This window comes from Halomonas garicola (assembly GCF_055382465.1).
This window is the reverse complement of the sequence record NZ_AP043931.1, coordinates 730,694-957,857: the sequence shown is the minus strand read 5'-3', so window position 1 is coordinate 957,857 and position 227,164 is coordinate 730,694. Positions and strand designations below refer to the sequence as shown.

The window sequence follows — 227,164 nt, the reverse complement described above, 5'->3', positions numbered from 1 at the left end:
CTGCTCCACCAGCTCCAGGACGACATTCGCGAGCTGCGCCCGCTGGCCGAAACCCGCCAGGACTGGCCGGCGGTGGACGTCGCCCAGGACGACTCGCTGGTGTTTCATATTGCCCACGGCACCCAGCGCGAGGTGGAAATCCTCCACGACCAGCTGCTCGCCGCCTTCAGCGCCGACCCCACCCTGCGCCCGCGGGACATTATCGTCATGGTGCCGGATATCGACCAGTACGCACCGCACGTTCAGGCGGTGTTCGGCCAGTACCCCCAAAGCGACGCCCGGCATATCCCCTACACCCTGTCGGACCAGGCCAGCCGCCAGCGCCAGCCGCTGATGATCGCGCTGGAAACCCTGCTGCGCCTGCCGGAGCTGCGGCTGTCGGTCAGCGACGTGCTGGAGCTTCTGGAAGTACCGGCCTTACGCCAGCGCTTCGGGATTGACGAGCGCGACCTTGCGGTTATCGGCCGCTGGATCGAAGGCGCGGGTATTCGCTGGGGGCTTAACGCCCGTCAGCGCGAGCGCCTGGAGCTGCCTGACGGGCTTGAGCACAACACCTGGGCCTTCGGCCTGCGCCGGCTGCTGCTGGGCTACGCCGTGGGCGGCGGCGAGCGCTGGCAGGGCATCGAGCCCTACGACGACATCGGCGGGCTCGATGCCGCCGTGGCCGGCCCGCTCGCCCACCTGCTGGAAAAGCTCGAAGACGCCTGGCACACGCTCTGCCAGCCGGCCAGCGCCGAACAATGGGTGGCTCGGCTGCGCGGGCTGCTGGAGACGTTCTTCACCACCGAAGACGCCGGCGAAACCGCCCTGCTCGCGCGTCTGGAAGCGGGGCTGGAACAGCTGTATGAAAGCACTCGGGAAGCCCGGCTCGACGCCGAGCTGCCGCTGCCCATGGTGCGCGAGCACTGGCTCTCCCAGGTCGACGAGCACAGCCTGTCCCAGCGCTTTCTTGCCGGCGCGGTGAACTTCGCCACGCTGATGCCCATGCGCGCGATTCCGTTTCGCCGCGTCTGCCTGTTGGGCATGAACGACGGCGACTACCCGCGCACCCAGCCGCCGCTGGACTTTGACCTGATGGGTCAGGACTACCGCCCCGGCGACCGCTCCCGGCGGGAAGACGACCGCTACCTGTTTCTGGAAGCGCTGCTCTCGGCCCGGGACCAGCTCTACATCAGCTGGATGGGCCGCAGCCAGACCGACAACGCCGAGCTGCCCCCGTCAGTGCTGGTTGGCCAGCTGCGCGACCACCTGGCCGACGGCTGGCAGACCCAGGACGGCACGCCGCTGCTTGAAGCGCTCACCACCGAGCACCCGCTGCAGCCGTTCAGCCGTGCGTATTTTCACAGCCCGGCGAATAGCAAGCTGTTTACCTACGCCGCCGAGTGGCGCGAAGCCCACGACCCGAGCGACGCCGAAGCCGATGGCCATGACGAACTCGCGCCGCTCAGCCAGAAAGCGGACGACAACGCCGTTGAGGTTACGCTTGCCCAGCTCGGGCGCTTTTTGCGCGAGCCGGCCAAGGCGTTTTTCAACGAGCGGCTGGGGGTGTACTTCGAGCAGGAGGACGCCGCCGACCTCGACGTCGAGCCGTTTACCCTTAACGGGCTGGAAAACTGGCAGCTTCAGGACCGGCTGATCGCCGCCCAGCGCCGCGCGGTGGATAGCGGCGAATCGCGTATCGAAGCCCTCGACGCCACCCTTGAACGCTTTGCAGGCCAGGGAGTACTGGCCTACGGCGCCATGGGCGAGCGCATGCGCGAGGCGCTGGCCGAGCCCATGGAGGCGCTGTTTCACAAGTACGCCGAAGCGCTGGAAGAATGGCCGCTGGCGCTTGACGGCGGCGAGGCCGTGCAGCACACCCTGGCCGGTGACGACGCCACGCCAACCATCACCCTCAACGGCCGACTGGACGAGCTGCGCCAGTCCACAAACGGGCAGCGCTGCCGGCTGGTGCTGGCAAGCTCAAGCCTGGTCAAGGACGGCAAGTACCGCTGGGAGCCGCTGCTGCGCCACTGGGTGGCGCATCTGGCCGGCAACCTGTCTGCGCCCATGGCAAGCCTGCTGATATCCAAGGCCGGCGACGTACGCCTGGAGCCGCTGAACGCCGACGACGCCCAGCGGCTGCTGGAGACTTTGATCACCCTGCATCAGGACGCCCTGACCGCCCCGCTGCCGCTGGCGGCACAAAGTGCCTTTGCCTGGCTGGACGCTCGGCAAAAAAAGGGCAAGAAAGACCCTCAGGAAGCCGCCCGCAGCGCCTACGAAGGCGGCTTCCAGCACGCCGGTGAGGTAGCGCAAAGCGCATACCTGGCTCATCAGTGGCCGGACTTTGCGCGGCTGGACGCAGCGACCACCGCTCAGGGGCATACCTTCGCCAATTTGGCCGGTGCCCTTTACGCCCCGCTCTATCAACTCGTTAAGCACAAAACGCTCGTCACGCACACAGCGCCCGGCGCCGATCAGGGAGATACGCCATGAACCCCGCTATTCTTGACCCGCTAACGCTACCCCTGCGCGGCAGCCGCCTGATCGAAGCCAGCGCCGGTACCGGCAAGACGTTTACCATCGCCCTGCTCTACGTGCGCCTGGTGCTCGGCGGCCGCGATCCGGACGATGCTAGCGCCTTTGCCCGCCCGCTGACGCCGCCGGAAATACTGGTGATGACGTTTACCAACGCCGCCACCCAGGAGCTGCGCGAGCGCATCCGCCGCCGGCTGGTGGAAGCCTCCGAGGCGTTTGCGGGCGAAGCTGACGCGGGCACTCACGACGCGCTGCTGCTGGCGCTGCGCGCCCAGTACCCCCAGAGCCACTGGCCCGCCTGCGCGCGGCGGCTAGCGCTGGCCGCCGAGTGGATGGACGAGGCCGCGGTATCCACCATTCACAGCTGGTGCTACCGCATGCTGCGCGAGCACGCCTTCGACAGCGGCAGCCTGTTTTCTCTGGATCTGGAGCACGACCAGCGCGAGCTGGAGCTGGAGGTGGTGCGCGACTACTGGCGCTGCTTTTACTATTCGCTTGACGCCGACAGCATGGGCCAGATCAGCGGCTACTGGGGCTCGCCGGAAACCCTCTACGCCGCCGTTCGCCCGCTGCTTAACGAAAGCCAGGCGCTGCCCGACGCCCCGCCGCCGCCGGATACGCTCAAGCAGGCGCAAGAGGAGCGCACTCGGCTGCTCGGCGAGCTCAAGGCCCCCTGGCCCGCCATGCTCGATGAGATCGAACCGGTGCTGGCAGAGGCCGCCCAACAAAAGGCCTTCGACGGGCGCAAGCTGCGCAGCGACAGCCGGCAAAAATGGCTGGGGGCGCTGCGCGAATGGGCCGAAAACCCAGCCGTTGACCGGCCTTCGCTCACCGACGCCGCCTGGAAGCGCTTGACCCCGAGCGGCATGCGAGACATCTGGAAAGACGGCGAGCCGCCCTTTATCGAGGCCTGGGCCGCCGTAGAGGCGCTGCCCGCCGCGCTTGCCAAGCTGCCCGAGCCCCGCGCCAACCTGCTGGCCCACGCCGTACACTGGTGCCGCGCACGCCTTGAGCGCGAGCAGGAGCGCCGCGCCGAAATGGGCCCCAACGATCTACTCACGCACCTGGACCGCGCCCTTGCCGGCCCCAACCGCGAGGCGCTGGCCGAGCAGATTCGCCGCCAGTTCCCCGTGGCGCTGGTCGACGAGTTTCAGGACACCGACCCGGTGCAGTACCGAATTTTCAACGCCGTTTACGACATTGCCACTGATGCCGACGACCGCGCGATTATGCTCATCGGCGACCCCAAGCAGGCGATCTACGCCTTCCGCGGGGCAGATATCTTCACCTACCTGCAGGCCCGGGAAGACACCGCCGGCCGTCACGTCACCCTGGGCACCAACTTCCGCTCAAGCGAGGCCATGGTTGCAGCGGTCAACCACTGCTTTGCTTACGCTGACAAACCCGCCGACGCCAACCCCAGCGGCGCCTTTATGTTTCGCGACGGCGACCACAACCCGCTGCCGTTTGTGCCCGTCAGCGCCCGGGGCCGCGACGATACGCTGACCCTCGACGGCGACGCCGTGGACGCCATGACGCTCTGGCGCCTGGATAGCGACGACGGCAAACCGCTGGGCAAAGGCGCCTACCAAAACGCCGTGGCCCAAAGCTGCGCCAGCCACATGGTCAGGCTGCTTAACGCCGGCCAGCGCGGGCAGGCGGGCTTTGCAAAGGGTGATGCGAATGAGTCTGATGCGCTGACCCCGCTCAGGCCCTCGGACATGGCGGTGCTGGTCAATAACGGCACCGAGGCCGGGCTGATTCGTAACGAGCTTTCTCGCCGCGGGGTCAAAAGCGTTTATCTCTCGGAGCAGGACAAGGTATTCAGCTCGCCCGTGGCCGCCCAGGTAGCCTTGTGGCTTGCCGCCTGCAGCGAACCGCTGGCCAGCTCCCGCCAGGCGCAGTCCCGGGTGCGCGCCGCCCTGGCCACCCGAGCGCTGGGGCTAAGCTTTGCCCGGCTGGACCATCTACAGCACAACGAGCTTGCCTGGGAAGCGGAGATCAAGCGCTTTAGCGACTACCACCGCCTCTGGCAGCGCCAGGGCGTGCTGCCGCTGTTGCGCCGGATCATGGTGGATTTTGCCGTGCCCGCGCGGCTATTGGGGCAAAGCGGCGCGGAAAGCCGCGGCGAGCGCGAGCTGACCGACCTTCTCCATCTGGGCGAGCTATTGCAGGCGGCAAGCCAGGAGCTCGACGGCGAGCACGCCCTGCTGCGCTTTCTCGATGAGGCCATCGCCGACCCCGACGGCTACGGCGACAGCCACCGGCTGCGGCTGGAAAGCGACGCCGATCTGGTCAAGGTGGTAACCATTCACAAGTCCAAGGGGCTTGAGTACCCGCTGGTGTTTCTGCCGTTTATCGCCAACCACCGGCCCACCAAGGACAGCGACTCGCCGCTGCGCTGGCACGATAACAACGGCACGCTGCGCATTAGCCTTGTTGCCGACGACGCCGTGGTTGACGCCGTGGACCGCGAGCGCCTGGGCGAAGACATGCGCAAGCTCTACGTCGCACTCACCCGGGCCAGCCACGCCGTGTGGCTGGGGCTTGCTCCGCTGAAAGACATGGACAAGTCCGCCGTGGGCCATCTGCTGGGCGGCCAGTCCATCGACAACGGCGCGCTGGAAGCGCTGGTAGAAGGCAGCGAAATAGCCCTTGAGCCCGCCCCCGAGGCCAGCGACGAGCGCTTTACCCCGCCGCTTGAGGCCGCCGAGCTGGCACCGGCACGCACCCCCAAACGCCGCGCCAAGGAGCACTGGTGGATCGCCAGCTACTCGGCGCTTACGCTTTCCGGCGCGCTGACCCGGCCGGCGGACCTATCCCCCGCCGCCGCGGAGCCGGCCACCGCCCAGGACGCCACCGCCCTTGAGGTAATCGACGAGCCAAGAGACGTTGACACCACAAGCGACTCGGCCGCCCACCTGCACCGCTTCCCCCGCGGCCCGGGGCCGGGCACCTTTTTGCACGGCCTGCTGGAATGGGCCGGCCGCGAAGGCTTTGCCAAAGCGCTCAATGACGCCGAAGCGCTTGACGACACCCTGCGCCGCCGCCTGCAGCTGCGCGGCTGGCAGTCCTGGCACGAGGTGCTGGGCAGCTGGCTGGGCGAGCTTGCCGCCGCTCCTCTGCCGCTGCCCGCCGTGCCGGAGACGCCGCCCGATTGGGTCACGCTTACCGAGCTTGGCGACTATCAGGTGGAGCTGGAGTTCTGGTTCAGCGCCGGCCGTGTAGACACCCGCGAGCTTGACCGCATCGTCTGCGCCCACCTGATGCCCGGCATTGCCCGCCCGGCGCTTGAGCGCGACACCCTCAACGGCATGCTCAAGGGCTTTATCGACCTGGCCTTTGCCCATCGGGGGCGGTTTTACGTGCTCGACTGGAAGTCCAACTATCTGGGCCGCGATGACGACGCCTACAGCGCCGAGGCCATGCGCCGCGCGGTGCTCGACAAGCGCTACGACGTGCAGTCGGCGCTGTACCTGTTGGCCATGCACCGCCTGCTCAAGGCGCGCCTGACGGACTACAACCCCGAGCACCATCTGGGCGGGGCGATGACGGTATTTTTGCGCGGCAGCCGCACTCAAGCCCGGGGCGTTCACGCCGAGCCTGCTACGGCCGCGCTGGTCAATGACCTGGACGCGCTATTTTCCCCCGACGCTACCCGCCAGGAGGCCAGCTAATGAGCCCACAGCACGCAGCTTCTCAACCCGCCGCTCATCCGGCTCTGAGCGATACCCAAGCCTTATTGTCACTGCTGGAACGCTGGGTAGCACGCGGCTGGCTGCGCGACCTCGACCGCGCGCTGGTGCGGTTTTTCCACGCCGAGGTAGACGACGCCCCACCGCTACTGCTGCTGGGTGCGGCCCTTGCCAGCCACCAGCTGGGCCACGGCCACGTCTGCCTGGATGTGGCGGCCACGCTTGAAGAGCCCAACCTGGCGCTGTCGCTGCCGCCGGAAGGCGACGCCATGAGCGACCCGCCGCCGCTGCCCGGCGAGCTGCTGGCCGGCCTGACCCTGGAGCAGTGGCGGGAGGCGCTTACCCACCCCGAGCTTGTCGGCCAGGGCCCCGGCAGCTCGCCGCTGGTGCGCGTGGATAACGGCGCCAACACGCGGCTTTACCTGCGCCGCTACTGGCAGTACGAACAGACCCTGCAAACGCACATCCACCGGCGGCTGGCGCTGGCCGAGGCCGACGAGCCCGGCCCCAAGGCGACGCTTGCCCGAGCCACCCTGGATACGCTGTTTGGCGAGCCCCAGGGCGAATCCAGGTCACACACCTTCAACTGGCAGAAAGCCGCCTGCGCGCTGGCCGCCCAAAGCCCCTTTGCGATTATCACCGGCGGCCCCGGCACCGGCAAAACCACCACCGTGGTGCGCCTGCTGGCGCTGTTGCAAACCCTCGAGCAGGCCGAAAGCGATGCCGAACCGCTGGGCATCCGCCTGGCCGCGCCCACCGGCAAGGCCGCCGCACGGCTTGGCGAGTCCATCGCCCAGCAGGTCAACGGCCTGCCGCTGGATAAAACTCTTCGCGAGACAATTCCGACCGAGGTGACCACGCTGCACCGGCTGCTCGGCGCGCGGCCGGATACCCGCCACTTCCGCCACCACGCCGATAACCCCTTGAACCTTGACGTGCTGGTGATCGACGAAGCCTCCATGGTGGATATCGAAATGCTCACCGCCGTGCTCGGCGCGCTGCCGGCCCACGCCCGGCTGATACTGCTGGGCGATAAAGACCAGCTGGCCTCGGTGGAAGCCGGCTCGATTCTGGGCGATCTGTGCCGCCGCGCCGACGCCGGCCACTACACGCCGCGCACCGCCGAGTGGCTGGAACAGACCACCGGTGAGGCGCTGCCGGACGCCTACCTGGACGCTAACGGCACGCCCCAGGATCAGGCCATCGCCATGCTGCGAGAAAGCTACCGCTTTGGCGCCGCAAGCGGCATCGGCCGGCTGGCAAGTGCGGTCAACGGCGCGGATAAAAACGCGGTACGCAAGGTGCTAAGCGACGGCTACGCCGACCTGCACCACCAGGTGCTGGAAAGCGAAAGCGACGCCGCCCTCAAGCACACGGTGCTCAACGGCGGCCCGGGGCACGCCTGGGCGGATACCGAGCGGCCGGCGGGCTACCGCCACTATTTAAGCGTGATGCACGACCAGCGCCCCGAGCCAAGCGTCGACTTTGCGCAAAACCCCGACGCCTATGCCACCTGGGCCGAAGCGGTGCTTAACGCCTACGGCGAATTCCAGCTGCTGTGCGCGCTGCGCAAGGGCGTGTGGGGCATCGAAGGGCTGAACCTGCGGGTGGGCAAAGCGCTGCGCCAGGCCGGGCTGATCAAAGCGAGCGACGCCGCGCTGGAACACGGCTGGTTTGCCGGCCGGCCGGTGCTGGTCACCCAAAACGATTACGGGCTTGCGCTGATGAACGGCGATATCGGCGTAGCACTTGAGGTGATCGAAGCCGGCGAAGCGCGGCTGCGGGTGGCGTTTCCCACCGGCGACCCGAACCGCCCCGTGCGCTGGGTGCTGCCGTCACGGCTGGACGCCATCGAGACCGTGTTTGCCATGACGGTGCACAAGTCCCAGGGCTCGGAGTTTCGCCACGCCGCCCTGCTGCTGCCCAGCCGCATGAGCCCGGTGCTCACCCGGGAGCTGGTCTATACCGGCCTGACCCGCGCCCGAAGCTGGCTCACCCTGATCGAAGCCCGCGAAGGCATTCTCGATGAGGCGGTAGGCCGGCAGGTGCTCCGCGCCAGCGGCATTGGCGAAGCGGGCTAAACGACTCGGGCCCGCAGAGTAGCGGAGCCGTCGACAAGATTCTGAGGGGGCGCTGTAAATCCCTCCCTGGACGCTACCTACGCCATCTGACCGCCAAGGATGGCGGAAATGCCGGAACTGCATGGAGCTTTGCTCCGGCCCTGGCGTAGAACCCCCTCAGAATCTTATCCCCGCTCCGCCGTATCTGACACTCAACGCGAGCTATGCCTATTCGCTTGGCTTTGTCGGCCAAAAATCATAGGATGACCAATCATCCCATGAATAAGGTGTTCGCTATGGCCCATTCTCGCCGCCATCGGCCTTCGCTGGTAGATGAAGTGATTGCCAACCTCAAAACGGCGCTTGAGCAGGGCCGCTGGGCGGTGGGCGAACGCCTGCCGGTGGAGGCCAGCCTGGCTGAGGATTTTGCCGTCAGCCGCAACACCGTGCGCGAAGCGGTGCGAGTGCTGTGCCACACCGGCGTGCTGGAAACCCGCCAGGGCGCCGGCACCTTTGTGCGCGCGCTGCGCGGCGCCGGCGATACCCTGCGCGAGGTCGAGCGCGCCCGCCTGCGCGACCAGCTTGAAGTCCGCCAGACGCTGGAAAGCGACGCCGCCCGCCTGGCCGCCCTGCGCCGAAGCGACGCCGACGTGGCCGCTATGCGCGAGGCGCTTAACGCCCGGGAAGCCGCCGGCGAGGATATCGACGCGCGCATTGAGCACGACCAGCGCTTTCACCTGGCCGTGGTCCAGGCCGCGCACAACGAAGCCCTCGCCACGCTGTACGAATACTTTGCCTGCTCCGTTGCGCACACCATCGAGCAGACCGAGCGCAACCGCCATCTACCCGAGCCCGGCCACGCCGAGCACGTTGCCCTGCTCAAGGCCATCGAGGCCGGCCATACCGACGACGCCGAACATATTGCCCGGGCCATGCTCGCCCCCAGCCTCGGCGCCCTGACCGAAGCCTCCTAAGCCATCCAGCCAATGCGACACTGCCCGACACTAGGAGCCCTCATGCGCGCCCGTCTTGATCCCTTTACGCTCGTATTGCTTGCCACCATCGCCGTCGCCTCATTTTTCCCCGCCCGGCCGCCGCTTGACGGCTGGCTGGACCACGCCGGCGTGTTTGCCGTGGCCATGCTGTTCTTTCTCCACGGCGCGGCGCTCTCGCGCGATGAAGTGCTCAACGGCGCCATGCACTGGCGGCTGCACCTGGTCATCGCTTCGCTTACGTTTATCGTCTTCCCGCTGCTGGTGGTGCCGACGACCCTGCTGGCACCTGCCCTGATCCCCAACGACCTGGCGGTAGGCTTTCTGTACCTGGGCGTGCTGCCCTCGGCGGTATCGTCGTCCATTGCCTTTACCGCCATGGCCCGGGGCAACGTGCCCGCCGCCATCTGCAGCGCGGCGGCGTCCAACGTGTTCGGCATGATGCTCACGCCGTTTTTGCTGATTCTGTTGGTGAGCTCTTCCGGCGGGAGCTTTGCCGTGGGCGAGGCGCTACGCGATATCTTTTTGCAGCTTTTGCTCCCCTTCGCCGCCGGCCAGGCCGTGCGCCCGCTGATCGGCAGGTTTCTCAACCGCCACAAGTCACTGACCGGCCGCTATGACCAAGGCGTGATCCTGCTCATCGTCTACACCGCGTTTTCCCAGTCCGTGGCCGACGGGCTGTGGCAGAAGCTGCCGCTGCTGGCGATCTTTGCCGCCATCGCGCTGTGCGGGCTGCTGCTGACGGTGGTGATTCTCATCGCCCAGGTGGCCTCCCGGCGCTTTGGCTTCACCCTGGCCGACGAGGCCGCAGTGGTGTTCTGCGGCTCGAAGAAAAGTCTCGCTTCGGGGTTGCCCATGGCCAAGGTTCTGTTCGCCGGCAATCCGGGGTTTGGCATGATCGTGCTGCCGATCATGTGCTACAACCAGATCCAGATTCTGGTCGGCGCCTTTCTCGCCCGCCGCTACGAGGGCCGCATTCAGGCGGCGGGTGCCCACGAATAGGTGTGTCAGACCAACAACATAGCCCGTTCACACGTGCAATTCCGGCAGCCAGATGCCAAGCTATACACAGCTGCAAACGGCACTATACAAACGTTCACCTGATGACCGGGAGTCACTATGGCCCACCAACCGATTATCAACCGCCCTGCCAAAAGCCGCTGGCCGCGCCGGCTGGCCTGGGCAAGCGTTATTCTGCTGCTGATTGCCGCGGTGTTCATCGCCGCGGCGGGCCCGGCCTACCGCATGGAGCTCCTGGCGCTGGGTGGGGCGTTCAGCCTGCTGCGCTACGCCACCTACGCAGCCATTGCCGCCGCGGCGCTGGGGCTTATCACGTTGTTTGCCGCCGCGCTCAAGCGCCGCTTCGGTTCGGGCTTTACCGCGGTGCTGGTCATGGTCGCCGCTGTGGCACTGCTGTACGTGCCCTGGCAGCACTGGCAGCGCGCCCAGGCGGTACCGGCAATTCACGACATTACCACCGACATGGATAACCCGCCGGCGTTCGAGGCGGTCGCCAACGCCCGGGAAGAGGCACCCAACGAGGTAGACTATCCCGGCGAGAGCACCGCCGAGCAGCAGCGCGCCGCCTACCCCGAGGTCGAGCCGCTGATGCTCGACGCGCCGCTCAAGACGGTGCTGGCCGCCACCCAGGCAGAAATGCAGGACGCCGGCTGGCAGATAGCCGACGTCGGCGCTCAGCGCATCGAGGCCACGGCCACCACGCGCTGGTTCGGCTTCAAGGATGACGTAGTAGTACGTCTGAGCGAAGAGGACGATATGACCCGGGTCGACATGCGCTCGGCCTCGCGGCTGGGCAAAAGCGACGTGGGCACCAACGCCGCGCGCGTACACGCCTTTCTCGAATCGCTCGAGGCCCGGGTGGCCGGCGAGTAATCAGGCCATGACGTCGGCCAGGTCGCGCTCACCGTCCAGCAGAGTAAACTCGGCGTTGGCAAGCCCCGTCTGCTGGACGGCATAAAGCAGCGAAAGCGCGACGTTGTCCCGGGAAATCCGGTTGTCGCCGGCTTCGTCGACGTCGGCGGCAAATCGCTCGCTTGCCGGCTCATCGGTCAGCCGGCCGGGCTTGAGAATCACGTAGGGCAGCGCGCTTTGGCGCAGGTGGGCGTCGGCGGCAAACTTGGCCGCCATGTACGGACGGAGCTTTTCCGGCGCGCTCATAGGGTCTTCGGCGCGCATGGCGCTGACCATGACAAAGCGTTCAAGGCCCTTTTCCACGGCGATGTCCACCGCGCGAATGGCCCCGTACAGGTCAATCAGCAGCGTCTTTTCCGGTCCGGTATGCGGGCCCGAGCCGGCGGTGAATATCGCCTGGTCGCAGCCGTCAAAGGCGTGGACAAAGTCGTCTTCCAGGTCGGCCACCACCGTTTCGATGCCGCGCCTGGCGAACCAGTCGGCCTGGTCTTCATGACGAATCATCGCCCGGACCGGCTCGCCGGCCTCACGGGCGCGTTCACAAAACTGCTTGCCGATCTGGCCGTTGGCCCCGATTACCAGTGTTGTCATATTGCCTCCTGTGGCATGGTCCGGCGTGCGGCCTCCAACAGCCGCTGCCACTGACCCAAGGTGCGGCTGACCGGCGCGAGTTTCAACCGGACGGACTCGCGGCAACCTGCTACCGTATAGCCCAGCATCCTATCGGGAGGTGCCATGCTGCGAATATCCAACAACGTTTCCATTGCTGACTGGGAAATTCAGATTGAGCAGGTCCGCGCCCAGGGGCCCGGCGGGCAGAACGTCAACAAGGTGGCGTCCGCCGTGCACCTGCGCTTTGATATCCAACGCTCGACGCTGCCGCCCTTTTACAAGGAGCGGCTGCTGGCGCTTTCCGACCAGCGTATCACCCGGGACGGCGTGATCGTGATCAAGGCACAAAAGCACCGCACCCTGGAGCTGAACAAGGAAGACGCCCTGGCGCGGCTGAAAGCGCTGATCAAAAGCGCCACGGCCCAGCAAAAAGTCCGCCGCCCGACGCGTCCCAGCCGCCGCGCCAAGCGCAAGCGGCTGGACAACAAAACCCGCCGGGGCCAGACCAAGGCGCTTCGCGGCAGGGTCAAGCCGTAATCACCGACTGCTTAGGCTTGTTAGGGCTTACCCGGCAGAGAGGCCTGGCGATCGCTGAGGATATGGTGCAGCCCGGCGCACTCTACCAGCGGGTCGTCGCAGTTAATCACCACATCCGAGTGCGCCAGCACGTAGCTACGCCCGGTCACGGTGTTATCCACCACGTCGAGCTGCCCTTCCCGGCGGATGCCGGTAACGGTGCCGATAAAGCCGGTTTCGCGCAGGGAAATGGTTTCCAGCCGGTCGCCGGCCCGGAGCCTGCCTTCGTAGTGCATCAGCGCCAGCCGAGCGGAAGTACCGGTGCCGGTGGTGCTGCGGCAGATCACTCCGGGATGTACGTAGGTCGCCGAGCGGGAACGATAATACCCCTCGGCTACGTGCTCTTCCGGGCCCATGAAATGCAGAAACGGCAGCGGCCCCACGTCGCCCAGAGTGTAGTGGGAAAAGCCCCGCTCGGCCTGGATGGCCTCAACGATTTTGGCGGCGCAGTCGGCAAGCTCGCGCTCTTCGTCGCGCACCAGGCTGAAGCCCAGGGACGCCGCGTCGACCAGGGCGTAAAAGCCGCCGCTGTAGGCCACCGTATAGGTGACCTCCCGCAGTCCGGGCACGTTGACGCTCGCCCGGTAGGTGTCGATGTAGCTGGGCAGGCCTTCGCAGGTCACCGATTCGACGACGCCGTTGTGCACTCGGGCCTCGATCTGCACCAGCCCCGCCGGGGATTCCAGCTTGAACCGGGAAAGCCCCTCCTTTTTGGGCACGATGCCGGCTTCCATCACCGCCGTGGCGGTGCACAGGGTGTTGGAGCCGGAGTAGATCGGGTAGCCCATGACCTCCATGATGATGTAGCCGGCGGCCGCTGCCGGATCCGTGGCCGGCACTAGCAGGTCCACCGACATTTCGGGAATGCCGTAGGGCTCGGCCAGCAAAAGCTCGCGCAGGCCGTCGGCGCTGTCGCGCAGATATTCCATCTGCTCGCGCACGCTGGCGCCGGGCAGAAGGTCGATACCGCCGGTGACGATACGGCTGACGTCGCCCCCGGCGTGGGTATCCATCAGCTGCAGCTGGTGGGGCGCATTCATGAATCACTCTCCTCCTGACCCAGGGCAAACGGCGCGCCGTGGGCCTCCCACTGGCTGTCGGGCACGATGACGATTTTGCCCAGATAGCCGCTGCCGCGATTGACGAAATAGCGCTCGGCCTCGTGCAGCGCAGAAAGCCGAAAGGCACCGTGGAGCACGGGCTTGAGCTGCCCATCGCGAATCCATTCGATAAGCTGCTCGGCCTCGGCCCGGGTGCCGTGCGACACCCCGGCAATGCGTACCTGATAGAGGTAGATCCGCGTCCACAGGATTTCGCTGACGTTACCCCCGCTGGCCCCGGCAATGGACAGCCGCGGATAGGTCTCCCGGCACGTCATATCCTGAATCATTGTGTCGATGAAGCGCGTGGTCATCTCGCCGCCCACCAGGTCCATCACCGCGTCAACGGGCGCGCCGCCGGTAGCCTTGAGCACCCGCTCGACAAAAGTGGGCAGGTCGCGACGGTCGATAACCGCCTCGGCGCCGAGCGCCTCGAGCGCCTCCGCCTTGGCCGGCGTGCTCACCGCGTAGGGCACGGCACCCAGGATACGGCACAGCTGAATCAGCGCGGTGCCCACCCCACCGCTGGCGCCGGTGACCAGCACCCGCTCGCCGGCCTTGACGTCGGCCGAGGTCAGCATGTGGTAGGCGGTCTGGTAGGAGCACATGCCCAGCGCGGCAAGCTCCGCGTCGGCAAGCTCGGGGTTGTCCACGACGTGAAACTGGTCGGCGGGCACGGCCACGTATTCGGCAAAGCCGCCGTCGGCGCCGTGGCCGTAGTAGTCCGGGGTCAGGTTGATGTGACGGCGCGCATCCGGATACAGGTTGAAGTCCAGCAGGCCGCGCTCGCCGATGCGCGACGCGTCCACGCCCTCGCCCACGGCGGCGATACGCCCGGCCACGTCGGCCCCCTGAATCCGCGGGAAAGTGAACGTGGCCTCGCCGCCCATGGCAAAGGAGGTCACGTCGGCCTTGTCCTCGGTAGGATATAGCCCTTCCCGAGCCTTGCGGTCGGTGTTGTTCTTGGCCGTCGCCGTCACCTGAACCAGCACTTCGCCCGGCCCGGGAGACGGCACCGGCACGTCGTGACGGTACTCCAGCTTGTCCACGCCGCCGTGTCCGCGCAGGGACATCGCGGACATGGCCTCGGGCAGAGGGTTAGGCATGGCGGAACGATGCATGGCAAACTCCTTTGGCAGGACGTGGATAGCAGCCGCTATACTGACGGCCATCCGCGACGGATGACCGTTACCAAGGCAGCGCGACTATCATGATAACAACGTTATTTTTTGGCTAAAGCCGGGAGAGCCGGGGCATGTATCTGGACTATTTCGAACCGCCGGCGGATTCGCCGCTAGGAAGGCTGACCCTGACCGCAAGCGACGACGGGCTTACCGCGGTGGATTTTTCTCGAGGGCTTCTGGGCACCAGGCGTGAACACCCGGTGCTCGAGCGCTGCAAGGCGCAGCTGGCGGAATACTTTGCCGGCACGCGCACGGCGTTTGATCTGCCGCTGGCCGCGGAAGGCACGGCGTTTCAACAGGCGGTGTGGCAGGCGCTGAGGGAGATTCCCTACGGCGAAACGCGGAATTACGGCGAGCTTGCCGCAGCGCTTGGCAAGCCCACCGCATCCCGGGCGGTGGGCACGGCCAACGGCAAGAATCCGCTGGCCATTGTGGTGCCCTGCCATCGGGTGGTGGGCGCCGACGGCCGGCTGACCGGCTATTCGGGCGGACTTGCGCGCAAGGAGTGGCTGCTTGCCCACGAGGCCCGCCACGCCCCGAACTAACAGCTGGGGTTAGCGCGGCATGACCATGTTTTCCGGGCGCAGGGCCTCGGCCAGAGTCTCATGGTCCAGCAGGTTTTCTTCCTGCACCAGCTCAAGCACGCCGCGGCCGGTTGCCAGCGCCTTTTGCGCAATGCGGGTCGCGTCATCGTAGCCGATGTACGGATTGAGCGCTGTCACCAGGCCAATGGAGCGCTCAACCAGCTGGCGGCAGTGGGCCTCGTTGGCCGTGATGTCGTCGACACACAGCTCGCGCAGCATGTCCATGGCCCGGGTCAGCAGACGAATCGAGTCGAAGATCTTGTAGACGATCAACGGCTCCATGACGTTGAGCTGGAGCTGGCCGCCCTCCGCCGCCAGGCTCAGCGACAGATCGTTGCCGATGACCTCGAACGCCACCTGGTTAACGGCTTCGGGGATCACCGGGTTTACCTTGCCGGGCATGATCGAGCTGCCCGGCTGGCGTGCCGGCAGGTTGATCTCGTTAAACCCGGTGCGCGGCCCGCTGGAGAGCAGGCGCAGGTCGTTACAGATCTTTGAGAGCTTGACCGCCAGGCGCTTGAGCATGCCCGAGAACATGACGAAGTCGCCCATGTCCGAGGTCGCTTCAATGAGGTCGTGGGCCGGGGACAGCTCGTGTTCGCTGATGGCCGCTAGGCGCTCCACCGCAAGTTTCTGGTAGCGGGCGTCGGTATTGATACCGGTACCGATAGCCGTGCCGCCGAGGTTGACTTCGCGCAGCAGCTCCGGCACGCGCCTTGCCAAAAGCCCGTGATCTTCGCCCAGGGTCGTGGCGAAGGCCTGAAACTCCTGGCCCAGGGTCATGGGCACCGCGTCCTGAAGCTGGGTGCGCCCCATCTTGAGGATATCGGCAAACTCGTCGCCCTTGCGCGAGAACGACTCGCACAGGCGCAACAGGCTTTCCAGCAGGTCGTCATGGCCCAGCAGCAGCCCCAGGCGAATCGCCGTGGGGTAAGCGTCGTTGGTCGACTGCGCCATGTTGATATCGTTGTTGGGATGCAAATGCTGGTAGTCGCCCTTGGCGTGCCCCAGATACTCCAGCCCCAGGTTGGCAATGACTTCGTTGGCGTTCATGTTGGTCGAGGTGCCGGCGCCGCCCTGGATCATGTCCACCACGAACTGGTCGTGGCGCTCGCCGTCGATGAGACGCTGGCAGGCGTGCTCAATGGCCTCGAAGCGCTTGGTTTCCAGCTGGCCCAGATGGTGGTTGGCGTCCGCGGCCGCCTGCTTGACCATGGCCAGCGACACAATCAGCTGGGGATGGTGCGACAGCGGCACGCCGCTCAGGTGGAAGTTATTCACCGCGCGCAGGGTCTGAATACCGTAATAGGCATCGGCGGGCACGTTCAGGCGGCCCAGCAGATCCTTCTCTTCTCGAGTGGCGCCATTTGTTACAGGAAAGCTATCAGATGTCGTCATAATCAAGGGCTATTGTTGTTTACCGTTACGTTCACAGGTGGAAAAGCAAGGCAGAAACCCTAGCACATCGTTAGCTTAGATAGCCATTTAACTTATAGGGTATTCACATAGCGCATAATGGCTGGAAGACGCTATGCCGTCTCCCACGCTGCCTTGAGCCGATAGAACTCGTTCACAATGGCGTCCATCTCGCCGGCGTCGTACTCGCACAGGCCGCTTACCACCAGCTTTTTTGACCCCACGCCAACCGACTTACCGGCGGACTCGATGGTGAAATCGAGCAGCGCATCGGCGCGTTTGCCCTGCACCTCAAGCGAGGAGCGAGAAAGCGCCAGGTCCGGCGCGAAGCCGTCAAGCCGCTCGAGGGTAAAGCTCATGCTGTGGTAAATCACCAGCGGGCGCTTGGGGTTGAACATCACGCCATGGGCTTCCATCAGCGGCTTTAAATAATGCGGGAAGTTTTTCCCCGAAAACGCCACGTAGCAGCGGGTAAAGGCATCCACGGCGGTACCGTCGAACGTCGTCTCACCGCTGCGGACCACTTCCAGATAGCACTTGCCGGCTTCGTCGGTCACGTGGATGTCGCCGCTGGCCGCCTGGCGGAACGTGAGCGGCGTATCCGCGCCAACCATGCTCAGAAAATAAAACTCCATGTGCTGGGACAGCCCGAAGCGCTCGAGCACCAGAGCAAACAGCAGGTCACCGGGCACGCAGAAACGCCGCGCATCGGGGTTATGAATCGGGTTGTAGTCACCGGCCACGCCCTTGGCGAAGCGGCTGGCCTGCTCGGCGGAGATGATCACGGCATCGCCGCGCTGCGAGTAAAAATCCTTGAACATGGCGTTAACTGCCTGCCTAGCGATGTTGTTGAAAGCCCGTCTTGAACGTCGCGCATCATGCCATAAAATGGCCGACTGGCGCATAAAATTTGGCTTTCAGGTTAGGTGGGGTCTGACTTTCGGGCGCTCAGCAAGCGTATTAAAGTAGCCATACAAGCCAGAAAGCACCCGCGGAGCCTGTCAGCATGGTTGGCGTAGTCACGCCGCCAGACGCGCTCCATTTTCAGGTTCAGGAAGAAGCGCTCCATGACCGCATTGTCCCAGCAGTTCCCTTTTCGGCTCATGCTGGGCCGCAAGTGATACTGGGCCAGCAAGGCGCGATGGGCATCGCTAGGGGGCGTTAACAATTAGGCCAGCCATATGGCGGCTGACACGAGGCAGAGGAGTGACTGGTAGTTTCTTGCCAGTCGCTCATAGCGTGTAGATAACCGCCGGAACTTCTTGATTTTCTGAAAGAACCTCTCCACCAGATTGCGATCTTGGTAACAGTGCCAGTCTACTTCAATGCGCGCCAAACGATTCTTTTTCGGAGGAATCACCGGCTCGGCACCTGCGGCCTGAATCATGTCCCGCAGAGCAGTGGAGTCATACCCCTTGTCGCCCAGCACCGCTTGCGGGGAAAAACCTTCCAGTAGAGCGGGAGCAGCACCATACTCCGACGCCTGGCCCGGTGTGAGAACCAATCGTACTGGGTTACCTAACGCATCGACTGCGGCATGAATTTTGGTGCTCAATCCGCCTCGAGATTTGCCCATGGCTTCGACGTCTTGCGTGTTTTTTTGACGCTCCATGCTGGTGCACCCTGACGATGCTACCGTCGATCATCAGCTGCTCTAGATCGGGATCGTCGGCTACTGTGTCAAAAATACGTTGCCAAACGCCCTTTCGTGACCAACGGTTATACCGCATGTAGACGGTGTGCCAGCGCCCAAAAGATTCGGGAAGATCACGCCACGGGGCGCCGGTCCGAGCGATCCAGAGCACGGCTTCCACGAACAGGCGATTGTCCTTGGCAGTTACCCCACAGTCTGAGGCTTTGCCGGGGAGCAGGTGCTCGATTCGCTCCCACTGATCATCGCGTAACTTCAACCGACTCATGGCCCACCAAAATCTATGAATACTAAATCAGTTTAAACGAAACTAATGATTGTTAACACACCCTAGCCGCTGTGATGGACCTCTTCTCGCGTAAAATGGTGGGCTGGGCGATGGCGCCCAGCATGCCAGCCGAATTGGTGTGCTCCGCCTTGCAGATGGCCCTGGCCCAACGGCAGCCTCCGCCAGGCCTGATCGTTCATTCGGACAGGGGTAGCCAGTATGCTAGCGATGCCCATCGCGCCTTGCTGGCCCAGTATCACTTGCGGCCCAGCATGAGCCGAAAAGGGAACTGCTGGGACAATGCGGTCATGGAGCGCTTCTTCCTGAACCTGAAAATGGAGCGCGTCTGGCGGCGTGACTACGCCAACCATGCTGAAGCCGTACGGGATATCACCGACTACATCGTTGGGTTTTACAATAATGTGCGTCTGCACTCGACGTTGGCTTATCTGTCGCCCACCGCTTACGAACGCCACATGTCATCAAAATACCCTATGGAAGTGTCCGAAATAAGTTGACCACCACAGGTTGTCGCGGTGATGCCTTCCTGTTGGCCAGTCCCGGGATGGTCATGCTCATGAGCGGTGCCATCTTCCGGAGGATGGCTTCCTTACGCTCTGCGGGGTAACGCATGTTGATCACCTCTCAATCCGTTTGGGTGACAACTACGTTGACGCATAGGGCCCGACAACCTCCACCACACAGGCTAAAGTTAACACCTATCTAAATGAGCAGGGTTCATGACTGGGCTTCAGCAGGCACTACGGTACGGCGAGTCACCAAGCTAACCCCGACATAGATGATTGCTGAAGCCACACAGCCGTAAAGCGGTCCTTGCACCCATCCCAAATCGGTTCCTAAAAGTAAGTAAGCGCTGGTGCAAAAGCCGATAGCAATCGATGCGAGGGCTCCCGTACTGCTACCCTGCCAGAAAGTGGAGCAGAAAGTAACGCCAAAAAGCGCTGCCATCAAAGTGCCGTTGCCGAGAATCCCCAGCCATAAAATCATGACAGGTGGCAAATAAGCCATGCCAACAAATCCACAAATACCGACGATTAATACCATTAGGCGGTTAAAGGTCATTGAAGTTATAAATCCCTTTTCTCTCCCCAATGCTGAACGCAGATCATACGATAGCGCTGTTGATACGGTATGCATCAGGGAATTAGCCGTCGACTTCATGGCGAAAAGTATAAACAGGGTAATAAAGCTGGAAATTAACGGGTTGACCCCGTGCTCAAGAAAAGTCGGCATTGCCAGATCAGGGGAAGCCAGATCGGGGAAATAAGCCTTGGCGTAGAGTCCCGCCAGCGGCGTAAAATTTAGCAGCGCGCCCAAGATGGCAACCCAGATACCTACATGAGCCATATTGACGCCCTGTTTGATAGCCAGAAAGCGTACCGACATGAAAGGCAAGGCAACTGCCCACAAAAACGCATAAGGTAGAAGCAGAAGCGCAGCTGACGGACTGTCACCATAAGGCGCACCCGTCGTCGGATTAGCAATAGTGGGATCTATAGCATCAAGGCGCCCGATCAGCTCACCAAGCCCCACCTGAACAAAAACCACATAGGCAATGACGCAGGAGCCTATTGACATACCCACAATCATGGCGGCATCAGTCCAGGCAACTGCACGCAGACCACCAAACATAGTATAGCCAATAACCAGAAGCGTGATAAGCAGGGAGCCCGTAGTTGGCGACACGTCCAGCCATCCGGATACCAGCAAACCGATCGCTTTGATCTGCGATACTAGAAATACGCCTAACAGAAGTACCATAATCAGTGCGACAATGCCCTGCAGCCAGCGGCCTGCGGTACCGCCTGAGTGGATCTGGGCGATATATTCAGGAATCGTCCGGCTACCCAGTGTCGAGGCTTTACGCCGCAGAATATTGGCAAAAAATAGCGTTGCTATTAAAAATGCCGTGGAGTAGAAGGTATTTGAAAAGAGTTCAAGCGAGCCGTATTCATAGGCAACGCCCGGTGAACCAATAAAGACGAAACCGCTGTAGCCGGTGGCAACCAGCGTTGCCGCAGCGACAAAAGGGCCTAGAGAATTATTGGCGACGAGAAAGCCCGACTCATCTTTATCACCTGCCGCACGCATGGAGTACAGCGACAAGCCAATAAGAACCGTGGCAGAAAATATCAATAAAAACCAGTTAAACATCAGGGGATCTCTTTAGTTTGTTAATTTTATGATCAAGAAAACAGCTTTAGCGTTCTTCAGAAAAAGCCAAAGCCGCTACGGCCAGAGTCAAAGTTAGAAAAGAGCTGATACCAAAAGCAACAAAAGTCCAGGATTCCATTTTATTATCCCTCAACCTCAATCAATAAAGAAAACAATATCCGCCCTATACGCAACTAGTGGCGGCCCCCAGCTATAGCGATACGAAAGATGATCGCTCGCTACAGTAGTCTGGCTGAGAGATATCTAGAGGTTCCTGGCTATAGCGCACTGCCCCAACGGGCAGGTCAATGGCGTTGAGAAGGCCACGTGTCATGATGGAAAACTCCGTTGATCAGGGTTTTGTTATTGTAAAGCCGTGCTGATATGCACCACGGCAAAGAAGCTACCATAGCCCTGGAAGAATAATTAGGTAAAATATTATTATTCGACCCTATGAATCAAGATACCCTATCCACTCACTCTTCCAGCATCGCGGGTAATCCCCCCTGTGCTGCTATCCAGCAGTCCAAAGGCAGGCTCTTCTCATCGAAACCTGCCTTCGGCACTTTCAGAATAGAGAATGAACAGCAGGCGACATGTGGACAAGATCATGCGCTAAGCCCAGCGGCGATCAAGACCTCACCGTCACATATTAGGATAGTTCGGCCCACCCCCGCCTTCCGGGGCCACCCAGGTAATGTTCTGCGCCGGGTCCTTGATGTCGCAGGTCTTGCAGTGCACGCAGTTCTGGAAATTGATCCGAAACTGCGGCTGGCCGTCATCGTCTTCGACCACTTCGTAGACCCCGGCGGGACAGTAGCGGACTGCCGGCTCGGCGTATTTGGGCAGGTTGTCGCGGATGGGTATTGCCGGGTCCTCGAGCTTGAGGTGACAGGGCTGGTTCTCTTCGTGGTTGGTATTGGACAGGTAGACCGAGGAGAGCTTGTCAAAGGAGAGTTTGCCGTCGGGCCTGGGATACTCGATTTTTTCGCACTCGGCCGCCGGCTTGAGTGCGGCATGGTCCGGCGTCGTATCGTGGAGGTTGGGCAGCTTGCCGCCGCCGAGCAGCTGGTCGACAAAGTTGTAGGCGCCGCCGACCAGGGTGCCGTACCTGTGGAGGGCGGGGCCGAAGCTTGCGCTTTCCTTGAGCTCGGCGTAGGCCCAGCTCTGCTCCCACTTCTCCGTGAAAGCGGATAGTTCTTCCCCGCCTTCGCTTTCGTTGGCAACGGCGTCGAATACGGTTTCAGCGGCGACCATGCCGGACTTCATCGCCGTGTGCAGGCCCTTGATCTTGGCAAAGTTCAGCGTGCCGGCATCGCAGCCGATCAGCAGACCGCCGGGGAAGGTCATTTTGGGCAGGCAGTTGAAGCCGCCCTTGGTGATGGAGCGTGCGCCGTAGGCGACGCGCTTGCCGCCTTCCAGATGCTTGGCCAGCACCGGGTGGTGCTTCATGCGCTGGAACTCGTCAAACGGCGACAGCCAAGGGTTTTGATAGGACAGGTCCATGATCAGCCCTACCATGACCTGATTATCCTCGCCGTGGTAAAGGAACCAGCCGCCGTGGGCGTGCTTGTCCAGCGGCCAGCCCGAGCCGTGCAGTATCAGGCCGGGCTCGTGCTTGTCTGCCGGAATGTCCCACAGCTCCTTGAGGCCAAGGCCGTAGTGCTGCGGGTCTCGCCCTTCGTCCAGGGCAAAGCGCTGGATCAGGCGCTTGCCCAGGTGACCGTGCGAGCCTTCGGCAAACAGCGTGTACCGGGCGCGCAGCTCCATCCCCGGCATGTAGCCATCCTTGGGCTCGCCGTCGGCGTCGACGCCCATATCGCCGGTGATAATGCCGCGTACGGCACCTTGCTCATCCTCAATGATGTCCTGGGCGGCAAAGCCGGGGAAGATATCAACGCCCAGCGCTTCGGCCTGCTCGCCGAGCCAGCGGCACAGATTGCCGGCGCTGGTGACGTAGCGGGTCTGGTCGCCGCCGGTGTTGTGCATGGCCCTGGGCACCAGGGCATTGGGCAGCTTCTGGGCCTTGTCGGCGTCTTTCAGCAGGTATAGCTCATCGCGCGTAGCGGGCGTCGTCAGCGGCGCGCCGCGCGCTTTCCAGTCGGGAAACAGCTCGTCCAGCGCGCGCGTTTCGAACACCGCGCCGGAGAGAATATGCGCCCCTACCTCAGAGCCTTTTTCCACCACGCACACGCTGAGTTCGCGCTCCGCGCTGTTGGCCTGCTGCATTAATCGGCAGGCCGCCGCCAGCCCCGAGGCGCCGGCGCCAACGATGACCACATCAAAATCCATGGAGTCGCGTTCGGTTTCCGCTGTCATAGAGCACCCACAAGGAAAATGGCCGACAGTGAGGATATACGCCACTCACTGCCGGCACTCTGAAAAGTTAAAAGGCGAAGGGCGAAGGGCGATTAAAGCTTTTGCTCAAGCTCCGGCACGGCCTCAAACAGATCTGCCACCAGGCCGTAATCCGCTACCTGAAAAATCGGCGCGTCCTCATCCTTGTTGATCGCCACGATTACCTTGGCGTCTTTCATCCCCGCCAAGTGCTGAATGGCGCCGGAAATCCCTACCGCGACGTACAGATCGGGCGCAACGATCTTGCCGGTTTGCCCCACCTGCATGTCGTTGGGCACAAAGCCGGAATCTACCGCGGCCCGGGAAGCACCGATCGCCGCGCCGAGCTTGTCGGCGATGCCGTCAAGCAGCTTGAAGTTATCAGCACTGCCCATGCCGCGCCCGCCGGAAACGACCGCTCGTGCAGCACCCAGTTCGGGACGATCGCTTTCCGCCAGCGACTCTTTGACGAAGGCCGATATACTGTTGTCGATACTCTGTTCGACTACCTCAATGCTGGCGCTGCCGCCTTCGGCCACCGGCTCAAAGCCGGTAGCACGCACCGTGATAATCTTCAGGGCATCGCTGCTCTGCACGGTCGCGATGGCGTTACCCGCATAGATCGGACGCTTGAAGGTGTCGGCGGATTCCACGGCAATGATATCAGATATCTGTGCCACGTCTTTCAAGGCGGCAACCCGCGGCAGCGCGTTTTTGCCGTTCGTCGAAGCCGCCGCCAATACGTGGCTATAGTCATCGGCCAGCATGGCCAGCAGTTCGCTCAGCGGCTCAGCCAGCTGGTGGGCAAACACACGGCTATCGGCCACGCGCACCTTGCTCACACCGTCGAGTTTGGCGGCCGCCTCTGCCACGGCGTCGACGCTATCGCCGGCCACCAGTAAATCAATATCGCCGCCGATCGCCTGGGCGGCAGCGACGACGTGGGCGGTCACACCGTCCAGCTCACCGTCCTGATGGTCGGCCAAAACCAGAATATTCATGAAATCACCTTGGCTTCGTTCTGGAGTTTGTCCACAAGCTCATCAACTGAGCTCACCCTGATGCCACCTTTACGTTCGGCCGGTGGTTCAACCTTGATCAGTGCCAGCTTGCTGGCCACGTCGATGCCCAGCTCCTCCGGGGTTTTGACGTCGAGCGGTTTCTTCTTGGCTTTCATCACATCCGGCAGCTTGGCGTAGCGCGGCTCGTTCAACCGCAGGTCGGCGGTCACCACCGCGGGCAGCGTCAGCTCAAGCGTCTGCAGGCCGCCGTCAATTTCGCGGGTCACCTGCAGCTTGCCGTCTTCCACGGTAATCTCGGACGCAAAGGTGCCCTGAGGGCGTCCGGTCAGCGCCGCCAGCATTTGTCCCGTCTGGTTGTTGTCGGTATCGATGGCCTGCTTCCCAAGAAGTATCAGCTCCGGCTGCTCTTCTTCGACGACCTTGGCCAATGCCTTGGCAGCTCCCAGTGATTCCACGCGCTCATCGGTTTGGACGTGGATGCCCCGATCGGCACCCAGCGCCAATGAGGTCCGCAGCTGTTCCTGAGCCGCTTTAGGCCCCACGGTCACCGCCACCACCTCACTGGCAATGCCTTTTTCCTTGAGACGCACGGCCTCTTCCACGGCAATCTCGCAGAAAGGATTCATGGCCATCTTGACGTTAGTAAGGTCAACGTCTGACTGATCCGGCTTAACGCGAATCTTGACGTTATAGTCAATGACGCGCTTGATCGCGACGAGTACTTTCATAGAAGCATCCCTAATCAGGGTTATTGATAATAATAAGTAAAAGTAGAGGTAGCTAAATAAAAGCAAATATCGAGCTTTCTCCCATCGTGCTATTACGCTGCTAGTACACTTTCCAGTTCAGGGGATGCCCGTCACAATTTGACGAGCATCGAAAAAAAAGCGTTAGCTTATAATTTAGCGCCTTAGTCCACAGCAACTGCAGTGATTTCACGACGGAAGGGCAGATCGTCACCGATATCCTCGCTGTCCAGCTCGCGAGCGTAGCGGTGCCCAGCATAGGTTGCCCAGGCAATCGGGCCCGGTGCATTGGCATCACCGATGAGCTTCACTGACTTGATGCCGGCGTCTTCCCACTCGCCTTCACGCTCCATCAATGCTTCGTACAGCTCATTGTTTTCCTCGAGACCGGCAACTATCACGACGGCATCAGCGTCAAATTTCTGGGTATACTGGGTGTAAACGCAGTTGCTGACAACGTGATCGGCGGCAACTTTAGTAATGCCCCGGTTCAGCACGATATCCACGCCGGCCTCTACCAGGCGGGGGTGGATGGCGACCTGTTCCAGCGTGTTACGTGTCCAGTCTGACACATAGGCCGCTGGCGTAATCAACGTGACATCGGCACCGTTTTTCGCCAGCAGCTCAGCCATCACGCCGCCCATGTAATAGTGGTCATCGTCAAAGACAATCACCTTGCCTTCAGGAATATCCCCGTCCATCAAGTCATCCGGCGTATATACCTTGGCATCTGAGGACATCGGCATCGGCACCACATGCTGACGGGCCACGCCGTCGCGGCGCCAAGTGGCACCGGTAGCGATCGCCACATTCTCGAAGCCGAACTCCATGATGTCGTCTGCGCTCAGCTTGCTATCCAGGAAGATATCAACATCGGAGCGCTGGGAGAGTTGATACTGGCGATAGTCAACCACCCGCCCCCATTCACTAAGTCCGGGAAGCTTGCATTCCCGAGTCACACGACCGCCGATTTCCGTGCGGGACTCGGCTACGGCCACCTGGTAGCCACGGCGACACAGTGCCCAGGCTGCCTCCAGGCCGGCTGGGCCTGAACCCACCACCAACACGTTGTCACTATCGCCTTTGGGGTTCATCTTTTCGGGGTGCCACCCTTTACGCCACTCCTCCATGAAGGTGGGGTTCTGGGTGCAACGGCTGATCGACATAGTCATATCGCCGGTAATGCAGATATTGCAGCCGATGCATTCGCGAATATCTTCAATCCGCCCTTCTTCGATTTTCTTAGGCATGAAGGGATCGGCAATTGAAGGGCGCGCGCAGCCGATGAAGTCGAGCACGCCAGAACGCACCTGCTTGGCCATGACATCGGGGCTGGTAAAACGGCCCACGCCAACAATAGGCTTATCGGTGAGCTCATGGATACCACGCACCAGCTCCTGCTGGGCCCCTTCTGCCTTGAAGCGCGACGGCCCTGAACAGTCTTCCCAAGTACCCTGTGCTAGATCCCAAAGATCCGGCAGGTCCTTGTTCATTTCAACATAGTCCCGCAGCTCGGCGTTGGAAAAGCCCAGCTCACCGATCGTTTCGTCAAGACTCACGCGCAGGGCAATCGCCATGGTATCACCCACCGCGTCACGAATATCGGCAATGACTTCCTGGGAAAACCGCGCCCGGTTTTCCAGGCTACCGCCATATTCGTCCGTACGCTGGTTGGTAGCACGGCTCAGAAAATGCTGGAAAATACCGAAGCCATGGGCTCCGTAAAGGTTAATGAGGTCGAACCCTGCCTCTTTTGAACGCTTGGCGGCGTTGACAAACCAGCGGCGCAGATCACGAATATCGCGCTTGGTTAGCGCCCGCGCCTGAACCGGATCGTTGGTAAAGGTACGAATGGGCAGAGCCGACGGCGCCATGGGTACTTCTTTCGAGTAGAGGTTTGGCCCGTTGATGCCAGAATAGGCAAGCTGAATGCCCGCCAGTGCCCCATGTTCCTTCATTCTTTCAGACATCTTCCTCAGCTGCGGAATGTCATTGTCATCCCATAGCCTGAGCTCGATAAACGGCGTGATTTCTGAAGTATGGTGCATCTCGCACTGCTCGGTGAAAATAACGCCCCAGCCACCTTCGGACTTGATTTTGCGCATTTCAGCCGCCGCCGACGGGTCACGATAGCCGCCGCCGTTACAGTGCGGAACCTGATAGAACCGATTTTTGGCAGTCAACGGTCCAATCTTGGTCGGCTCAAAGAGTATGTCATAGCGTGAGTCGCGCATTGCTTAGTCCTCTCATTTTACAATCTTTCAACAACCCTGATAAATGTATCAGGGCTCTTCGACGTCGGGTGTGGAATTCACCCCCTGAGCTAGGCCAGGATATGACCTCCACGATGACAGGAGGTAGGACATGGACGATACCTGTATTCACGGAGCACTCCTCGCTTCGCTTTCTTGTAAAGATTGTTGTTAGCGCTTGGCGATTTTATCCAGGGGTTCAGGTTTAAACAGCGGCTTTTTCATTACCAGCTTGATCCAGACCACGGCTATTAGGCTGACGATGCCCAGCACCACACCGGCGTTGGTGAAAATCTTGACCGTCAACTCCGGAGTCGGCGAGGCATAGACGATGGCGTAAGCCATGCCGACGATGCCCAGCAGCTGCGGCAGCGGATAGAAAGGCGCGCGGTACGGACGCTTGACATTCGGATAGCGAATGCGCAGCGCAATCACGTTCATATGAGCGATAATGTAGGCCAAAAGCCAGGAAATAGCGGCTGATGTCAGCAGCAGGCCCACGGTGCTTGCGTCGTTACCCCACACCAGCAGCGGCAACCCGGTAACACCGGCAATAAACAATACGGCTACCCACGGCACCCGACTGGTACGAGTCAACCAACCTAGCATGGGGAAGGCCTGGCCCTGGTCCGCCATCCCCTGCAGCATGCGCGGCACCGCTGCCAGAGAAGTGTTGACGGTGCTGCAAGTCGCGGTTACTGCCGCTACCGCGAGCAAAAAGGTGCCCGACCCGCCAAAGGTCGCACTGGCATATTCCAGGTGCGGCAGCTCGGCAGAAGTAAGAATGTCACGTGGCACATAGAAGAGCGCACCCAGGCAATAGATGGCAAAGACCACAAAAATGGTAGTCAGGCCAATGTACATGGAGCGCGGGATATTGCGCGCGGGATTACGCGCATCACCAACCAGCGGGCAGACGAACTCGGCACCCACATAGCCCCAGACCGCCAGCGCGATCAACGTGAGAGCGCCATCGCCCAGATTGAAGCCATCCGCCAGCTTGGAGACGCTATAGGTATGGGGAGCAAAGCCACCGCTCAGCGCGCTTACGCCAAGCAGCAGCAGCGCCACCACCATGGCAAACGCCAGGACATACTGCAGCTTGGCAAACACATCAATGCCCATCAGGTTGAGCAGGGTGAATACGCCGAGAATACCGAAGGCAACGTAGTTGGTACTTTCCACAGCCGGATAAAGCACGCCAAGGAAGTAATTGACCAGCAATAGTTCGGCGGAAAGCGCAAACATCGCCACTACCACATAGCCGGAAAAAACCGAAAGAATGGCCGGAAAATGCCCCAGCGCTACTTCGGTATAGGCACTCAGACTCCCGGCTCGAGGTACCAGTAGTGCCAGCTCGGAGAAAGAGGCGGCGTAGCAGAGCGCCAGCACCCAGGCGATGGCCAGCGGTACAATGAAGGCGGCGCCGACAATGCCCACGCCCTGAAGCATGATCACCATTGCGCCCTGGGAAACAACCAGGCCAACGGCAACGGCGATCAGGGATTTGATGCCCAATGCGCCGCAATCTTGCGTAGCGGCACCACCGGACGCTGCCGCAGTCGTTTTGACTGCAGCTGTCTGTTGTTGACTCATACTAACCCTCATTATTGTTGTCGGGGTTTTAACCACTCGCCTGCAGGGGAGTCAGGCGAGCGTGTCAGCCAGGGGACCAAGCCTGCGTCATAGACGAATCCAGGTAGTCTTGATCTGAGTGAACTTGTCCAGGGCGTGAAGCGAGAGGTCACGACCAAAGCCGGACTGCTTGTAGCCGCCAAACGGCGTGATGAAATCGATAGCGTCTACGGTGTTGACCGACACAGTACCGGCCTGCAGGCGACGAGAAATCCGATGAGCCCGAGACAGGTTCTCGGTCCACACCGAGGCAGCTAGACCGTAGATGGAGTCGTTGGCAATCGCGACTGCTTCATCCTCGTCAGCAAACTCGATCAGCGCCGCCACCGGGCCAAAGATCTCTTCCCGGGCGATAGTCATCTCTGCGGTCACACCCTCAAATAGAGTTGGCGACACGAATGCGCCCTTTTCTTCTTCACCCGGCACCTCGCCCAAGGCTAGCCGCGCACCTTCCTCAAGCCCCAGCGAGATATAGCCGCGTACTTTACCCGCGTGATCATCATCAATCAGCGAGCCTATATCGGTAGATGGATCCAGCGGATCGCCAACCTTCAGCTGGGAGGCAGCGGCGACAAAGCGCTCGACAAAAGCCTCCTTGATGTCTCGCTGGACGAGGATCCGCGAGTTAGCCGAGCACACTTCGCCCTGGTTGAAATAAATGCCCTGCACCGCAACTTTCGCGGCTTCATCCAGGTCACTGTCGGCAAAGATCAGGTTGGGGCTCTTACCACCGCACTCCAGCCACACCTGCTTCATGTTTGACTGGGCAGAGTATTCCAAAAAGCGCTTGCCGGTAGCGGTGGAGCCGGTGAAGGCCAGGCAATCGACGCCGCTGTGCAGACCAAGCGCTTGACCGGTAATGTGGCCGTGACCGGGCAAAACGTTGAATACGCCGTCAGGGATGCCGGCCTCCTTGGCCAGCTGAGCCAGGCGCAGCGCTGTTAGCGGCGACTGCTCAGCGGGTTTCAGGATAACGCTGTTGCCTGCGGCTAGTGCCGGCGCCATTTTCCAAGCGGTGATATCCAGGGGAAAATTCCAGGGGATGACAGCTGCCACGACGCCTACCGGCTCCCGGGTGATCGTGGCCAGGTTATTGCCATCGGTAGGCGCTACTTCGCCGTATAGCTTGTCAATGGCCTCGGCATACCAGCCAAAACAACCTGACGCACCGGGAATATCAAGCTCGAACGCATCGCGGATCGGCTTGCCTGTATCCAGCGTCTCGAGTAGCGCCAGCTCTTCCTGGTGCTCCATCATCAGGGCAGCCAGACGCTGTAGTACTGCCTTGCGCTCTGCCGGTGCAGCCAGGGACCATTCGCCGGCATCGAAACTCTTGCGGGCAGCGGCCACGGCACGATCCACGTCTTCGCTACTGCAGGCCGCAACGTCTGCCAGAACGTCACCGGTAGCCGGATTGCGGTTCGTCAGCGTTTGGCCATCGCTGGCTGGGGTGTTTTGGCCCGCGATAAAAGCCTCGCTGGGAATCACCAAGTGGGAGCGAAAATCGTGCCAGTAATGAAGATCAGGTACCGCCATTGAGTGCTACTCCATGGGCCAGGGTGTTGTTATAAAAAGGTCGTGTCGGCAAAGAGAACGACCGTGAAAATCACCATAGCCCTACGGCAGTAGTTAACTAAAATATTATTATACTAACCTTTAGAACATTTTATCCTATCCAAAAGCCATGACGGTTGCGCAAACGCACCTCAGCGTTACACCCTTCTAATGCGCAGCGTTTCAAAACGCTCGAATACCGCCGACTGGGCTTCAGCGTCTTCGACCAGGCGAAGCATAGCCTCCGCGTTAGGCGGCAAGCGCAGCTCGCTCAGGCAAGCAATACCCAGGGTCAACGGGAGTGCCTCGTCTTCCAGAGCAAGCGCCTTCAAGTGATCGCCGCCGAAGTGCTCAAGGGCATCAAGCGGTGTATTGAACAACGAAAATCCGAAACCGTTAGCCACAAGCCCGCGCAGCATGTCCATCGATTTGGCACGGTGTGCCACGCTGGGCGTTAATCCGTAATGAGTAAAAATCGATAGAAAGTACTCACGGCTCAACGGCCAGTCCAGCAGCACCATGGAGTACGTCACCAGCTCTTTTAAGGTAATGCTGTCGCGATTGCCGAGCGGATGATCGACGGAGACAACGGCATAAGGGGGAAGGCGATACAGAGGGGTAAAATCAATCGTTTTGGGAATATCCAGGTCATAGGTGAAGGCCAGCTCATAGTCCCCTTGATTCAGGCCACGAACGATATCCTTTTGATTCATCTCGTCACAATAAAGGCTCACTGTCGGGTGACGATCGGCGTAAAAACGCAGGAGCCGGGGCAGGAAAACGGGTGCAAAGGTAGGGAAAGTGACCAGCCGAAGCTCACCACCTACATTTTCGCCCATGGAGATGGCGAATTTTTCCAGCCCTTCGGCATCACGCAGAAACTGGCGGGCCCTATCCAGCAGCAGCCTTCCGGTAGGGGTCAAGGAGAGACCCTGGGCGTGATGACGGACAAATAACTGTAGACCCGTGACTTCTTCTACGTGCTGAATAGCTGCCGAAATAGACGGCTGGGAAACGTGTAACTTTTTAGCCGCCTGAGTCACACTGGACAGCTCTCCGGCTACTGTAAAATAGCGCAGCTGCTTAAGGGTAAGTTGACGCATCGGTTCGTTATCACCGTCACAGGACGAATAGTGGCACCCCGCGTCAGACCGCAGGGCGAGCAATATGAGCTTATCATGCGCCCCTGTTTTCGTCTCGTGCGATACTATTTTACCCAGCCCACCTCAACGGACAGGCCACCTTATCCGCCATTCGGCTATGCCCGAGCAGCCGTCGAAAAGTTATTCTCGACCAGCTGCCGCGCATCGGGATCTTCTAGCGCTACTATTAATTTGGCCAAAAAAGCCTCACAGCGAGCCAGCTGTTCGCGCGTTACAAACTCATCGGGCTGATGCCCCTGAGCCATGCTTCCCGGTCCGCAAACCAGCGTCGGCAAGCCCAGCTCTCGCTGAAAGAGCCCGCCCTCTGTACCAAAACCAATACGCTCCCGAGCACGCTCGTCCAGTAGGGCAAGAATGAAACCCACCATCCCATGGTCATCATTCATCGATAGCCCCGGGTACTCTGTCAAACGCTCCAGGCAAATGCCGGCCTCGGGGTGCGACGTGCGCATTTGCTTCTCCAGCGACGAGGCAAGCTCCATCAGCTCAGTGAGCAAAGCTTCGGCATCATCCTCGGGGACGTTACGTATTTCGAGATCAAAGGAGCAGTCTTGAGGCACGATGTTAAGCGCTGCACCGCCTTGAACGGTGCCCACCTGCAAAGTGGTATGTGCAATGGCAAAGCGCTCGTCGAACGGCCCTTCCGCCGCTTTTTCCCGAGCCTTGTTTTCTACCCAGCCAATCAGGTGCGAAGCGGCATGAATGGCGTTAACGCCTTCGGGTGCCATACCGGAGTGACATGCCTTGCCTCGCAGATGGAGGCGCACGGCAAGCTTGCCTTTGTGGCTGGTTGCCAGTCGCATTGAGGTTGGCTCACCCACCAGGCAGGCCGCAGGTCGAACCGGTTGATGAGCCAGATCGTCGAGTAGGCTCCGCACACCCAGGCAGCCGACCTCTTCGTCGTGGGAAAAGGCCAGGTGGACCGGCACTGCCAGCTTGGCCTCGACCAAGGCGGGCACGGCGGCTAGCACAGCGGCGAGAAACCCTTTCATATCGGCGGTGCCGCGGCCGTAAAGGCGCTCACCCTCAGCGGTTAGCTGAAAGGGGTCAACGCTCCACTTCTGTCCACTCACCGGCACAACATCGGTGTGGCCGGAAAGCATGACGCCCGCTCGTTCCGCAGGGCCAATCGTTGCGTAAAGATTCGCCTTTTCGCCGGTTTCATCCACAATACGCCGCGATGCCACACCGTGACTTGCCAAATAGTCTTCAATAAAACCGATGAGCGGTAAATTGGTAAGGTGGCTGGTGGTATCAAAGGCCACCAGCTCGGCAAGCAAATCGACGACCGAAGTTTGGGACATGGAAGCACCGAATCATCAGAAATAAAAAACGGGCGGCCCGATGGCCGCCCTGCTCTTAACTAAGAGCCGAACTCCAGGAGCCGGGCTTGCTTAACGCTCATCGCCCGGCACGCCGTAGGAAGGGGACTGGTCGGGCCGCGACGCTCTGAGTACATAGGCATCGCGCTGGGGCAGGTAGTTTTCCCAGACCATACGCAGCTCGCTCAGCGGAGAAATGTGCCAGTCTACCCGTAGGTCAACCACCGGCCAGCTCGCCTGATCTGTTACCTTCAACCCTGCCGAATAAATAGGTCCCATCTCCCCTCCGGCGGCCAGGGCGGCATCCATCGCGGCCAGTAGCCGCTCGGCAAGCTCGCCCTCATGCGCCTCAAACGCTTCCACCATAGCCCGGATAACCGCCTTGTCGGCAAGCATATTGCCACCGGCAACGCAGTCTTTTCCCTGGTGCGTCGCGTAGATACCCAGCGTTTCCTCGCCGCTGTGCACAGCGCTCTCGCCCTTGCTATCCAGCACCTGCAGCTGTCGCCACTCAGGGAATTCTTCATGTTCACACAGCTGCGTGAGCACGTCGTCCGCTCCCTGGCCTTTCTCCAGCAGTTGAACACCGAGCTGACCCAGCGCCGGGTTAGTAACGTTTTGCGTCAGCACAACGCCTTTCCCGGGAGCAACAAAAGAACAGCGGCTGGCAACGCAAATGCTGGAAGAGCTGATTGCGGTACCAAACTGGCCTGTCTCACGGCAAAAGCCAGCAACAGAAAAAGTCATTACGTTTCCTCCTTGTCCGGTATGACGGCAACAACATCAATCTCCATGAGCCACTCAGGCTGAGCAAGCCCCGACACAATCAGGCCGGTAGAGATCGGAAAGACACCTCTGAGCCAGTCTCCGACCTCACGATAAACCGGCTCGCGAAAACGCGGGTCGGTGATATAGGTCGTCGTCTTGACGATGTGGCTGAGGTCAGAACCGGCCTCTTCAAGCAGCTGCTTAACGTTGCTCATCGCCTGCTTGGCCTGAGCGCCCGGGTCACCCAAACCTACCAAGTTACCGTCAAAGTCAGTACCTACCTGACCGCGTACGTAGACCGTATTACCGGCACGTACCGCCTGGCACAAATCATTATCTAGTGCCTGGTTAGGGTAGGTTTCTTTCGTATTGAACATACGAATTCGAGTATGTGTAGGCATCAGCTAACCTCCATGAGTTACGCCTGGCTGTGAAGATAAACCATTATTAACGTGCTCATATATTACTCGGACTCAGTCTCGAACTTGGCCACGCTCTGAACGGCGTTGTGATATTCCAGATACTTGCGCTGTTTGGCAATCTGGTCAGCGAGATATTTGGCATCATGCCAAACGCCCCAGATAAAGCTGGAACCACGGTGTGACAGCCACGGCAGGCCCAAAAAGTAGATGCCCGGCTCACTTGACACACCTCGATGATGTTTCGGCTTGCCGTTTTCATCGCAGGCCTCCACGTTTTTAAGCCAGCTGTAATCGACAGCAAAACCGGTTGCCCAGACAATCGTCTTGACGCCGGCTTCCGCCAGGTCAAGCTTCAGGATGGGGTCTTTCACACAGCCTGGGTCCGGAAGAATCTTGCGAGCTTCCGGCTCTTCCGGCAGATCAAGCCCGTTGCGCGCGATATATTCATCGGCGGCATCCAGCTGTGACAGGTAGTTCTCATCGCCACGCCGGATATTATCCGCAAGGTCGGGCTTGAAGCGCACCACACCGTTGTCGAAGGAGTCTGTCAGCCCCACCAGCGTTACACCCTCATGGGCAAGCGCACGAAAATCGACTGTCTTGCCACCGTGCGCACCGCTAACGGCGATAGTGACATGCTCCATTCCCGGCTTGATGGTTTCCGCATCCCACTCGCCGAGAACACCCAGCCACCAGCAGAAATCGCGGTTGCGGTAGGAACGCGGCGGACGGTCATGCGCCCCAACGGACAGGTAGACCTGTTTGCCGGCGCGCTGCAGCTCTTCGGCAATTTGCACGCCTGAAGAGCCGGCACCTACTACCAGGACTCCCCCTTCGGGAAGCTGCTCGGGATTGCGGTAATCCGACGTATGCATCTGGTAGAGAGCATCATCCTTGGGAGCAATCGGCGGAATAGCAGGCCGTTGGAAAGGGCCGGTCGCGGCAACGATGCGATTGGCCTCAAAGACACCTTCAGAGGTGTCAATGGTATACCCCAAACGGCCGACGTTACGCTCCACGTTCTTGACCTCAACGCCGGTGCGAATCGGTGCCTCTATCTTTTGGGCATACTTCTCAAAATACGACGCAACGTTTTCTTTTGAAGCAAAGCCTTCGGGATCCGTTTGGTCCTTATCGAACTCCATTCCGGGAAAGCGGTCATGCCAGGCGGGCCCGTTAGCCACCAGCGAATCCCACCGCTCCGAACGCCAGCGCTCGGCAATGCGGCTCCGCTCCAGAATCAGGTGAGGGACGCCCAGCTTGCCAAGATGCTCGCTCATGGCAATACCAGCTTGCCCGCCACCCACGATCAGGGTATCTGTAACTGTCTTTCCGGAAGAATCAGGGGTCGTCATGGGAGAACTCCTTGTTGTTCTATGTGCTACCTAATTGGCGTCTTTTACTGACTGCCCCAGAGACTAGAGATCCGGCTTGGTTAAATAAAATATTAATATCATTTTTTTAGGATAAAAAAAAACTATACAGACGTCAGCTTTACAGCTTTGTCTTTTACCCGAAGCCATCCACTGCCTAGCGAGGCAGCAGCGCTTCGAGTCCGTCTACCTGGCCACAGCGATCGGGAAAATAGCCCGGCAACGCCGTCACCGCCGCCTGAAACGCCTGGCTAGCCAAGATGGCACGAAGCTGCTCAACCCTGGGTTCCGCGAGACTTCGACGGTGGCAAATCAGCAGATAGTCCTCCAGCGCCAGAGGCACAAACGCCAGGCCAAAGCGTCGCGCGGCAGCCTCCACGCCGAAACCGGCATCCGCCATCCCCGCCGCCACATAGGCCGCGACGGCCGAATGGGTATATTCTTCCAGCTCATAGCCTGAAATCTTTCCCGCCGGCAAATCGGCTGACGCCAGCAAACCGTCCAGTAGCGCTCGCGTACCGGAGGCCCCCTGGCGGTTGATAAAGCGAACCTCCCTGCGGGCCAGGTCATCCAGCCCCCGGATGGCAAGCGGATTGTCCGAGGCCACCATCAACCCCTGACGACGCGTGATAAAGCGCACCACCCGGTGGCTGCGCGGTTTGAGTAAACCCCGGTAGTTACGGCTGACTGCCGCGCCCACTGCACCTCTGGGCAAGTGAAAGCCGGCCAGATCGCAGGCGCCGCGGTTGAGCGCCGCCAGCGCTTCCCGGGGGGGGCAATACTGCAGGTCAAGCCGCAGCTCCTCAAGGTAGGACGGCAGCAGCTCAACGGCATAGCCGTGGCTAGCGTGCAGTCGCAGCACCGGCTTGATGCCTTCGAGCGACTGCTGAATGGCCAGGTTGAGCTCTGAGGCCAGGCTTTCCAGCTGCGGACCCAGTCGGGCGCTCATACGCTGCTCGGCCCACAAGAGCTTTTCGCCTAGCGGCAGCAGCCGGGCTCCCCGCCCTCGCTGGAGCTCAACCAGCGGCGTGCCAAAGAACTCGTGCCATCTTTTGAGCATGTTCCAGGCATGGCGATAGGAAATGCCCACGTCGCGAGCCGCCAAAGTGAGCTTGCCGTGCCGGTGCACCGCCTTGAGCAGCTCAAACAGCTTGGGGTCGAGCTGGTTACCGGCTTCGTCGCTGAAGCGCCAGGCCGGCGCAATTTGGATCTTCTTCATATGAATAAACTTTCATATTTTGCCTTTTTCAAGTCGATGCTAGCTTTAATAGAGCCGTGATGCACGCATAACCCATAATATGTAGCTGAATACTTATTTAAAGAACAACGATCCAGGTGATACCCATGAGCGCTTATCCTGAATGGACGTCGTCGCTGATTCAGGCTGAAACCAACGCCCTGAAACACAAGCCCGGCGCCCTGCTGCCGATTCTTCACGCCATTCAGGATCGCTTCGGCTTTATTCCCCGAGAAGCGGTGCCGATTATCGCCGACACCCTGGGCCAAACGCGCGCCGAGGTGCACGGCGTGATCAGCTTTTACCACCATTTTCGAGCCACCCCTCCAGGCAACCACGTGCTGCAGGTTTGCCGTGCCGAAGCCTGCCAGGCGGTGGGAAGCCGCACCCTTGAGGCCCACGCCAAAGCGCGCCTGGGAGTGGACTACCATCAGACCACGGCCGACCGGGAAATTACCCTGGAGGCGGTCTACTGTTTAGGCAACTGCGCTTGCGGCCCCTCGCTACGCCTCGATGACAGCGTGTACGGCCGAGTCACGCCCGAGTCCTTTGATGCCCTGGTCGATGAGCTGCGTACCCAGCCGCTGGAGGTAATGTAATGAGCGCGCGCATTTTTATTCCCCGCGACACCACGGCGCTATCGCTGGGCGCCGATAGCGTGGCGCAACGGCTCGAGCACGAAGCGGCCAAGCGCGGACTGGAGATCACGCTGACACGCAACGGCTCCCGCGGCATGGCCTGGCTGGAGCCGCTGGTGGAAATAGAAACGTCCCGGGGCCGCATGGCCTACGGCCCGGTTATTCCGGCGGACATCCCATCGCTTCTCGACGCCGGCCTGCTGGAAGGCCGAACAGAACACCCTCTGTCTCAGGGGCTCACCGAGGCCATTCCCTGGCTTGCCCGCCAGCAGCGGCTGACGTTCGCCCGTATCGGCGTGACCGACCCGCTCTCCCTTGATGACTACCGGGCCCACGACGGCTTCCGGGGCCTGGAAAAAGCTCTGGCAGAGACACCGCAGCGCCTGGTCGACGAGGTCAAGGATTCCGGCCTGCGCGGCCGCGGCGGCGCCGCCTTTCCCACCGGCATCAAGTGGCAAACGGTGCTCGACGCGCCGGCCGAGCAGAAGTATATCGTCTGCAACGCCGACGAAGGCGACTCGGGCACCTTTGCCGATCGCCTGGTGATGGAATGCGACCCCTACCTGCTGCTTGAAGGCATGGCTATCGCCGGCCTCGCCGTTGGCGCTACCCAGGGCTATATCTACCTGCGCTCCGAGTACCCCCTCGCCCACCGGATCCTCGAGGCGGCCATCGCCCGCGCCGAGGCAGCCGGCTATCTGGGCGACAATATCGCTGACAGCGGGCACGCCTTTCATCTTGAAGTACGACTCGGCGCCGGCGCCTATATCTGCGGCGAAGAAACCTCACTGCTGGAAAGCCTCGAGGGCAAGCGCGGGCAGGTGCGCTTCAAGCCGCCCCTGCCCGCCATCGAAGGCTTTTTCGGCCAGCCCACCGTGGTCAACAACGTGCTGTCGCTGGCCGCTGTGCCTTACATACTCGCGGCGGGGGCCGAGGCTTACGCCCACTACGGCATGGGCCGCTCTCGGGGCACCCTGGCGCTGCAGCTGGCGGGCAACGTCAAATACGGCGGCCTGGTAGAGCTGGCGTTTGGCACCACCCTGCGCGAGCTGATGGAGAGCTATGGCGGCGGTACCCTAAGCGGCCGGCCGCTACGCGCCGTCCAGGTAGGCGGCCCCCTCGGCGCCTACCTGCCCGAAAGCCAGTGGGATCTGCCGCTGGACTACGAAACCTTTGCCGCTGACGACGCCGTGGTTGGCCACGGGGGCGTGGTGATGTTCGATGACAGCGTCGACATGGCCGAGCAGGCACGCTTCTCGATGGAGTTCTGCCGGGTAGAATCCTGCGGCAAGTGTACGCCCTGCCGTATCGGCTCGGCCCGCGGCGTCGAAGTCATTGACCGCATCCGCCGCAATGACAACCGCGACGGCAATCTGGTGCTGCTTGGCGAGCTCTGCGAAACCATGGAAGACGGCTCGCTGTGTGCCATGGGCGGCATGACGCCCTATCCGGTACAAAGTGCGCTCGCCCACTTCCCCGATGACTTCCTGCGCCAGGCGGAAGGAGAACAGACATGATTCAGCAGTTTGATCCTCAGCAGACTAAGGACTTGGGCACGCCGGCTCAATACGGCCCGCCCGTGGATCTCGAGATCGATGGCGTCGCGATTACGGTACCCGAGGGGACATCGGTGCTGCGCGCCGCAGCGCTGGCCGACATCAACATTCCCAAGCTTTGCGCCAGCGATAGCCTGGAACCTTTCGGCTCTTGCCGGCTGTGCGCCGTTCAGGTCGAGGGCAAGCGCGGCACGCCGGCGGCGTGTACGACCACAGTAGCGGCCGGAATGCGGATTACCACCCAGAACGAGCGGCTCGCCCGGCTGCGCCGCAACGTCATGGAACTCTACATCTCTGATCACCCGCTGGACTGCCTGACCTGCCCGGCCAACGGCGACTGCGAGCTCCAGGACATGGCCGGCGCGGTGGGCCTGCGCGAAGTGCGTTACGGCTTCAACGGCGAAAACCACATCTCCGCCGAGCAGGACCACTCCAATCCCTATTTCAGCTTTGATCCCAGCCGCTGCATTCTCTGCTCGCGCTGCGTGCGCGCCTGCGACGAGGTTCAAGGCACGTTCGCGCTGACCATTGACGGCAGGGGCTTTGATTCGCGCATCACGGCCGGCCAGGACGATGCCTTCATGGACTCCGACTGCGTCTCCTGCGGCGCTTGCGTTCAGGCCTGCCCCACCTCGACGCTGATGGAAAAAAGTGTGATCGAGCAGGGCCAACCCGAACACAGCGTTATCACCACCTGCGCCTACTGCGGCGTGGGCTGCTCCTTCGAAGCGCAGATGAAAGGCGACAAAGTAGTGCGGATGGTGCCCTACAAGGGGGGCGACGCCAACCATGGCCATTCCTGCGTCAAGGGGCGCTTTGCGTTTGGCTACGCGACCCACCCGGACCGCATCACCACGCCGATGATCCGCGATGCTATTGACCAACCCTGGCGCGAAGTCAGCTGGGAGGAAGCCATCGGCTTTGCCGCCGAGCGGCTCAAGGCCACCCAGGCCCAATATGGTCGCGAGAGCATCGGCGGTATTACCTCTTCGCGCTGTACCAACGAGGAAACCTACCTAGTACAGAAGCTGGTGCGCGCTACCTTCGGCAACAATAACACTGACACCTGTGCCCGGGTCTGCCACTCCCCCACCGGTTACGGTCTCAAGACCACCCTGGGCGAATCCGCCGGCACTCAGACCTTTGACTCCGTGATGAAAGCCGACGCCATCATCGTCATCGGCGCCAACCCTACCGATGCGCACCCGGTCTTCGGCTCGCTGATGCGCCGCCGGCTGCGTCAGGGGGCCAGGCTGATCGTCGCCGATCCCCGGCGCATCGATCTGCTCAATACCCCGCATTTGAAAGACGGCCAGCACCTGCCGCTGCGCCCCGGCACCAACGTGGCACTGGTTAACGCCCTGGGTCACGTGGTGGTCGATGAAGGCCTGGAGGATCACGACTTCATCGCCGCACGCTGCGATACCCAGGCCTACCAAGCCTGGCGTCAGTTTATCGCCGACGTCCGCCACTCGCCGGAGCAGACAGAAGCCGTTACCGGCGTGCCGGCCGCCGACGTACGCCATGCCGCGCGCACCTACGCCAACGCTGGCAACGGCGCGATCTACTACGGCCTGGGCGTCACCGAGCACAGCCAGGGATCGACCATGGTGATGGGCATCGCCAACCTAGCCATGGCCACCGGCAACCTCGGTCGTGAAGGCGTGGGCGTCAACCCGCTGCGCGGACAAAACAACGTCCAAGGCTCCTGCGACATGGGCTCTTTCCCCCACGAACTGCCCGGCTACCAGCACGTGGCCGACAAGACAGCGCGCGAACGCTTTGAAGCCGAGTGGGGCACGCCGATCGATGACGAGCCCGGGCTGCGTATTCCCAACATGTTCGATGCCGCCATCGACGGCAGTTTCAAGGCACTCTACGTCCAGGGCGAGGACATTGCCCAATCGGACCCCAACACCCAGCACGTAGAGGCGGCGCTTTCCTCGCTGGACTGCCTGATCGTTCAGGATATTTTCCTCAACGAAACCGCCAAATACGCCCACGTCCTACTGCCCGGCTCCAGCTTTTTGGAAAAGGATGGCACCTTCACCAACGCGGAGCGGCGCATCAACCGGGTGCGCAAAGTCATGGAACCGCTTGGTGGCAAGGCCGACTGGGAGGTCACCCTTGAGCTGTCCCGAGCCATGGGCTATCCCATGGACTACGCCCATCCCTCCGAGATCATGGATGAAGTTGCCCGCCTCACTCCGAGCTTCGCCGGCGTCAGCTACGCCAAGCTGGATGAGCAAGGCAGCCTGCAGTGGCCCTGTAACGCCGAGTACCCGCTGGGCATGCCGACCATGCACGAGATCGATTTTCCCATCGGCCGGGGCCGCTTCGCCATCACCGAGTATATGGCAACCGAAGAGCGCGCCAGCCGTCGCTTCCCTCTGCTGCTGACCACCGGCCGCATTCTTAGTCAATACAACGTCGGCGCCCAGACACGGAGGACGAGCAACCAGATATGGCACGATGAGGACATCCTAGACCTGCACCCTTCCGACGCCGAAGTGCGCGGCGTCAAGGACGGCGACTGGCTGGGCATCACCAGCCGCGCCGGCCATACGGTACTGCGCGCCAGGCTCAGCGAGCGCATGCAGCCAGGCGTGGTCTACACCACCTTCCACCACCCGGACAGCGGGGCTAACGTGATCACCACCGACAGCTCTGACTGGGCAACCAACTGCCCCGAATACAAGGTCACCGCGGTGCAGGTGGAAAAGGTCAGCCGCCCCTCGGCCTGGCAGGAGCGCTTCAAAGACTTCGATCACCAACAGCAAAAGCACCTGGCCACGGCCAAGACGGACCGACCGGCGGCTGGGACGGCCGCACCTTGAAACGCAGGGAGACCGGTTCACCGACCCGGCATCACGGCGTCGATGTCCGCCTCGGCGCATCGGGCTGGAGCGGCACTCGGGTCGCGGATACGCTGGCAACGGAGGTCCCGGTAGCGCTGATCTATAACGGCATCTCCCACGCGGTAATGATGGCAAGCCCGGCTGACCTGGCAGACTTTGCGCTGGGATTCAGTCTTTCGGAAGGGATCCTGGCGCACCCCCACGAATGTTATGACCTGACGGTTCACGAGGAGTCGCTGGGACTTGCCGTGCATCTGGAGATTGCCACCCAGCGGCTGGTTGAACTCAAGCAGCGCCGCCGAAGCCTCGCCGGCCGCACGGGCTGCGGCCTATGCGGCACCGAGTCGCTGGAGCAGGCCATTCAGCCCATTGCCCGGGTGCAGGCGCCGCCGCTAAGCGATAGCGCTATCCAGCGTGCACTGACGAGCCTTGCCGACCACCAGCCCTTGCAGGCGGCCACCGGTGCCAGCCACGGCGCCGCCTGGTGTGATACCAGCGGCCATATCCACCTAGTGCGCGAAGACGTCGGACGCCACAACGCCCTGGACAAACTGATTGGCGCCCTATCCTCGGATAGCCGTAGCGAAGGCGGCTTCGTACTGGTATCAAGCCGGGCCAGCTATGAAATGGTTCACAAAAGTGCCAGCGCCGGCATCGGCGCTCTGGTCGCCGTCTCGGCGGCTACCACGCTGGCCGTCGAGCTTGCTCAAGAGGCTGGCCTAATGCTGGTGGGGTTTGCCCGCCCGGGACGACACGTCATTTATCACCACCCCACCCCCGACGACGAGGGGGCAACGGCCATTGTCACCGGCTAAGGAGTTTCTGGATGGCAAACGAACAGCGTAGCAGCCTGACTTACATGGCGAATCAAATCGCCGATAATCTGCGCCACGGCGCCACCAGCGAAGAGGCCGCCGTCGAGCAGATTCACAACCATATGGAAAAATTCTGGGCACGTCCCATGAAGCGCCGTATCGTCGCCGATCTCGATACGACTGCCGCCGAACTTGACCCTCTTGCCCGGCGCGCCGTGGAGCGTCTGGCAACCAAGCACGCCTGAGCCATCGCCCCGGCGCCCGTTCAACGACGCTTGCGCTGGCGGCGGATCATCCGTACCCGTTTCCGGGCCTTTTGCACCGCGGCTTCGCCGTCCTCCACCGGTTTGGGCGGTATGCTGACCCAGGCAAATACCGGCAGCGCCAGCCCCCAGTGAATCGCCGGCAGCCGCAGGCCGAGCGTGGCCGCCACCGAAGCGCCGATGGTCAGCGCCGTTGGCGCACCCAGGCTATAAAGCGCGACGTACGCCACGCCGCCGGCAAAGGCCGCGGTGGCGTAGATTTCCTCGCGCAGCACCATAGGCATGCGCTGGGCGAGCACGTCGCGGATCATGCCGCCGGCCACCCCGGTCATCATGCCCATCAGCGTGGCGACTTCGCCGGCGTAGCCCAGCTCCAACGCCTTGTGGCTGCCAAGCGCGGTAAAAATCGCCAGGCCGAAGGCGTCGGCCACCGGCATAAACCCGCGCGACAGGCGATGGATATAGTGAAATCCCAGCAGCGCCAGGCCCACCGTTATCACAATCACCCACAGGTAGGTCGGGTCGCTCACCCAGAACACCGGGCGCACGCCCATCACCAGGTCGCGCAGGGTGCCGCCGCCGATGCCGGTCACCGCCGCCAGCACCAGCATGCCCACCGGGTCCATGCGCTTGCGACACGCCAGCACCACGCCGGACAGCGCAAAGACAATCACCCCGGCCATATCCAGCCAGTACACCAGTTGGCTCACGCGTTGGTTTCTCCTTGAGCTTTACGCTGAAACGGGTAAATCGCCCCCAGCTGCAGTATCCCGGTCAGCTCGTCAAGCGCGGCAAGCGACTCCTCCATCAGCTGCGGGTCGGCCAAATCCGCCGGGGCCAGGCGATCGCGGTAGTGGCGCCTGACCCAGTCGGCAAGCGCCGTATGGAGGGCGTCATCCATCAGCACCCGGCCGGAAAGCGCCGCGCGCTGGGCGTCATCCAGCACCACTCGCAGGCGCAGGCAGGCCGGGCCGCCGCCGTTCTGCATGCTCTGCTTGACGTCCTTGACCCGCATCTCGCCGATCGGATTGTGGCCGGCGAGCACCAGGTCCTGCAGCGTGCGCCATACGGCTTCGTGGTGCTCGCATTCGCCGGGCACCACCAGGGTCATGCTGCCGTCGGCGTTGGACAGCAGCTGGGAGTTGAACAGGTAGGTCGCCACGGCGTCGTCGAGGCTCACCGCCTCAGTCGGCACCCGCACGGGAATCAACGGCTCGGACATTTTCTCGCGAAGCGCCTCGAGCGTGCCCGCCTCGTCGGCAAAGGCTCTCTCGTGGTACAGCAGCACCGGGCCGTTGCCCACCGCGATCACGTCGTTGTGAAACACCCCGGCGTCGACGGCGTCCGGATGCTGACGGGCGAATACCGTCTGCGCCGCACTCAGGCCGTGCTGGCGGGCCACCGCTTCGCTCGCCTCTCGGGTTTGTCGCGCAGTAAAGCGCGCGGGCGCGGGCTCAAAACCGAAGGCATCGCGTCCGTAAACGAACAGATGCACGCCGGGCTCGCCGTAGGCAGCGCCGAGGCGGGTATGGTTGGCCGCGCCCTCGTCGGCAAACGCCGGCGTGGCCGGCAGCGGCGGATGATGGGCGAAATGCGCCGGATCGGCAAATATCGCCTGCAGAATGCGCCCGGTGGTCGCCGGCTCCAGGCAGCGATGCAGGCCGGACTGCAGGTTGGCCGGGGTAAACTGCACCCGGCCGTCCGGGGCGTCGGCGCCCGGGGTGACCGTGGCGGCGTTGGCCGTCCACATGCTGGAGGCCGAGCACGCCGCCCGCAGCATGGCCGGCGCCTGCTTTTCCGCCGCGGCCAGCACCTCGGCGTCGCTGCCGGCAAAGCCCAGCCGGCGTAGAAAGTCGAGGTCCGGGCGCTGCTGGGGCGGCAGTACGCCCTGAGGGTAGCCGGCGCGGCTCAGCGCGTGCATCTTCTCCAGTCCCTGAAGCGCCGCCTCCCGGGGATTGGATACCAGCCCGGCGTGGCGCCTGGAGGCGACGTTGCCCGCCGCCAGCCCGGCATAGTTGTGGGTCGGGCCCACCAGGCCGTCGAAGTTGACCTCCACCGCGCTGGTCATAGCGCCACCCCGGGCGGCAGCTGCTCGGGCAGCGCCAGGGTGTCGGTTTCCATGGAGGCCACGGGGTAGGCGCAGTAGTCCGCGGCGTAGTAGGCGCTGGGGCGATGGTTGCCGCTGTCGCCCACGCCGCCGAAGGGCGCATCGCCCGAGGCGCCGGTGGTCTGACGGTTCCAGTTGACGATGCCCGCGCGGATGCGCAGCAGGAAGTCTTCCCAGTCGGCCTGCTCGCCGCCGATGAGCCCGGCGGAAAGCCCGTAGCGGGTATCGTTGGCCAGGCGAATGGCCTCGTCCCAGTCGGCGTAGCGGTGCACGGTCAGCAGCGGGCCAAAGTGCTCTTCGTCGGGCACGTCCAGCCCGGTGACGTCGAGAAGGCCGGGGCTTACCAGGCTGGTGCCGTCGGCCAGGCTATGCATACGCTTGAGCACCGTGGCGCCCTGGGCTTCCAGCGCCTGCTGGGCCTCGAGCAGGCCGTCGGCGGCGGCAGCGCTGACCAGTCCCGCGTAAAACGGCGGATGCTGCTCGTTGAACGGCTCGGCTACCCGCAGCTTGCCGGCGGCGTCCACCAGCGCCTCGATCAGCCGGTCGCCCACCTCGCCCTCGGGCACCAGCAGGCGCCGGGCGCAGGTGCAGCGCTGGCCGCCGGAAGCGAACGCCGACTGCAGAATCGTCAGCACCGCGGCGCGCTGGTCGGGGACGTTTTTCACCACCAGCGGATTGTTGCCGCCAAGCTCCAGCGCCAGAATTTTGCCCGGCTGGCCGGCAAACTGGCGGTGCAGCATGCCGCCTACCCGGGCGCTGCCGGTAAACAGCAGGCCGTCGATGGACGAATCGCTCGCCAGCGCCTGGCCCACCGGCACGCCGCCCTGGACGAGGTTGATCACCCCGGCGGGCAGGCCGGCCTTTTCCCAGCACTGCAGGGTCAGATCGGCGGTGAGCGGCGTCTGTTCGCTGGGCTTGAACACCACGGCGTTGCCCGCCAGCAGCGCCGGCACGATGTGGCCGTTGGGCAGGTGGCCGGGAAAGTTGTAGGGGCCGAAGACGGCCATGACGCCGTGGGGTCGATGGCGCAGCACCGCCCGGGCCTCGCCCACGGATTTTTCGCGCTCGCCGGTGCGCTCGGCGTAGGCCTGTAGCGAAAGCCCGACCTTGCCGATCATCGCGCCGACTTCGGTGCGCGCCTCCCACAGCGGCTTGCCGGTTTCCCCGGCGATAGCCACGGCCAGCGGCTCCCGGCGCTCTTTGAGCACCTCGGCAAAGCGCTCCACCAGCGCCCGGCGCTCGGCAAAGGGCGTTTTCGCCCAGCCGATAAAAGCGTCCCGGGCGGCGCTTACCGCCGCCGCCACCTGGGCCTCGTCGGCGGCGGCGCCCTGCCACAGCAGCGCGCCGGACACGCCGTCGTGCTTGACAATCGCCGGCGCGCGGCCGCCTACCCATTCCCCGTTGATCAGCTGCTGCTGCGTGGCGTGCATATCCGTCTCCCTTGACCGTGGTTGGCCTATACAGGCATCCGAGGTGTAAGCGTCAGGTTTCCAGCAGGCGCAGGGTGCCCCCTGCGCTGACGTTCAGCCGCCGGGCTTCGGCGGGGGTCAGAACGATGCGATCGTCCTTCGGCGCGCGGCCGACCCAGGCGGCGGTAAAGTCCTGCATGGAGGTGGTGCCGGCCAGCCAGCGGCTGACGCTTTCCTCAGCGGCGTTGGCATCCACCTCGACCCGGCAGCGCCGCGACTGCTGCACCGCGCGCACGTCGTCGATGTAGGCTTCCACCGTGGGGCCGCCGTCGAAGATATCGATGTAGCCTTCCCAGCGCAGCCCTTCCTTCTTGAGCATGGCGAGCGCCGGGCGGGTATCCCGGTGGACCTGGCCGATGCAGGCGCGCGCCGCTTCGGGCATGAAGGTGGTATAAATGGGAAAGCGCGGCATCAGCTCGCCGATGAAGCTTTTCTGGCCAAGGCCGGTGAGGCGGTCGGCCTCGTCAAAGTCCATGGGAAAGAAGTGCCGGCCCAGGCTTTCCCAGAACGGGCTTTTATTGTCATCGTCGAAGAGCCCGCGCATCTCCGCCAGCACCTTGTCGGGGAAGCGGTCGCGAAACTCGGCGATGAACAGCCAGCGCGCTTTCGACAGCAGCGCGCCGTTGCGCAGATGGCGGTTGGCCTCGCCGCGGTATTCCGGGCGCACGAACAGCGAGCAGACCTCGGCGTTGCCGGTGTGGTCCGAGCTTAAAAACAGCGTGTCCAGGGTGCGGTGCAGATCCAGCTGCACCGACGAATGCGCCAGCGTGCCCAGCCGGTAGTGGTAAAACGGCACTTCGTGGCCGACCTGGCCGACGACGGCGCAGCAGCCGGCCAGCTCGCCGTTGGTTTCGTCTTCGAGAACGAAAAAGTAAAGCCGGCTGTCCCGGGCCGTGCGCTCTTCAAAGGCGCTCACCGCCGACTCGATCTTGCCGGCGAGAAACTCGCGGTTGTCCGGCAGCGAGGTAAAGCCGACGCCGGCCTGCTGCGCAAGCGCCTGCAGCCCGTCCAGATCGTTGCGGGCAATGGGTCGAATGCGCATCACATTTCTCCTTCATCGAGCCGGTCTTCGGCGGCGGGCAGAGCCAGCGGCGCGGCGAGCACCGCACGGCCCTTTTCCACGCCCAGCTGCTCGGCCTGGCCGGCGGTGAGCATTAGCTGGCCGGTGGGCGAGAGCGCGTAGCGCGCCACCACGCAGCGAAAGCCGGTTCGCCGCTGGTTGGCGACCAGCGCCGGCTCGGCGTCGGGCAGCGCGTGCTCGGGGCGAATGCGCACCGGGTGCCAGGCCGCCCGGCGCACGGTGGCAAGCCCGCTGCGGTCGGCCTTGACCACCGGGCCGGCGTCGAAAATATCCACGTGGCGCGAGCGCGCAAAGCCCTCGGCGAGCATTTCCCCAAGCGCGGGCTCGTGGGCCGGGTGCTCGCGGCCGATGGCCGCCCGGGCCGCCGGCGTCAAAAGCGGCAGATACAGCGGAAACTGCGGCATGACCTCGGCGATAAAGCTTTTCGAGCGCACTCCGGCAATATGGTTGATTTCCTGATAGCTGCGGTCAAAGAAATGCCGCCCGACGCTTTCCCAGAACGGCGACGCCTCATCGGCGTCCAGATGCCCGGGAAAAGCCACCGCCAGCACGTCGGCAAAGCGCTCGGGATACTGGGCAATGAACATCAGCCGTGCCCGGCGCAGCAGGCTTTCCGCGCTGGTGCCCTTATACTGCGGGAGGATCGACATGGCGCACAGCAAGGTGGCGTCAGACACCTCGTGAGAGAGCGCCAGCGTCTGCACTTCCCGGCGCACGTTAAGCTGCTGGGAGGCGTGAATCAGGGTTTCCTGGCGGTAGGTATAGTAGGCCTCCCGGGCGCCGGCCCGGGCCCGTACGGTGGCGGTACCCAGCACTTCCCGCGCCTTCTCATCCTCGGGCGCGGTATTCACCAGCACGAAGGTGTAGTGCTCGTCGCCGGGGTGGTCCACCTCCTCGCCGAACGCGGCCAGCGAACGGGCAATGCGCTGCTCCAGGCGCTCGCGGTTCGCCGGCAGGTTGGTCAACGGCGGCACGGCCTTTTGCGCCAGCGCTTCCAGCGCGGGCAGATCCGCTGGCTCTACGGGTCGAATCATCAGCATCGCCGACTCCTTTTGCGGTATCGCGGGGGGTCGCCTTCAGCCCTGGGCTACCAGACGCTCGACGGCGCGCTCGAGCCGTGCCATGCCTTCGTCGATGTCGGCCTCGGGTATCACCAGCGACGGCGCCAGGCGCAGCACGTTGGGCCCGGCGATCAGCGCCATGGCGCCCTCTTCAATGGCCAGCGGCAGGATTTCCTTGGCCCGCCCGGCCCAGGCGTCGGACATCTGCGCGCCCATCAGCAGGCCCAGTCCGCGAATGTCGCCGAACACGCCGTGTTTTTGGTTGATCCGCTCCAGGTGCTCGCGCAAGAGCGCGTGGCGCTTCTGCACGCCCTCGAGCACCTCGGGGGTGTCGATAAACTCAAGTGCTGCCAGCGCTACCGCCGAGGCCAAGGGGTTGCCGCCGTAGGTCGAGCCGTGGGTGCCCAGCACCAGCGACTTTGCGACCTCGTCGGTAGCGAGCATGGCGCCCACGGGAAAGCCGCCGCCCAGCGCCTTGGCGCTGGTGAGGATGTCCGGCGTCACGCCGTAGTGCTGGTAGGCGTATAGCTTGCCGGTACGGCCCACTCCGGTCTGCACTTCGTCAAACACCAACAGCGCGCCGTGCTCGTCGCAGAGGTCACGCAGCCCCTGGAGGAAGTCGGGATCGGCCGGGATCAGCCCGCCTTCGCCCTGCATGGGCTCGACCACGATGGCGCAGGTGTCGTCGCCCATCAGCCGGCGCACGCTGTCCAGGTCGTTGTAGTCGGCGTGAAGAATCCCCCCCGGCACCGGGCCGAAACCCTGGGAGTACTTGGGCTGGCCGCCGACGCTGACGGTAAAGAAGGTGCGGCCGTGAAACGACTGGTAAAACGAGATGATCTTGTCCTTGTGCTCGCCGTGGTGGTCCACCGCGTAGCGGCGCGCGAGCTTGAGCGCGGCCTCGTTGGCCTCGCCGCCCGAGGAGCACAGAAACACCTTGTCGGCGAAGGTACGCTCGACCAGGCTTTTAGCCAGCTTGAGTGCCGGCTCGTTGGTAAAGACGTTGGACAGATGCCAGAGCGTTTCCCCCTGGGACTCGAGCGCATTCACCAGCGCCGGGTGGCAGTGGCCCAGCGCGTTGACCGCGATGCCCCCGGCAAAGTCAATGTACTCGCGGCCCTCCTGGTCCCACAGGCGGCTGCCTTCACCGCGCACGGGAATCACCGGCTGGGGCGCGTAGTTGGGCACCATGTACTGGTCGAAGTCCTGCCGGGTCGGGGTAGTGCTCATGGATCTCTCCGTTTTTTGTCCGGGTTGAATAAAGTCAGTATACGGGGCGAGGCTGGCGCCATGCTTTCACGAATGTGACGCCAAGTTGTGAAAAGCGCCCTGACGTCCGTACACGTTAGAGCAGCCGCTCCTCCCGCGGAGCCAGGCCAAAACGCTGGCGGTAGGCGGTAGAGAAGTGCGCCCCGGACGAAAACCCCGTGACCAGGGCAATATCGCCCACCGGGCGCTCGCTTTGGCGCAGCAGCCGGCGCGCCTGCTGCAGACGCAGATCCAGGTAGTAGCGGCTGGGCACCGTCTGCAGGTGCTTTTTGAACAGTCGCTCCAGCTGGCGGCGGGAAATCCCCAGGTGCTCGGAAAGCTCCAGGGCGGTAAGCGGCTCCTCGACGTTGGCTTCCATTAGCGCCACGGCGTCGCGCAGGCTCTCCGGCGCGTGGCTGAAGCCGTTTTGCAGCGGTACGTGCTGGTGCTCGCCGGCCGGGCGGATGCGCTCGCAGGCCAGATGTTCGGCGACCTCGCCGGCAAGGCCAGCGCCGTGCGTCAGGGCGATCAGCATCAGCATCATGTCAAGCGCGGCGGTGCCCGCGCCGCAGGTCAGCCGGCGGCGGTCAAGCTCGTACAGCTGGCGCGACAGCGCCACCTCGGGGTACGCCTGGGCAAAGGCGTCAAAGCGCGGCCAGGGGAGCGTGGCGCGATAGCCTTCCAGCAGCCCGCAGCGCGCCAGCACTTCGGTGCCACCGGCAATGCCGCCCAGCAGCACCCGGCGGCCGTCCAGGCGCCGCAGCCAGTCGTTCAGCCGCGCCGGCAGCGGGTAGGAAAGCGGCGTCGGCGCGCACACCAGCAGCAGGTCGATAGCGTCCGGCGGCGCCTCCAGCCCTTCGGGGATGGTGAGCTCCAGCTGGCCCGCGCTGCGTACCGCAGCTGCCTCAAGCCCTACCGTACGCGTCAGATACAGCATGCGCCCGCTGAGCTGGTTGGCCATGTGCAGCGGCTCAAGCGCGCAGGCGTGGGCCAGCAGCGAAAATCCGGGCAGCAGCAAAAACGCAACCCGGCAGCGGGCATTGGCCGGCAGGGCAACGGCGTGACGGTCAGGCATGGCGCATCATTTAAGCTCGGCAAAGCTTCATCTTACGCCATTCGGCGACTGATCGCAGGCGCACGAAGCGGCCGGAAGGAACGCCCCGGGCCGGGCCCGGGGCAAGAGGAAGGTGAACGGCGGGCTAGCGAGTGCCGCCAAACAGCCAGAACGCGAGGATCAACACCACGGCCACCGCGACCGCTATGGGTATCAGCCGGTGCATGCCGCGAGACGAGCGCTTGGCTTCCGGCTGCTCTTCGGGATGCGAATCGACGCCGTGCTCGGGTTCGCGCTGCCCTTTGACCAGCTCTTCCTGCTCTTCGCGGGTCTTGCTTTCTCGAGTATCCATGACGCCTCCTTCAGAGGGCCGGCGCGGAGCCGGCCGCACAGGAATCACGCCGTACCGGGAAAAGTCCGAGGCGCTACTTCTACTATAGACTCACCACGTCGAACTCCGCCACCGGACTGACGTCGGCGTCGTAGTCGACGTCGTCGCGCTCGAAGCCGAACAGCTTGAGGAACTCGTGCTTGTAGCCGGCGTAGTCGGTGATCTCGAACAGGTTGTCGGTATTAACCTCCGGCCACAGCGCCTTGCACGACTGCTGAATATCGTCGCGCAGCTCCCGGTCGTCCATGCGCAGGCGGCCCTGGTCGTCGGTCTCCACGGGGCCCTCGGCGTAAAGGCGCTCGGCGAACAGGCGGTTGAGCTGGTCGATGGTGCCTTCGTGGAGCTCTTCTTCCTTCATGATGCGATAAACCATGGCGATATAGAGCGGCATCACCGGAATCGCCGCGCTTGCCTGGGTAACCACCGACTTCAGCACCGCGACGTTGGCACCGCCGCCGCTTTGCCTCAGGCGCTTGTCGATCTCGCCGGCGGCGCGATCCAGGTCTTCCTTCGCGCGGCCCAGCGCCCCGTGCCAGTAGATCGGCCAGGTGATCTCGGTGCCGATGTAGCTGAAGGCCACGCTTTTGGCGCCCTTGGCCAGCACCCCGGCCTCGTCCAGCGCCTGGATCCACAGCTCCCAGTCTTCGCCGCCCATGACTTCGATGGTGTCGTCGATTTCCTGCTGGGTAGCGGGCTCGACTTCGGTTTCGATGATCGCATCCTTGTTGGTGTCGATCGCCGTGGCGCGGTAGACGTCGCCGATGGGCTTGAGCGCCGAGCGCTTGACCTCGCCGCTGTCGGGCAGCTTGCGCACCGGTGACGCCAGCGAGTAGACCACCAGATCCACCTCGCCCAGATCCTGCTTGATCAGCTCGATGGCCTTTTCCCGGGCCTCGTGGGAGAAAGCGTCGCCGTTGATCGCCTTGCTGTAGAGCCCTTCTTCCTTGGCGAACTTGTCAAACGCCGCCGAGTTGTACCAGCCGGCGGTGCCGGGGCGCTTCTCGGTACCGGGCTTTTCAAAGAATACGCCCAGGGTATCGGCGCCGTAGCCAAAGGCCGCGGTCACCCGCGCCGCCAGGCCGTAGCCGCTGGATGCGCCGACCACCAGCACCTTTTTCGGCCCCTGGCTTTTATCCAGACCGCGCGCCCGGGTCGCTTCGATTTGCTCGCGCACGTTCTGCTCGCAGCCTTTGGGATGCGTCGTGGTGCAGATGAAGCCGCGTACCTTGGGTGTGATAATCACGTAAAACCTCGCTGTTAAGCCCTGGTGAAAAAACCATGATGAGGGATATCCCGCTAGCGGGTATCATGACAATAGGCACGATTGAAGCATGCCATGCGGCGCCGGCGCTACTCCGGCGGCCCTTGCGACTGCCCCGGGGCCGGCACGACAATACGCTGCATCCTGCAACAGGCTGCCTTGAGCGAACGCCTTGGGGCCTTTCACTTTGCCACGCCTTGGCGACAAGGCACTGAAGAGGTGCGCATGAACGCACAGCAACTGGTCGACGAACGCGGCGATCTATGGCTTGCCCTGGCGCCGCTGTGGCTGGACCGCGAGCCCGGCGAGCGCGACTACGCAATCATGGTCAACACCATCGAGCATCACGGGCTCAGCCTGCACGAGCTTGAGTGGATTTTCCGCCTGGAGCTGGCCCCGGTGATGTCGCGCCATCAGCTGTCGATTACCAGCGAGTGGCGCCAGTTCGACGACTACCGACTGATGAAGCAGCTGGTGGGGCACAACCTGCGGCTGAAAGGCTGGCGGCGCAAGGGCTGGGCTCTGTTCTCGGGGCTTACCACCATGATGGTGCGCCACCGCTGGCACGAGCTGATGACCCGGCTCATGGTCGCCCGGGGCGAAGCGGCCTGACGCCGCGCTCAGGCCCAAAGCCCCCAGACCACGCGCAGCGCAAGCCCGATCAGTATCACGCCGGTGGCGCGGTTGATCCAGTGCGAGCGCAGCCGCAGCCACTCGAGCACCCGAGACTGCGACAGCGCCACCGCCACCAGTACGTACCAGGCCCCGTCGATGATCATGGCCGTGGCGACGATAATCGCCCGGGCGGCGGCGCTCATTTCCGGATGCACGAACTGGCTCAGCAGCGCGATAAAAAACAGGATCAGCTTGGGATTGGCCAGGGCCACCAGCACGCCTTCCCGGGCCGCCTGGCGCCGGGTGGTGGCCGCCGTTTGCGGATCAAACGCCGCTGCCCTGCCCGCGCGCAGCGCCTTGACCCCAAGCCAGGCAAGATACCCGGCACCCGCCACGGTAACGCCCTCGAACAGCAGCGGAAAGCGCGCCATCAGCGCCCCCAGCCCCAGCACCGTGAGCAGCGCATAAAATCCCACGCCCAGGGCGTGAAACAGACCTGCCACGACTCCCGGCGCTCGGCCACCGCCCAGGGTATGGCGCAGCACCAGCGCCAGGCTCGGCCCCGGCGACATCGCCCCGGCAGCGCAGATCGCGGCCAGCGACAGCCACAGTGAAATCGGCATCCTGTCTCCTTGAAAAACTTTCGGTTATGGCTGCCCAACCGGTAGCAGCGTGCGCGTCAGCCGCCGACACAGGCCGAAAAACGTCACCGCCCAGGCGGTGAGCGCCACGTATAAAAACACGGTCGCCAGCGTATCCAGAAACGGCATGGCAAGGGCACGCTGCATGTTGTGGGTGCTCGCGGCGTACATGCCCAGCGGAAACACCGCGCCCCAGTAAAGCGGGTTGTAACGCAGCGGAAAACGCTTGTACACATAGCGCCACACCGCAAGGATCAGCAGCATGGGGATCCACCAGGTACCGGTGGCCCAGTAAAACACGGTAAAGCCCTTGAGAAACGGGCGCAGCGAGAGCAGAAACGGCGCGTCCGGGGCGTTGAGGATCAGCTGGGAACCGGCCAGGGTGGAAATCGCCATGGCGCCCATGTTGATCCAGTACGGGGGCGCTAGATCCCCCGGCGAGAAATGGAAGAAGCTGTAGCGGTAAAAGATCAGCGACATCATCCAGATATAGAGCATCCCGCCCCACAGCCACATGGACAGCGCGAGGAAATTGACCTCTAGCCGATACGGCGAAGGCATGTTGGCAGCCAGCAAAGCCCCCAGCAGAGCAATCGACTGGGTGGCCACCACGGCCAACAGCCAGCCGCCGCTGATGCTTTCCTCAAACGCCGGCTTGTGCTCCTTGATAGTAAAGGCGGTGAAGATGGTATAAGTCAGCGCCAGCCACAGCACCAGCGCCACTCCCCAAAGCGCAAGCGCCAGCGCGTACCAGCCGGTCAGCAGCAGGCACTGGCTGCCCAGCACGCAGGACGCCGCCACCAGGGTGAAAAAGCCCGAGGCGCTCTGGTGACTGGTCAGGTCGCTGACCACCCGGCAGGGAAAGCGCCACAGGCGCAAGGCATAAAGCCCCCACAGCAGCGGGTAGGCCGCCAGGTTAAGGACAAAGAGCGCGCCGGCGATCACCGGCCGTCCCATGAAGTGGGCCGCCAGCGATACAATCCCCGTTGCCATGATCAGGCCAAAATACGCCGGCGACAGCGCTTCCAGTGCCTGAAGCCAGTGCCGGCTTCCGGCTTGATAATGTCCCACGCTGCTCTCCCTGAATGATGATTCGGCGCCTGTCGCCATTATTATGCGCCGCTACCCGGCGCTGACCAAACCCCGTCCGCAATTGCCGCGCCAGCCACAAAAAAACCCGCCGGCAGTCGCCGGCGGGCCGCTCAGTATGCGTTAGCGCTTGTGTAGCGCTCGGAGGCTTACCCCTGCTTCTCGCGCACGTTCCGGGCGATGCGCTCGCCGATGTCGGCGTCGACGTTGCGCCAGTAGTCGAAGGCGCGCTCGAGCACCGGCTCGGTGACGCCGTCCAGCAAATGCCCCGTGACGTTGTTCACCAAGCGTTCCCGAGCGGCCTCGTCCATCACCTGGTTGACCAGGGCATTGGCCTGGCCAAAGTCGTCATCGTCCCGGCGCAGCGTGTAGGCCGTGCGCACCATGTCGCCGTCGGTCTCCCAGGTGGTGTCGTCGGGGTAGCGCTCGCCGTCGGCCTGGGGGCCGCCCTTGGAGTTGGGCGCGTACACCGGATCGGACACCGTGCGCATCTGCATGGCGCCGTCCTTAGTGTAGCTATTTACCGGCACCTTGGGCGCGTTGACCGGAATCTGCTTATAGTTGGTGCCGAGCCGGGCACGGTGCGCGTCGGCGTAGGAAAAGCCCCGGGCCAGCAGCATTCTGTCCGGAGATAGCCCGATGCCCGGCACCAGGTTATTGGGCTCGAACGCCGCCTGCTCGATCTGGGCGTGGTTATCCACGGGATTGGTATCCAGCTTAAGCTTGCCCACCTTGATCAGCGGGTAGTCCTCATGGGGCCAGATCTTGGTCAGATCGAACGGGTTGAAGCGGTAGGTCTCGGCGTCCTTGAACGGCATGACCTGCATGTACAGCGTCCAGCTGGGATAATCGCCCCGGTCAATCGCGGTATAGAGATCGCGCATGTGATAGTCGCTGTCTTCCCCGGCCAGGCGATCGGCCTCTTCCTGGGTCAGGCACTCGATGCCCTGATCGGTCTTGAAGTGGTACTTGACCCAAAACTTCTCACCCTCGGCGTTTACCCACATATAGGTGTGGCTTGAGTAGCCGTTCATGTGGCGCCAGGTTTTGGGAATGCCGCGGTCGCCCATCAGCCAGGTCACCTGATGGGCCGACTCCGGCGACAGCGACCAGAAATCCCACTGCATGTCGTGGTCGCGCAGGTTGTTGTCTGCCCGGCGCTTCTGCGAACGGATGAAGTGCTGAAACTTCATCGGGTCGCGCATGAAAAATACCGGGGTGTTGTTCCCCACCATGTCGTAGTTGCCTTCACTGGTGTAGAACTTGATGGAAAAACCCCGGGGATCGCGCCAGGTATCCGGGCTGCCGCGCTCGCCGGCCACGGTGGAAAAGCGCATCAGCACCTCGGTTTGGGTGCCCGGCTGAAACACTGCCGCCCGGGTGTAACGGCTGACGTCTTCCGTCACCTCAAAGCGGCCGAAGGCACCGCTGCCCTTGGCGTGGGGCTGGCGCTCGGGAATGCGCTCGCGGTTGAACTGGGCCATCTGCTCGATCAGGTAGTGATCGTGAAGCACGATGGGACCGTTCGGCCCCACGGTCAGCGAATGTTCGTCGCTGGCCACGGGAATGCCGGCATCGGTAGTGGTCGGCTTGCGATTGTCGTCGGACACGTTAGCGCCTCCTTGTGGGTCATTGTCGCCAGGCAGCCGGTTGCCGCTGCCATACCCACAGACTACCCTTTTTCCGCCAAAAAGTGCGCTATCCTTTCGATAGCCGATAGCTAAAAACTTGCAGCCACCTTCTGCTGATAGCCCAAAAGGCAGTTTGACAACGTCGCCGCGCCTGCCTAGGCTCTAGCTTCTCCTGGGGGAGCCCTAACGGGCTGAGAATCCGCCGCTTTCCGCGCCGGTAACCCTTCGAACCTGATCCGGGTCATACCGGCGAAGGGAAGGAAAGCACACGCCACCTCGCCTCTTCCCTGTCGTCTGCCAGACGCCCGCCCAAGACCCGGCCGCCACAAGGATAGAGGACGTTTCACCATGCTGCTTGATCCCGTCTGGACGGCCCTTTGGCTTTCGTTCTGCGCCGCTGCCTTTGCCGTTCCCGGCCTGCTTTATGCCCGACGCCAGCGCGACGACCTGGATACCTACATCGCCGCGCGCAATACCCAAAGCACCCGCGCCACGGTGAGCACCCTGCTGGCCACCACGCTTGGCACCTGGGTACTTTTCGGCCCCGCCCAGGCCGCCACCTGGGGCGGCATCAGCGCGCTGCTGGGCTATGCCCTGGGCTCCTGCGTGCCCCGGCTGATCATGATTCCGCTCGGCCGGCGCATGCGCGAGCTGATCCCCGAAGGCCACGGCCTGACCGAATTTGTGATCCACCGCTACGGTCGCGTCATGTACGCCTTTACGCTCTCGATCATGCTGTTTTATCTGTTCATTTCCCTGGCCGCGAGCCTCACCGCCGTGGCCCGGATGGTCACACTGCTGGCCCCCATCCCGCTGTGGCTCACCGCCGGCGTGGTGATGCTGGCCACGGTGCTCTACACCTTTTACGGCGGCCTGCGCGCATCGATCTTCACCGACAAGGTGCAGATGGTGGTGATTCTACCGCTGCTCGCCTGCCTGCTGTTCTTCGGCTGGCAGGCCGCCGGCGGCGCAGCTCCGACCCTTGACGGGCTTACCCAACACGCGCCACAGCTGCTAGACATGACCGACGCCGGCGGCGTTCGCGCGGGGCTGACGTTCTTTATCGCCGTGGTACTTACCGGGCTTTTCTATCAGGGCACCTGGCAGCGCATCTACGCGGCGAAAAACGTCCGGGTGCTGCGCAGAAGCTTCTGGATCAGCGGGCTTTTGAATCTGCCAATCATCGTCATGATGGGGCTTTTCGGGCTGGCCTTTGTGGGGCTGGGTCTGGAAGGCGACGGTTCGGTGGCGCTGTTCAGCGTGCTGCTGGACAGCGTGCCGCTGTGGTTTGCGCTGGCGCTGATTCCGCTGGGGCTGGCGCTGGTGATGAGCAGCGCCGACTCCACCATCAACGCCACCTCAAGCATTATCGCCGTGGACATGCACCGGCTTTTGCCGAAGGCAAGCGAAGTCACGCTGATGCGTCTGGCCCGCTGGCTGATCGTCGCCGCCGCGGTGCCGATCACCTGGGTCGCCGCCCAGGGTTTCAGCGTGCTCTACCTGTTTCTGCTCGCCGACCTTTTGTGTTCGGCGGCGGCGTTTCCGGTATTTTTCGGCCTGTTCAGCCGCCGCTACAGCGGCCTTCAGGCCGTGATCAGCACCGCCTGCGGGCTGGTCGCGGGGCTTGCCGTCTTCCCTTCCCCGGGCACCGGCACCGAGACGCTTCTGGAAAGCTTTCTGCTCGCCGCGCTCGTCCCGGTGGCCGTCTCTCTCGTGCTGATGCGCGCGATGCCCGCCCGCGAGCACTACAACTTCGCCCGCCTGGCGACGCTGGTGCGCCGCTTTGGGCGGCAGTCGTAGCCATGATTCATGCCGCGCTTTCGCTACGTGTCACCGCGAGCGACAGCGCGGCGGTCTCCTTACGGTGCCGCTGGCAAGAACCCCGAGATTGCTTCGCTACGCTCGCAATGACACAGATGCAAACAGCGTTCGCGACGGCACAGACACAAGAATGCAACGCCTCACGCCCCCGGGCGTTCAAGCCCCAAATGCCCGCGCAGGGTTGTCTCCGTATATTCCCGGCGGAAGAGCCCGCGCTTTTGCAGCACCGGCACCACCTGGTCGACGAAGTCGTCGATGCTCGAGGGTAGCGACGGCGGCATCAGATTGAAGCCGTCGGCGCCGCCGTTTTCCACCCAGCGCTGCATTTCGTCGGCGATGCTCTCCGGCGTGCCGATCATGGTGCAGTGCCCGCCACCGGCGGCAAGGCGGCCAAGCAGCTGGCGAAGCGTGGGCTGTTCGCACTCGATAATGCGCAGAATCGTCGCGTATCGCCCCTTGGGCCCGGTGAAGTCTTCAAGCAGCGGAAGCTCGGGCATCGGCGCGTCCAGCTCCCAGTCGCTGCAGTCCTGGCCGATGAAGGTGCCCAGCTGATGGAGCGAATCCGCGGTGGGCAGCAGCTTATCGAGCTCGCGCTGGCGGGCCCGGGCCTCGTCCATGGTGGAACCCACGTAGGTGACAAGCCCCGGCATGATCGGCACCGGCGGCCGCCCGGCGGCGGCTACCCGCGCCTGAATATCGCGGTAGTAATCCTGCGCCGATGCCAGGTCGTAGGCCACGGCGTAGATCGCCTCGGCGTAGCGCGCGGCCAGGTCGCGGCCCTGATCGGAGGCGCCGGCCTGAAACAGCACCGGTCGGCCCTGGGGCGAGCGCGGCACGGTGAGCGGGCCGTCCACCAAAAAATGCTCGCCGCGGTGGTTGATCGGGCACACCCTGTTCGGGTCGGCGAAGTTGCCGGCGCGGTCAAGCGTCAGGGCGTCGTCGCCCCAGCTGTCCCACAGCGCCAGCATCGTATCGGCAAACTCCTCGGCCCGGGCGTAGCGCTCCGCATGGGGCGGCATGGCCTTGTAGCTATGGTTGCGCGCCTCGGTGTCGAACATCGAGGTGACCAGGTTCCAGCCCATGCGCCCGTCGGAAATATGATCCAGCGACGCGAGCAGCCTGGCGGCGTGAAAAGGCGTATAGAAGGTGCTCGACACGGTGGAGATCAGGCCGATGTGCTCGGTGGCCCGGGCCATGGCGGAAAGCGCGGTCAAAGGCTCCAGAAACCACAGCGGCCCGCCGGCGACGTTGCCCGCGGCATGGCCATCGGCGAAGAAGACGGCGTCGAACTTGCCCCGCTCGGCGGTGCGCGCCAGCGCCTCGAAGTGGCGAATATCACCCATTTTCTCGGCGGCGGAATCCGCGTGGCGCCAGGCGGCCCGGTGGTGGCCGCAGCCCATGATGAAAAGATTCAGGTGCATGGACATCAGTTTTTCACCAGTCCGCCGTCGACCACCAGATTCTGCCCGGTGACCGCCCGGCTCCAGGGCGAGGCAAACAGCAGCGCGGCGTCGGCGAACTCATCCGGGGTGACCACCCGGCGCAGCGGCGTGTTGGCGGCAATCAGGTCAAAGACTTCGTCCGGCGTCGCGGCCGAAGCATCCGTGGTGCGCAGAAGCCCGCCGGAAATCATGTTGACGGTGATGTTGTCCGGCCCCAGATCGTGGGCGAAGGTGCGCGTCAGCGACAGCAGCGCGGCCTTGCCCGCGGTGTAGTCGTGATACGGCACAATGGGGTTCTGGAAGAGGTTGGTGCCGACGTTGACCACGCGGCCAAAGCCCTGCTCGCGCATGCCGGCAAGGGCCGCCTGAATGACGTTGAGCGCGCCCTGGTTTACCCCTCTGAACTGCTGCTCCAGATGCTCCCAGGTGAGCGAATCGGCGTCCGGGCGGTCGTCGCCGTTGAACGAAAAGTCCGGCAGCGCGTTGTTGATCACCGTGGTCACCGACGCGCCGAAATGCCTGGCGGCGGCGTCAAACATGGCGTTAACGGCCGCGGCGTCGCAGACGTCGGCCTGGACCGCCAGCGCCCGATCGGGCGCGCCAGCAGCCACGGCTTCGGCGCCGGCGGCGCTGTGGCGATAGTTGATCACCACCCGGGCGCCGGCGCTCAGAAACGCCCGCGCCAGGCTTGCGCCCAGGCCGCGGCCGGCACCAGTGACCAGCACGACCTGCTGGTCGAGCGGCAGCGCAGTAGAGGAAGAAACAGCGTGGGAAGCGGTAGCAGCACTCATGATGTGGCCCTTAGCGTAACGGTAGCAACGAAGGGCGCACGCCGGGTGCTCGGCTGAGCACTGCGCTGACATCCCTTCGCCGGTATGAACTGGATCAGGTTCGGCGGGTGTTCTCTCAGCCCCGCCGTTGGCGGGGCACCCCGTGTCATGCTGGGCTGACCATAGCGCATTGGCCGACGGCCAACAAGGCACCGGCGGGGCCCGGCATGGCCTCGCCGACGGTTGTGGCGTAAAATCAAGGGTTCTCCATGCCGTGCCGATCCCGGCCGCCGCGTTGAACCAACCAAGGACTGCAACATGGGTAGGGCTTTTCAGAACCGCAAGGAATCCATGGCCAAAACGGCCGATGCCAAGACCAAGGTCTACAGCAAGTACGGGCGCGAGATTTACGTCTGCGCCAAGTCCGGCGGCCCCGACCCTCACAGCAACCTGGCGCTGCGCGGCCTGCTCGACCGCGCCAAGAAGGATCAGGTGCCCGCCCACGTCATCGACAAGGCGCTGGACAAGGCCGCCGGCGCCGGCGGCGAGGATTTCTCCCCGGCGCGCTACGAAGGCTTCGGCCCGGGCAACGTGATGCTCATCATCGAGTGCCTGACCGACAACGCCAACCGCACCATCGGCGACGTTCGCGGCTGCTTTACCAAGGCCAAGAGCAAGATCGGCACCCCGGGCAGCGTCAGCCACCTGTTCGACCACTGCGCGATTTTCGCCTTCGCCGGCGAGGACGAAGAAGCCGTGCTGGAAGCGCTGATGGCAGCCGACGTCGACGTTACCGACATCGAGTGCGAAGACGGGCAGATTACCGTTTTCGCCCCGCACACCGAATACGCCAAGGCGCGCACCGCACTGGTTGACGCCTTCGGCGAGCTGGACTTCGAGGCCGACGATATCCAATTCCTCCCCCAGACCACCACGCCGGTGGAGGGCGACGACGTGGCGGCGCTGGAAAAGCTGCTGGCGATGCTCCACGACCTCGACGACGTGCAGAACATCTACCACAGCGCCGAGCTGCCCGAAGACAACGCCTAGGCGTCGTCTTCCTCGTTCTCATCAAGGCCGATGAATCCGCCCGACTGGTGCTTCCACAGGCGGGCGTAGATACCGCCTCTGGCCAGCAGCTCACTGTGAGAGCCGGCCTCGACAATGCGCCCCTCATCCACCACCAGCAGCCGGTCGAGCATGGCGATGGTAGAAAGCCGATGGGCGATGGCGATCACCGTCTTGCCCTGCATCAGGTGCTCGAGCTGCTCCTGGATCGCCGCCTCGACCTCGGAGTCCAGCGCCGAGGTGGCTTCGTCCAGCACCAGCAGGGGGGCGTTTTTGAGCAGCACCCGAGCAATGGCGATGCGCTGACGCTGGCCGCCGGAAAGCTTTACCCCGCGCTCGCCCACGTGGGCATCCAGCCCGCGCCGCCCCTGGGGGTCTACCAGATCATCAATGAACTCGTCAGCGTGTGCCTGGCGCACCGCGGCCCAGATGGCCTCGTCGCTGGCCTCGGGGCTGCCGTAGCGGATGTTGTCGCGCAGCGAACGGTGCAGAAGCGACGTATCCTGGGTAACCATGCCGATCTGGTGGCGCAGCGAGGACTGGGTAACCTCGGCGATGTTCTGCCCGTCGATGCGAATCGCCCCGCCCTGAAGATCAAAAAAGCGCAGCAATAGGTTGGCAAGGGTCGACTTGCCCGCGCCGGAGCGGCCAATAAGTCCGACCTTCTCTCCCGAGGCGATGGTCAGATCCAGCCCGTCGAACACCGCCTTGTAGTCGCCGTCCGCCTCGACGTAGCCAAAGTGCAGGTCCTCAAAGCGGATTTCACCCCGGGGTACGGCAAGCTCGCCGGCATCGGGCGCATCCTGCACCTTGGGCGTGTTGGCAATGGTGTTCATGCCGTCCTGGACGGTGCCGATGTTTTCAAACAGCCGGGCGACTTCGTCCAGAATCCAGTCGGACATGAAGCGCACGCGCATCACCAGAGCAATGGCAATGGCCAGCACCCCAAGCGAGATGACCTGGGTATACCAGGCCACCAGTACCGTCGCCGCCATGCCCACCAGCAACAGCGTGTTGAGCAGCGTCAAACACACGCTCAACAGCGTCACCAGGCGCATCTGGCCGTGCACCGTGGACATGAAGCCGCGCATGGCTTCCCGGGCGTAGTTCTGCTCGTGGCGGGTGTCGGCAAAGAGCTTGATGGTCTGGATGTTGCTGTAGCTGTCGACCACCCGGCCGGTCATCTGTGCCCGGGCGTTGGCCTGGGCCATGGACACCCGGCGCAGGCGAGGGACGAAAAAGCGCATGATGGCCAAATAGCCGACCAGCCACACAAGCAGCGGCACCGCCAGCCAGATATCCGCCTGCATCAGCAAAAACGCCGCGCCGGTAAAGTAGACGATGGCGTAGACCAGCAGATCCATCACCTTGGTGACGGTCTCGCGCATGGCAAGCGCGGTCTGCATCACCTTCTGGGAGACGCGGCCGGCAAACTCGTCCTGATAAAACGCGAGGCTCTGGCTGAGCATGTGGCGGTGGGAAATCCAGCGGCCGATCATCGGATAGTTGCCGAAAATGCTCTGGTTGGTCACCAGCGACTGCAAAAGTACCAGCAGCGGCAGCCCGATCAGCACCAAAAGCCCCAGCCCGATAAGCTTCAGGCCGTGGGCCTGCCAGAAGCCGTCGCGCTCGACGCTTGAAAGCCAGTCCACCAGCTCGCCCATGTAGTGGAAAAACACCACCTCGGAAGCCGACACCAAAGCGGTTGCCAGCGACATCCACAACAGCATGGGTAACAGAGGCCGCGAAAAGTGCCAGAGGAAAGGCAAAAGCCCTCGGGGCGGTGTGCTCACGCTGCCTTCGGGATACGGATAGATGCGCGTTTCAAAATAATCAAACAGCGGCTTCAGCACACGCCTGAACATGGACTCTCCTGTGGAAAACAAACCAATCCGCCTCAGCGGCTAATCGATCACGCCCGGGTAGCGCCGCCTGACCCGATAAAGGCGATACACGGTAACGGCGTTGGTCACAATGATCATCATTTCAGCCAGCGCGCCGCCAACCGACCCCACGATGAGGTGACTAAGGGTCCAGGCCACCGCCCCTAGCCCCAAAAAAACGCGCATGGGGATACCGCGAAGCAGAAACATACTCACCGTCCCCAGCACCATGGCCGCGACGGCGGGCAGGTCGGCAAGGCTTTGCCAGGTAAGCACGGCGGCCACGATGCTTGCCGTCAACACAGCGGCCATGGCCGCCTTGCTGCGCGGGTAGCGGCGGGCAAGCTCAATGCGCGCAAGCACCAGCAGCGACAGCGCCGCGGCCGTCCAGCTCTGAAACATGGCGAACTGTAAAGCGAAGGCCACGTTGGCCGAGAGCATCAGTACCATCAGCCGATCGTCCTGCCGGCTGGAAAAAGCCAGAACGCTGAGTATCAGCGCTACCAGGCCAAAAAACTGACCGGCGACCGTGCTCAGGGTGTCGTACATGGGACCGCGTGCTCCTTATAACAGCTACCAGGATCTGTCGTCTTCGGCGTCGCGCAGGCGCTCCAGGCGCTCGGCCTCTTCCTCTTTGGCGTCGTCGATCACGTCCAGCACTTCCTCGACGTCGGCCAGGTGGGTGGCAAAGGTAAACTCGCCGGTGAGCGGTGAATCCGGATGCAGCTCGCCGGCTTCATAAAGTGCCCAAATTTCCTCGGCGTAGTAGGTCTCGCCAAGCTCCGGGGCAAAGCGGGCAAAGTAGCCGCGCATGTTGTTGACGTCGCGCTTGAACATCGCCTCGGCGCTGTTGTTGCCAGCGGCGTCTACGGCCTGGGGCAGATCGATGATCACCGGGCCCTGGGCGTCTTCGAGCACGTTGAACTCGGACAGGTCGCCGTGGATCAGCCCGGCGCAGAGCATCTTCACCACGTCGCCCAAAAGGCTCTGGTAGTAGTCCCGGGCGGTGTCGGCGTCAAGCGCCACGTCGTCAAGCCTGGGGGCCACGTCGCCGTCGGCGTCAACGATCATGTCCATCAGCAGCACGCCGTCGACAAAGCCGTGGGGACGCGGCACGCGCACGTCGGCAGCGGCCAGCCGGTAGAGGGCATCGACCTCGGCGGTGAGCCAGGCCTGCTCCTGCTGCTGCTGGCCGTAGCGGGTCTTTTTCGCCATGGCCCGGGCCCGGCGACTGTTGCGCTCCCGGCGGCCTTCCTGATACTGCACCGCCTGCTTGAAGCTGCGCTTTTTGGCTTCTTTAAACACCTTGGCGCAGCGGCGCTCATCACCGCAGCGCACCACGTACACCTGGGCTTCCTTGCCGCTCATCAGCTGCTGCTCGACCGCGTTGATCAGGCCGTCGTCGATCAGCGGCTGTAGTCGTTTGGGGATTTTCATAAATGCTTGCGTTGGCTCCTTCAGCCTAGCCGTTAACGCGGCGTGCGCGCACGTTACGGCCTTTCAGTTTATCGCGCTCAAGCTTGGCCAGCGCCTGTCTGGCCACGCTGCGCTCGACCGCCACGTAGGCGCTGCGGGCGAGCACCTTGATCTTGCCTACCTGACTGCCGGCGATGCCGCCTTCGCCTGTCAGCGCGCCGAGAATATCGCCCGGGCGCAGCTTGTCCTTTTTGCCCGCGCCCAGCTGCAGCGTGGCCATGGGCGCGGCAAGCGGCCGGGGGTCGGCCACCTCGGGCAGCGGCTCGGGCTCGTATTCCGCGCCCTGCTGTTCGCTCAGCTGCAGCAGGCGATAGCGCTCTTGATCGCTTACCAGCGTACAGGCCACGCCGCGCTCGCCGGCCCGGCCGGTGCGCCCGATGCGGTGGGTGTGGACGTCAAGTTCGTGGGCAATGCCGACGTTGAACACGGCGTCCACGCCGTCGATGTCCAGCCCCCGGGCAGCGACGTCGGTGGCCACCAGCAGCGTCACGCTCTGGTTGGCAAACATCACCAGAATACGTTCGCGGTCCTTCTGCTCCAGGTCGCCGTTGAGCGCCAGCGCGCTCATTCCCGCGGCGTTCAGGTCGTCCGCCACCTGCCGCGTCTCGCGTTTGGTGTTGCAAAACACCACGCCGCTTTCCGGCCGGTAGTGCAGCAGCAGCTGGCGCAGCGCGGCCAGACGTGCGGCCTCGTCATCCATTGTTCGCCCTTTATCCACGCGATAAAAGTGCTGCTCGATGGTGGCGTCGTCGTGGGTGTCTTCCACCCGGACGATATGCGGCTCGCGCAGAAGCCCCCGGGTAAAGCCTGAGAGCCCGCCCTCGGTCGTGTCGGCCGGATAGGTCGCGCTGAATAAAAGCGTCTGCCGGCGGGCGGGCGTTTGCGCCACGATATCGTCAATGGCGGCCTGAAAGCCCATGTCCAGCATGCGGTCGGCTTCGTCGAGCACCAGCGTCGTCAGGCCATTCAGCCTGAGCGTGCCCTTGCGCAGGTGGTCCTCCACCCGCCCCGGCGTGCCCACGACGATATGCGCACCGTGCTCCAGGGAGGCCAGCTGGGGGCCAAAGGGCGCCCCGCCGCAAAGGGTGAGCACCTTGACATTGGGTAGCTTGCGGGCAAGCGTGCGCAGCGCCCCGGCTACCTGATCGGCGAGCTCCCGGGTGGGGCACAGCACCAGCGATTGGACGCGGGATGCGGCTAAATCCAAACGAGCCAGCAGCGAAAGGCCAAAGGCGGCGGTTTTGCCCGAGCCGGTTTGCGCCTGGGCCAGCACGTCCCGCCCCTCAAGGGCGGCGGGCAGCGCTTGCGCCTGCACCGGCGTCATGGCGCGGTAGCCAAGCGAATCGAGATTCGTCAGCAGAGCGCCTGGCAGAGCCAGACGCGAAAAGGAAGTGATCGACACGAAAAATACCTGAAGATAGGAAGCAAGCCCGGAGTTGCCGGGGCAGTGCCGGGGCAGGATGCCCCGCAGCTTACCAGAAAAGCCGCCGGCTAAACGGCAAGCGGGACAAATTCCGCCTGGGTCAGCGCGGCGAGATCGGCCGGCGCCAGGGCGATTTCCAGCCCGCGCCGGCCGGCGCTGACGTGGAGGTGCGAAAACGCCTCGGCGGAGGTATCGATGAACGTGGGCAGGCGCTTTTTCTGCCCCAGCGGGCTGACCCCGCCCAGCACGTAGCCGGTAGCGCGCTCAACCTCCTCGGGCGACGCCATGGTGGCTTTTTTGGCCCCCGCCGCCCGGGCAATCAGCTTGAAACCGAGCTTGCCGGTCACCGGTACAAGCCCCACCGCCAGACGCTTGCCGTCGAGCTTGACCACCAGCGTCTTGAAAATGCTTTCTGGCGCTACGCCAAGCTTTTCGGCCGCCTCGACCCCGTAGGACGCCGCACTTTCGTCGTGGGCGTAGGCGTGGGTGGTAAAGCGGATCTGCGCCTTTTTGGCGGCGTCGACAGCCGGTGTCATATTCCTGTCCTCCGTGGTGGTGCATCCTGCCGGGTCGGGGCTTTGCCAACGGTGCATAGCACCGTCGCCCCACCCCGGGTATGGAAAAAAATCGCGTATTATCTGACACTAAGGGCCCACTCACCCCGCTACCCGGTAAAGCGTACCGCCGTATATCGCCAGGAAATGACACCGCCGTTTATCGGCCGTTACTCACCGTGCAGGAGTGCTTCCATCCATGGATCAACCCGACAAGAAAGCCAGCCGGCTTTACGTGCTCGACACCAACGTACTGATCCACGACCCCACGGCGCTTTACCACTTCGACGAACACGACGTGGTGATTCCCATGACGGTGCTTGAAGAGCTGGACAAGCACAAGAACGGAAACCGCGATATTGCCCGCAGCGCACGCCAGGTCAGCCGCACGCTGTCGGACCTGACCCAGGACACCCGCTTTATCGACATCGACCGCGGCATTCCGCTGCCCCGCGCCGCGGGCGAGTCCGGCCGGCTGCGCTTTTTATACTACGACAATCTGGCAGTGCAGGATCCGCTATACGCCAGCGCCGACAATCGCCTGCTGGCCGAAATCTCCCGTCTGCGCGACGAGCGCCCCGACGCCTCGGTGATCCTGGTCACAAAAGATATCAACCTGCGCGTCAAGGCCGCCGCTCGGAACATCCCCGTGGAGGACTACCTGGGCGACCGCGCCTTCGACGACAGCGATGCCATGAGCGAGGGCGCCGCCGTTTATCCCTGCGACTATCCCCGCAACGGACACGCCGCCCCGCTGTGGGATCACCTTAACGTTGAGGTCAGCGTCGAGCGCGCTGACGGGCGCACCTTCTACCGGTTGAAGGGGGATATTCCCGAGACCTGGCATACGGGGATGCTGGTGGCCGACGACGAAAACAGCGCCGGCTTCGAGGCCGTGGTGCGTAAGCTCAGCCCGGGCTCGGCCACCCTCGAGCCGCTGGACGACTACCGCCGGCGCAGCGATATCTGGGGCATTCACGCCCACGACAGCCGGCAGAATTTCACCCTCAACCTGCTCATGGACCCGGACATTGACCTGGTCACCATCGCCGGCAATGCGGGCACCGGCAAAACCTTCATGACCCTGGCGGCGGCGTTTCAGCAGACGCTGGACCAGCGCCGTTTCGAGCGCATCATGTTTACCCGCGCGCCCGTCGCCATGGGCGAAGACATCGGCTACCTGCCCGGCACCGAAGAAGAGAAGATGGCTCCCTGGATGGGCGCCTTTCACGACAACATGGACAACCTGCTGCGCGATGAAAGCGGCGACTCCAGCTGGGAAGACGCGGCCACCCGCGAGCTGATCGGCGCCCGGGTGCAGATTCTCGCGCCGAGCTTCATGCGCGGACGCACCCTGAACGACACCCTGCTGATCATCGACGAGGCGCAGAACTTCACGCCCAAGCAGCTCAAGGCGCTGATCAGCCGGGCCGGGCATAACACCAAGATCGTCTGCCTGGGCAACGTCGGCCAGATCGACACGCCCTATCTTACCGCCAGCACCTGCGGCCTGGCCGCCGTGGTCGAGCGCTTTCGCGACTGGCCCCACGCCGGCCACATCACGCTGAAAAGCGTGGAGCGTTCGCGCCTGGCGCTGGCCGCCGAAGCGCTGCTGTAAGCGTCTTCCCCGCTTTCGCCATACTCACTTTCACCACACTCAGCTCGCCTCGCGGCGCGGTCAGGGACCGTGCCAGGGATGCTTGGAGCCCAGCGTATCCGCCGCGTAGGCATGCCGGCTGCCCATGGGCCGCTCGCGGCCCACGGTAGTATCCCGGCGGGTTTGACGCTCCAGCTGAGCGTTGACCTCGGCGCCCAGCAGCACCACGAACGACGACAGCCAGAACCACAGCATCAGCACCACCACCGCCCCGAGCGAGCCGTAGAGCTCGCTGAAGCGGGAAAAATACCGCGCGTAAAGCGAAAGCCCGCCCGAGCCCAGCAGCCACAGCAGCGTCGCCAGCAGCGTGCCCACGCTCAGCCATTGCCAGCGCGGCGCCCGCCGGTACGGCGCAAAGCGGTAGAGCAGCGCAATGCCCAGGCTCATCACCACCAGCAAAACCGGCCAGCGCAGCCAGTAAAGCAGCCGCTCCATGAGCGACGAGAGCGGCATGTATGCCATGCCAAACGGCACCAGCGCGATAAACCCAAGGGTCAAAAGCGTCATCACGATCATCCCCAGGGTTATCGCCATCACCATCGCGCTGCGCTTGATGCGGCTGCGCTTGTCGCCTTCGCCGTATACCACGTTAAGCCCCGCGATCAGCCCGCGTACGCCTTTCGACGCCACAAACAGGGCCACCACCCCGCTGATCAGCGCCGCCACGCCGCTGCGTTCCTCCGCGCTCTGGGCCACTTTTTGCGCCTGGCGGGCAATCAGCCCGGCGGCGTCCGGCGGCATGAAGCGAGTGAGATCGCGCAGCTGCTGCCCCGCCTCATAGGGGTCGAACAACAGCCCGCCGACGGAGACCACCACGGCAATGGCGGGAAACAGCGCCAGCAGCGCGTAGAACGCCACGCCCGCCGCCAGCAGGGTAATGCGGTCCTGCCCGGCCTCGTGGTAGACGCGCCAGGCGACGTCGCGCCAGCCGCGGCGCGGGATCTGCTCGGGGTGACGGGCATTGCGCCCTCGCGATGCATCGCTCATCGCCTACGCGAGCCGCGCGCCCAAAAAGCGGTTGATATCGCCGATCTGCTCGGGGCACAGCGCATGGGCCATGTCATAGGTGCGATACTCCACCGCGTAGCCCAGCGCGCGCAGCATCTCAACGCTCTGGCGGCCGAGGCTTTCGGGCACCACCGGGTCGGCGGTGCCGTGGTGCGCCTCAATAGGCAGCGCCGCGCCGTCGCCCGGGCCCGGCACGTCGGGGTCGGCCAGATAGGTGGACATCGCCAGCAGCCCGGCAAGCGGCTGATCAAAGGTCAGCGCCGCCTGATAGGCCACCGCCCCGCCCTGGGAAAATCCGGCGACGACGATGCGCCGGCTATCAATGCCCGCTTCGATCTGATCCCGCATCAGCCGCTGGATGCGCTCGGCCGAGCTTGCCAGCTGGCCGGTATCCAGCTCGCGACCCAGATCCACGGACAGAATGTCGTACCAGGCCGGCATGGTCATGCCGTTATTGACGCTCACGGCCAGCCGCGGCGCATGGGGCATGATGAAGCGCACCTCGGCGCCGGCGGGCAGGTCAAGCTGGGGCACCAGCGGTTCAAAGTCGTAGCCGTCGGCGCCCAGCCCGTGCAGGATAAACACGCAGGCGTTGGCCGGCCGCCCCGACAACGGCTCAATAATCAGCTCACTTTGTTGCGTCATGGCTCTGTTTCTCTCCCCTCTTGACTCGCATTATCCAGGCTACCCTAGCGCAATGCCGCACCGGCCAAAAGCCGGACAGCAAAAAACCCCGCCGTAGCGGGGTTTTCTCATCTTGCCGGCCTGAGGCCGGCCGTCAGCGGCGTAGCGCTTAGTCGTCGGCTACGACGTTGGACGCCTGAAGGCCTTTCTTGCCCTGGGTGACGTCGAAGGAAACCTTCTGGCCGTCCTGCAGGGATTTGAAGCCTTCAGCCTGAATTTCGGAGAAGTGTACGAACAGATCGTCGCCGTTGTCGTCCGGAGAGATGAAGCCGAAGCCTTTAGTGTCGTTGAACCACTTAACGGTACCAGTTGCCATGATCGAAATCCTCGATGTAGCGAAATATAGAGCCGGGAAATACCCGAATTGCAGTGGGTAGAACAAGAAACTTTCACCAGACTCAACGCTTGAGGCGCTTCGATGCTGCTGACAACGTTCCACTTGCTAACCAACTGAGCGCATCATGGCCTTTCCCCGGACGCGCGTCAACATCAACCATAAAATATTATTGTCAGGCCCATTCATATACAAATATGATACAGGAAAAGAACCCCGTACACTTGCAGAGTGTCAAACACCCCACGCCGGCGCCCCGCGCCACAGGAGCCCCCATGCCGTTATTTCTTCGTTCCCTGCCGCTTGCCGGCCTGCTTGCCGCCGGCCTGGCGGCCCCCATGGCCTACGCCGCCAATGACTCAGGCACCGCGGCCGACGGCCTCAGCACGGCGATTTTTGCCGGCGGCTGCTTCTGGTGCATGGAGCCGCCCTACGATCGCCAGCCCGGCGTTACCTCAACAACCTCGGGCTACATCGGCGGCGAGCTGGAAAACCCCGGCTATGACGACGTCTCGCGCGGCGGCACCGGCCACGCCGAGGCGGTTAAAATCACCTACGACCCCGACGCGATCGACTACGCCGAGCTGCTGGACATTTTCTGGCGCAACGTCGACCCCTTCGCCGAAGACCGTCAGTTCTGCGACAGCGGCCCCCAGTACCGTTCGGCTATTTTCTATCAGGACGAGCGCCAGCGGGAGCTCGCCGAAGCGTCGCTAGCCGAGATGCAGGAACGCTTCGACCAGCCGATTGCCACGGAGCTCTCGTCCGCCGGCGCCTTCTGGGACGCCGAGGACTACCACCAGAACTATTACGAGAAAAACCCGCTGCGCTACAAGTTCTACCGCTTCCGCTGCGGCCGCGATGACCGCCTGGAAGAGGTCTGGGGCGACGAGGCCGGCGGCCCCACCTTTGACTAGCCTGCCCTGTCAGGCGCGGCGATAGCGCCGCCAGGCGCGTATCAGCAGCGCCATGCACAGCCAGGCAAGCCCGGCGGCGACAAGGTCATCGGCGACGATACCGACCCCGCCGGGAAGCACCTCCGCCCAGCTGACCGGCGGCGGTTTGAGCGCATCAAAGACGCGAAACAGCCCGAAGGCCAGCGCCAGCCAGGGCAGCTGCCGCGCGGCGGGCCTCCCCGAAAGCGTAAGCCCCAAAAGCGCCAGCGGAAACGCCACGATCTCGTCGAGCACGATGCTTCCGGCATCGCCGCCGGCAAAGTACTGCGCCGAGGCCCAGTGGCATACCGGCACCGCCAGCAGCGCCATGATCGCGATAAGGGTCGCCTGGCGCCCGGGCGCTTTCGCGCCCAGCCACCACGCCAGCGGCAGCCCCCACAGCGAGCCGAACGTTCCCGGGGCGACCGGCATGAAGCCGACGCCAAGCCCCGTTGCCAGCCATAGCGTCAAGGTGTCCAATCAGTTGGCCTGCTGCGCCTGGCGCTCGAGTTCGGCGGTGACGTCATCGCCAAGCCCGAGGGCGCTGCCGAGCTGGTCGAGCCAGGCGCGCTCCATGGGGTTCTGCTCGTCCACCACGGCTACGCTGACCAGATACATTTCCCGGGCGGCCTGGGGCGAATCGGCTTCGCTGGCCAGGGCCTCGGCGTCCAGCGGCGCCTCGAGGGTTTGCTCGACCCAGCGGTTGAGCTCCTCGTCGGCGCCCATGTCTTCGATCTGCCCGGAAATCAGCGCCTGCTCCTGCTCGTCGATGTGGCCGTCGGCCCGGGCGGCCATGATCATGGCCTTGAGCAGCTCCAGACTGCGGCGCTCCTGAACGTCGCCGTCGAGCACCTCGACACGGTCATTGCCGTCTTCCTGGCCACCCTCGTCGCCCGAAGAAGACTGCTGCGAGCTTTTCCAGGCCTTCCAGGCAAGCGCCCCGACCCCGGCAATGGCGCCGTACTTGAGCGCCTTGCCACCCATCCTGCGCCCGCCTTTGGAGCCTACCAGCGCGCCCAGGGCGCCGCCGCCCAGCAGGCTTTTCATGTCGACCCCGCTGCCGGAACCGCCGCCGCCCAGCTGCCGGGAGAGGCCGTCCACCACGTCCTTGACGCCCGAGCCGCTGCTGCTCTGGCTATCACCCTGGCTATCCCCCTGGCTACCGCTCTGGCCGCCGGCCTGCTTCATGATCTGCTGAAAAATTCTGCTTGCGTTCATAGACGTCTCCTCAAGGATCAACCTGGCCAAAAGCCCGTTACCGTGAAGGGTCAGCCCCGCGAAAGCCAGCCGTTTTACCAGCGCTGATTAAACGCAAGCGCCCGTCGGGTCAGCTGCCGTGCACGGCCACCGTGCTGCCCCGGCGGCCGGCGCTGACCTCAATACGCAGCGGCATCTGCTCTTTCAGCTCGCTGATGTGGGAAATGATGCCGATCATGCGCCCGCCCCGCTGCAGCTCCACCAGGGTGGCGATGGCCTGATCCAGCGCGTCCTGATCCAGGCTGCCGAAGCCCTCGTCGATGAACAGGGTCTCCAGCTGAATGCCACCGGCCCAGGCCTGAACTACGTCGGAAAGCCCCAGCGCCAGCGCCAGCGCCGCCATGAACGACTCGCCGCCGGAAAGCGTGGCCGCCGGGCGGTTCTTGCCGGTATAGGTGTCGGTGACGTCAAGCTCCAGCCCCGAAGCGCGGTTGCCTTTACTCGGCTCCTCCCGACGCACCAGCTGATAGCGCCCGCGGCTCATGCGCACCAGCCGCGCCGAGGCCTGCCGCAGCACGTCGTCGAGCAGCACCCCAAGCACAAACCGCTGCAGGCTCACGCGCTGGCCGGTGCGCCCGTTGGCCACTTCGCTCAGCGTGCCCCACACGCGGTACTCGTCTTCCAGCACCCGCTGCTGCTCCCGGGCCTGGTCCAGCTGCTGCCGAGCCTTTTGGAACTGATCAAGCCGCGCGTTCAGCCGGCGCCATTCGGCATCGAGCCGGGCTTCGTCGGCGCAGGCTCCTTCAGCCCTCTTCTTCAGCGCGTCAAGATCCGGCTGCACTACCCCCTCAAGGCGCGCGCGGCCCGCCTCCAGCAGGCTTTCCAGCCGGGTCAGCCGGTCGCGGTAGTGCTCGACCTCGGCGGCCAGCCGCTCGCCGGTGGCGTCGTCCAGCCGCGCCTGCAAAAAGGCGTCCTCATCGTCAAAGACACTCCGGGCAAGAGCCTGCTGCCAGTCCGCCTCTGCCTGCCGCCGCGCCTCGGCGGCGGTATTCATCCGCTTCTGCGCGGCGTCCCGGGCGGCCTCCCCCCGGGCCAGGGCAGTAGCCGCCCGCTGCGCGCTTTCCCCTGCCTGCTGCCAGGCGTTTTCTCGCCGAGTTATCTCGTCGCGAACGTCGTCGCGCTGCTTCGCCAGCGCCTCGGGCGCGGTCTCGCCGTCAGCCAGCGCCTGGCGCAGCTGTTCGCACTTCCCTTCCCACTGCTGATAGTCGCTCTTGGCCGCCTCCAGCGCCGGGGCGAGCTTTTTAAGCGCCTCGTCCTGGTCGCGCCAGTCCCGGCGCAGCCCGGCCAGCGCCTGCTGCTGTTGCGCCACGTACGCGGCAAGCTCGGTATAGCGCGCGCTTTCCCGGCGCTTGTCCTCGCACTCGCGGCCCAGCGCCTCGAGCGTTATCTCTGCGCGGCCGCCAAGCTCGGCGGCGCATTCGTGGCGCCGGGTATCGTGGTGCTCAAGGCGCTGCTGGAGCATCTTCGCCCGGTGGGCGGCCTGATGCTCGGCATCGAGCGCCGCTTCGTAATCCCGGCGCGCCTCCTTGACGGCGTCTTCGGCCACCGTCTCGCCGTCCTGCTTGGCCGGCGCGGGGTGTTCCAGGCTGCCGCACACCGGGCACGGCGACGCCGGCACCAGCCTGGCGGCGAGCAAGGCCGCCTGACTCTGATGCCAGCGCAGCGCCTGGCGGTCAGCGTTCGCGCTGAGGCGGGCCGTCTCTGCGGCGTGCTTTTCCCCTTCGGCCGTGGCCTCTTTCAGCGTGGCGGCCAGCGCCGGGCGCCGGCCGTCGTGCTCGTCCAGCTGCTGGCGCTTTCGATACTGCGCCTGGAGGTGGTTCAGCGCTTCCCCGCTGCCGGCAAGCGTCTGCTGCTCGTCTCCCGCCTGGCGGATCGCCTCCCCCTGCGTTTCGCCCTGCTGCCTGGTGGCCTCGCGCTGCGTTTCGAGCGCCTCGTACCGCTGAGCCTGCCGGCGCCATTCGCTTTGGGCGGCGTCGCGCTGCTTTTCGTTCTCCGCCAGGTCCCGGCGCTGCTCGAGCGCCCGGATCAGCATCTGCTCTTGCTTTCGCAGCTCGGCGAGGCCGTCGTACTTCTTTTGCGCGCTGGCAAGCGCCTCCTGCGCGGCGGCGGCGTCCTTTTCCTGGGCGGATACGGCCGCGATTTCCTGCTCGAGCGTGCGCTCGGCGTCGGCGGCTTCCTCCTGCGCCCTATGGCGAGCGCTGAACGGCGCGGCAAGGGTCCGGGTCTGCTCGTGGGCCTTGAGCCGCTCCCGCGCATCTTCCACCCGCGCCTCATTCTTCAGGTGATCGGCACGGGCGGCTTCGTGCTCCCGCTGCTGGTCGAACAGCGCCTGGTACTCCTGACCGGTCTGCTCATCGCGCTCGGCGCGCTGGCGCGCCGTCCTTGCCTGGGTCAGCGCCTCCCCGGCGGCCTTTTCCTCGGGGGCGAGCGCCGCCAGGGCGTCGTCAAGCGCGGCTTCGCTTTCCACTTCGCGGGCGTCGAGGATACCCTGCATGCGCTGGCGGTGGTCGTTCACCTCTCGGGTAATGCCCCGGGCCCGCTCGCCGAGCTGATCCTCAATGCGGGAAAACAGGTGGGTCTGAAACAGCCGGGCAAAAATCTGCTCGCGGTCGGCGGAGCTTGCCAGCAGCAGCTCGCGAAACTGGCCCTGGGGCAGCACCATGACCTGGCGGAACTGCTTGGCATCCAGCCCCAACAGCGCCTGCACTTCGGCGGTGGCGTCGTTCACCTTGCGCGCGACCAGGCACTCGTCCACCTCGCCGTCGGCATCGAGCCGCCACAGCTGGGCTTCGGGCTGATGCGTGGTAGTGCCTTCGCCCCGCGCCTTGGGGCGCTCCTGCTGGGGCACCCGGCGGATCCGGTAGTTCGTCCCGCGCAGGCGAAAGTCGAGGGTGACCTCGGTCAGCAGGCCGTCGGCGGCCTGGTCGCAGCGCATCTGGGCGGGCTCGCGCTCGTTGCCCGTGGTCTGGCCGTACAGGGCAAAGCACAGGGCGTCGAGAATCGAGCTCTTGCCCGCACCGGTGGGGCCGTTGATCAAAAACAGCGGGCTTTGCCCCAGCGCGGCAAAGTCCAGCGTCTGGGTGGCGGCAAAAGGGCCGAAAGCCTGAAGGGTAAGCGCCAGGGGCGTCATGTCACGCCCTCCTCGTCGCGCTCTTCGCGCTCCAGGCGCCCGATCAGGCCCTCGACGGCGGCTTTCTGATCGTCATCCAGCGCCTCGCCGCTGACCTGCTGGAAAAAATCGCCGAACAGCGCCAGGGCGTCCAGCCCGCCGTGCCGCCGCGCCCTGGGCGCTTCGCCGGCTGGGGCCAGCATGCCGGGCTTTTCCAGATGCAGCACGTTGGGGTAGACCGCGCGCAGCTTGCCCATGGGGTCGAGGATGGCGTAGCGGTCGGTGAGGCGTACCAGCAGGTAGTCGTCCGGAGCGGGGTCAAGGGCTGCGCCGGCGATGACGTCGTCCAGCTCGCCTTCCAGCACGCGCACGTCGCGAACCGGCGCCAGCGCCACGGGCTTGATGTCCACCGCGCCGGTGGCGTCCACATCCACCAGGGTAACGCCCTTGGTATGGGGGGCTTCGGAGAAGCTGTACTTCAGCAGCGAGCCGCTGTAGCGGATGTGCGCCTCGCCGCGATACTGGGGGCCGTGCAGGTGGCCAAGAGCAACGTAGTCGAACCCGCGCATGGGCTCCCAGGCGACGCTTTCCGCGCCGCCCAGGCTCAAGGGCCGTTCGGAATCCGAGGCGCTGCCGCCGGCGACGAAACAGTGGCTCATGAGCACCGCCCGGCGGTCGGGGTCGCGCTGCGCGTCGATGCGCTCCAGCAGGTAGCGGTGGGCGGCGTCGAAGTCGCGCACGTCAACGCCGAAATGGCTGCGCACCTGCTCGGGGTCGGCGTAGGGGATGCCGTAGATATCAACCTCAACGCCGCCGGCCGCAAGCGTCACCGGGTCAGCGATAGCGTCCAGCGTAGAGAGAATATGCAGCCCGGACTGGCGCAGCTGGCGCGAGCCAAAGCCCAGCCGGCGGGCGCCGTCGTGGTTGCCGGAAATCATCACCACCGCTACGCCGCGCGTTTCGCACAGCGCGTGCAGCACCGCGTCCAGCAGCGCCACCGCCGCGGCCGGCGGCACCGAGCGGTCATAGACGTCGCCGGCGATGAGCACGGCGTCGATCCGTTCGCGGTCGACCACCTCCAGCAGCTGATCAAGAACGGCGCGCTGGTCTTCCAGCAGCGAAAGATTATGCAGCAACCGGCCCAGATGCCAGTCGGCAGTGTGCAATAGGCGCATCCCGGCCCCCGTGAGTGGTGTATCGTGTGGCGCCAGTCTAGCGCCCTTCAAGCCCGCAGAATACAAGGAACGCCGCCATGCTCGACCGCTTCATCATGCCGCTGACCCACCGCCCGCTTGAGCGGATCGCCCGCCGGTTCTACGGCCGGGTGACGCCGGACCAGGTAACGCTCGGTGCCTTTGTCATCGGCATGCTCGCCCTGCCGCTGCTGGCGCTTGAATACTACGGCTGGGCGCTTGTGGCAATTGCGCTCAACCGCCTGGGCGACGGCCTGGACGGGGCGCTTGCCCGGCTTGCCGGCGAAACCAGCGATGCCGGCGGTTTTCTCGACATCGGGCTGGATTTCGTCTTCTACGCCGCGGTGGTGTTCGGCTTTGCCCTGGCCGACCCGGCGGCCAATGCGCTCGCCGCGGCGTTTTTGCTGCTGGCCTTTATCGGCACCGGGACGTCGTTTCTGGCCTTTGCCATTGCTGCCAATCGGCGCGGCATAAAGCGCCCGCGCTTTCCGCAAAAGGCCTTCTATTACATGGAAGGACTCACCGAAGGCACCGAAACCGTGGTCGCGCTTACGCTGTTCTGCCTGTTTCCCGAGCACTTTGCCTGGCTGGCCACGCTGTTTGCCCTGGCCTGCCTGGTCACCACCGCCACCCGGCTGTGGGGCGGCTACCGCGCCCTACGCCGCTAGCGCCGTGTCGCGCTGCTCGACCAGATACACCTTGAACGCCTGCCACAGCGGGCTTCTGTAGCGCTCCGGGTGCCACACCAGCGAAAACGTCCGCGATAGCGCAAGCTCGCTTTCAAGCGCCACCAGCTCGCCCCGGGCCAGCTCGCCGGCGACGCTCAGCCGGGACAGGCAGCCAAGCCCAAACCCGGCCTTGACCGCCTGCTTGATGGCCTCGTGCTGGCTCAGCTCCATGCGCACGTTGAGCTGCTTGACGTGGCCAAGCGCGGCCGCTTCAAAGATCTCCCGGGTGCCCGAGCCGTTCTCGCGAAGGATCCACTGGGCCCTGGCAAGCTCGGCATCGCTGACCCCGGGCGCCGGCTTTTGCGCCAGCGGATGGTCGGGCGCGACAATAATCACCAGGCGGTCTTCGCACCAGGCCTCGCTTTGCAGCCGGGGCTCGTGGCAGAGCCCTTCGATCAGCCCCAGGTCGGCGTCGAAGCGCAGCAGGTCGTTGACGACCTCGCCGGTGTTGCGCAGTTTAAGGCGCAAATCGGCCCCCGGATGGGTATCGCTGAAGCGCCCGGCCAGGGGCGGCAGCAGATAGGTGCCCACGGTGGCGCTTGCCGAGACGTTGAGCGTGCCCTGCAGGGTGCCGTCGGGCTCTTCGGCGGCGGCGACGAAGTCCGCCATGCCGTCGAGCAGGCGCTCGGCCCGGGGGAGCAGCGCCCGGCCCATGTCGTTCAGGCGCAGCCGGCGCCCCAGCCGCTCGAAAAGCGCCACGCCCAGGTGGCGCTCCAGGTCGCCCAGCGCCTGGCTGGTGGCCGACTGGGACAGGCGCAGCGCCCGGGCGGCGGCCACCACCGTGCCTTCCCGGGTGACGGCAACAAAGACTTCCAGCTGGCGAAAAGTAACGGCGTGGCGCATGGCGGCGCGCTCTCCGGTGCGGTGAATGACGTAGCTAATCGGAAAAAAGCAACGATGGGCTGTCGATCTTATCGGTTTTACCGAACAGTCATATAGTTATTTTACGATAATCATATAACCGTTCAGCGCATAGACTGAGCCACAGATTTCATTTTTCAGGAGTAACGTCATGTGGCAAGGCCTGTTTCTGTGCGCCGCCCTAACCCTTGCGGGCTTTGGTATCTCGCTGCTGCCCGGCATTGCCGAGAGCGGCGTCAGCCCGCTGGTATTTTCCCTGCTGCTGGGGCTGGTGCTGGGTAACCTGCCCATCGCCCGCGGACTTGCCTCCTCCGCCCAGCCGGGGCTCAAATTTGCCACCCGCTGGCTTTTACGCGGCGGTATCGTGCTATTCGGCTTTTCGCTCACCGTGCAGCAGGTTTTCCACCTGGGGCCGAAAATCATCCTGCTGGATATCATCGTCATCAGCTGCGTGGTGACCGCGGGCTATTTCATCGGCACGCGCCTTCTGGGCATGGACCGTGAAACCACCCTGCTGACCAGCGCCGGCAGCGCGATCTGCGGCGCAGCGGCGGTGCTGGCAACGGAAACCACCATCCGCTCGCGGCCGGCGGCGGCGTCCATGGCGGTCGCCACGGTGGTCCTGTTCGGCACCCTGGCGATGCTCGTTCACCCGCTGCTCTACTCGGTCCTGCACATGACCGAAGGCCTCTACGGCGTGTACATCGGCGCCACCGTCCACGAAGTGGCACAGGTGGTCGCCGCCGGCGACGCGGTTGGCCCCGAAGCGTTGACCAACGCCATTGTGGTCAAGCTGGTCCGGGTGATGCTGCTGATCCCCTTCCTGCTCATCGTCGGCCAGTGGTGGCTGCGCAAGAATGCCGCCCAGGCCACAGAGGGCGGCGAGGCGGCCAAGCTGCCGATTCCCTGGTTTGCCTTCGGCTTCATGGCCATGGTCGGCGTCAACAGCGTGCTGCCCCTGCCCGCCGTACTGCACGACACTCTGGTGCTGGGCGGCCAGCTCGGCCTGGCCATGGCCATGGCCGCACTGGGCTTTGAAACCCGCATCGAAAAGCTCCGTGCGCTGGGTATCCGCCCGTTCATTCTCGGCCTTATTCTGTTCGCCCTGCTGATCGGCGGCGGCGGCGCGGCAAGCCTTTTGCTGATGGGCTAACGCCGGCCCCAGTCGGACACCCCTACCTGAAGCGGCCCCAGCGGCCGCTTTTTTTATCGCCATCGGCCAATGAATTGAAGGTTCCAGCGCAGACGCGCACTATACGCAGGTACTTTGAGTAGCACGTTAAACACCGGTGTTTGAGGGGTCTCATGTTTGGCAAGCCAAAAGTAATTTACTACGCGTTCCTGATTCTTTCGGCCCTTCTGGGTGTTCTTCTTGCCTTCCAGGCGCCCCAGTGGCTGTGGCTGTGGTGCGTACTGCCGGCGCTTGGGGCGCTGGGGGCGTGGGATCTCAACTCGCACAGCAACGTGCTGCGCAACTACCCCATCGTCGGCCATTTGCGCTATCTGTTCGAGTTCATCCGCCCGGAAATGCGCCAGTATTTCTTCGAATCCGACCTCAGCGGCCGGCCGTTCAACCGCTCCCAGCGAGAGATCGTCAACTCCCGGGCCAAAGGTCAGGGAGCCACCTCGCCGTTCGGCACCCGGCGTGACATGGAGGACACCGGCTTTCACTTCGTCCAGCATTCCATGGCGCCCAAAACCGTGCATATTCGCCATGCCCGGCTGACCATCGGCAACGCCCAGTGCACTCGGCCGTATGACTCCTCGCGGCTGAACATTTCCGCCATGAGCTTCGGCTCGCTTTCCGCCAACGCCGTGGCAGCGATGAACAAAGGCGCCAAGCTCGGCGACTTTGCCCAGGACACCGGCGAAGGCGCCATCAGCCCCTACCACGAGGCCCACGGCGGCGACCTGATCTGGGAAATCGCCAGCGCCTACTTTGGCTGTCGCAACGACGACGGCTCGTTCAACGCCGAAAGCTTTGCGCAAAAGGCCACCCTTGATCAGGTCAAGATGATCGAACTCAAGCTCTCCCAGGGGGCCAAGCCCGGCCACGGCGGGCTCTTGCCCGGCACCAAGGTCAACCGCGAAATTGCCAGCACCCGGCATATACCCGTGGGCAAGGACTGCGCCTCACCGGCGAGCCATCCGGAGTTCGACTCCCCGGCGGGCATGCTCCAGTTTCTCCAGCGCCTGCGCGAGCTGAGCGGCGGCAAGCCGGTGGGCTTCAAGCTGTGCCTGGGCCGCCACCACGAGTTCATGGCGGTGTGCAAGGCCATGCTGGAAACCGGCATCGTCCCCGACTTCATCACCGTGGACGGCGCCGAGGGCGGCACCGGCGCCGCCCCCACGGAGTTTTCTGACTTCATCGGCACCTACATCAACGAGGCGCTGCCCTTTGTGCATAACTGCCTTCGGGGCATCGGCAAGCGCGAAGAGATTACCGTGATCGCCAGCGGCAAGGTGGCCATGGGCTTTGACATGGTGGAAAAGCTCGCTCTGGGCGCCGACATGTGCAACGCCGCCCGGGCGTTCATGTTTTCGGTGGGCTGCATTCAGGCGCTGCGCTGCCACGCCAACACCTGCCCCACCGGCGTTGCCACCCAGGATCCGGCGCGCACCCGCTCGCTGGACGTGGAAGCCAAGTCAAAACAGGTGCACAACTACCACAAGGCCACCGTGGCCTCGTTCATGGACATCGTCGGCACTCTGGGGCTCGACAGTCCCGACGAGCTGGGGCCCCAGCACGTGTATCGCCGTTCGCAAAAAGGCCCGTCGCGCTCCTGCGTTTACCTCCACCCCCGGGTGGAGTCCGGCGCCTTCCTCAGAGGCGACGTGCCGGTCGAATACGCCGAGGCCTGGGAGATGGCCCGGGCCGAGCATTTCTAAGCTCGATCCGACCACTCGTCTCAAACCCTCAACTCACACCCCGGCGCTCAAGCGCTTAAAACCCGGCGGCTTCCAGGTGGCCGGCCAGCTCCTCGAGCGCCTCAAGCCCCTGGATATCGGTTGCCAGCAGGGGCAGCTGGGGGCACGGGTAGCCGGCAAGTTCGCGGTCAATGCGCTCAAGGTACTGCGCCTCCTGCTCCCGGCGGCGGCGTAAAAACTCGCCGTCGGCGCTTGCCGGAAGCACCCGGTTAACCAGGGTGGCGGCCACCGGAATCCCCGCCTCCTTCAGCGCCTCAACCGAGCGCACGGTTTCCAGAATCGGCAGCCGCTCGGGCGTCAGCACGAACACAAAATTGCTCACGCTTTTGTCCTCCACCGCCCGGCGCGCCTGCATAAACAGCCGCCGGCGGCGCTTGAGCGTCTCGGCGATGGAGCGGGCGCGGTCGTCGAGATCGCTTTCGTTTTCGTTGGCCGGGTCGGCAAAGGGCGAGGCCACGTCCTGTCCGCCCTTGGGCGTTAAGTGCTTGAGCACTTTGCCCAGCTCCTCGGACTTGCGACTGTGGGATAAAAGCCCGTCGGTCCAGGCCGCCATGGCCTCGGGCAGGCTCAACAGGCGCAGGGTGTGGCCGGTAGGCGCGGTGTCAAACACGATCAGATCGTAATCTTCGCCTTCGTCCACCACCAGCCGGGCGATGCGCTCCAGCAGCGCCGCCTCCTGGGTACCCGGCGACTGTCGCGACAGGCGCATCTGGCGCTCCATCTCGTCCATCATCCGCGGCACGGTAAAGCGGCGCATCTGACCGGTGACGCGCTTCAGATGCGCTTCAACCTCGGCGCCGGGGTCGATCTCCATGGCATCAAGCCCCGGCGCCAGCCGGCGCGGCGCATCGCCCAGGTCGTGGTCAAACACGTCGCCCAGGCTGTGCGCCGGGTCGGTGGATACCACCAGCACGTTGCGCCCGCGGCCGGCCGCCAGCAGCGCAAGCGACGCCGCGACGCTGGTTTTCCCCACGCCGCCCTTGCCGCCTACCCAAAGCAGGCGGCGGTCGAGAAGTTCTTTCATGATTGGCCTTCTGCGTTATCAGGCGTTTCAGCAGCAGCGCATCTCATCCAGGGGCGAATGCTCCATGCCCATGCGCAAATGCCAGTCGTGGAAGCGCTCGAGCATCAGCGGCTGCAGCTCCAGGGTGTAATACCCCACGGGGTTGGGCACGCCCATCAGCTCGGAAAACACCATCAGCATGAACAGGTCGTCTTCGTCGCGCTTGGCGCGTGCGATAGCGCCCCGGTAGGGGGCGCTGTAGTATTCTTCGGCCAGGTAGCGGGCCCGGCCCAGCCAGGCCCTGAGCTTTTCCCGCCGGGTCAGGTCGGCGTCGTCAGGCATGCGTCCTCCCGCATAAAAGCGTTTTACCCCTTGCATGGTAACGCAAAAAAGGCGGCCCGCAGGCCGCCTTGCATAACATACCGCAGCCGATGCTGCGCTATTCGGCAGCCTGTTCGGCTTTTTCCTGACGCAGGCGCTTGAGCGTGGCGGCACACTCCAGGGCGACCAGAATCGAGGCGATCAGCACCACGATATCCAGCCCCAGCAGGAAGTAGTTGTCCGCCTCATAGAAGCTTTTCAGCTGGATGAACAGCGCCAGCACCGTCATCACCAGCAAAAAGATCAGCGGTGCTACGGTGTACCACACCGGCCGCCCCAGGCGCATAAGCATCACCGAGACCACCAGCAGCGTGAGCCCCGCCAGCAGCTGGTTGGTGGTGCCAAACAGCGGCCAGATGAGCAGCCCGCCGGAGCCGTCGGCCCCCGCGCCGAAGGCCAGCACCAGGCAGGTTACCACCGCCAGGAGCGTAGCCACGGCCGGCTTTTTCATCCACTGCTGGTTATAGATCTCGCCCCACTCCTGGAAGATGTAGCGCTGCAGGCGCAGGCCGGTATCCATGGTGGTGCCGGCAAAGAGGGCCGCCATCACGGTGAGAAGCGTCGCCGCGGTGGTTTCGGGCAGACCGAGGCCGCTGTTGATGATGTAGGCGCCGCCGTCGACGAAGGCGTTGACGCCACCCTTGCCGAAGGCGTCGTACATCGCGCTCCAGTCGCCGTAGGTGGCAAAGCCCGCGGTGGCCGCAAGGATCGCGCCCAGCGCCAGCATGCCCTCGCCCACGGCGCCGAAGTAGCCGACAAAGCGCGCGTCGGTTTCCTTGTTCAGCTGCTTGGAGGTGGTACCGCCGGCGACCAGCCCGTGGAAGCCGGAAATTGCCCCGCAGGCAATGGTGACAAACAGCAGCGGCAGCATGGGCGGTGCGCCTTCGGGCACGTCGGCGTTGACCATGGGCGCAACCAGGGTGGGGTTGAACACCACCAGCGCGCCGTAAAGGATGATCAGGCCGATGAACAGCTGCAGGCCGTTAATGTAGTCCCGGGGCTGCAAAAGCATCCACACCGGTAAAAGCGAAGCAATCGCCGCGTAGCCAAACAGGATCAAAATCCACACCGCGTTGCCCGACATCGCGCCTACCTGCTCGGGCATCTGCACCGGCACCGAGGGGCCAATGCCGATCAGCGCGTACAGCGCCACCACGCCGATGACCGAGACCACGGCCAGGCTAAGAATCCGCCGGTAGATCAGCTGGCCGATCACCAGCGCCACCGCAATCGCACCCCACACCGGCACCACCGCGCTTGGGTATTTCATCATCAGCCCGGCGATGACCACGGCAAACACCGCGTTGACCATCAGCAGGAGCAAAAAGATGACGATCATGAACACGCTGCGCGCGCGCTTGCCGACCACGTCGCCGGTGAGCGCCCCCACCGAGCGCGCCTTGTTGCGCACGCTGGCCCAGACCGCGCCGGTATCGTGCACGCCGGCGAACAGCACCGTGCCGAACACCACCCACAGAAAAGCCGGCAGCCAGCCCCAGATCACCGCAATGGCGGGTCCCACAATGGGCGCGGCACCGGCCACCGAGGTAAAGTGGTGACCCCAGAGCACGTAGCGATTGGTGGGCACGAAGTCCACGCCGTCTTCGAACTCGTGGGCCGGGGTTTGAAAGTCCGGATCCAGCCGGAATATCTTCTCGGCGATAAACTTCGAGTACACCAGGTACCCAAGCGCCATCGCGGCAAGGCCCAGCGCCAATATAATAACTGCACTCATGAACGGTTCCCTTCACGGATTGCGGTTTTGTTGTGAACCCTCATATGTCGCAGACGCCCACCCCGGCGTCAACCACCCGCCGGCGCCGGCTTAAAAGCCTACGCTAATGCCAAAGACCGTTCCGCGGTCCAGGGTTCGGGTGCTCTGGTGGTCAAACTGCGTGCGGTAGTAGCGGTAGCCGCCGAACGCGTAGGTCTGCGACGTCAGCTTGATACGCGCCTCGGCGCCGTAGTCGTAGCTCTCCTTGAGATTGCCGTGGGTCAAGCCTTCCGGGGTATAAAAGCCGTAGCCGCCAACTCTGAGCAGCGGCACCGGCGTGGGCACAAACACCGAGCCGCCGATCCCCACGCCGCCGCCGTCACCGTAGTAGGTGTCCTGGTACTGGTAACGGGCGCCGACTTCGACGTCGGCTATCGGCAAGGGCGGTGAAAACATCAGCGAGCCGGAATAAATATCCGCATGGTGGCCGCTGTCATCCGAGGTGAAGTACCCCGCGCCGGCGCGCACGGTGGGCAATATACTCTGGCTTGCCTGGACGCCGTAGCCGTCCTGGTGGGCATTGGCCGAGACGCTCAGCGCCATGGCGCTCTGGCTGAAGGCAAACAGCGCCGTTGTCGACGCCAGCAGCACAGCGGATTGTTTCAACATGACTTGGATTTCCTGAAAAACAAGCGAAAGACAGCCGGCGCCTGAGCACCGGGCACGAAGCCCAACTATCATACACGCACGCATGTTTATTGCGGGTAAAGTGCGGGCAAAAAGACGTTTTCTGACTTACCGTTGGCCATCACTTCCCCATGCTCGCCGGCAAGGCTTATTGATATACGTCAAGGAAACTACGGATTTCTGACGCCAACGGCTTTAAAACTACCCCTTTTGGGTTATCTTCAAGGTTAAGAACGCATTAAAAAAAGCACGGCACGCGATGCCCGTCGCGGTCGCGTAACGCCGTGCGCGCAGCACCGTGAAGCATAAAATCAAGGGAGCACTCCATGGCACACCGCACACTGGGGACGCTGGCCGCTGCTGGCCTACTGGTATTGGCCGCCGGCGCCGGCGCCGACGAGCTGCAAGAGCGCGCCGCTAAGCAGTTCAGCCCCATCCCTAAGTACCCGCCGGTGATCGACGGCAACGAAATGACCGACGACAAGATCACCCTGGGCAAAATGCTGTTTTTCGAGCCGCGCCTGTCGGCCAGCCACCTGATCAGCTGCAACACCTGCCACAACGTGGGCATGGGCGGCCATGACTACCTGCCGGTTGCCATCGGCCACGGCTGGCAGAAGGGCCCGCGCAACTCGCCCACGGTGTATAACGCCGTGTTCAACGCCGCCCAGTTCTGGGACGGCCGCGCCGCCGACCTGGCCGAACAGGCCAAGGGCCCGGTACAGGCCGGCGTGGAAATGAGCAGCACCCCAAAGCGCGTTGAAGACACGCTTAACAGCATGCCCGAGTACGTCGAGCGCTTCCGCCGAGCCTTCCCCGGCGAAGAAAATCCGGTTTCCTTCGACCGCATGGCCACCGCCATCGAAGCCTTTGAGGCCACGCTGATCACCCCCGACGCGCCCTTCGACCGCTACCTGCGCGGCGACACCAACGCCCTCGATACCCAGGAGCAGCGCGGGCTTTCGCTGTTCATGGACAAGGGCTGCGTCTCCTGCCATAGCGGCATCAACCTGGGCGGCCAGAACTACTATCCGTTTGGCCTTGTTGCCCGCCCGGACGGCAAGATTCTCCCCAGCGGCGACAAGGGCCGCTTTGCGGTGACCGAAACCGAGTCGGACGAATACGTGTTCCGCGCCGCGCCGCTGCGCAACATCGCGCTGACCGCGCCCTACTTCCACTCCGGCGCCGTCTGGGACCTGGAAGAGGCCGTGGCCGTGATGGGCACCGCCCAGCTCGGGGCCGAGCTTGGCGAGGAGGAAGTCACCGACATCACCGCCTTCCTGCACACGCTGACCGGCGACGTGCCGAGCATCACCTACCCCGAGCTGCCGCCGAGCACCGACGCCACGCCGCGCCCGGACCCCAGTGCGCCGACGCCGTAACGCCGGTCCTCCGACCGTTTCTCCCGTACGGGCAGCCCTGGCTGCCCGTTTTGTTTGGCGGCACTGGCAGCTGGCGTAGCGCCGCATTATGCTACGTTTTGATAACTGAGTGACTTGATGACCCAACGCTGCTCAAGCGGCGTTTCTTCCGCGCGCTTCAGGAGCCTGCCATGTCCGACGACACCACGACCCTGCTGCTCTACCTTGGCGCTGCCTGGCTGGCGGGCAGCCTGATCGGCCTTGAACGCAGCTTTCACGGCCGCCCGGCGGGGTTTCGCACCCACGCGCTGGTGTGCGCCGCCTCGGCGCTGCTGATGCTGCTTTCCACCCACCAGGCCCAGTGGCTCGACCCCAGCCTGCCGATGTCGTCGATCCGCGCCGACCCCACCCGCATGTCCCAGGGCATCATGACCGGCATCGGCTTTCTCGGCGCCGGGGTCATCTTCAAGGAAGGGCTCACGGTACACGGGCTGACCACCGCCGCCTCGATCTGGATGACCTCGGTGCTGGGTATCCTTTACGGCGTGGGCTTTCTTTTGCCCGCGGTGGTCGCCACGGTGGCGACGCTGTTGACGCTTTCGCTGTTCCGCCGGGTGGAGTCGCTCATTCCCACCGAGCTCTTTGCCGACCACGAAATCTGCTATCCCATCGACGCCGTGGAAGACGAAGACCAGGTGCGCGCCCTGATCGCTCGCCACGGCTGCAAAGTCAAGACCATGAGCTACCGGCTGAGCAAAAACGGCCAGCTGTTCCACTATTCCATGGTGCTGCAAACCCACGGCCACAAGAACCTGGCCCGGCTGGCGGCGACCCTGCGCCAGTCGCAGACCATTGTGGAATACCGCCTGACGCCGTCCGGCGGCTAAAGCCAAAAGCGCCCGTCATAAAGGCGGGCGCTTCTCTTTCGGCGGCGCTAGGCGCTTTCGCCGACGCTCTCCCTGTCGTGCGGCAGCACCAGATTGAGCACGATGGCGATCAGCGCGCCGGGGATCAGGCCCGACTCGATGATCGCGCGCACGTTTTCCGAGTAGGTGGCGAACAGCTCTTCCTGGGCCGGCAGGCCAATCGCCGCCGACAGCGACAGCCCGATAATCACCATGTTGCGCTTGTTGAAATCGATGCCGCTGAGCATCTTGATGCCGGCGCTCGCGATCATGCCGAACATGATCAGCACGGCCCCGCCGAGTACCGCATCGGGAATGCTCGACACCACGCCGCCCAGCTTGGGGAAGAGCCCGGCAAGCATCAGGAAGGTGCCGCCGATGGCCACCACGTAGCGGCTGACTACCCCGGTCAGCGCCACCACGCCCACGTTCTGGCTGAAGCTGATCTGCGGGTAGGCGTTGAAGATGGCGGCAAAGACGCTGCACAGCCCGTCGGCCATGACGCCGCCGGAAAGCTCCCGCTGCGTGGGCTCGCGGTTAAGCCCGCCCGCCGTGGTACCGACGATATCGCCGATGGACTCAGCACAGGTCACCAGCGACAGCAGCACAATGGGCAGGATCGCCGCCAGTTTGAACTCGATACCGATAGCCAGCGGCACGGGCAGCGAAAACCACTCCGCCTCGCCGACGCTTGCAAAATCCACCGCGCCCATCAGCAGCGCGACCACGTAGCCCAGCAAAAGCCCGGCAAGCGGGGCGATTTCCGACCAGATCCCACGGCCGAACTGGTGCATGCCCAGGGTCACCACCAGCACCACCGCCGCCATGAGAAGGTGGCGCGGCGCGCCGAAGTCGCTCACGCCGAAGCCGCCGCCCACGTGGGAGAAAGCCACCGGCATGAGCAGCACCCCGATCATGATCACGAAGGTGCCCGTGACCACCGGCGGAAAAAGAAAGCGGAACCAGGGCAGCAGCAGCCCCACCACCGCCATGGCAATGCCGCCGCAGAGTGCGGCCCCCAGCGCGGCGGGCACGCCCATGCCCACGGCAATGGGAATGAGGATGGGCACAAAGCCGAAGCTCGTCCCCATGACAATGGGCAGCCGCGCGCCGATGCGGCCAATGCCCAGCGACTGAATAAGCGTTGCCACCCCGGCGACGAACATCGCCGCCTGGATCATCAGCGTGGTTTTGGCCTCGGACAGATCCGCGGCGTTGGCGATGATAATGGGCACCGCGACGTTGCTCACAAACATCGCCAGCACGTGCTGAATGCCCAGCGGTATGGCGCGCCCCAAAGGCGGCATGGCGTTGACGTCATGGGTGCTGCGCACGGGTTTAGGTTCGGCTGCCGTGGCATCCTCGGGTGCTGCGTTCGCATCAGACATGGCAATATCTCCTGCCGGTTGGCGTTGTTGTTGTCTTGCTGTTGTCGACGTGCTGTAGCGGTAAGAAATCAGCGGTTAGGCATCGTCGCGACGGGGCTCAGCTTCGCAGCCGGCGGGCCGCCGCGTCGTGGCGGTGCAGCAGCGCGTCAAGGTCCACGCCGCAGGGTTCGCCGTTCATCACCTTCCAACGGCCGGCCACCATCACCCGGTCGGCCCGGTGGGCACCGCACAGCAAAAGCGCGGCCAGCGGGTTTTCCGCGCCGGAGAAGCGCGCCTCGTCCAGGGTGAAAAGCGCCAGGTCCGCCTGCTGGCCGGGCTCGAGCCCGCCGATGTCGCTGCGCCCCAGGCAGGCCGCGCTGCCCTGGGTGGCCCAGCGCAGCACCGTCTCGTGAGATAGCTGATCGGCGCCGTAATGCAGCCGCCCGAGCAGCAGGGCCTGGCGCATTTCTTCGGCGAGGTTGGAGTGGTCGTTGGAAGCCGAGCCGTCCACGGCGATACCCACCGGCGCGCCGGCGCGCTCAAGCTCAAGGGTGCGGCACATTCCCGAGCCCAGCACCATGTTGGACGACGGGCAGTGGGCAATGCCGGTGCCCGCCCGGCCCAGGCGGCGGATCTCGTCGTCGTTGAAATGGATGCCGTGAGCAAGCCAGGTGCGATCGGACAGCCAGCCGCAGTCTTCGACGTAGTCCAGCGGGCGCATGCCGAAGAGCTTTTCGCAGTAGGCGGTTTCGTCGGCGGTTTCCGCCAGGTGGGTATGCAGGCGCACGTCCTTTTCCCGGGCCAGCTGGGCGCTTTCGCGCATCAGCTCGCGGCTCACGGAAAACGGCGAGCACGGCGCCAGCGCCACGGTGATCATGGCGCCGTCGCCGCGCTGGTGATAGCGCTCGATCAGCCGCTCGCTGTCGGCAAGGATCGTCGCCTCATCCTGCACCACGGACTGCGGCGGCAGCCCGCCGTCTTCCTGGCCTACGCTCATCGAGCCCCGGGTCAGCGAAGCGCGCACGCCAAGCGTCTCGGCGGTCTCGACCTGGCGGTCAATGGCGCCGGTGAGCTTGCCGGAAAACACGTAGTGGTGGTCGGCCACGGTGGTACAGCCGGAGAGCAGAAGCTCCACCATGGCAAGCTCGCTTGCCAGGCCCAGCTGGTCTTCGTCGAGCTCGGCCCAGACGTCGTAAAGCGTGGTTAGCCAGGGAAACAGCGCCTTGTTCAGCGCCGGCGAATAGGCCCGGGTCAGGGTCTGGTAAAAATGGTGGTGGGTATTCACCAGTCCCGGCAGCAGCACGTGCCGGGAGGCATCGAACACCTCGTCTACCGGCGATGCCGGCTGCGCCCCGGCGGCGACTTTCTCGACGATGCGCGAATCGCGTATCACCACGCCGCCGCGCGCGTCGTCATCCAGGCAGGCCAGCGGGTTACGCACCCAGAGGGTGCGGGAGCTATCAGTCATGACACTTTCCTCGGCTCGGGAAAGACCGCCCTTTTACCGCGACGAAGGGTTACCCACGGCTCGGTGGTTCAGGTGCCTTGCACAATGCCGGTGGCAGTCGTTTTGTCTAGAGGTCTTGTCGTCAGGCGTTGTATACCGTCTTTGCGGCTTGTTGTGCACTCACGACAGGTCGAGTGTCATGCAAAGCTGACCAAAAGGTCAACTACCGGCTTAGCCGTTCGCCTATCGACTTTAGCCGCACTCTGGCTCCCCTCGATATCACCCCTTGACCACGGCCAGCGGCGCAAGCTCGACCTGGACGTCGACGAGGTCGGTCTGGTTGCGCATGACCGTGTCGATATCCTTGTACGAGCCCGGGGCCTCATCCAGATCCTTGCGCCCGCGCAGGGCGTGAAGCACCCCCTGCTCCTTGAGCCGCTTCACCTCCGCCTTGAAATCCAGCGTCTTGCGCGCTCGGGCCCGGCTCATCACCCGCCCCGCGCCGTGGGAGCAGGAGTGGAAGGAATAGGCCTCGCCCTTGCCCGTGACCAGAAAGGAGCGCGTGCCCTGGGACCCGGGGATCATGCCCCACTCGCCGGCCCGGGCCCGGGTCGCCCCCTTGCGGTGAACCATCACCCGCTCGCCGAAATGCTCCTCCTCGGCGGCGAAGTTGTGGGGCTTGTTGATAAAGTGCGAGAAGTCGACATCGCCCAGCACATCGACAAAGGCCTGCTTGACCCGCTCCATCATCAGCTGCCGGTTGGCCAGGGCAAACTCGAGGCAGTAGTTCATTTCATCCCGATACAGAGCGAAGAATTCGGACGTATTTGGCAGGTGCGACAGGTCCGGCGGCAGCGGATCTCCGTCGGCTTCGTTCAGGCTTTTTGCCACCTCGTGATAGTGGCTGGCCACGGTGAAGCCCAGGTTGCGCGAGCCGGAGTGGACCATGATCCAGATATAGCCGTCCGAGCCTTTCTGCACTTCGATGAAGTGGTTGCCGCCGCCCAGGGTGCCCAGCTGATAAAGCGCTCTTTCGTACTGCTGATTGACCACGGGCAGCTCGCCTTGACGCTCGGGCATCCAGGCATCGTCCTGGGGCGTTTTGTGGTGCGCCGACCCCACGGGGACGGTCTTTCGGACCTGTTTCATGATCGCTTTCAGCTCCGCCGTGCCGATATCGTCAAGGTCCGTTCGCAGCGAACCCATGCCGCAGCCGATATCCACGCCCGCGGCGTTGGGGACGATAGCGTCCCGGGTGGCGAGCACCCCGCCAATGGGCATACCGTAGCCCTGGTGGCTATCGGGCATGATGGCGATATGACGAAAGGCATAGGGCAGATTGGCCAGATCCCGGGCCTGATCCAGCGCCCCCTGCCCCAGCGCCTTCTCATCGAGCCACAGCTTGATCGGCAGCGTCTCGGTATCGATCACTGCCTTTCCCGAAAACGGCCTGATGCTTTTCTGTGTCATCCAAACCTCCTTTCCAACTTTCTTTAAAATCTCCTTTAAAACTTTCTTTAAAATCTCCTCTACCGTGCCGCACGGCGGGGCCGACGACCGCGCCTTGGCGTATCGATTACGCCTTCCAGGCTAACATTTCTTCTATTACCTCCCTTGACGGCACCGATTCAGGGGTTAGCGTTTCGCCTTCGGCGTGACGGCGTAAATACTGAAGCGTCGGCTCGATCCATGGCGCATTGGCACCGTCGCGCGCCTCGATCATGACGCTCATCTGAAACAGGCGCGTAAGTCGGTTAAAAAAGGCGGGGGCGTTATACTGCATGGCTTCGCTATCCATCGCGAAAAGTTCCTTCGAGTACGCCGTCAGCGTCTCGCTTTCCTGTTTTATCCAGTCGCCGTGCGCCGGGTCGGAGGCGGCGCGTTCGATTTTTTCCAGCATCACGGCGAGCCCTTTCGACTTCCCCGAAGCGCGAAGCATATCGAGCAGCATGATGTTGCCGGCCCCTTCCCAGATGGGCAGCACCATGACGTCGCGCATCAGCTTGGGCATAACCTGATCTTCGATATAGCCGATACCGCCCATTAGCTCCATGGCTTCGCGCGTCAGGTAAACGCCAACTTCTGCCGACCACTTCTTGACCATGGGCGTCAGCAGCCGAAGCAGGCTGGCCTCGTCTTCATCCTGGCTATCCAGCGCTTCGACGGCGCGCCACACCAGATAAAAGCAGGCGGTATTCAGGGCGGCCAGCTCCGCCAGCTTTTTGCGGACAAGCGGATGTTCCAGGGCGTTCTTGCCAAAGGTGTCGCGCCCCGTTAAAAACTGATAGGCCTCGATCAGAGCGCGCTTGGACGCCGAGTGGGCGGCCATCGAGTTATACACCCGGGAAAGATTGATCATGGCCGTCATGATCTTAAACCCCTGGCCTTCCTCGCCGACCAGTGTCCCCCGCGTTTCCTGCAGCATAATCTCGGCGCTGGCCATGGAGCGCACGCCCAGCTTGTCTTTCAGCCGGATGATCTCCATCGGATTCTTTGTGCCATCGGGCAGCGCTTTTTCCACCAGGAAAATGGAAAGACCGGACGTACCTTTTTGATCCGGGCGGGTTTTATCAGGACGGGGTTTATTGGAGTTAGTCCGCGCCAGAACAAAGGCAATATCCCCGTTGGCGTTGCTGCAAAACCATTTTTCCCCGGTCAGCGCGTACGTTTTGCCTTCCAGGTGCTCGGCCACCGCAAGCGTCGCGCCGACGTCAGACCCGCCCGCCTTTTCCGTCAGGTACATGGCCCCGGTTTTCATCTCGGCAAAAGTGGAGGTGTAAATCGCAGGCAGCAGGCGCGCCTTATCCTCTTCGTCGCAAAACTGATCGATGAGCACGGCCGCCCCGTCGGTCATGCACAGCGGACAATACGCTCCGGTTTCTGCCAGGGCGTAGAGTGAGCTAATGCCAAAGCTCATCAGGTGGCGCTCCCGGGGAAATCGCTTTCTCCACTCCGGGCTCCACTTGACCGTCAGCATTCCGCTTTCCACCGCAATATCCATCAGGCGATGGTAGGCGGGATGAAACTCGACCTGATCGAGTGCCACCCCCCAGGCGTCGCGCTTATTGAGCCTGGGACCCTGGCGATCGGCTTTCAGGGATAAAGCATCCATTTCCAGGGCCGCCGTCTTCCCCGTTTGCTTAAGCCTCCCTTTAATTGCTTCGTAGGCTTCCGCAGAGAGCTTTCGCCTTAAAAAATCCTGCAGCATTACATCGCTGGTATAAAAGTTAGCGCTGCTTCTGTAGCTGCTATTGAGCACGCGGTTTTTATCCGCCGGATAGTTCGCCATCGTGATCACCCTGTTGTTATCGGTGCCTTGAATAAATCGGGGCCGTTTTCCCGATTCTCTTAATCATCTTTAGACTCTCAGGCTAGCAAAGGGCCCGGCGGCGGTTTGCCAGCCTCCCCCTCTTTTATTACCCTAGGGGGCGTTAACAATTAGGCCAGCCATATGGCGGCTGACACGAGGCAGAGGAGTGACTGGTAGTTTCTTGCCAGTCGCTCATAGCGTGTAGATAACCGCCGGAACTTCTTGATTTTCTGAAAGAACCTCTCCACCAGATTGCGATCTTGGTAACAGTGCCAGTCTACTTCAATGCGCGCCAAACGATTCTTTTTCGGAGGAATCACCGGCTCGGCACCTGCGGCCTGAATCATGTCCCGCAGAGCAGTGGAGTCATACCCCTTGTCGCCCAGCACCGCTTGCGGGGAAAAACCTTCCAGTAGAGCGGGAGCAGCACCATACTCCGACGCCTGGCCCGGTGTGAGAACCAATCGTACTGGGTTACCTAACGCATCGACTGCGGCATGAATTTTGGTGCTCAATCCGCCTCGAGATTTGCCCATGGCTTCGACGTCTTGCGTGTTTTTTTTGACGCTCCATGCTGGTGCACCCTGACGATGCTACCGTCGATCATCAGCTGCTCTAGATCGGGATCGTCGGCTACTGTGTCAAAAATACGCTGCCAAACGCCCTTTCGTGACCAACGGTTATACCGCATGTAGACGGTGTGCCAGCGCCCAAAAGATTCGGGAAGATCACGCCACGGGGCGCCGGTCCGAGCGATCCAGAGCACGGCTTCCACGAACAGGCGATTGTCCTTGGCAGTTACCCCACAGTCTGAGGCTTTGCCGGGGAGCAGGTGCTCGATTCGCTCCCACTGATCATCGCGTAACTTCAACCGACTCATGGCCCACCAAAATCTATGAATACTAAATCAGTTTAAACGAAACTAATGATTGTTAACACACCCTAGGGCCTGTTGACGTTTCACATTGGTAGCCATAAAAAGCCGCATGCCAAGGCCACCATGCTTTCGTAATTTCGTTTGAGCTTATCGTAGCGCGTCGCAATGGCGCGATACGGTTTCAATCGAGCAAAGGCATTCTCAACCAGATGCCGGTAGCGATATAACCCTCTGTCCAGATTGGCATTTCCTTTTTTCGAGTTACGCCTGCGTGGAATGACGGCAGCCATTCCTTTGGCTTCGACCTGCTCACGGATACGTTCACTGTCATAGCCTTTGTCAGCCACCAGCGCGTCACCTGCCGGCAAACCGTCAATCAATGCCTGGGCTTCCGTGCTGTCGTGCACTTCACCCCCGGTTATTCTGAAGGCGATCGGCAACCCATAAGCATCCACGGCCAAGTGGATCTTGCTGGTATTGCCTGCACGACTTTTGCCAATGGCTTCTGCATCTTCCGTGGCAGCCCCAGTGCTATCTTGGTGAGCCTTGACGTAGGAACCATCAATAAATAGCCACTCGACATCAGGATCTTCCACCAGAGAGATGAAAATCCTCATCAGCTTTCCACTCGCTGACCAGGCGTTGAAGCGCTTGTAGACCGTGTTCCAGGGGCCAAACGCCTCCGGTAGGTCCCGCCACGGGCAGCCGGTTCGCATCCGATAAAGGATGCCTTCCACCGTGGTACGCAGATCGGTCTTGTCATAAATACCTTGTTGAAGCAGGATAGATTTCAGCTTCGGCCAGTGTTCATCCGTGAGCATTTGTCGGGGCATGGCAGGCTTGCAGTTTGTTGGCTTAGGAACCTTTATTCTGTGAGCTTGCCCCTATCCTGCCAATACCCCTGCCATGAAACGTCAACAGACCCTAGGTTTTGTACGAAAAGTGGTTTCTGCTAAGTTTGCCCATACCGTAGCAGCATAGGTGACGTATGGCAGGTCGTTACGAGGTCTCAAACCACGGCTGGTCGTTGATTGAGGATATTGTCTCTCCGCCACAGCGCATGGGAAGGCCCAGACGAGACGACCGGCAAATACTGAACGGTATTTTCTGGGTGCTGTGCTCTGGCGCTAAATGGCGAGATGTGCCAGAGCGCTATGGTCCGTGGACCACCGTGTATGAGCGTTTTCGTCGCTGGCGAGACGATGGCACCTTCGATGCCGTCCTCGAACGGCTGCATCTTCAACTGCGAGAAGACGGGCTGATGGATTTGGATACATGGATGGTCGACTCCACCTCCATTCGTGCCACGCGGGCTGCCTCGGGAGGTGGCAAAAAGGGGGCTCAAACGAACCGTTAGATCACGCGTTGGGCCGTAGTCGTGGCGGATTGACCACCAAAATTCATCTGCTATGTGATCGTCACGGCTGGCCCCTAACCTTCAGTGTATCGCCCGGACAGGACGCCGATTCACGCCACTTTGTTTCCACCCTGGAAAGCGTTCGCCTACCCGGATACCGCGGGCGGCCTCGCAAGCGTTGTCGCTATGTGGTGGCGGATAAAGGCTATGATAGCGAGTCTCTGCGCCGGTACTGCGATCGCCACCATATGAAGCCGATCATTCCTCAGCGCAACATGCATCGTAAACCTCGGCCCGGCTTACCCCATGGGTTTGATAAGCCGAAATATCGTGAGCGTAATGCCGTGGAACGTTGCATTGGCTGGCTCAAGGAGCTGCGGCGTATTGCGACACGCTATGACAAGTTGGCTCGCAGTTTTCGTGCCATGGTATGCCTTGCGTGCATACATCGTTGCTTGCGAGCCAACTTTTCGTACAAAACCTAATGTATAATAAGTATCGGGAATTCAAGAAAAAGGAATAGCTGATGACCTCGGAAACGTCGCGTTTCGATGAGCAGATGATCGGTCAGGCCGTCACGCTGGCCCTGGCCAACGTGGACAAGGGCGGGGAGCCGTTCGGCGCCGTTTTGACCCGAGGGACCGAGATCGTCGCCGAAGGCGTCAACGACGCCTGGATCGACCACGACCTGACCGCCCACGCCGAAATCCAGGCGCTGCGCCACGCAGGCAAAGCCGAACGGCAGGCACGCCACCCGGGCACGACCATGTACGCCAGCGGCAAGCCCTGCGCCATGTGCATGGCGGCGATGATCCAGGCCGGCGTGGCGCGCATTGTGTTCGCCGCGGATGACGACCTGGGCGGCCCCTACGGCTTTTCCACCGAAGCGCTGTACCGGCAGATGCAGGGCGACTTCGGCCGCCAGGGCATCGACGTGGTTCATCTCCCCCACCCCGAGAGCCGGGAAGCGTTCGAGCGCTTTCAGGCCCGGCAAGGCTGAGCCCGCGGCAGGGAGACACATCGATGACGGCACAGGCGGGAGCGTCCCGGCAGCATGCCCTGGTCATGCTGGCCATCATCCTCGTCGGCTTTAACCTGCGCCCGGCCATCACCTCGGTGGGGCCGCTGCTGGGCACCATCCGCGACCAGCTGGGCCTGGCCAACTGGAGCGCCGGCATCCTCACCGGCCTGCCGCTGGTGGCGTTTGCCGTCATGTCCCCGCTGGCCCCGGCCATCGGCGGCCGGCTGGGCAACGCGCGCAGCATTCTGCTCGGCCTGCTGCTGCTTACCGGCGGCATCGCCGTGCGCTCCCTGCCGTGGACGCCTACGCTGTTCGTCGGCACGGCGGTCATCGGCGTCGGCATTGCCCTGATGAACGTACTCCTGCCGGCCTTCATCAAGGACAAGCTGCCCCATCGCGTGGGCCGGATGACGAGCATCTACTCCACGGCCATGGCGATTCTCGCCGCCACCGCCGCCGGTCTTTCCGTGCCCCTGGCCAGGCTCGGCGGGCTTGGCTGGAGCTTTTCCCTGCTCGCCTGGGGGCTGATGGCGCTTGTGGGCATCGCCGTCTGGGTCATTATCGACCGCACCGAACGCCGCAACGGCAGCGCCGCGGCGCCGGCCGTGCAGCCGCCGCCGCCCGTCAGCCTGTGGAAGTCGCCTCTGGCCTGGCAGGTCACCTTCTTTATGGGCCTGCAGTCGTTCGTTTTCTATGTCCTCGTCTCCTGGCTGCCGGAGATGATGCACGACTTCGGCTTCTCGAGGGCCGCCTCGGGGTGGATGCTTTCCTATATTCAGTTCATCAGCCTGCCGGGCACCTTTTTCGCTCCGATTCTCGCCGAGAAATTCCCCCACCAGCTGGGCATTATCGCCCTGATCGGCAGCGGCGGCATCGTCGGCTTTACCGGGCTGCTGCTCGGCGGCCCGATGCCGCTCATCGTCTTCTGGATCACTATCCTGGGGCTCGCATCGGGATCGTCGATCAGCCTGTCGCTGGCCTTTCTCGGCATGCGCACGAGAAACGCCGTGCTGGCAGCCAGGCTATCGGGCATGGCCCAGTCGGTGGGCTATGTGCTGGCCGCCACCGGCCCGCTGCTGATCGGCTTTCTGTACGACCTCACCGGCACCTGGAGCGGGCCCATCATCACCATGATCGGCGTCTATGCGCTGCTGACCGTTGCCGGGCTGGGCGCGGGCAGAAACCGGTACGTGGAAGATACCCCAGCTCACTGAAGCCCGCCGCGATCAACCACTCGCGCGGCCGCCCGGCAGCCAAAGGTTTCTTGTAACGATCTTTTTTTAACGACCTCTGGTAACGACCTCTTGTTTTGCCCCGGCACGGAGGAAACATAAGCAAATAAAGATATAGGTAACGCCATTGTTCAGCGATTTAGTCAGCGATCTTGATCACTATTCGGTAGAGCCGGACCTGCTGTTGAATGTGCCCTACGTGCCCACGGACGAAAAAGTCGTCGACGAAATGCTGAGTCTGGCCGGCGTCGGCCGCCGGGACGTGCTCTACGACCTGGGCTCCGGCGACGGCCGGATCGTCGTCGCCGCCGCCATGCAGCGCGACGCGCGCGCCGTGGGTATCGAGCTTGACCCGCTGCGCGTGGCCGACGCCATGGACTATGCGGGCTCGACGGGGGTGGAATACATGGTCGACTTTGTCGAAGACGACATCTTCACCGCCGACATCAGCGAAGCCACCGTCGTCACCCTCTACCTACTCGACTCGGTCAACGTGGATCTGCGCCCCAAGCTGCTCAGCGAGCTTGCCCCGGGCACGCGGATCGTCTCCCACGCTTTCAACATGGGCGACTGGCAGGCGGACGAGCGGCGCACCTTCAGCGGCGCCATCGTCTATCTGTGGATCGTCCCTGCCCGGGTCGCCGGCACCTGGGAGTGGCGAGCTCCGGACGGCGGCCAGTATCGCGTCACGCTCGAACAGAAATACCAGCGCGTGACCGCCAGCGCCTGGTGCAACGGCCGCAAGGCCCGGGTGAAAACGGCCAAGCTCAGCGGCAGCCGGCTGACGCTGCTGCTGCGCGGAAGCGAGACCGCCCTGCTCGAGGAATACACCCTCGAATTCGCCGACGGCCGGCTGATCGACGCCACCGCCGACGAGGAAACCATCGCCCGGGCCCGAACGGCTCCGCCTGTGGCTTCCGGCGCGCGCAACGAGGAAGGCCCCGCCGCAGCGAGGCCTTCCTGACTCAGTGAGTAAAAGCGCGAACCGTCAGGCGGCCGGAGCCGGCTTCTGCGCCTCGGCTGACGCCTGCCCCTTGGCGGCCGGACGGGCGCGCAGCAGCCGCATGCCGTTGACCACCACCACCAGCACCGAGACCTGGTGGATGAACATGCCGCCGGCCATGTGCACCTCGTTGGCAAAGACGCCGGCCAGCAGCCCGGCCACGGTCAGAAGCGCGATCACCACGTTCTGGCGGATGTTGTTCAGCGTCGCCCGGGCCATGCCCACCGCCTCGGCGATCTTGCCCAGGTCGTCGGCCATCAGCGCGATATCGGCGCTCTCGATGGCGACATCGGTGCCGGCCGCGCCCATGGCGATGCCGATATCCGCCGTGGCCAGGGCCGGGGCGTCGTTGATGCCGTCGCCGACCATGGCGGTGGTGCCGCTCTCGCGCTGGATGGCCTCGATAGCCTCGAGCTTCTGCTCGGGCAAGAGCCCGGCCTGCACTTCCTCGATGCCCAGCTCGCGAGCAATGCGCCAGGCGCTGGCGGCGTGGTCGCCGGTGAGCATCACCAGCCGCTTGACCCCGGTGGCGCGCAGGGCGGAAAGCGCCTCCACCGCCTCGGGGCGAATGCGGTCGGCAAAGCCCAGCAGGCCAACAAGAACGCCGTCGACGGCCACGGCGGCGACGGTTTCGCCGCGCTCGCGGATCTCGTCAAGCGCCCTGGCCGCCGCGTCGGGCCATTCGTCGACCCGCTCCTGGAGCCAGTCCGGGCGGCCGATTTCCACCCGCCGACCTTGCCAGCGGGCGCTGATGCCGCCGCCCGCCGCGGTCTCGAAGTCGTCGGCGCGCGGGCCGCTGTAATCCGCCGACAGCGCCCGCTCCACCGCTCGGCCGAGCGGGTGCTCCGAGCCGCTCTCGGCAAGCGCCGCCCAGTGCAGCAGCCGCCGGCGCGGCTGCGTATCTTCTCCGGTAGTGGGCAGCGCCGGAATGCCGGCAAGCGGCGTCACCGTCATGACTTCGGGGCGCCCTTCGGTCAGGGTGCCGGTCTTGTCGAAGGCCACGGCGCGGATGCGCCCGGCGGTTTCCAGGTACTCGCCGCCCTTGATCAGAATGCCGCCGCGGGCAGAGCGGCCGATGCCGGCGATCACCGAGATCGGCGTGGAGATCACCAGCGCTCCCGGGCAGGCGATCACCAGCAGCGTCAGCGCCAGCGGCGCATCCCGGGTGACCGCGTAGGCGACCAGCGCCATGACGATAATCGCCGGCGTGTACCAGGTAGCGAAGCGCTCGATGAACCGCTGGGTCGGCGCCTTGGCTTCCTGGGCCTGCTCGACGCGCTGGATAATGCGCGCAAGCGTGGTGTCGGCGCCGACGCCTTCGGCGCGGATTTCGAGATAGCCGTCGTGGCTCACGGTGCCGGCAAAGACGCTGTCGGCCTCCTGCTTCTCGGCGGGGATGGGCTCGCCGGTAATCGCGCTTTCGTCGATGGCCGCGCGGCCGCCGAGAATGCTGCCGTCGACGCCGATGCGCCCGCCCGGCCGCACGATCACCGTCTCCCCGGGCTCAACCTCATGGGGCGCTACCGTGACCTCGTCGCCCTCCCGGCGCACAACGACCTCAACGGGCGCCAGCGCCAGCAGATCCTTGAGCGCCGAGCGGGTCTTGGCCAGGGTCCGCGCTTCCAGGTAGCCGCCCAGCACGAACAGGAAGGTGACCGCGGCGGACTCCCAGTACTCGCCGATAAACAGCGCCCCCACGGCGGCAACGGTAACCAGCAGCTCGATGCTGATGCTCCCCGCCCTCAGCGCGGAAAACGCCCGCAGGGCCACTTCGGTGCCCGCAACGGCGGCGGCGAAAAGCCACAGCGCGTCGGTGAGCCAGCCCGGGCCGCCGAGGAAGTAGCTGGCCGCCCCGCTCAGGCTCGCCACCCCGGCGACCAGCGCCACCGTGCCGCGCCGCTGGGCAGGGGAGCGCCAGCGGGATAACAAACGTCTTATATTCATGATGGATTGCCTCCCAAATTCAAAATGCGCTGACGCGCGCCTCGTAGCCCACATCGCGCACCGCCGATGCCAGGCGCTCGGCCTTGACCCGTTCGGGGTCGTGCTCGACCTCGATCCGCCCGGTGGCAAAGTGCACCTTGGCGTGAGTCACGCCGTCGAGCCGGCCCAGCGCTTTCTCGATCTTGGGGATGCAGGACGGGCAGTTCAGGTCGTCGCTACGCAGTAAGGTTTTCATCGCTTGTCTCCTGTCTCTGTGCGTGTCAGGGACAGAATGGGCGACGGGGAGGAAACACAACATGCGCCGGAACAAGTTGCTCCAGCGATTGGCAAAATAAGGGCAAAAAGCGCGGCGTCAGCGCCCGGGTTCGGCCTCTTCGATCAGGCGAGCGAGCCCGGCGCGGTCGCGCAGGCGTATCCACTGGCGGCCGGTGTCGACGTACCCCCGGCGCCGCAGGCCGGAAATCACCCGGCTCACGGTTTCCGCGGTGGTCGCCACCATGGCGGCCAGGTCCTGCTGGGACAGCGGCGACTGGATCAGAACGCCGCTTTCGTCGGCTTCGCCCAGCCGCTCGGCGAGGTCGAGCAGCGTCTGGGCGATTCGCGCCTCCACCGGCAGGGTGCTAAGGGAACGGATGGTGTCCTGGGCCGCTTCGAGATCCCGCGCCACGCCGTCCAAGGCGCTCAGCGCCACCGCCGGGTAGCGGTGCAGCAGGTCGCGGAAGTCCGCCAGCGTGATCAGCAGCACGCAGCACGCCGTCTGGGCTACCGCGCTCTGGGGGTAGCGGCGCCGGCCGAGCACCGTCAGGCCGCCGAAGGGGTCGCCCTGGCTCAGCAGGTCGAGCACCACCTCGTCGCCCGAAACGCTGTGCTGAAGCAGCTTGACCTTGCCGTGAGCGACCAGAAAGAGCGTCTCGGCGGGCTCGCCCTCGTGGTAGATCATTCTGCCGGTGGGGTAGTTGACGCTGCGGAACAGACGATTAACGGCGTCCCGCGCCGGCGCCGGCAATCCCCGGAAATACGGCGCGTCGCCCAGTATTTGCGCGCGCAGCTCGGCCGAACAGCTGCCGGGGCTTACATGATCATCGCTCAGCGGCGTCGTACGTTTGCGTTTCATCCGTCCACCTCCTTCACTGCCGAGCCCCAAGGTTGGTCCTTCCACGGCGCTTCGTGCAAACTGGCGTGACGTTTCACGCCGAGCAAGGAGACGCCTCTTGGCCCTGCAAGCTACCCTGTCCCACCCGGCGCTCACGGGAATACGCGAGACCTTTCCCCTGATGGGCGGCTACGTGCCGGTGGCCGTCTCGTTCGGGCTGATTGCGGTTCAGGCGGACTTCGCCCCCTGGGAGGCGATTGTCATCTCGACGCTATTCTACGCCGGCGCCTCGCAGTTTCTGTTCGTGGGGATGGTCGCCGGCGGCGCGCCGCTGTGGCTGGTCATCATCATGACGCTGCTGATCAACGTACGCCACCTGGTCTATGCGCCCAACCTGGCCCCCTGGATGACGGCGAGCCGCGGCTGGCCGTGGCTGATCCACGGCCTTACCGATCAGGTTTTTGCCCTGGCCCATCAGCGCCTGCCCCAGCTGCCGGTGGATCGGCGCCTGGGCTGGTTCGCCGGGGTCTCGCTGTTCGCCTGGGCCGGGTGGGTTGGCGGCACCGCGCTCGGCGCCTTCTCCGGCGGCTGGCTGATGTCGCGCTGGCCGCTGCTCGGCGAGGTGCTGCCCTTTGCCCTGCCGTCGCTCTTTATCGTGCTGGTGGCGCCGCGCTTCACCTCCCCGCGCTGGGGCCTGGCGCTGAGCGTCAGCATCGGCGTGGCCCTGGCCAGCGCCACGGTGGGGCTGACCAACCCGGGCATCCCCTTCGCCGCTCTATGCGGCGCCCTGTGCTTCTACCTGGTCAAGCACGCCCCAAGCCTATCGCGAGGCTTTCATGAGTAGTGCTCTCTGGCTTGCCGTGCTGGCCTCGGCGCTGGGTACCCTGCTGCTGCGGCTCTTGCCGCTGCTGTGGATGCGCCGGCGGCTTGGCAAACGCGGCGACCCCGAGGACGCCGAAGCGCTGCCCCAGTGGCTCAGCATTCTAGGGCCATTGATGATCGCGGCGGTGCTCGGCGTGTCGCTGGTGCCGCGCCACCCCGATGCCGGCTCTTGGCTGGCCACGGGGCTTGGCGTGCTGGTGACCCTGGCCGTGTGGCGGCGGGTGCGCTCGCTGGGCTGGCCGGTGGCAGCCGGCGTGGCAACGTATGGGGCGGTGGTGATGGCGCTGGGGTAAGCCGCTAAGCGCTATGCTTCCTGCTGGGCAGCGCGGGTCTTCTGCCAGTTGGGCGACCCCTCCTCAAGCTCTACCTGGTCGCCCTCGGGCTTTTCGTCCAGCCGCGTGGTGTGGGTGCCGCTATCGTCGCTCCAGGAGACCTTGTAGCCTTCGGACTCTTCGTGGGTATCCACCACGGTGCGGCATTCTTCGCGGGTAACCGTGCGCGTCTGCGGCTGGGACTGGCCGGCCTGGGCGCGCTGGCGGTTTTCCACCCGTTCCTGCACCTCGCGCCCGGCCAAGCCGCCGCCGATGGCACCGGCTGCAGTGGCCAGCTTCTTGCCCGTGCCGCCGCCCACCTGGTTACCCAGCAGGCCGCCGACAACCGCGCCGGCCGCCGAGCCGAGCAGTTTGTTCGGGTCGCTGCTTTGGGCCTGCTGCTGCGGCTGCTGCTTCACGGGCACCTGTTTCTGCACGTCTTCGCACACCTCGCGCGGGGTTTCGACGGTGCGGGTGATCTCCTGCACGTTGACGATATCGGCGTACTCCGGCCCCGTGGGCTGGTCCTGAATCTGCCAGGCGCCAAACGCCAGGCCACCCAAACCCAACACCGCAAGCGTCGATCCGACAACGATGGACTTGCTCATTACCTACCTCCCGGGCTAATGCCCCTGATTGTCTATTGCCGATGTATACACTCGGCGGCCTGAACAAGCATAACGACTTCTGCCCCAACGTTTGAAGGCGCGCGGGCGGCTTGCACTGCTTTTGAACCGCTTATGCACGCAGCCTTCACGGAGAGCGAACCACCACCCGCCCCCGCACCTTGCCGGCGGCCATGGCGTCGTGCGCTTCGGCGGCTTCGGTAAGCGAGAAGGTCGCGCCGATACGGCCCTTGAGCCGCCCGGCGGCAAGCAGGCGATTGATCGTTCCGGCGGCCCGGGCCAGATCGCTGACCGAGGCATTGCTGATGGCAAACCCGTGCAGGGACACTTCCCGAGTATACATCGCCCCCACCGGCAGCGCCGGTGCGGCCCCCTGCAGTCCGGCCATGACCACCGCCCGGCCGCCCGTCGCCAGCAGGGTATCCCCGGCGGCAAGCCCGGCTTCGCGCACCAGGCCGATATGCGCCGTGGCCGCCCCGTGCAGCACCGCCGCCGCGTCAAGCGGCGCTACCTTCGGCGGTAGCGGATACAGCCGCTCCGCGCTCACCACGGCATACTCGGCAAACGCGCCCTGGCGGCCGTCGTGGCCCAGGCTGTTGCACCAGACCCTATCGCCAACCGCAAAACCCGCTGCCCCAGACCCTGCCTCAACCACGGTGCCCACCAGGTCGCGGCCGATCACAAAGGGAAACGGCGTGGGCGTGGGAAACGCCCCGGAGCGCACGAACAGGTCCACGTGATTGACTTCGCTGGCCTCCATGCGCACCAGCGCGTCCGTCGGCCCCGGACGCGGCACCGGCAGCTCGCCGATCTCGATGTGAACGACGCCGCCCGTTTCACGAATAAAAGCAGCTTGCATAGTCGTAGGGGTTGGCATGGCGCCTCCTTCTATCGGCCTGGTTTTCAAGGTCTGTCGAGTCTTTCTTCCCACGGACGGCCACCCCTTGGGCTTAACGGCCAATGGAGAGGCTGGCCCCGCAGCTTCCTGCCCGCAAGCGACTTCGCTATGGTAGAGAAACAAAAGCCGTATTGAACCTGATCGCTCAATGCCGATACCGGCAAGGATTTGCCGATGAAGGCGCCGCACGGAGGTAATTGGATATGAGCCAGAAAGCGCTGCTCAACATCGACTACACCCACGACTTTGTCGCCGCGGACGGCAAGCTTTCCTGCGGCGTACCGGGCCAGGCGCTGGAAGACGATATCGTCGAGATCACCGAAGCGTTCATCGAAGCCGGCGACGACGTCTTCTTCGCCATCGACGCCCACCTTGAGGTCGACCCCTACCACCCGGAATCGAAGCTGTTTCCGCCGCACAACATCATGGGCACTCCGGGGCGCGAACTCTACGGCAAGCTGGCCGACGTGTACGACCGGCACCGCGATAAGCCCCACATCCACTACTTCGACAAAACCCGCTACAGCGCCTTTGTCGGCACCCCGCTGGAAACCAAGCTGCGCGAGCGCGGCATCACCGAGCTGCACCTGGTGGGCGTATGCACCGACATCTGCATCCTCCACACGGCGATCAATGCCTACAACAAGGGCTTCGATATCGTGGTGCGCGAAAAAGGCGTGGCCAGCTTCAACCAGCCCGGCCACGACGTCGCGCTCGAACATGTGAAAAACGTGCTGGGCGGAAAGGTCGTATAGAAAGCGCAACAAATGCGATACGGGCCACTAGTAGCGACAGGGCCTCAGCCTTCCGGCTCGATCAGCCCGGCGTCGTCCTCCACCGGCTTGTTGACGCGAGCGCTCACCGGCCAGTGGATCAGCGCCTCGGGCGTGAGGTGGCGCACCCGGCGGCGGATAGCGTCGCGCTGGGTCAGCTCGGCGTCCAGCCAGGGCTCAAGGCTTGGCTGATCGAGCACCAGCGGCATACGCGGGTGAACCGCTGCTGCCGCCCCGCGTGCCGGCTCGGTAATAATCGCGCAGCCAAGACGGCCGTCCGGGCGCTCTGCCCACAGGCCGGCCATCCACAGCGGCTCGCCGTCCTCTCGGGTCAGGTAGTGCGGCTGTTTGCGGCCGTCCACGTTCAGCCACTCGAACCAGCCGTTGGCCGGCACCAAACAACGCCGGTGAGCGAACGCATCGCGAAAGTACGCCGACGTCGCAACTTTTTCGGCGGTGGCGTTGATCGGCTGGGGCGCCTTCTCGTCAGCCCACCCCGGACGGTAGCCCCACCACAGCGCATCCAGGCACGGCGCATCATCGTCGCCACGCCGCACCGATCTGATCCAGGTGCCCGGCGGCACGTTATAGCGCGGCGCAAGCTCAGGCTCCGCCAGCGGCATGCCGAGCGAACGCGCCAGGGTGGAAACATCGCTGTAAAGGGCAAAGCGGCCGCACATGGTGTGCCTCGTTATATCAGCCGTATATGTTGGTAAAAGCAAAAGACAGAAGCGCTGTTACTTTTCTACTGTTACTGATGGCCTTTTTCAGCAGTGACGCCTTTGCCCATGTCATGACTGACGGCAGTGGCAGGAACTACAACGTGACAATGAACGACAGCGGCGCTGTCATGAAGTCCGGGGATGCCGTTATCTACCTCGGAAATTCGTGCGACGCTTTTTCAGAAAAATACGGTCGTGGCACCTGGGGCTGGGCCAACGGTGGCGTCATCATACAATTCATCGACCATCGTGTCGGGTTTCCTCGCCAGGAATCACCGTTCAACGACAGCCGGTGCCCAATCTGAAGAACAGGCCTCTGTTCAGGTCATAGCCACAGCAGGCGCACCACGGCAACGTTGGCGAAGCTCACCAGCAGCAGAAAACTGACGTAGGTAAGCACCAGATAGCGAAAATAGTTGTTCCGGCTGTGCTTCACAATGCCGGCGTCTTCCTGGTGGGCGCGGTGCGCCGCAGCAATCTTGGCAAACAGCGTCAGCTCAACGTGCATCAGCACCAGGGTAATCAAGGCCAGCATACTGCCCAGCAGCGGCGCGATCAGAATCCAGCTTTGCAGCACCTGGGTAATGTCGGGCTTGAGGTACGGCACCGCCCCCAGCAGCACCACGGCGATGGTGATCTGAAACAGCTTTTGCCAGATGTGGTCATGGCGGTACTTGTATTCATCCCACAGCAGCGCTTCGGGGCCATCTATGTAGTACATGCGGTGCTCCTTACCGAGCTCTATTGTGGGTATTCAAGGCAAGGTCTCGGCGTCACGTTCATTATTCAGCTTAGCGGCAAGTATCCCCGGCTCTGCTGCCGGCCACCGGCCCCACTGCGACTGGCCGGGTATGAGAGCGAGCGTAGCGCTTCGCCGCATGAATGAGAAGGCACTTATCACCCGACACGACCCGCCACAGCGCGGCGCTTTTCAAGCCCGCGATTATTGGCTAATGTCAGGAGTTGGTTCAGCGTCAAGGATGGCGATATGAGCGCAAAACACCGAATTGGCAAGCGGCGTTTTCTCGGCTATTTGCACAAGCTGGCGGTCGGTGAAGGCGTCGATGAAGCGGCGTTCAAGCGCGGAATGGCCGAGCTGGGCCTGGACGAGCAGGCGCTGCTGGGCGGTGCCCGACGCGAGTTTGTGCGCGGGCGGCAAGCACGCTTTCACGACTACCATCAGACAACGCTCGACGACTGGGTGGCGTGGCTGGAGGAAGCCCACGCCTCGGAGCGCATCGAAGGCGCCCGCCTGGGCAACAGCCATCGGGCGCGGGTCAGCGGCGCCGTGCTGCTGATGCGCCGTCATGACCAGCGCCACCCTCAGGTCATTCTGGTCGAAGACGACACGCCGCACTTTCCCGTTCCCCCTGCGCCCCGGGCGCTGCTGGTGGAGAATCTGGAAAACTTTCTGGCGCTGGACGCTACCCTCGCGCTGCTGCCCGAGTGCGGGCTGGGCACAGAATGGCAGCAGGCCGACGTGCTTTACGGCAGCGGCAACAGCGTCACCAACCACATGCTCACCCCGGCCCTGCAGCGCTATCAGGCCATCGGCTGCCTGTTTGATCCGGACCCGGGCGGCATTCGCATGTGTGACACCCTCTTCCGCCGCGGCAGCCTTCCGCCCCTGCAGTTCGTCGCCCCCAGCAACCTGGAAGAACGCCTGCAGCGCGCCGCCGCGCCGCGCCTGGTCAGCCCCGCACAGCGCCGCGAGCTATCCCGCTATATCAGCCGCACGCCGCCGGTGGCCAAGGTCGCCGAGCTTATCCGACGCAGCGGACGCAGCCTGGAACAGGAAACCTATCTCGCAGGCCTGCCACCCCACTCAGGAGAGCTTTCATGACGCTGGGTTTTGATACCTTCCGCTTCAAGCAGCTGATTTTCGTTAACAGCGCCGCCTACGCCTATACCCGAGTGCGCATTGACCAGCACACCGCCCTGTTTGGCAGCAACAACCTGGGCAAGACCTCGATGCTCAACGCCCTGAAGCTGTTTTTGCTGCCCGAAATCAACTTCCGCAAATGCCAGCAGAAGTTCAACTTCCGCGGCACCAACGGCAAGATTTATGACGCGCTGGCCAGCTTTCGCTACTACTTTCCCGAAGATCGCTCCTTTATCACCCTGGAAGCCGAAAACCCGCACGGCACCTTCTGCATTGCGCTGCACCGCGGCAGCGCCACGGATAATCAGGAATACGCGCGTATGGTGGTGCCCTGCGCCTACAGCGAGATAGAACCGCTGTTCTGGGACATGGAAGCCGACGACGACAGCGGCATTGGCGGCCCGGTAGAGGCCATGACGCTGAAAGACACCCTGGCCGAGCTGCGCCGTCTGGGCGGCGAGCCGCTGAGCGAGCGCAAGACCATCCAGCAGCGGCTGTTCACCAGCCAGCCCCACCACCCCACCGCCGGCCGCTTTAGCCTGTTGCCGCTGCGCAACGACGCCGGTGCCCGGGAGATCGAAGCCTGGCGCAAGCTGATTCATCTGGCCTTTGATATTGCCGCCCAGGACCAGCGCACCCTGCCCGACACCCTGGCCACCATTATGGAGGGCCAGAAAAGCCGCCGGCAGGAACAGCTGGACGTGGACATCAGCGACATCGTCGACGAAGCGCGTAAGCTGCGCGCCGACGGCGACCGCATTACGCGCCTGGTCAACGCTCAGGACGAATGGCAGGCATTTGACGTCCTCTACCAAAGCGAGCGCGACCACCGCAGGCTGGCCGCCCAGCGCTACGCCGACCTGGCACAGAGCGTCACCCGGGAAAAAGATCGCCTGGACGAAGCCGTGCGCCTCGCCGGCGGCGAGCTGCGAGACGCCGCCAACGCAGAAGAAACCCTGCGCCGGGACAAAAGCACCCTTGAGCGCAACGTCACCCAGCACGAAACCCGGCTGGAAGGCCTGCAGCAGCAGGCGCACAAACTACGCCACGACATCAACGCTGCCAACGCCACGCTTAACGCCTTCCCCAGCCTGACGCCGGACGAAGCGGCGGCCGCGCTGCAGGAACGCATCGACCAGCAGTAGGAGATAATCAAAAGCTACGACAGCAAGGAAGCCGCCCAGCACCAGCTGGCCGAGGTGAACCGCCGCCTGGAGGGCAACAAACGCAAGGCCCAGCAGATGCGCCACGCGCTGGATAACCACAGCCCCACCCTGCTGGACGCACTCCCCGCGCGGGACGCCGGAGTTCTGTACTCCCTCAACCCGGCGCTGGGCAGCACTCACGGCACCCCAGGCCCGGAACAGCTCGCCGCCTTCCGCCATTTCAGCGAGCAGTTTTACGCGGATAGCGGCGTGCTGGTGCTCGGCCACCCGCCCGACCACATCACCCTTGGCGGCATTGTCTGGCAGGCCTACGATGCCGAACACAATCGGCAGCAGGCCGAGCACGAGCTTGCCCAGCTGCAGCACCATATCGACCGCGATAGCAAACAGCGCGACGAGCTGATGCGCGCCGCCACCCTTACCGCCGACGAGATCCGCCGGCACCGCCAGAACGCCGCTGAAGCAGAAGAGAGCACCCGCCGCGAACGCTCGACTCTTATGGCCAAGGCCGCCAACGAAGACCAGGCCACAACCCTGACGGATGACATCGACACGCTCAGCCAAACGCTGGAGGAAGCCCGCCAGCAGCGTAACCGCAACGCCACCGAACATGCCCAGGCCGACGAAGCGCGCCAGGCAGCACAGCAGCGGCACAACGTCGCCAAGGGCGAGCGCGATATTCTCGAAAACCTTGAGCGCCGCCTGAACGCCCTGGGCCGGGATGCCGACAGCGTCTTCGGCCGCGCCCACCGGCATCTGGAGCCAGCGCCCTGTTCGCTCAATGACGACGCCGTTACCGCGCTGGAAAACGACGTGCGCGAGCTGCGCGGCCAGTGGCAGCAGCTGGAAACTCAGCTGCGCCAGCTGCTGGCCCGCCGGCTGCTCGGGGATGACGCCAGCGCCGACATGACCATGGCCTTTGACGACGCCGCCGTCAGCCGCTTTCACGAACAGCTGCGCGAACGCTACAGCAACCTGGAAACCCTGCGCGCCCACTACCGCCACAACGTCGAGCGGCACAACATGACCACCCATTCCCAGGTGGAGATTCTGCGCCGGGCCAAGGACTACGTCAGCGCCTTTATGAGCGGCATCAACAAGGAGCTGGGGCAGTTTCGTATTTCCAACCTGGAAGAGGTGCGCATTGACTACCGGCTTCACCCGCGTTTTCAGCAGCTGCTCGACGACCTTGACCGCGCCGACCTGCTCGGCAATGAGCTTCAGGATGAGCACGTCTACGAACAGCTACAGGCCTTTCAGGCGGACTTCTTCTCCCCGGAAGCGGCGCGCACGGGCAGCGTGCTCAGCATGGACCAGATTCTGCACTCGGTGTTTTATCGCTACCGCCTTCAGGGCGAAGACGGCTGGACGGGTAACGCCCAGTCCAACGGCACCACCATGATGATTACTACCAACCTGCTGTCAGTGCTGATCTCACGGCTGATGGCGCCAGATGCCCGGGTGAGTATGCCGCTGGTGATGGACGAGTTCGGCTCGCTGGAAGTGCGCAACATGCGCACCGCACGGGAAATGGCCGAACGCCACGGCTACAGCCTCTTTGTGGCCAGCCCCAACCGCGACGCCAACATCATCCAGGTGCTGGAAAACTACGTGCATCTGGGGCTGTTCAACGCCGAACGCGCCTACTCCAGCAAGCGCAGCGTGGTGCACCACGGCCTGTGCGAATCGTTTGGCGCAACCGGCAGCCTCCGCCGGCGTCAGCCGCCGCCCGAGAGGCTGCCGTCATGATCGTCAAGGCGCCCTATATCCTCAAACAGCTGATCGACTACCGGCAGCACTTCACCCCGCTGGTCGATCACATGGAACAGCACCACGGCACCACCGAGATCCCCCTGCGGCTGTATCGCCGGCAGGTTCGCGCGGCCGCCGATGCCGCCGCGCAGGCGGTCAGCAAGCGTGAAGGCGAGCGCGTGTTTCAGACCCTTGCGGAAAACAACCTGGAGCACGAACGCCTGATTGTGCGCAAGGAACAAGCCCGGGGCACCCTGATGTTCGCCCCCTTCGTGCTGGAAATGCTGCGCCACTTCGACGTCAGCCGGCTGCAGGGGCTCAGCCAAACCGAGCTGGAAGACCTGCGCCGCGGCCTGAACCAGAGCCTCGATGCCTTTGAACAGCTGCCGCTGACGTTCGACGACGAAGACTTCTGCGACGAGCTGCGCCTGCTTAGGCGCCGCACTCAGGACACCCTGGCCAACATTCAGGCGAGCGTCGCCACCCTTGGTGCCCAGAGCGACCGCCTGGGCCGCATCGTCGACTATCAGGACATCGCGCGCCTGGAAGACGCCGCGCAAACCCGCGAAGCGCTCAGGCACATCAACCGCATCTACCAGCGCCATATTCTGCCGGCGCTCAAGTTTCTTGACCCGCAAACGGCGTTCAAACAGGGTATTCCGGCGATTACCGCCATCTACCGGATCGCCGATCTGATGCGCGACGCCGGCCTCCCCGAGCTGGACGAAGAGCTGCGGCTGGCCGCCAACGCCATTCACGTCTACATCAAGGATATTGACGCCCTGCGCCGCTCGCTGGAGCGCTACGTGCGCCAGAACCAGCGGCAGCGCCAGCAGTACGACTCCGTCGAAAGCGCCTTCAACCGGCTGCGCGAGGCCACCGAAGCCCTGCACGACGGCAGCCTGCGGGACAAATACATTCCGCTTAACGACCCGGCCATTCGGCGGCCCGGCACCTTTGCCGGCATTAAACGCCTGCGCCTGCCCGGGCTCGACTGGCGCGACATCGACCACCGAGCCGACCTGGAAGAGTTCACCGACCGCCGCATTGCCGAGCTGCGCGACGCCCGTGATCAGCAAGGCTCCGTTACCGTGGACCCGGCCCACACCGGCCTGAACGAGGCCGACCTGGCCCGGCAGCGCCGCCAGCAGGAAGTACAGGCATTACTGCAAGGCTGGCAGCTACCTCACGGCTGCGGCGACCTGCACCAGGCGCTGCACGACTTTTTGCAGGCCCGGCTTGCCGACTACACCCTTTACGACCTGCTGGACGCGCTGGACTGGGTCATGGCCCGCCCCGAGCTTGGCTACCGGGCGCGCTTTTGCCACCACGTGCTGGCGTACGGCGAGCTGGAGCTGGCCTACCACCCGCTGACGCCCCTGCCCACACCGAAGGAAACGCCCCATGCATGACGACTACGACACACCCGACAGCCCACAGGGCCCCGTGGTCAACCGCCGGCTGAGCCAAGAGGCATTTCGCCAGCTGACCGCCGGCAGCGTCATCAATCAGCACTGCATCCGCGACGGCGAGCCGGTCGCCAACCCGCTGTTTCAGGAGCTGTATAAAGAGCGCGACCGCTACTACGTCGGGGCCTACGCCAACATGGGCATGGAGCTGGTACAGCGGCCTGGGTTTTTCTACGTGCGCTCGCTGGCCGGCGACGACAGCGAAGACCCCATCAGCTCCGCCGCCATCCGCCCCATTCAGGGCGTACTGCTGGTACTCGGCCGCGGCGTGCTGGAAGCCGGCTATATGTTTGATCTGCTGACCACGCATGAGGCAGGCGCCAGCCCGGCGCTGCTGGAGCAGATCGGCAGCAATACGACAATGCAGCAGATTCTTGCCGCCTGCCACATCGACCGCCCGCTGCCCGAAGCGGCTAAAATCGCCCTCTTCGACCGCCACATCGCCTACTACAACGCCCGCGGCCACCTGGTACTCGCCGATGCCGGCCAAGCGTTTTTTAACGATATTTTTCAGGAAGAACAGGCGGAAACCCCTGAATAGACGCCTTCAGCAGCGCCTGAATTAGCCCGCCGGCTCCGATCAGTCCGACTGCTGATTGTGCCGAGGCTTGCCCCGACGCTGGGTGGCAGCCATCTTTTCCAGCTCCTCATCGCTCATGGAGTCGTACATCGACCTTGCGGCTCCGTCGAGCTCGCTGACTTTCTGCTCGCCGCGCCGGGCCGCCAGCGCGGCACCAGCCGCCATTTGCTGAGCCTTTGATTTTGCCGGCATGCTGCTCCCTCCTCTGCTGTTCAAGGGTGTGGCTACCTCTGAACTTATGCCGCCTATCGCAAGTAGTCAAAAGCCAATCTACTCAAGCATCGTGGCGCCTCCTTCGGCCACGATGTGGGTATGGCTCACCAGAGCACCATGCATCAGAAAACCATGCAAGAAATATGCAACCTTCGCAGGTTGCCAGCAAGGCAGTTGATAAAATCGTGGTTTTTACACTAATTTTAGTCACTCAGACAAACTAGGAGGAAGTCACTATGCGAGATACGCAGGATCTTTTTCCGACCCGTTTGGAACGCAAGCTCGGCATGTTCGAGCGCATTGACCCCGTCGTCCACAGCGACGATAAACAGCGCGCTGACGGGCCACTGAGCCAAAAGGAGCTGGACGAATTCGACGAAAAGGGCTTTCTCTCGTTCGAGAATTTCTTTGACGAAGAAGAGATGCAGGCCTTTATCCAGGAGTTGCGCGAGTACGAGGATGACGACGACCTGAAGCTCTCGGAGGGGACTATTCTTGAGCCGGGGAAAGAGGAAATCCGTTCCATCTTCGGTATCCACGAAGTCTCCAAGCGCTTCAGCCGCCTGACCCGCGACCCCCGCCTTTTGGCCATGGTCCAGCAGATCCTCGGCAGCGATGTCTATATCCACCAGTCGCGCATCAACTACAAGCCGGGCTTTAAGGGCAAGGGCTTTGACTGGCACTCCGACTTCGAGACCTGGCACAGCGAAGACGGCATGCCGCGCATGCGCTCCCTGAGCTGCTCGATCATTCTCACCGACAACGGCGAGTTCAACGGCCCGCTGATGCTGATCCCCGGCTCGCACAAGTACTTTATTCCCTGCGTGGGGCGTACGCCGGAGAATAACTACAAGGAGTCGCTGAAGAGTCAGGAAATCGGCGTGCCGGATGCCGCCAGCCTGAAAAAGCTGATGATGGAAAACGACATCGAAGCACCCAAGGGCGCCTCGGGCTCGCTGGTCATGTTCGAGTGCAACACGCTCCACGGCTCGAATATCAACATGTCCTGCTGGCCGAGAAGCAATCTCTTCTTTGTCTACAACAGCGTAAAAAACACGCTTCACGACCCGTATTGCGGTAACAAGCCACGCCCGGAGTTTCTTGCTACGCGCAAGAACTGGGACCCCCTCAAGCCCGTAGACGCCAAAAAGCGCTCATAGCGGCAAGCAGAGCAGCGCAACCAACAGCGCTGCCCTTTTACCTGTCGCCTTACCTGCGGCGACAGGCCCTGTTAATGAAGGTGCAAAGAAGGAGGGCTTGCCCATGGCAGAGCATCAACAACCCCCGCAGCAGCAGGCGCATCAGCCGGGTGCCGAGCACAAAATGCACCCGGAGCCCGAGTACATTCGCGAGAGCTACCGGGGAAGCGACAAACTTAGCGACAAAGTGGCCGTGATTACCGGGGGCGATAGCGGTATCGGCCGTGCGGTTGCGCTGCATTTCGCCCGCGAAGACGCCGACTGTGTGCTTGTCTACCTGGACGAAACCCGCGATGCCGAGGCGACCCAAAAGCTGGTCGAGGCCGAGGGGCGGCGCTGCCTGCTGCTCCAGGGCGACGTCGGCGAGGCGGCGTTCTGCCGGGAAGCGATTGACCAAACCCTCGAAACCTTTGGCAGGGTCAATATCCTGGTCAATAATGCGGCGGAACAGTACGACTGGGACGACGTCACCCAGATCCCCGATGATCAGCTCCTGCGCACCTTCCAGACCAACATCTTCAGCCACTTTTACATGAGCAAGGCTGCCCTGCCCCATATGCGGGAAGGTGACACCATCATCGCCACCTCTTCGATCAACGCCTTCAAGGGCAACGATACCCTGATCGACTACTCCGCCACCAAGGGCGCCATTCAAGGGCTGGTGCGCTCGCTGGCGATCTCGCTGGTCGACAAAGGCATCCGCGTCAATGCGGTAGCGCCCGGGCCGGTATGGACGCCGCTGATACCCGCCAGCTTCGATGCCGAGAAGGTCGAGGGCTTCGGCGGCCAGGTGCCCATGGACCGCGCCGGCCAGCCAAGCGAGATAGGCCCGGCCTACGTCTATCTGGCCAGCGAAGAGTCGTCCTACATGACCGGGCAAACCCTGCACCTTAACGGGGGCGTGGTGCTCAATACCTGAATGTGAGGTTGCCAGGGTGGCAAACGGCAGCATGGATGCTCTATATGCCTGCTGACGGTCGCCGCTATCGAGGACATGGTCGCCGAAGCCCATGAAAGCGATACCGATACCCACCTTTCGCCGCTGGCTTTCGTTAGCGGTTTCGTTCTTTTTATTCTGGTATCGGCGGGGCTTAAAAGCGCGCTCGCGTGATCCGCAAGAACCGGAAGGCTTTTACGACGAAGCCCCGGCGCCTGTGCCCACACCGAGACGGGAAAACGGCACGATCTCATATTCCTCCGCGAGCCGCGCCGCGGTATGCGCGATATGCGCCGGCGTGATGTCGCAACAGCCGCCAATCACCGTCGCCCCGCTGCCCAGCCACTGCTTTATATACGCATGATAGGCATCGGGAGAAAGGTCTTCCCGCGCCTCCAGCGCATCCACCAATCCGTCTTTTATCAGCGCATCCACGGACTTGAAGGCGTTGGCATAGCCACCGGCGACTGCGCACCGCTCGACCAGCGCCGGCATGGAGTCGGCTATCCATTGAGGGTCGCAGCAGTTCAGCAAAATCGCCGTCGGCCGATAAAAGGCAACGGCCGCAGCGGCCTCGTCGAGGGTTTCGCCGGATTTCAGCCGGCCGTCCGCCTCCAGCCGAAACGCGACGGCGTACGGTTTGCCCAACCGGTGGGCGGCATCGCAGGCGGCGCGAGCCTCAAGAGTGTTGGTCATGGTTTCGATCAGAAACACGTCCGCCGCCGCCTGTAGCTCGACCAGCTGGGCGTACTCCGCCTGCAGATCCTCGAAAGAACGCGCCGGCCGACCACGATAGCTGGCGGCCAAGGGCGGCAGACACCCGGCCACGTCGACGTCGGCTGCGGTTTCGTCGATGGCACGGTGAAGCGCCTCAAAGGCCTGCTGATGCACGCGGGCCAGCTGCTCTTCCATGCCCTGATGACGCAGGCGCGTCGGCGTCGCGGAATACGTATTCAGCGTCAGGGTTTTGGCCCCGGCACGGATAAAATCCGCGTGCACGGCCGTCACGATCTCGGGCTGGGTTTGCATGACCGCCACCGACCAAAGCGGTGAGCTCACATCACGTGCGCGCCGGTACACCTCCTGCCCAAGACCGCCGTCAAGAAGTACGACAGATCGCATAACACCTGGCCTCCGTTGAAATCAGGCTTCCAGAATACTCGCGCCACCCTGAGCCGTACAGCAGCGGCCGCAGGACGCGCTGCACGCGTCGCCTGCCACATCGAGCGTCCGCTACCCGAAGCCGCCAAGGTCGCCCTCGTCGACCGCAACATCGCCTACTACAACGCCCGCGGCCACCTGGTACTCGCCGACGCCGGCAAAGCGTTTTTTAACGATATTTTTCGGGAAACGCCGGTGGGTGGGAGTGGGTAGAGGTGTTTAGCTGCGCATTTTCCCGCATTACTGTCGAAGACCATCAAGTGCTTGCTGTAGGTGCTCCAAGGATTGCCGGTGCTTCTCCGGTGGCATCTTCGCATGTTGGCCAACTTCCACCTCACGGCCGGCAGCCGGTCAACGCCAGAAAGCGATAGCCGCTGCCATTCGGGAACTCCCCGCTTGAACGACAGAAGAAAGCGCACGTCTTCGTCTGTGATCAGTTGCCCTAGGGTGTGTTAACAATCATTAGTTTCGTTTAAACTGATTTAGTATTCATAGATTTTGGTGGGCCATGAGTCGGTTGAAGTTACGCGATGATCAGTGGGAGCGAATCGAGCACCTGCTCCCCGGCAAAGCCTCAGACTGTGGGGTAACTGCCAAGGACAATCGCCTGTTCGTGGAAGCCGTGCTCTGGATCGCTCGGACCGGCGCCCCGTGGCGTGATCTTCCCGAATCTTTTGGGCGCTGGCACACCGTCTACATGCGGTATAACCGTTGGTCACGAAAGGGCGTTTGGCAGCGTATTTTTGACACAGTAGCCGACGATCCCGATCTAGAGCAGCTGATGATCGACGGTAGCATCGTCAGGGTGCACCAGCATGGAGCGTCAAAAAAAACACGCAAGACGTCGAAGCCATGGGCAAATCTCGAGGCGGATTGAGCACCAAAATTCATGCCGCAGTCGATGCGTTAGGTAACCCAGTACGATTGGTTCTCACACCGGGCCAGGCGTCGGAGTATGGTGCTGCTCCCGCTCTACTGGAAGGTTTTTCCCCGCAAGCGGTGCTGGGCGACAAGGGGTATGACTCCACTGCTCTGCGGGACATGATTCAGGCCGCAGGTGCCGAGCCGGTGATTCCTCCGAAAAAGAATCGTTTGGCGCGCATTGAAGTAGACTGGCACTGTTACCAAGATCGCAATCTGGTGGAGAGGTTCTTTCAGAAAATCAAGAAGTTCCGGCGGTTATCTACACGCTATGAGCGACTGGCAAGAAACTACCAGTCACTCCTCTGCCTCGTGTCAGCCGCCATATGGCTGGCCTAATTGTTAACGCCCCCTAGCCGTGAAAGTAGTTTGCGGCGAGCTGCCTCAAGCTCAGAGAGCGGAATATCGCTATGCGCCATTCCGACAAACTCCTGGTGATAAATCCCGTCCAACGGTTGCAAACGCGGGTTAAGTACTGAGGAATCCCCATGAAATGGGTAATAAAATCAGCATGATAGGATTGAAAAAGCCTGCATGAGTCATGCATGTTGTGAGTTACGACACACAACAACATGCGAAGGAGACCCATGCAGGCCCCTCGATTCTTGCATAACTTGCTGACGTCTTCACTCTCCGTGATCCATGCCAAGCGGCTACAGACCGTCCTCGATACCGTTGGCGCTCTGCTGGGCGAGCGACGTCTGGGATTAACGGCCATTGGCCGTGCGTTGCCGAGCTCGACGGATGCCAAGCACGCCATCAAACGAGTCGATCGACTATTAGGCAACCCTCACCTTCATCAGGAACGACCGCTGTTCTATTGGCTCATGGCCTCGCTGCTGATCGGCCATACAACGCGCCCACTGATTCTGGTGGACTGGTCGCCGATTGATGACCGCGGCAGGCATTTCCTGCTGCGTGCGGCGGTGCCCTTCGCCGGGCGATCGCTGCCCATCTTCGAGAAGGTTCATCACAAGGAAGGATGCCCATACTGTGAAGCCTATCTGCTGGATGCGCTGGCAAGGATCCTGCCCGACAAGGCCACGCCGATCCTGGTGACCGATGCCGGCTTTCGTAACCCGTGGTTTCGGGCCGTTGAAGCGCGCGGCTGGTATATCGTTGGACGGGTCCGTCAGCCCGCCCGTTACCAGGCGTCAGGCGAAGCATGGCAACCCGTGAAGACCCTGTTTCAACACGCGACATCGGAACCGCAGGCGTGGGGCTCCGTCCGGATCGCCGAAAACCATCCGTTCCGCGCTCAGATGGTGCTCTATTATCGACCGCCACGGGGACGTAAGCATCGCAATCAACAAGGCCGGATCTCTCGGGACGGCGGCAGCCGGACGATCGCCCGGCGTCAGCAGGAGCCCTGGGTGCTGGTCAGCAATCTGCCGGACCGCTCAACGCTGGCGAATAAAGTGGTAACGATCTACCGACAGCGCATGCAGATTGAGGAAGGGTTCCGCGATGTCAAAAGTCCCTTGTTCGGGCTGGGCTTCGGCATGCATCAGTCTCGCCAGGGCAAGCGCATCGAGGTCCTGCTGCTGATCGCCATGTTGGCGAACGTGGCCATGATGGTGGCCGGCCTGGATGTCCGAGCCCGGGGGCAACAGCGGCGCTATCAGAGCAACAGTATCCGGCACCGGAGCGTGCTTTCCGTGTGGCGCCTGGGCTTGGAATGTCTTCGTCGTCATCAACCCGACGCCGTGCCTTGGCCTGCTTGGACAACCCTCCGAGCACGACTTCGCGAGGAAGTCAGGGAGCAGAGCCTATGCGGCGAGTAGCAACATATTCGTGGGGATTCGTCAGCCCTTAGGGCCAACCATGGAAAGCCGAACAACCGACAAGTCGGTGTTGACAAAGCCTTCAGTAATGGCCTTTTTCTGCTGTTTCCTGGTTAGCAAGCCGATGCGAACCGATCCAGCCCGATCAACAAAAGCTCGTTCTAGTCTGCTTAAGAACTTAAGTCACTGTTCTATAACGCCGAAGCTCAGTTGCCGCCGGAGCGCGAAGCGCGGAGGGAACCCAAAGCGCGGCAGCGCTTTGGGCGGTCAACTGCAGCGCCTCGTTAGGTTGAAATAGCCGCCGTAACATCTTCGACGCCAGGATGAGTTAAAACCGATTTGCGAAGCATCAATTTGTATGAGTTGGTGTGCTCGACATAAGTAGCTAGCTGTAGGGTCCCGTGTGATTAACCACGAATTTGGTAAATATCTCAGGCCGCTTGTCCTGCCATTCTTTCATCGCAACAATCGGCGACTGATGATGAAGCGCCTTCTGCGGAATATGGTGATTGTACAGCCAAGCGTAGCGTTTGAGCGTCTGCTCCAGGTCCTCGCTTGAGGTATAGCGCCGAGTCTTCAGCACGTCGCTGATGCGGCCGTTAAACCGCTCGACCATGCCGTTCGTCTGCGGTCGACCAGGTTTAATCAGGCGGTGCTCAATGCCATGGGCTTGGCATTCTTGGTCGAAGGGATGTCGACCGCTGGGCGTGCGCTCTCCCGCCCGTGTAAAGCGGTCGGTGAACGACTTGCCGTTGTCGGTCAGCACCGTCTGGATCATGAAGGGAGCCTTCTCCTCCACTCTCTTCATGAACGCCTTGGCATCCTTCGCGGACTGACTGCGCCTGATTTCCAGATAGACCCAGCGCGTGGCACGGTCGATGGCGACATACAGGTAGCGCTTCTGATCCTCGTCGGACATCTGGGGGAGGTGCTTGATGTCGATATGCACGTAGCCAGGCTCGTAGTCCCTGAAGGGCTTATGCCGTGGTTTCTCGTCATCGCCCGCGTCCTGACGAGCCAGCTCTGCCAGTGTCGGCACTTCTCGGCGCTTGAGCATGCGATGCAAGCCTGAGCGAGACAGTCGAGGGTTCAGGAATTCACGTGCCACAACGAGCAAGTCATCCAAGCCAAGGCGGAGGAATTCGCGAGCGGCGATCAGCACTTCCTCTTGTTCGGGCGTGAGCGTGGCCAACAGATTGTGACGCGTATGGGAGCGGTCATAGACATCGTCGCGATACCGCCAACGCCGGATAGTGGCGGTAGTGACGCCAAACTGCCGGGCCAGCTCGCTATCTGTGATGCTGGAGCGCGCTGCCTGGATGTCGGCACGGATCTTCGGTGTCGTAGTAGCCTGCTTATGCAGCTTGATGTCCATGAACCTGCTCCCGGATGAATTGCTGAAGAAGCTTTCTGGCGGCTAGCAGAGGATAACTCCTATAGGCGATGTGATCATCCGGGACCCTACAGCTAGCTCTTCTACGGCTCTGAGTGGAAGCATAGCCGCATAAGCGAGCGAGAAATCCTCGTTGAATATCACGCCCACCAAGAAATCGAATGGTGCGCTATCAAGATTACGAATTGCGCTGAGTTGAGTCGAGCCATTCTCAGGCGTTAGCCGTCGAGCCTTCACCTCATAACGCGCACCGGAGGCCGAGTCCAAAGCGTCAAAGCCAGCATTAGATTTCGTCACCAGATCGAGATTTAGCCCCTCAGCGACGAGTTTCTCGGCGTAATCCGCCACTGGGTTATTTGTACTTCGAGTCACGCCTCGATTCTTTAACACGCGTAGAACAGAGGCGTAGAGCCGCAAAAGCTGGTCATCAGTCAGCAACGCAAGATCTTGCATTAAGCCTTTCCCTCTACCTAACAGCTATTAGACTGCACGCTCGATATTCCATTTGAACACGTAGGCGCGTTTAATAATATTATCTAGCTCACCATTTTCTCATTAAGTCATTGAAACTCTTAAAACTCAATTTCCGCTTGGCAGTATAGCACCAATAATAACGCCACCCACATGAAACTACCGAAAAAGCGGCTGCGCTAATACACTCGCAACCACTTGAACTCCCCACAAGTTACGCTTGACGCTGCACATCACTTCCCACCAACATCTTAAGCACCAGCATCGCAAACTGCCGCCCGGTTTCTTCGTTTTCCAGCAGCGGCATGGTGAGGGTTTCCTGGTCTTTCATCGCGTCCATCACGGCTTCCTGCACTCTTGTCGGTAGCAGGCCGTGCATCACCTGCTCCGGGGTGTGGTTGTTGACCTGGGCCATCACCGCTTCGTCGCGTGAGATGCGGTCGGCGATGCCGGTGGCGAAGTGGATCTTGTCGTCGTCGCTGACTTCGGCGCCGTAGAGGTCGTTCATCCGCTCGATGATTTCGTCCAGGCGCTGCTTTTCCGGGTCGTGGGGTTTGCCGGAGCCGACGTCGCTGACCGGCTTTAGCGGGTCGCCTTCGGCGACTTCGAGCTGTAGGCGCTTTTCTTCGCGTTTGGTCATGCGGTAGTGGGTGAGTGACAGCTCGCTGACGTCGATGCTGTCGTCTTCCAGCAGGCGGTCGGTGCGCAGCAGCGGATGCAGATGGCGGGCGAACACGCACAGCTGCTCGAGCTCTTCATCGTCAAAGGTGACGATCTGGCTTAAAAACTCGTAGGTGCGCACAAAGCTTTGCAGGTTCTTGCGAAAGAGATCCAGCTCGTCCCGGGTGGTGCCGGCTTCTTTCAGCTCCTGCTCGGCGCCCCTGTGTGTCAACCTGAATCCATACACCGGCTCAGTGAGTTAAACTCGATTTCAGAGCCCGAGGTTCAGGAGCCCATATCATGCCTAAACCGCCAACCGAGCTGCCCGATCACCAGGTCACGCCGAATCCCAAGCTGGAGAAGCGCACACGTCGCCAGTTCTCGACGGAGTACAAGCTGCGCATCCTGGCGGAAGCTGATGCCTGCCGGCATGGCGAGCTCGGAGAACTGTTGCGCCGAGAAAAGCTGTACAGCAGCCAGTTGACCGCATGGCGCAAGGAACTCGCCGAGAACGGCGTGGAGAAGCTTCACAAGACCGCCCCGGGGCCGCCCCCGAGCAAGACCCCGGAGCAGAAGCGTATCGAGGCACTGGAGCGTGAAAACGCCCGTCTTCAGCAGAAGCTCTCGACCGCCGAAGACTGCCTCTCGCTCCAAAAAAAAGCGTTATCGATGCTCGATCGCATGAACAATGGGAGCGAACCATGATCACGGTGCTCGAAGAACGCCCGGCGCATCTCCCGTTGGCCATGGCTTGCCGAGCACTGGGCATCAACCGCAGCACGGTGTATGCCTGGCGAAAACGGCGCCACGAGCCCGCCACAGAGGCATCTACGTCGCGTCGGCATTGTCCGCAGCCCAGAGCCCTATCGGCCGAGGAGCGAGCAAAAATGCTCGAGATCGCGCATAGTGAGGCCTACCGGGATCAGCCGGTCTATGAGATCTACCACGACCTGCTGCAGCAAGGGATCTATCTCGGCTCGCTCAGCACCTGGTACCGGCAACTGCGTGAAGCCAAGGAGAGCGGTGACCGTCGCCCGCAACGTGCGCCTCAGCACCATGCCATACCGCGAATCACGGCATGCGCCGCCAACGAGGCCTGGACGTGGGATGTGAGCAAATTGCCGACCCAGCGCCGTGGTGTCTATCTCAACCTCTACGTCGTACTGGACCTGTACAGCCGCCTCATCGTGGCCTGGATGGTCTCTCACAAGGAGAATGCCGCATTGGCCCAGCAGCTCTTTCAGGAAGCGGTCGACCGCTACGGCATTCCGCATGGAGCGCTGACGCTCCACCAGGACCGGGGTTCGCCGATGATCGCGCACAGCTACCTGGACCTCATGGGAGAGTTGGGGGTGACGTGCAGCCATAGCCGGCCACGGGTCAGTAATGACAACCCCTTCAGCGAAAGCCAGTTCAAGACCAGCAAGTACCAGCCGGACTACCCGGGACGATTCGAGAGCATCGCGCACGCCCGGCAGTGGTACAGCGCCTATGTCGATTGGTACAACCTGCAGCACCATCACAGCGGGCTGGCCGGCTTCACGCCAGAACAGGTCTTCACTGGGCGTTATCAAACCATTGCGCAGGTACGCCAGCGTGCCCTGGATGAGCGCTTTGAGGCGCACCCCGAGCGATTTAGCCAAGGACGCCCGACGGTGGCGATGCCGCCGGCCAGTGTCTCGATCAATCCGGTGCAGCCCGATGATGACGACCCAGCGCCGTACAGCGTAGTGAACTTCCCGACACTGTCGGCGGCGAGCCATACCGCTGCAAAATCGACGTTAATTTTTAACGATCTGTCCGAATCAGGTTGACAGGTTCCGGCGCGCTTTAGGCCCTTGTCGTCGCCGTTTTGCTCGGCGGTGTCGCGGGCGTCCTGCCAGGTTTCCAGCTGCTCCAGCGCAAACCGGTAGCGCTGCTTGAAGCGGTCCTGGGCCGGCTGGCAGTAGTAGCTGAGGCTTGAGGCCGGGGCCTTGGGGTCAAAAAAGGCGTGGGCGAAGTGTTCCACTTCTTCCCCGTAGTAGATGCCGCTGGCGTCCAGGCTGCGCTGCAGGTCAAACACCACGTTGGGGTCGGAGACGTCGGCAAGCTCGGCCCTGCGGTAGTAGGGGGCGAAGGCGTCGAGAATGTCATCCTCGTCGTTGTAGAAGTCGAGGATGAAGGTTTCCTTGCCGGGAAACAGCCGGTTAAGCCGCGACAGCGTCTGCACGCAGTCGACGTTTTGGAGCTTTTTGTCGACGTACATCGCGCAGAGCTTTGGCTGGTCAAAGCCGGTCTGAAACTTGTTGGCGGCGATCATCACGTTGTAGTCGTCGGTGTCGAACGCCTGGGCCAGGTCGCGGCCGTTGAGATCGGGATTGAGCAGCCGGCTGGTTTCGGTCACCTCTTCGGGGATCACCTCGTCCTCCGCCACGCTGCCAGAGAAGGCCACCATGGGGTGAACGTCGGCGTAGCCCTGGGCCTGCACGTATTCGCGCATGGCCAGCTGGTAACGCACCGCCTCCTGACGGCTGGCGGTGACCACCATGGCCTTGGCCTGGCCGTCGAGCAGGTGGCGCACGTTCTCGCGGTAGTGCTCGACGATAACCTCGACCCGCTGGGCGATGTTGTACGGATGCAGCCGCACCCAGCGGGCCAGCGTACGCGAGGCTTTTTTGGCGTCGACTTCGTACTCGTCGCCGTCCGGGTGGGCGAGCCTCCAGGCGGTATTGTAGGTGACGTAGTTTTGCAGCACGTCGAGGATGAAGCCCTCTTCAATGGCCTGGCGCATGGCGTACAGATGAAACGGCTCGGGCTTGTTGTCGGCGCTTGCCGGCAGGCTTGGGTCTCGCGGGCGGCCGAACAGCTCAAGGGTTTTGGCCTTGGGCGTGGCGGTAAAGGCGTAGTAGCTGATGCGCTCGCTGGGGCGGCGGGCGGCCACGGCGGCACCGAGCATGGCTTCAGCGCTAACGTCATCCGCCTCGCCCTCTTCATCCTCGCCGGCGGCGGCCAGCAGCGCCTTGAGCTTGGTGGCGGAGCTGCCGGTTTGTGAGGAATGCGCCTCGTCGGCGATCACCGCGTAGCTGCCCTCGGCAAGCGCGGGGCGCTTATCCAGGGCATCAAACAGCGCGGGAAACGTCTGAATGGTGACGATGATGATGCGGGTATTGCTGGCAAGGGCGTCGGCCAGCTGCTCGGACTTGCTCTGGCTTCCCAGATCCCGCGTGATGGGCCGCACCACGCCGTGGGCGTGCTCGAACTGGTAGATAGTGTCCTGCAGCTGGCTATCCAGCACCGTGCGGTCGGTGACCACAATCACCGAGTTGAACAGCCGCGCCCCGCCGTCGGTATACAAACTCGCCAGCTGATGCGCCGCCCAGGCAATGGAGTTGGATTTGCCGGAGCCGGCGCTGTGCTGCACCAGGTAGCGCTGCCCGGGGCCTTCCTGAAGCGTCGCCTGCACCAACTTGTTGACCGCTTCCCACTGGTGATAGCGCGGAAAGGTCAGCGTCTCTTTCGTGGAACGGCGGCCGTGAAAGTCCTCGACGGGCTTCTTTTCCAGATGCAGAAAGCGGCCCAGCACCTTCAGCCAGGCCTCCGGCGCGAAGACGTCTTCCCAGAGGTAGGCGGTGGCGTAGTCGCCGGGGTTTGCCGGCGGCGGATTGCCCGCGCCGTCGTCCTCGGTGCCGCGGTTGAACGGCAGAAAGAAGGTGTCCTTGCCCGCCAGCCGGGTGGTCATCGCCACCTCGGCCTGGCTGACGGCGAAATGCACCAGTGCCCCGCGCTTGAAGGTGAGAAGCGGCTCGGCCTTGCGGGTAACCGGGTCTTTTAGCGGGCGGTCCGTGCGGTACTGGCGCTTGGCGTTTTCCACCGTCTGCTTGAACTGGCTTTTCAGCTCCAGCGTCGCGGTGGGAATGCCGTTGACGAACAGCACCAGGTCCAGCCGCGGGTTGTAGCTTTTCGCCGCGCCCTTCTCGCTGGCGTGGGGCGAATAGGAAACCTCGGGCACCACCCGCAGGCGGTTGGCACGGTAGCGGGCAAGGGATTCCGGGTTCATGCCGTGGTCGGGCTGAAAGCTGCACAGGTCAAACTTGATGCCCGGCACCTTGAAGCCGTGGCGCAACACTTCAAGCGTGCCGGCCTTTTCAAGCTCCCGCACGGTGCGCTGGATAAACGCCCGCTCCGGCGCCTGGGGGTTTGCCTTGCAGAACTGTTTCCAGCGCTCGGGCCAAGCGTCCTGCACATAGCCCAGCAAGTCTTCGGTATAGAGCGCGCTTGCACGGTCGTAGCCGCTGGCCGCCCCGGTCAACCAGCCGCCCTTGGCCATGGCGGCGATAATGTCCTGCTGAAACTGCGCTTCCCTGCTGCTGGCCATGGCGTCCTCTGCGAATCTATCTATATAAGGCTCAGCTTACGCGCTTGGGCGTGTGGGGCAAGGCGTAGGCGCTACGCCGTGAAATCATGCCTTTCCTATTGGTAAGTCGCCCGCGGCTCGGCAGCCATGGGCATGTCTTCCGGCTCGGCCTGTTCTTCGGCCTGCCAGCCCCGCACGTCGATTTTGCCGGTCACGGCGGCGGATATTAGGGCTGAGCGACGCTCTGCCAACACTTTAATCGCACTCTCAGCTTCGTTAATTAATTTTTTAAAATGTTTTTTAAGAACTGAAACCTTACTATCAATTGCCTCTTGCTCATCAAAAGGCGGCACCGCTATTGGGATATCATAGACCTGCTCAACCCTAAGGTGGGAAACGGTGCTTCCGTGCGACACACTATCGATGTAGCGGGCAAGGCAATCAGAAGTTAAAAAATCAAAGACGAAGCGTGTAACCCTGCTATCATTTGGAATGATATTCATCATTCGCTGCCCCAAGCAAATAGGTAAGTCTTTAGGCACGAGACAAACTTCTCCCGCTGGAGCTTCACGAGTAAACAAAATCGAACCTTCAGGTGGAACTCCCCTCTGAGTCCAAATCTTAAAATCCTCTTCATTTGTGTAAAATGCGCCATCAACATTGAGAGATTGATTTTTCACATTTGATGTTCCCTATCTGCCAGCGTAGTTGTCACCCAAACGGATTGAGAGGTGATCAACATGCGTTACCCAGCAGAGCGTAAGGAAGCCATCCTCAAGAAGATGGCACCGCCCATGAGCATGACCATCCCGGAATTAGCCGAGCAGGAAGGCATCACCGCGACAACCCTCTACAATTGGCGGAAACAGGCCAGAGCACGAGGACAGGTTTTGCCATCACGTTCCACCCAACCCGATCAGTGGACCAGCCAGGAGAAGTTCCAGATCGTCCTGGAGACAGCTCCGATGAACGAGGCGGAAGTCAGCGCCTACTGCCGCGAGCGCGGGCTCTACCCCGAGCAGGTGGAGGCCTGGCGGGATGCCTGCATGAACGCCAACGATGATGCGGCAGCGCAGGCCAAGCAGCTTCGACAGGCGCGTAAGGCGGAGCAGAAGCGACTCCGTAAGCTGGAGCGCGAGCTGCACCGCAAGGACAAGGCCCTGGCCGAGACGGCGGCGCTATTGGCCCTGTCAAAAAAAGCCGAGGCGATCTGGGGCACGACCAACGACGAGGACGACTGACCAGCCTCCCGGATCGCCAGCGTATCGTGACTCTGGTGCAAGACGCCCAGCGTGACGGTGCTCGGCTGGCCAAGGCCTGTCAGGTGATGGGCATCAATGTGCGAACCTATTACCGCTGGGTTGCGGAAGGCGAAGTGACGGCGGATCGCCGCCCCGACGCCGACCGCCCGGAGCCGGCCAACAAGCTGTCGCCCGAGGAACGAGAGGCTGTTGTGGCGCTGTGCAACGCCCCGGAGTATCGGAGCCGCCCTCCCGCCTTCATCGTGGCCGATCAGGCGGACAAGGGCCGCTACCTGGCCTCTGAGTCGACGATGTACCGAGTGCTTCATGAATATGACCAGCAACACCATCGGGGCCGACAGCAGGCCCCACAGCGCAAGCGACCGCCGACCACGCACCAGGCCACGGCGCCAAACCGGCTTTGGTGCTGGGATATCAGCTGGTGTGTGCCTCGACCCTGAAGGCAGCAGGAAGTAGCTGAATGGGCACGAGCATGACTGGAATACCTTCATGACGAGCAGGATGCTCCTAGTGAAGGGCTGCCCTCTGCTGTGAGAGGGCATGAGCCGAAGCGGCAGTGACCTGCAGTGCACTGGCAGGGTGATGTAACCCGTGGGAAACGGGGTGTGAGGCGAAGCCGTTACGCCAAGATGCACCTCTAGGCTAAGTATGGAAAGGTTGAGGAACACGAACCGATTAATCCGCGTCTGTGGGCTGAACGTGTCGCCACCTCCTACACGGCTTATTGGAGGTGTGTACCCCAGCAGTGAGTACAGGTACGGCTCACTTCTGCTGCGGGCAACGAATAGCCAAGTCGTTGCCAACAGAGGTATGGACAGTGCGCAGCTAATCCGTACCGGGTACACCAACTTGCAGCATGCAAGGGTAAAGATTGCGATCGGCAACCTCCTCCATACGCTTGAGTCCAGCATGTAAACGAGGGAAGGCTTGTATGGGATGGTAAGGGAGTGCGACCCCGATGCCCAACAAGCTGGCGGAGCCTCCGTAGTAGTCCGAGGTGGGGAAAGCCCACCACATGGCGAAGGGAGGCAGTTCAAGTGGCTTGTTCCACTAATTACCTGACTGAGAGAGGTGAAGACCTTTGATAATCAGGGAAATGCAGAGCAAGCTAGCAACATGGTCAACAGAAGATCCGAATCGTAGGATTGATCGACTGTTGAGGCTGATTGCAGGGCGCGATTGGCTCCTGGATGCTGCGTGGAAAACACTGGCATCAAAGGGGGCCAAGACTGCTGGGGTAGACGGTGAGACTCGACGAGTAGTAGAGCAGGATATTAGCCACTATGTGGATGATATTCGCTCAGAGCTGCTGGCTGGAACCTATCAGCCTCAGCCTGCTCGTCGTATCTATATTCCGAAGGCCAACGGCAAGAAGCGTCCACTGGGGATACCAACACTGCGAGATAGGATTGTACAACGTGCGATGCTGATGGCAATGGAGCCCATATGGGAAAGCGACTTCCATCGCTTATCCTACGGCTTCCGCCCCGAAAGAAGCGTGCACCATGCTATCCGAACCGTGAAATTGCAGCTTACGGATAGTGGAGAAACAAAGGGCCGCTGGGTCATAGAAGGCGACTTGGCAAGCTACTTTGATACTGTCCACCACCGAAAGCTGATGCGGTGCGTTCGCAGGCGGATTTGTGACAGTCGTTTCCTAGACCTCCTCTGGAAATTCATCAAAGCGGGCCATGTCGACAAAGGGCTGTTTCATGCTGCTCACGACGGCGTTCCGCAAGGTGGTGTGCTTTCACCATTACTGTCGAATATCATGCTGAATGAATTCGACCAATGGCTTGAGAAACGCTATCTTGGCAAGAAGGCTCGCAAAGATCGTTGGTACTGGAACTCTAGCATCCAACGAGAATTTCCAATCGCCATGCGAGAAAGACGACATTGGCGACCAGCGGTAGCTTACTGTCGCTACGCTGATGATTTCGTCTTGGTTGTTAAAGGAAACAAGGCTCATGCTGAGGCTATCCGCGAGGAGTGCCGACTGTTCCTTAAGGACGACCTCTCATTAACTCTGAATATGGATAAGACCCATGTTACACATGTGAATGATGGGTTCATTTTCCTGGGTCATAGAGTAGTCCGTAAACGCGGTCCCAATGGCACAATGCGCCCGGTCACGTCCATCCCCCGTGAAAAGGCAAAGAATTTCGCTGCATCACTGGCGAAAGAATTGTCTAGCAATCATAGCGCGAATAGGATTGACATGGTGGACCGCCTGAATCGCCGACTGGCGGGATGGGCAAATTTCTACCAGCATACCGACTACACCGCGATCACTTACAGGAAGATAGATGGCATTGTCTTCTGGCGATTTGGCCACTGGCTATCAAGGAAGTATCGCGCATCGATAAAGTCCATGATGCGAAAACACTTCCTGAGACCAACAGAGAAACAAGCCAAGACATGGAAATTCTTTGGCCCAAATGGCAGAGGTGTTTTCTGCGTAACGAGCCTGAGACGTCTGGTAACCAGTCGAAAGATGACCTTCCGATGGCGGCTTCCTGAGGCAAATCCCTATCTGCCACAGGAAGAGGTACGCAACACCGTCACTTCGCGCTACCGAGATGTTGCCATGGCTTTGAGCCACACTTGAATGGAGAGCCGTATGCGCTGAGAGGTGCACGTACGGTTCGGGGAGGAGAAGTAGGGAAATAGCTCGACTACGCCCTGCTTCTTACTCCACTACCGGGCCCTGCACGCGGTACTTGGTGGTACCTGTACCTGATCATGGACATCTTCAGCCGCAAGATCGTCGGGCACGAGGTCTACGAAACGGAAACCGGCGAACTGGCCGCCGAACTGATCCAGAAAGCCTGCTGGCGAGAGCATCTGACAGACCCTCATAAACCCTTGATTTTGCATTCCGATAACGGCAGTCCGATGAAGGCGGCGACCTTCCTGGAGAAGCTCTACGATCTGGGCATCACCCCGTCGTACAGCCGGCCAAGGGTTAGCAACGACTGTCAGTCTTTATACGTCGGATTCATAATCGATCCGGAAGACCTGGTCTTGGTGGCTTGACTCTTGCAATGATTGGCCGTTGCATGCCTTGGCGTTGATCTGTCAGCTCCGGACCGGGCACCTGATCCAGTATGGCGAAGCTGTGACTTAATAGGAGCCTGAAGGCATATACTCTCATGACAGTCCTGTCCACTTGGCCGATTCTGGAGACCATAACTCGACATACTCAGAGGCTGACATGACGGCTTTACAGTTACCTGATATCGCACCTTCCGGCCATATCGTCGTTGGGGTGGATACGCATAAGCATATCCATGTTGCTACCGTTGTAGATACAACCGCTGGCCTACGATCAACGCTTTCAGTTACGGCGGACCGTGACGGCTTTGAAAAGCTGCTGGCCTGGGCACGCTCTTTTGGTCGAATCCTGGCCTTTGGTGTGGAAGGCACCGGTTCCTACGGCGCCGCTCTGACTTCCTTCATTCGCCGGCATGACACGTTGGTCATCGAGGTGAGTCGCCCCAATCGCCGTCTCAGGCGGCTGAATGGAAAATCCGATACCCTAGACGCCGAGAATGCCGCCCGTGCTGTTCTGTCCAGAACGGCAACCGCTATACCCAAGGTGACCGATGGCACTGCTGAAATGGTTCGGCAGCTGAAGGTGGCTTATGATACGGCCGTCAAAGCCCGTACAGCGGCCATGGTGACCCTGAAGGCCATGCTGGTTCATGCACCAGACGATGTCCGGGCTAGCGCTGAAGCGAAAACGCCATTGGCGCTTGCACACAAATTTTCCAGGCTACGTCCCAGCTTGTTGGAGAATACGACAGATAGCATTAAACATACGCTTCGTTCCCTGTCTCGGCGCTGGATTTCTCTGGATGAGGAAGCCGGTGCATTGAATAAAATGATCTATGACCTTGTCCAAGAAGCCGTACCGCAGCTGGTCGAGTCGTATGGCATCAGCACTCACACGGCAGCAGAAATACTGATTGTTGTGGGAGATAATCCTGAAAGGATCAAATCCGAGGCGGCATTGGCAAAGCTGGCCGGCATTAGCCCTATTCCCGCCTCATCAGGCATGACATCAGGCCGATATAGAATCAACAGGGGTGGACACAGACAGCTCAATGCTGCCATCTATCGCGCGGCGATTGTGCGAATGCGAGGCCACGAGCCAACTAAGGTGTACGTTGCGCGAAGGACCGCAGAAGGCAAGACGAAACGTGACATTGTCAGGTGCCTCAAGCGTTACATCATTCGTGAGGTTTATCGTCTCCTACGGTATGGCCCCAAAGTAGCTGAATACGCGACTTGACAGATATAGGAGCATCAACGCCTTCGCCGAGTCGGCCTTCAAGACACTGAAGTACCGGCCGGGATTCCCCGCCGACGGCTTCGCCACGCTGGCCGAGGCACAAGACTGGGTCCAGCAATTCACCGAGTGGTACAACCATGAGCACCGGCACAGCGCCCTGCGCTACGTCACGCCGAGCCAGCGTCACAACGGCGAGGCCAAAGGCATTCTGACGCAGCGCCGAGAGGTTTTTGAAGCCGCGAAGCAGCGCCACCCGGAGCGGTGGTCAGGTGAGATCCGGAAACTCAGCCTGCCGGATGTAGTGCACCTGAATCCCGAACGGGACCCAGTACCACAGGCCGCAGGATTTTAAAGAGCCGAAGTCATTTTATCCCGCCTTATTCACGAAGACGCTGACTGGGCGGCGTGAAGAGGCTGGCTGGCGGCGTCGCTCATCAGGATCGGCCTCTCCGACGCGAGAGGCCGCTGAGTAATGCCCGAACATGGCTTTCTTCCCGGTTTCTTATAGCTCTTGGGAATCCATTGCGACCGTCAAAGCAGCCGTGACCGCCGGCCGCTGCAGCGGTCGCTCGATTTCAGGTCCTGAAGCCGTCTCGCCGGGCGTCAACTCAGCGCCGTCAGCTTCGGCAGCCCCTTCAGCAACGTCGGCCACCACTTATCGGCGGCGGCACCCAGATGAAGGGTGATCCGCCGGGCATGCAGCTTCAGTGTGGCGGCGACCTTAAGCACCTGCTCGCGCATCCGACTCAGGCTCCAGCCTTGCCGAGTCTGCCGCTCCAGCAGGCAACGCAGACCATGCAGGACCTGGTAAGCATAGAGGCTGAGTAGCAGGCTCACCTCGTTACGCGCCATCACGTCCTGAACCGTGGAGGCGCCACGATCCGTCGACGAGAGGTGTACGTCGAGCGCTGATTTCACCTCGCCCATGTGCGCTTCGGCGCTACCGCGCTTGCGGTACAGTGCCAGGACCTTCTCCGGCGGCCAGTCGAACTTGTTGAGGTTGGTGACCAGGAAGAAGGCATGCAACAGCAGGTCATCGGGTCGCTCTTGCACGACCAGTACCACGCGCCGTGGTTCAGGCCAGGTGCCGGCCTGGTACTCCAGGTCATGACACCATTCCCGTGGCTGCTCGGGCGGCCGACCTCGGGGCCGCTTCAGGTACGGCGCCGCCAGTGTCTGCAGCCCCGTGTGACTGCGCAGCCGGCCCAGGTACTCGATGCCGCGATCTTCCAACGCCTCCAGCGTGTCGTTGTCGGTGAACCCGGCGTCGATACGCACCCGAACCTGGGCGCCGGTGCTTTCGTTGAGCCGCTTCACCAGGTGCGGGATCCAGGTATCGGCGTTCTCGGCCGGGCCGGCGTTGCCTTCGCGTAGTAGGCCGCCCACCATGTCACCGGTTTCGGCCAGCGAGGCGACCAGCGGCGAGTAGATGCGGACCCCGTAAAGGCCATGATAGGCCGAGCCACCTTGGTGACCGTGGACCTCGATCGGCAGGCCGTCGATGTCGAGGGTCAACTGCTTGGGTCGCTCGCCGTTCTTCAGCGAGGTCAGGCGCCAGACTACCAGTCGCAGCAGGCCTTCATGCACGGCATCGATGTTGTCGTTGCGTCCAAGGCAAGTCAGCAGCCGCGACAGCGTGGCTTGAGACGGCCGGTCCTGGGCCAGTGGCGTCATTCCACGCGCATCGCTGCAGGCCAGCTGCCAGAGGGGATCACGCCGCAACGTGTCGGTATCGCTGAGGTCGATCCAGCCCATCGCGCGCTGCAGCACCAGGGTTCGCAGCTGGCTGGCCAGCGAGTGGCGGATGCGTAGCGGGTGGCGTTGATCGACCAGATTGTCTTCGAGCGCCTCGATCACACCGCTGTTGTCGAGGGCTTCACGCAGCAGCAGAGCGCCGCTGTCACTGGTGGTGCGGTGGCCGCTCAGCTCGACACGGACGGAGCCGTTGCACGAGGGCGTCCAGGTAGATAGGCTTTCACCCATAGCGGATGGCTCTCTTGGTTCAGGTTCTTGGCGGAACACATTGAATTTTCAAGAGAATACCATCCGCTATCTTCGTTTTCAGGCCGGCCTCATGAATAGGCCGGGTTTATATGGCAACTATGTTGACAGACTCCGAGTCATGCCCCAGCGCCTGAAGCAGGTGGAATTCGCGCTCGGGTTTCACTCCGGCATTCTCCGCCAGGTATTGGCGTAGATGGCCTTCGGGCAGAAGGTTCGAGAAAAACGGCATGACGCGCCTGCGATAAGCGCGAAACTCCGTCAGCAGTCCGCCAAATTCATCCTTGAAGGAGAGCCCCAGAGTCGGCCGGTCCGGGTTATCGATATAATCATCATAAAACGCGAATAGCGTACGTTCCCCGCCAACATGCGTCAGCGTGCCGATAGGCTCCCCGTGCAGCAGTACCTCAAGAACAGCGACATCAGTCATCTGAATCTTCCTCAAGCTGATAAGCCGGTCTGGGCGCACTCGGTTTTTTATAGGCCGCTGCGCTATGTGCCAGCCGGTTACGCAGCGAATGGATGGCGTCTTCAGCCTGCCTAATGGTTGCATCACTGCTTGAAGGCTCGACCGCTTCCACGGCACGACGCACCTTTTGCAGCACGTCAACGTCGAGCTGACTGTGAATCTGGGTGATTTCACGAACGCGGCGCTGCAAGGCAGCAAGGTGCGCGCTGGGTGCGTTAGCGACGAGGTCGTTGATTTTGTTTTGGATACGCGCAAGCTCCCGCTGCTCGGCTCGGCTGGGAAGCGGTTTGGGCGTCACGCTACGCGTCACCGAGCGCACCGCCGGAAGCGCCTGGCGAGGCACCAGCATCAGCTCCAGCTCAAGCGCGTGCGCCAGCGTGACCAGGCTAGAAATACGCAGGTCAACGGCGTGGCTCTCGATTTTCGAGATGTGCGACTGCGGCACGCCGGAAAGCTTGCTCAGCGCGCGCTGGCTCAGCCCCTTGGCTTCTCGCGCGGCCTTGAGGCGCTCGGCAAGGTGTTCGGTTGCAAAGCTCATGTGATTATCTTTTCTATATCACTTGATGTTCTTGATACATAGAAACATATCATTATTCAGAGGAAACTCAAAAAAGCCCCCTCAAGCCAAACGCACAGGCGGCGCTCGCTTACGGGGGCTTAAAAGTTCGGCCTTGTGCTGGCTTAGCCGGCGAGCTCCTTGCGCACGATCTCCGCACCGGCGCTCAGCGCGTTCATCTTGGCCCGGGCGACGCGGCGCGGCAGCGGGGCCATGCCGCAGTTGGTTGACGGATAGAGGTTCTCGGCGTCGACAAACTCAAGCGCCTTGCGCAGCGTAGCGGCGACCTCTTCCGGCGTTTCGATGGCCTGGGTGGCGACGTCGATCGCGCCGACCATGACCTTCTTGCCACGGATGAGCTCGATCAGCTCCATGGGCACGTGGGAGTTCTGGCATTCCAGCGAGACGATATCGATGCCGGATTTTTGCAGCTTGGGGAACACTTCCTCGTACTGACGCCACTCGGAGCCGAGGGACTTTTTCCAGTCCGTATTGGCCTTGATGCCGTAGCCGTAGCAAATGTGGACCGCGGTTTCGCACTCAAGGCCTTCTATGGCTTTCTCAAGCGTGGCTACGCCCCAGTCGGTCACGTCGTCAAAGAAGACGTTAAACGCCGGCTCGTCGAACTGGATGATATCCACGCCGGCCGCTTCCAGCTCGCGCGCTTCTTCGTTGAGGATCCTGGCAAACTCCCACGCCAGCTTTTCGCGGCTTTTATAGTGGCCGTCATAAAGGGTGTCGATCATGGTCATGGGCCCGGGCAGCGCCCACTTGATCGGCTGGTTGGTTTGCTCGCGCAGAAATTTAGCGTCGTCGACGAATACCGGCTTTTGGCGGGATACCTCCCCCACTACCGAAGGCACGCTGGCATCGTAGCGGTCGCGGATTCTGACGGTTTCGCGCTGATTGAAATCCACGCCGTTGAGATGCTCAATAAAGGTGGTGACAAAGTGCTGGCGCGACTGCTCGCCGTCGCTTGCGATATCGATACCCGCATGCCGCTGTTCGTGCAGGGCCAGGCGCAGGGCGTCCTGCTTGCCTTCTATCAGCCCTTCGCCTTCCAGCTTCCAGGGTGACCACAGCACCTCCGGCTCGGCAAGCCAGGACGGTTTGGGAAGGCTGCCGGCGGTCGACGTGGGTAACAGTGTTGCCATGATGAAAGACCTCGCGATAAATGGGTGCTGAATTCAGACGTCAGGAAGCGTAGCTGATGGACCACTGCTCAAGAATATGGCGGTACGGCTTGATGAAGCTTTCTTCCACAAACTTGCCTTGCTCGGCCGCTAGCTGGCTACGCTCTTCTCGGTCGTAGACGATACGCGTCAGCGAGTAGTCCGGCTGCTCAAGGCTCGGCTGGTAGACTTTTCCTGCTGGAGAATTGGCGTTGTAAATTTCCGGACGATAAATTTTCTGGAAAGAATCCATGGTGCTGATGGTGCTGATAAGCTCAAGATTGGTGTAATCGCTGAGCAAGTCACCGCTGAAATAGAAAGCCAGGGGCGCGACGCTGCCGGGCGGCATGAAGTAGCGAACCCTCATCCCCATCTTGCTGAAATACTCATCGGTCAAGGAGTACGCTTCCTGAACGTACTCGGCGCCCAGCACGGGGTGATAGTTCTCTGTGCGATGATACGTCCTGGTGCTTGACACGCTGATACAAATAACAGGAGGCTTATTAAAATTCTCCCTGTACGTATCAGAGTTCACAAAAGACTTGAAGAGATTGCCGTGCAAAGCGCCGAAATCACTCGGAACGCTAAATTCCTCTTTTCCCTCGTTGTGCTCTTTCAGAACCACGCTGAAGTCGTAGTCCCGCACGTAAGAGGAAAAGTTATTTCCTGTGATTCCCTCAATCCTTTCGTTATTTTTCTTGTCAAAAATGCTTGTTTTCAGTACTTCGATCAGAGGAAGGCCGCTATCGTTAGAGGCAGTATCAACGGCCATTTCCACCGATATAATATCAAGCTCGACCGTATAGCGATCGCCCTTGGGGTTATCCCAATCCGCCAGAGCGTTGAAGCGATTGTCAATCATCTTCAGCGTATTGCGCAGGTTCTCTTCGCGCATTTCGCCCCTGGCCAGGTTGGCAAAGTTGGTGGTGATGCGGGTATTGTTCGACGGGCGATAGTTTTCATCGAAGCGAATACCTTTAACGGTGAATGCAATATCTTTGTTCATCGAGACTTACCATCCTGGTGCCTGAGACATGAAGCGAAGGCATTTGCCTGCTGATATGCCGCTGAAAATCAACGAAAGATTATCGAAACCGGGGGCTCATGAAGCAAGCTGAAGTTTCTCATGATGAACATTAATTCCGCTCATGGTGAGCCGTATCCTCTGAGCGATGCCGTCCCTGCCGTAAAACAACAAAACCCGCACAGGGCGGGTTTTGTCGAATAGATCTGGTGCTTCAAGCAGCACAAATCGCTAAAACACCATGTGCGCCACCAGCGCGATAACCGGCAGGGTGACCAGGGTACGCAGCAGGAAGATAACGAAAAGCTCGATCACGTTGACCGGCACCTGGCTGCCAAGCAGCAAGGCGCCCACTTCCGACATATAAATCAGCTGGGTGACCGACAGTGCGGCAATCACAAACCGCGTCATGTCGTTTTCGATGGAGCTTGCCAGAATAGCCGGAATAAACATATCGGCAAAGCCGACCACCATGGTTTGCGAGGCGGCGGCGGCTTCGGGTATGCGTAACCACTCGAGCAGCGGCACAAACGGCAAACCCAGCCAGCTGAACAGCGGCGTGGTTTCAGCGATGATCAGCGCCAGGGTGCCAAACGCCATCACCACGGGTAATACGCCCAGCACCATATCCAGCGCGTTACCAATGCCGGTACGAACCACCTGGCCCAGGCTATTGACCTTGCCGGCCCGCGCGAGCGCCAGCGCATAGCCGTGGCTTAGCCGCGAGTAACCCTCCGGCGTTGCTTCGCTACCTGCCGGGCGAGGTGCTCCGTTGATAAAGGTATCCTTTTTCCAGCTTAGCGGCGGCAGGCGCGGCACGACGATGGCGGCCGCAATACCCGCCAGGCACACCGCAAAGTAGAACGGTAAAAACAGGTGTTCCAGCCTTACCTGGGCCAGCACCACCAGGCTGAAGGTGATCGACACCGCCGAAAAGGTGGTGCCAATCACCGCCGCTTCGCGCTGGGTATAGTGGCGGCTTTCATACTGCTTGCTGGTGAGCAGAATACCCACGCTGCCGTCCCCCAGCCAGGAGGCAATGCAGTCAACAGCGGAGCGCCCGGGCAGGCGAAACACCGGGCGCATGATGCCGGTGAGCAAGGTGCCGATAAACTCCAGCAGGCCAAAGTCGAGCAGCAGCGGCAGCAGCAGGCCGGCAAACACAAACACCGCAAAGAGTACGGGCAGCAGATCGTTCAGCACCAGGCCGCCGGTATCACCGCCGTACAGAATCTCGGGCCCGACCTGGGCGTAGACCAGCACGACAAACGCCGCGCCCACCAGCCGGCTGGTCAGCCACACAGGGCTGATATTAAACAGGACATTCAAAAAAGGGTGAGCAATCACCCGCTTCGGTTTGAAGACCGTGACCACCAGCGACAGCACCGCCGAGACGGTTATCAGTGCCGTGACAATACTGGGCAGCGCACCGCCCAACACCGCCTGCAGGCTTTTGGCCAGCACCGCTATCATGATGGTGAGATCACCCTGATAGCTGACCGGCGTCATGAAGAGAAAAATGCCCAGCAGCGAGGGCAACAAAAACATCAGCACGTTACGCATGCCGGGCTTTGGCGTTTCGGCCGGTGTATCCTTCATCGTCACTCCCTCAAGAGGCCCGGGCTCCCCTGCCTGGGCAAACATCAAGCATGCTGGTTTATTCAAATCATTCGCGGCAACGCATAAAACCCCGGCAGCGAGGGTGCGCTGCCGGAGGAGATGCTGAAAAACCGCGCATTTTACGTCAAAAACCTGCTGCCAGAAAGGAGGAATAAGGCCTAACCTCTGCGCGAGCAGGCAGCTCCGAGGCGCACCTGCCCTTTCTCTGCCGACCTGGAGCGGCAGCAGTCCCTTACGGCCATCCAGCGCCTGCGGGTATCCTCCATGCCACTTGTGGTAAAACGACTGATGGCCTGAACCTGTCATAGTCAGCAGCCGCACCCTGCGTTTTGTAATGCCTGGAGAACACCTCATGAGCACCAATCACTCCACCATGAATGATCCGGCCCCGGCAGACGGCTTGAGCACCGAGACAGCGGAAGACATCAAGCAGCACGAGAAAGACTACTCGGAAGCCGGTTTCTGGAAGAAAATCACCCAATACGCCAAAAAGGCAGGAGAAGGCACAATTACCCAGGCCCTGAAGCTGTACTACGCGGCCAAGGACCCGGATACGCCCGCCTGGGCCAAAACCACCATTTACGGCGCTTTGGGGTATTTCATATCCCCCATCGATGCGATCCCCGACTTCACGCCGGTGCTGGGCTATACGGATGATTTCGGCGTACTGGCAGCAGCCATCGGCATCGTGGCGGTACACATCAAGGAAGCGCATGCCGAACAGGCCAGGCAAACCGTAAAGCGCTGGTTCTTGTGAAGATCTGCCACGAGCGCTGATCTGCGGTAGCGCCTCACCACCAACTCTCTCGGCAGGCTATAGCAGCCTGCTTCGCCCGGTAAACCGGCCTCTTACAGAAACCTGTACGCTTCCGCCTCTTGTGGTAGGAAGGCGGCTTCGCCGCGCGATAACAGTTATCAACGCCGGAGTACCCGCCCGCCCACAAACGACAAAACCCGCACAAGGCGGGTTCTGTCATATATATTAGGCTGGTGGGCCCAGGCGGACTTGAACCGCCGACCAAGGGATTATGAGTTGGCTTTTAAAACAACAAGTTACTGACACACAAGGAAAAGCGACCGTAATCGAGCGAAAGGTACAATTATTTGGAATCAGTAGGTTAGCGAAATTTGAGGATAGCATACGAAGCTGGTGTGTGTACCGCTGATGTACCGTTTGAAGCGTTTGCGTTCGTGTCGATGACGTGGCTCAGTTGAGTGGTACCTGATGATCAGATGAGTCATAGCAGTTACCCTCTGCTGGCAGCCAGAGATCTTCTACAGCAGTTCATTCGGGAGCAGGGACGTGGGGAAGAAATCTAGAAAGAAGCGGGAGCGCAGACTTGCACGACTGGGAACCGACTATGGGTCTCCTTTGCGTGAGATGTTTGGGCTTCACGGGCAGATCGCTGACGAGAAAGATCAGGAAAATCAATTTCAAAAATGCCTGGAGGCAACACGAGCGTTACTCCTAAAGTATGAGAGCCTTGATGCAGCGATTGCGTTGAGTGTCTCCGAGCTATGGCCAGCCAACACTGGAAGCCCTATCAAGCACATCTTCGCGTGGGGCGTTCTGCTAGATCTTCATCACAGTGACCAAGGCGGAATGTCGATCACTAGCTATGCAGACTTCAAGGCGTTTGCGGGTGCACTGTACGAGGCATGGCCCGAGTTCCCGATGCTTGAGGACTTCTCACCCGAGGCTGACTGGGGGCAAACCAAGGTACGCCTTGGCCAGAGCTTCGTTCCGATTTTCTACGGTAGCTGCATTGAACGTACACCTGACTTCGTAGAAGCATTCCGCATTACTTACGCCCATGTTCCTGAGGCCCAAGCCCATATGGACCTCGCCGTTGCGTTGCAAGCTCGTATCATTGATTCGATACCCGACCTGGGAAACACCACGGCCGGGGAAGCGCAAGTAGCCCATGTCGAAGTGCCCTCCGAGGACTTCTGGCTGACGTGCAGTGCCATGCTTCGACAGGTCGGTGATGATATTGCTGACTGGCGAGATAAGGTGGGGGGTGCGCTCGAGACTCGCTTTGGCGGTTTCAAAGCACCGCTGACCTCGAGCGCCTTCGGCGACGCGGTAATGCAGGGGGCGGCTCTCCCCTTTTTAGGGGTCGAAAGCGACGGCACTTGGGTACCAATGTCAGTTCGTAGCGCCCCAGGGGTCGTCATTGACCACTGGGCCAACAAAGAAGTAGTTGGCCAAATGGTCAATGCTCATACACATCGTAGGCTCGCTCGGTTCGTTGCTGAGCGGTTCCCAGGGACAGTTATGGGACCGCTGACGCTCTTCGTCGGTGACGCCGTCTGTGAAGACCTCCCTATCAGCTGCGTCATATCAGCCGACTCCGGCGTGTACCTTATTTGCGCATGCGACCATGCATCGAATGAGCGGCTGTCAAACGCAGCGAAGGGCACATACGCCAAGGTGAGGCGCGGCGCACCGATTCACTTCCGTCTCGCAGACGGGCGCGGACTCATGTTGTCCAAGGATGGATCCACTGGACCAAGCGCCGACGAGCTTCATATCGTTATTGTAGTTACCCAGGCGGGCACGTCATTTGGCGCCATCGACGTGCCTGAGAGGCCCGCGCGCCTATTGCCGCTGGCGGACTTCATCACTATCTTCGATAGCCTGAATGACCTCGACGAGTTGGAACGTTACTGGAAATTCGTCGATTCTCAAAGGCGGTCTCTCAGTCCCTTCTCTACCGGGCCCGCAGACTTGTATGCATCCTTCAAGGACACACATGGCGTACTTGTCGAAGGAGCAATTTCACCCACCTTTATCGGATTGGACCCTCACTGGGGCACCTCTTGGCGTTTCAAAGCGCTTACTGACTTCTGGTCGCGTGCCCCAAGTGTATTTCCAGATGGCTCTGCGGGCTGGCGGCTGACCCATGGAACCAAAGGCGTCGTTGAGCTCCAATCTCGCCATCACAAGGCAATCGCGTACTCAACATCAGTCGGCACCTGCACCGTTCAATCCCTGGTGCAAATCTCTGAGAGCATGGGGATTGAGGATGCTCGCATGGTCGACCTCTTCGCCCAACTACTTGCGGACTGCACCTATAGATGCCGCGAGCTGATATCGGACGTCCCGCTGTTTCAACAGCCGCATGTCTTGTTCGTCTGCAGCCCTGCCCCCTGTGGCTCTGTTAGCACGGAGGAAGCTCCTCAGCCAATTGAGGAATTCTCGCGAGCAGTAACTACAGCGGAAGAGAATACCGTTCGCAAAGGGCTATTTTACCTGCAAGTTGACACTCGCGCAGTGCTTGCAGGGTTGAACGCGGCCAAGGACGGATCTTTTGAAGTTCGTTGCTTGCTGGAGACGCTCGAAAGGTGTCACGCCGCATGCGGATTGGAGTTGTTCGACGGCGTTAAATACCGGCTTTGTAGCAGAGCGACAGAGCCGGCTCGTTACCACTTGAGAGTCGTTGCCCGAAACGTTGATGTCCCAGACTACGTGGAACCCGTCATCCCCTCGCCCACCGATTACAAGCTTGCACGCAAGCACTTGGCTTCGGAAATCATGGCGCTCAATCTGGTGCCAGGGCGCTATGAACTTTCCGATGCCAAGACCAGGATTGATCCTGCCAGCGTACGATTACGCCTTCACATCGAGAATCGGCTAGCATCGCTCGACAGGCATCAACTTCTTCAGGCATTCATTGAGCAGCACGATGCGTGTCTTGTCACTGAGAGAATGAGGGTACAACGTGCCCGTCAGAGCCTCGCTCATGATGTGGACTACGACAGACCGGATGCCGTTGAACAAGCTCGAAAAGAGTTCGGATCCGCAGCTCGTCACTATCGGTACTTACTGGAAAAAACTGTCAGCTCACCGATACCCGGCAACGAGGAAGTCACTGACGAAGTACTACGTGAGTTGGTTGGCCTAGTTGATTGGTACATGGTACTTACCGGAGCCAGCGATGTCCTTCACAACGGCATAGACGTTGGTGGTGTTGTGATAGACGACTCGTACATCCCAGAGGTCTTTTACTCGACCGGCTCCAACGACCGAGAGGCGGACTTTGCACGCGAGTATGCGAAGTCACGGCTGGGGCTTGGATCGAACAGCGAAGATGCTGTGGAGGGCGAGCCGGAGGAGTTGCTGTCATCAGAGAAGCTCAAGAATGCGTTCGAAGCCGATTTGGGATTTGACCTGCATAGCATGCTCACCGCTCTAGCAGTTTTGTCACAAGCCCAAAGATATGGCTTCGGCGATAAACTCTCTCTCTCGTATGCAGCGGCTCCAAACTGTGTTGCGCAATGCCTGATCGATAGTATTGAGGGACTAGGGCTTGCAGAAGCCGAAAGGATTGTGGCATTCCTCACGCTCTCGGAGAAAGGCGTTCGCAGACTGTCCGGGAAGGATGTCGACGAGAGTGATGTCCCGTACTGGGAGCATAGTAAGCGAATCCATCGATACGCGATCAGACCGTTGGTTGTCGACGGTACAAACTTGCGTTGGGGCGCAGAGGTAGCCAGCCGGTCGATGTACAACTGGATGTCGGCGGTGCGGGACGGCCACCTCCCTGCAGACTTCAAGTGGCCCCATGTTGAACCGGTCATTCGAACAGTCAAGAAGAGCATCGAGAATCGGCTGGAGCTTCGCACCGAGGAGATATTCCGCCGGCACACCCCGTTTGTCCAAAGAGGCATCGACTTCTTCAGGAGGTTCCGCGGCGAGGGATTCGAGGACGTTGGTGACTTCGATGTATTCGCTTACTGGCCAGATGTGAATTTGCTTGTGACGGTGGAGTGCAAGTACAACCAACCGCCTTACACAATAAAGGATGGCCGTCGACTCCGTGACAAAATATTCGGTAAAGCGGAGAGCGACAGGGCTGGGCAGTTCAGTCGAATCCTCGGCCGGAGGCAATTTCTTGCAAAGAACCGCTCAAGGCTGCTTGAGCTACTAAAGTGGCCAAAATCGGAAGCCAAGCCTTTCAGGAATGTGGAACTCTACGTAAGCCGTGACGTGTTCTATTGGATGGTTCATCCACCTTACCCGGTTCCGACCAAGTTCGTGCAAGTGGACGTACTGGACACCTGGATAAAGACTGAACTCATCACGTTGCACAACCATGTCTGAGAACATCAAGAACACTGCAATCACTGCGGCCGGGTACATTTATCAAAATCGTCAAGGCCTCAAGGTTCTTTGCGATTGGCTCGACGCACCGGCTCGCTATAGCCGGGTGAAATTCGAGTGTGATGACGAAAACGAAGCGCCTCAAGGGCTGGATGATATCGTCATCGAACGAAGCGATGGTCTCGTAGACCTTCAACAGGTCAAGTTCACCCCTAATCCTGACGCGCATCTGCTGTCGTGGGAATGGATGCTTGAGAAGTCCGGCAAGACGGCGCGCTCGAGATCTATGCTCCGCAAGTGGTTCGATGCGTTTAAGAAGCTTGACCCGAAACGCATTGGCGAGATTTCTCTGACGACGAACCGTCGGCCGGATGCCGCCATCGAGGCTTGCCTGGATAATGGTAGGATTTCCTTTGCCAAGATTCCGGAGCCGACGCGCTCGAAGGTGATCACTGAGCTTGGCAGTACTGAGAACTGCGAAGCATTTTTCGGCCAGTTGCGCATTCGGCACAGCGATAAGGGATACATCAAGCTGGAGCACGAGGTCGATGCTAGACTCCGAATGTATGGCACCCCTGAAGGCATCGCAATCCTCAAGAACGCTGCCCTGAACTGGGCAACGCAGAAGAGCTTTCCGCCCCCGGACGGCTGGATCACGCTGGTAGAGGTCCTCCCCATCCTGCAGGCGTCACCGCCCGCGCCGCTGCCCGAGGACTTCATAGTGCCCAAGGGGTATGAAGTGCCCGATGCGACGTTCCACAAGGAGTTTGTCCGGGACGCAATCGGAGCTGCTGGGAAGGCGATCGTTCTGACTGGGCCACCTGGCCGTGGAAAGAGCACCTACCTGAGCGCCTTGTGCGACACGCTCGCTGAGCGAGACATCCCTACGGTTCGTCATCATTACTTCCTCTCGACGACTGAGCGTGGCCGTGATCGGGTTAACAGCTACGTGGTCGAGCAATCCATCCAGGCGCAGGTCGAACAGTTTCACGAGGATGTCCCGAGGACGACAGGAGGCCTGCGTGCACTCTTGGAGGCTTGCGCGTCCTACTACAAGGAGTTTGGCAAGCCGTTCGTACTCGTCCTTGATGGTCTGGATCATGTTTGGCGCATCAACGCTGGAGACAAACGGCCGTTGGACGACCTTTTCTCCCAAGTGATCCCTTGCCCGGACAACATGGTATTGCTCGTCGGTACTCAACCTGTGGATAACGCCCAGTTGCCGATTGATCTGATCGCCTCCGCACCTAAGGCCGAATGGCGAACCTTACCGGCGATGTCCGAGAACGCAGTCCTTTCCTACCTCCGTAAAGCGGTTCAAGAGGGCAGGCTCACAACTGGCTTCGAGGATGATAGGCAGGCCGAAGAGCAACTACAAGGTGCAGCGTCCGCGCTCCGCTCAAGAACCAACGGCCACCCCCTTCACGTTATCTACGCCACTGCAGAGCTTGAGCATGCTCGTCGCAGGCTGTCCAGTTGGGATGTTGAGCAGTTGAAGGGAGATCTGAGCAAGGACGCAAAGTTCTACTATGCATCGCTGTGGGAAAGGCTTCTTCCAAGCCTAAAGGATACATTGCGGCTAATCTGTGCTTTCCCATTCTTCTGGCCAAGGACGGCGTTCACTGAGATTGCCGCCGAGATCAAGACTGCCACGCCTGAAGTCGAGAACGTGGAGCACTTACTCCACTCGTCAGCTGCCGGCCTGAAAGTCTTCCACGAGAGCTTGGCTGTCTTCGTGCGCGGGACCGCTGACTACGAAGACCGCATCCAGGAACTGATGCCTGCAGTCGCGAACTGGCTCGAGTATTCTGCTCCCACTTCGTTACGCGTGAACTGGCTCTGGACGGTTCAAGCGAAATTGGGTGACCCCAAGAACCTCATCACGGGACTCACCCGCGACTGGATCATGCTTCGCCTTGAAGAGGGGTATCCAGAGTCGCTGTTCGACACGCTGCTGTCAGAAGCCCTGGTTGCAGCGCTTGAGACCACCGCGTTCGCGGATGCTTATCGTCTGGAGCACCTAAAGGCCCGGATGGTTGGTGGCAGCGAATTCCAAATGCAGAACGATGATCTAGCCCGCCTCATCTCCTACACGTTGGCATTGACTACGGAGGAGAGCGTCATACGTGAGGCTGTTGCGTCCCGACATGAAACGGACATCCTGCGCGTTGCCGCGCTTGGTTTGGCCTTGCGATCGCGGGGCGATCAAGTTCTGGCAGAAACTTGCGGTGAAGAGGCACTTCGTCGCTTCAGAGGCCTGAGTCGTTTCTCCAGCAGATACTCGTCGAACGCCGACTCTGATGAGTTTCAGTTTCTGATCGACGCATTTGCGCGGCTTGGTGCTATCGGTGCGACCTCGACAGCGCTGGCACGGCTGGTTACCAAAAACAGGCCGGTTGTTTGGCTGCCACGGATCCTGATGCTGGTTAAGGAAGGCAATTTGGATGACTTAATGGCGACTGCTGCTTCGCTTGCTCCTGGTCAGAGCAAGAGCATCCTCAGTAATGCGTGCGTCCGTGCGGCGGCGATTGCTGGTGTGAGCATCGCAGAGCGCGATGACTTCAATGAGCTTGACCGAACCCCTTTTGTCGCTGCCGTAGAGGCAGCTTACACCCGGGCCTCAAAGCCGTTGAACAACTCAATCCCCATTGAGTGGCTCAAGGGCAACTACTACGAACGCAGGGAGGATCTGGCGACACTCGCGCACCACTGGTTTTTCAGTGCCGTTCAGCTGAGCCTATGCATGGCTGCGGAAAGTCAGACCGCATTTGAGTTCGTGCGTGCCCCCGTCTACGAAAACAGGAGGAACATCACCGAACTCCTCAACGCGCTCTCTGTGGCCGCGGCGCAGGTTGCGCACCATTGGTGGAGGGGGGAGTCAGTCAATTTCCATGAGCTTTTCGAGTTGCTCAACACAGTAGAGTTCAGACATTTCAGGCAAAGCTATGACTCGAGCTCTGCAGCCGAGGACTTCCGGAGCGCACTGCATCGCATTGCCTGCGACATCCATCTGGGCAGCATCCTGCTGAATCAATCCGACGATGTGGTTCTGACGAAAGAAACCATGGAAGCGGCTGGGCAGTGTACTTGGTTTGACAACGCATCCTTCCGCGCCCAGTACGCAGCTGGATTGCTAACGAGGATGAGTGACGAAGCGGCGGCGACGTTCGTCCAGTCTCAGCGTGTCCAGCTTGATGCAGAAATCCGCCATGAAACCAGCGTACATCTTCAGACGCCACTCCAGCTCTGTGCCATTGCGCTAAACCATGGTTTGAGCACCAGCGCTCGCGAATTGTGCAAGCAAACGTGGGAGCTGACAACCGGCTATGCGCATCGTAAAGACCCTACGCTGAACAATACGGTCGACGCCATCGGCTACCTGGTCGATGCCGCACCGGACGACGCTCGACGGTTGCTCAGTCTTATAGCGCCTCAGGTTCACCACGTTCTGAACTATACCGACGGAAGAGGCACCAGACACGTTCTGGCGGCCGCCGATCGGCTGCTTGCAAGGTTGAAACCGTCAGCGCTGGTGATCAAGTACGAGGAGCACACGCACGCAGGCGACTGGTCGCAAGCAGAAGACAGTCTGCGGGAATACGTGGAGCAAGCCATCAACGACGGTTGGCCCTTGGACGCGTTGATGCGAACCGGACTGCATCCTGAGATTCATGACGTGCTGAATCGACTTACACAGGAAGGCAGCTCAAGCGCTGCAGAGCGGCTGCGCGTTCTTCGCGAGCACGCTGGTTGGGACATCGGCCTGCTGCGACGGTCGGAGCACCCCAGCAGCGACAGCGAGAGCAAGCCTTACAAGGGAGATGTCACGACCTTTGCTCCGGAACAACTCGGCGACCTGCTCGACAGCCTATCGACCAGCTACAACGAGCAAGCGAGGCTTCTTCGCACTTGGTATCAGCACTGGGACAAGGCTGGGCAGGGAAGGCAACTGCTCGCGACGCTCGACGGATTGCTTCTGTCAGAAGAGGGGCGGCGCAAGGGCATCTTGGTACTATCTGATCTGGCCTTTCAGACGAGACGTAAGCTGAGTGGCGTGAATGCGGCATGGAAATACCTTGTCCAGGCACACATCCATAACGGTGCCTGGATCGGGTTTGCTGAGAACGAAGAGAAGACCCGCAGCAGGCTCGATTTGATCCTCAAGCACTATCCGCGGCGCTGCGACGAATTTGTAACTGCGACAACCTACGGTATGTTCGGCGACCCCGAACCGCCACGTGTGGCGCCCACGGAATTGATGGTCTACTTCTATGCGCAACAAAAGCGGACCACAGAGGCCATTAACTTCGCCGAGACGATGGTCAACTGCGTCATTGAAGACACCCGTACCCTGCCTCTGGAACAGCCTCGCTGGGCGGCTGAGCTGGTCTCGTCTACCGTCTCGGGGGCTTGATGAACGACCTTCGCATTCTCATTGCCCGTCTCGGGTGGCCTTCCACGTCCGCACGGTGGTGGACCATGCAGGAGCTCGCAGCTCGGTTGGGAGAGCCAGCTGTGAGGGTCGAAACCGAATCCGCGCTGCTCCAGTTGCTGCGCTCGCGCAAGCTTGAGGCCGAGGTTGTCGAGGTACTGTGCATCTTTTGGATGGCGGCGAAGGGGCTCGGCTACTCCCCCACTGCAGAACTGGCAGAGAGCATTCTGAAACCCTCCCCCCTCTCAGACCTGCTGGTGACGAGTTGTGGACTGTCGATTCAAGCCAACAATGCGAGCCTGAAAGAAGTGCCGGAGGACTTCGAGATACCGGATGACTTCAACGGCGTACAAGGCGTGGACTTGCCCAGGATCTTCCGGACTTCCATGAGCAGGCTCGAAGCCTATTCCGGACTTCCATTCGTCCGGCAGATGGCCTTTGAATGGACGGAGAACCGAGCTGCTTACCCAGATGCCCCGTACCAAGGTGATGCAGGGCACTTCATACGGCCGCTGGGAGATGGCTTCATCGGCCAGCTTTCCACGCGCACCGCTCTTCGCGCCATTTCCGCCTACCTTCGTACGATGGCGGTGGCCAAACACTTCTGGAAGATGCCGCCGGAATTGGCGGATCAGGAATCTCTTTTAGCACTACCGCTCCATCCGACTCTAGCTCTGCTTAAACCAGGGCGTCCAGACTGGTTCCCGGAACCAACTGACTTCGACGGCGATACCGAAGCGACCGAAACATCATTTCGTACCCTCCTTGCCCGCGTGGCGGCAGCACGTCATGGCGACGAACTAATCGCCTTCAACTCGCCAGTCGTGATGTCCATGGAACGGTGTGTGGAGGTGTCCCTGGTACGGTGGTCACAGGTCACTGGCGGCAACATTGACGATGCGGACTTGGCGGCTCACCTTGAGTCCTTCTGGACACGCAGGCAAGCGCTTTCCAGCAAAACTCCGGAACCACTCAGCACAACGACCCTCGTAGTTCCACCGACACTCGAACAACTGGTGGACAAAGCTTGTAAAGCTTGGCCGCTGGCCGGCACGCTCGACTTCGACCGGATGGGTTACCTCCAGCATGATCTGTATCCATCACGGCTCTTCTTTCCGACGATGTCTGGTTTGCATGAGGTTGAGATCACGCTTCGTGACGGACAGCTAGAGGTAGAGGTAGAAAATCAGGTCGTCGCTGATCTTTGCTACTGGAACGCAGGGTGGGGACCGGCTCGACCAAGACAACTTCGTGGAAATTGTGGGACGGCACTCATCTCACGCGGGAAAGCGTATCGCGAGAGTATAGGCGCTGAAAGCAGGTCGCTGCGTGCGTTTTATCTATGGCAGATACGTACGCTGCAACGAAGCGGTAGCTTTGACGAGTTCAGCGAGACATTAGCTACAGGCACCATATATGTTTAGCTCGGTCCTCAGCGGTGAGGTGGCGATAGCTATAAGTCATGGTAACTGATGGATAAGGTGTTGCACTTGGAACTGGAGATCGCCCCCTCATAGCCCGGAATCTCCCAATCATCTTCGAAGTACCTAAGCACCCAGCCGTAGCCCTCTTCTGGAGGGCACGGATCGATCTTGAAGCTATATCGCGGCATTTCCGTCTCCTACGCTCAAACCAGGTTCCAACGTTTGCGACTACCGTAGGCCAGTGCCATCACGCGCTCGTTAACCTCCCATACTTTGTCCTGAAGCTGTTTGATGCTGATTTCTCCCTGACTTTGGTCCTTGATACGCATGCGGGGTAAGCCCAGCCGAGTACCGCCCGAGTTTTCAATCACGTCAGTCAGTGAAAGAGAGGCCTGGATCAGGGCCGAGAGCTCTTCCTCGTTCATGACTGGCTGGCGTAGCAGCGTGGCCCGAATCAGTGCCGAAGCCCAGCGAGTGCGATTTGGGAACCCCTCATAGGCGGCTCGCTCTGCGATCAACTCCTGCTCCTGGCGAGTCAGTCGAATCGATAACTTGCAGGACTTGGGGCCCCGCATCATGTCTCGCCCTTCTTCGGCGATGCTCTCCCCACAGGCGCGCTGAATCATCTCCCGTAGTACGTCTGACTCCGAACGGCCAGATGCTTCACAAAGGCGCTGCCAGGCTTCCTTCTCGACTAGTGTCAGCCTGGTCTTGACCACTGCTGTTTCTGTCATTTCGTCATCCTTCATCACGTGCTGCCCTTCGAATCTGGTACCAAATGCCAGCACGCTGTCGGCAACGGCTGACACTTCGCGAATCCTGCCCTAGCTCAAAAAACACTCATGGATTTCGTACGCACGAAATTTTGACTCTGGCAGTGCCCTCTCTCGCGCTCTTTTTCGTACGGACGAAAATGGGTTCAGGGATGCGCTAGGCCACTCCCTTAGTAATACGCACGGACTTGTCTCAAGCTTCTCGGACTTGCCTCGTTAGAACTACTTCGTTTCGTGCGCACGAAAAGCTGCATGCCCTTCCGGCTGCGTTGTCGTCCCCAATCTGCAGGGCTTCGCCATTAGTAATACGGACGGACCTGTCTCAAACATGCTCGTCGCCTGGGGCTGATAGGGAGGCTTCGCCATTAGTAATAGGGGAGGCACTTGTCTCATATTCAAGGGCCTCTCCCCGCTCGCGCCGGCGTCTGGCCATCTCAGCTTTCATCCACTGCCCGGCGGCGCGCATCTCGGCTCGCAGTTCCTCGATCTCCCCGGGTGTCAAACGCCGGTAGCTCATGAGGTCTCGTTCTGAGATGGATCACGTCGGAGCTCGGGATATATCGCTGCGCGCCATCGCCACTGGAGCATGCAAACGGCAATACCAGCCACACAGACAAACAGGGTACGAGCAGCCTCGCCATCGCCAGCAAGGGCGGCGCTGGCCAAACCAGGCAGTTCAGGGAGCAATGCCACGGACAACAGGATACCGACCACTAGTAACAGGCCCGAGATGACCAGCCCCATTCCACGCTTTAACCGCGTCCATCGGACGCGCCAGGTATCTAACCACTTGATATTGGTATTCATGACTTAGCCTCCTGTGATCGCGTTGCCAGCACCGAAGCGCTTCTGGTAGGCACGATAGGCAGACTTGGCGCCACGGTAAGGAGAGGTTGCCGCACTGCCTGCTAATCGTGCATCGCGTTGTACGCCGCGATACTGACGGCGTATTGCTGAGGGGCGCATCGCGGACATAGCAGAGCCCAGAGCACCCTGAGTTGCCACTGCCACACCGCCGCCCAATGCAGAAGCAATGGCCGGAACCTGCTTCAGCACAAGGATGCCAAGGGCGAAAAAAGCAATCAGATAGGCGCTTGTGGTCATACTGGCCATGCTGCTTGCCGACGACTCCACGATGTTCATGAACGCCTCGCTGACATCGATGACCATGCGCCCAATGGCTGAACCCAAAACCAGTAGCATGCCGAAATTGATCACCATGCCCAGCCAGCTCTCGAAGAAACGTTGCGTGGTGTTAAACAGCAGACCGATGATGAAGAGCGGACCAATCGCCAGCAGAACCGTCGTTGCCACCTTGCTGACCAGTAGGAGAAACGCCACTACGATGGCAACACCACCACCAAACACCATGATCAGAATTGCCACCAGATACATGCCGAAATCACCACTCATGACTCCCGCTTTATTCCAGGCCTGATCAGCTACGGCGAGAACGCGGGAGAACAGGCTGTCCAAAATGGCCGCTGCGCCTCCATTGGACCCCGTGATGACTGCTGCTACCTTTTCCGGGCCGTGAAGCCAGCACGTCCACCACGACGCCCATATAGGTACCGACCGTCAGCCCCAAAGTCATGATGAAGCCGATGCGAAGGATGCGAAAGACGCCCTCCTGCAAGGGCTCACTGACCTTGCCAAACATCATCAAATAGCCCCAGATGGCGATCCAGACGATCAACATGCTGGTGAACATCGGAGTGATGTAGGCGATGAGGTCGGTAGCCGTGTTGATGATGTACCGGTCCAGTGCCTGATCAATGACGGAGAACATGCCTTCAAACAGGTTCATGAGTCCTCCTTGCTCTTGAGGCTAGACAGGTCGAGCTCGAAGGGCTCACCGCTAGACAGTGCCCTTTCTGCCTGGAGTGCATTAATGCAATTCGGTGTCCCCTGGAGTTCACCAGGGTTGTTGCCACACGTCTCCAGTGTCACCTTGCGCTTGTCGTCATGCACTTTGTACCAGTCCACGGTCTGAACCGGGCCAGTATCCGGGGTGTCATCGAAACACCCGGTCAGCGCAACGCTGACCAGAACCACAACGGCAATATTTCGTGCGCACGAAATTTTCCTGGCACCCATAAGGCCTCCTTACCAATCAAGTTCGAAAGGTTCCCCTGATGACGCGACGCGCATCTGCTGAACCCGCTGAGCGTGAAGCGCTTGGTTGGCCTCGGCCTGAGAGCGGAGCATGGTCAGCTTGGCCATTTCGTTTTGCAGCATGACTTCCTCGGCACCGATACGAGCCTGGAGGTCCAGAACGTCTTTCTGGTCCGGGCTGTTGTTGACCTCAGCCACCAAGCCGCTCAGCTCGCTGAAACGCTCCTGAGCCTGTTTCAGGGACTTTTGGGACTGGCCAAGCCAGTTCGCCGCGTTCTGGTTGCCGCTGTCGTACAAGTCCGCCACGTCACCTGACAGGCCGTGTTCGTTCGCTCCCCTGATGCCGGCATCATTCAGTACCTGGTTAGGATCGACGGTCACGGCGGGGTCATAGGCCGAGTCGATGACATTGCCCAGGCCTCGGACGCCGCTCATGCTGTCCAACTCCTTGTTGGCCGTTTCGAGCTGGCTTTTCAGTTGCTCGATTTGGTTAAGCATGTGCTGGACCTGCAAAATCTGCTGGGTCAGGTTCGACACGTCGATAACGGGAATCCCACCTGCCATGGCTGGCTGCGATAGACCGATGGTGGCCGCGAGAGCGACACCAGCGATTTTTCGTGCGCACGAAATGTTGTTGCTCATGATCATTCTTCCTTTTGAGGGTTATGCCGGGTCGCCTTGGCCTCCAAACGCCGTTTCGTCCTCTTGAGCGTGAGCGACCGTTTTTCAAAATCCAGACTTTTCAAGTCGATGGACTCCATCACCTCTTTCATCTCTTCGATGCAGGTAAAGAAGTCTTCAGGAAGGGCTTCCAAGCCTTCGGTGAGAAAATCGCAAGCGTAGCCGGCAATGATCATCAGAGTTCGAATCTCACTCTGGATGGCGTGTTGTTCGACCGCGTGTGATCGGTATAGCCGTGGCAGGCCACTGTCGGTGTAGGCGGGTGTGATACCCTGTCTGTTAGCCATGTATGCCTCCTATGCAGGCAGTCGTGGTTAGGCGCGGTCGGGGCCATCACCCCCGTTCCGCGCCGCTTGAATTCTATGTGCGAAGGGTTCTGCGCATTTCTTCTACTGCAGGAGCTCCAACCTTGTCGCTGCCGTAGTTTCTGGCTATGAGATCTGCTCTTTGCTGGCCCAGCAACTCAGCCATCTCGGCCCGCGTTAATTTTGGTTCGGCCCCAGGATGACTCTCGACCTTGGCCGCCTCGTTTTTATTTCTTGATGTACTCTGTGTTGTATTCTCTGTAATAGATTTGCCCTTTGGTCGAATCAAGGTTTGACCATCCTGATCACCAGATTGGCCAGAAGGGATAGTAGAATCGACCAAAGGGAAAAACTGGGAATTACAACCACTTCCAGAAGAGCCTTCGTCGAGCTGGTCCGTCAAAAGCTCAAGCAGGCGCTCACAGTTCACTCGATACCAAATCTTTGCAGGAACATCTCTCCTCTCTTCCTCAAGAACGCCAATTTCCACTAGCGATTTTCTAGCATTGGCCTGCTGTTTCGGTGTTAATCCAGTTTCTGATTCCCAGCTATCTTCGCCTCGCTGATTTTTATAGAACCATCCATTACGTGCTTTCGTCTTTGAGTTACGACTCCAGTAAAATGCTTGACTGAGAAAAACTGCACCAGGAACCGAAACACCAGGTAGAAGTGTGAATGCGGTATAATAGGCAATCACCCTACCCAGAATTTCCTGCACTACCGATGGATTAACACGCGCCATATTCAGAAGGCTCCAAATTAAGGGCGTCTTTGACTTGGAGCGTCCGGAAATAGACACGGCGCCCCACCTTCACCATCGTCGGCTTCAGCTTTCGAGAGACCTCAGTATCTGAATAAAGAGAAACCCGCACGCCATCAGGCGAACGGCCGAGGAGATCCGCCAGGTCTGATATACTCATCAGTAGGCCGAACCTTTCAATAAGATAATCTTCGACTTTCATGGCTAGCACCTCATCAATCACACATCGACGTAATCAATGCTAACCAAGTAAAATCAAAGCTCAAGCGAACGTTTTTTGCACAGTAATCAAGATGCTAAACATTGATCATCAAAGTGTATTAATTTGAAGAAACAACGCTCACGATAAATAAAGAATTACAATAACTTATAGGATTAACGAAATTTTACAATTTCTTTTCGGCGAAACTAATTCGACCACAGCGGGGAAATAAGAATAATAATAACATTATTATTCTTATTATTAGAGAGACTAGCGGACTGGCGAACGGTGGCTTGCATCAGTTGCTTACAGCCACCGCCAAGTCTAATACAACTCTTTATGTATTTCTTCTTGTACCTCTATAAGCAACTTCAATCTCCTCTTGCAGCTTTCTCGATCGCTAGTGATAAACCTTGCCAATATTGAGGTAATTTTTCTCGAACGCTGTGTGAGAACCTGATGGCGAGATTCAATATTACGAAGATGATTAAGCTTGAGATCTTTTATCATATTCTCAGCCTCAGCTTCTCGCCCTGAGCCATCTACGACAATGTAAACGGGCCCCGGTTCTTTGCGTACACAAGCTGCTATATCATCATAATATGGGTGGGGCCAACGAAACCTTCCTAATCCGGGATAAAGATATCGAGCTTCTCTAATAGAAGAGTCTCCAAGATCCCGCGTTCCTTTCTCCATATTACATGAATGGCAGCTTAGTATTAGATTGGTTGCAGTGAAGGCATGCCGACGATAATAGCCTCGAGATTTGTCTAGAAAATGCTCGATATCTTCCAAGGTGTTTCTTCTTTCAACAACAATAATTCTTTGGCAATAAGGACATATCTCATTTTGCTCTTCCCGCAGAATATCTCTTGTTAGCTTTTTTACATCAGATAGAGAGCGGTGCCCCCACTCAATATCACCCCTTAAGTACTTCTGAATAGAATCACGATATTCCTTCCTATTCAAAACCACTCTGATTATAGGTTTTAAACTAGCCACTTTAGAACCCCAGAATTGTTCCAATGATTTTCACCAAGGGATCATCTTGAGACAGATCCAAGTCGAGGCTCTCAAGCAACCTTCTTTTTTCTCTAAACTCTTGGCTATCTTGTTCATTCTCTGTAATGAGCTTCAAGCACGAACTTACTAAAACCGCAACCTCAGGCGATCTTGCAGAAAAAAGATGGAATTGATCACGCAATACAGCATCACTTGTCTTCCCATAAAGCTTTACTCGTGACCAACTTTGCCCTGAAGGAAAATCACATAAATATGAACCCTCATTACGTATACTGCTAGCAATCAAGGGAGAATGCGTAGCTATTAACATGGTTGTATTTGAGTGCAACCTGGTTGTAATACTAACCAAATCTCTTACAATGTTTGACTGCCACGAGGGGTGAAGGGAATTTTCTGGCTCATCATAAAACAATATGGAATTCTTTTCAGAGCAAAACAAGCACCCTAAAAGGGTTAAAATATATTGCTTTTCTCCCGAACTAAGCTCAGCAAGGCCATACCACTTACCATTTCTTGAAAACAAAATATCAGAGAGAAGAATATTCCCGTTAGCGATATGCTCTTCGAATAAATTGAAATATCTAATCGAATCGCCCAGAGAATGGAACTCTACTTCTAACTCTGAACCAATCGCATCGATAGCATCACTTTTCTTCCCCTTACCGTATCTAAACTTAAGGACCATCCTCCCCTCAAAGGAGACCTTTTCAAAAACCTCAAATAACAAAGAGATATTATCATATACAACATGCTTAGGATCCAGAATATAATTTACCAAGGTTCGAAATGGCGAAATATCAGACACCATATTGTTATTGACTTTATTTCCAAGATAGACTGCGGCATCACTCTTGCTCTTCCCCATGTATATAGACCGGGGATATTTGTCATGCATTGTCCCAGATAAACATATCATTCGATCGAATTGTGAGCCATCGCCATTTAATGCCTTTGCAATACTTTCTGATGCATATTTAAAGAACCTAGACTTTCCTGTACCATTCTTTCCTGTGACGACATGGACCCCTCCTGCCCGAAGAGAACTCAACAGACTCCCATAAACTTTTTCTTGTGCTTTTAATCCCATTCAAACCCTCACTATTAAAAAGACAATAAACTAAATCCTGAAGGACCACCAAATATCACACAATAAACTAAGGAAATAAAGAAATTAAAATATAAAAAGAACACCGAACTCACAAATAACTATAAATATATTACACATGATTTATCCCATCTAGCTTTACCCCGCCTTATTCACGAAGACGCTGACTGGGCGGCGTGAAGAGGCTGGCTGGCGGCGTCGCTCATCAGGATCGGCCTCTCCGACGCGAGAGGCCGCTGAGTAATGCCCGAACATGGCTTTCTTCCCGGTTTCTTATAGCTCTTGGGAATCCATTGCGACCGTCAAAGCAGCCGTGACCGCCGGCCGCTGCAGCGGTCGCTCGATTTCAGGTCCTGAAGCCGTCTCGCCGGGCGTCAACTCAGCGCCGTCAGCTTCGGCAGCCCCTTCAGCAACGTCGGCCACCACTTATCGGCGGCGGCACCCAGATGAAGGGTGATCCGCCGGGCATGCAGCTTCAGTGTGGCGGCGACCTTAAGCACCTGCTCGCGCATCCGACTCAGGCTCCAGCCTTGCCGAGTCTGCCGCTCCAGCAGGCAACGCAGACCATGCAGGACCTGGTAAGCATAGAGGCTGAGTAGCAGGCTCACCTCGTTACGCGCCATCACGTCCTGAACCGTGGAGGCGCCACGATCCGTCGACGAGAGGTGTACGTCGAGCGCTGATTTCACCTCGCCCATGTGCGCTTCGGCGCTACCGCGCTTGCGGTACAGTGCCAGGACCTTCTCCGGCGGCCAGTCGAACTTGTTGAGGTTGGTGACCAGGAAGAAGGCATGCAACAGCAGGTCATCGGGTCGCTCTTGCACGACCAGTACCACGCGCCGTGGTTCAGGCCAGGTGCCGGCCTGGTACTCCAGGTCATGACACCATTCCCGTGGCTGCTCGGGCGGCCGACCTCGGGGCCGCTTCAGGTACGGCGCCGCCAGTGTCTGCAGCCCCGTGTGACTGCGCAGCCGGCCCAGGTACTCGATGCCGCGATCTTCCAACGCCTCCAGCGTGTCGTTGTCGGTGAACCCGGCGTCGATACGCACCCGAACCTGGGCGCCGGTGCTTTCGTTGAGCCGCTTCACCAGGTGCGGGATCCAGGTATCGGCGTTCTCGGCCGGGCCGGCGTTGCCTTCGCGTAGTAGGCCGCCCACCATGTCACCGGTTTCGGCCAGCGAGGCGACCAGCGGCGAGTAGATGCGGACCCCGTAAAGGCCATGATAGGCCGAGCCACCTTGGTGACCGTGGACCTCGATCGGCAGGCCGTCGATGTCGAGGGTCAACTGCTTGGGTCGCTCGCCGTTCTTCAGCGAGGTCAGGCGCCAGACTACCAGTCGCAGCAGGCCTTCATGCACGGCATCGATGTTGTCGTTGCGTCCAAGGCAAGTCAGCAGCCGCGACAGCGTGGCTTGAGACGGCCGGTCCTGGGCCAGTGGCGTCATTCCACGCGCATCGCTGCAGGCCAGCTGCCAGAGGGGATCACGCCGCAACGTGTCGGTATCGCTGAGGTCGATCCAGCCCATCGCGCGCTGCAGCACCAGGGTTCGCAGCTGGCTGGCCAGCGAGTGGCGGATGCGTAGCGGGTGGCGTTGATCGACCAGATTGTCTTCGAGCGCCTCGATCACACCGCTGTTGTCGAGGGCTTCACGCAGCAGCAGAGCGCCGCTGTCACTGGTGGTGCGGTGGCCGCTCAGCTCGACACGGACGGAGCCGTTGCACGAGGGCGTCCAGGTAGATAGGCTTTCACCCATAGCGGATGGCTCTCTTGGTTCAGGTTCTTGGCGGAACACATTGAATTTTCAAGAGAATACCATCCGCTATCTTCGTTTTCAGGCCGGCCTCATGAATAGGCCGGGTTTACTACTAAATCTTCAGCCCTCAAATGCGTATACCGCCGCAGCATTTGCATGGACTTGTGCCCGCTGATCGCCGCCACTTCCTGGTCAGACAGACCGGCCTCAACCAACCGACTGACGGCCTCATGGCGTAAGTCGTGAAAGCGGAAGTCATCGAGTCCCGCCTGCTTCTTCGCTTGGTTCCAGAGCTTGGTGTAGGCATAGGGGCCGCGCTTGCCATCCTTTCCAGGCTCGCCGAAGAACACCAGGTCGCAGTCGAGCGGGCGCACCGGGTTGTTCAGCGCCTGCTTGAACACCTCGGTGGCGGCCTGAGTCAGCGGCACCAAGCGGGCTTCGTTGTTCTTGGTGTCTGTGAGGCGCACCACGCGGCGTTTCACGTCGACCTGGGAGCGAGTGAGGGTCAGGATCTCTGAGGAGCGCATGCCCGTCTCCAGGGCGATTCTTGCGATCCAGGCCAACATGGGATTGCTGTGCTGCCGTAGCACGGCGAACAGGCGCTTCTCCTCGTCGGCGCTCAGGCGTCGGTCGCGCCCTTCTCCAGGGCTGGGTTTGCGGATGTTTTGGACGGGGTTGTAGGTCAGGCCCAGCCCCCATTCCTGGATGGCCACGGTGTAGAGATGGCCGAGCAAGGCGAGCTCCAGGCGCACGGTATTGGCGCTGATAGGCTGGCCACGATGGCCAATGCTGTTCAGGCGGGTGTCACGGAAGTTGGCAATCAGCTCCGGCGTCAGGGCCGCTAGGGAGTACTTGCCCAAGTGCTCGATCAGCGTGCTGGCCTTGTGGCGCTCGCTCTTTTGGGTGCTGGGCTTCTTGGTGGGTGTGACGTCGGCCAGGTAGCGCTTGAGGGCTGCTTCGAGCGTCATGCGCTCCGAAGCGCTGCGCTGGATATAGACACCGCGCACCATTTCGTCTTCGGTGCGGCGTGCCCAGTCCTGGGCGTCTCGTTTGGTGCGGAAGGTCTTGGCGGTGGTGGGCCAGCCGGTCTTGCGGATGACGGCTTTCCAGCTACCGGCAGGGGTCTTGACGATGGTGGCCATGGAAGTCTCCAGGGGGCTGAAGGATCGGCACTGTACCGAAACTGTACCCTTGGACCATGGGACTCACCAGGCAAAATTCGTAAGACACTGATTTCATTGGTGGGCCCAGCTGGACTCGAACCAGCGACCAAGGGATTATGAGTCCCCTGCTCTAACCACTGAGCTATAGGCCCATATACGGGGGCGTATCATACCGGACGAAGGAAACCGAGACCAGACTTCCGCTGTCAAAATCGCGTTGGATTGTTTACACCTCGCCGGGCGTCCCGGCGACCGGACAGGAGTTTGCCTATGTGGCATCACAGTTGTCGTTGGGCCGCGATATGGGGGTTGGCGTGTTTCAGCGTCGCGTTGCCGGTACAGGCGCAGTGGGCGCTGGCGCCGTCAGCTTCCCAGGTGGGGGTGACAATCACCGAACGTACCGCGACGGAGTCGATACCTCACCAGCACCGGCTGCGCGGGCTTGCCGGCGAGGTAGACGATGACGGCACGCTGCGCTTGCCGCTGCGGCTTAACCAGCTCGACGTGCTGGATCGCTTTGACGAGCTGCCGCCCTGGCTTGCAGGGTTGGCGGATAGGCCACTGGTAACGCTGACGGCAAGCGTGGACACGAGCCGTCTGGACGCCCTGACGCCGGGTAGCGAGCTGGTGGAGAGCGTGATGTTTCACGCCAAAGGGCAGCAGGCGCCGGTACGGCTGCGCTTCAGCCGGCTGGATGAAGAAAGCATTCGCGTGACCCAGGCCGAGCCGCTGTCGCTGGACGCCCGGGAAGTCCGCGATGACCCGGTGGGGCGCAGCGTGCTGGCCCTGCTGGGCTACGACAATATACGCAACGCCATTCCCGTGACCCTGGATGCGCGGCTGGTGCGCGCCGTCGGGTCGCCCGCTCAGCCCTGACGCTCAGCCTTGAACATAGGGCCCGGTGGCCGGCGGGCAGTCGTCTGCGCTACGCGCACCGGCCAAAAACCGTTAACCGGGTCTTGTGACAGGGTCGCGGCATCTATGTATAATAAACGATAATACTGCTTACGTATTGCACGCCTTTTTTCATTATGGTGCACGGCACCAGGCGGGCTGTTCCGGAGGATCCCGGGGCAGCACGCTTGGGTCGTGCCTTTATATGAGGGCGTGTTTTCTTTTCACCAACCAGGCATCGCTGATGGACGACACACAAAACGTCAAGATTAAGGTGCGCGGGTTAAGCAAGGTTTTTGGCAAACACCCCAAAAGAGCCTTGGAGCTGCGTGATCAAGGCTTGGGACGTACCGATATCCTCGATAAGACCGGCCAAACGCTGGCACTTTCCAACATCGATTTCGACGTGTATGAAGGGGAGCTGCTGGTCATTATGGGGCTTTCAGGCTCGGGCAAATCGACCTTGATTCGCTGCCTCAACCGCCTGATTGATATCACCGAAGGGGAAGTCGTCATTGACGACGAAAACATCCCCAAGCTTAGCGACAAGGCGCTGCTGGAATGCCGCCGCCGACACTTCTCCATGGTATTCCAGAACTTTGCCCTGTTCCCCCACCGCACGGTGCAGAAAAACGCCGAATTTGGCCTGGAAATCCGCGGCATCAGCAAAAACAAGCGGTTTAAGCTGGCGCGGGATTCTCTGCATCAGGTTGGGCTTGACGGCTGGGAAGATGCCTACCCCAATCAGCTTTCCGGCGGCATGCAGCAGCGTGTCGGCCTTGCCCGGGCGCTGGCCAACGACGCCAGCGTCCTGCTCATGGACGAGGCCTTCTCGGCGCTCGACCCGCTGATCCGCAAGGACATGCAGCAAGAGCTGATGCAGCTGCAGGCCGAAACCCAGAAAACCACGGTGTTCATTACCCACGACCTCGACGAGGCGCTCAACATCGGGGATCGCATCGTGCTGCTCAAGGGCGGCGAGATCGTCCAGATCGGCACCCCCGAAGAGATCCTGACCAAGCCGGCCGATGACTATGTGCGCCGCTTCATCGAAGGCGTGGACATGTCGCGCATCCTCACCGCGGAAAGCGCCATGCGCCGGGTACGCTCCACCGCTCGCAGTACCGACGGGCCGCGCACGGCGCTCCACAAGATGCGTGAAAACAGCATTGATTCCATCTACGTGACCGGCCGTAACCGTAAGCTGCTCGGCCTGCTCGAGGTCGATGCGGCAAGCCAGGCTGCCGACCAGGGCGCCGACACCATCGCCGACTACATGACCCAGGACTTCCGCAGCGTCACGCCCGACGAGCCAATGCAGAACCTGTTTGCCTTGTTCACCGAGAAAAGCTTTCCCATCGCCGTGGTAGACGACGAGCAGCGCCTGCTGGGCGTTGTGGTGAAAGGTGCCGTCCTGGATGAACTCGCACGGACAGGAGATCAATGATGGATATCGTACGCATTCCCCTCGGGGACTGGATCGAAGGCGGCCTGGACTGGCTGACCAGCGAATATTCCGTGGTCACCCGGAGCATTTCCCGGGTGACGCAAACCGGCATCGACGGCCTGAACGATGCGCTGATGTGGCTCCCCGAATGGGGACTCATGGCGATTGTCGTGCTGCTGTGCTGGCGGGCCTCTTCCATCCGCCTGGGCATCGGCGCCGCTGTCGGCCTGGCGCTGATCTGGAACATGGGCCTCTGGTTTCCGATGATCGAAACGCTGACGCTGGTGGTTATCGCCACCCTGGTCGCGGTGGTCATCGCGCTGCCGGTGGGGATCGCCGCGGCGCTTTCCGAGCGGCTTTACCGAGCGATCATGCCGGTGCTGGACTTCATGCAGACCATGCCGGCGTTTGTCTATCTGATCCCGGCGATTCCGTTTTTCGGCATCGGCTCGGTCTCGGCCATCTTCGCCACGGTGATTTTCTCCATGCCGCCGGCCATCCGCTTTACCACCCTGGGGATTCGCCAGGTGCCGGTGGACCTGATCGAAGCCGCCGACGCCTACGGCGCGACCCGCGGCCAGAAGCTGTTCAAGGTGCAGCTGCCGCTTTCCCTGCCGACGCTGATGGCGGGGATCAACCAGACCATCATGCTGGCGCTTTCCATGGTGGTCATCGCCGCGATGATCGGCGCTGACGGCCTGGGTAGCGAAGTCTGGCGCGCCATCCAGCGCCTGCGCCCGGGTGACGGCTTCGAAGCCGGCATTGCCGTGGTGATTCTGGCCATGCTGCTGGACCGTTTGACCCAGTCGCTGCGCCGCTAAGCTCCACCGATGGCGATGCCGCCCGGCTTGCCAAGTCGCGAGGGCTTTGCCATCCTGTACCGGAGTGATGCAGCGAAAACAGTGCTGTATCATAAAACCAGAGCGTCGCCGAGCGGCGCCTGTCTATCACCAAGGGAGCAACGCTTATGACAACATCAATGCTGACAAAACGCGTTCGCGTCACTTCGCTTGCCCTGCTCGCCGGCGCAGGCCTGGCAGCCGGCGGCACCGCCCATGCCCAGGACAAGGGCACGGTCAACCTGTCCTACGTCGAGTGGGCGTCTACCGTCGCCTCCACCGAAGTCATGAAGGTCGTGCTGGAGCAGGAAGGCTACGAGGTTGACGCCACCTCGCTGTCGGCCGCGGCCATGTGGCAATCCGTAGCCAGCGGCGATACCGACGCTTTCCTCGCCGGCTGGCTGCCCGCCACCCACGAAGACTACTACGCCAAGCTCAAGGATGAACTGGACGACCTTGGCCCCAACCTTGAAGGCGCCAAGCTTGGCATGGTGGTGCCCGAATACAGCGACGTCGACTCCATCGAAGACATGAACGACAACGTCGACAGTTTCAACGGCAAGATTACCGGCATTGATCCGGGCGCCGGCGTCATGCGTCTTACCGAAAAGACCATCGACGAATACGACCTGGACTATGACCTGGTTAGCGGCAGCGGCGCCACCATGACCGCCGCGCTCAAGGCCGCCATCGACAACGATGACGATATTGCCGTGACCGGCTGGACGCCGCACTGGATGCTCGCTCGCTGGGATCTCAAGTTCCTCGACGACCCGAAGGAAACCTACGGCGGTGCCGAAAAGATCCACACCATCGCTCGCCAGGGCCTTGAAGACGACATGCCCGGCGCCTATGCGATTCTGGACGCGTTCGAATGGTCCTCGGACGACATGAACGAGGTCATGCTGATGCAGGAAGAGGGTGATGATCCTGCGGCAGCCGCTGAAAAGTGGGTCGACGAGAACCCGGACAAGGTCGAAGAATGGCTTGACAACTAAGCTCAAGCCCTTTGATTACAGCCACGCTCCAGCGTGGCTGTTTTTATGCCTTGTCTCTGCCTCAAGCCGGCAAAGGAGTTGTGTATGTTTGATCACATCATGGTGCCGATCGACCTTAAGTACGTGGAAACCCTCGAACCGGCGCTTGCCAAGGTGGCCGATCTCGCGCGCCACTACAATGCCACCATCACCTACGTGGGCATCACTTCCAACTCGCCCAACAGCGTAGCCCGCACGCCGGAAGAATATCAGCAAAAGCTCGAAGCCTTTGCGCAGAAGCGCCATGCGGCTCACGGCCGTCCGGTGGCGGCGAAGGTCTACCGCTCCACCGACCCTATCGCCAACCTGGACGACCTGCTGCTCAAGGCCGTTGACGACGTCGGCGCGGATCTGGTCATCATGGCCACCCATCTGCCCCGCTCGCTGGATATCGTGCTTCCGGCCCACGGCGGCACCCTGGCGTCGCGCGCGTCCGCGTCGGTCTTTCTGCTGCGCCACGACCAGGGCTGAGCGGAGCAGTTTCCAGACTACCGGGTCTGCAACACTATTACCGATAAGCCCATCGTCACGCCTGGGGCGTTTTATCACGCTCTCGCATGAGGCGCCTGTGCGACTCACTTCTTGTCTACTTTGAAGGAAAACCGCTTATGGCCAACAAAGAAACGCCGGAGGCATCAGAACAGAGCGCCTCGGAAGGCATTCCCGCGCCGGAGGGCGCAGCCAATCTGATTGATACCGATTACGTGATCGGCCAGGACAACATCGCCACCAGCCGGTTCGGGGTCCCCGTCGACCTTCACAGCGTGGTCTTCACCGTATCCTCGCTGGTGATTTTGCTGTTCGTGGTGATCACCCTGGCGCTGCAGGATCAGGTAGCGCCGGTGTTCACCGGTACGTTTGACTATTTGACCGGCAACCTGAGCTGGGTGTTTCTGCTGGGCGGTAACGTTTTTGTCCTGGTGGCACTGGGGCTTGTGCTGTCGCCGCTGGGCAAGGTGCGCATCGGCGGTGCCAAAGCAACGCCCGACTTCAGCTACGCGGGCTGGTTTGCCATGCTGTTTGCCGCCGGTATGGGCATCGGCCTGATGTTCTACGGCGTGGGCGAGCCGCTGTCCCACTTCGGCACGGCGATGAGCGGCTCGGACGCAGCCCCGCTGGGCGGCGCCGAGGGCAACGCCGAGGCATCGGCGACGCTGGCCATGGCGTCAACCATCTACCACTGGGGCCTCCACCCCTGGGGGGCGTATGCCATCGTCGGCCTGTCGCTTGCCATCTTTGCCTTCAACAAGGGGCTGCCGCTGACCATGCGCTCGATTTTCTACCCGATCCTCGGGGAGCGCATCTGGGGCTGGCCGGGCCACATCATCGATACGCTGGCCGTGTTTGCCACGCTGTTCGGGCTGGCCACCTCGCTGGGGCTGGGTGCCACCCAGGCCTCCACGGGGCTTAACTACCTCTTTGATATCCCCAACACCGACACCACCATGGTGGTGCTGATCCTCGGCATTACCGCCGTGGCGCTGGGCTCGGTGATGGCCGGCGTGGACAAGGGCGTACAGCGCCTGTCCCAGCTCAACATGGCGCTTGCCTTCCTGCTATTGGTGTTCGTGATTGCCGTAGGGCCGACGCTTGCCATTGCTACCGGCTTTTTCAGCAACCTCGGCGCTTACGCGAAAAACCTGCCGGCTCTGGCCAATCCCTTCGGGCGTGAAGACTCGGCCTTTGTGCAAAGCTGGACGGCCTTCTACTGGGCCTGGTGGATTTCCTGGTCGCCCTTTGTCGGCATGTTTATCGCCCGGGTCAGCCGCGGCCGCAGCGTGCGCGAGTTCCTGATCGCGGTACTGCTGGTCCCCATGCTGGTGTCCGTTCTGTGGATGACGGCCTTTGGCGGCACGGCCATTGACCAGATCGTTACCCAGGGCATCTCCACCGTCCAGGACGCCGAGCTGGACCTGCAGCTGTTTGCCATGCTCGGCGAGCTGCCGCTGTCTGCCATTACGTCCTTCGTGGGTATCGTGCTGGTGATCGTGTTCTTCGTGACCTCGTCGGACTCCGGCTCGCTGGTCATCGACTCGATCACCGCCGGCGGCAAGGTCGACGCGCCCAAGCCCCAGCGCATGTTCTGGGCCATCATCGAAGGCGGTATTGCCATTGCGCTGCTGCTGGGTGGCGGCCTGAGCGCGCTGCAGGCGGCGTCGGTTTCAACCGGCCTGCCGTTTACCGTGGTGCTGCTGTTCGGCTGCTACGGGCTGATCAAGGCGCTGATGAGCGAGCCGCGCACCGTATAACCGGAGCACAGCGCAAGAAACGTAAAATGCAAGAAAGCAAAAAAAGGCAGCCCGAGGGCTGCCTTTTTTACGTCTGGCGTACGGGTCAGCACCACAGATCGCCCAGCGGCGTCTGCGGGTGATAATGGGTCGCCACCTGCGCCTGCAAAAGCTCGGCGGTGGCCAGGGCGTCGACCAGCGCGTGGTGCCCCTGGTAGGCGGGCAGGTGATAGCGGGCGCGGCTGGCATTCAGCCGAATGGACACCGGCGGGTGCCCCAGCCAGCGACGAAAGCGGGCCCACCGAGTCTGGCGGTACAGCCGCGCCTCGAGCGACATGGTGTCGATCATGGGAAACAGGACGCCCTCCCCCCGGCGCACGCGCACGGCAGCTTCCAGAAAGGGGCGCTCGATGTTGCGAAAATGCACCACCACGATCCGCCCGGCAAGCATCGGCAGCAGCTCGTCGATGATCGCGTCGAAATCCGGCGCGCGGGCAATTTCCGAGTGGGTGATGTGATGATGGGCGATGGACGAGGCAACCAGCGCCCGCGACGGCTTCACCACCCAATAGCGCCGCCGAGCGAGGGTAATGCGCGAAAACGTAAAGGGCACCACGCCGAGGCTGACAATGGCATGGCGGCGCTCGTCCAGGCCGGTGGTTTCCATATCAAGCGCTACCATCGGCACCTCGGAGATCGGCGTGTCCCACGACGGTAGCGGCGTGGCGAAATAGCGTTTCACGGCGGCGTCCCGGGCCTTATCGGCGCGGGCGCGCATGTAGGCGGCCCAGTCAGCCCTGACGATTTTCTGGCGCGGCCGGATAGCCGGCATTAACGCCGCTCCGTCTGCCCGCCGACCATGGGATAGCGGAACTTGAGAAACTTCTGGGCGTTGCTCAGCACCTGGAAAGCGTCTTTCAGCGTGTGGCGCTCGCTGCTTTCGACGTTTTCCGGCTCGATGTTGTTGTTCGGCTCCCGGCCTTTACCAATATCGATGGCCTGGTGGCGCAGACGCGATATGCACAAAAACTCGAAAGCATAGCGCAGCTTGTCGCTAACGCCCGAGGCCAGAAGCCGGGTCTGATGAATATCGTCAAGCCGCTCGAAGGAGTTCTGGGCGCTCGAGCCGCAGGCCAGGGCATGGATGCGAATCAGGTCCACCATGGGCGCGGTGCCGCGACGCTTGAGGTTGATGGAGTTGTTGTGCTTGCCGTCCTGCTCCATCACGAAGGTGCGGAAAAACCCCAGCGGCGGCGTGCGGTTCAGGGCGTTACGCGCCATGGCCGCGAGAAACTGCGGCGAGCGCGGCGCCTGCTCGGTCACCAGGTCCTGCAGCTCCTCGACCAGCTCCGCTTCGCCGTAGGCGCTGTCCAGATCAAAAAAGATCGAGCTGTGCAGCAGAGTTTCGGGCGTGGGCTCGCTCATCCAGCCCCGAAAATAGCCTTTCCAAACCTCCAGCGGTTGGCGCCAGCGGGCGTTGGTCGCCATGATATCGCCTTTGCAATAGGTGTAGCCGCAGGTGTCCAGCCCGTCGCTGACAAAGGTCGCCAGCCGGCGGAAGTAGTCGTCGTGCTCTTCCGGATCAAAGGCATCATCAAGCACCAGGGCGTTATCCTGATCGGTGACGATACCCTGCTCGTTGCGCGCCATGGAGCCGTTGACCATGAACGCATAGGGCACCGGCGGCGGGCCCAGCGAGTCCTCGGCAAGCTCGCACAGCCGGCGAGTGAAGCTGCGCCCGACGGTAGAAAGCGCGCTGCCAACCATCTGCGAATTGGCGCCCTCCTCTACCATGCGCACAAAGGCCGCGCGGACGTCCGGCGCCAGCCGCGCCAGCCCTTCCACGCTCAGGCGGCTGAAAATATTGCTGACCAGGTAGAGCCCGCTGTGGGTTTCGTAGCGAATGATATCGGACAAATGAACGATGCCCAGGGGCCGCCGGCGGTGAAGCACCGGCAGGTGGTGCACGTTGTTGCGCAGCATGACCAGCATGGCTTCGTAGATCGAGACGTCCGCCTGCACGCTGACCAGCACCTGCGATGCCGCATCGCCTATTGCCGTCTGTGCCGATAACCCCCGGGCGACGATGCGGGTGCGAAAGTCGGTGTTGGTCATGATGCCGCGGATCCGGCGCATTTCGCTGCCGTCGTGAAAGCAGCGCAGCGTATCCCCGGTGCACGGCTCGGTGACCAGCAGCGCCGAGGCCTGGTCTTCACTCATCTGGCGGGCGGCGTCCTGGACGCTGGTATCCACGTTGACCATGACCGGCGCGCGCGACAAAAGGCGCCGTATCCGGGTGACCATCATGTCGTTGGATTCGCGCTGCTCTTCGGCCGCGGACTCGAGCCGCGGGCGCTCCAGCTCAACAAAGTCGGCAAAGTGTTCATCGGCGTCGCACAGCTGCTGAAACACGGCATCGGGGATAAAATAGATCAGCGTGTCTTCAATGGCCCTGGCCGGAAACCGCACCACGTGATCGCGCAGCAGGTGAAAGTGGCCGAAGATGTCGCCTTCACCCAGGCGGTTGTACAAATCGCCCTGACGGCGGTAGACCTCGACCGCGCCGCTGCGTATATAGCAAAATTCGTCGACGTGGGCATTGAGCAGCAGTATATCGCTACCCGTCTTGAAGTAGCGCACCTCGATGTGACCTGCCAGCTCGTCCAGCAGCGCCTCGCTCAGCGCATCGAAGGGCGGGAACTGGCTCATGTGCTGGCGAATTTCCATCAGCTCGGCGTCCATACTGCCTCCTGAGCGTTATCGGTAGCGGCGTGGGCTTATTCTGGAACGCCTTTCGCCCCCGGTAAAGCGCGCAGCGGGCGCCCACAAAAAATCCCGGCGCAACACGCCGGGATTGTTCATGCCCTGCCAAAGGCAAAGCTTACAAGCGAGGCTGCCGGCGCGGAGGCGCCGAAGCGGGGAATGCCTCAGGACTGCCCGGCCATCTCCTGGACGCGCTGCATCATTTCGGGATCCTGCTGGATCGCCTGACCAATGGCGTTGAAGGTGTCGACGTCCAGGCCGCTGTTCTCGACGATCTGGATCATTTTCTCGTTGGCTTCAGCACGAACTTCCTGCTGTGATTCTTCGTCATCAGCCGACTGCAGACGCTCGGTATACTCCTGGGAGACAACGGCGATTTCCTGAGATGCATCGGCGAACTGCTGCAGCTGCTGATCGCTGAAGTCCTGCGCCTGCGCTTCGGCGCTGGGCGCCTGGCTCTGGGCAGTGTCCGCGGATTGCTGCGCCTGGGCGGTGCCCGCCATCAGACCGGTGGCGAATAGGGCTGCGGAGAACAAGGCAGTAAAACGTGGCATGAAATAAAACCTCATGTGATGCATGTTGAATGTGTCCCTGTGACGGCGCTTTATCGTACAGGTTCCCTCTTTCATGTTTCAAAATGTAATAAAGCCGTTTATCAACGTGCCGGACGGCGGCAGTAGCCGGCCTCCGGCCCCACTCTTTTTGGAATGATCTTCCTGAAACAATTGGCCCTGGAGCAACAAGCGACATGATCCATCCATCCCTGCGCCAGCCCGGCGCGCTTGGCCTGGCGGCCATGCCGGGGCTGTTCGTGCTGCTGTGGAGCACGGGCTTCATCGGCGCCAAGTTCGGCCTGCCCTACGCGGAACCACTCACCTTTCTGTGGCTGCGCTGCGCCTTTACGCTCCTCGTCCTGGCGCCGCTGGTGCTGGTCAGGCGCATGCCCTGGCCGTCGGGCGCGAGGCTTTGGGGGCACATTGCCGTCTCGGGGCTGCTGGTCCACGGCGCCTACCTGGGCGGGGTGTTTTACAGCATCGAGCTTGGCATGCCCGCCGGGCTCACGGCCCTGCTGGTGGGCTTGCAGCCGCTGCTGACGGCGGCCTTTGCCGGGCCGCTGCTGGGCGAACGGCTGGGCCGGCTTCAGTGGCTGGGGCTCGCTCTGGGGCTGGTCGGTATCAGCCTGGTGCTGGGCAGCAAGCTCGACTTCAGCGACTCGCTGTTTCAAGGCTTCGGCATCAAAGCGCTGGCAAGCGTCACCGTCGCCCTGCTGGGCATCTCCCTGGGCACGCTTTACCAGAAGCGCTTTTGCACGCACATGCCGCTGCTCTCCGGCGCGGTCATTCAATACCTGGCCGCGGGTGCCCTGTTCACCCTGGGAGCGGGGCTGTTCGAGACGCGCCAGGTCATCTGGACGCCCACCTTTATCCTCACCCTTGGCTGGCTGGTTCTGATTTTATCCATCGCCGCGATCCTGCTGCTGCTGGCGCTGATAAAAAAAGGCGCAGCGTCGCGGGTGGCGAGCCTGTTTTATCTGGTGCCGCCGGTTACCGCGCTGGAAGCCTGGTGGCTGTTTGACGAGCGCCTGCCCTGGCCGGGCCTTGTGGGCATGGCCATCGCCATTGGCGGCGTGGTTCTGGTAGCCCGTACCGCGCCTGCCGCCAGCAAACACACCTAACCCCCGGCAGCCGACCGTTGGGTCCACGGCCAGGGGCAAGGCACAGGCTGATACGAACGAAAACGAAGGGTTACGGCTGGGTCAGGTGCTCAAGATAGCCGGTGCCGCCGAGATTCCCCATCTGCCGGCGAATCCAGCGGCTGCGCTGCTCCACGCTTGCCGAGGGCCGGGCGGCGCTGCGCGTCAGCGGGCTTGGCAGAATGGCCGCCAGCAGGCTTGCCTGGCGGCCGTCAAGCTCGTTTGCCGGCACGCCGAAGTAGTGCTGCGCGGCGGCTTCCAGCCCGAACACGCCGCGATCCCACTCGGCGACGTTGAGATAGACGTCGAGAATGCGCTGCTTGCCCCAGAAAAGCTCGATCAGCAGGGTAAACCAGGCCTCGAAGCCCTTTCGCAGCCAGCTGCGCCCGCTCCACAGAAACACGTTCTTGGCGGTCTGCTGGCTGAGCGTGCTGGCACCGCGCAGCCGCCCGCCGTTGCCGCTGGTATCCAGCGCCCGGCGGATCTCCACGAAGTCAAAGCCGCTGTGCCGAGGAAACCGCTGGTCTTCGGCCGCAATGACGGCGATCCGCGCCGTGTCGCTCAGCGCGCTACGGCCGCGCCAGCGGTAGTCGATCGAGAGCGGCTCGCGCGCTACCCAGCTTTGCACCTTGCGCTCGACCATCACCATCGACCCCGGCAGCGGCACGACGCGAAACAGCAGCACCAGCGCCACGGAGACCAGCACAAAGGCCAGCGCCAGGCGCCATAGCAGCCGCGCCACCCGCTGCCAAAGCCGTCCGGCGGCGAGGCGCAGGCGCTCCTGCCGGCGGGGGGTGGCCCCCTGCCGGGCGGTGGATGAACGAGGCTTACCGGCTCCCTTCTGACGCCGGGAGCGGGTAGCCGGCCGGCTGGGTTTATTTATACAGGTGCTCGGCGTGGTAGCGCAGGTGGTCTTCAATGAACGAGGCAATGAAGAAGTAGCTGTGATCGTAGCCCGGCTGGCGACGCAGCGTCAGCGGATGGTCGTGCTTGGCGCACACCGCTTCCAGATTCTCGGGCTTGAGCTGCTCTTCGAGGAACTGGTCGGCCTCGCCCTGATCGATGAACAGCCGCTGGCGCGAAGCGCCGTTGGCCACCAGCTCGCAGGCGTCGTACTGGCGCCAGCTGGATACGTCCTCGCCCAGGAGGTGGGTAAAGGCCTTTTGTCCCCAGGGGCACTCCATCGGGTTGACCATCGGGGCAAACGCCGAGACCGAGCAGAAGCGGCCAGGGTGGCGCAGCGCCAGCATCAGGGCACCGTGACCGCCCATGGAATGGCCGCTGATGGACTCGCGCCCGTTCACCGGGAACTGCAGGCGGACTACCGAGGGCAGCTCTTCTACCAGGTAGTCATACATATGGTAGTGGGCTTTCCACGGCGCCTGGGTGGCGTTGATGTAAAAGCCCGCGCCCGACCCCAGGTCAAAGCTGTCGTGCTCGCCGGGAACGTTGGTGCCCCGCGGGCTGGTGTCCGGGCAGACAATGGCCACACCCAGCTCCGCCGCCATGCGGTGGGCTCCGGCTTTCTCCATGAAGTTCTGGTCGTTGCAGGTCAGCCCCGACAGCCACCACAAAAGCGGCACCCGCTCGTCCTCGGCCTGGGGCGGCAGATAGACGGCGAAGATCATGTCGCAATCAAGCGCCCTCGAGTAGTGGCGATAGCGCTTGTGCCAGCCGCCAAAACTACGATTTTCCGACACTAACTCCAAGGTTTCACTCATGCTCATGGCAGGCTCCTGTTGATACCTGGCGCAGCGATGCGCAAAGCGCGGCACGCGGCCGCGCGAATGGAACTGACGCTTGTTGCCAAGCGCGGGTGACGTTAGCCGTCACGCTCAATAGTGCAGCACGGTGCGAATACTTTCACCGGCGTGCAGCAGGTCAAAGGCTTCGTTGATTTTCGCAAACGGCATGTTGTGGGTAACGAAATCGTCGATGTTGATTTCGCCCTTCATGTACTGGTCGACATAGCCGGGAAGCTCGGTGCGCCCCTTGACGCCGCCAAACGCCGAGCCTTTCCAGACACGGCCGGTCACCAGCTGGAACGGCCGCGTGGCAACTTCTTCGCCGGCGCCGGCGACGCCGATGATGATCGACTCGCCCCAGCCCTTGTGGCAGCACTCAAGCGCCGAGCGCATGACGTTGACGTTGCCGATGCATTCAAAGGAGTAGTCCACGCCGCCGTCGGTCAGATCGACAATGACTTCCTGGATCGAGTCGTTGTAGTCCTTGGGATTGACGAAGTCGGTGGCGCCGAACTGCTCGGCCAGCTTGAACTTCTCCGGGTTGACGTCGATGGCGATGATACGGCTGGCCTTGGCCATCAGCGCGCCCTGAATCACCGCCAGGCCGATGGCGCCGAGGCCGAACACCGCTACCGTCGCACCGGGCTCGACCTTGGCCGTGTTCATCACCGCGCCGATGCCGGTGGTCACGCCGCAGCCCAGCAGGCAGATCTTGTCCATCGGCGCTTCCCTGGACACCACCGCGAGCGACACTTCGGGCAGCACGGTATATTCGCTGAAGGTGGAGCAGCCCATGTAGTGGTGAAGCTTCTTGCCGTCCAGCGAGAAGCGCGAGGTGCCGTCGGGCATCACGCCCTTGCCCTGGGTAGCGCGCACCGCGCCGCACAGGTTGGTCTTGCCCGACAGGCAGAACTTGCACTTACCGCACTCGGCGGTATACAGCGGAATGACGTGGTCGCCGGGCTTGACGCTGCTGACCCCGGGGCCAACGTCTTCGACAACGCCCGCGCCTTCGTGGCCCAGCACCGCCGGGAAGTTGCCTTCCGGGTCGGCGCCGGACAGCGTGTAAGCGTCAGTGTGGCACACGCTGGTAGCCACCAGCCGCACCAGCACCTCGCCTTCCTTCGGCCCTTCCACATCAATCTCGGCAAGCTCCAGCGGCTTGCCGGCTTCCAGCGCCACGGCAGCACGTGATTTCATTATCTGTCTCCTTGTCGAGGGTACCGCCACGACCTCCGAGGTCGGGCATTGGCACCTGATATCTTCTATATATTACAGCATCTTGCCATCTTTGCAGCCATGCCGCGCGGCGTTGCTCGCTTTGACCGAGGCAATGGCATTGCGCTCGCGGCAGAGCACCGAGTTGTCCCCGCCGACTTTCAGGCTAACTGTCAAGATAGCCGGCAGGCGCTTCTCTTTATACCTATTCCTTCATACCTATCATTTCATACCTATCACTTCACACCTGTATAATCTGCAAATTTGCCGGCATGGCTGGATGCGCGCCGGGGCACAACGCGATATACTCACATACATCTTTGCATGTTTAACCACCGACCAGAGCTTGCCGGCATACGCCGGTGCGCATTTCAGGACGTATGATGCACTATCCCAAATCTTCGTGGCCCATTCATACCAGCGCGCTCTTTCTGCGCGCCACGCTGTATCTCCTTGTCACCGGCGCCATTGCCCAGGGGGCCTATATGGAGGCTCTGTATCTGCCCAAAACGCTGCAGTTTTCCGAGCTGGGCTTCATTGAGCTCAACCAGACGGTCTTTTTGGCGCTCTCCTGCGGCCTCCTGCTCTATGTGCGCCAGCGGCTTCAGGTATGGCCCATGGTCACGCTATTGCTGCTGGCGTTTATCGGCTCGTCGCTGATTCGCGAGCAGGATGCGCTGCTCGACCACTACGCCGGCAGGCACGTCTGGAAGATACTCGTCACGATCGTCATCCTCCCCATTGTGGTGTGGGTCGGGATTCACTGGCGGCGCTTTCTTGACGAGCTTTATGAATACAGCAACAGCTTTTCGCTGGGGCTGTTTACCGCCGGTCTTTTCACCACTTACGCCTTTTCCCGGCTGTACGGGCGCAAGATCTTCTGGCAGGCCATCATGGAAGACCATTATCTGGGCGACATCAAAAGCATGGCGGAAGAAGTCGTGGAGCTGCTGGGCTACAGCCTGATCCTGTTTGCCATGATCGAGCTTTTACTGCTGGCACGGCGCATTTACCACGCCCGTCAGCAGACCGCTCCGGACAGCTGACGCGGCCCCGGCCACGCAGCAGACGCCGTAAAAAGCCCGCCGTGTGACTCACCGGCGGGCTTTTTTCATGCGCCCCGTTTCCAGGGCGAAACGGGCAGCGGACGCACGCTACTCGTCGAGGAAGGAGCGCAGCGGCTCCGAGCGGCTCGGATGGCGCAGCTTGCGCAGCGCCTTGGCCTCGATCTGGCGGATACGCTCCCGGGTGACGTCGAACTGCTTGCCGACCTCTTCCAGGGTGTGATCGGTGTTCATGTCGATACCGAAGCGCATGCGCAGCACCTTGGCCTCCCTCGCGGTGAGCCCGCCGAGCACGTTGCGCGTGGACTCGACCAGGCCCTCGCCGGTGGCCAGATCGATGGGCAGCATCATGGTGCTGTCCTCGATGAAGTCGCCCAGGTGCGAGTCGTCGTCGTCGCCGATGGGCGTTTCCATGGAGATCGGCTCCTTGGCGATCTTGAGCACCTTGCGCACCTTGTCCTCGGTCATTTCCAGGCGCTCGCCCAGCTCTTCCGGCGTCGGCTCGCGGCCCATTTCCTGCAGCATCTGGCGCGATACCCGGTTGAGCTTGTTGATCGTTTCGATCATGTGCACCGGAATGCGGATGGTGCGCGCCTGGTCGGCAATCGAGCGGGTGATCGCCTGGCGGATCCACCAGGTGGCGTAGGTCGAGAACTTGTAGCCGCGACGGTATTCGAACTTGTCCACCGCCTTCATCAGGCCGATATTGCCCTCCTGGATCAGGTCCAGAAACTGCAGGCCGCGGTTGGTGTACTTCTTGGCAATCGAGATCACCAGGCGCAGGTTGGCCTCGACCATTTCCTTCTTCGCCCGGCGCGCCTTGGCCTCGCCGATGGAAAGCTTGCGGTTGACTTCCTTCAGCTCGCCGACGTTGAGCCGCACCATGTTCTCTTCGAAAGCGATCTTGCGCTGGTAGCGACGGATATCGGCGCGCAGCGGTTCGAGGCGGTCGGCGTAGCGCGGCGAGGCTTCCTGAAAGTCGTCCAGCCAGTCCTTGCGCGACTCGTTGCCGGGAAACGCCTTGATGAACGTCTTGCGCGGCACCTTGGCCTTTTTCACGCACAGCTGCATGATGCCCTTTTCCTGGGCGCGCACCTGCTCCACGCTGATGCGCACCTGCCCCACCAGGCGCTCGAAGTGCTTGGGCACCAGCTTGATCGGCGAAAACAGCTCGGCCAGGCGTGCCTGACGCGCCTTGAGCTCTTCGCTGCCGCGGCCGTACTTTTCAAACGCGGCCTCGACGGCTGCGTTTTTCTCGCGGATCTGCTCGAAGCGCGCCCGGGCTTCTTCCGGGTTCGGTCCGCCTTCGTTGGCGGTGGTCTCTTCTTCCTCGTCGGGATCGTCGCTGGGCTCGGGCTCGATTTCCTCGGGCTCGGCGACGTTGGGAATGCCGCCGTCGGGGTCGATGAAGCCGGAAAACAGGTCCGACAGCCGGCCCGGCGCCTCTTCGTCCTGGGTGGCGTCGTAGGCGTCGAGAATCGAGTTTACCGCACCGGGCAGGTAAGCCAGCGCCGACATCACCGCGCGGGTGCCTTCCTCGATGCGCTTGGCGATCTCGATCTCGCCTTCCCGGGTCAGAAGCTCCACCGTACCCATCTCGCGCATGTACATGCGCACCGGGTCGGTGGTGCGGCCGACGTCGCTTTCCACGGCGGCAAGGGCGGCAACCGCTTCCTCGGCCGCGGACTCGTCGGTGGACTGATCCGACATCATCAGGGTGTCTTCGTCAGGAGCGACTTCGACGACGCTGATCCCCATGTCGTTGATCATGCCGATGATGTCTTCCACCTGATCGGGATCGGCGATATCCTCGGGTAGATGATCGTTGACCTCGGCATAGGTAAGGTAGCCCTGCTCCTTACCTTTCGCGATCAACTCCTTCAGACGCGACTGCTGCTGCGCATTTCCAGCCATAGAAACCCTATCTCGACGAAGAAGAATGAAGCACCTGACGCGCAAGTGACGTGCCAGAAGCGCCCGGAAAGCCGAACAGTATAGCGTCGGCCGCGGGCGCCTTCCAGCACGGTTTGTTTGCGCCGCTATTCAGGTGTGTTAGCTTGTTTGGTTTAGCCAGCATCTGGCAATTGGTCAACTATGTGGTAGCAAAGAGCGGCAAATTCAACCCCGGACCCGGTATTCGGGTGCCCGCAACGCTCCCGCTGCGCGCCTCGCCGGCTGCATCACTGCGCCCCGGCGAGCTCCACCAGCAGGCTTGCCAGACGCTGCTTCTGCGTTTTATCCAGCTTCTCTCCGGCCCGCTCCCGGGCCAGCAAAGCCTCGTACTCTTCCCGCGGCGAGCGCGCCCGCTGGGTGCGCTGCAAATACTGCACCAGCCCTTCGAGCTCGGCCCTGCGCGCCGAGCGCGGAATCAACAGCTCCCGCCGGGCCAGGGCCCCGAGCGTGCGGCCCTGGGCGCTGCCCTGAAAGTGCGACAGCACCACCTGAGGGCTGGTGTAGCGCCCGGCCTGCAAGAGCGCGATCAGCTCGCGGCATAGCTGCCCCGCGGCGCTTTCCGGCAGCCACTCGAGCGCCTCGGGCAGCGCCTCCACCAGGCGCGGCTCGTGCAGGAGCAGCTGCAGCACCCGGCCCTCGGGCGAGAGCACCTCGAGCGCCGGCGATTCCGCCGACGCCTCCTCGACCGGCCCTGCCGTCTGCGGCGGCCGGGAGGGCGGTACCGGCTCGGCGGCGGGCCCTGGCCGGGCCTGCTGCTGGCGGGCCAGCAGCGTTTCGAGCTGCGCCTGGCGCAGGCCGCTGCGCTCGGCCAGTTCCTCAAGCAGCATGGATTGGAGCATGCCGTCGGGCATTTTGTTCAATGCCGCCAGCACGTCGCTGGCAAACCGTTCGCGCCCTTCCACCGCCTGCAGATCGCGCCCCTCTGCCGCCTGCTCGAACAGAAACTCCGACAGCGGCATGGCGCAGGTCACGCGGTCGGTAAACGCCTGGGCGCCTTCCCGACGCACCATGTCATCCGGGTCGTCGCCCTCGGGCAGGAACAAAAAGCGCGCCTCGCGCCCGTCGAGCATCTGCGGCAGCGCCGTTTCCAGCGCCCGGCGGGCGGCCTGGCGCCCGGCGCGGTCGCCGTCAAAGCAGAACACCACCCGGTTGACCAGGCGAAAGAGCCGCTTCAGGTGCTCTTCGGTGGTGGCCGTGCCCAGGGTCGCCACGGCGTTTCTCACGCCGAACTGGGCCAGCGCCACCACGTCCATGTAGCCCTCGACGATGACCAGCTGCTCGGGCCGCTGGGGCGCCCGGCGCGCTTCGTAAAGGCCGTAAAGCTCGCGCCCCTTGTGAAACACCGGGGTTTCCGGCGAGTTCAGATATTTGGGTTTGGCGTCGCCCATCACCCGGCCGCCAAAGGCAACGGTACGCCCGCGCCCGTCGCGAATGGGGAACATCACCCGGTCGCGGAAACGATCGTAGGTGCGCCCGCTGTCTTCGCGGTGGATCAGCAGCCCGTACTCGATCTGCACCGCTTCGCTGACGCCGCGCTCGTCGAGGTGGCGCTTGAGCGCCTCCCAGCTGTCCGGGGCGTAGCCAATGCCGTAGGTGTCGATCACCTCCGCCGACAGGCCCCGCTCCTCCAGGTAGCGGCGCGCCGCCTGGCCTTCGGGCATCACCCGCCGCTCGCGGTAGAAACTTGCGGCAAGCTCGAGCAGATTGACGCCCTGCTTGCGCTTTTTTTCGCGCTGCTGGGCGTGGGGGTCGTCGGCGCCTTCGCGCTCGACCTCAAGCCCCAGGCTCGCGGCCAGCTGCTCCACCGCGTCGGGAAAGCCCAGCCGTTCGTATTCCATCAAAAAGCGTAGGGCATTTCCGTGGGCGCCGCAGCCGAAGCAGTGGTAAAACTGCTTGTCGGCGCTAACGGTAAAGGACGGCGATTTTTCCTGGTGGAAGGGGCAGAGCCCCGCATGGTTGCGACCGGCCTTCTTCAGCTGCACCCGGGCACCGACGACTTCCACGACGTCCACCCGGGCGAGCAGGTCATCGATAAAATGCTGTGGAATACGGCCAGCCATGGACTGTCTGCCTCCGACCGTCGCGGCCCGCAAGTGCCGGGCCAGGGATGCTGCCGGGCTGAGGTGATGCCACAGTCTCAGCGACCATCGCCTCAGATACCATAGCCTCAGAGACCACCGTATCGCCTATGGCATCATCATCTATGGCATCACCGCAGCCCGTCGGCGGTTATTGACGGATAAAAAAACAAACGGCCACCGGACGGCGGCCGTTTGGCGTCCTTCCAGGAAGAGTGGCCTTGGCCACCCTTCCGGTACGGATCAATAGAGCCGTTCGAACCGCTTACGCTCACGCTGAAGCTTCTTCGCGTGGCGCTTGACTGCGGCAGCCGCCTTGCGCTTGCGCTCGGCCGTCGGCTTTTCGTAGCTTTCGCGACGACGAACCTCGGACAAAACGCCGGCTTTTTCACAGGAACGCTTGAAACGACGCAGGGCGACGTCAAACGGCTCGTTATCGCGTACTTTTACAGAAGGCATTAAGCACTCACCTACCTTAAGGAGTCTTGATGGCGGATAGTCCGTACACGCGCAAGGCGCGTTAGACACCTTTCGTGCACGATCTGATTTTTACAGCGCACAATATTCTAGTAGCGAACCCCTTTTTTTGCAAATAGGTCCGAGGATTTCCCCTCAACGCCGGCACACGAAGATGCTAAACTCGCCGGTTTACTCCGCCTGTCTTCAGGTCTTTACGTCACGGGGAAATCCGCTATGCGCGTACTGGGCATCGAAACGTCCTGCGATGAAACCGGCGTGGCCGTTTACGACACCGCGCTTGACGGCGGCGACGGCCTGCTGGCCGACGCCCTGTACAGCCAGGTGACCATGCACGCCGAGTACGGCGGCGTGGTACCGGAGCTTGCGTCGCGCGATCACACCCGCAAACTGCTGCCGCTGGTGGAGCAGGTACTGGCAGACGCGGGCATGACCCGCCGCGAGCTTGACGGCGTCGCCTATACCGCGGGCCCGGGCCTGGTCGGCGCGCTGATGGTGGGCGCGGCCACCGCCCACGGCATGGCCCGGGCGCTGGATATCCCCGCCCTTGGCGTGCACCACATGGAAGGCCACCTGCTCGCACCCATGCTGGAAGACGACGCCCCGGCGTTTCCCTTCGTCGCGCTGCTGGTCTCCGGCGGGCATACCCAGCTGGTGGAAGTTCAGGAGCTGGGGCGCTACCGGCTACTCGGCGAGTCCGTGGACGACGCCGCCGGTGAGGCCTTCGACAAGACCGCCAAGATGCTCGACCTGCCCTACCCCGGCGGCCCTCACGTCGCAAAGCTTGCCGAACAGGGCGACCCCGGGCGGTTTCGCTTCCCCCGGCCCATGACCGATCGCCCGGGGCTTAACTTCAGCTTCTCCGGACTCAAGACCCACACCCTGACCGCCATTCGCAAGCTCGACGACGCCGGCGAGCTTACGCCCCAGGGCCGGGCGGATGTCGCCCGGGCCTTCGAGGACGCCGTGGTCGACACCCTGGTGATCAAATGCCGCCGGGCGCTTGACGACACCGGCCTCAAGCGGCTGGTGGTCGCCGGCGGAGTCAGCGCCAACGTGCGGCTGCGTGAGGGGCTTAATCAGGCCTGCAGCAAACGCCGCGCCCGGGCCTTCTACCCCCGCGGGCGCTTTTGCACCGACAACGGCGCAATGATTGCCTACGTCGGCGCCCGGCGCCTGGAAGCCGGCGAGCGCGACACCGCCGGCCGGATGCAGGCCACCCCGCGCTGGCCGCTCGAACAGCTGCGCGCGCCCGGCAGCGCCGATACCAGAGTGGAGACCCCGGCACCATGAGCGACCGTATTCTAATCGAAGCGCTTGAGGTGGAGACGGTAATCGGCGTCTACGACTGGGAGCGCACGATTCAGCAGCGTCTCAGTCTGGACCTGGAGCTTGCCACGGACATTCGTCCGGCGGCGGCCACCGACGATCTGGCGCTGACCCTTAACTACGCCGCGCTCTGCGAGCGCATTCAGACGTTTGCCGCCGAGCATCGCTTCGAGCTGGTGGAAACCTTTGCCGAGCGGCTAGTGGCCGCGCTGCGCGAGGAGTTTGGCATTGCCGGCGTCACGCTTACCCTGCGCAAGCCCGGTGCGGTGCCCGCGGCGGCAAGCGTGGGGCTGAAAATGACTCGAGGCAGCTTTGCCGCGCCGGCGCATACAGAAGGCGGCGCTGAAACGTGAGCGAGTCACGTCAAATTCTGCTGAGTCTGGGCAGCAACGAAAACGCGCTTGCCAACCTGCGCCGCTGCCTTGGCGCCCTTGAGGCACGCTTTGGCGAGATTCAGGCGTCAACGGTGTATCAAAGCGCTGATGTGACCGCTCCCGACGCAGGGCCTGCGCCCGCCTCTCACGGCGTAATTTCCCATAGCCCCGTCTTCCACAACATGGTCGTGGCGTTTACAAGCGACGCCTCGCCGGCGGAGATAAAAGCCTGGGGCAAGGCGCAGGAGCGCGCCCAGGGCCGCCTGCCCCAAAGCGCCGGCGCGAGCACCCACCCCATCGACATCGACCTTCTCGCCGTGGGCGAGCTGCGCGGCGAGTTTGAAAGCGAAGATGGCGCCATTGACCTGCCCCACGGCGACATCCTGCGCCACGCCTTTGTCCTCAGGCCCCTGGCCGAGCTCCTGCCCGACGCCCGCCACCCGCGGGAAGGCACCGTCTACGCCGAGCTTTGGCAGCGCGCTCGGGCAAGCGAACGGTTTGCCCGGCAGCCGCTGCGGCCGGTGGCCTTTAACCGCTAGCCGGCGTCACCCAGCGCCCGGGCAACGGCCTCCCGGCGAACGATGCCGATTTGTCTGCCCAGCGCCGCGCCCCGATAGCCTTCGGCCATCAGCGCCTGGGGGCTTACCGCGGCGGCGCCGTCAAGGGCCGCTTCCAGCACCGCGTGCCGCCGCTCCGGCGCCAGCACCTTGACCAGCGCCAGCTGGGCCCGGGCGCGCTCGGGCTTGCGCCAGCTGTCCTGGCCGTCAAGCCAGGCCATTACCGCTTGTGTCGTCAGCGGCTCGCCGACCAGCCGCGCCGTGGCCGCGCTTTGGCGGGCCAGCTGCGCCACCGCCCGGGGCAGCTTCAAGCGCGCGGCAAGCGCTTCGCGCTCCGCGTCAGAAAGCGGCGTCACCAGCCGCGCATAGCGCCAGTGGGAAAGCGCGATGGCCGGCCAGTCCGGCACTGTCTGCATGGCGGCGAGGCAGGCGTCCAGCCGGCTTTCGGGAACGCTGCCGGGTGCCGCCGCAATTTCTGCCCACCAGACGGCAAGCGCCTCGCACTCGGCAAGCGCCTTGAAGTAGGCGTCGGGGCTTTGCTCGCCCAGGGCTTTCTCGCTTTCCGTCCAGACGCGCTCGGCGGCCAGATGCGAAAGCTCGCCGCTGCGGCTCACTTCGCGCATCAGCGCCCGGGTATCCGGGGCTACGGTGAAGCCCAGGTGGGCATAGCGGGCGAGAAAGCGCGCGGTGCGCAAAACCCTAAGCGGGTCTTCGGCAAAGGCGGCGGAAACGTGGCGCAGCACGCGGCGCTCAAGGTCATCGCGGCCGCCGTAGGGGTCGACAAGCGTGCCGCCCGGCGCTTCGGCGATGGCGTTGATGGTCAGATCCCGGCGGACCAGATCGTCTTTCAGAGTAACGTCGGGGCTTGAGTGAACGGTAAAGCCCGAGTAGCCGTGGCCGGCCTTGCGCTCGGTGCGCGCCAGGGCATACTCCTCGGCGGACTCCGGGTGGAGAAACACCGGAAAATCCCGGCCCACGGGCTTGAAGCCGCGCCGGCGCATTTCCTCGGGCGTGGCGCCGACGACGACCCAGTCGTTATCCCACACCGGGCGGCCAAGCAGCGCGTCGCGCACCGCGCCGCCCACGCGGTAGACCTCAAGGCCCGCTTCGGGAGCGGGCTTGCTCGCTTTCGGCCGCGGCATCAGGCCTCCTGGGGTTGGCGGCTGGGCACCCGGGTGCGTTTCCCGGTCTCGAGCTCAAGCGCGGTAAGCGTGCCGCCCCAGGCGCAGCCGGTATCCAGCGCCCGGGCATCGACCCGAGCGCCGGGCGTCTGGCCTTCAAGGGCCGCCCAGTGGCCGAACAGCAGGGTGGCGTCGTCCCCCCGAGGGAAGCGAAACCAGGGCTCAAAGCCGTCAGGAGCGCTTGCCAGACCGCGCTTGGCGGTAAACTCCAGCCGCCCGTCGGCGTCGATAAAGCGCATGCGCGTCATGGCGTTGACGATAAAGCGCAGCCGGTCCATGCCTTCCAGATCGTCGCGCCAGCGGCTGGGCTCATCGCCAAACAGCCGCTCAAGAAAGGCCCCGGCCTGCTCGGCGGCGAGCGCCGCTTCCACCTCGGCGGCCAGGGCTTGGGCCTGATCAAGCCCCCACTCGGGCAAAAGCCCGGCGTGGACCATCAGGGTATTGTCCCGGCGCACCGTCAGCGGCCGGCTTTGCAGCCAGTCCAGCAGCGCGCCGCCGTCGGCGGCGTTGACGATAGACGCAAAGGCGCTTCGGGGCTTTATCCTGCCGCCCCGGGCGGCGACCAGAAAATGCAGATCGTGGTTGCCAAGCACGCAGCGGGCGGCGTCACCCAGCGCTCGGACTTCGCGCAGGCAGGCAAGGGAGTCCGGCCCGCGGTTGACCAGGTCCCCGACCAGCCAGGCGCGGTCCCGGCGCGGGTCGAACGACAGCGCTTCCAGCAGGTCGACAAATTCGGCGTGGCAGCCGTGCAGGTCGCCGATGACATAGGTGCTCACATAACCCTCCTGGGCGCCGGTTAGTGAATAGCGGCCGGCTGAGCCAAGCGAAACGGCGCGACCGGGGCATCAAAGGGCCGCTGGGTAGTGGTATCGAGCAGCGTGTAGGCGCCTTCCATGATGCCCACCGGGGTGTCGAGCACCGCGCGGCTGGTGTAGCGGAAATGCTGGCCCGGGCCAATCAGCGGCTGCTGGCCGATCACGCCCTTGCCGCGCACCTCGCGGACGTCGCCGCTGCCCTGGGTGATTTTCCAGTAGCGCGCCAGCAGCTGGACGCTGCGGCCGCCCTGGTTATACAGGGTGATGGTGTAGCTGAACACGTACTGTGACTCGGCCTCCCGGGATTCGTCCGCGCGGTAGCGGGGCGTGACGCTGATACGGATCGCCGGCTCGGCGGCGCTTGGATCAACGGTCTCGGCGGCGCGCTCGGTGTCATGTTCGCTCACGTCCTGTCTCCTTCCCGGGATGCGGATGCTTCGCTGTGTGTCACGGCGTTGGCCAGGCGCACAAACTCCTCGACGGAGAGGGTCTGGGGGCGACGGCGCGGATCGATATCCAGCGCCTCAAGCGTGTCGGCGCCCACGCGGCCCTTGAGGTTGTTGCGCAGGGTCTTGCGTCGCTGGCCGAAGGCCTGCTTGACCAGGTCAAACAGCAGCGCCGGATCGTCCGCCACGTGGGGCAGCTCGGCGTGGGGGGCGAGCCGCACGATCGCCGAGTCCACCGCCGGGCTCGGCACAAAGGCCTCCGGCGGCACGCTGAACAGCTGCTCGACCCGGCAGTGATACTGCGCCATGACCGAAAGCCGCCCCCAGTCCGGCCCGCCGGGTTCGGCGGCCAGCCGCTCGACCACCTCTTTTTGCAGCATGAAGTGCATATCGGCCACCGCGCTGCCCGCGCCCAGCAGATGAATAATCAGGGGCGTGGCGACGTTGTAGGGCAGGTTGCCCACCACCCGCAGCGGCGGGCCGTCGCCGCGCAGCTCGGCAAAATCGTACTTGAGCGCGTCGCCTTCGTGGATGACAAAGCCCGGGTAGTTGAAAAACTGCACCCGCAGCCCGGGGATCAGGTCGCGGTCCAGCTCGATCACGTCGAGGCCGTCGGCGGCGTCCAGCAGCGGCTCGGTCAGCGCCCCCTGCCCCGGGCCGATCTCCACCAGGCGCTCGCCCGGGCGCGGGTGGATGGCCCCGACGATGCGCGCGATAACGCCCGCGTCGCGGAGGAAGTTCTGCCCGAAGCGTTTACGGGCGCGGTGATGCAGCACTGATGCCATGAAACGGGTTCCCGGAATAGCGTTACGCGGTGAGTGACAAAGGATTAGCCGGCCCTACGCCGGTCGGCCAGCCGGCGGGCAAGCGCCACCGCCACGCCCAGGCTTGCCGGCGAAGCCAACCCCCTGCCGGCAAGATCCAGCGCGGTGCCGTGGTCCACCGAGGTGCGCACCAGCGGCAGCCCCAGGGTAATGTTGGCCGCGCTGCCGAAGCCGGCGTATTTGAGCACGGCCAGTCCCTGGTCGTGATACATGGCGAGCACCGCGTCGACCTCGGCCAGGTGGCGCGGGGTGAACAGGGTATCTGCCGGGTAGGGGCCGCGTATATCCCGGCCTTCGGCGCGCAGGGCGTCGAGGGCGGGAATCAGGGTGTCGATCTCTTCGTGGCCCAGGTGGCCGCCCTCGCCGGCGTGGGGGTTGAGCCCGCAGGCGGCGATGCGCGGCGCGGCAATGCCGAACTGCTCGCGCAGATCGTGCTCGAGAATCCGCGCCACCCGGCCGATGCGCTCGGCGGTCACGGCGTCGGCCACCTCGCGCAGCGGCAGGTGCGTGGTAACTAGCGCCACGCGCAGCTCCGAGGGGCCGTCAAAGTCGGCGCGGGTGGCGTGCAGGGCGCTGTCGGTGGCCAGCATCATGACCACCTCGTCCACCCCGCAGGCATCGCGCAGCCATTCGGTGTGGCCGGTAAAGCCCGGGTGCCCGCCGTCGATAATCGCGCCCTTGTGCAGCGGGGCGGTGGTCATGGCGGCGGCATGGCCGGCGCGGCAGGCGGTGACCGCAACGGCCAGCGTCCCCATCACGTAGTCGGCGTTGGCCGGGTCGAGCACCCCGGGCGTAGAGGGCGCCTTGAGGATAACCGGCCACACCGGCAGCACGCCCTGCCCTTCGGGCAGCGGCTCTCCGGGCCGGCACGGCGTCGGCGTTACCTCAAGCCCCAGCGCCGCGGCGCGCTCGGCAAGCATCGCCGGATCGCCCACGGCGACGCTGCCCGCCGGCAGCGCGGCGTCGGCGGCCAGCTTGAGCGTAAGCTCGGGGCCGATGCCCGCCGGCTCACCGGTGGTAATCGCCACCGGCAGCGAACGAGGGGCGCTTCGAGACTCTGCCATGACGCTGCCTCTTATAGCCGGATATCGACAAACGCCTGGGAGCGAATCTCGCGCTGCCAGGTGTTGAGCTCTTCGTTGGCCCGGCGCTGAAAGATCGCCTGGCGTGCCTGCTCGCGCTGCTCCTGCTGGTTGACGTTTCGGCGGCGCCGCTCCTCAACCTCGATGAGGTGAAAACCGAACTGCGAGCGCACCGGGTCGGAGACTTCCCCCGGGGCGAGGTCGCTCATGGCCTCTTCGAAGGCCGGCACCGTCTGGCCCGGACGCAGCCAGCCAAGCTCGCCGCCGTTGAGCGCGCTGCCCTCGTCGTCGCTGAGCTCCCGGGCCACGGCGGCAAAATCTTCGCCCTGCGCGATCTGGCGGCGGGCTTGCTGCAGCCGCTCCCGGGCCTGCTCTTCGCTGCGCTCGGCGTTGACTTCAATCAGGATATGGCGCGCGCGGGTTTCGCGGTTCGCGCCGTCGCCCTGCTGCTCCAGGGTACGCTCAACGTCGCGGTTGCTGATCGACACGCGCTGGCCGATCTGGCTTTGCTGCACCTGCTGCATGAGCATTTCGCGGCGGACCTGCTCGCGCACCTCGCCGAGGCTTCCGCCGTCGGCTTCCAGCCGGTCGGCAAAGGCCTCGAGCGACACGCCGTTGGACTCGGCAATGCTACGGAGCTGGCGGTTGAGCTGGGTGTCGTCCACGCTCAGCTTGGCGTCGCGGGCCATCTGCAGCTGGATTTCCTCGAGCACCATACGCTCCAGCACCTGCTGCTCAAGCTCGCCGCGCGGCGGCAGCGCGCTGCCCTGGGCTTCGGCCTGGCGCGCTACCTGCGCCATGCGGTCCTCAAGCTCGCTGTGCATAATGGCACCGTCGTTGACCACCGCCACGACGCGGTCAAGCTGCTGGCGCTGGGTGCTGGTGGACGGCTCATCCAGAGTTGCCTGCTGGGCAAGGGCGGCCGCCGGCAGCGTGCCGCCGGCGCCCAGGCACAGGGCCAGGGCGCCCGGCAGCAGAGCGGCTCGCGTCCGCGACAGAAGCGCCGTGCGCGCTGTGGCACAGGGGATAGCGCGAAAACGCCAGGGCGCTGTCCTGGCCCGGGGCATTATCTTGGTCCAGGGCGTGGTCTTGGTCCAGGGCGTCGTCTTGGTCATAGCATGTTCGTCTCTTGGGGCCTTGGCCGCCGGCACTAAAGCGCCGGCGGGCGGTAGCCCGGAATGGTACGTTCAAAGTAGCTGTCGGCGTCCTGGCCGGCGCCGCCGAGGCCGTGGAGGACAAAGCGCAAGAAGAGGCCGCGATCGTTGAAATCGTCGTCCGCCCGCGCGGTGTCGTTGTCGTCCACCCAGCGGCGCCACACCACCTGCAGGCCGTAGCAGCAGCTGTTCCACTGCACGCCGGCGAGCTGCTCCAGGGCGCGATGATTGGTCTGATCGTGCAGGTAGCGGCCGATCAAATCAATCTCGGGGCTGGCGTTCCAGGCAAAGGACAGGTCCATCTCTTCGCGGTCGTAGTTGCGATAGGCGTCATCGCCGGGCTCCAGGCTCGGGGCAAACCCTTCGATCTCCCAGCGGTAGCCCAGGTTCACCACGTGGCCGTCGGGATGGCGATAGCGCAGCTCCGCGCTCGAGCGCTCGGTCAGGTCGCGGTGGTCATCGTAAAGCCACTCGGCGCCGGTACTCCAGCGCGGGTTGATCTGCCAGTCCAGGCGCGTCACCACCGGCGAACGGTCCCGGGTGGCCTGGTAGTAGCTTTCCGGGTTGACGTCGGCGTTGCGCTCGGGGCGCGGCGGCAGGGTCTCGTCGTTGCCGTCAAGGCCCACCCGGCGGTCGTCGAAATAGGCGCTCTGACCGATGCCGGCGGAGAGCTTTTCCCGCCCGCTGTCGTCTTCGAGCAGCCGCGTTTGCAGGCCAAACGAGAGGCGGTTGAGATCGCCCACGCGGTCCACGCCGGAAAAGCGGTGCGGCGACCACAGCTGCTCCCAGGAAAACGCGCGCTCGCGGCTGTCAAACTCGGGCAGGTCGCGCTGGTCGGTGCGCGGCACAAAGGCGTAGTTCAGCCGCGGCTCCAGGGTCTGGCGGTAGCCGTCGTCGCCGAGCGTCAGCTCGCGCTCGAAGGTCAGCCCCGCGTCCACCGAGCTGAGCGCTACGCTGCGGGTCGGCGTGGTATCCAGCGCGGTGTCCCGCTTGCCGTAGTCCAGCGAATAGGCGGTGTTCCACAGCTCGGCCTGGGGCTCGACGTAGCCCCAGGGGCGCTCAAAGCGCGCCCCGACCACCGGCGCCAGGTGCACGCGGCTACCGGTGGCGGCCTCGCGCTCGGGCACCCGGGTTTCGTCCACGTCGCGCCAGAAATAGGTGGCGTTGGAGCGCCACTGGCTGTAAAAGCCGTGGCCCAGCTGCCAGCGGGCGTTGGCGGTGAAGCTCGGCAGGCGGTAAAAGGGCTTGTCGCTGTCGCTCAAGGGGTCATCCAGCCGCTGGTAGCCCTGGGCCCGGGCGTCGAGCTGCCAGGTGTCGCCGCGGTAGTCGATCTGGGCCAGCCGCTCCATGCCGTAGCGGTCGCTTTCACCGAAGTTGCCGCCAAAGTCGTCAAAGTAGCGCCCGTCGCTCGCCGCCCCGTAGCGCAGCTGGTAGGTGCTGCGCGGCGCGGCGCGCCCGGCGTGGTTAGCCTCTATGTACCAGCGGTCTTCGCCTTCGTAGCGGTTGGCGTCGCCGCCGGAGCCGCCGCGGTCGTCATTCAGCCAGGCGCCCTCCACGGTGCCGCTGCTCTGCTCGAACAGGTAGCGATACTCGCCGCCAAGCAGCAGCCCGCGGTCGCTGACCCAGCGCGGGACGATGGTGGCATCGCGGTCCGGGGCAATATTCCAGTAAAACGGCTGGGCATAGTCCAGCTGGTCGCTGGAAAAGCCGATGGTCGGCGTCAGCAGGCCGGTGTGGCGGCGCTCGTCGATGGGAAAGCGCAGCCACGGCGAATAGAAGACCGGCACGTCCTTGATTTCCAGACGGGCGTTTTTGGCCGTACCGAAGCCGCTTTTCTGGTTCAGGCGAATATCGCTGCTCACCAGCTGCCAGGTATTGGCGCCGGGCGCGCAGGTGGTAAAGCTGGCGTTGCGCAGGCGGTACTGCTGGTCGCCGGTTTGCTCGAGCTGGGAGGCCTGGCCGCGCAGGCGCTCTTCGTAGAGCACGTAGTGGCTGTCCTTGACCTGGCCGCGGTCGCTTGTGAGCGAAAGCGTCGCTTCGCTTCCGCGCACCAGCGCCTGGCCGTCGCGCAGGGCGAGATCACCTTCGGCGTCGACGCGCTCGCGATTGGCCGGCACAAAAATGCGCTCGGCTTCAAGCTCGGTGTTGCCCCGGCGCAGCACCACGTCGCCGCGCAGCAGCGCCTCGCCCTCGGCGGAGTAGTCGGACTCGCGGGTTTCCACCCCAAGCTCCTGGGGGCTGTCGTTTTCCGGTAGCCGGTAGGCGGGCATTACGTAGCGCCCACCGCATACCTGATCGGCCGCCTGCTCGTCACTCCACGGCTGCCAGTCGAGCGCCTGGGCCGGCAGCGGCTCGCTCTGGCCCTGCGCCGACAGCGCCGCCCCGGCCATCACGCTGCCGGCGAGCGTCTGCGTGATTGGCGCCGCGCGCATAAATCGCTTGCCCATGTTCGTTATCCTTGGCGTCGAGAAGGCGTATTATACAGTTCGCATGATGCCCGACCAGCAAGGAGCTTGCATGTCCTCTTACCGGTTTACCACCCTCACGGCCTGGGCGGCGCGCCATCACGGCCTGCCGCCCGAGCAAATTCGTCTGGCCCCCGCCGGCGGTGACGCCAGCTTTCGCCGCTACTTTCGCCTTCTGCTGCCGGGCGGCGCAAGCCAGATCCTCATGGACGCCCCGCCCGAGCAGGAAGACAGCACGCCCTTTGTCAGCGTCGCCCGGCGCTTTGCCGCCGCCGGCCTGCCGGTGCCCGAAGTGCACGCCGCCAACCTCGAGGACGGCTTTCTGCTGCTCGACGACCTGGGCGATACGCCGCTGCAGGCGCTGTTTACCGACGACGCGGCGGTCATGGCGCACTACCATACAACCCTTGCGCTGCTCGCTGAGATGCAAAACCGCGTCTCCCCGGACGACCTGCCGGCCTACGACGCCGCCCTGCTGGGCCACGAGCTTGCGCTCTTCCCCGAGTGGTGCCTCGGCGCCTGGCTAGGTATTGAAACGCCGGCGGAGTACGCCCCGCTTGGCGAGGCGCTGGTCGGGCAGGCGCTGGCCCAGCCAACGGTCACCGTACACCGCGACTTTGACGCCATGAACCTGATGCCCCACCGCGGCACGGTGTACATGATCGACTTTCAGGACGCCGTGGCCGGGCCGCTGAGCTACGACCTGGTGTCGATGCTGCGCGGGCGCTACTGGCGCTTTACCCGGGACGACTTCACCGCGCTGGTGAAACGCTTCTACCATCAGGCCCGGGCCGACGGCCGGCTGAGCGCGGCCACCGGCGCCGAGGCGTTTGTCCACCAGGCCAACGCCATGGCCGCCCAGCGCACCCTCAAGGTGCTGGGTATCTTCTGCCGGCTGACCCTGCGCGACGGCAAGACCTGCTATCTTGAGCGCCTGCCGCGCTTTCTCGACCACCTGGAAGACAGCCTGGCGGCGCTTCCCGAGCACGCCGCTTTCGCCCGCTGGGTCGAAGGCACGCTGCGCCCGGCGGTCATGGAAAAGCTGGCCGCCGCGGAGGTCACCCCGTGAAGGCGATGATTCTGGCCGCGGGGCTCGGCACGCGCATGCGCCCGCTCACCGACACCTGCCCCAAGCCGCTGCTGCCGGTGGACGGAAGGCCCCTGATCGAGCATCACCTGGCGCGGCTGGCCCGGGCCGGCATTGCTGAGGTGGTCATCAACATAAGCTACCGCGCGGAGCAGATCGTACGCGCCCTGGGCGACGGCGAGCGCTTCGGGCTATCGATTCGCTACAGCCGCGAGGCCGCGCCGCTTGAAACCGGCGGCGGCATTCAGGCCGCCCTGCCGCTGCTGGGCGAGGCGCCGTTTTTGCTGGTCAACGGCGACGTCTGGTGCGAAGCGCTGCCCGACCTGCGCGCCCTGGGCAAGGGCGATCTGGCCCATCTGCTGCTGGTGGACAACCCCGGCCACCACCCCCAGGGCGACTTTTGCCTGCGGCGCGGCCGCGTGGTCGCTGAGGGCAAAGCGGCCGGCAGCGAGGCGCGGCTGACGTATTCGGGCCTTGCCGTGATCGACCCTTCGCTGGTGGCCAATGAGCCGCCCGGCGCCTTTGCCCTGGCGCCGCTTCTGAGAGCCGCCATCGGAGACGATCGCGTCAGCGGCGAGCATTTTAGCGGCCGCTGGGTGGACGTGGGCACGCCCGAGCGGCTGGCCGCGCTGGACAAGCACCTGCGTTGTCGCAGACCCTGATAGGCTCGAACACGAATCTGTTGAACACGGAGTAACGCATGAAAGCACGGGTAAAATGGACCGACGGGCGCCAGTTTGTCGCCGAATCCGGCAGCGGCCACAGCGTGGTCATCGACGGTCCGCCGGATCACGGCGGGCGCAACAGCGGCTCGCGGCCCATGGAAATGATGCTCATGGGCATGGGCGGCTGCAGCGCCTTTGACGTGCTGAACATCCTCGACAAGGCCCGCGCCGACGTTACCGACTGCGTGGCCGAGCTTGAGGCCGAGCGCGCCGACGGCGTGCCCTCGGTCTTCACCAAAATCCACGTGCACTTCGTGGTCACCGGCCGCGGGCTCAAGGACAATCAGGTGCAGCGGGCGGTGTCGCTTTCCGCCGAGAAGTACTGCAGCGCCTCCATCATGCTGGCCAACGGCGGCGTCGAGATCTCCCACTCCTACGACATCGCCGAGGCCTGACCGGGAGCACTCTCGCCAAGCCCCCTGCTCAGTAAACGCCCGCCTCGCCTTCGGGGCGGGTCTTGAAGCGCCGGTGCAGCCACAGATACTGCTCCGGATGCTTGCGAATGGCCTGCTCGATGAAGGCGTTGATGCGCGCCGCATCGTCGACCTCGTCGCCGCTGGGGAAGTCCTCGAACGCCGGCAGCGCCTCCAGGGTATAGGTAGCGTTATCCGGATTGCGGTGGAACCTAAGCGGCACCACCGGCGCGCCGGTCATCCGCGCGATCTTGGCCGTTAGCCGAATGGTCGCCGCCTGCTGGCCGAAAAACGGCGCGAACACGCTCGCCTCGCGGCCAAAATCCTGATCCGGCGAATACCACACCGAATGCCCGGCCTTGATCCGTCTGACCACGCCGCGCAGGTCGTGGCGGTCAATGGTGGCGCCAAAAATCCGCCGCCGCGCCCGGGTCATGAAGCGCTCAAACAGCGGATTATCGTGGGGGCGATAAACCACGTCCGCAGGAAAGAACAGCGAGTGCAGCGCCCCGCCCAGATCCAGAGTGGAAAAGTGAATGCCGATGATCAACACGCCCTTGCCCCGGGCCTGGGCGCGGGCCATGTTCTCCTGACCCAGAAACACCGCGCGATGGCGCATGGCCTCGGCGTTACCGCACCAGCCGGTCGCGGTTTCCACAAGCCCAATGCCGTTGGCAATGAACGTATCCTTCACCAGCCGGCGCCGGGCCTCGGCGCTTTTTTCCGGGAAGCACAGGGCGATGTTGGTCGCGGTAATGTGGCGCCGGCGCTTGGCCAGCCGCCAGACCAGCCGGCCAATGCCGCTGCCCACGGCCATTTTCAGCCGCCACGGCAGCCGAGCAGCGACGTGCATGGCGCCAATGGCCAGCCAGGTCGGCCAGTAGCGCGGGTGAGCAAAGGAGCGGGGATAGTGCGTTTTCGCCATAAATCAGGTCAGAACCGTCGAGGAGGTGCTAGGGCACCGGATGGTAGCACCGGGGCACCCGGGGCAGCACGCCGGTGAGCAGGGTATAGCTGATGGTAGCGCAGTGGCGGGCCACTTCGTCCACCGGCAGCACCGCGCCGTTGGCCGCCCGGCCCCAGAGCACCACCTCGCTGCCGATGCGCGCGTCGGCAATGCCGGTCACGTCAACGGTAAGCATATCCATGGAGACCTTGCCGGCAAGGGCGGTGCGCTGGCCGGCTACCAGCACCGGGGTGCCGTCGGCGGCGTGGCGGTCGTAGCCGTCGCCGTAGCCGGCGGCCACCACGGCAATGCGCGTGGGGGCCTCGGCGCGGTAGCGCCCGCCATAGCCCACCCGTTCGCCGGGGGCGATATCGCGCAGGGCAATGATTTCCGAGCGCAGCGTCATCACCGGCAAAAGCGCGCGCGAGGCGTCGTTGGCGCGCTCCAGCGGGTCGCTTCCGTAGAGCATCACCCCGGGGCGATTGTACGCCCCGTGGGCGTCGGCGTGGGCAAGCGTCGCCGGCGAGTTGGCAAGGCTCAGGGGCGCATTCAGCCGGCGGGCAAGCTCGCTTACGCAGTCGAGCTGGCGGGCATAGTGGGGGCTGTGCGTTGCATCGGCGGTAGCAAAATGGGTCATCAGGTGAAGCTCCCCCGCCTGGGGGGCGGCGCGCAGCGCCTGCCACACGGCGCCCACCTCGTCGGGGCTAAAGCCCAGCCGGTGCATGCCGGTATCTACCTTGACCCAGACCGGGATCGGCGCGTGCGGGGTAGAGGCCTTGAGCGCCTCGAGCTGCCAATGGCTGTGCACGGCCATCCACAGCCGGTGGGCGTCGACGGCCTCAAGCTCGTCGGCGCTGAAGATACCTTCCAAGAGGATAACGGGCGTGTCGATGCCGCCGCGGCGCAGCACCAGCGCCTCCTCAAGGCTTGCCACGGCGAACGCCGGCGCTTCGTCCTCGAGCGCTTGGGCACAGCGAAGCGCGCCGTGGCCGTAGGCGTCTGCCTTGATCACGGCGACCGATTGGCCTTGGGTCGCGCAGCGCTGCGCAACGCGATAGTTATGACGCAGGGCGTCAAGGTCGATATGGGCTACCAGGGGGCGCATGGTCTATCTCGATAGGGGCTGTCTTGATAAAAGGCTTTCTTGATAAGGGCCGTCTTGATAAAAGGCTATCTCGGTAAAAAGCTGCCTTGTGGAAAGGCAGCTCGTTAAGAAACGGTTCGTTGAAGGACGGCTCGCTGAAGGGCAGCGTTACTCCTCTGCTTTCAAATCAGCTTTCAAAAATGGCGTCCAGCGACAGGCCCTGCTTTTCCAGCATCAGGCGCAGCTTTTTCAGCGCCTCGACCTGGATCTGGCGCACCCGCTCCCGGGTCAGGCCGATTTCCGCGCCGACCTCTTCCAGAGTGGCGGCCTCGTGTCCGCGCAGGCCAAAGCGGCGCACGACCACTTCGCGCTGCTTTTCGCCAAGCGAGCCCAGCCAGTGGTCCACCAGCTGTTTGACGTTGCCGTCGACCAGCGCGCCTTCGGGGCCGATGTCGTCGTCATCGGCCAGGGTGTCGATGAGCGGCTTGTCGCTGTCGCCGCCCACCGGGTGGTCCACCGACGAGACCCGCTCGTTGAAACCCAGCATTTTCTTGACCGTGGCCACTGGCTTGTCCAGGTGCTCGGCGATTTCTTCCGCCGCGGGCTCGTAGTCCAGGCGCTGGGTCAGCTCCCTAGCGGCGCGCAGATAAATGTTGAGCTCTTTCACCACGTGGATCGGCAGGCGAATCGTGCGGGTCTGGTTCATCAGCGCCCGCTCGATGGTCTGGCGGATCCACCAGGTGGCGTAGGTGGAAAAGCGGAACCCGCGCTCGGGGTCGAACTTTTCCACCGCGCGGATCAGCCCCAGATTACCCTCCTCGATCAGGTCGAGCAGCGTAAGGCCGCGATTGAGATAGCGCCTTGCGATCTTGACCACCAGCCGCAGGTTGGACTCGATCATTCGCGAGCGGCCCAGCGGGTCGCCCTGGCGCGCCAGGCGCCCGTAGAACACCTCCTCCTCCGGCGTAAGAAGCGGCGAGAAGCCGATTTCGTTGAGGTAAATCTGAGTCGCGTCAAGGCTCTGGGCGCGCGATTTATCTTCCCGCCCGAGGGCCTTTTCGAAGGCCGCCTCTTCCGCCGCGGTCTGCTTGTCGTCAAGCGCTTCCAGCGCTTCTTCCACCGCGTTCAGATCCACTTCCTGCAAGTCTTGTTCTACCGTGCTCATCCCTTACCCCCAGCGCCAGCCTGGCGCTTTTCACCGGGCAATCCGTCCGGCACGCCGGTGGCGATGCCCGCGCGCCATGTCCGGCGTTGTTGTTGTTTTGCGGCGGCCCGGCAGCCACGGCCCGCAGGCCGTGGGACAGCGGAAACAAGCGGGAACTAGCGTGAAGGCAGGTACTCGAGCGGGTCCTGCGGTTCGCCGTCCTTGCGCACCTCAAAATGCAGCCTGACGCTTTCCGCATCGCTACTGCCCATGGTGGCAATCACTTCGCCCGCCTTGATCACGTCGTTCTCGCTGACGTTCAAGCTGTCGTTATGGGCATACGCCGACAGAAACTGATCGTTGTGCTTGAGCAACACCAGGTTGCCGTAGCCGCGTACGCCGCTGCCTGCGTAGACCACAATACCCGGGCCGGCCGCCTTGACAGATTGCCCCTTTTCCCCGGCGATATCAATGCCCGCGGTAATGCCGGCATCGTCATCAAAACGGCCGACCAGCTCGCCGTTCACCGGCCACTGCCAGTCGATAGTTTTCGCCGGGGTGTAGCTGCGTTCGTCGCGCTTTTCAGCCGACGCCGCCGCTTTCTCGGTCTTATCGGCCTCCTGGCTTTCGCCGGCGGTGGCGACCTGCCCGGTGTCGTCGGCGGTGTCCTTGGCCGCGGCGGCCTTGTCGGCCTTGTCGGCCTTGTCGTCTGACCTGTCGGCGTCGCGATCAGCAGGCGCTGTGTCCTTCTCGCTTTCGGCCACGGCGGGCTTCTGATCCTTGTCCCGGTTCTTGTTCCGATCCTCGTCCTGGCGCTCCTCCTTGTCGGCGGTCACCGGCTCGTCGGGCAGCAGCCAGTCAACTTCCTGGCTGTCGGCGCCGCCCTGCCCGGCCGTGCCCGAAGAGGCATCCAGCCCGGTGGTCACGGCTTTGCTGTCCTTCTTCGCCGCGGTATCGGCCCCGGCCAGCCGGCGGTCGTCGGCGGTCTGTTCGCCCTGGCGCAGGCGGATCTTCTGCCCCGGATAAATGTTGTAGGGCGGGTCGATATCATTAAGCGCGGCCAGGCGGCGATAGTCGAGGTTGTGCTCCCAGGCAATCCCGTAGAGGGTATCCCCTGCCTTGACGGTATACCCCGGCGTGCTTTCGACCGCCTGCTGAGCATCGCTTACGTCGCGCACCTGGGGGCGGGACTGCTGCTGGTTGGCGCAGCCGGCAATGGCCAGGGCCAGCACGGACATCACGAAAATCTTGCGCATGCGACTATGTCTCCTGTTGATCAGCGCTTGTTCGGTTGGCTTGGCGGTTGAGCATCACTACAAGCAGCGCACCGGCGAGCATCAGGCCCAGCACGCCAAGAGTCTGCGCCGACGCGCCGGTAAGCGTAGCGTAGTCGCCGGGCAGCAGGTAGCGGTGCGCCAGCGGAATCAGCTGCCCGTCCGGCCCCATCTGGTAGCGTACCAGCTCGCGCCACGGCCAGAGAAGCGGCAGCGAGCCGAGGATGAATCCCAGCAGCAGCTGCATGGTGGCGGCATGATGCCGCTGCAGCAGCCATGACAGCAAGCGTGAAAACAACATCACCCCGATCACGCAGCCGCCGCCGAACAAGGCGATGACCGGCAGGTCCAGCCCGCGCACGGCCTGCATGACGGTGCCGTAAAGCCCCATGGACAGCAGCAGAAAGCTGCCCGACACCCCCGGCAGCAGCATCGCGCTGATGGCAATACTGCCGGCCATGACCAGCATCAGCGAGTCGTTGCCCACGGCCAGCATCAGCGGCATCAGGGACGGCAGCGCCCGGGCCAGCGTAAGCCCCAGCCCCAGCGTAATCAGGTAGCGCCACTTGAAGCGCTCCCGGGCATCGTTGACCACCAGCGCCGAGGCCGCCACCAGGCCAAAAAAGAAGCCGTCCAGCAGCAGCGGATAGGCCTCCATCAGCCACACGGCCAGGTGCGCCACGCTGAATACGGCAAGCGCCACCCCGGCCAGCAGCGGCAGCAGAAAGGCCAGGTTCAGGTGGCGGGCAACGCCTTTCAGCCCGCCCCGCCGCCAGACGCCAAAAACGCCCGGGCCGAACTGGCGAATGGTGTGGATCAGCTCGGCGTAAAAGCCGCTGATAAAGGCAATGGTACCCCCGGACACGCCGGGCACCGCGTCGGCTGCCCCCATGCCGGCGCCGGTGATAAATACGCGCAGGGTGGAACGGTTCACTCCACAACTCCTTCCAGCAGGGGGACAAAGCGCACGGACGCAAGCCGGCGCTGTTCAAAGGTGCGGCCCTGGCGGCGCACCTGGACCAGCGACTGCTCGCCGCCGGGGGTTTCCAGCGGGGCAACCAGCCTGCCGCCGTCGCTTAGCTGCTCAAGCAGCGCCTCGGGCAGCGTGCGCGCGCAGGCGGTGAGCAAAATGACGTCAAACGGCGCAGCCTCTGGCCAGCCCTGGGTGCCGTCGGCGACCTTGAGGCGCGCCGAGGACTCAAGCCCAGCCAGACGCCGGGCAGCACGGCGATGCAGGGCCGCGATGCGCTCTACGGAATAGACCTCAGGCACCAGCCGCGACAGCAGCAGCGCCTGGTAGCCCGAACCGGTGCCCAGCTCCAGCACCCGCTCGGGCGCTTCCTGGCGCACAAGCTCGGTCATGCGCGCCACGATAAGCGGGCTGGAGAGCGTCTGGCCAAAGCCGATGGGCAGGGGGCTATCTTCGTAGGCGCGGTGGGCAAGCGCCTCGTCGACGAACAGGTGGCGCGGCTCTTCCGCCATCACCTCGAGCACCCCCGAGTCGCGGATGCCCTGGCGCGAAAGCCGCGCGACCATGCGGTTTCGTGTGCGCTGGGAGGTCATGCCTCGCCCGCGTCGTTTGTGAGCATCAACATCAGGCGAATGCATCCAGCCAGTCCTGCACGTCGGCGCGCGCCGGGTGGCGCGTCAGGTCGGTCTGCAGCGGGGTGATCGACACCCAGCCGGCCTCGACGGCGGCAAAGTCGGTATCTTCGCCGTCGTCGGCGTTGGCGCCTGCCGGGGCAATCCAGTAGCGCGTGCGCCCGCGCGGATCGCGGGTTTCCACGGGCTTTGCCGCCGGCCCACGATAGCCCATGCGGGTCACCTTCACGCCCTGGATAGCGTCCCAGGGAAGGTCCGGCACGTTGACGTTGAGCAGCGTGCGCGGCGGCAGCGACAGGTTGCCCGCCGCCCCCACCAGCGTGGCCGCCACCCGGGCGGCGCTGTCGAAGTGGCGCCATCCGCAAAGCGATACCGCAATCGCCGTCATGCCCAGGTTGCGCCCTTCCATGGCCGCCGCCACGGTGCCGGAATAGAGCACGTCGTCGCCCAGGTTGCCGCCGTGGTTGATGCCCGAAATCACCAGATCGGGCTTTTCATCCCAGACGCCGTTGACGCCCAGGTAGACGCAGTCGGCGGGCGTACCGTCGACGCTGTAAAAACCGTTTTCCAGCGCGGTGAGCGAAAGCGGGCGCGACAGCGTCAGCGAGTTGCTCGCGCCGCTGCGATCCCGGTCGGGCGCCACCACGCGCACGTTGGCATGGGCGATCAGCCCGTCGTACAACGCCCGCAGCCCCGGCGCGTGAACGCCGTCATCGTTGGAAAGCAGCAGTCGTCGCATGATGTCACTCCTTGTTCGTAACCTGCCATGGTGCCTTATGCGCCCGGCGTCACGCGCCGGGCAGCGGGGCAAAGTCCGGGTGGGCGATCAGCTCGCGCAGCACGGCGGTAGCGAAGCTGCCCCGGGGCAGCGAAAATTCAAGCCTCGCGCCGGCCTCCAGCGGCGTCAGCGCCGGCTCGCCCAGGCGCAGGCGCAGCGCCCGCCGAGCGCTGTCGACCCCGGCCCTCTCGATGCCGGCACACAGCGCCGGGTGGTCGAGGCGCAGCTGCGCTTCAAAGCGCTTCGCGGGCGCGCCGGACTCACCATCCGCAGCGCCGTCGTCCTTCCCCCACAGGGGGCCCGTGGGGTGCAGATCAAGCTCGGCGACGCGGCGCTTTATCTCGGTGTCAGCGTGGTCAGCGGTAAATAAGCTATGAGTGCCGTCGAGCATCAGCGTATCGCCGTCAAGCGGCGTCGCCCAGCAGCCTGCCGTCAGCCGTGCGCTCAGCAGCTCGTTGAACAGAAAACTCCGCGCGCTGGACAGCAGCATGCCCTGGCGGTCGTCGCGCTTGCGCCAGCCCCGGGCCAGCAGCGCCTGCGCCCGCTCAAGGTTGCGCCCTCCGGCGCCGAACCGCTGGGGGCCAAAATAGTTGGGCACACCGCCTTCGCACAGCGCCTGCCAGCGCGCGCTAAAGCCCTCGGCGTCGACGGCCTCGCCGCCCACGCGCAGGGCAAAGCGGTTGACGCGGTGCACGCCGCGCTTGAGCTTGCGCGGATGGCGCCCCCGCTCGAGCACCGCGGTGCCAAGGGCTTCGAGCCGCGCTTCCAGCGCGTCCGGAGCGCCCCGGCCGGGCAGGTGCACGCTGAGCCACTGGCGGGTGATGGCAAAGCGGTCCTTCATTCCCGAATACCCCACCTCGCGCGGCGTGACGCCGCACAGCCGGGCAAGCGCTCTGACGACGTCAAGCGTGGTCTGCTCGCGCTTTTCGATGCGCAGCCAGAGATGCTCGCCGTGGCCTTCCGGGGCAAAGTCGAGCACCTCGTCGACGAGGAAGTCTTCCGGCGCGGCGCGATACTCGCCGGACAGCGGCGGGCCGAACGCAGCGTCCAGGCAGCGCGCCCAGTCGGGTATCTGGCTCATGAGCCGCGACGGGCCAGCAATACAACCGCCTCGGCGGCGATACCTTCACCGCGGCCGGTAAAGCCCAGCCGCTCGGTGGTCGTGGCCTTGACGTTGACCTGGCCAAGCGAAAGCTGCAGGTCGTTGGCGATAGCCTCGCACATGGCGTCGATGTGCGGCGCCATCTTCGGCGTCTGGGCCAGCAGCGTGGCGTCCAGGTTGACCGGTGTGAAGCCTTCGTCCTCGACCAGCGCTCGCACCCGGCGCAGCAGGTCGCGGCTGTCGGCGCCCGCCCAGGCCGGGTCGGTATCGGGAAAGTGGCGGCCGATATCGCCCAGCGCGCAGGCGCCCAGCAGCGCATCGCACAGCGCGTGCAGCAGCACGTCGCCGTCGGAATGGGCGACAAACCCATGCTCGAAGGGCAGCCTGACGCCGCCGATCATCACGTGATCGCCGGGACCAAAGCGGTGGACATCAAAGCCGTGGCCGATGCGCATGGCAACCTCCTGATAGCAAAACGTCTCTCTCCCCCTGACGGCTGACGCGGCAGGGTCTGTTTACAGCGTCGGGGCCGTTTATAGCTGAGCCCCCTGGGCCGCGAGGATAGCGGCGGCCAGCGCCAGGTCGTCCGGGTGGGTCACCTTGAGGTTATCCCGCCGCCCGGCCACCAGCCGGGGCTGTCTTCCCAGCGCCTCAACCGCCGAGGCTTCGTCGGTGACTGCCGCGCCGCCGGCAAACGCCTGTTCCAGCGCCCGGCGCAGCAGTCCGTAGCGAAACCCCTGGGGCGTCAGCGCGTGCCACAGGCCGTCGCGGGGCTCGGTGTGCGCGCAGGTGCCCTCGGGCGTGGCGCGCTTCATGGTATCGGCGACCGGCATGGCCAGCAGCGCCCCGTCTACGCTCTTTGCCGCAGCGCCGGCGAGCGCGCGGACGTCACCGGGCATCACGCAGGGCCGCGCCACGTCGTGCACCAGCACCGTATCGTCGGCGGCGGCGGGAACGGCGCGCAGCGCGCCGAGCACGCTGTCCATGCGCTCGGCGCCGCCGGCGACCCGCTGCCAGCGGGCAAACGGCACCCACTCGGGCCGAAACCAGCGATCGCCGTCGTCCAGGCACAGCGCCAGCCGCGCGTCAGGCAGCGCCTGATGCAGGCGGCCCAGGGTGCGCGCGAGCATCGCCTCGCCGGCAAGCGGCAAATACTGTTTGGGGCGGTCGCCGCCCATGCGCCGCCCCTGGCCGGCAGCGGGCACCACAAGCCAGGTCGTCTGGCTCACTGTTCGGCCCCGGGCACCCAGAAAAACTGCTCGTCAGCGCGCACCATGCCCATATCGCTGCGGGCGCGCTCTTCTACGGCATCAAGGCCGGTCTTCAGGTCCCTGACCTCGGCCGCCAGCCGGTCGTTGCGCTCGCGCATGGGCGCGTTGACGGCTTCCTGAGCCGCCACCCGGCCCTGCACCTGGTGCAGCTCCTGCACGCCGCCGCGCCCCAGCCACAGCTTGTACTGCAGCAGCGCCAGCAGGGCACAGAGCCCCAGCACGAGCCACTTGTGCATCGGCCATGTTCGAGTTTTGCTACTCACCGCATACGCCTGTCTTGGCCTACCTTGACCCATCTTGAAAAGATATCGTCCGTCGAGAAGAGGCTTCGCAAAGCCGGACGCTACCGCCCCTAAATCGGCGCATTATGCCATCAACTCCGCGCAGGCGGCCACGCCGTTGGCGGATAATTTATCCGCCAACGGCGCGCAAGGCTTAAGCCGGCGGGCGTTCTTCCGGTATCATCCGGTTAACTCATGCATCCGGACGTGCCTCTATTCTGCCGCCGCCGGGAAGGCGCGCCGCGCCCCGCCTGCCCCCCATCCACGGAGACCCTGATGGCCCACGACCTGCTTGATCGCCTGCGCCAGCGCCTGGAAGACCTCAACCGCTCGGAGCGCAAGGTTGCCTGCGTGATTCTCGACGATCCCGCCGCCGCTACCAGTCTGAGCATCGCAAGCCTCGCTCAGGCCGCCGGGGTCAGCGAGCCCACGGTTAACCGCTTTTGCCGCAACTTCGACGCCAAGGGCTACCCCGACTTCAAAATCAAGCTCGCCCAGAGCCTCGCCGGCGGCACCCCCTACGTCACCCGAGCGGTGGAGCCCGGCGACAACGCCAGCCAGTACACCAGCAAGATTTTCGGCGCCACCATTGCCGCTTTGGACGAGGCCCGCCGGATCATCGACATGGACGCCGTGGAGCGCATGGTGGACTACCTGACCCAGGCCAAGCAGATCCATTTTTTCGGCCTCGGCGCTTCCGGCGCCGTCGCCCAGGACGCCCAGCACAAGTTTTTCCGCTTCAACCTGCCGGTCATGGCCTACGTGGACGTGCTCATGCAGCGCATGGTCGCCGCCGCCTGCCATACCGGCGACGTCGTGGTGGTGATTTCCTACACCGGGCGCACCCGGGAGCTGGTAGACATCGCTCGGGTAGCCCGGGTCGCCGGCGCCGTGGTGCTCGGCATCACCGCCCCGAATTCGCCGCTGACCCGGGAGTGCAGCGCCGTGCTCGAAGTCGTCACCCCCGAAGACACCGACCACTACATGCCCATGACCTCGCGGATGATCCAGCTGGCGCTGGTGGATACCCTGGCCACCGGCGTCACCCTGCGCCGGGGCGAGGACTTCCTGCCCCACCTGAAAAAGATCAAGGACAGCCTGCGCGACACCCGCTTTCCGGTGGAAAAACGCAGCGGCAAGAAGCCCGCGCCCTGAGCACGAGCGCCAATAAAGAAAAAAGGGCCTGACGCGTGCGTCAGGCCCTTTTTACGATGTTCGGTCTGTAGATGTTCGTTCTGTAAAGGTGGTGCCGGTGGCCGGACTCGAACCGGCACGCCCGTGAGGGCGGCGGATTTTGAATCCACTGCGTCTACCCATTCCGCCACACCGGCAACAGGCGAGCATTATACGGCTCTCGCTTTTGGCGTCAATCGTAACGCCTGACTTTAGCGCGCCAACGCGCTATCCTGTGCGCCGCTTTTATCCCGTCCGGGCATCCCGTCTGAAGCGCCCCGGACTCTACACGAGCCTTGTCATGCAGCGTGCCGACTTTGCCTACGAGCTCCCCGAGGAGCTGATTGCCCGCTACCCCGCCGAGCAGCGCAGCGACTGCCGCCTGCTGTGCGCCGACGACGACGGCCGGCTTGCGCACCGCCGCTTCCCCGAGCTGCTCGACATGCTTAACCCCGGCGACCTGCTGGTCTTCAACGACACCCGGGTGATCCCTGCCCGGCTGCACGGCCACAAGGCCAGCGGCGGACGGGTGGAAATGCTGCTGGAGCGCCCCCTGGATGCCCACCGGGGGCTTGCCCACCTGCGCGCCAGCAAGGCGCCCAAGCCCGGCACCGAGATCGTCTTTGAGGGCGACGTCCGCGCCGTGGTGGAGGCCCGCCGGGAGGCGCTGTTTGAGCTGCGCTTTCTCGGTGACACCCCGATGATCGCGCTGCTCGAGCGCCACGGCCACATGCCGCTTCCGCCCTACATTACCCGGGACGACGAGTGGAGCGACCGCGAACGCTACCAGACGGTCTACGCCCGCCGCGACGGCGCGGTGGCCGCCCCCACCGCCGGGCTGCACTTTGATCAGCCGCTGCTCGACGCCCTGGCGGCCAAGGGCGTGGAAAGCGCCTTTGTTACGCTTCACGTGGGCGCCGGCACCTTTCAGCCGGTGCGCGCCGACGACATCCGCGATCATCACATGCACAGCGAGTGGATCGAGGTAAACGAGGCCGCCTGCGACAAGGTGCGCGCGGCCAAAGCCGCCGGCAGGCGCGTGATCGCCGTGGGCACCACCGCCGTGCGCTGCCTGGAAAGCGCAAGCCGGGCGGCGCCTAGCGGTGACATCGCCCCCTACCGCGGCGACACCGATATCTTTATCTACCCGGGCTACGAGTGGCGCTGCGTGGATGCGCTGATCACCAACTTCCATCTGCCGGAATCGACGCTGTTGATGCTGGTCGCGGCGTTTATCGGCTACGAGACCACCCTTGCCGCCTACCGCGCCGCGGTCGCCGAGCGCTACGCCTTTTTCAGCTACGGCGACGCCATGCTGCTGACGCGCGCCGCGCCCGAGGCCCCGCGACGAACGAACCGAACGACTGAATCGAGTGAGCAACCGGATTGACGAGCCCTGCCATGCAAAACCCGTTTAAGCGAAGCGAATGCTTCATGCGCTTTGAGCGCCTGGCCGCCGACGGCCGCGCCCGCCGCGGACGGCTGCACTTCCCCCGCGGCACCGTCGAAACGCCGGCCTTTATGCCGGTCGGCACCTACGGCACGGTCAAGGGGATGACGCCTGAGTCGGTCAAGGAGATCGGCGCCGACATCATCCTTGGCAATACCTTTCACCTCTGGCTGCGCCCGGGGGTCGAGGTGGTCAAGGCCCACGGCGATCTGCACGACTTTGCCCAGTGGGATAAACCCATTCTCACCGACTCCGGCGGCTTTCAGGTATTTTCCCTGGGCAAGACGCGCAAGATCACCGAAGACGGCGTGCACTTCCGCTCGCCGGTGGACGGGGCGAAAGTCTTCATGGGGCCGGAAGAGTCCATGGCGGTACAGCGCTCGCTGGGCTCTGACGTGGTGATGATCTTTGACGAGTGCACCCCCTACCCGGCGACCCATGCCGAGGCCGAGCATTCCATGGAGCGCTCGCTGCGCTGGGCCAAGCGCTCCCGGGAAGCCCACGGCGATTCACCCTCGGCGCTGTTTGGCATCATCCAGGGCGGGATGCACGATGACCTGCGCGAGCGTTCGCTCAAGGGGCTTATGGACATCGGCTTTGACGGCCTGGCCATCGGCGGGCTCTCCGTGGGCGAGCCCAAGGAAGAGATGCTCCGAGTGCTCGACTACCTGCCCGGCTGGATGCCCAACGACACCCCGCGCTACCTCATGGGCGTGGGCACGCCCGCAGACCTGGTGGAAGGCGTGCGCCGGGGCGTGGACATGTTCGACTGCGTGATGCCCACCCGCAACGCGCGCAACGGCCATTTGTTCACCGCTGAAGGCACGGTCAAGATCCGCAACGCCGCCCACCGCTTTGCCACCGGCCCGCTGGAAGAGGGCTGCGACTGCTACACCTGCCGGCACTTCTCCCGGGCCTATCTGCACCACCTTTATCGGTGCAACGAAATGCTCGGCTCGATGCTCAATACCATGCATAATTTACGCCATTACCAGCGCCTCATGGCGGATTTGCGCGCGGCAATCGAAGCGGGTACATTGACGCCCTTCGTGGAGACATTCTACGCCAGGCGTGGCCTGCCCGTGCCGCCTGCACCCGCATAAACATCGCCAGGCCGGCGCATCGTTTTCGCACACGTTTTTGCTCGTCAACCCAGGAGTGCTTTGAATGCTGGATTTTTTCATTTCCTCGGCCCACGCCCAGGATGCCGGCGGTGCCGGTGGCGGCATCGCCCAGATCGTCATGCTGGTCGGCTTTGTGGTGATCTTCTACTTCCTGCTGTGGCGCCCCCAGGCCAAGCGCGCCAAGCAGCACAAACAGCTGATCGCCAACCTGGAAAAGGGTGACGAAATCGTCATCGGCGGCGGCCTGGTCGGGCGCATCACCAAGGTCAGCGACGAGTTTCTGAGCATGGAAGTGGCCGACGGCACCACGGTCAACGTACAGAAAAGCGCCGTGGCCGCCGTGCTGCCCAAGGGCACCATCAAGTCCATCTGATCCGCCTCTGCCCTGCCGGGCGCCGCCAGCCAGCACCCGGCAGGGATGCCACGGTGAACGATGGCACGCCTTGCTGCGCGCTGCCCGGCGGCGCGCAGCGTTCCGTTTGTTATTCAAGGCAGGGCTTACATGCTCAACCGTTACCCCCTGTGGAAGTATCTACTCATTCTGGTCGTGTTGGTGACCGGGCTGATCTATTCGCTTCCCAACCTCTTCCCCGAAGATCCCGCCGTCCAGATCAGCACCCAGGGCAGTGCACTGAGCGAAAGCCAGCGTGACCGCGTTACCGATGCCCTGAAAGACAACGACATCGCCATCAAGCGCGCCGAGCAGCAGGACGACCAGTGGCTGCTGCGGCTGAACAACGCCGAGGACCAGCTGCGCGCCCGGGACCTCATCAACGACACCCTGGATGACGACGACGTGACCGTGGCGCTCAACCTCGCCGAGGCCACGCCTGGCTGGCTCAAGGCGTTCAACGCCTCCCCCATGACGCTCGGCCTCGACCTGCGCGGCGGCGTTCACTTCCTGCTCGAAGTCGACATGGAAGCCGCTCTCACCCAGCGCCTGGAAGTCAACGCCAGCGCCATGCGCGAGCTGCTGCGCGACGAGCGCATCCGCTACCGCAATACCGAGATCGACGACCGCTCGCTGTCGCTGGAGTTTGCCAGCGCTGAGGATCGCGACGACGCCCGCCGGCTGATCCGCCAGGAATTTCCCGACTTTGACTATCAGAGCGAAGGCGACGGCCGAGGGGCGACGCTTTCCATGGCGCTCACCGACCAGAAGGTCAACGAGATCCAGGACTACGCCATCAACCAGAACCTCACGACGCTGCGCAACCGCGTCAACGAGCTGGGCGTGGCCGAGCCCAAGGTCCAGCGCCAGGGGCCCAACCGCATCGTCGTTGAGCTGCCCGGGGTTCAGGACACTACCGCTGCCAAGCGCATCGTCGGCGCCACGGCCAACCTGGAGTTCCGCCTGGAGGCGCGCTCCGACACCCCGGATCGCGAAACCGAAACCATCGCCTTTCGCAGCAGCCCCGAGCGCGACGCCACGGTGCTGCGCGACGTGATCATCAGCGGCGACAGCGTGTCCAGCGCCAGCCAGAGCTTTGATGAAAACGGCGGCCCCCAGGTCAGCATCAACCTCGACGGCACCGGCGGCACGCTGATGAACCGCGCCACCCGGGCCAACATCGGCCGCAACATGGCGGTGGTGTTCATCGAGCACAAGAGCGAAGACCGCGAAGTGACCGACCCGGAAACCGGGGAAACCAAAACGGTCCGCGATCCTTACGTCGAGCGCGGCATCATCAGCCTGGCGACCATCCAGAGCGCCTTTGGCAACAGCTTCCGCATTACCGGGCTGGAGTCATCTTCCGAGTCCTCGGAGCTTGCCCTGCTGCTGCGCTCGGGCTCGCTTGCCGCGCCCATCTACTTTGCCCAGGAGCGCACCATCGGCCCGAGCCTGGGGCAGAAAAACATCGAGCGCGGCCTGCTCTCGGTTCAGCTGGGCCTGCTGCTGGTCGTCGCCTTCATGCTGCTGCGCTACAAGGTGTTCGGGATATTTGCCAACATCGCCCTGGCGTTCAACCTGACGCTGCTCGTCGCGGTCATGTCGCTTTTGGGCGCGACGCTGACGCTTCCGGGCATCGCCGGTATCGTGCTCACCCTGGGGATGGCGGTGGATGCCAACGTGCTGATCTTTGAGCGCATTCGCGAAGAGCGGCGCAACGGGCTGTCCGCCCAGCAGGCGATCCACGCCGGCTACGAGCGCGCCTTCACCTCGATCATCGATGCCAACATCACCACGCTGCTGGTCGCGATCATTCTGTTCTCGATCGGCACCGGGCCGGTGAAGGGATTTGCCGTCACGCTGTCCATCGGCATTTTGAGCTCCATGTTTACCGCGCTGCTGGTGTCCCGCGCCATGGTCAACCTGACCTACGGCGGCAAGCCGGTGAAAAAGCTCTGGATTTAAACCCTGGATCCGACTCCCGGCGCACAGCACAGACTTAAGAGGTGGTAATGAAATCCCTGACAAACCGGCAAATCGACTTCATGGGGGGGCGCCGCTGGGCGTTTATCCTCTCCGGCATCCTGCTGCTGGTAGCGATTGGCGCCATGTTCACCCAGCAGCTCAACCTGGGGCTGGACTTTACCGGCGGCACCCTGATCGAGGTGCGCTACCAAAGCGCCCCGGCGCTTGACGGCATTCGCCAGATACTCGAGCAAAACGGCTTCGAGGACGTCGCCGTGCAGACCTTCGGCGCCTCAACCGAGGTACTGATTCGCCTGAAGCAGGCCTTCGATGCCGAGGTGGGCAACGACATCGTTACCCTGCTGCGCGATAGCGGCGCCAGCGTCGACCTGGTGCGCGCCGAGTTCGTCGGCGCTCAGGTGGGCGACCAGCTGCGCGACCAGAGCGGTCTTGGCATGCTGGTGGCGCTGGGCGTGGTCATGCTCTATGTGGCGCTGCGCTTCCAGTACAAGTTTGCCGTCGGCGCGCTGCTCGCCCTGATGCACGACGTGGTCGTGGTCATCGGCGTGTTTGCGCTGTTCGGGCTGGAGTTTGACCTGACGGTGCTGGCGGCCATACTCGCGGTCATCGGCTACTCGCTGAACGACACCATCGTGGTCTACGACCGCATTCGCGAGACCATTCGCAAATCCCAGATCACCGATATGGCGCAGATCTTCAACGAGGCGATCAACGCTACGCTGTCGCGGACGCTGGCCACGTCGGGCACCACGCTGCTGGTGCTGCTCGCTCTGCTGTTTCTCGGCGGCGACATGATCGAGAACTTCGCCATCGCCCTGCTCATCGGCATCGTGGTGGGGACGTTCTCCTCGGTCTACATCTCCGGCGCGCTGCTGATTCCGCTTAAGCTCAGCCGCGAAGACCTGATCCCGCCGCAGAAAACCCAGGACGACGAGGAAGAGGAACTGCCGTAACTCGACCGTCTCCCCTGCAACGCAAAAGCCCCTGCCGGACGCACCGGCAGGGGCTTTTTTATGACAATGTCAATCAACCGGAAGCGCGGCTGACGATCAGAAGTGCGGCGTCAGCTGCTTGACCAGGGCCTTGTAAAGGCGCGGGCCGGCGGCCATCAGCACGCCTTCGGGCTTGATCGCGGGCTGGCCGTCCGGGGTGCCGATGAGCGCGCCGGCTTCCTTCAGCAGCAGCGTGCCGGCATACAAGTCCTGCTCTTCGAGGCCCACCACAAAGGCGCTGTCGACCCGGCCGGTGGCCACTTCGCAGATATCCAGCAGGCCGCTCCCCGAGGCGATCAGCGTGTCCACGTCCGTGCCCAGCTGCTGGGTAAGCGTCTGGTAGGCGGGCAGATGGCGGCGGCGCAGCCAGGCCGGCGGCAGGCTCAGCGCCGTGCGCGTGCCGGCTACCGCGCTGGGTTTGCTCACGCGCATGCGCTTGCCGTTGTGCTGGGCGCCGCCGCCCCGGGTGGCTAGGTATTCGTCGTCGGCAAAGGGGCAGACGATCACCGCGTGCTCAGACCGGCCTTTTACCCGGCAGACCGCCGAGATCGCGAAGTCCGCCCCGGCGACCGCGAGGCTGGAGTAGCCGTGCATGGGCTCGATGTGCCAGACGGTATCGCGCCCTTCGCCTTCCCCCTCGCGGTGCGAGGTAAAGCGCCCGACGACGCCGTGCTCGGGATAGCCGCGCTCGAGCTGCTGGACAATGATGGCCTCGGCCTTGCCGGCGGCATCAGCCAACAGGCGCTCGAGATTGGCTTCGTCGTGAGCGTTTTCAATACGCTCGCGGATACGTAAAAACTGATCAGCGGCCTTGCGCGTGGCGCGCAGCGTGAACTGGACCATCGGATTCATGGGCGAGAACCTTGTGACGATAAGGGGAAAGACAGGGCTGTTAAAGAACGGTGCAGGCAGTACCTGATCAAGCACTAGCGGATAACCACTAAAGGATAACAATGCAGCGCAGAATGCGCGGGGCGGCAGGCGGTGCCGCGCTGGGCGGCGATTCTAGCAGAGCCCGTGCCCGGGCGCCATGCAGTCGTGCTAAACTTGCGCCCTCTCCGCCCTTCGATCCAACCGTTGAGTCACGCCATGCTCGAGCGCCTTCGCACCGTCCTTATCGGCACCAGCCACTCCGGCAATATCGGCGGTGTCGCCCGCGCCATGCACAACATGGGGCTTAGCGATCTGGCGCTGGTCGCCCCGCGCAGCGAGGTCATCCATCAGGACAGCATTTCCCGGGCCTCGGGCGCCGATCACCTGCTCCACGGCGCCCGGGTGAGCCAGACGCTTGACGAGGCCGTGGCCGACTGCACTCTGGTGGTCGGCGCCAGCGCCCGTTCGCGCACCCTGCCCTGGCCGATGCTTTCCCCCCGGGAGCTCGGCCGGCGCCTGCCCGACGAGTGCCGCCAGGAGGGCGCGCGCATCGCCCTGGTATTCGGTCGCGAAGACAGCGGGCTGACCAACGACGAGCTGCACCGCTGCCACGCCCACGTGCATATTCCCACCAACGCCGACTTCAGCTCGCTGAACCTGGCCGCCGCGGTTCAGGTAGTGGCCTACGAATGCCGCCTGGCGTGGCTCGAGCAGCAGGCGTCATCCGGGGGCAGCGATGCCGACGAGGCGGAAGCATCCCTTGGGGCCGACGAGCAGCGCGCCTCCCACGCCGATCTGGAACGCTACTTTGCCCACCTCGAGCAGACCCTGACGACCATCGGCTTTCACGACCCGCAAAAGCCGCGCCAGCTCATGGCCCGCCTGCGCCGGCTGTACCTGCGCGCCCGCCCGCGCCGGATCGAACTCAATATCCTGCGCGGCATCCTGTCGGCGACGGACAAGACCGCCGCCGACAGGGCCGACCGGCCGCCGCGCCCTTGAATCCGGCGCTCGGCGCCGCCAGTCTATTGCCTCTGGCCTCGCCGCCGGACGCCCACCCACTAAAGGAAAGGTCGCATGTTTAAACGCCTGCGCGAAGATATCAACAGCGTGTTTGTCCGCGATCCGGCCGCACGCAACTTCTTTGAAGTGCTGACCAACTACCCCGGCCTGCACGCCCTGCTGCTGCACCGCTTCCACCACTGGCTGTGGAACAAGGGCGCCAAGTGGCTGGCGCGGACGCTTTCGACCTTTGCCCGTTTTTTAACCGGCATCGAGATTCACCCCGGCGCCACCATCGGCCGGCGCTTTTTCATCGACCACGGCATGGGCGTGGTCATCGGCGAAACCGCGCTGATCGGCGACGACGTCACCCTTTACCACGGCGTCACTCTGGGCGGCACCAGCTGGCACAAGGGCAAGCGCCACCCGACCCTGGGCGACGGCGTGATCATCGGTGCCGGGGCCAAGATACTCGGCCCGCTCACCCTTGACGCCGGGGTCAAGGTCGGCTCCAACGCCGTGGTCACCAAGGACGTCCCCGAAGGCGCTACGGTGGTGGGGATACCCGGCAAGATCGTCAAGCGCGCCGAGCCCGACACCGAACAGTCCATGGACGTCGACCCCGACCGGCGCGAGGCCATGCGCCAGAAGTTCGGCTTTGACGCCTACGGCGTCAGCCAGGATATGCCCGACCCGGTGGCCCGCTCGATGCAGGCCATGCTCGACCACATGCACGCGGTAGATGAGCGCATCGAGCAAATGTGCTCGACCCTGACCCGGCTGGATACCAGCTACCGCAAGGGCGAGCTGCCGGAGCTGCGCAGCGAAGACTTTGCCGACGTGCTCGGCGAAGCCGCCAGCGAATGCGCCGACCACACGGCCAACCACCGCAGGCGGACCCGCTCGCCCGGCAGCGAAAGCGAAGATACGCCCGACGACGCCTCGGGCAAAGGTTGACCCCTGCGCTCGGGCTTTCCCATAATGGGCCAGATTTTGCCATCAGCGCGCTCATGTGGAGCAGCCGGGGTCCGTTATGCGTTTGAACCGCCTATGCGTTTAACCACCAAAGGACGTTACGCCGTTACCGCCATGCTGGATCTGGCGATCAACGCCGATACCGCGCCTATCAGCCTTGGCGATATCGCCCGGCGCCAGGACATCTCGCTTGCCTATCTGGAGCAGCTGTTTGCCCGGCTGCGCCGGGCCGGCCTGGTCAACAGCGTGCGCGGCCCCGGCGGCGGCTACCTGCTGGCGCAGGCGCCTGGCGCCATCTGCGTTTCCAGCATCGTCGACGCCGTCGACGAAAGCGTGGACGCCACCCGCTGCCAGGGACTTTCCGACTGCCAGCAGGGCGACACCTGCCTGACCCACCACCTGTGGTGCGAGCTTTCCGGGCAGATCCGCCGGTTTCTCGACGCGGTGACGCTTGAACAGCTGTCGGCGCGCCCCGATATACAGCATATTGCCCGGCGCCAGCAGGTGCGCGTGGACGACGCCATTCTCGCGTCAGCCCCCTAGCGCCAGCCTGCCCGCGCCCACTGACCGATGTGAATCAAGATGCCACAAACCACACCCACGCTGCCCGTTTATCTTGACTACGCCGCCACTACGCCGGTGGATGACCGCGTAGCCGCGGTGATGCAGCGCTATTTAACGGTTGACCAGCTCTACGCCAACCCCGCCTCGCGCAGCCACATGCCGGGCTGGCAGGCCGAACAGGTGGTCGAGCAGGCGCGCCGCCAGGTGGCCGACGCCATCGGCGCCGACCCGCGCGAAATCGTCTGGACCAGCGGCGCCACCGAGGCCGACAACCTGGCGCTCACCGGGTTCATGCGCGCCAATCGCGAGCGCGGCATGCACCTGGTGACGTCCGTCATCGAGCACAAGGCCGTGGTGGATACCGCACATGCCCTCGAGGCCGAAGGCTTCGAGGTGACCTGGCTAACGCCCGGCGGCGACGGCCGCGTTACCCCCGAGCAGCTGCGCGGCGCCATGCGCGACGACACCGCGCTGGTATCCCTGATGACGGTCAACAACGAGCTTGGCAGCGTTAACGATACGGCGGCGCTTGCCGACGTTGCTCACGAGTTTGGCGCGGCCTTCCATACCGACGCCGCCCAGGCCATCGGCCGCGTACCGCTGGACGTCGGCGCCCAGAGTATCGATTTGATGTCGCTTTCCGGGCACAAGGCCTACGGCCCCAAGGGCGTGGGCGCGCTCTACGTCAAGCGCCACCCGGACATCCGCGTGGAGGCGCTGATTCACGGCGGCGGTCACGAGCGCGGCATGCGCTCGGGTACGCTGCCCACGCACCAGATTGCCGGCATGGGCGAGGCCTTTGCCCTGATGATTCAGGAAAGCGAGGCCGACCAGGCGCATATCGCGGCGCTGGGCGAACGTTTTCTCGGCGGGCTTGCCCAACTGGAAGACGTTCATCGCAATGCGGCAAGCGAGGCAAGCCTGCCCAACATCATCAACGTCGCCTTTGGCGGCGTGGACGGCGAATCGCTGCTGATGGCGCTGCGCGACGTGGCGGTGTCCACCGGCTCGGCGTGCAACTCGGCAAGCGTGGATCCGTCCTACGTGCTGCTGGGCGTCGGCGTGCCGCGCCGGCTGGCGCTTGCCTCGCTTCGCTTCAGCTTCGGTCGCTTTACCACCGAGGCCGATATCGACCACGCCGTAGGCGTGCTGCAGCACGCCGTCACCGGCCTGCGGGCGGCTTAGCCCTCCGCGGCGCGGTTCACCAAGAGTCACCACGCTAGCTAGTAGAAACAACAGTAGAAACAACAGTAGAAACAACAGTAGAAACAACAGTAGAAACAACGACGGCTTCAACAGGAGGAGGTCACCATGGCCACGCTCAACATTACGCCCGCTGCTGCCGAGCAGATTCAGCACGTCCTCGCCGAACGCGGCGAAGGCCTTGGCCTGCGCGTATCGGTCAAGCCTTCGGGCTGCTCCGGCTACAGCTACGTGCTCGACTTTGCCGACGAGGCCGCCCCGGACGATGCCCACTTCGAGGATCACGGCGCCCAGGTATTTGTCGCCCCGGACGCGCTGACCATGCTCGACGGCAGCGAAGTCGACTACGTCAACGAAGGGCTCAACCGCTACTTTCGCTTCAACAACCCCAACGTCACCGACGAGTGCGGCTGCGGCGAAAGCTTCACCATCTAACCGCGGGGCCGGCACGGGCAGTATTCACGGCCTTGATGAAGCGCTATAATCGCGCCTCCCCGCCGCCGGCCCGGTTCTGCCGTACCGGCGGCGGTGCTTTGCCTTCTCGCTTTAAACGCGACTTTTTACGCCCTATTTTTTACGTCCGATCCAGGAGATTTGTTACATGGCGAACGAACGCACGCTGTCCATCATCAAGCCCGACGCTGTCGCCAAAAATGCCATCGGCGAGATCATTGCCCGCTTTGAAAAAGCCGGCCTCAAGGTCGTTGCCGCCAAGATGATCAAGCTCTCCAACGACAACGCCGGCGGCTTCTACGCCGAGCACAAGGAGCGCCCCTTCTTCAACGATCTGGTCGGCTTCATGACCTCGGGCCCGGTAGTGGTACAGGTGCTGGAAGGCGAAGATGCCATCGCCAAGAACCGCGATCTGATGGGGGCGACCAACCCCAAGGAAGCCGAAGCCGGCACCATCCGCGCCGACTTTGCCGAAACCATCGACGCTAACGCCGTTCACGGTTCCGACTCCGTGGAAAGCGCCGAGCGCGAAATCGCCTACTTCTTCGACAACGACGAAATCTGCCCGCGCTAAGCGCGCTGCAAGGCAGCTTGCACGTTGCCGGCCATTTTCGCGGGAGCCCGGCTCCCGCCTTTTCTTCCGACGCTGACTGCCATGACCACTGCCGCTTTCCAAGACGCATCTACTACCACTTCCCCTGACGCGACGTCCGTCGCCCCGGGGCAGGCCCCCGAGCGCGTCAACCTGCTGGGCATGTCCCGGGCGCAGCTGGAGGCGTTTTTTCTCTCCATCGGCGAAAAGAAGTTCCGCGCCGCCCAGCTGATGAAGTGGATGCACCACGAAGGCTGCGACGACTTTGCCGCCATGACCAACCTGTCCAAGGCGCTGCGCGAAAAGCTTGCGCGCCTGGCCGAGGTGCGCGGCCCGTCGGTGGTCTACGAAGGCGCCTCCAAGGACGGCACGCGCAAGTGGGTACTGGAAGTCGAGGACGGCAGCTACGTGGAAACCGTGCTGATCCCCGCGGATAACGGTAAGCGGCGCACGCTTTGCGTGTCGTCCCAGGTGGGCTGCTCGCTTGACTGCAGCTTCTGCTCCACGGGCAAGCAGGGCTTTCAGCGCAACCTCACCGCCGCAGAAATCATCGGCCAGGTATGGGTGGCCTCGCGCAGCGACGTGCCGCGCAACGACAGCCGCCAGCGCCCGGTGACCAACGTGGTAATGATGGGCATGGGCGAGCCGCTGCTCAACTACGATAACGTCGTGCCGGCCATGCACCTGATGCTCGAAGACGACGGCTACGGCCTGTCCAAGCGCCGGGTGACGCTTTCCACGTCGGGCGTGGTGCCCAAGATCGACAAGCTCAGCGACGACATCGACGTAAGCCTGGCCATTTCGCTGCACGCGGCCAACGACGAGCTGCGCAACGAGCTGGTGCCGCTGAACCGCAAGTACAACATCGCCACGCTGCTGGACGCCTGCCGGCGCTACCTGGACAAGAGTCCGGAGAACCGCCAGGTCACCGTCGAGTACACCCTGATTGCGGGGGTCAACGATCAGCAGGAACACGCCACCGAGCTTGCCGAGGTGCTTGAAGGGCTGCCGTGCAAGATCAACCTGATTCCGTTCAACCCGTTTCCCCACTCGGGCTACGAAACGCCGTCGCGCAACCAGTGCGTGCGCTTTCAGCGCTGGCTTGACGAGCTGGGCTACACCGCGCCGATCCGCATGGCCCGGGGCGATGACATCGACGCCGCCTGCGGCCAGCTGGTCGGCCGAGTGAAGGATCGCACCAAGCGCCAGGCCCGCTACATTCAGTCGGTACAGCTTGACGCCAACTAGCTTGACGCCAACCAGCCTAAAGCTAGCCAGCACCGCCTTGACTTGTGCCGGGCACAGCGCTTTGATAAACGCGCCCTTGGTGCGGTGCAGGAGTCGCTTCGCGCTTTTGCGCCAAGACTCACTGCGCCGTTTGGACTGCCACCATGAGGATACCGATGCTTTGCCGCCGCCCGCTACCGCGTATTGCCCAAGCGCCTGCCATTCTGGCTCTTTTCGGCACGCTGTGGCTGTCCGGCTGCGCCTCGTCGTTGCTTTCCTCTCCGGATACGCCGGAGGCCGGCAGCGCCTACACCCGGCTGGGTCTTGCCTATCTGGAGCAGAACAACCTGAAGCGCGCGCTCAACGCGCTGGACCGGGCCGAAGAGCTTGACCCCGGCAATCCCGAAACGCTGCAGGCGCTGGCGCTTGTCTACCAGCGTCAGGGCGAAAACGACCTGGCCGCCGAGCAGTTCAAGAAGGCGCTCGCCGCCAACACGGACTTTACCCGCGCGCGCAACAACTACGCCGCCTTTCTTTATCAGCAGGGGAATTATCAGCGCGCCTGCCAGCAGCTCGAAACGGCAGCCAAGGATCCCCAGTACGAACACCGGGCGCGGCTTTTCACTAATCTGGGACAGTGCTATACCGCCAGGGACCAGACGCAGCGTGCCCGGGAAAGCCTGGTGCGGGCCAGCAAGATCGACCCGCGCCACGCACGCAGCTATTGGCTGCTGGCCCAACTGGAGTACCGTCAGGGCAATCACGCCCGGGCCTGGGCGCCGCTACAGCGATTTTTGCGGCTTGGCCGGCCCACCCGCGAAGCGCTGGAAATGGCCGCAGAGCTGGCCCTTGAGCGCGGCGACAGCGAACTCGCCGGCAAGTATCGGCGCCAGCTTGCAAGCACGGGCGATACGCCCTGATCACCGTTTTGAGGATGCTCAGCCATGAGCGACACACATAACGACGAATACGCTGACGATCAGCCCGGGGATTCCCCCGGCGAACTGTTACGCAGGGAGCGGGAGCGCCAGGGTATTGCCCTCAGGGACGCCGCGCACGCCCTGCACCTGCGCCCGGCCGTAGTCTCAGGGCTGGAGCAGGATCATTACGCCGAAATCCCCGTGGCCACCTACCGCCGCGGCTATCTGCGCACCTACGCCCGCTACCTGGGCATGGATGACGCCCCGGTGCTCAGGGCCTACGAGGCACGCCACGGCGCCCCGGATACCGCGCGCGACATCAAGCCGGTATCGGTGACCCGCCCGCCCTCGCGGCTGGGCGGCATTTTGTTCAAGCTGGTGACGCTTTTAGTCATCGCCGGGCTGATCGGCGTCACCGTGACCTGGTGGCAAAGCCGCGGCGGGAACGCCCCGCCGAGCCTGGACGACGGCGCCGTGACGGCGCCCGACTCCTCGGCGGCGGCGGAAACGTCGTCCTCTACCGACGACGCCACAGACGAGATTGACGCCGCCGCCAAAAGCGCCGCTGAAACCACGGCTAACGCCGACAGCGCTGCCGAAGCCGACTCTGTCCAGAACTCTGTCGAAACAGGCTCCGCCGACACCGCTCCCGCCGCACCGTCGGATAGCGCCCTGGCCGCCGCCACCCGCGTGGCCGGCGCCGATGAAGCCGAAGACTCCAGCGCCGACGCCGACAGCGGCGCCGACGCCACCACCCTGGCGCTGACGTTCAATCAGCAGTCGTGGACGGAAATTTTCGATGCCCACGACGAGCGCGTGTTTGTCGGGCTACAGCAGCCCGGCACCGAAGCAAGCGTAGAAGGCCAGCCGCCGTTTCGTTTAACCGTCGGCAACGCTACCGGCGTCGAACTGCGCTACCGGGGCGAGGTCGTCGACCTTGCCCGGCACGCCGGCGCCAATAACGTCGCCCGCTTTACCCTGGGAGAGTGATCCGCCCTATGCACGCCCCGTCCTCTATTCAACGCCGCGCCTCACGCCAGATCCACGTCGGCAACGTTCCGGTTGGCGGCGATGCGCCGATTGCCGTCCAGAGCATGACCAACACCGACACCCTTGACGTCGAGGCCACCGTCCGCCAGGTGCGCCAGCTGGAAACCGCCGGCGCCGATATCGTCCGCGTTTCGGTGCCCAGCATGGACGCCGCCGAGGCGTTCGGCCGCATCCGCCAGGCGGTCAACGTACCGCTGGTAGCCGATATTCACTTCGACCACAAGATCGCCCTGCGCGTGGCCGAGCTGGGCGTCGACTGCCTGCGCATCAACCCCGGCAACATCGGCCGCGAAGACCGCGTGCGCGCGGTGGTCAGCGCCGCCCGGGACCGCGGCATCCCCATGCGCATCGGCGTCAACGCCGGCTCGCTGGAAAAATCCCTGCAGCGCAAGTACGGCGAGCCCACGCCTGAGGCGCTGGTGGAGTCCGCCCTGCGCCACATTGACCATCTTGACCGGCTGGACTTCCCCGACTTCAAGGTCAGCGTCAAGGCAAGCGACGTGTTCATGGCCGTATCCGCCTACCGCGATCTGGCCAGCCGCATCGAACAGCCGCTGCACCTGGGGATCACCGAGGCCGGCGGGCTGCGCTCGGGCACGGTCAAGTCCTCCATCGGCCTTGGCATGCTGCTGATGGACGGCATCGGCGATACTCTGCGGGTATCGCTTGCCGCCGATCCGGTGGAAGAGGTCAAGGTCGGCTTTGACATGCTCAAGAGCCTCAAGCTGCGCACCAAGGGCATCAACTTTATCGCCTGCCCCAGCTGCTCGCGGCAGAACTTTGACGTCATCGACACCATGAACCAGCTCGAAGAGCGCCTGGAAGACGTGATGACGCCGCTGGACGTGTCGATCATCGGCTGCATCGTCAACGGCCCGGGCGAGGCCAAGGAGAGCGATCTGGGCCTCACCGGCGGCAGCCCCGCCAACCTGCTGTATCTTGACGGCAAGCCGGCGCAGAAGCTGCGCAACGACAACCTCGTTGACGATCTTGAGCGGCTGATCCGCGACAAGGTGCGCGAAAAACAGCAGCGCGAAGAAGATACTATCGCCCGCAGCGTGTAGCCTGCTGCGACACACAAGGAGTTTCCATTGAGCCAGACCGCAGCCCCCTACACCGCCCGCAAGATCCAGGCGATTCGCGGCATGAACGACCTGCTGCCCGACGAAAGCCCGCGCTGGCAGTTTTTTGAAGCCCGGATCCGCGACCTGATGGCGCGCTACGGCTTTGCCGAGATTCGCACGCCCATTCTGGAGCAGACGGCGCTTTTTGCCCGCTCCATCGGCGAAGTGACCGACATCGTCGAAAAGGAGATGTACACCTTCGACGATCGCAACGGCGACAGCCTCACCCTGCGCCCGGAGGGCACCGCCAGCTGCGTGCGCGCGGCCATGCAGCACGGCCTTCTGCACAACCAGACCCAGCGGCTGTGGTACCAGGGGCCGATGTTTCGCCACGAGCGCCCGCAAAAGGGCCGCTACCGCCAGTTTCACCAGGTCGGCGTGGAAACCTACGGCCTCGACGGCCCGGACATCGACGCCGAAGTCATCCTGCTGTCGGCGCGGCTGTGGCAGGAGCTGGGGCTTGCCGATCACGTCACCCTCGAGCTTAACTCGCTGGGCTCGGCCGAGGCCCGGGCAGCCTACCGCGAGATGCTCGTGGCCTACTTCGAGCAGCACCTCGAGGTGCTCGATGAGGACTCCCGACGCCGCCTGACCACCAACCCGCTGCGCATTCTGGACTCCAAGAACCCGGCTCTAGCTGAGGTGATCGCCGGCGCGCCGCGGCTCATCGATCACCTGGACGAGGCCTCCCGGGAGCACTTCGAGCGCCTCAAGGCCATGCTCGACGCCGCCGGCGTCGGCTACGTGATCAATCCGCGGCTGGTGCGCGGGCTGGATTACTATTCGCGCACCGTGTTCGAATGGACCACCGATGCGCTGGGCAGCCAGGGCACCGTGTGCGCCGGCGGCCGCTACGACGGCCTAGTCGAACAGCTGGGCGGCAAGCCCACCCCGGCGGTGGGCTTTGCCATGGGCATCGAGCGGCTGATTCTGCTGCTCGACACCTTGGCGCTGATTCCCGACGAAGCCCTTGGCGGCTGCGATGCCTATCTGGTGCCCATGGACGACGCCGCGACTCCCGAGGCGCTGGCCCTGGCCGAGCGGCTGCGAACCGCCCTGCCTGAGTTAAACCTGACCCTGCACTGCGGCGGCGGCAGCTTTAAAAGCCGCATGAAAAAGGCCGACAAGAGCGGTGCCCCGCTGGCCATACTGCTGGGCGAGGACGAGCGCGCCGAACAGGCCGCCACGCTGAAATTTCTGCGCGACGACCGCGAGCAGCGGCGCGTAGCGCAAAGCGAGCTGGCCCCTGCGCTGGCGTCCCAGCTGGGATTCACCCGGGCCAACCCCTGAGCCGCTCGCCGGCGTGGAAACTTGCCCGTCATAGCCGTCATAGACAGTTTCAAGGAGGCCGCCCGTGGCGGAGCTGAGAACCGAAGAAGAACAGATGGACGCGATCAAGCGCTGGTGGAAGGAAAACGGCACCTCGCTGGTAGCCGGCCTGATAATCGCCGGCGCCGGCGTGTTTGGCTTCAAGGCCTGGCAGAACTACCAGGACGGCCAGGCCGAAGCCGCGTCCCTGCGCTACCAGCAGCTGATTGCCGAAACCGCCGGCCAGGATGCCGCCGAATCAGCCGACGAGCAGTCGCTGCAAAACGCCCGCAGCACCGCCGACGAGCTGGTCGAAAGCCACGGCGGCTCGCTCTACGCCGAGCTTGCGCTGCTGCTCGACGCCCGCCTGGCGGTACAGCAGGACGACCTGGACGGCGCCCGCGCCTCTTTGGAGCAGGCGCTTGACGACTCCTCGCGGGGCTACGTTCAGGGCCTGGCTCGGCTGCGCCTGGCGCGGCTTGACGTTGCCGCCGGCGAGGCGCAGCAGGCGCTCGGCCGGCTGGAAGACGACGTGGTCGCCCCGCTCGCCGCCCAGCGCCACAGCGTGCACGGCGACGCTTATTTCGCCCTCGGTCAAAACGACGAGGCCCGCGCCGCCTGGCAGCAGGCGCAGGCGCTGACCGAAGAGCAAGGCCGCCCCCTTTACGGCGTCACGCTGAAACTTGATGACCTGGGCAGCGATACTCCAGATACCCGCGAGGCCACGCCATGATCGCCACCCGTTTTTCCCGCACCCTGCGCCTGACGCTGGGCGCCGGCGCCATTGCCCTGCTGGCCGGCTGCGCCAGCAAAGGCGAGCCGCTTTACACGCCCAAGCCGCTCTCCGACATTGACGCTACCTCCACCCTTGATACCCGCTGGGACACCGGCATCGGCAAGGGCCTTGGCCGAGCGCGCTACCCGCTGACGCCGGCCCGGGACGGCGATACGCTGTTCGCCGCCGACGCCCGCGGGCTGGTGGTGGCGCTGGATGCCGACAGCGGCAAGCGCGACTGGGAAACCACGCTCGACAGCGCCGTCTCCAGCGGGCTTTCTGCGATTGCCGGCCACGTTTATCTGGGCAGCAAGAACGGCGACGTCATCGCCCTCAAGCAGGGAGACGGCAGCGAGCAGTGGCGCGCGCGGGTCTCAAGCGAAGTGCTGGCCGCTCCTCAGCCCAACCGCGACCTGCTGATCGTGCAGAGCACCGACGGCCAGATCACCGCCCTTGACCGCCAGAGCGGGGAGACCCGCTGGTCCTACGAAAGCAACCCGCCGTCGCTGACCCTGCGCGGCACCGGCACGCCGCAGACCATTGACCCCGTCACCTTTGCCGGCTTTGCCAACGGCCGCCTGGTCACCCTGGACAACCGCACCGGCGAGCCGCTGTGGCAGCAGCAGGTGGCCATTCCCCAGGGGCGCACCGAAGTCGACCGCCTGGTGGATCTGACCGGCCAGCCGCTGCTGACCCCGGATGGCCGGCTCTACGTCACCAGCTATAACGGCCGCCTGATTGCCCTGGAGGCCACCCGCGGCCAGCTGATCTGGGAGCGCGAGCTCTCCAGCCGGCATACGCCGCTGCTGGTGGGCGACTATCTGTTCGTGGTCACCGACGACAGCCGCGTGCTTGCCCTGGACGCCCAGAGCGGCGATGAAGTGTGGCAAAACGACGACCTCACCGGCCGCTGGCTAACCGCGCCGGCGTTTGCCGACGGCCGCCTGGTGGTGGGAGATTTCGAAGGCTATCTGCACCTGCTCGACGCCCGCCAGGGCGAGCTTGTGGGGCGCACCCGCGTTGACCGCTCCGGCATCAGCATCACCCCCGTCACCGAAGGCGGCACGATTCACGTGCTCGCCAACGACGGCACCCTGGAAACTCTGGACGTCTCCCCATGACACCGGTTATTGCGCTAGTCGGCCGCCCCAACGTGGGTAAATCCACCCTGTTCAATCGCCTGACGCGCTCACGCGACGCGCTGGTGGCCGATTTTCCCGGCCTGACCCGGGACCGCAAGTACGGCAACGGCATGCTCGGCGGCAAAGCCTACACGGTCATCGACACCGGCGGCATCAGCGGCGACGAGCACGGCATCGACGCGGCCATGGCCGAGCAGTCCCTGGCCGCCATCGACGAAGCCGATATCGTGCTGTTCATGGTGGACGCCCGGGCGGGGCTCAACGTCGCCGACGAAGCCATCGCCAACCACCTGCGGGTCAATCAGAAAAAGACCTGGCTGGTGGTCAACAAGACCGACGGCCTGGAAGAGCACTCGGCCATGGCCGACTTCTGGACCCTGGGCCTTGGCGACCCTCACGCCATTGCCGCCGCCCACGGGCGCAACGTCGCCGCGCTGGTCGATCAGGTACTCGAGCCGTTTCCCGAGCGCGACGAGTCGATCCCCGCCGACACCGGCACCAAGGGCATCCGCATCGGCGTGATCGGCCGGCCCAACGTGGGCAAGTCGACGCTGGTCAACCGCCTGCTTGGCGAAGACCGTGTGGTGGTGTTTGATGAGGCCGGCACCACTCGGGACGCCATCGAGATCCCCTTCGAGCGGCGCGGCAAGCCCTACGTGCTGGTGGATACCGCCGGCGTGCGGCGGCGCAAGAACGTGCGCGAAGCCACCGAGAAGTTCTCGATCATCAAGGCGCTGGAAGCCATCAAGGAATGCCACGTCGCGGTCATGGTGCTCGACGCCCGCACCGGGCTGGTGGAGCAGGACCTGCATCTGCTCGACTACGTGCTCACCACCGGCCGGGCGCTGGTGCTGGCGGTGAACAAGTGGGACGGGCTTGAGAGCGAGGCCCGGGACAAGATGCGCGCCGAGATCAAGCGCCGGCTGGGCTTTGCCGACTACGCCGAGCTGCACTTCATCTCCGCGCTGCACGGCACTGCAGTGGGCGATCTCTACCCGTCCGTCGAGCGCGCCTTCGAGGCCGCCAACGCCCGCTGGTCCACCAACCGGCTGACCACCCTGCTCCAGGACGCCGTCGCTCAGCACGCCCCGCCGATGGTTCACGGCCGGCGCATCAAGCTGCGCATGGCCCACCAGGGCGGCAGCAATCCGCCGATCATCGTGGTCCACGGCAACCAGACCGGCGCGCTGCCCGACGCCTACCGACGCTACCTCACCAACACCTTCCGCAAGGTGCTCAAGGTGCGCGGCACGCCCATGCGCTTCGAGTTTCGCTCGGGGGACAACCCCTACGACCCCATGGCCGACTCAAGCGACAAGGCCAAGGCCAAAAAGCGCGAGCTCAACCGCACCCGGGAGTCGCGCAAACGGCGCCGCTAGGCACTCTCGACATCGCTAGCCCTTCTCGACATCGACAATGCGCCGGGCGTCTCGGCCATGCCTTCCCCCAGCAGCGGCGCCTCGGGGTAGCGACGATCCAGATAGCTCATGATCGCGTAGCTATCGGTGACGACCTCGTCCCCGTCGACCAGCACCGGCACCTTGTCGTGGCGGGCGAAGGCCAGCGCTTCCTTCTCGGTGAAGCGCCAGGGTCGCGTCTCCGCCTCGAGCCCCTTGTGCGCCAGCGCATAGCGAATCCGCCAGCAGAAAGGCGAGAAACGCAGCCCTTCCTCGATGCCGCAGAGTTCATCAGAATTTGCGCGGGATACCCGGTACGTTGAGTGCCGGGAGGGATAACGCGTCGCCCGCAGGGCGACCTGGACTACACCACCGTCTGTCCCGCTCCTCCCTGGTGGTTAATGGATGGTGTGGAGTGATAGCCGTAGCCATCACCGCGTTGAATCAGGGTGCAGTATTGGTACGAAATGCCTTGCACTGCCCCTTGTTGGGTTTGGATGTTGAAGCTGCCGGTTTTGCGCACGGCCACACGACCGATATGCGTGCCGGCTTTCTTACCTGTGGGCACGAGGGCCGTGATCATATCGCCCGTTTGAAAGCCTTTAACCTGCTTTTGGCGCATCAAGTAACCCCGAGGAAAACCGTGTCGAGTCAGCCGAGTGCGTTGATAACCGCCGCGCCCGGTGGCTTTGATCGTCAGAGTGGGCACCTGCCAGTGGTGCAGGGCGTCCATTGGGCCGACGCAAGCGGCATTCAGGGCGTGAGTTTTGGGAATACCGAGGCGCTGGCGGTTGTATTTGGTACGGCCACCCGTGCCGACCGTGACAGGTAAGCCGATGGCCTTGAGCGCGGTGAACAGCGCCCAACGGGTCGCATTGACCGCACTGGCATCGCGTAGCGGTTGCTTGAGTTGGCGCTGTACTCGCTCAAGCCGTATGTCAGCGGTATGTCCATGTTGTTTCAAGCGGCGACGAAGCCCCCTCGCCGTGGCAAAAAAATCAGTCAATGCTTGCCGATCCTTTTCTTGATTGCAGGCATGGCAGGCTAATGACAGGTTGCTGACGCGGTTGGAACCGCCACGGCTGCGTGGTTCAACATGCTCGATTTCCAGCGGTGTGTCCGTGGCCCCACAATAGGCACATTCCCGGCCCCATTTCTCCAATAGGTACTCGCGCACCTCGTACCCCAACAGCGTCCCTTGCTGGTATCCAACGCCGCTTATCTCGGGGTTGTCGAGCCGCTGGGTATCAAAGCGCACCAACTCCTGATCCAGCGCGGTGATGGGAGCGAGTCTGCGTAGCCGTTCCACCCAAGCTGTGACGGTATCGACCCGATGCTGCAATGAAGGGGGCAGCCAACCTTTGGGCCGAATGCGATTATCAAAGCGCGGGGCGCGGTAGCGCAGATTGGCCGAGCGGCGGCGACGCCGAAACGTGGCGCGTTGCTCCAGGGCTTTTTTGATCTGAAAGCCGCGATGCACCAGATCAAACAGGCACAGGACATGCTGGCCGTCGCCGGCTTTACGCACCACCGCCAGCCCCGTGGTCTTGCTACCCGGATCAAGCTTCAAACGCAGCGGTTGTGTGTCGCCGCCCACCCGATCCTTGAGCCGGATCGCGAACGGGTAGCGTTTATGCACCACGGCGCGACCGTCTTCCAGCAGCAACCGAGCACGCTTTTCGCTGCACGGCATCAACGGCTGCTTGCGGTTGTCCAATACGAAAACCGCCATGCGATTTCCTCCTTGATAAGTGCCCTTACGGGCCTTGTGACGCAGGGCTTGCGCCCTGTCTCCCCTCGGGAATGTCGATAACCGGCTCCTGCTTGGCGGCAGCGGTCAAGACCTTCGGCATTTTACCTTGCGCCAGCATGATCCCGACCTTTCAGAGCAGCAGACTGAGGAAGCATCCACTGGTGAGTCTTGACGACCTATTATCAACGTAGCGGACTGGCTACCGCTTTCCCTGGTCAACCGGGCTTGCTTTCACAAGCCTCTGCCTTTAGGCAGAGGTAGTTGACAGAGTACCCGTGCCATGCTGCCTCCCGTTGTTCAGTCTGTGTGGTGTAATGACCTGGCTCGATGCTGCCAGCGCAAGCCTTGTACGAGCCTCGCTCATCCCTGAGCCCCTTTCCGACCGCTCTCTCAGGATGCCTCGCAGATCTCCAGGCGCTCACCGGTGGTGCCGTCGGCCAGGTGACGGAAAAGAATCCCCTCGGAGCCGGGGCTGATCCCCTTTGTCCACCATTCCAGATCGTCACCCGCGTAACGCGCGCCGCTGCCGGAAACCGCGATTTGCATGTCGTCGCGACGATCCTTGTATTCGACCCTGGCCGAGTCGGTGGAGGGATAAGCGGCGGCGATGGTTTCGCCGCTCTCGCACCGATAGGTATGCACGGTGGCCGTTGACGCTGCCGCTTCGGGCGCTGGGGCATCCGCCTTCTCCTGGGGGGTGCTGGCGCAGGCGGAAACGAGCAGGGTTGATGCAAGCGTCAGAAAAGCAGGGATTTTCATGCGAATCTCCATGGTGGCGATGACGGGGTGCGGGCGTGCAGCGTAACAGAAGGTTTACCCTCGCTGTCGGCAGGCCACTTTCAGGGAGCGCGCCAGGGCCCGAGTGGCCGGGCCTGCCGCGTCGCGATTGGCGTAGGCCAGAAACAGCGCCTCCTTGCGCTGGCCGCCTTCGATCAGCGGTAGGCGCTTCAGGCTGCCCGCTTCCAGCTCTTCCCGGATGTGGCCGTAGGGTAGCCAGGCAAACCCCAGTCCGTCCCTGACGAACTGCACCGAGGTGTTGAGCTGGGTGACGGTCCAGCGCTGCTCGGCGGCGAGCCAGCCCGCATCCTGACGGCGCCTGAGCCCCGAATCCCGAACCACGAACTGGCGATAGGCGCGCAGATCATGGTGGGTCAGGTCGCGCTCGAGCTGGTGAAGCGGATGCCGGGGATGGGCCACCGCGAGAAAGGTCACGTCCAGCAGCGGCTGCCCGAGAAAACCGGGCGGAGGGCGGTGGGTAATGGCCAGATCCGCTTCCCCGTTGAGCAGGGCCTCCTGGGTGCCGGACAGCACCGACTCGATGAGCTGCACCCTTGACGCCCGACTCTCAGGCACAAAAGCGGCCATGGCCCGGCTGAGCAGATCCGTGGGAAAGATGGCTTCTACCGCCAGGCGAACCTCGGTTTCCCAGCCCTCGGCCAGGTTGCTGGCCAGGTACTCGAGACTCAAGGCGTCTTCAATCAACACCCGGGCTTGCCGCAGCAGCGTTTCGCCTGCCGGCGACAGTACCGCTTTGCGCCCTTGAATCGTCAGCACGTCAACAGGCAGCTGTTCCTGCAGGCCTTTCAGCGCATAGCTGACCGATGACTGGCTGCGGCTGAGCGCCTCGGCGGCCCTGGCATAGCTGCCTTCATCCACCACCGCCTGCAGTATCGCCCACTGCTCGAGGCTGATACGGGGAACTCTCTGGATCATGAAACACTCGCGGATCGATGCGCTGGCTGGATATCACCGCGCATGGCCGAACGATACGGCAATTGATCGAATTATCCGTTCTTTATGCGTGGAATAGTGCCACTTTCTCACGCAATAGAACAGCTAGGCTAGGTTCTGTAAACCAAACAGCAGGGGATATTCCCCAGGAGGCAACAACAATGACCAAGGTACTGGTGCTCTATCATTCCATGTACGGCCATATCGAAACCATGGCCAACACCGTCGCCGAAGGCGCACGCCGGGTAGACGGCGTCGAAGTCACGGTCAAGCGCGTCCCCGAAACCATGCCGGCTGACGCCTTTGCATCGGCCGGCGGCAAGACCGATCAGGATGCCCCGGTCGCTTCACCGGCGGAACTTGCCGAGTACGACGCGGTTATCTTCGGCACGCCCACGCGCTTTGGCAACATGTCCGGCCAGATGCGCACCTTCCTCGATCAGACCGGCGGCCTCTGGGTCAACGGCGGCCTGGTGGGCAAGGTGGCCAGCGTCTTTACCTCGACCGGCACCGGCGGCGGTGAAGAAACCACCATTGCGTCCACCTGGACCACCCTGGCGCACCACGGCATGGTAATTGTGCCGATCGGCTACGCAACCTCTGAGCTTTTTGATATCTCTCAGGTCGGCGGGGGCACGCCCTACGGTGCCTCGACCATTGCCGCCGGCGACGGCTCGCGCCAGCCCGACGAGCGCGAACTGGCCATTGCCCGCTTCCAGGGCGAGCACGTGGCCAAGGTGGCGGCAAAGCTCAGTCGCTAGGGGGCGTTAACAATTAGGCCAGCCATATGGCGGCTGACACGAGGCAGAGGAGTGACTGGTAGTTTCTTGCCAGTCGCTCATAGCGTGTAGATAACCGCCGGAACTTCTTGATTTTCTGAAAGAACCTCTCCACCAGATTGCGATCTTGGTAACAGTGCCAGTCTACTTCAATGCGCGCCAAACGATTCTTTTTCGGAGGAATCACCGGCTCGGCACCTGCGGCCTGAATCATGTCCCGCAGAGCAG

General features: G+C 62.8%; 207 protein-coding genes, 2 tRNA genes, 5 pseudogenes and 2 riboswitches (2 of these 216 cut by a window edge). Of the genes and pseudogenes, 89 read left to right on the top strand and 125 right to left on the bottom strand.

Annotated elements, in window-relative coordinates:
• From recC to ACZ46Y_RS04825, 6 genes are all read left to right on the top strand, one after another.
• A protein-coding gene (gene recC / locus ACZ46Y_RS04850) for an exodeoxyribonuclease V subunit gamma (RefSeq protein ID WP_311954971.1) crosses the window boundary here: on the top strand, positions 1-2,478 show its 3' portion. Its footprint begins 1,131 nt before the window's first position; only the last 2,478 of its 3,609 coding nucleotides appear in the window; the start codon falls outside the window, past its left edge; it ends in the stop codon at positions 2,476-2,478.
• Positions 2,475-6,197 (top strand): exodeoxyribonuclease V subunit beta, encoded by a 3,723-nt coding sequence (recB, locus tag ACZ46Y_RS04845; protein WP_311954970.1) that lies wholly within the window; start codon positions 2,475-2,477, stop codon positions 6,195-6,197. The genes recC and recB overlap by 4 nt, the downstream gene beginning before the upstream one ends.
• Positions 6,197-8,296: an exodeoxyribonuclease V subunit alpha gene (recD, locus tag ACZ46Y_RS04840; RefSeq protein WP_311954969.1), complete on the top strand. Its 2,100-nt coding sequence runs from the start codon at positions 6,197-6,199 to the stop codon at positions 8,294-8,296. The genes recB and recD overlap by 1 nt, the downstream gene beginning before the upstream one ends.
• Positions 8,297-8,571: 275 nt before the next feature.
• Positions 8,572-9,249 carry a FadR/GntR family transcriptional regulator gene (locus tag ACZ46Y_RS04835; RefSeq protein ID WP_311954968.1) on the top strand — a complete coding sequence of 226 codons (678 nt, stop codon included), beginning with the start codon at positions 8,572-8,574 and terminating at the stop codon, positions 9,247-9,249.
• Between the two features lie 42 nt (positions 9,250-9,291).
• Positions 9,292-10,269, top strand: coding sequence for a bile acid:sodium symporter family protein (locus ACZ46Y_RS04830; protein ID WP_311954967.1), 978 nt, complete (start codon positions 9,292-9,294; stop codon positions 10,267-10,269).
• Between the two features lie 117 nt (positions 10,270-10,386).
• Positions 10,387-11,160 carry a DUF1499 domain-containing protein gene (locus ACZ46Y_RS04825; protein ID WP_311954966.1) on the top strand — a complete coding sequence of 258 codons (774 nt, stop codon included), beginning with the start codon at positions 10,387-10,389 and terminating at the stop codon, positions 11,158-11,160.
• On the opposite strand, the gene ACZ46Y_RS04820 is transcribed toward ACZ46Y_RS04825, so the two are convergent.
• A complete protein-coding gene (locus ACZ46Y_RS04820; RefSeq protein WP_311954965.1) occupies positions 11,161-11,790 on the bottom strand; it encodes an SDR family oxidoreductase in 630 nt (209 codons plus the stop codon). It abuts the gene before it with no gap.
• 144 nt (positions 11,791-11,934) lie between these two features.
• Here ACZ46Y_RS04820 and arfB point away from each other — a divergent pair, with 144 nt between their 5' ends.
• The gene (gene arfB, locus ACZ46Y_RS04815; protein WP_311954964.1) at positions 11,935-12,348 is read left to right on the top strand and encodes an alternative ribosome rescue aminoacyl-tRNA hydrolase ArfB; all 414 of its coding nucleotides are present in this window, start codon (positions 11,935-11,937) and stop codon (positions 12,346-12,348) included.
• Between the two features lie 20 nt (positions 12,349-12,368).
• Here arfB and ACZ46Y_RS04810 read toward each other — a convergent pair whose 3' ends face one another.
• Together ACZ46Y_RS04810 and ACZ46Y_RS04805 are read right to left on the bottom strand one after the other, a co-directional pair.
• Entirely contained in the window at positions 12,369-13,427 is a 1,059-nt protein-coding gene (locus ACZ46Y_RS04810; protein WP_311954963.1) for a proline racemase family protein, read from the bottom strand.
• The gene (locus tag ACZ46Y_RS04805; protein WP_311954962.1) at positions 13,424-14,608 is read right to left on the bottom strand and encodes a zinc-binding dehydrogenase; all 1,185 of its coding nucleotides are present in this window, start codon (positions 14,606-14,608) and stop codon (positions 13,424-13,426) included. The genes ACZ46Y_RS04810 and ACZ46Y_RS04805 overlap by 4 nt, the downstream gene beginning before the upstream one ends.
• A gap of 134 nt (positions 14,609-14,742) precedes the next feature.
• Here ACZ46Y_RS04805 and ACZ46Y_RS04800 point away from each other — a divergent pair, with 134 nt between their 5' ends.
• The gene (locus ACZ46Y_RS04800) at positions 14,743-15,216 is read left to right on the top strand and encodes a methylated-DNA--[protein]-cysteine S-methyltransferase (protein WP_311954961.1); all 474 of its coding nucleotides are present in this window, start codon (positions 14,743-14,745) and stop codon (positions 15,214-15,216) included.
• A gap of 9 nt (positions 15,217-15,225) precedes the next feature.
• Here ACZ46Y_RS04800 and ACZ46Y_RS04795 read toward each other — a convergent pair whose 3' ends face one another.
• The 4 genes and pseudogenes from ACZ46Y_RS04795 to ACZ46Y_RS04780 form a co-directional block, all read right to left on the bottom strand.
• A complete protein-coding gene (locus ACZ46Y_RS04795; RefSeq protein WP_311954960.1) occupies positions 15,226-16,653 on the bottom strand; it encodes an aspartate ammonia-lyase in 1,428 nt (475 codons plus the stop codon).
• A 131-nt stretch (positions 16,654-16,784) separates the two neighbouring features.
• Complete coding sequence (locus ACZ46Y_RS04790) at positions 16,785-17,492, bottom strand: DUF3581 family protein (protein WP_311954959.1); 708 nt, start codon at positions 17,490-17,492, stop codon at positions 16,785-16,787.
• A 179-nt stretch (positions 17,493-17,671) separates the two neighbouring features.
• Positions 17,672-17,824, bottom strand: a pseudogene (locus ACZ46Y_RS04785) (IS3-like element ISPsy37 family transposase); the annotation flags it as partial.
• Positions 17,825-17,839: 15 nt separating this feature from the next.
• A protein-coding gene (locus ACZ46Y_RS04780) for an IS5 family transposase (RefSeq protein ID WP_311882714.1) occupies positions 17,840-18,590 on the bottom strand; the annotation gives its coding sequence in 2 pieces (ribosomal slippage) (positions 17,840-18,272 and positions 18,271-18,590; 753 coding nt in all).
• 62 nt (positions 18,591-18,652) lie between these two features.
• Between ACZ46Y_RS04780 and ACZ46Y_RS04775 the strand changes: the two are divergent.
• Positions 18,653-19,108 (top strand): annotated as a pseudogene (locus ACZ46Y_RS04775) (IS3 family transposase); the annotation flags it as partial.
• Between the two features lie 220 nt (positions 19,109-19,328).
• Here the strand turns inward: ACZ46Y_RS04775 and ACZ46Y_RS04770 are convergent.
• The 13 genes from ACZ46Y_RS04770 to ACZ46Y_RS04710 all read right to left on the bottom strand — a co-directional run bounded on the left by ACZ46Y_RS04770 (position 19,329) and on the right by ACZ46Y_RS04710 (position 36,578).
• Positions 19,329-20,765: a sodium:solute symporter family protein gene (locus ACZ46Y_RS04770; protein ID WP_311957740.1), complete on the bottom strand. Its 1,437-nt coding sequence runs from the start codon at positions 20,763-20,765 to the stop codon at positions 19,329-19,331.
• 645 nt (positions 20,766-21,410) lie between these two features.
• Positions 21,411-23,084 (bottom strand): electron transfer flavoprotein-ubiquinone oxidoreductase, encoded by a 1,674-nt coding sequence (locus ACZ46Y_RS04765; protein WP_460540144.1) that lies wholly within the window; start codon positions 23,082-23,084, stop codon positions 21,411-21,413.
• A gap of 92 nt (positions 23,085-23,176) precedes the next feature.
• Positions 23,177-24,103: an electron transfer flavoprotein subunit alpha/FixB family protein gene (locus ACZ46Y_RS04760; RefSeq protein WP_464380079.1), complete on the bottom strand. Its 927-nt coding sequence runs from the start codon at positions 24,101-24,103 to the stop codon at positions 23,177-23,179.
• Positions 24,100-24,852: an electron transfer flavoprotein subunit beta/FixA family protein gene (locus ACZ46Y_RS04755; protein ID WP_464380078.1), complete on the bottom strand. Its 753-nt coding sequence runs from the start codon at positions 24,850-24,852 to the stop codon at positions 24,100-24,102. The genes ACZ46Y_RS04760 and ACZ46Y_RS04755 overlap by 4 nt, the downstream gene beginning before the upstream one ends.
• Positions 24,853-25,034: 182 nt before the next feature.
• Positions 25,035-27,104 (bottom strand): oxidoreductase, encoded by a 2,070-nt coding sequence (locus tag ACZ46Y_RS04750; protein WP_311955428.1) that lies wholly within the window; start codon positions 27,102-27,104, stop codon positions 25,035-25,037.
• Positions 27,105-27,293: 189 nt separating this feature from the next.
• Positions 27,294-28,718 (bottom strand): APC family permease, encoded by a 1,425-nt coding sequence (locus ACZ46Y_RS04745; protein WP_311955425.1) that lies wholly within the window; start codon positions 28,716-28,718, stop codon positions 27,294-27,296.
• Positions 28,719-28,805: 87 nt separating this feature from the next.
• Positions 28,806-30,245, bottom strand: a complete 1,440-nt coding sequence (locus ACZ46Y_RS04740; protein WP_464380089.1) for an aldehyde dehydrogenase — start codon at positions 30,243-30,245, stop codon at positions 28,806-28,808.
• Positions 30,246-30,469: 224 nt separating this feature from the next.
• Entirely contained in the window at positions 30,470-31,414 is a 945-nt protein-coding gene (locus ACZ46Y_RS04735; protein WP_311955418.1) for a LysR family transcriptional regulator, read from the bottom strand.
• Positions 31,415-31,569: 155 nt separating this feature from the next.
• Positions 31,570-32,778, bottom strand: coding sequence for an acetylornithine deacetylase (gene argE / locus ACZ46Y_RS04730; RefSeq protein WP_311955417.1), 1,209 nt, complete (start codon positions 32,776-32,778; stop codon positions 31,570-31,572).
• A gap of 90 nt (positions 32,779-32,868) precedes the next feature.
• Positions 32,869-33,543 carry a DUF1028 domain-containing protein gene (locus ACZ46Y_RS04725; RefSeq protein WP_311955415.1) on the bottom strand — a complete coding sequence of 225 codons (675 nt, stop codon included), beginning with the start codon at positions 33,541-33,543 and terminating at the stop codon, positions 32,869-32,871.
• Positions 33,543-33,965 (bottom strand): RidA family protein, encoded by a 423-nt coding sequence (locus tag ACZ46Y_RS04720; RefSeq protein WP_311955413.1) that lies wholly within the window; start codon positions 33,963-33,965, stop codon positions 33,543-33,545. Before ACZ46Y_RS04720 ends, ACZ46Y_RS04725 begins: the two co-directional genes overlap by 1 nt.
• Positions 33,966-34,027: 62 nt before the next feature.
• Complete coding sequence (locus ACZ46Y_RS04715; protein ID WP_311955411.1) at positions 34,028-35,341, bottom strand: flavin-containing monooxygenase; 1,314 nt, start codon at positions 35,339-35,341, stop codon at positions 34,028-34,030.
• A 175-nt stretch (positions 35,342-35,516) separates the two neighbouring features.
• Positions 35,517-36,578 (bottom strand): substrate-binding domain-containing protein, encoded by a 1,062-nt coding sequence (locus ACZ46Y_RS04710; RefSeq protein WP_311955410.1) that lies wholly within the window; start codon positions 36,576-36,578, stop codon positions 35,517-35,519.
• A gap of 125 nt (positions 36,579-36,703) precedes the next feature.
• On the opposite strand from ACZ46Y_RS04710, the gene ACZ46Y_RS04705 reads away from it, so the two are divergent.
• From ACZ46Y_RS04705 to ACZ46Y_RS04685, 5 genes are read left to right on the top strand one after another with little or no spacing between them, the layout of a single operon-like run.
• The gene (locus ACZ46Y_RS04705) at positions 36,704-37,195 is read left to right on the top strand and encodes a formate dehydrogenase subunit gamma (protein WP_311955407.1); all 492 of its coding nucleotides are present in this window, start codon (positions 36,704-36,706) and stop codon (positions 37,193-37,195) included.
• Entirely contained in the window at positions 37,195-38,751 is a 1,557-nt protein-coding gene (locus ACZ46Y_RS04700; RefSeq protein WP_311955404.1) for a formate dehydrogenase beta subunit, read from the top strand. The genes ACZ46Y_RS04705 and ACZ46Y_RS04700 overlap by 1 nt, the downstream gene beginning before the upstream one ends.
• Positions 38,748-41,627: a formate dehydrogenase subunit alpha gene (fdhF, locus tag ACZ46Y_RS04695; protein WP_311955402.1), complete on the top strand. Its 2,880-nt coding sequence runs from the start codon at positions 38,748-38,750 to the stop codon at positions 41,625-41,627. Before ACZ46Y_RS04700 ends, fdhF begins: the two co-directional genes overlap by 4 nt.
• Positions 41,624-42,463, top strand: coding sequence for a formate dehydrogenase accessory sulfurtransferase FdhD (gene fdhD, locus ACZ46Y_RS04690; RefSeq protein WP_376717587.1), 840 nt, complete (start codon positions 41,624-41,626; stop codon positions 42,461-42,463). The genes fdhF and fdhD overlap by 4 nt, the downstream gene beginning before the upstream one ends.
• Positions 42,464-42,474: 11 nt before the next feature.
• Positions 42,475-42,708, top strand: a complete 234-nt coding sequence (locus tag ACZ46Y_RS04685) for a formate dehydrogenase subunit delta (RefSeq protein ID WP_311955400.1) — start codon at positions 42,475-42,477, stop codon at positions 42,706-42,708.
• Between the two features lie 20 nt (positions 42,709-42,728).
• On the opposite strand, the gene ACZ46Y_RS04680 is transcribed toward ACZ46Y_RS04685, so the two are convergent.
• The 9 genes from ACZ46Y_RS04680 to fabV all read right to left on the bottom strand — a co-directional run bounded on the left by ACZ46Y_RS04680 (position 42,729) and on the right by fabV (position 52,380).
• Positions 42,729-43,436, bottom strand: a complete 708-nt coding sequence (locus tag ACZ46Y_RS04680; protein ID WP_311955398.1) for a trimeric intracellular cation channel family protein — start codon at positions 43,434-43,436, stop codon at positions 42,729-42,731.
• Positions 43,433-44,794 (bottom strand): N-succinylarginine dihydrolase, encoded by a 1,362-nt coding sequence (gene astB / locus ACZ46Y_RS04675; RefSeq protein ID WP_311955396.1) that lies wholly within the window; start codon positions 44,792-44,794, stop codon positions 43,433-43,435. Before astB ends, ACZ46Y_RS04680 begins: the two co-directional genes overlap by 4 nt.
• Positions 44,791-46,263, bottom strand: a complete 1,473-nt coding sequence (astD, locus tag ACZ46Y_RS04670) for a succinylglutamate-semialdehyde dehydrogenase (protein WP_311955395.1) — start codon at positions 46,261-46,263, stop codon at positions 44,791-44,793. Before astD ends, astB begins: the two co-directional genes overlap by 4 nt.
• A gap of 52 nt (positions 46,264-46,315) precedes the next feature.
• A complete protein-coding gene (astA, locus tag ACZ46Y_RS04665; protein WP_311955392.1) occupies positions 46,316-47,344 on the bottom strand; it encodes an arginine N-succinyltransferase in 1,029 nt (342 codons plus the stop codon).
• A complete protein-coding gene (locus tag ACZ46Y_RS04660; protein ID WP_311955391.1) occupies positions 47,344-48,423 on the bottom strand; it encodes an arginine N-succinyltransferase in 1,080 nt (359 codons plus the stop codon). Before ACZ46Y_RS04660 ends, astA begins: the two co-directional genes overlap by 1 nt.
• Before the next feature lie 36 nt (positions 48,424-48,459).
• On the bottom strand, positions 48,460-49,674 hold the full coding sequence (locus tag ACZ46Y_RS04655) for an aspartate aminotransferase family protein (protein WP_311955389.1): 1,215 nt from the start codon (positions 49,672-49,674) through the stop codon (positions 48,460-48,462).
• A gap of 115 nt (positions 49,675-49,789) precedes the next feature.
• Entirely contained in the window at positions 49,790-50,767 is a 978-nt protein-coding gene (locus tag ACZ46Y_RS04650) for a GlxA family transcriptional regulator (RefSeq protein ID WP_311955388.1), read from the bottom strand.
• 124 nt (positions 50,768-50,891) lie between these two features.
• Positions 50,892-51,098 carry a hypothetical protein gene (locus ACZ46Y_RS04645; RefSeq protein WP_311955387.1) on the bottom strand — a complete coding sequence of 69 codons (207 nt, stop codon included), beginning with the start codon at positions 51,096-51,098 and terminating at the stop codon, positions 50,892-50,894.
• An 82-nt stretch (positions 51,099-51,180) separates the two neighbouring features.
• Complete coding sequence (gene fabV, locus ACZ46Y_RS04640) at positions 51,181-52,380, bottom strand: enoyl-ACP reductase FabV (RefSeq protein WP_311955385.1); 1,200 nt, start codon at positions 52,378-52,380, stop codon at positions 51,181-51,183.
• A 243-nt stretch (positions 52,381-52,623) separates the two neighbouring features.
• Between fabV and ACZ46Y_RS04635 the strand changes: the two genes are divergently transcribed.
• A complete protein-coding gene (locus ACZ46Y_RS04635) occupies positions 52,624-53,010 on the top strand; it encodes a DUF7079 family protein (protein WP_311955383.1) in 387 nt (128 codons plus the stop codon).
• An 8-nt stretch (positions 53,011-53,018) separates the two neighbouring features.
• Here the strand turns inward: ACZ46Y_RS04635 and ACZ46Y_RS04630 are convergent, their stop codons facing one another.
• The 3 genes from ACZ46Y_RS04630 to ACZ46Y_RS04620 all read right to left on the bottom strand — a co-directional run bounded on the left by ACZ46Y_RS04630 (position 53,019) and on the right by ACZ46Y_RS04620 (position 56,353).
• Entirely contained in the window at positions 53,019-53,636 is a 618-nt protein-coding gene (locus ACZ46Y_RS04630; RefSeq protein WP_311955380.1) for a LysE family translocator, read from the bottom strand.
• A 24-nt stretch (positions 53,637-53,660) separates the two neighbouring features.
• Complete coding sequence (locus ACZ46Y_RS04625) at positions 53,661-54,725, bottom strand: tellurite resistance/C4-dicarboxylate transporter family protein (RefSeq protein ID WP_311955378.1); 1,065 nt, start codon at positions 54,723-54,725, stop codon at positions 53,661-53,663.
• A 167-nt stretch (positions 54,726-54,892) separates the two neighbouring features.
• Positions 54,893-56,353 carry a catalase gene (locus tag ACZ46Y_RS04620; protein WP_311955376.1) on the bottom strand — a complete coding sequence of 487 codons (1,461 nt, stop codon included), beginning with the start codon at positions 56,351-56,353 and terminating at the stop codon, positions 54,893-54,895.
• A 185-nt stretch (positions 56,354-56,538) separates the two neighbouring features.
• Positions 56,539-56,649, top strand: a riboswitch (TPP riboswitch).
• Positions 56,650-56,722: 73 nt separating this feature from the next.
• On the opposite strand from ACZ46Y_RS04620, the gene ACZ46Y_RS04615 reads away from it, so the two are divergent.
• Positions 56,723-58,174: a sodium:solute symporter family protein gene (locus ACZ46Y_RS04615; RefSeq protein WP_311955375.1), complete on the top strand. Its 1,452-nt coding sequence runs from the start codon at positions 56,723-56,725 to the stop codon at positions 58,172-58,174.
• Positions 58,175-58,335: 161 nt separating this feature from the next.
• On the opposite strand, the gene ACZ46Y_RS04610 is transcribed toward ACZ46Y_RS04615, so the two are convergent.
• Together ACZ46Y_RS04610 and ACZ46Y_RS04605 are read right to left on the bottom strand one after the other, a co-directional pair.
• Positions 58,336-59,616: an LLM class flavin-dependent oxidoreductase gene (locus ACZ46Y_RS04610; RefSeq protein WP_311955373.1), complete on the bottom strand. Its 1,281-nt coding sequence runs from the start codon at positions 59,614-59,616 to the stop codon at positions 58,336-58,338.
• A 5-nt stretch (positions 59,617-59,621) separates the two neighbouring features.
• On the bottom strand, positions 59,622-60,428 hold the full coding sequence (locus ACZ46Y_RS04605; RefSeq protein ID WP_311955372.1) for a 3-oxoacyl-ACP reductase: 807 nt from the start codon (positions 60,426-60,428) through the stop codon (positions 59,622-59,624).
• 54 nt (positions 60,429-60,482) lie between these two features.
• A riboswitch (TPP riboswitch) is annotated at positions 60,483-60,581 on the bottom strand.
• Positions 60,582-60,725: 144 nt separating this feature from the next.
• On the opposite strand from ACZ46Y_RS04605, the gene ACZ46Y_RS04600 reads away from it, so the two are divergent.
• Positions 60,726-61,457 (top strand): YebC/PmpR family DNA-binding transcriptional regulator, encoded by a 732-nt coding sequence (locus tag ACZ46Y_RS04600; RefSeq protein WP_311955370.1) that lies wholly within the window; start codon positions 60,726-60,728, stop codon positions 61,455-61,457.
• Here the strand turns inward: ACZ46Y_RS04600 and ACZ46Y_RS04595 are convergent.
• The 5 genes from ACZ46Y_RS04595 to ybaK form a co-directional block, all read right to left on the bottom strand.
• On the bottom strand, positions 61,454-63,340 hold the full coding sequence (locus tag ACZ46Y_RS04595) for an ABC transporter ATP-binding protein (protein ID WP_311955368.1): 1,887 nt from the start codon (positions 63,338-63,340) through the stop codon (positions 61,454-61,456). The genes ACZ46Y_RS04600 and ACZ46Y_RS04595 overlap by 4 nt on opposite strands.
• A 39-nt stretch (positions 63,341-63,379) precedes the next feature.
• The gene (locus ACZ46Y_RS04590) at positions 63,380-63,907 is read right to left on the bottom strand and encodes a YgjV family protein (protein ID WP_311955366.1); all 528 of its coding nucleotides are present in this window, start codon (positions 63,905-63,907) and stop codon (positions 63,380-63,382) included.
• A 24-nt stretch (positions 63,908-63,931) separates the two neighbouring features.
• Positions 63,932-64,795, bottom strand: a complete 864-nt coding sequence (locus ACZ46Y_RS04585; protein ID WP_311955365.1) for a PA4780 family RIO1-like protein kinase — start codon at positions 64,793-64,795, stop codon at positions 63,932-63,934.
• A 25-nt stretch (positions 64,796-64,820) separates the two neighbouring features.
• On the bottom strand, positions 64,821-66,236 hold the full coding sequence (gene dbpA / locus ACZ46Y_RS04580; RefSeq protein WP_311955362.1) for an ATP-dependent RNA helicase DbpA: 1,416 nt from the start codon (positions 66,234-66,236) through the stop codon (positions 64,821-64,823).
• Positions 66,237-66,325: 89 nt separating this feature from the next.
• Positions 66,326-66,793: a Cys-tRNA(Pro) deacylase gene (gene ybaK / locus ACZ46Y_RS04575; RefSeq protein ID WP_311955360.1), complete on the bottom strand. Its 468-nt coding sequence runs from the start codon at positions 66,791-66,793 to the stop codon at positions 66,326-66,328.
• A gap of 217 nt (positions 66,794-67,010) precedes the next feature.
• Between ybaK and ACZ46Y_RS04570 the strand changes: the two genes are divergently transcribed.
• Positions 67,011-68,429 (top strand): PhoH family protein, encoded by a 1,419-nt coding sequence (locus ACZ46Y_RS04570; RefSeq protein ID WP_311955357.1) that lies wholly within the window; start codon positions 67,011-67,013, stop codon positions 68,427-68,429.
• Between the two features lie 60 nt (positions 68,430-68,489).
• On the opposite strand, the gene ACZ46Y_RS04565 is transcribed toward ACZ46Y_RS04570, so the two are convergent.
• From ACZ46Y_RS04565 to ACZ46Y_RS04555, 3 genes are all read right to left on the bottom strand, one after another.
• On the bottom strand, positions 68,490-69,455 hold the full coding sequence (locus tag ACZ46Y_RS04565) for a YihY/virulence factor BrkB family protein (RefSeq protein WP_311955351.1): 966 nt from the start codon (positions 69,453-69,455) through the stop codon (positions 68,490-68,492).
• A gap of 3 nt (positions 69,456-69,458) precedes the next feature.
• Positions 69,459-70,121, bottom strand: a complete 663-nt coding sequence (locus tag ACZ46Y_RS04560) for an alpha/beta hydrolase (protein WP_311955349.1) — start codon at positions 70,119-70,121, stop codon at positions 69,459-69,461.
• A 148-nt stretch (positions 70,122-70,269) separates the two neighbouring features.
• Positions 70,270-70,476 carry a cold-shock protein gene (locus ACZ46Y_RS04555; protein WP_311950363.1) on the bottom strand — a complete coding sequence of 69 codons (207 nt, stop codon included), beginning with the start codon at positions 70,474-70,476 and terminating at the stop codon, positions 70,270-70,272.
• Between the two features lie 293 nt (positions 70,477-70,769).
• Between ACZ46Y_RS04555 and msrA the strand changes: the two genes are divergently transcribed.
• Positions 70,770-71,411, top strand: a complete 642-nt coding sequence (gene msrA, locus ACZ46Y_RS04550) for a peptide-methionine (S)-S-oxide reductase MsrA (protein ID WP_376717586.1) — start codon at positions 70,770-70,772, stop codon at positions 71,409-71,411.
• A 9-nt stretch (positions 71,412-71,420) separates the two neighbouring features.
• On the opposite strand, the gene ACZ46Y_RS04545 is transcribed toward msrA, so the two are convergent.
• The 4 genes from ACZ46Y_RS04545 to ACZ46Y_RS04530 all read right to left on the bottom strand — a co-directional run bounded on the left by ACZ46Y_RS04545 (position 71,421) and on the right by ACZ46Y_RS04530 (position 76,970).
• Positions 71,421-71,909 carry a phosphatidylglycerophosphatase A family protein gene (locus tag ACZ46Y_RS04545; RefSeq protein ID WP_311955348.1) on the bottom strand — a complete coding sequence of 163 codons (489 nt, stop codon included), beginning with the start codon at positions 71,907-71,909 and terminating at the stop codon, positions 71,421-71,423.
• Positions 71,910-72,647, bottom strand: coding sequence for a tellurite resistance TerB family protein (locus ACZ46Y_RS04540; RefSeq protein ID WP_311955346.1), 738 nt, complete (start codon positions 72,645-72,647; stop codon positions 71,910-71,912).
• 109 nt (positions 72,648-72,756) lie between these two features.
• Positions 72,757-75,816, bottom strand: a complete 3,060-nt coding sequence (locus tag ACZ46Y_RS04535) for an SMC family ATPase (RefSeq protein ID WP_311955344.1) — start codon at positions 75,814-75,816, stop codon at positions 72,757-72,759.
• Positions 75,813-76,970 (bottom strand): exonuclease SbcCD subunit D, encoded by a 1,158-nt coding sequence (locus ACZ46Y_RS04530; protein WP_311955341.1) that lies wholly within the window; start codon positions 76,968-76,970, stop codon positions 75,813-75,815. The genes ACZ46Y_RS04535 and ACZ46Y_RS04530 overlap by 4 nt, the downstream gene beginning before the upstream one ends.
• Positions 76,971-77,047: 77 nt before the next feature.
• On the opposite strand from ACZ46Y_RS04530, the gene ACZ46Y_RS04525 reads away from it, so the two are divergent.
• On the top strand, positions 77,048-77,656 hold the full coding sequence (locus ACZ46Y_RS04525) for a CDP-alcohol phosphatidyltransferase family protein (protein ID WP_311955339.1): 609 nt from the start codon (positions 77,048-77,050) through the stop codon (positions 77,654-77,656).
• On the opposite strand, the gene ACZ46Y_RS04520 is transcribed toward ACZ46Y_RS04525, so the two are convergent.
• On the bottom strand, positions 77,645-78,559 hold the full coding sequence (locus tag ACZ46Y_RS04520) for a LysR substrate-binding domain-containing protein (RefSeq protein ID WP_311955338.1): 915 nt from the start codon (positions 78,557-78,559) through the stop codon (positions 77,645-77,647). The genes ACZ46Y_RS04525 and ACZ46Y_RS04520 overlap by 12 nt on opposite strands.
• 169 nt (positions 78,560-78,728) lie before the next feature.
• Between ACZ46Y_RS04520 and ACZ46Y_RS04515 the strand changes: the two genes are divergently transcribed.
• Together ACZ46Y_RS04515 and ACZ46Y_RS04510 are read left to right on the top strand one after the other, a co-directional pair.
• Positions 78,729-79,730, top strand: coding sequence for a YeiH family protein (locus ACZ46Y_RS04515; RefSeq protein ID WP_311955337.1), 1,002 nt, complete (start codon positions 78,729-78,731; stop codon positions 79,728-79,730).
• Between the two features lie 152 nt (positions 79,731-79,882).
• Positions 79,883-81,466, top strand: coding sequence for an FMN-binding glutamate synthase family protein (locus ACZ46Y_RS04510; RefSeq protein ID WP_311955335.1), 1,584 nt, complete (start codon positions 79,883-79,885; stop codon positions 81,464-81,466).
• 55 nt (positions 81,467-81,521) lie between these two features.
• Here the strand turns inward: ACZ46Y_RS04510 and ACZ46Y_RS04505 are convergent, their stop codons facing one another.
• From ACZ46Y_RS04505 to ACZ46Y_RS04490, 4 genes are all read right to left on the bottom strand, one after another.
• Complete coding sequence (locus tag ACZ46Y_RS04505; RefSeq protein ID WP_311955333.1) at positions 81,522-82,529, bottom strand: ArsA family ATPase; 1,008 nt, start codon at positions 82,527-82,529, stop codon at positions 81,522-81,524.
• A gap of 27 nt (positions 82,530-82,556) precedes the next feature.
• Positions 82,557-82,850 (bottom strand): cory-CC-star protein, encoded by a 294-nt coding sequence (locus ACZ46Y_RS04500; RefSeq protein WP_311955331.1) that lies wholly within the window; start codon positions 82,848-82,850, stop codon positions 82,557-82,559.
• Positions 82,851-82,947: 97 nt separating this feature from the next.
• Positions 82,948-84,624 (bottom strand): carbon starvation CstA family protein, encoded by a 1,677-nt coding sequence (locus tag ACZ46Y_RS04495; protein ID WP_311955329.1) that lies wholly within the window; start codon positions 84,622-84,624, stop codon positions 82,948-82,950.
• Between the two features lie 90 nt (positions 84,625-84,714).
• Positions 84,715-85,272: a YfaZ family outer membrane protein gene (locus tag ACZ46Y_RS04490; protein ID WP_311955327.1), complete on the bottom strand. Its 558-nt coding sequence runs from the start codon at positions 85,270-85,272 to the stop codon at positions 84,715-84,717.
• A 344-nt stretch (positions 85,273-85,616) separates the two neighbouring features.
• On the opposite strand from ACZ46Y_RS04490, the gene ACZ46Y_RS04485 reads away from it, so the two are divergent.
• On the top strand, positions 85,617-86,672 hold the full coding sequence (locus ACZ46Y_RS04485) for a cytochrome-c peroxidase (protein ID WP_311955326.1): 1,056 nt from the start codon (positions 85,617-85,619) through the stop codon (positions 86,670-86,672).
• Positions 86,673-86,842: 170 nt separating this feature from the next.
• Positions 86,843-87,538: an MgtC/SapB family protein gene (locus ACZ46Y_RS04480; protein WP_311955324.1), complete on the top strand. Its 696-nt coding sequence runs from the start codon at positions 86,843-86,845 to the stop codon at positions 87,536-87,538.
• Positions 87,539-87,585: 47 nt separating this feature from the next.
• On the opposite strand, the gene ACZ46Y_RS04475 is transcribed toward ACZ46Y_RS04480, so the two are convergent.
• The 6 genes from ACZ46Y_RS04475 to ACZ46Y_RS04450 form a co-directional block, all read right to left on the bottom strand.
• Positions 87,586-88,944, bottom strand: a complete 1,359-nt coding sequence (locus ACZ46Y_RS04475; protein WP_311955322.1) for a uracil-xanthine permease family protein — start codon at positions 88,942-88,944, stop codon at positions 87,586-87,588.
• A gap of 97 nt (positions 88,945-89,041) precedes the next feature.
• Positions 89,042-90,391 (bottom strand): 8-oxoguanine deaminase, encoded by a 1,350-nt coding sequence (locus ACZ46Y_RS04470; protein WP_311955320.1) that lies wholly within the window; start codon positions 90,389-90,391, stop codon positions 89,042-89,044.
• Positions 90,392-90,649: 258 nt separating this feature from the next.
• Positions 90,650-91,840, bottom strand: a complete 1,191-nt coding sequence (locus ACZ46Y_RS04465; protein WP_311955318.1) for an RtcB family protein — start codon at positions 91,838-91,840, stop codon at positions 90,650-90,652.
• 106 nt (positions 91,841-91,946) lie between these two features.
• On the bottom strand, positions 91,947-93,659 hold the full coding sequence (locus ACZ46Y_RS04460; RefSeq protein WP_311955315.1) for an acyl-CoA dehydrogenase family protein: 1,713 nt from the start codon (positions 93,657-93,659) through the stop codon (positions 91,947-91,949).
• Between the two features lie 149 nt (positions 93,660-93,808).
• Positions 93,809-94,560 (bottom strand): IS5 family transposase gene (locus ACZ46Y_RS04455; RefSeq protein ID WP_407650536.1). Its coding sequence is split into 2 segments (ribosomal slippage): positions 93,809-94,245 and positions 94,245-94,560, totalling 753 coding nucleotides; the frame shifts between segments, so codons are not numbered across the junction.
• A gap of 80 nt (positions 94,561-94,640) precedes the next feature.
• On the bottom strand, positions 94,641-95,390 hold the full coding sequence (locus ACZ46Y_RS04450) for an IS5 family transposase (RefSeq protein WP_311881913.1): 750 nt from the start codon (positions 95,388-95,390) through the stop codon (positions 94,641-94,643).
• Positions 95,391-95,545: 155 nt separating this feature from the next.
• Here ACZ46Y_RS04450 and ACZ46Y_RS04445 point away from each other — a divergent pair.
• The 4 genes from ACZ46Y_RS04445 (at position 95,546) to ACZ46Y_RS04430 (ending at position 99,131) form a co-directional block, all read left to right on the top strand.
• Positions 95,546-96,399 (top strand): IS5 family transposase gene (locus ACZ46Y_RS04445; protein ID WP_311957379.1). Its coding sequence is split into 2 segments (ribosomal slippage): positions 95,546-95,888 and positions 95,888-96,399, totalling 855 coding nucleotides; the frame shifts between segments, so codons are not numbered across the junction.
• A gap of 41 nt (positions 96,400-96,440) precedes the next feature.
• Complete coding sequence (locus ACZ46Y_RS04440) at positions 96,441-96,914, top strand: nucleoside deaminase (protein ID WP_311957378.1); 474 nt, start codon at positions 96,441-96,443, stop codon at positions 96,912-96,914.
• Between the two features lie 23 nt (positions 96,915-96,937).
• The gene (locus ACZ46Y_RS04435; protein WP_311957376.1) at positions 96,938-98,149 is read left to right on the top strand and encodes a CynX/NimT family MFS transporter; all 1,212 of its coding nucleotides are present in this window, start codon (positions 96,938-96,940) and stop codon (positions 98,147-98,149) included.
• 145 nt (positions 98,150-98,294) lie between these two features.
• The gene (locus ACZ46Y_RS04430; protein WP_311957374.1) at positions 98,295-99,131 is read left to right on the top strand and encodes a hypothetical protein; all 837 of its coding nucleotides are present in this window, start codon (positions 98,295-98,297) and stop codon (positions 99,129-99,131) included.
• Positions 99,132-99,155: 24 nt separating this feature from the next.
• On the opposite strand, the gene ACZ46Y_RS04425 is transcribed toward ACZ46Y_RS04430, so the two are convergent.
• The 3 genes from ACZ46Y_RS04425 to ACZ46Y_RS04415 form a co-directional block, all read right to left on the bottom strand.
• Entirely contained in the window at positions 99,156-101,114 is a 1,959-nt protein-coding gene (locus tag ACZ46Y_RS04425; RefSeq protein ID WP_311957373.1) for a heavy metal translocating P-type ATPase, read from the bottom strand.
• A 19-nt stretch (positions 101,115-101,133) separates the two neighbouring features.
• Positions 101,134-101,349 carry a heavy-metal-associated domain-containing protein gene (locus tag ACZ46Y_RS04420; RefSeq protein ID WP_311946210.1) on the bottom strand — a complete coding sequence of 72 codons (216 nt, stop codon included), beginning with the start codon at positions 101,347-101,349 and terminating at the stop codon, positions 101,134-101,136.
• Between the two features lie 117 nt (positions 101,350-101,466).
• Positions 101,467-102,228: a Crp/Fnr family transcriptional regulator gene (locus ACZ46Y_RS04415; protein WP_311957372.1), complete on the bottom strand. Its 762-nt coding sequence runs from the start codon at positions 102,226-102,228 to the stop codon at positions 101,467-101,469.
• A gap of 160 nt (positions 102,229-102,388) precedes the next feature.
• On the opposite strand from ACZ46Y_RS04415, the gene ACZ46Y_RS04410 reads away from it, so the two are divergent.
• Complete coding sequence (locus ACZ46Y_RS04410) at positions 102,389-103,051, top strand: AzlC family ABC transporter permease (RefSeq protein WP_376717600.1); 663 nt, start codon at positions 102,389-102,391, stop codon at positions 103,049-103,051.
• The gene (locus ACZ46Y_RS04405; protein ID WP_311957370.1) at positions 103,044-103,382 is read left to right on the top strand and encodes an AzlD domain-containing protein; all 339 of its coding nucleotides are present in this window, start codon (positions 103,044-103,046) and stop codon (positions 103,380-103,382) included. The genes ACZ46Y_RS04410 and ACZ46Y_RS04405 overlap by 8 nt, the downstream gene beginning before the upstream one ends.
• A gap of 11 nt (positions 103,383-103,393) precedes the next feature.
• Here ACZ46Y_RS04405 and ACZ46Y_RS04400 read toward each other — a convergent pair whose 3' ends face one another.
• Positions 103,394-104,008, bottom strand: a complete 615-nt coding sequence (locus ACZ46Y_RS04400) for a glycine zipper 2TM domain-containing protein (RefSeq protein WP_311957368.1) — start codon at positions 104,006-104,008, stop codon at positions 103,394-103,396.
• A gap of 145 nt (positions 104,009-104,153) precedes the next feature.
• Positions 104,154-104,903, bottom strand: coding sequence for an alcohol dehydrogenase catalytic domain-containing protein (locus tag ACZ46Y_RS04395; protein WP_311957366.1), 750 nt, complete (start codon positions 104,901-104,903; stop codon positions 104,154-104,156).
• Positions 104,904-105,127: 224 nt separating this feature from the next.
• Here ACZ46Y_RS04395 and ACZ46Y_RS04390 point away from each other — a divergent pair, with 224 nt between their 5' ends.
• Positions 105,128-105,679: a cysteine hydrolase family protein gene (locus tag ACZ46Y_RS04390; RefSeq protein ID WP_311957365.1), complete on the top strand. Its 552-nt coding sequence runs from the start codon at positions 105,128-105,130 to the stop codon at positions 105,677-105,679.
• 44 nt (positions 105,680-105,723) lie between these two features.
• On the opposite strand, the gene ACZ46Y_RS04385 is transcribed toward ACZ46Y_RS04390, so the two are convergent.
• Complete coding sequence (locus ACZ46Y_RS04385) at positions 105,724-106,377, bottom strand: SOS response-associated peptidase (protein ID WP_311957364.1); 654 nt, start codon at positions 106,375-106,377, stop codon at positions 105,724-105,726.
• A 26-nt stretch (positions 106,378-106,403) separates the two neighbouring features.
• Between ACZ46Y_RS04385 and ACZ46Y_RS04380 the strand changes: the two genes are divergently transcribed.
• Positions 106,404-106,724: a hypothetical protein gene (locus tag ACZ46Y_RS04380; RefSeq protein WP_311957352.1), complete on the top strand. Its 321-nt coding sequence runs from the start codon at positions 106,404-106,406 to the stop codon at positions 106,722-106,724.
• Positions 106,725-106,744: 20 nt separating this feature from the next.
• On the opposite strand, the gene ACZ46Y_RS04375 is transcribed toward ACZ46Y_RS04380, so the two are convergent.
• Positions 106,745-107,140 carry a hypothetical protein gene (locus tag ACZ46Y_RS04375; RefSeq protein ID WP_311957349.1) on the bottom strand — a complete coding sequence of 132 codons (396 nt, stop codon included), beginning with the start codon at positions 107,138-107,140 and terminating at the stop codon, positions 106,745-106,747.
• Between the two features lie 267 nt (positions 107,141-107,407).
• On the opposite strand from ACZ46Y_RS04375, the gene ACZ46Y_RS04370 reads away from it, so the two are divergent.
• From ACZ46Y_RS04370 to ACZ46Y_RS04350, 5 genes are read left to right on the top strand one after another with little or no spacing between them, the layout of a single operon-like run.
• Entirely contained in the window at positions 107,408-108,262 is an 855-nt protein-coding gene (locus ACZ46Y_RS04370; RefSeq protein WP_311957345.1) for a hypothetical protein, read from the top strand.
• Positions 108,259-109,446: an ATP-binding protein gene (locus tag ACZ46Y_RS04365; protein WP_311957343.1), complete on the top strand. Its 1,188-nt coding sequence runs from the start codon at positions 108,259-108,261 to the stop codon at positions 109,444-109,446. Before ACZ46Y_RS04370 ends, ACZ46Y_RS04365 begins: the two co-directional genes overlap by 4 nt.
• Positions 109,447-109,500: 54 nt before the next feature.
• The gene (locus ACZ46Y_RS04360; protein WP_311957341.1) at positions 109,501-111,216 is read left to right on the top strand and encodes a hypothetical protein; all 1,716 of its coding nucleotides are present in this window, start codon (positions 109,501-109,503) and stop codon (positions 111,214-111,216) included.
• Complete coding sequence (locus tag ACZ46Y_RS04355; RefSeq protein WP_311957340.1) at positions 111,213-112,631, top strand: hypothetical protein; 1,419 nt, start codon at positions 111,213-111,215, stop codon at positions 112,629-112,631. The genes ACZ46Y_RS04360 and ACZ46Y_RS04355 overlap by 4 nt, the downstream gene beginning before the upstream one ends.
• A complete protein-coding gene (locus ACZ46Y_RS04350; protein ID WP_311957337.1) occupies positions 112,624-113,229 on the top strand; it encodes a condensin complex protein MksE in 606 nt (201 codons plus the stop codon). The genes ACZ46Y_RS04355 and ACZ46Y_RS04350 overlap by 8 nt, the downstream gene beginning before the upstream one ends.
• Positions 113,230-113,268: 39 nt before the next feature.
• Here ACZ46Y_RS04350 and ACZ46Y_RS04345 read toward each other — a convergent pair whose 3' ends face one another.
• Entirely contained in the window at positions 113,269-113,460 is a 192-nt protein-coding gene (locus tag ACZ46Y_RS04345; RefSeq protein ID WP_311957333.1) for a DUF3008 family protein, read from the bottom strand.
• 257 nt (positions 113,461-113,717) lie between these two features.
• Here ACZ46Y_RS04345 and thpD point away from each other — a divergent pair, with 257 nt between their 5' ends.
• Both thpD and ACZ46Y_RS04335 read left to right on the top strand, forming a co-directional pair.
• Positions 113,718-114,641, top strand: coding sequence for an ectoine hydroxylase (thpD, locus tag ACZ46Y_RS04340; RefSeq protein ID WP_311957331.1), 924 nt, complete (start codon positions 113,718-113,720; stop codon positions 114,639-114,641).
• Between the two features lie 103 nt (positions 114,642-114,744).
• Positions 114,745-115,599 (top strand): SDR family oxidoreductase, encoded by an 855-nt coding sequence (locus ACZ46Y_RS04335; RefSeq protein ID WP_311957329.1) that lies wholly within the window; start codon positions 114,745-114,747, stop codon positions 115,597-115,599.
• Positions 115,600-115,812: 213 nt separating this feature from the next.
• Here the strand turns inward: ACZ46Y_RS04335 and ACZ46Y_RS04330 are convergent, their stop codons facing one another.
• Entirely contained in the window at positions 115,813-116,739 is a 927-nt protein-coding gene (locus ACZ46Y_RS04330) for a homocysteine S-methyltransferase family protein (protein ID WP_311957327.1), read from the bottom strand.
• 15 nt (positions 116,740-116,754) lie between these two features.
• Here ACZ46Y_RS04330 and ACZ46Y_RS04325 point away from each other — a divergent pair, with 15 nt between their 5' ends.
• The 3 genes from ACZ46Y_RS04325 to ACZ46Y_RS04315 all read left to right on the top strand — a co-directional run bounded on the left by ACZ46Y_RS04325 (position 116,755) and on the right by ACZ46Y_RS04315 (position 119,483).
• Complete coding sequence (locus ACZ46Y_RS04325) at positions 116,755-116,991, top strand: hypothetical protein (protein WP_311957325.1); 237 nt, start codon at positions 116,755-116,757, stop codon at positions 116,989-116,991.
• A gap of 295 nt (positions 116,992-117,286) precedes the next feature.
• Positions 117,287-118,038 (top strand): IS5 family transposase gene (locus ACZ46Y_RS04320; RefSeq protein WP_407650535.1). Its coding sequence is split into 2 segments (ribosomal slippage): positions 117,287-117,619 and positions 117,622-118,038, totalling 750 coding nucleotides; the frame shifts between segments, so codons are not numbered across the junction.
• Positions 118,039-118,286: 248 nt separating this feature from the next.
• Positions 118,287-119,483 (top strand): IS4 family transposase, encoded by a 1,197-nt coding sequence (locus tag ACZ46Y_RS04315; RefSeq protein WP_464380077.1) that lies wholly within the window; start codon positions 118,287-118,289, stop codon positions 119,481-119,483.
• A 385-nt stretch (positions 119,484-119,868) separates the two neighbouring features.
• Here ACZ46Y_RS04315 and ACZ46Y_RS04310 read toward each other — a convergent pair whose 3' ends face one another.
• The 3 genes from ACZ46Y_RS04310 to ACZ46Y_RS04300 all read right to left on the bottom strand — a co-directional run bounded on the left by ACZ46Y_RS04310 (position 119,869) and on the right by ACZ46Y_RS04300 (position 122,239).
• The gene (locus ACZ46Y_RS04310; RefSeq protein WP_311950111.1) at positions 119,869-120,858 is read right to left on the bottom strand and encodes an IS481 family transposase; all 990 of its coding nucleotides are present in this window, start codon (positions 120,856-120,858) and stop codon (positions 119,869-119,871) included.
• 42 nt (positions 120,859-120,900) lie between these two features.
• Complete coding sequence (locus ACZ46Y_RS04305; RefSeq protein ID WP_311957757.1) at positions 120,901-121,329, bottom strand: hypothetical protein; 429 nt, start codon at positions 121,327-121,329, stop codon at positions 120,901-120,903.
• Positions 121,330-121,561: 232 nt separating this feature from the next.
• Positions 121,562-122,239 (bottom strand): hypothetical protein, encoded by a 678-nt coding sequence (locus tag ACZ46Y_RS04300; protein WP_311957759.1) that lies wholly within the window; start codon positions 122,237-122,239, stop codon positions 121,562-121,564.
• A 68-nt stretch (positions 122,240-122,307) separates the two neighbouring features.
• On the opposite strand from ACZ46Y_RS04300, the gene ACZ46Y_RS04295 reads away from it, so the two are divergent.
• Both ACZ46Y_RS04295 and ACZ46Y_RS04290 read left to right on the top strand, forming a co-directional pair.
• Complete coding sequence (locus tag ACZ46Y_RS04295) at positions 122,308-122,712, top strand: transposase (RefSeq protein ID WP_464380057.1); 405 nt, start codon at positions 122,308-122,310, stop codon at positions 122,710-122,712.
• Positions 122,709-123,503: pseudogene (locus ACZ46Y_RS04290) on the top strand (IS3 family transposase); the annotation flags it as partial. The gene ACZ46Y_RS04295 and the pseudogene ACZ46Y_RS04290, both read left to right, overlap by 4 nt.
• 74 nt (positions 123,504-123,577) lie before the next feature.
• Here the strand turns inward: ACZ46Y_RS04290 and ACZ46Y_RS04285 are convergent.
• On the bottom strand, positions 123,578-126,361 hold the full coding sequence (locus tag ACZ46Y_RS04285; RefSeq protein WP_464380076.1) for a type I restriction endonuclease subunit R: 2,784 nt from the start codon (positions 126,359-126,361) through the stop codon (positions 123,578-123,580).
• Between the two features lie 95 nt (positions 126,362-126,456).
• Positions 126,457-127,020: a restriction endonuclease subunit S gene (locus tag ACZ46Y_RS04280; RefSeq protein WP_311957744.1), complete on the bottom strand. Its 564-nt coding sequence runs from the start codon at positions 127,018-127,020 to the stop codon at positions 126,457-126,459.
• Between the two features lie 60 nt (positions 127,021-127,080).
• Between ACZ46Y_RS04280 and ACZ46Y_RS04275 the strand changes: the two genes are divergently transcribed.
• The 6 genes and pseudogenes from ACZ46Y_RS04275 to ACZ46Y_RS04250 all read left to right on the top strand — a co-directional run bounded on the left by ACZ46Y_RS04275 (position 127,081) and on the right by ACZ46Y_RS04250 (position 132,248).
• A complete protein-coding gene (locus ACZ46Y_RS04275; RefSeq protein ID WP_040242112.1) occupies positions 127,081-127,581 on the top strand; it encodes a transposase in 501 nt (166 codons plus the stop codon).
• Between the two features lie 26 nt (positions 127,582-127,607).
• Positions 127,608-128,042: a transposase family protein gene (locus ACZ46Y_RS04270; RefSeq protein WP_464380075.1), complete on the top strand. Its 435-nt coding sequence runs from the start codon at positions 127,608-127,610 to the stop codon at positions 128,040-128,042.
• A gap of 716 nt (positions 128,043-128,758) precedes the next feature.
• The gene (ltrA, locus tag ACZ46Y_RS04265) at positions 128,759-130,210 is read left to right on the top strand and encodes a group II intron reverse transcriptase/maturase (protein WP_464380065.1); all 1,452 of its coding nucleotides are present in this window, start codon (positions 128,759-128,761) and stop codon (positions 130,208-130,210) included.
• Positions 130,211-130,290: 80 nt separating this feature from the next.
• A pseudogene (locus ACZ46Y_RS04260) lies at positions 130,291-130,578 on the top strand (transposase); the annotation flags it as partial.
• A gap of 238 nt (positions 130,579-130,816) precedes the next feature.
• Positions 130,817-131,896: an IS110 family RNA-guided transposase gene (locus ACZ46Y_RS04255; RefSeq protein ID WP_464380074.1), complete on the top strand. Its 1,080-nt coding sequence runs from the start codon at positions 130,817-130,819 to the stop codon at positions 131,894-131,896.
• Positions 131,880-132,248, top strand: coding sequence for an integrase core domain-containing protein (locus ACZ46Y_RS04250; protein WP_464380088.1), 369 nt, complete (start codon positions 131,880-131,882; stop codon positions 132,246-132,248). The genes ACZ46Y_RS04255 and ACZ46Y_RS04250 overlap by 17 nt, the downstream gene beginning before the upstream one ends.
• A 251-nt stretch (positions 132,249-132,499) precedes the next feature.
• On the opposite strand, the gene ACZ46Y_RS04245 is transcribed toward ACZ46Y_RS04250, so the two are convergent.
• The 6 genes from ACZ46Y_RS04245 to ACZ46Y_RS04220 form a co-directional block, all read right to left on the bottom strand.
• The gene (locus ACZ46Y_RS04245) at positions 132,500-133,879 is read right to left on the bottom strand and encodes an IS1380 family transposase (protein WP_376717491.1); all 1,380 of its coding nucleotides are present in this window, start codon (positions 133,877-133,879) and stop codon (positions 132,500-132,502) included.
• Between the two features lie 106 nt (positions 133,880-133,985).
• Positions 133,986-134,327: a HipA N-terminal domain-containing protein gene (locus ACZ46Y_RS04240; protein WP_311957259.1), complete on the bottom strand. Its 342-nt coding sequence runs from the start codon at positions 134,325-134,327 to the stop codon at positions 133,986-133,988.
• Positions 134,320-134,904: a helix-turn-helix domain-containing protein gene (locus tag ACZ46Y_RS04235; protein ID WP_311957261.1), complete on the bottom strand. Its 585-nt coding sequence runs from the start codon at positions 134,902-134,904 to the stop codon at positions 134,320-134,322. The genes ACZ46Y_RS04240 and ACZ46Y_RS04235 overlap by 8 nt, the downstream gene beginning before the upstream one ends.
• Before the next feature lie 143 nt (positions 134,905-135,047).
• Complete coding sequence (locus ACZ46Y_RS04230; RefSeq protein ID WP_311957263.1) at positions 135,048-136,076, bottom strand: methionine synthase; 1,029 nt, start codon at positions 136,074-136,076, stop codon at positions 135,048-135,050.
• Positions 136,077-136,116: 40 nt separating this feature from the next.
• Complete coding sequence (locus tag ACZ46Y_RS04225; protein WP_311957264.1) at positions 136,117-137,100, bottom strand: DUF1852 domain-containing protein; 984 nt, start codon at positions 137,098-137,100, stop codon at positions 136,117-136,119.
• A gap of 249 nt (positions 137,101-137,349) precedes the next feature.
• On the bottom strand, positions 137,350-138,717 hold the full coding sequence (locus ACZ46Y_RS04220; RefSeq protein ID WP_311957265.1) for a YjiH family protein: 1,368 nt from the start codon (positions 138,715-138,717) through the stop codon (positions 137,350-137,352).
• Between the two features lie 373 nt (positions 138,718-139,090).
• On the opposite strand from ACZ46Y_RS04220, the gene ACZ46Y_RS04215 reads away from it, so the two are divergent.
• From ACZ46Y_RS04215 to ACZ46Y_RS04200, 4 genes are all read left to right on the top strand, one after another.
• Positions 139,091-139,495 carry a YkvA family protein gene (locus tag ACZ46Y_RS04215; RefSeq protein WP_311957266.1) on the top strand — a complete coding sequence of 135 codons (405 nt, stop codon included), beginning with the start codon at positions 139,091-139,093 and terminating at the stop codon, positions 139,493-139,495.
• A 546-nt stretch (positions 139,496-140,041) separates the two neighbouring features.
• Entirely contained in the window at positions 140,042-143,845 is a 3,804-nt protein-coding gene (locus tag ACZ46Y_RS04210) for a hypothetical protein (protein WP_311957267.1), read from the top strand.
• On the top strand, positions 143,838-148,259 hold the full coding sequence (locus ACZ46Y_RS04205; protein ID WP_311957278.1) for an ATP-binding protein: 4,422 nt from the start codon (positions 143,838-143,840) through the stop codon (positions 148,257-148,259). Before ACZ46Y_RS04210 ends, ACZ46Y_RS04205 begins: the two co-directional genes overlap by 8 nt.
• Before the next feature lie 65 nt (positions 148,260-148,324).
• Positions 148,325-149,701: a hypothetical protein gene (locus ACZ46Y_RS04200; protein WP_311957279.1), complete on the top strand. Its 1,377-nt coding sequence runs from the start codon at positions 148,325-148,327 to the stop codon at positions 149,699-149,701.
• Between the two features lie 203 nt (positions 149,702-149,904).
• Here the strand turns inward: ACZ46Y_RS04200 and ACZ46Y_RS04195 are convergent, their stop codons facing one another.
• The 14 genes from ACZ46Y_RS04195 to ACZ46Y_RS04130 all read right to left on the bottom strand — a co-directional run bounded on the left by ACZ46Y_RS04195 (position 149,905) and on the right by ACZ46Y_RS04130 (position 159,734).
• Complete coding sequence (locus ACZ46Y_RS04195) at positions 149,905-150,510, bottom strand: hypothetical protein (protein WP_311957280.1); 606 nt, start codon at positions 150,508-150,510, stop codon at positions 149,905-149,907.
• A gap of 477 nt (positions 150,511-150,987) precedes the next feature.
• A complete protein-coding gene (locus ACZ46Y_RS04190) occupies positions 150,988-151,281 on the bottom strand; it encodes a hypothetical protein (protein WP_311957281.1) in 294 nt (97 codons plus the stop codon).
• A gap of 3 nt (positions 151,282-151,284) precedes the next feature.
• Positions 151,285-151,983 (bottom strand): type IV secretion system protein, encoded by a 699-nt coding sequence (locus ACZ46Y_RS04185; protein ID WP_311957292.1) that lies wholly within the window; start codon positions 151,981-151,983, stop codon positions 151,285-151,287.
• Positions 151,913-152,281, bottom strand: coding sequence for a type IV secretion system protein (locus ACZ46Y_RS04180; RefSeq protein WP_311957282.1), 369 nt, complete (start codon positions 152,279-152,281; stop codon positions 151,913-151,915). The genes ACZ46Y_RS04185 and ACZ46Y_RS04180 overlap by 71 nt, the downstream gene beginning before the upstream one ends.
• The gene (locus tag ACZ46Y_RS04175; RefSeq protein ID WP_311957284.1) at positions 152,278-152,571 is read right to left on the bottom strand and encodes an EexN family lipoprotein; all 294 of its coding nucleotides are present in this window, start codon (positions 152,569-152,571) and stop codon (positions 152,278-152,280) included. The genes ACZ46Y_RS04180 and ACZ46Y_RS04175 overlap by 4 nt, the downstream gene beginning before the upstream one ends.
• A gap of 9 nt (positions 152,572-152,580) precedes the next feature.
• Positions 152,581-153,231 carry a type IV secretion system protein gene (locus tag ACZ46Y_RS04170; RefSeq protein ID WP_311957285.1) on the bottom strand — a complete coding sequence of 217 codons (651 nt, stop codon included), beginning with the start codon at positions 153,229-153,231 and terminating at the stop codon, positions 152,581-152,583.
• A gap of 2 nt (positions 153,232-153,233) precedes the next feature.
• Positions 153,234-153,557: a hypothetical protein gene (locus ACZ46Y_RS04165; protein ID WP_311957286.1), complete on the bottom strand. Its 324-nt coding sequence runs from the start codon at positions 153,555-153,557 to the stop codon at positions 153,234-153,236.
• Positions 153,558-153,630: 73 nt separating this feature from the next.
• Entirely contained in the window at positions 153,631-154,317 is a 687-nt protein-coding gene (locus ACZ46Y_RS04160; protein WP_311957287.1) for a hypothetical protein, read from the bottom strand.
• The gene (locus ACZ46Y_RS04155; protein ID WP_089726948.1) at positions 154,304-154,537 is read right to left on the bottom strand and encodes a plasmid-related protein; all 234 of its coding nucleotides are present in this window, start codon (positions 154,535-154,537) and stop codon (positions 154,304-154,306) included. The genes ACZ46Y_RS04160 and ACZ46Y_RS04155 overlap by 14 nt, the downstream gene beginning before the upstream one ends.
• 324 nt (positions 154,538-154,861) lie before the next feature.
• The gene (locus ACZ46Y_RS04150; RefSeq protein ID WP_311957290.1) at positions 154,862-155,563 is read right to left on the bottom strand and encodes an HNH endonuclease family protein; all 702 of its coding nucleotides are present in this window, start codon (positions 155,561-155,563) and stop codon (positions 154,862-154,864) included.
• Complete coding sequence (locus tag ACZ46Y_RS04145; RefSeq protein ID WP_311957291.1) at positions 155,541-156,647, bottom strand: AAA family ATPase; 1,107 nt, start codon at positions 156,645-156,647, stop codon at positions 155,541-155,543. Before ACZ46Y_RS04145 ends, ACZ46Y_RS04150 begins: the two co-directional genes overlap by 23 nt.
• Positions 156,648-157,039: 392 nt before the next feature.
• Positions 157,040-158,419 (bottom strand): IS1380 family transposase, encoded by a 1,380-nt coding sequence (locus ACZ46Y_RS04140; protein WP_376717491.1) that lies wholly within the window; start codon positions 158,417-158,419, stop codon positions 157,040-157,042.
• Positions 158,420-158,508: 89 nt separating this feature from the next.
• Positions 158,509-159,561: a tyrosine-type recombinase/integrase gene (locus tag ACZ46Y_RS04135; RefSeq protein ID WP_311955562.1), complete on the bottom strand. Its 1,053-nt coding sequence runs from the start codon at positions 159,559-159,561 to the stop codon at positions 158,509-158,511.
• A 97-nt stretch (positions 159,562-159,658) separates the two neighbouring features.
• Positions 159,659-159,734 (bottom strand) — tRNA-Ile (locus tag ACZ46Y_RS04130).
• A 229-nt stretch (positions 159,735-159,963) separates the two neighbouring features.
• Here ACZ46Y_RS04130 and ACZ46Y_RS04125 point away from each other — a divergent pair.
• From ACZ46Y_RS04125 to ACZ46Y_RS04100, 6 genes are all read left to right on the top strand, one after another.
• Positions 159,964-160,458 carry a hypothetical protein gene (locus tag ACZ46Y_RS04125; protein ID WP_464380073.1) on the top strand — a complete coding sequence of 165 codons (495 nt, stop codon included), beginning with the start codon at positions 159,964-159,966 and terminating at the stop codon, positions 160,456-160,458.
• A gap of 262 nt (positions 160,459-160,720) precedes the next feature.
• On the top strand, positions 160,721-161,923 hold the full coding sequence (locus ACZ46Y_RS04120) for a quaternary amine ABC transporter ATP-binding protein (protein WP_311955560.1): 1,203 nt from the start codon (positions 160,721-160,723) through the stop codon (positions 161,921-161,923).
• Positions 161,923-162,744 (top strand): ABC transporter permease, encoded by an 822-nt coding sequence (locus ACZ46Y_RS04115; protein ID WP_311955568.1) that lies wholly within the window; start codon positions 161,923-161,925, stop codon positions 162,742-162,744. The genes ACZ46Y_RS04120 and ACZ46Y_RS04115 overlap by 1 nt, the downstream gene beginning before the upstream one ends.
• Positions 162,745-162,890: 146 nt before the next feature.
• Positions 162,891-163,760, top strand: a complete 870-nt coding sequence (locus ACZ46Y_RS04110; RefSeq protein WP_311955559.1) for a glycine betaine ABC transporter substrate-binding protein — start codon at positions 162,891-162,893, stop codon at positions 163,758-163,760.
• Between the two features lie 84 nt (positions 163,761-163,844).
• The gene (locus ACZ46Y_RS04105; RefSeq protein WP_311955557.1) at positions 163,845-164,270 is read left to right on the top strand and encodes a universal stress protein; all 426 of its coding nucleotides are present in this window, start codon (positions 163,845-163,847) and stop codon (positions 164,268-164,270) included.
• Positions 164,271-164,407: 137 nt separating this feature from the next.
• On the top strand, positions 164,408-166,048 hold the full coding sequence (locus ACZ46Y_RS04100) for a BCCT family transporter (RefSeq protein ID WP_311955555.1): 1,641 nt from the start codon (positions 164,408-164,410) through the stop codon (positions 166,046-166,048).
• An 85-nt stretch (positions 166,049-166,133) separates the two neighbouring features.
• On the opposite strand, the gene ACZ46Y_RS04095 is transcribed toward ACZ46Y_RS04100, so the two are convergent.
• From ACZ46Y_RS04095 to ACZ46Y_RS04085, 3 genes are all read right to left on the bottom strand, one after another.
• Positions 166,134-166,859, bottom strand: a complete 726-nt coding sequence (locus tag ACZ46Y_RS04095) for a 3'-5' exonuclease (RefSeq protein WP_311955554.1) — start codon at positions 166,857-166,859, stop codon at positions 166,134-166,136.
• Positions 166,859-168,769: a DUF294 nucleotidyltransferase-like domain-containing protein gene (locus ACZ46Y_RS04090; protein WP_311955553.1), complete on the bottom strand. Its 1,911-nt coding sequence runs from the start codon at positions 168,767-168,769 to the stop codon at positions 166,859-166,861. Before ACZ46Y_RS04090 ends, ACZ46Y_RS04095 begins: the two co-directional genes overlap by 1 nt.
• 185 nt (positions 168,770-168,954) lie before the next feature.
• Positions 168,955-169,344 carry a DUF4168 domain-containing protein gene (locus ACZ46Y_RS04085; RefSeq protein ID WP_311955551.1) on the bottom strand — a complete coding sequence of 130 codons (390 nt, stop codon included), beginning with the start codon at positions 169,342-169,344 and terminating at the stop codon, positions 168,955-168,957.
• Positions 169,345-169,538: 194 nt separating this feature from the next.
• On the opposite strand from ACZ46Y_RS04085, the gene ACZ46Y_RS04080 reads away from it, so the two are divergent.
• Entirely contained in the window at positions 169,539-170,465 is a 927-nt protein-coding gene (locus ACZ46Y_RS04080; RefSeq protein ID WP_311955550.1) for a DMT family transporter, read from the top strand.
• A 70-nt stretch (positions 170,466-170,535) separates the two neighbouring features.
• On the opposite strand, the gene mtgA is transcribed toward ACZ46Y_RS04080, so the two are convergent.
• The 3 genes from mtgA to ACZ46Y_RS04065 all read right to left on the bottom strand — a co-directional run bounded on the left by mtgA (position 170,536) and on the right by ACZ46Y_RS04065 (position 173,428).
• Positions 170,536-171,225, bottom strand: coding sequence for a monofunctional biosynthetic peptidoglycan transglycosylase (gene mtgA, locus ACZ46Y_RS04075; RefSeq protein ID WP_311955548.1), 690 nt, complete (start codon positions 171,223-171,225; stop codon positions 170,536-170,538).
• Positions 171,226-171,358: 133 nt separating this feature from the next.
• Entirely contained in the window at positions 171,359-172,210 is an 852-nt protein-coding gene (fghA, locus tag ACZ46Y_RS04070; RefSeq protein WP_311955547.1) for an S-formylglutathione hydrolase, read from the bottom strand.
• 108 nt (positions 172,211-172,318) lie between these two features.
• Complete coding sequence (locus tag ACZ46Y_RS04065) at positions 172,319-173,428, bottom strand: S-(hydroxymethyl)glutathione dehydrogenase/class III alcohol dehydrogenase (protein ID WP_311955546.1); 1,110 nt, start codon at positions 173,426-173,428, stop codon at positions 172,319-172,321.
• A gap of 401 nt (positions 173,429-173,829) precedes the next feature.
• Between ACZ46Y_RS04065 and ACZ46Y_RS04060 the strand changes: the two genes are divergently transcribed.
• The gene (locus tag ACZ46Y_RS04060) at positions 173,830-174,492 is read left to right on the top strand and encodes a hypothetical protein (RefSeq protein WP_311955544.1); all 663 of its coding nucleotides are present in this window, start codon (positions 173,830-173,832) and stop codon (positions 174,490-174,492) included.
• Positions 174,493-174,600: 108 nt separating this feature from the next.
• Here the strand turns inward: ACZ46Y_RS04060 and rpoD are convergent, their stop codons facing one another.
• From rpoD to rpsU, 3 genes are all read right to left on the bottom strand, one after another.
• On the bottom strand, positions 174,601-176,424 hold the full coding sequence (gene rpoD / locus ACZ46Y_RS04055) for an RNA polymerase sigma factor RpoD (RefSeq protein WP_311955542.1): 1,824 nt from the start codon (positions 176,422-176,424) through the stop codon (positions 174,601-174,603).
• 266 nt (positions 176,425-176,690) lie between these two features.
• Positions 176,691-178,523: a DNA primase gene (gene dnaG, locus ACZ46Y_RS04050; RefSeq protein WP_311955540.1), complete on the bottom strand. Its 1,833-nt coding sequence runs from the start codon at positions 178,521-178,523 to the stop codon at positions 176,691-176,693.
• Positions 178,524-178,784: 261 nt separating this feature from the next.
• Positions 178,785-179,000 (bottom strand): 30S ribosomal protein S21, encoded by a 216-nt coding sequence (rpsU, locus tag ACZ46Y_RS04045; RefSeq protein WP_017430978.1) that lies wholly within the window; start codon positions 178,998-179,000, stop codon positions 178,785-178,787.
• A 234-nt stretch (positions 179,001-179,234) separates the two neighbouring features.
• Between rpsU and tsaD the strand changes: the two genes are divergently transcribed.
• From tsaD to ACZ46Y_RS04030, 3 genes are read left to right on the top strand one after another with little or no spacing between them, the layout of a single operon-like run.
• The gene (gene tsaD / locus ACZ46Y_RS04040) at positions 179,235-180,311 is read left to right on the top strand and encodes a tRNA (adenosine(37)-N6)-threonylcarbamoyltransferase complex transferase subunit TsaD (protein WP_311955539.1); all 1,077 of its coding nucleotides are present in this window, start codon (positions 179,235-179,237) and stop codon (positions 180,309-180,311) included.
• Complete coding sequence (gene folB / locus ACZ46Y_RS04035) at positions 180,308-180,700, top strand: dihydroneopterin aldolase (protein ID WP_311955537.1); 393 nt, start codon at positions 180,308-180,310, stop codon at positions 180,698-180,700. The genes tsaD and folB overlap by 4 nt, the downstream gene beginning before the upstream one ends.
• Positions 180,697-181,260 carry a 2-amino-4-hydroxy-6-hydroxymethyldihydropteridine diphosphokinase gene (locus ACZ46Y_RS04030; RefSeq protein WP_311955535.1) on the top strand — a complete coding sequence of 188 codons (564 nt, stop codon included), beginning with the start codon at positions 180,697-180,699 and terminating at the stop codon, positions 181,258-181,260. Before folB ends, ACZ46Y_RS04030 begins: the two co-directional genes overlap by 4 nt.
• Here the strand turns inward: ACZ46Y_RS04030 and ACZ46Y_RS04025 are convergent.
• Genes ACZ46Y_RS04025 through ACZ46Y_RS03995 form a run of 7 tightly spaced genes read right to left on the bottom strand, consistent with a single transcriptional unit; the run spans position 181,257 to position 189,227 of the window.
• The gene (locus ACZ46Y_RS04025; RefSeq protein WP_311955533.1) at positions 181,257-182,420 is read right to left on the bottom strand and encodes a polynucleotide adenylyltransferase; all 1,164 of its coding nucleotides are present in this window, start codon (positions 182,418-182,420) and stop codon (positions 181,257-181,259) included. The genes ACZ46Y_RS04030 and ACZ46Y_RS04025 overlap by 4 nt on opposite strands.
• Positions 182,420-183,235, bottom strand: a complete 816-nt coding sequence (locus tag ACZ46Y_RS04020; RefSeq protein WP_311955531.1) for a symmetrical bis(5'-nucleosyl)-tetraphosphatase — start codon at positions 183,233-183,235, stop codon at positions 182,420-182,422. Before ACZ46Y_RS04020 ends, ACZ46Y_RS04025 begins: the two co-directional genes overlap by 1 nt.
• Before the next feature lie 20 nt (positions 183,236-183,255).
• A complete protein-coding gene (gene apaG, locus ACZ46Y_RS04015) occupies positions 183,256-183,618 on the bottom strand; it encodes a Co2+/Mg2+ efflux protein ApaG (protein ID WP_311955566.1) in 363 nt (120 codons plus the stop codon).
• A 59-nt stretch (positions 183,619-183,677) separates the two neighbouring features.
• Positions 183,678-184,505, bottom strand: a complete 828-nt coding sequence (rsmA, locus tag ACZ46Y_RS04010) for a 16S rRNA (adenine(1518)-N(6)/adenine(1519)-N(6))-dimethyltransferase RsmA (RefSeq protein ID WP_311955529.1) — start codon at positions 184,503-184,505, stop codon at positions 183,678-183,680.
• A gap of 44 nt (positions 184,506-184,549) precedes the next feature.
• A complete protein-coding gene (gene pdxA, locus ACZ46Y_RS04005) occupies positions 184,550-185,608 on the bottom strand; it encodes a 4-hydroxythreonine-4-phosphate dehydrogenase PdxA (RefSeq protein ID WP_311955527.1) in 1,059 nt (352 codons plus the stop codon).
• An 11-nt stretch (positions 185,609-185,619) separates the two neighbouring features.
• Positions 185,620-186,741 (bottom strand): peptidylprolyl isomerase, encoded by a 1,122-nt coding sequence (locus ACZ46Y_RS04000; protein ID WP_311955526.1) that lies wholly within the window; start codon positions 186,739-186,741, stop codon positions 185,620-185,622.
• 35 nt (positions 186,742-186,776) lie between these two features.
• Positions 186,777-189,227 carry an LPS-assembly protein LptD gene (locus ACZ46Y_RS03995; RefSeq protein WP_311955525.1) on the bottom strand — a complete coding sequence of 817 codons (2,451 nt, stop codon included), beginning with the start codon at positions 189,225-189,227 and terminating at the stop codon, positions 186,777-186,779.
• Between the two features lie 70 nt (positions 189,228-189,297).
• Between ACZ46Y_RS03995 and ACZ46Y_RS03990 the strand changes: the two genes are divergently transcribed.
• Genes ACZ46Y_RS03990 through ACZ46Y_RS03980 form a run of 3 tightly spaced genes read left to right on the top strand, consistent with a single transcriptional unit; the run spans position 189,298 to position 191,452 of the window.
• Complete coding sequence (locus ACZ46Y_RS03990; protein ID WP_311955523.1) at positions 189,298-190,314, top strand: aminoglycoside phosphotransferase family protein; 1,017 nt, start codon at positions 189,298-189,300, stop codon at positions 190,312-190,314.
• On the top strand, positions 190,311-190,994 hold the full coding sequence (murU, locus tag ACZ46Y_RS03985; RefSeq protein ID WP_311955521.1) for an N-acetylmuramate alpha-1-phosphate uridylyltransferase MurU: 684 nt from the start codon (positions 190,311-190,313) through the stop codon (positions 190,992-190,994). Before ACZ46Y_RS03990 ends, murU begins: the two co-directional genes overlap by 4 nt.
• 38 nt (positions 190,995-191,032) lie before the next feature.
• On the top strand, positions 191,033-191,452 hold the full coding sequence (locus tag ACZ46Y_RS03980) for an OsmC family protein (protein WP_311955514.1): 420 nt from the start codon (positions 191,033-191,035) through the stop codon (positions 191,450-191,452).
• Positions 191,453-191,480: 28 nt separating this feature from the next.
• Here the strand turns inward: ACZ46Y_RS03980 and lpxL are convergent, their stop codons facing one another.
• The 11 genes from lpxL to ftsB all read right to left on the bottom strand — a co-directional run bounded on the left by lpxL (position 191,481) and on the right by ftsB (position 200,907).
• Positions 191,481-192,395, bottom strand: coding sequence for an LpxL/LpxP family Kdo(2)-lipid IV(A) lauroyl/palmitoleoyl acyltransferase (gene lpxL, locus ACZ46Y_RS03975; protein ID WP_311955512.1), 915 nt, complete (start codon positions 192,393-192,395; stop codon positions 191,481-191,483).
• 28 nt (positions 192,396-192,423) lie between these two features.
• Positions 192,424-193,521, bottom strand: a complete 1,098-nt coding sequence (alr, locus tag ACZ46Y_RS03970; protein WP_311955511.1) for an alanine racemase — start codon at positions 193,519-193,521, stop codon at positions 192,424-192,426.
• A 166-nt stretch (positions 193,522-193,687) separates the two neighbouring features.
• Positions 193,688-194,665 (bottom strand): RNA polymerase sigma factor RpoS, encoded by a 978-nt coding sequence (gene rpoS / locus ACZ46Y_RS03965; protein ID WP_311955508.1) that lies wholly within the window; start codon positions 194,663-194,665, stop codon positions 193,688-193,690.
• 155 nt (positions 194,666-194,820) lie between these two features.
• Complete coding sequence (locus ACZ46Y_RS03960; RefSeq protein WP_311955507.1) at positions 194,821-195,900, bottom strand: peptidoglycan DD-metalloendopeptidase family protein; 1,080 nt, start codon at positions 195,898-195,900, stop codon at positions 194,821-194,823.
• Between the two features lie 4 nt (positions 195,901-195,904).
• Positions 195,905-196,852: a DUF368 domain-containing protein gene (locus tag ACZ46Y_RS03955; RefSeq protein WP_311955505.1), complete on the bottom strand. Its 948-nt coding sequence runs from the start codon at positions 196,850-196,852 to the stop codon at positions 195,905-195,907.
• Positions 196,849-197,526 (bottom strand): protein-L-isoaspartate(D-aspartate) O-methyltransferase, encoded by a 678-nt coding sequence (locus ACZ46Y_RS03950; RefSeq protein ID WP_311955502.1) that lies wholly within the window; start codon positions 197,524-197,526, stop codon positions 196,849-196,851. Before ACZ46Y_RS03950 ends, ACZ46Y_RS03955 begins: the two co-directional genes overlap by 4 nt.
• Positions 197,513-198,259 carry a 5'/3'-nucleotidase SurE gene (surE, locus tag ACZ46Y_RS03945; RefSeq protein ID WP_311955499.1) on the bottom strand — a complete coding sequence of 249 codons (747 nt, stop codon included), beginning with the start codon at positions 198,257-198,259 and terminating at the stop codon, positions 197,513-197,515. Before surE ends, ACZ46Y_RS03950 begins: the two co-directional genes overlap by 14 nt.
• Positions 198,260-198,308: 49 nt before the next feature.
• Positions 198,309-199,379: a tRNA pseudouridine(13) synthase TruD gene (gene truD / locus ACZ46Y_RS03940; RefSeq protein WP_311955496.1), complete on the bottom strand. Its 1,071-nt coding sequence runs from the start codon at positions 199,377-199,379 to the stop codon at positions 198,309-198,311.
• Complete coding sequence (gene ispF, locus ACZ46Y_RS03935) at positions 199,376-199,855, bottom strand: 2-C-methyl-D-erythritol 2,4-cyclodiphosphate synthase (protein ID WP_311955493.1); 480 nt, start codon at positions 199,853-199,855, stop codon at positions 199,376-199,378. The genes truD and ispF overlap by 4 nt, the downstream gene beginning before the upstream one ends.
• Before the next feature lie 78 nt (positions 199,856-199,933).
• Positions 199,934-200,578, bottom strand: a complete 645-nt coding sequence (gene ispD / locus ACZ46Y_RS03930; protein ID WP_464380087.1) for a 2-C-methyl-D-erythritol 4-phosphate cytidylyltransferase — start codon at positions 200,576-200,578, stop codon at positions 199,934-199,936.
• A 47-nt stretch (positions 200,579-200,625) separates the two neighbouring features.
• On the bottom strand, positions 200,626-200,907 hold the full coding sequence (gene ftsB, locus ACZ46Y_RS03925; RefSeq protein ID WP_311955484.1) for a cell division protein FtsB: 282 nt from the start codon (positions 200,905-200,907) through the stop codon (positions 200,626-200,628).
• Between the two features lie 321 nt (positions 200,908-201,228).
• On the opposite strand from ftsB, the gene hexR reads away from it, so the two are divergent.
• On the top strand, positions 201,229-202,107 hold the full coding sequence (gene hexR, locus ACZ46Y_RS03920; RefSeq protein WP_311955482.1) for a transcriptional regulator HexR: 879 nt from the start codon (positions 201,229-201,231) through the stop codon (positions 202,105-202,107).
• 89 nt (positions 202,108-202,196) lie between these two features.
• Here the strand turns inward: hexR and ACZ46Y_RS03915 are convergent.
• Positions 202,197-202,283: transfer RNA gene (locus ACZ46Y_RS03915), tRNA-Leu, on the bottom strand.
• Positions 202,284-202,426: 143 nt separating this feature from the next.
• Between ACZ46Y_RS03915 and queA the strand changes: the two genes are divergently transcribed.
• The 5 genes from queA (at position 202,427) to secF (ending at position 208,029) form a co-directional block, all read left to right on the top strand.
• A complete protein-coding gene (queA, locus tag ACZ46Y_RS03910; protein ID WP_311955481.1) occupies positions 202,427-203,515 on the top strand; it encodes a tRNA preQ1(34) S-adenosylmethionine ribosyltransferase-isomerase QueA in 1,089 nt (362 codons plus the stop codon).
• Between the two features lie 44 nt (positions 203,516-203,559).
• On the top strand, positions 203,560-204,678 hold the full coding sequence (gene tgt, locus ACZ46Y_RS03905) for a tRNA guanosine(34) transglycosylase Tgt (RefSeq protein ID WP_311955564.1): 1,119 nt from the start codon (positions 203,560-203,562) through the stop codon (positions 204,676-204,678).
• Between the two features lie 64 nt (positions 204,679-204,742).
• Positions 204,743-205,072, top strand: coding sequence for a preprotein translocase subunit YajC (yajC, locus tag ACZ46Y_RS03900; RefSeq protein WP_311955479.1), 330 nt, complete (start codon positions 204,743-204,745; stop codon positions 205,070-205,072).
• A gap of 129 nt (positions 205,073-205,201) precedes the next feature.
• Complete coding sequence (gene secD, locus ACZ46Y_RS03895) at positions 205,202-207,055, top strand: protein translocase subunit SecD (RefSeq protein ID WP_311955476.1); 1,854 nt, start codon at positions 205,202-205,204, stop codon at positions 207,053-207,055.
• A 47-nt stretch (positions 207,056-207,102) separates the two neighbouring features.
• Positions 207,103-208,029, top strand: a complete 927-nt coding sequence (secF, locus tag ACZ46Y_RS03890; RefSeq protein WP_311955473.1) for a protein translocase subunit SecF — start codon at positions 207,103-207,105, stop codon at positions 208,027-208,029.
• A 96-nt stretch (positions 208,030-208,125) separates the two neighbouring features.
• On the opposite strand, the gene ACZ46Y_RS03885 is transcribed toward secF, so the two are convergent.
• Positions 208,126-208,920 (bottom strand): inositol monophosphatase family protein, encoded by a 795-nt coding sequence (locus tag ACZ46Y_RS03885; protein ID WP_311955471.1) that lies wholly within the window; start codon positions 208,918-208,920, stop codon positions 208,126-208,128.
• Between the two features lie 237 nt (positions 208,921-209,157).
• Between ACZ46Y_RS03885 and trmJ the strand changes: the two genes are divergently transcribed.
• From trmJ to der, 14 genes are all read left to right on the top strand, one after another.
• A complete protein-coding gene (trmJ, locus tag ACZ46Y_RS03880; protein WP_311955469.1) occupies positions 209,158-209,943 on the top strand; it encodes a tRNA (cytosine(32)/uridine(32)-2'-O)-methyltransferase TrmJ in 786 nt (261 codons plus the stop codon).
• A 75-nt stretch (positions 209,944-210,018) separates the two neighbouring features.
• On the top strand, positions 210,019-210,900 hold the full coding sequence (gene cysE / locus ACZ46Y_RS03875; protein ID WP_311955467.1) for a serine O-acetyltransferase: 882 nt from the start codon (positions 210,019-210,021) through the stop codon (positions 210,898-210,900).
• 93 nt (positions 210,901-210,993) lie between these two features.
• Positions 210,994-211,461 (top strand): Rrf2 family transcriptional regulator, encoded by a 468-nt coding sequence (locus ACZ46Y_RS03870; RefSeq protein ID WP_311955464.1) that lies wholly within the window; start codon positions 210,994-210,996, stop codon positions 211,459-211,461.
• A gap of 39 nt (positions 211,462-211,500) precedes the next feature.
• Complete coding sequence (locus ACZ46Y_RS03865; protein WP_311955462.1) at positions 211,501-212,667, top strand: aminotransferase class V-fold PLP-dependent enzyme; 1,167 nt, start codon at positions 211,501-211,503, stop codon at positions 212,665-212,667.
• Positions 212,668-212,793: 126 nt separating this feature from the next.
• Positions 212,794-213,120, top strand: coding sequence for a HesB/IscA family protein (locus ACZ46Y_RS03860; protein WP_311955455.1), 327 nt, complete (start codon positions 212,794-212,796; stop codon positions 213,118-213,120).
• 166 nt (positions 213,121-213,286) lie between these two features.
• Positions 213,287-213,712 carry a nucleoside-diphosphate kinase gene (ndk, locus tag ACZ46Y_RS03855; protein ID WP_311955453.1) on the top strand — a complete coding sequence of 142 codons (426 nt, stop codon included), beginning with the start codon at positions 213,287-213,289 and terminating at the stop codon, positions 213,710-213,712.
• 180 nt (positions 213,713-213,892) lie between these two features.
• Positions 213,893-214,978, top strand: a complete 1,086-nt coding sequence (gene rlmN, locus ACZ46Y_RS03850) for a dual-specificity RNA methyltransferase RlmN (RefSeq protein WP_464380086.1) — start codon at positions 213,893-213,895, stop codon at positions 214,976-214,978.
• 155 nt (positions 214,979-215,133) lie between these two features.
• The gene (gene pilW / locus ACZ46Y_RS03845; protein WP_311955451.1) at positions 215,134-215,877 is read left to right on the top strand and encodes a type IV pilus biogenesis/stability protein PilW; all 744 of its coding nucleotides are present in this window, start codon (positions 215,134-215,136) and stop codon (positions 215,875-215,877) included.
• Between the two features lie 24 nt (positions 215,878-215,901).
• Positions 215,902-216,867, top strand: coding sequence for a RodZ domain-containing protein (locus ACZ46Y_RS03840; RefSeq protein WP_311955450.1), 966 nt, complete (start codon positions 215,902-215,904; stop codon positions 216,865-216,867).
• An 8-nt stretch (positions 216,868-216,875) separates the two neighbouring features.
• The gene (gene ispG / locus ACZ46Y_RS03835; RefSeq protein WP_311955449.1) at positions 216,876-217,991 is read left to right on the top strand and encodes a flavodoxin-dependent (E)-4-hydroxy-3-methylbut-2-enyl-diphosphate synthase; all 1,116 of its coding nucleotides are present in this window, start codon (positions 216,876-216,878) and stop codon (positions 217,989-217,991) included.
• A gap of 81 nt (positions 217,992-218,072) precedes the next feature.
• Positions 218,073-219,341, top strand: coding sequence for a histidine--tRNA ligase (gene hisS, locus ACZ46Y_RS03830; RefSeq protein ID WP_464380085.1), 1,269 nt, complete (start codon positions 218,073-218,075; stop codon positions 219,339-219,341).
• A 64-nt stretch (positions 219,342-219,405) separates the two neighbouring features.
• On the top strand, positions 219,406-220,092 hold the full coding sequence (locus tag ACZ46Y_RS03825; RefSeq protein WP_311955445.1) for a YfgM family protein: 687 nt from the start codon (positions 219,406-219,408) through the stop codon (positions 220,090-220,092).
• Positions 220,089-221,255, top strand: coding sequence for an outer membrane protein assembly factor BamB (gene bamB / locus ACZ46Y_RS03820; RefSeq protein WP_311955443.1), 1,167 nt, complete (start codon positions 220,089-220,091; stop codon positions 221,253-221,255). Before ACZ46Y_RS03825 ends, bamB begins: the two co-directional genes overlap by 4 nt.
• On the top strand, positions 221,252-222,655 hold the full coding sequence (gene der / locus ACZ46Y_RS03815; protein WP_311955441.1) for a ribosome biogenesis GTPase Der: 1,404 nt from the start codon (positions 221,252-221,254) through the stop codon (positions 222,653-222,655). Before bamB ends, der begins: the two co-directional genes overlap by 4 nt.
• A gap of 50 nt (positions 222,656-222,705) precedes the next feature.
• Here the strand turns inward: der and ACZ46Y_RS03810 are convergent.
• The 4 genes and pseudogenes from ACZ46Y_RS03810 to ACZ46Y_RS03795 all read right to left on the bottom strand — a co-directional run.
• Positions 222,706-222,951 (bottom strand): annotated as a pseudogene (locus ACZ46Y_RS03810) (glutathione S-transferase N-terminal domain-containing protein); the annotation flags it as partial.
• An 86-nt stretch (positions 222,952-223,037) separates the two neighbouring features.
• Positions 223,038-224,405: an RNA-guided endonuclease IscB gene (iscB, locus tag ACZ46Y_RS03805; RefSeq protein WP_311955440.1), complete on the bottom strand. Its 1,368-nt coding sequence runs from the start codon at positions 224,403-224,405 to the stop codon at positions 223,038-223,040.
• A 411-nt stretch (positions 224,406-224,816) separates the two neighbouring features.
• Complete coding sequence (locus tag ACZ46Y_RS03800) at positions 224,817-225,185, bottom strand: MliC family protein (protein ID WP_311955438.1); 369 nt, start codon at positions 225,183-225,185, stop codon at positions 224,817-224,819.
• A gap of 54 nt (positions 225,186-225,239) precedes the next feature.
• Positions 225,240-226,139 carry a LysR family transcriptional regulator gene (locus ACZ46Y_RS03795; protein WP_311955436.1) on the bottom strand — a complete coding sequence of 300 codons (900 nt, stop codon included), beginning with the start codon at positions 226,137-226,139 and terminating at the stop codon, positions 225,240-225,242.
• Between the two features lie 179 nt (positions 226,140-226,318).
• Between ACZ46Y_RS03795 and wrbA the strand changes: the two genes are divergently transcribed.
• On the top strand, positions 226,319-226,918 hold the full coding sequence (wrbA, locus tag ACZ46Y_RS03790) for an NAD(P)H:quinone oxidoreductase (protein ID WP_311884704.1): 600 nt from the start codon (positions 226,319-226,321) through the stop codon (positions 226,916-226,918).
• Between the two features lie 13 nt (positions 226,919-226,931).
• Here wrbA and ACZ46Y_RS03785 read toward each other — a convergent pair.
• The gene (locus tag ACZ46Y_RS03785; protein ID WP_407650536.1) for an IS5 family transposase occupies positions 226,932-227,164 on the bottom strand (it continues 519 nt past the right edge of the window). Within the gene, positions 226,932-227,164 belong to an annotated coding region that runs on past the window's edge; the region does not span the whole gene.

Bases quoted from the DNA above. Each gene is read 5' to 3' on its own strand.
- recB (WP_311954970.1), top strand. From the start codon at position 2,475: ATGAACCCCGCTATTCTTGACCCGCTAACGCTACCCCTGCGCGGCAGC.
- recD (WP_311954969.1), top strand. From the start codon at position 6,197: ATGAGCCCACAGCACGCAGCTTCTCAACCCGCCGCTCATCCGGCTCTG.
- ACZ46Y_RS04835 (WP_311954968.1), top strand. From the start codon at position 8,572: ATGGCCCATTCTCGCCGCCATCGGCCTTCGCTGGTAGATGAAGTGATT.
- ACZ46Y_RS04830 (WP_311954967.1), top strand. From the start codon at position 9,292: ATGCGCGCCCGTCTTGATCCCTTTACGCTCGTATTGCTTGCCACCATC.
- ACZ46Y_RS04825 (WP_311954966.1), top strand. From the start codon at position 10,387: ATGGCCCACCAACCGATTATCAACCGCCCTGCCAAAAGCCGCTGGCCG.
- ACZ46Y_RS04820 (WP_311954965.1), bottom strand. From the start codon at position 11,790: ATGACAACACTGGTAATCGGGGCCAACGGCCAGATCGGCAAGCAGTTT.
- arfB (WP_311954964.1), top strand. From the start codon at position 11,935: ATGCTGCGAATATCCAACAACGTTTCCATTGCTGACTGGGAAATTCAG.
- ACZ46Y_RS04810 (WP_311954963.1), bottom strand. From the start codon at position 13,427: ATGAATGCGCCCCACCAGCTGCAGCTGATGGATACCCACGCCGGGGGC.
- ACZ46Y_RS04805 (WP_311954962.1), bottom strand. From the start codon at position 14,608: ATGCATCGTTCCGCCATGCCTAACCCTCTGCCCGAGGCCATGTCCGCG.
- ACZ46Y_RS04800 (WP_311954961.1), top strand. From the start codon at position 14,743: ATGTATCTGGACTATTTCGAACCGCCGGCGGATTCGCCGCTAGGAAGG.
- ACZ46Y_RS04795 (WP_311954960.1), bottom strand. From the start codon at position 16,653: ATGACGACATCTGATAGCTTTCCTGTAACAAATGGCGCCACTCGAGAA.
- ACZ46Y_RS04790 (WP_311954959.1), bottom strand. From the start codon at position 17,492: ATGTTCAAGGATTTTTACTCGCAGCGCGGCGATGCCGTGATCATCTCC.
- ACZ46Y_RS04770 (WP_311957740.1), bottom strand. From the start codon at position 20,765: ATGTTTAACTGGTTTTTATTGATATTTTCTGCCACGGTTCTTATTGGC.
- ACZ46Y_RS04765 (WP_460540144.1), bottom strand. From the start codon at position 23,084: ATGACAGCGGAAACCGAACGCGACTCCATGGATTTTGATGTGGTCATC.
- ACZ46Y_RS04760 (WP_464380079.1), bottom strand. From the start codon at position 24,103: ATGAATATTCTGGTTTTGGCCGACCATCAGGACGGTGAGCTGGACGGT.
- ACZ46Y_RS04755 (WP_464380078.1), bottom strand. From the start codon at position 24,852: ATGAAAGTACTCGTCGCGATCAAGCGCGTCATTGACTATAACGTCAAG.
- ACZ46Y_RS04750 (WP_311955428.1), bottom strand. From the start codon at position 27,104: ATGCGCGACTCACGCTATGACATACTCTTTGAGCCGACCAAGATTGGA.
- ACZ46Y_RS04745 (WP_311955425.1), bottom strand. From the start codon at position 28,718: ATGAGTCAACAACAGACAGCTGCAGTCAAAACGACTGCGGCAGCGTCC.
- ACZ46Y_RS04735 (WP_311955418.1), bottom strand. From the start codon at position 31,414: ATGCGTCAACTTACCCTTAAGCAGCTGCGCTATTTTACAGTAGCCGGA.
- argE (WP_311955417.1), bottom strand. From the start codon at position 32,778: ATGTCCCAAACTTCGGTCGTCGATTTGCTTGCCGAGCTGGTGGCCTTT.
- ACZ46Y_RS04725 (WP_311955415.1), bottom strand. From the start codon at position 33,543: ATGACTTTTTCTGTTGCTGGCTTTTGCCGTGAGACAGGCCAGTTTGGT.
- ACZ46Y_RS04720 (WP_311955413.1), bottom strand. From the start codon at position 33,965: ATGCCTACACATACTCGAATTCGTATGTTCAATACGAAAGAAACCTAC.
- ACZ46Y_RS04715 (WP_311955411.1), bottom strand. From the start codon at position 35,341: ATGACGACCCCTGATTCTTCCGGAAAGACAGTTACAGATACCCTGATC.
- ACZ46Y_RS04710 (WP_311955410.1), bottom strand. From the start codon at position 36,578: ATGAAGAAGATCCAAATTGCGCCGGCCTGGCGCTTCAGCGACGAAGCC.
- ACZ46Y_RS04705 (WP_311955407.1), top strand. From the start codon at position 36,704: ATGAGCGCTTATCCTGAATGGACGTCGTCGCTGATTCAGGCTGAAACC.
- ACZ46Y_RS04700 (WP_311955404.1), top strand. From the start codon at position 37,195: ATGAGCGCGCGCATTTTTATTCCCCGCGACACCACGGCGCTATCGCTG.
- fdhF (WP_311955402.1), top strand. From the start codon at position 38,748: ATGATTCAGCAGTTTGATCCTCAGCAGACTAAGGACTTGGGCACGCCG.
- ACZ46Y_RS04685 (WP_311955400.1), top strand. From the start codon at position 42,475: ATGGCAAACGAACAGCGTAGCAGCCTGACTTACATGGCGAATCAAATC.
- astB (WP_311955396.1), bottom strand. From the start codon at position 44,794: ATGACCAGCGCGGTGGAGGTCAACTTCGACGGCCTGGTGGGCCCGACC.
- astD (WP_311955395.1), bottom strand. From the start codon at position 46,263: ATGCACGCCACGCAGCAGCAGCTGATCAACGGGGAATGGGTAGGCGGC.
- astA (WP_311955392.1), bottom strand. From the start codon at position 47,344: ATGCGCATTCGACCCATTGCCCGCAACGATCTGGACGGGCTGCAGGCG.
- ACZ46Y_RS04660 (WP_311955391.1), bottom strand. From the start codon at position 48,423: ATGCTGATGATTCGACCCGTAGAGCCAGCGGATCTGCCCGCGCTGGAA.
- ACZ46Y_RS04655 (WP_311955389.1), bottom strand. From the start codon at position 49,674: ATGAGCACTACCCCGACCCGGCAGGACTTCGACCAGTACATGGTGCCC.
- ACZ46Y_RS04650 (WP_311955388.1), bottom strand. From the start codon at position 50,767: ATGCCTGACCGTCACGCCGTTGCCCTGCCGGCCAATGCCCGCTGCCGG.
- ACZ46Y_RS04645 (WP_311955387.1), bottom strand. From the start codon at position 51,098: ATGGATACTCGAGAAAGCAAGACCCGCGAAGAGCAGGAAGAGCTGGTC.
- ACZ46Y_RS04635 (WP_311955383.1), top strand. From the start codon at position 52,624: ATGAACGCACAGCAACTGGTCGACGAACGCGGCGATCTATGGCTTGCC.
- ACZ46Y_RS04630 (WP_311955380.1), bottom strand. From the start codon at position 53,636: ATGCCGATTTCACTGTGGCTGTCGCTGGCCGCGATCTGCGCTGCCGGG.
- ACZ46Y_RS04615 (WP_311955375.1), top strand. From the start codon at position 56,723: ATGCTGCTTGATCCCGTCTGGACGGCCCTTTGGCTTTCGTTCTGCGCC.
- ACZ46Y_RS04610 (WP_311955373.1), bottom strand. From the start codon at position 59,616: ATGCACCTGAATCTTTTCATCATGGGCTGCGGCCACCACCGGGCCGCC.
- ACZ46Y_RS04605 (WP_311955372.1), bottom strand. From the start codon at position 60,428: ATGAGTGCTGCTACCGCTTCCCACGCTGTTTCTTCCTCTACTGCGCTG.
- ACZ46Y_RS04600 (WP_311955370.1), top strand. From the start codon at position 60,726: ATGGGTAGGGCTTTTCAGAACCGCAAGGAATCCATGGCCAAAACGGCC.
- ACZ46Y_RS04595 (WP_311955368.1), bottom strand. From the start codon at position 63,340: ATGTTCAGGCGTGTGCTGAAGCCGCTGTTTGATTATTTTGAAACGCGC.
- ACZ46Y_RS04590 (WP_311955366.1), bottom strand. From the start codon at position 63,907: ATGTACGACACCCTGAGCACGGTCGCCGGTCAGTTTTTTGGCCTGGTA.
- ACZ46Y_RS04585 (WP_311955365.1), bottom strand. From the start codon at position 64,795: ATGAAAATCCCCAAACGACTACAGCCGCTGATCGACGACGGCCTGATC.
- ybaK (WP_311955360.1), bottom strand. From the start codon at position 66,793: ATGACACCGGCTGTCGACGCCGCCAAAAAGGCGCAGATCCGCTTTACC.
- ACZ46Y_RS04570 (WP_311955357.1), top strand. From the start codon at position 67,011: ATGGATCAACCCGACAAGAAAGCCAGCCGGCTTTACGTGCTCGACACC.
- ACZ46Y_RS04565 (WP_311955351.1), bottom strand. From the start codon at position 69,455: ATGAGCGATGCATCGCGAGGGCGCAATGCCCGTCACCCCGAGCAGATC.
- ACZ46Y_RS04560 (WP_311955349.1), bottom strand. From the start codon at position 70,121: ATGACGCAACAAAGTGAGCTGATTATTGAGCCGTTGTCGGGGCGGCCG.
- ACZ46Y_RS04555 (WP_311950363.1), bottom strand. From the start codon at position 70,476: ATGGCAACTGGTACCGTTAAGTGGTTCAACGACACTAAAGGCTTCGGC.
- msrA (WP_376717586.1), top strand. From the start codon at position 70,770: ATGCCGTTATTTCTTCGTTCCCTGCCGCTTGCCGGCCTGCTTGCCGCC.
- ACZ46Y_RS04540 (WP_311955346.1), bottom strand. From the start codon at position 72,647: ATGAACGCAAGCAGAATTTTTCAGCAGATCATGAAGCAGGCCGGCGGC.
- ACZ46Y_RS04535 (WP_311955344.1), bottom strand. From the start codon at position 75,816: ATGACGCCCCTGGCGCTTACCCTTCAGGCTTTCGGCCCTTTTGCCGCC.
- ACZ46Y_RS04530 (WP_311955341.1), bottom strand. From the start codon at position 76,970: ATGCGCCTATTGCACACTGCCGACTGGCATCTGGGCCGGTTGCTGCAT.
- ACZ46Y_RS04525 (WP_311955339.1), top strand. From the start codon at position 77,048: ATGCTCGACCGCTTCATCATGCCGCTGACCCACCGCCCGCTTGAGCGG.
- ACZ46Y_RS04520 (WP_311955338.1), bottom strand. From the start codon at position 78,559: ATGCGCCACGCCGTTACTTTTCGCCAGCTGGAAGTCTTTGTTGCCGTC.
- ACZ46Y_RS04515 (WP_311955337.1), top strand. From the start codon at position 78,729: ATGTGGCAAGGCCTGTTTCTGTGCGCCGCCCTAACCCTTGCGGGCTTT.
- ACZ46Y_RS04510 (WP_311955335.1), top strand. From the start codon at position 79,883: ATGTTTGGCAAGCCAAAAGTAATTTACTACGCGTTCCTGATTCTTTCG.
- ACZ46Y_RS04505 (WP_311955333.1), bottom strand. From the start codon at position 82,529: ATGAAAGAACTTCTCGACCGCCGCCTGCTTTGGGTAGGCGGCAAGGGC.
- ACZ46Y_RS04500 (WP_311955331.1), bottom strand. From the start codon at position 82,850: ATGCCTGACGACGCCGACCTGACCCGGCGGGAAAAGCTCAGGGCCTGG.
- ACZ46Y_RS04495 (WP_311955329.1), bottom strand. From the start codon at position 84,624: ATGAGTGCAGTTATTATATTGGCGCTGGGCCTTGCCGCGATGGCGCTT.
- ACZ46Y_RS04490 (WP_311955327.1), bottom strand. From the start codon at position 85,272: ATGTTGAAACAATCCGCTGTGCTGCTGGCGTCGACAACGGCGCTGTTT.
- ACZ46Y_RS04485 (WP_311955326.1), top strand. From the start codon at position 85,617: ATGGCACACCGCACACTGGGGACGCTGGCCGCTGCTGGCCTACTGGTA.
- ACZ46Y_RS04480 (WP_311955324.1), top strand. From the start codon at position 86,843: ATGTCCGACGACACCACGACCCTGCTGCTCTACCTTGGCGCTGCCTGG.
- ACZ46Y_RS04475 (WP_311955322.1), bottom strand. From the start codon at position 88,944: ATGTCTGATGCGAACGCAGCACCCGAGGATGCCACGGCAGCCGAACCT.
- ACZ46Y_RS04470 (WP_311955320.1), bottom strand. From the start codon at position 90,391: ATGACTGATAGCTCCCGCACCCTCTGGGTGCGTAACCCGCTGGCCTGC.
- ACZ46Y_RS04465 (WP_311955318.1), bottom strand. From the start codon at position 91,840: ATGACACAGAAAAGCATCAGGCCGTTTTCGGGAAAGGCAGTGATCGAT.
- ACZ46Y_RS04460 (WP_311955315.1), bottom strand. From the start codon at position 93,659: ATGGCGAACTATCCGGCGGATAAAAACCGCGTGCTCAATAGCAGCTAC.
- ACZ46Y_RS04450 (WP_311881913.1), bottom strand. From the start codon at position 95,390: ATGCCCCGACAAATGCTCACGGATGAACACTGGCCGAAGCTGAAATCT.
- ACZ46Y_RS04440 (WP_311957378.1), top strand. From the start codon at position 96,441: ATGACCTCGGAAACGTCGCGTTTCGATGAGCAGATGATCGGTCAGGCC.
- ACZ46Y_RS04435 (WP_311957376.1), top strand. From the start codon at position 96,938: ATGACGGCACAGGCGGGAGCGTCCCGGCAGCATGCCCTGGTCATGCTG.
- ACZ46Y_RS04425 (WP_311957373.1), bottom strand. From the start codon at position 101,114: ATGAATATAAGACGTTTGTTATCCCGCTGGCGCTCCCCTGCCCAGCGG.
- ACZ46Y_RS04420 (WP_311946210.1), bottom strand. From the start codon at position 101,349: ATGAAAACCTTACTGCGTAGCGACGACCTGAACTGCCCGTCCTGCATC.
- ACZ46Y_RS04415 (WP_311957372.1), bottom strand. From the start codon at position 102,228: ATGAAACGCAAACGTACGACGCCGCTGAGCGATGATCATGTAAGCCCC.
- ACZ46Y_RS04410 (WP_376717600.1), top strand. From the start codon at position 102,389: ATGGGCGGCTACGTGCCGGTGGCCGTCTCGTTCGGGCTGATTGCGGTT.
- ACZ46Y_RS04405 (WP_311957370.1), top strand. From the start codon at position 103,044: ATGAGTAGTGCTCTCTGGCTTGCCGTGCTGGCCTCGGCGCTGGGTACC.
- ACZ46Y_RS04400 (WP_311957368.1), bottom strand. From the start codon at position 104,008: ATGAGCAAGTCCATCGTTGTCGGATCGACGCTTGCGGTGTTGGGTTTG.
- ACZ46Y_RS04395 (WP_311957366.1), bottom strand. From the start codon at position 104,903: ATGCCAACCCCTACGACTATGCAAGCTGCTTTTATTCGTGAAACGGGC.
- ACZ46Y_RS04390 (WP_311957365.1), top strand. From the start codon at position 105,128: ATGAGCCAGAAAGCGCTGCTCAACATCGACTACACCCACGACTTTGTC.
- ACZ46Y_RS04385 (WP_311957364.1), bottom strand. From the start codon at position 106,377: ATGTGCGGCCGCTTTGCCCTTTACAGCGATGTTTCCACCCTGGCGCGT.
- ACZ46Y_RS04380 (WP_311957352.1), top strand. From the start codon at position 106,404: ATGTTGGTAAAAGCAAAAGACAGAAGCGCTGTTACTTTTCTACTGTTA.
- ACZ46Y_RS04375 (WP_311957349.1), bottom strand. From the start codon at position 107,140: ATGTACTACATAGATGGCCCCGAAGCGCTGCTGTGGGATGAATACAAG.
- ACZ46Y_RS04370 (WP_311957345.1), top strand. From the start codon at position 107,408: ATGAGCGCAAAACACCGAATTGGCAAGCGGCGTTTTCTCGGCTATTTG.
- ACZ46Y_RS04365 (WP_311957343.1), top strand. From the start codon at position 108,259: ATGACGCTGGGTTTTGATACCTTCCGCTTCAAGCAGCTGATTTTCGTT.
- ACZ46Y_RS04355 (WP_311957340.1), top strand. From the start codon at position 111,213: ATGATCGTCAAGGCGCCCTATATCCTCAAACAGCTGATCGACTACCGG.
- ACZ46Y_RS04350 (WP_311957337.1), top strand. From the start codon at position 112,624: ATGCATGACGACTACGACACACCCGACAGCCCACAGGGCCCCGTGGTC.
- ACZ46Y_RS04345 (WP_311957333.1), bottom strand. From the start codon at position 113,460: ATGCCGGCAAAATCAAAGGCTCAGCAAATGGCGGCTGGTGCCGCGCTG.
- thpD (WP_311957331.1), top strand. From the start codon at position 113,718: ATGCGAGATACGCAGGATCTTTTTCCGACCCGTTTGGAACGCAAGCTC.
- ACZ46Y_RS04335 (WP_311957329.1), top strand. From the start codon at position 114,745: ATGGCAGAGCATCAACAACCCCCGCAGCAGCAGGCGCATCAGCCGGGT.
- ACZ46Y_RS04330 (WP_311957327.1), bottom strand. From the start codon at position 116,739: ATGCGATCTGTCGTACTTCTTGACGGCGGTCTTGGGCAGGAGGTGTAC.
- ACZ46Y_RS04315 (WP_464380077.1), top strand. From the start codon at position 118,287: ATGCAGGCCCCTCGATTCTTGCATAACTTGCTGACGTCTTCACTCTCC.
- ACZ46Y_RS04310 (WP_311950111.1), bottom strand. From the start codon at position 120,858: ATGGACATCAAGCTGCATAAGCAGGCTACTACGACACCGAAGATCCGT.
- ACZ46Y_RS04305 (WP_311957757.1), bottom strand. From the start codon at position 121,329: ATGCAAGATCTTGCGTTGCTGACTGATGACCAGCTTTTGCGGCTCTAC.
- ACZ46Y_RS04295 (WP_464380057.1), top strand. From the start codon at position 122,308: ATGCCTAAACCGCCAACCGAGCTGCCCGATCACCAGGTCACGCCGAAT.
- ACZ46Y_RS04285 (WP_464380076.1), bottom strand. From the start codon at position 126,361: ATGGCCAGCAGCAGGGAAGCGCAGTTTCAGCAGGACATTATCGCCGCC.
- ACZ46Y_RS04275 (WP_040242112.1), top strand. From the start codon at position 127,081: ATGCGTTACCCAGCAGAGCGTAAGGAAGCCATCCTCAAGAAGATGGCA.
- ACZ46Y_RS04255 (WP_464380074.1), top strand. From the start codon at position 130,817: ATGACGGCTTTACAGTTACCTGATATCGCACCTTCCGGCCATATCGTC.
- ACZ46Y_RS04245 (WP_376717491.1), bottom strand. From the start codon at position 133,879: ATGGGTGAAAGCCTATCTACCTGGACGCCCTCGTGCAACGGCTCCGTC.
- ACZ46Y_RS04240 (WP_311957259.1), bottom strand. From the start codon at position 134,327: ATGACTGATGTCGCTGTTCTTGAGGTACTGCTGCACGGGGAGCCTATC.
- ACZ46Y_RS04235 (WP_311957261.1), bottom strand. From the start codon at position 134,904: ATGAGCTTTGCAACCGAACACCTTGCCGAGCGCCTCAAGGCCGCGCGA.
- ACZ46Y_RS04230 (WP_311957263.1), bottom strand. From the start codon at position 136,076: ATGGCAACACTGTTACCCACGTCGACCGCCGGCAGCCTTCCCAAACCG.
- ACZ46Y_RS04225 (WP_311957264.1), bottom strand. From the start codon at position 137,100: ATGAACAAAGATATTGCATTCACCGTTAAAGGTATTCGCTTCGATGAA.
- ACZ46Y_RS04220 (WP_311957265.1), bottom strand. From the start codon at position 138,717: ATGAAGGATACACCGGCCGAAACGCCAAAGCCCGGCATGCGTAACGTG.
- ACZ46Y_RS04215 (WP_311957266.1), top strand. From the start codon at position 139,091: ATGAGCACCAATCACTCCACCATGAATGATCCGGCCCCGGCAGACGGC.
- ACZ46Y_RS04205 (WP_311957278.1), top strand. From the start codon at position 143,838: ATGTCTGAGAACATCAAGAACACTGCAATCACTGCGGCCGGGTACATT.
- ACZ46Y_RS04200 (WP_311957279.1), top strand. From the start codon at position 148,325: ATGCAGGAGCTCGCAGCTCGGTTGGGAGAGCCAGCTGTGAGGGTCGAA.
- ACZ46Y_RS04190 (WP_311957281.1), bottom strand. From the start codon at position 151,281: ATGAATACCAATATCAAGTGGTTAGATACCTGGCGCGTCCGATGGACG.
- ACZ46Y_RS04180 (WP_311957282.1), bottom strand. From the start codon at position 152,281: ATGAACCTGTTTGAAGGCATGTTCTCCGTCATTGATCAGGCACTGGAC.
- ACZ46Y_RS04175 (WP_311957284.1), bottom strand. From the start codon at position 152,571: ATGGGTGCCAGGAAAATTTCGTGCGCACGAAATATTGCCGTTGTGGTT.
- ACZ46Y_RS04170 (WP_311957285.1), bottom strand. From the start codon at position 153,231: ATGAGCAACAACATTTCGTGCGCACGAAAAATCGCTGGTGTCGCTCTC.
- ACZ46Y_RS04165 (WP_311957286.1), bottom strand. From the start codon at position 153,557: ATGGCTAACAGACAGGGTATCACACCCGCCTACACCGACAGTGGCCTG.
- ACZ46Y_RS04160 (WP_311957287.1), bottom strand. From the start codon at position 154,317: ATGGCGCGTGTTAATCCATCGGTAGTGCAGGAAATTCTGGGTAGGGTG.
- ACZ46Y_RS04155 (WP_089726948.1), bottom strand. From the start codon at position 154,537: ATGAAAGTCGAAGATTATCTTATTGAAAGGTTCGGCCTACTGATGAGT.
- ACZ46Y_RS04145 (WP_311957291.1), bottom strand. From the start codon at position 156,647: ATGGGATTAAAAGCACAAGAAAAAGTTTATGGGAGTCTGTTGAGTTCT.
- ACZ46Y_RS04140 (WP_376717491.1), bottom strand. From the start codon at position 158,419: ATGGGTGAAAGCCTATCTACCTGGACGCCCTCGTGCAACGGCTCCGTC.
- ACZ46Y_RS04135 (WP_311955562.1), bottom strand. From the start codon at position 159,561: ATGGCCACCATCGTCAAGACCCCTGCCGGTAGCTGGAAAGCCGTCATC.
- ACZ46Y_RS04120 (WP_311955560.1), top strand. From the start codon at position 160,721: ATGGACGACACACAAAACGTCAAGATTAAGGTGCGCGGGTTAAGCAAG.
- ACZ46Y_RS04115 (WP_311955568.1), top strand. From the start codon at position 161,923: ATGGATATCGTACGCATTCCCCTCGGGGACTGGATCGAAGGCGGCCTG.
- ACZ46Y_RS04110 (WP_311955559.1), top strand. From the start codon at position 162,891: ATGACAACATCAATGCTGACAAAACGCGTTCGCGTCACTTCGCTTGCC.
- ACZ46Y_RS04105 (WP_311955557.1), top strand. From the start codon at position 163,845: ATGTTTGATCACATCATGGTGCCGATCGACCTTAAGTACGTGGAAACC.
- ACZ46Y_RS04100 (WP_311955555.1), top strand. From the start codon at position 164,408: ATGGCCAACAAAGAAACGCCGGAGGCATCAGAACAGAGCGCCTCGGAA.
- ACZ46Y_RS04095 (WP_311955554.1), bottom strand. From the start codon at position 166,859: ATGCCGGCTATCCGGCCGCGCCAGAAAATCGTCAGGGCTGACTGGGCC.
- ACZ46Y_RS04090 (WP_311955553.1), bottom strand. From the start codon at position 168,769: ATGGACGCCGAGCTGATGGAAATTCGCCAGCACATGAGCCAGTTCCCG.
- ACZ46Y_RS04085 (WP_311955551.1), bottom strand. From the start codon at position 169,344: ATGCCACGTTTTACTGCCTTGTTCTCCGCAGCCCTATTCGCCACCGGT.
- ACZ46Y_RS04080 (WP_311955550.1), top strand. From the start codon at position 169,539: ATGATCCATCCATCCCTGCGCCAGCCCGGCGCGCTTGGCCTGGCGGCC.
- fghA (WP_311955547.1), bottom strand. From the start codon at position 172,210: ATGAGCATGAGTGAAACCTTGGAGTTAGTGTCGGAAAATCGTAGTTTT.
- ACZ46Y_RS04065 (WP_311955546.1), bottom strand. From the start codon at position 173,428: ATGAAATCACGTGCTGCCGTGGCGCTGGAAGCCGGCAAGCCGCTGGAG.
- ACZ46Y_RS04060 (WP_311955544.1), top strand. From the start codon at position 173,830: ATGCACTATCCCAAATCTTCGTGGCCCATTCATACCAGCGCGCTCTTT.
- rpoD (WP_311955542.1), bottom strand. From the start codon at position 176,424: ATGGCTGGAAATGCGCAGCAGCAGTCGCGTCTGAAGGAGTTGATCGCG.
- dnaG (WP_311955540.1), bottom strand. From the start codon at position 178,523: ATGGCTGGCCGTATTCCACAGCATTTTATCGATGACCTGCTCGCCCGG.
- rpsU (WP_017430978.1), bottom strand. From the start codon at position 179,000: ATGCCTTCTGTAAAAGTACGCGATAACGAGCCGTTTGACGTCGCCCTG.
- tsaD (WP_311955539.1), top strand. From the start codon at position 179,235: ATGCGCGTACTGGGCATCGAAACGTCCTGCGATGAAACCGGCGTGGCC.
- folB (WP_311955537.1), top strand. From the start codon at position 180,308: ATGAGCGACCGTATTCTAATCGAAGCGCTTGAGGTGGAGACGGTAATC.
- ACZ46Y_RS04025 (WP_311955533.1), bottom strand. From the start codon at position 182,420: ATGCCGCGGCCGAAAGCGAGCAAGCCCGCTCCCGAAGCGGGCCTTGAG.
- rsmA (WP_311955529.1), bottom strand. From the start codon at position 184,505: ATGGCATCAGTGCTGCATCACCGCGCCCGTAAACGCTTCGGGCAGAAC.
- pdxA (WP_311955527.1), bottom strand. From the start codon at position 185,608: ATGGCAGAGTCTCGAAGCGCCCCTCGTTCGCTGCCGGTGGCGATTACC.
- ACZ46Y_RS04000 (WP_311955526.1), bottom strand. From the start codon at position 186,741: ATGACCAAGACGACGCCCTGGACCAAGACCACGCCCTGGACCAAGATA.
- ACZ46Y_RS03995 (WP_311955525.1), bottom strand. From the start codon at position 189,227: ATGGGCAAGCGATTTATGCGCGCGGCGCCAATCACGCAGACGCTCGCC.
- ACZ46Y_RS03990 (WP_311955523.1), top strand. From the start codon at position 189,298: ATGTCCTCTTACCGGTTTACCACCCTCACGGCCTGGGCGGCGCGCCAT.
- ACZ46Y_RS03980 (WP_311955514.1), top strand. From the start codon at position 191,033: ATGAAAGCACGGGTAAAATGGACCGACGGGCGCCAGTTTGTCGCCGAA.
- lpxL (WP_311955512.1), bottom strand. From the start codon at position 192,395: ATGGCGAAAACGCACTATCCCCGCTCCTTTGCTCACCCGCGCTACTGG.
- alr (WP_311955511.1), bottom strand. From the start codon at position 193,521: ATGCGCCCCCTGGTAGCCCATATCGACCTTGACGCCCTGCGTCATAAC.
- rpoS (WP_311955508.1), bottom strand. From the start codon at position 194,665: ATGAGCACGGTAGAACAAGACTTGCAGGAAGTGGATCTGAACGCGGTG.
- ACZ46Y_RS03960 (WP_311955507.1), bottom strand. From the start codon at position 195,900: ATGCGCAAGATTTTCGTGATGTCCGTGCTGGCCCTGGCCATTGCCGGC.
- ACZ46Y_RS03950 (WP_311955502.1), bottom strand. From the start codon at position 197,526: ATGCATTCGCCTGATGTTGATGCTCACAAACGACGCGGGCGAGGCATG.
- surE (WP_311955499.1), bottom strand. From the start codon at position 198,259: ATGCGACGACTGCTGCTTTCCAACGATGACGGCGTTCACGCGCCGGGG.
- truD (WP_311955496.1), bottom strand. From the start codon at position 199,379: ATGAGCCAGATACCCGACTGGGCGCGCTGCCTGGACGCTGCGTTCGGC.
- ispF (WP_311955493.1), bottom strand. From the start codon at position 199,855: ATGCGCATCGGCCACGGCTTTGATGTCCACCGCTTTGGTCCCGGCGAT.
- ispD (WP_464380087.1), bottom strand. From the start codon at position 200,578: ATGGGCGGCGACCGCCCCAAACAGTATTTGCCGCTTGCCGGCGAGGCG.
- ftsB (WP_311955484.1), bottom strand. From the start codon at position 200,907: ATGCACAAGTGGCTCGTGCTGGGGCTCTGTGCCCTGCTGGCGCTGCTG.
- hexR (WP_311955482.1), top strand. From the start codon at position 201,229: ATGGCCCACGACCTGCTTGATCGCCTGCGCCAGCGCCTGGAAGACCTC.
- queA (WP_311955481.1), top strand. From the start codon at position 202,427: ATGCAGCGTGCCGACTTTGCCTACGAGCTCCCCGAGGAGCTGATTGCC.
- tgt (WP_311955564.1), top strand. From the start codon at position 203,560: ATGCGCTTTGAGCGCCTGGCCGCCGACGGCCGCGCCCGCCGCGGACGG.
- yajC (WP_311955479.1), top strand. From the start codon at position 204,743: ATGCTGGATTTTTTCATTTCCTCGGCCCACGCCCAGGATGCCGGCGGT.
- secD (WP_311955476.1), top strand. From the start codon at position 205,202: ATGCTCAACCGTTACCCCCTGTGGAAGTATCTACTCATTCTGGTCGTG.
- secF (WP_311955473.1), top strand. From the start codon at position 207,103: ATGAAATCCCTGACAAACCGGCAAATCGACTTCATGGGGGGGCGCCGC.
- ACZ46Y_RS03885 (WP_311955471.1), bottom strand. From the start codon at position 208,920: ATGAATCCGATGGTCCAGTTCACGCTGCGCGCCACGCGCAAGGCCGCT.
- trmJ (WP_311955469.1), top strand. From the start codon at position 209,158: ATGCTCGAGCGCCTTCGCACCGTCCTTATCGGCACCAGCCACTCCGGC.
- cysE (WP_311955467.1), top strand. From the start codon at position 210,019: ATGTTTAAACGCCTGCGCGAAGATATCAACAGCGTGTTTGTCCGCGAT.
- ACZ46Y_RS03870 (WP_311955464.1), top strand. From the start codon at position 210,994: ATGCGTTTAACCACCAAAGGACGTTACGCCGTTACCGCCATGCTGGAT.
- ACZ46Y_RS03865 (WP_311955462.1), top strand. From the start codon at position 211,501: ATGCCACAAACCACACCCACGCTGCCCGTTTATCTTGACTACGCCGCC.
- ACZ46Y_RS03860 (WP_311955455.1), top strand. From the start codon at position 212,794: ATGGCCACGCTCAACATTACGCCCGCTGCTGCCGAGCAGATTCAGCAC.
- ndk (WP_311955453.1), top strand. From the start codon at position 213,287: ATGGCGAACGAACGCACGCTGTCCATCATCAAGCCCGACGCTGTCGCC.
- rlmN (WP_464380086.1), top strand. From the start codon at position 213,893: ATGTCCCGGGCGCAGCTGGAGGCGTTTTTTCTCTCCATCGGCGAAAAG.
- pilW (WP_311955451.1), top strand. From the start codon at position 215,134: ATGCTTTGCCGCCGCCCGCTACCGCGTATTGCCCAAGCGCCTGCCATT.
- ACZ46Y_RS03840 (WP_311955450.1), top strand. From the start codon at position 215,902: ATGAGCGACACACATAACGACGAATACGCTGACGATCAGCCCGGGGAT.
- ispG (WP_311955449.1), top strand. From the start codon at position 216,876: ATGCACGCCCCGTCCTCTATTCAACGCCGCGCCTCACGCCAGATCCAC.
- hisS (WP_464380085.1), top strand. From the start codon at position 218,073: ATGAACGACCTGCTGCCCGACGAAAGCCCGCGCTGGCAGTTTTTTGAA.
- bamB (WP_311955443.1), top strand. From the start codon at position 220,089: ATGATCGCCACCCGTTTTTCCCGCACCCTGCGCCTGACGCTGGGCGCC.
- der (WP_311955441.1), top strand. From the start codon at position 221,252: ATGACACCGGTTATTGCGCTAGTCGGCCGCCCCAACGTGGGTAAATCC.
- iscB (WP_311955440.1), bottom strand. From the start codon at position 224,405: ATGGCGGTTTTCGTATTGGACAACCGCAAGCAGCCGTTGATGCCGTGC.
- ACZ46Y_RS03800 (WP_311955438.1), bottom strand. From the start codon at position 225,185: ATGAAAATCCCTGCTTTTCTGACGCTTGCATCAACCCTGCTCGTTTCC.
- ACZ46Y_RS03795 (WP_311955436.1), bottom strand. From the start codon at position 226,139: ATGATCCAGAGAGTTCCCCGTATCAGCCTCGAGCAGTGGGCGATACTG.
- wrbA (WP_311884704.1), top strand. From the start codon at position 226,319: ATGACCAAGGTACTGGTGCTCTATCATTCCATGTACGGCCATATCGAA.